199 protein-coding genes and 2 pseudogenes (1 of these 201 running past the window's edge) are annotated in these 208,751 nt (G+C 37.4%); 105 read left to right on the top strand and 96 right to left on the bottom strand.

From position 1 onward, the window contains the following. Nucleotides 1–264 precede the first annotated feature (264 nt). Nucleotides 265–537: pseudogene (locus C9J42_RS09995) on the top strand (helix-turn-helix domain-containing protein); the annotation flags it as partial. Nucleotides 538–669: 132 nt separating this feature from the next. On the opposite strand, the gene C9J42_RS09990 reads toward C9J42_RS09995, so the two are convergent. After that, nucleotides 670–2,778, bottom strand: a complete 2,109-nt coding sequence (locus C9J42_RS09990) for an FUSC family membrane protein (protein ID WP_233220739.1) — start codon at nt 2,776–2,778, stop codon at nt 670–672. A 487-nt stretch (nt 2,779–3,265) separates the two neighbouring features. Here C9J42_RS09990 and C9J42_RS09985 point away from each other — a divergent pair, with 487 nt between their 5' ends. Then, nucleotides 3,266–4,894: a methyl-accepting chemotaxis protein gene (locus C9J42_RS09985; RefSeq protein WP_107247004.1), complete on the top strand. Its 1,629-nt coding sequence runs from the start codon at nt 3,266–3,268 to the stop codon at nt 4,892–4,894. Nucleotides 4,895–4,991: 97 nt separating this feature from the next. Here C9J42_RS09985 and C9J42_RS09980 read toward each other — a convergent pair whose 3' ends face one another. Next, entirely contained in the window at nt 4,992–5,918 is a 927-nt protein-coding gene (locus C9J42_RS09980; protein ID WP_107247006.1) for a LysR family transcriptional regulator, read from the bottom strand. 274 nt (nt 5,919–6,192) lie between these two features. Here C9J42_RS09980 and C9J42_RS09975 point away from each other — a divergent pair, with 274 nt between their 5' ends. Together C9J42_RS09975 and C9J42_RS09970 are read left to right on the top strand one after the other, a co-directional pair. After that, nucleotides 6,193–6,927, top strand: a complete 735-nt coding sequence (locus C9J42_RS09975; protein WP_107247007.1) for a beta-ketoacyl-ACP reductase — start codon at nt 6,193–6,195, stop codon at nt 6,925–6,927. Nucleotides 6,928–7,226: 299 nt separating this feature from the next. After that, the gene (locus C9J42_RS09970) at nt 7,227–7,463 is read left to right on the top strand and encodes a hypothetical protein (protein ID WP_107261266.1); all 237 of its coding nucleotides are present in this window, start codon (nt 7,227–7,229) and stop codon (nt 7,461–7,463) included. Nucleotides 7,464–7,468: 5 nt separating this feature from the next. Here C9J42_RS09970 and C9J42_RS09965 read toward each other — a convergent pair whose 3' ends face one another. The 3 genes from C9J42_RS09965 to C9J42_RS09955 form a co-directional block, all read right to left on the bottom strand. After that, on the bottom strand, nt 7,469–8,269 hold the full coding sequence (locus tag C9J42_RS09965; protein ID WP_107247010.1) for a TOBE domain-containing protein: 801 nt from the start codon (nt 8,267–8,269) through the stop codon (nt 7,469–7,471). A 204-nt stretch (nt 8,270–8,473) separates the two neighbouring features. Next, a complete protein-coding gene (locus tag C9J42_RS09960; protein WP_107247012.1) occupies nt 8,474–9,643 on the bottom strand; it encodes an alpha-hydroxy acid oxidase in 1,170 nt (389 codons plus the stop codon). 145 nt (nt 9,644–9,788) lie between these two features. After that, complete coding sequence (locus C9J42_RS09955; RefSeq protein ID WP_107207843.1) at nt 9,789–10,175, bottom strand: hypothetical protein; 387 nt, start codon at nt 10,173–10,175, stop codon at nt 9,789–9,791. A gap of 453 nt (nt 10,176–10,628) precedes the next feature. Here C9J42_RS09955 and C9J42_RS09945 point away from each other — a divergent pair, with 453 nt between their 5' ends. Further along, entirely contained in the window at nt 10,629–11,243 is a 615-nt protein-coding gene (locus tag C9J42_RS09945) for a LysE family translocator (protein WP_107301974.1), read from the top strand. Between the two features lie 209 nt (nt 11,244–11,452). On the opposite strand, the gene C9J42_RS09940 is transcribed toward C9J42_RS09945, so the two are convergent. The 4 genes from C9J42_RS09940 to C9J42_RS09925 all read right to left on the bottom strand — a co-directional run bounded on the left by C9J42_RS09940 (nt 11,453) and on the right by C9J42_RS09925 (nt 16,020). Further along, nucleotides 11,453–12,796, bottom strand: coding sequence for a TldD/PmbA family protein (locus C9J42_RS09940; protein WP_107301973.1), 1,344 nt, complete (start codon nt 12,794–12,796; stop codon nt 11,453–11,455). After that, entirely contained in the window at nt 12,796–14,181 is a 1,386-nt protein-coding gene (locus C9J42_RS09935; RefSeq protein ID WP_107207845.1) for a TldD/PmbA family protein, read from the bottom strand. Before C9J42_RS09935 ends, C9J42_RS09940 begins: the two co-directional genes overlap by 1 nt. 133 nt (nt 14,182–14,314) lie before the next feature. After that, the gene (locus C9J42_RS09930) at nt 14,315–15,301 is read right to left on the bottom strand and encodes a GTP-binding protein (RefSeq protein WP_107301972.1); all 987 of its coding nucleotides are present in this window, start codon (nt 15,299–15,301) and stop codon (nt 14,315–14,317) included. 182 nt (nt 15,302–15,483) lie between these two features. After that, on the bottom strand, nt 15,484–16,020 hold the full coding sequence (locus C9J42_RS09925) for a DUF4157 domain-containing protein (RefSeq protein WP_233217750.1): 537 nt from the start codon (nt 16,018–16,020) through the stop codon (nt 15,484–15,486). 359 nt (nt 16,021–16,379) lie between these two features. Here C9J42_RS09925 and C9J42_RS09920 point away from each other — a divergent pair, with 359 nt between their 5' ends. Together C9J42_RS09920 and C9J42_RS09915 are read left to right on the top strand one after the other, a co-directional pair. Beyond that, a complete protein-coding gene (locus C9J42_RS09920; protein WP_107301971.1) occupies nt 16,380–16,847 on the top strand; it encodes a 2TM domain-containing protein in 468 nt (155 codons plus the stop codon). A 218-nt stretch (nt 16,848–17,065) separates the two neighbouring features. Continuing rightward, on the top strand, nt 17,066–19,117 hold the full coding sequence (locus C9J42_RS09915; protein WP_370444646.1) for an FUSC family protein: 2,052 nt from the start codon (nt 17,066–17,068) through the stop codon (nt 19,115–19,117). Nucleotides 19,118–19,190: 73 nt separating this feature from the next. On the opposite strand, the gene C9J42_RS09910 is transcribed toward C9J42_RS09915, so the two are convergent. Beyond that, on the bottom strand, nt 19,191–19,739 hold the full coding sequence (locus C9J42_RS09910; protein WP_107207849.1) for a helix-turn-helix domain-containing protein: 549 nt from the start codon (nt 19,737–19,739) through the stop codon (nt 19,191–19,193). Between the two features lie 126 nt (nt 19,740–19,865). On the opposite strand from C9J42_RS09910, the gene C9J42_RS09905 reads away from it, so the two are divergent. The 6 genes from C9J42_RS09905 to C9J42_RS09880 all read left to right on the top strand — a co-directional run bounded on the left by C9J42_RS09905 (nt 19,866) and on the right by C9J42_RS09880 (nt 25,655). Further along, nucleotides 19,866–21,047 carry a benzoate/H(+) symporter BenE family transporter gene (locus tag C9J42_RS09905; RefSeq protein WP_107301970.1) on the top strand — a complete coding sequence of 394 codons (1,182 nt, stop codon included), beginning with the start codon at nt 19,866–19,868 and terminating at the stop codon, nt 21,045–21,047. A gap of 295 nt (nt 21,048–21,342) precedes the next feature. Next, nucleotides 21,343–22,935 carry a BCCT family transporter gene (locus tag C9J42_RS09900; protein ID WP_107261276.1) on the top strand — a complete coding sequence of 531 codons (1,593 nt, stop codon included), beginning with the start codon at nt 21,343–21,345 and terminating at the stop codon, nt 22,933–22,935. Between the two features lie 206 nt (nt 22,936–23,141). Next, the gene (locus tag C9J42_RS09895) at nt 23,142–23,354 is read left to right on the top strand and encodes a KTSC domain-containing protein (protein WP_107207852.1); all 213 of its coding nucleotides are present in this window, start codon (nt 23,142–23,144) and stop codon (nt 23,352–23,354) included. Nucleotides 23,355–23,521: 167 nt separating this feature from the next. Further along, nucleotides 23,522–24,514, top strand: coding sequence for a RelA/SpoT domain-containing protein (locus C9J42_RS09890; protein WP_107207854.1), 993 nt, complete (start codon nt 23,522–23,524; stop codon nt 24,512–24,514). 122 nt (nt 24,515–24,636) lie between these two features. After that, complete coding sequence (locus C9J42_RS09885; protein ID WP_107207935.1) at nt 24,637–25,056, top strand: PACE efflux transporter; 420 nt, start codon at nt 24,637–24,639, stop codon at nt 25,054–25,056. A 239-nt stretch (nt 25,057–25,295) separates the two neighbouring features. Beyond that, a complete protein-coding gene (locus C9J42_RS09880) occupies nt 25,296–25,655 on the top strand; it encodes a DUF6559 family protein (protein WP_107207855.1) in 360 nt (119 codons plus the stop codon). Between the two features lie 263 nt (nt 25,656–25,918). On the opposite strand, the gene C9J42_RS09875 is transcribed toward C9J42_RS09880, so the two are convergent. After that, complete coding sequence (locus C9J42_RS09875) at nt 25,919–26,194, bottom strand: hypothetical protein (RefSeq protein ID WP_107247460.1); 276 nt, start codon at nt 26,192–26,194, stop codon at nt 25,919–25,921. A 412-nt stretch (nt 26,195–26,606) separates the two neighbouring features. On the opposite strand from C9J42_RS09875, the gene C9J42_RS09870 reads away from it, so the two are divergent. Continuing rightward, on the top strand, nt 26,607–26,855 hold the full coding sequence (locus tag C9J42_RS09870) for a DUF3297 family protein (protein ID WP_045082022.1): 249 nt from the start codon (nt 26,607–26,609) through the stop codon (nt 26,853–26,855). Nucleotides 26,856–26,951: 96 nt separating this feature from the next. Here the strand turns inward: C9J42_RS09870 and C9J42_RS09865 are convergent, their stop codons facing one another. Both C9J42_RS09865 and C9J42_RS09860 read right to left on the bottom strand, forming a co-directional pair. Continuing rightward, a complete protein-coding gene (locus tag C9J42_RS09865; protein WP_107247459.1) occupies nt 26,952–27,563 on the bottom strand; it encodes a flavin reductase family protein in 612 nt (203 codons plus the stop codon). 124 nt (nt 27,564–27,687) lie between these two features. Next, nucleotides 27,688–28,119: a hypothetical protein gene (locus C9J42_RS09860; RefSeq protein WP_105062138.1), complete on the bottom strand. Its 432-nt coding sequence runs from the start codon at nt 28,117–28,119 to the stop codon at nt 27,688–27,690. A 394-nt stretch (nt 28,120–28,513) separates the two neighbouring features. Between C9J42_RS09860 and C9J42_RS09855 the strand changes: the two genes are divergently transcribed. The 7 genes from C9J42_RS09855 to C9J42_RS09825 all read left to right on the top strand — a co-directional run bounded on the left by C9J42_RS09855 (nt 28,514) and on the right by C9J42_RS09825 (nt 35,674). Then, the gene (locus tag C9J42_RS09855; protein WP_107247458.1) at nt 28,514–30,604 is read left to right on the top strand and encodes a TonB-dependent siderophore receptor; all 2,091 of its coding nucleotides are present in this window, start codon (nt 28,514–28,516) and stop codon (nt 30,602–30,604) included. A gap of 155 nt (nt 30,605–30,759) precedes the next feature. After that, nucleotides 30,760–31,533, top strand: coding sequence for a DUF3450 domain-containing protein (locus C9J42_RS09850; RefSeq protein ID WP_199188106.1), 774 nt, complete (start codon nt 30,760–30,762; stop codon nt 31,531–31,533). Further along, nucleotides 31,533–32,900, top strand: coding sequence for a MotA/TolQ/ExbB proton channel family protein (locus C9J42_RS09845; RefSeq protein ID WP_107301969.1), 1,368 nt, complete (start codon nt 31,533–31,535; stop codon nt 32,898–32,900). The genes C9J42_RS09850 and C9J42_RS09845 overlap by 1 nt, the downstream gene beginning before the upstream one ends. Next, nucleotides 32,900–33,433 carry a MotA/TolQ/ExbB proton channel family protein gene (locus C9J42_RS09840; protein ID WP_045082027.1) on the top strand — a complete coding sequence of 178 codons (534 nt, stop codon included), beginning with the start codon at nt 32,900–32,902 and terminating at the stop codon, nt 33,431–33,433. The genes C9J42_RS09845 and C9J42_RS09840 overlap by 1 nt, the downstream gene beginning before the upstream one ends. Then, nucleotides 33,430–33,834, top strand: coding sequence for a biopolymer transporter ExbD (locus tag C9J42_RS09835; RefSeq protein ID WP_005365390.1), 405 nt, complete (start codon nt 33,430–33,432; stop codon nt 33,832–33,834). The genes C9J42_RS09840 and C9J42_RS09835 overlap by 4 nt, the downstream gene beginning before the upstream one ends. Further along, a complete protein-coding gene (locus C9J42_RS09830; RefSeq protein ID WP_107291000.1) occupies nt 33,834–34,490 on the top strand; it encodes an energy transducer TonB in 657 nt (218 codons plus the stop codon). The genes C9J42_RS09835 and C9J42_RS09830 overlap by 1 nt, the downstream gene beginning before the upstream one ends. Next, nucleotides 34,490–35,674: a hypothetical protein gene (locus tag C9J42_RS09825; RefSeq protein ID WP_107261301.1), complete on the top strand. Its 1,185-nt coding sequence runs from the start codon at nt 34,490–34,492 to the stop codon at nt 35,672–35,674. Before C9J42_RS09830 ends, C9J42_RS09825 begins: the two co-directional genes overlap by 1 nt. A 105-nt stretch (nt 35,675–35,779) precedes the next feature. On the opposite strand, the gene C9J42_RS09820 is transcribed toward C9J42_RS09825, so the two are convergent. Then, entirely contained in the window at nt 35,780–36,589 is an 810-nt protein-coding gene (locus C9J42_RS09820; protein WP_107247454.1) for a sulfite exporter TauE/SafE family protein, read from the bottom strand. Between the two features lie 248 nt (nt 36,590–36,837). Between C9J42_RS09820 and C9J42_RS09815 the strand changes: the two genes are divergently transcribed. The 14 genes from C9J42_RS09815 to C9J42_RS09750 all read left to right on the top strand — a co-directional run bounded on the left by C9J42_RS09815 (nt 36,838) and on the right by C9J42_RS09750 (nt 48,932). Next, on the top strand, nt 36,838–37,818 hold the full coding sequence (locus C9J42_RS09815) for a DUF1852 domain-containing protein (protein ID WP_107301968.1): 981 nt from the start codon (nt 36,838–36,840) through the stop codon (nt 37,816–37,818). Nucleotides 37,819–37,866: 48 nt separating this feature from the next. Then, a complete protein-coding gene (locus C9J42_RS09810) occupies nt 37,867–38,895 on the top strand; it encodes a methionine synthase (RefSeq protein WP_107291002.1) in 1,029 nt (342 codons plus the stop codon). A gap of 220 nt (nt 38,896–39,115) precedes the next feature. Further along, nucleotides 39,116–39,907: a phytanoyl-CoA dioxygenase family protein gene (locus C9J42_RS09805; RefSeq protein WP_107247451.1), complete on the top strand. Its 792-nt coding sequence runs from the start codon at nt 39,116–39,118 to the stop codon at nt 39,905–39,907. Between the two features lie 331 nt (nt 39,908–40,238). Next, nucleotides 40,239–41,417, top strand: a complete 1,179-nt coding sequence (locus C9J42_RS09800) for a hypothetical protein (RefSeq protein ID WP_107301967.1) — start codon at nt 40,239–40,241, stop codon at nt 41,415–41,417. A gap of 145 nt (nt 41,418–41,562) precedes the next feature. Further along, on the top strand, nt 41,563–42,129 hold the full coding sequence (locus C9J42_RS09795) for an RNA polymerase sigma factor (RefSeq protein ID WP_107301966.1): 567 nt from the start codon (nt 41,563–41,565) through the stop codon (nt 42,127–42,129). Between the two features lie 275 nt (nt 42,130–42,404). Beyond that, nucleotides 42,405–43,034 (top strand): PepSY-associated TM helix domain-containing protein, encoded by a 630-nt coding sequence (locus tag C9J42_RS09790; protein ID WP_107301965.1) that lies wholly within the window; start codon nt 42,405–42,407, stop codon nt 43,032–43,034. A gap of 17 nt (nt 43,035–43,051) precedes the next feature. Further along, nucleotides 43,052–43,576: a DUF2271 domain-containing protein gene (locus C9J42_RS09785; RefSeq protein WP_005365370.1), complete on the top strand. Its 525-nt coding sequence runs from the start codon at nt 43,052–43,054 to the stop codon at nt 43,574–43,576. Nucleotides 43,577–43,589: 13 nt separating this feature from the next. Continuing rightward, a complete protein-coding gene (locus C9J42_RS09780) occupies nt 43,590–44,420 on the top strand; it encodes a DUF4198 domain-containing protein (protein ID WP_107291004.1) in 831 nt (276 codons plus the stop codon). 90 nt (nt 44,421–44,510) lie between these two features. Next, nucleotides 44,511–44,828: a hypothetical protein gene (locus tag C9J42_RS09775; RefSeq protein WP_199189323.1), complete on the top strand. Its 318-nt coding sequence runs from the start codon at nt 44,511–44,513 to the stop codon at nt 44,826–44,828. Next, nucleotides 44,825–45,409, top strand: a complete 585-nt coding sequence (locus C9J42_RS09770) for a hypothetical protein (RefSeq protein ID WP_107301963.1) — start codon at nt 44,825–44,827, stop codon at nt 45,407–45,409. Before C9J42_RS09775 ends, C9J42_RS09770 begins: the two co-directional genes overlap by 4 nt. 57 nt (nt 45,410–45,466) lie before the next feature. Next, nucleotides 45,467–46,375, top strand: coding sequence for a metal ABC transporter solute-binding protein, Zn/Mn family (locus C9J42_RS09765; RefSeq protein WP_107207881.1), 909 nt, complete (start codon nt 45,467–45,469; stop codon nt 46,373–46,375). Continuing rightward, the gene (locus tag C9J42_RS09760) at nt 46,375–47,130 is read left to right on the top strand and encodes a metal ABC transporter ATP-binding protein (RefSeq protein ID WP_107294613.1); all 756 of its coding nucleotides are present in this window, start codon (nt 46,375–46,377) and stop codon (nt 47,128–47,130) included. The genes C9J42_RS09765 and C9J42_RS09760 overlap by 1 nt, the downstream gene beginning before the upstream one ends. After that, nucleotides 47,130–48,005: a metal ABC transporter permease gene (locus C9J42_RS09755; protein WP_045082039.1), complete on the top strand. Its 876-nt coding sequence runs from the start codon at nt 47,130–47,132 to the stop codon at nt 48,003–48,005. The genes C9J42_RS09760 and C9J42_RS09755 overlap by 1 nt, the downstream gene beginning before the upstream one ends. 12 nt (nt 48,006–48,017) lie before the next feature. Beyond that, entirely contained in the window at nt 48,018–48,932 is a 915-nt protein-coding gene (locus C9J42_RS09750) for a metal ABC transporter solute-binding protein, Zn/Mn family (RefSeq protein ID WP_107294603.1), read from the top strand. Between the two features lie 178 nt (nt 48,933–49,110). On the opposite strand, the gene C9J42_RS09745 is transcribed toward C9J42_RS09750, so the two are convergent. The 4 genes from C9J42_RS09745 to C9J42_RS09730 form a co-directional block, all read right to left on the bottom strand. Beyond that, the gene (locus C9J42_RS09745) at nt 49,111–49,665 is read right to left on the bottom strand and encodes a manganese efflux pump (RefSeq protein WP_107287879.1); all 555 of its coding nucleotides are present in this window, start codon (nt 49,663–49,665) and stop codon (nt 49,111–49,113) included. Nucleotides 49,666–49,785: 120 nt separating this feature from the next. Next, nucleotides 49,786–50,301, bottom strand: coding sequence for an NUDIX hydrolase (locus C9J42_RS09740; protein ID WP_107207885.1), 516 nt, complete (start codon nt 50,299–50,301; stop codon nt 49,786–49,788). A gap of 12 nt (nt 50,302–50,313) precedes the next feature. Continuing rightward, the gene (locus tag C9J42_RS09735; RefSeq protein WP_107207887.1) at nt 50,314–51,366 is read right to left on the bottom strand and encodes a GGDEF domain-containing protein; all 1,053 of its coding nucleotides are present in this window, start codon (nt 51,364–51,366) and stop codon (nt 50,314–50,316) included. 235 nt (nt 51,367–51,601) lie between these two features. Continuing rightward, nucleotides 51,602–52,525: an alpha/beta fold hydrolase gene (locus C9J42_RS09730; protein WP_107301962.1), complete on the bottom strand. Its 924-nt coding sequence runs from the start codon at nt 52,523–52,525 to the stop codon at nt 51,602–51,604. Nucleotides 52,526–52,796: 271 nt separating this feature from the next. On the opposite strand from C9J42_RS09730, the gene galE reads away from it, so the two are divergent. Then, nucleotides 52,797–53,816 carry a UDP-glucose 4-epimerase GalE gene (galE, locus tag C9J42_RS09725; protein WP_107287877.1) on the top strand — a complete coding sequence of 340 codons (1,020 nt, stop codon included), beginning with the start codon at nt 52,797–52,799 and terminating at the stop codon, nt 53,814–53,816. 93 nt (nt 53,817–53,909) lie between these two features. Here the strand turns inward: galE and C9J42_RS09720 are convergent, their stop codons facing one another. After that, nucleotides 53,910–54,509: a DUF2238 domain-containing protein gene (locus C9J42_RS09720; RefSeq protein WP_107207893.1), complete on the bottom strand. Its 600-nt coding sequence runs from the start codon at nt 54,507–54,509 to the stop codon at nt 53,910–53,912. Between the two features lie 223 nt (nt 54,510–54,732). On the opposite strand from C9J42_RS09720, the gene C9J42_RS09715 reads away from it, so the two are divergent. Next, the gene (locus tag C9J42_RS09715) at nt 54,733–56,073 is read left to right on the top strand and encodes a DEAD/DEAH box helicase (RefSeq protein ID WP_105062160.1); all 1,341 of its coding nucleotides are present in this window, start codon (nt 54,733–54,735) and stop codon (nt 56,071–56,073) included. A gap of 123 nt (nt 56,074–56,196) precedes the next feature. On the opposite strand, the gene C9J42_RS09710 is transcribed toward C9J42_RS09715, so the two are convergent. Beyond that, on the bottom strand, nt 56,197–56,748 hold the full coding sequence (locus C9J42_RS09710) for an SPOR domain-containing protein (RefSeq protein ID WP_107207894.1): 552 nt from the start codon (nt 56,746–56,748) through the stop codon (nt 56,197–56,199). A 306-nt stretch (nt 56,749–57,054) separates the two neighbouring features. Between C9J42_RS09710 and C9J42_RS09705 the strand changes: the two genes are divergently transcribed. The 6 genes from C9J42_RS09705 (at nt 57,055) to C9J42_RS09680 (ending at nt 62,512) form a co-directional block, all read left to right on the top strand. Beyond that, nucleotides 57,055–57,435 (top strand): LexA family transcriptional regulator, encoded by a 381-nt coding sequence (locus C9J42_RS09705; protein ID WP_107207896.1) that lies wholly within the window; start codon nt 57,055–57,057, stop codon nt 57,433–57,435. 13 nt (nt 57,436–57,448) lie between these two features. Beyond that, a complete protein-coding gene (locus C9J42_RS09700) occupies nt 57,449–58,759 on the top strand; it encodes a Y-family DNA polymerase (protein ID WP_107292627.1) in 1,311 nt (436 codons plus the stop codon). A 111-nt stretch (nt 58,760–58,870) separates the two neighbouring features. Continuing rightward, the gene (locus tag C9J42_RS09695; RefSeq protein WP_107292628.1) at nt 58,871–60,241 is read left to right on the top strand and encodes a histidine-type phosphatase; all 1,371 of its coding nucleotides are present in this window, start codon (nt 58,871–58,873) and stop codon (nt 60,239–60,241) included. Between the two features lie 176 nt (nt 60,242–60,417). Next, nucleotides 60,418–60,648 carry a hypothetical protein gene (locus C9J42_RS09690; protein ID WP_107207901.1) on the top strand — a complete coding sequence of 77 codons (231 nt, stop codon included), beginning with the start codon at nt 60,418–60,420 and terminating at the stop codon, nt 60,646–60,648. A 256-nt stretch (nt 60,649–60,904) separates the two neighbouring features. Then, nucleotides 60,905–61,747, top strand: coding sequence for a tetratricopeptide repeat protein (locus tag C9J42_RS09685; protein WP_107301961.1), 843 nt, complete (start codon nt 60,905–60,907; stop codon nt 61,745–61,747). Nucleotides 61,748–61,906: 159 nt separating this feature from the next. Next, complete coding sequence (locus C9J42_RS09680) at nt 61,907–62,512, top strand: sugar O-acetyltransferase (RefSeq protein WP_107301960.1); 606 nt, start codon at nt 61,907–61,909, stop codon at nt 62,510–62,512. Between the two features lie 80 nt (nt 62,513–62,592). Here the strand turns inward: C9J42_RS09680 and C9J42_RS09675 are convergent, their stop codons facing one another. From C9J42_RS09675 to C9J42_RS09655, 5 genes are all read right to left on the bottom strand, one after another. Further along, nucleotides 62,593–63,543, bottom strand: coding sequence for a YeiH family protein (locus C9J42_RS09675; protein WP_107207904.1), 951 nt, complete (start codon nt 63,541–63,543; stop codon nt 62,593–62,595). Between the two features lie 115 nt (nt 63,544–63,658). Then, on the bottom strand, nt 63,659–64,000 hold the full coding sequence (locus tag C9J42_RS09670) for a YdbL family protein (RefSeq protein ID WP_107301959.1): 342 nt from the start codon (nt 63,998–64,000) through the stop codon (nt 63,659–63,661). Beyond that, complete coding sequence (locus C9J42_RS21715; protein WP_233217752.1) at nt 63,981–64,238, bottom strand: YnbE family lipoprotein; 258 nt, start codon at nt 64,236–64,238, stop codon at nt 63,981–63,983. Before C9J42_RS21715 ends, C9J42_RS09670 begins: the two co-directional genes overlap by 20 nt. A 17-nt stretch (nt 64,239–64,255) precedes the next feature. Next, complete coding sequence (locus C9J42_RS09660) at nt 64,256–67,996, bottom strand: YdbH domain-containing protein (RefSeq protein WP_107301958.1); 3,741 nt, start codon at nt 67,994–67,996, stop codon at nt 64,256–64,258. Between the two features lie 180 nt (nt 67,997–68,176). Then, nucleotides 68,177–69,034 (bottom strand): DUF4344 domain-containing metallopeptidase, encoded by an 858-nt coding sequence (locus C9J42_RS09655; protein ID WP_107207910.1) that lies wholly within the window; start codon nt 69,032–69,034, stop codon nt 68,177–68,179. A gap of 273 nt (nt 69,035–69,307) precedes the next feature. Between C9J42_RS09655 and C9J42_RS09650 the strand changes: the two genes are divergently transcribed. Next, a complete protein-coding gene (locus C9J42_RS09650; RefSeq protein WP_107301957.1) occupies nt 69,308–71,257 on the top strand; it encodes a CHASE3 domain-containing protein in 1,950 nt (649 codons plus the stop codon). Between the two features lie 77 nt (nt 71,258–71,334). Here the strand turns inward: C9J42_RS09650 and C9J42_RS09645 are convergent, their stop codons facing one another. Beyond that, nucleotides 71,335–74,073: a bifunctional acetate--CoA ligase family protein/GNAT family N-acetyltransferase gene (locus C9J42_RS09645; RefSeq protein WP_107261299.1), complete on the bottom strand. Its 2,739-nt coding sequence runs from the start codon at nt 74,071–74,073 to the stop codon at nt 71,335–71,337. A 301-nt stretch (nt 74,074–74,374) separates the two neighbouring features. Here C9J42_RS09645 and C9J42_RS09640 point away from each other — a divergent pair, with 301 nt between their 5' ends. Beyond that, the gene (locus tag C9J42_RS09640) at nt 74,375–76,063 is read left to right on the top strand and encodes a GGDEF domain-containing protein (protein WP_107287869.1); all 1,689 of its coding nucleotides are present in this window, start codon (nt 74,375–74,377) and stop codon (nt 76,061–76,063) included. A gap of 51 nt (nt 76,064–76,114) precedes the next feature. On the opposite strand, the gene C9J42_RS09635 is transcribed toward C9J42_RS09640, so the two are convergent. Further along, the gene (locus tag C9J42_RS09635) at nt 76,115–76,624 is read right to left on the bottom strand and encodes a hypothetical protein (protein WP_107287868.1); all 510 of its coding nucleotides are present in this window, start codon (nt 76,622–76,624) and stop codon (nt 76,115–76,117) included. Between the two features lie 533 nt (nt 76,625–77,157). Between C9J42_RS09635 and C9J42_RS09630 the strand changes: the two genes are divergently transcribed. Then, the gene (locus C9J42_RS09630) at nt 77,158–78,066 is read left to right on the top strand and encodes an SPOR domain-containing protein (protein WP_107301956.1); all 909 of its coding nucleotides are present in this window, start codon (nt 77,158–77,160) and stop codon (nt 78,064–78,066) included. Nucleotides 78,067–78,374: 308 nt separating this feature from the next. Then, entirely contained in the window at nt 78,375–79,370 is a 996-nt protein-coding gene (locus C9J42_RS09625; RefSeq protein ID WP_107301955.1) for a D-alanine--D-alanine ligase, read from the top strand. A gap of 87 nt (nt 79,371–79,457) precedes the next feature. Here the strand turns inward: C9J42_RS09625 and C9J42_RS09620 are convergent, their stop codons facing one another. Then, complete coding sequence (locus C9J42_RS09620; RefSeq protein ID WP_107301954.1) at nt 79,458–80,426, bottom strand: tyrosine-type recombinase/integrase; 969 nt, start codon at nt 80,424–80,426, stop codon at nt 79,458–79,460. A gap of 214 nt (nt 80,427–80,640) precedes the next feature. On the opposite strand from C9J42_RS09620, the gene C9J42_RS09615 reads away from it, so the two are divergent. After that, entirely contained in the window at nt 80,641–81,000 is a 360-nt protein-coding gene (locus tag C9J42_RS09615) for a DUF3319 domain-containing protein (RefSeq protein ID WP_107207923.1), read from the top strand. Between the two features lie 68 nt (nt 81,001–81,068). Here C9J42_RS09615 and C9J42_RS09610 read toward each other — a convergent pair whose 3' ends face one another. Both C9J42_RS09610 and C9J42_RS09605 read right to left on the bottom strand, forming a co-directional pair. Then, complete coding sequence (locus tag C9J42_RS09610; protein WP_107207925.1) at nt 81,069–81,581, bottom strand: RimK/LysX family protein; 513 nt, start codon at nt 81,579–81,581, stop codon at nt 81,069–81,071. 85 nt (nt 81,582–81,666) lie between these two features. After that, entirely contained in the window at nt 81,667–82,293 is a 627-nt protein-coding gene (locus C9J42_RS09605; protein ID WP_107247425.1) for an HAD family phosphatase, read from the bottom strand. Nucleotides 82,294–82,414: 121 nt separating this feature from the next. On the opposite strand from C9J42_RS09605, the gene yciH reads away from it, so the two are divergent. After that, entirely contained in the window at nt 82,415–82,738 is a 324-nt protein-coding gene (gene yciH / locus C9J42_RS09600; protein ID WP_107207928.1) for a stress response translation initiation inhibitor YciH, read from the top strand. 123 nt (nt 82,739–82,861) lie between these two features. Here yciH and C9J42_RS09595 read toward each other — a convergent pair whose 3' ends face one another. Next, nucleotides 82,862–84,175 (bottom strand): hypothetical protein, encoded by a 1,314-nt coding sequence (locus C9J42_RS09595; RefSeq protein ID WP_107301953.1) that lies wholly within the window; start codon nt 84,173–84,175, stop codon nt 82,862–82,864. A 232-nt stretch (nt 84,176–84,407) separates the two neighbouring features. Between C9J42_RS09595 and dtpA the strand changes: the two genes are divergently transcribed. Beyond that, nucleotides 84,408–85,859, top strand: a complete 1,452-nt coding sequence (gene dtpA, locus C9J42_RS09590) for a dipeptide/tripeptide permease DtpA (protein ID WP_107207931.1) — start codon at nt 84,408–84,410, stop codon at nt 85,857–85,859. Nucleotides 85,860–85,863: 4 nt separating this feature from the next. On the opposite strand, the gene C9J42_RS09585 is transcribed toward dtpA, so the two are convergent. The 4 genes and pseudogenes from C9J42_RS09585 to C9J42_RS09570 form a co-directional block, all read right to left on the bottom strand. Beyond that, nucleotides 85,864–86,805: a patatin family protein gene (locus tag C9J42_RS09585; protein ID WP_107301952.1), complete on the bottom strand. Its 942-nt coding sequence runs from the start codon at nt 86,803–86,805 to the stop codon at nt 85,864–85,866. A 62-nt stretch (nt 86,806–86,867) separates the two neighbouring features. Then, a complete protein-coding gene (gene cfa, locus C9J42_RS09580) occupies nt 86,868–88,010 on the bottom strand; it encodes a cyclopropane fatty acyl phospholipid synthase (protein WP_107301951.1) in 1,143 nt (380 codons plus the stop codon). Between the two features lie 469 nt (nt 88,011–88,479). Then, complete coding sequence (locus C9J42_RS09575) at nt 88,480–89,370, bottom strand: fructose bisphosphate aldolase (RefSeq protein ID WP_107301977.1); 891 nt, start codon at nt 89,368–89,370, stop codon at nt 88,480–88,482. 146 nt (nt 89,371–89,516) lie between these two features. Then, nucleotides 89,517–90,050, bottom strand: a pseudogene (locus C9J42_RS09570) (FAD-binding domain-containing protein); the annotation flags it as partial. A 306-nt stretch (nt 90,051–90,356) separates the two neighbouring features. Between C9J42_RS09570 and C9J42_RS09565 the strand changes: the two are divergent. The 10 genes from C9J42_RS09565 to C9J42_RS09520 all read left to right on the top strand — a co-directional run bounded on the left by C9J42_RS09565 (nt 90,357) and on the right by C9J42_RS09520 (nt 106,898). Further along, complete coding sequence (locus tag C9J42_RS09565; RefSeq protein ID WP_107247462.1) at nt 90,357–90,662, top strand: DUF6482 family protein; 306 nt, start codon at nt 90,357–90,359, stop codon at nt 90,660–90,662. Nucleotides 90,663–91,059: 397 nt separating this feature from the next. Continuing rightward, nucleotides 91,060–91,860: a C40 family peptidase gene (locus C9J42_RS09560; RefSeq protein WP_107301950.1), complete on the top strand. Its 801-nt coding sequence runs from the start codon at nt 91,060–91,062 to the stop codon at nt 91,858–91,860. A gap of 369 nt (nt 91,861–92,229) precedes the next feature. Beyond that, nucleotides 92,230–93,297, top strand: coding sequence for a non-hydrolyzing UDP-N-acetylglucosamine 2-epimerase (wecB, locus tag C9J42_RS09555; protein ID WP_107294593.1), 1,068 nt, complete (start codon nt 92,230–92,232; stop codon nt 93,295–93,297). 2 nt (nt 93,298–93,299) lie between these two features. After that, nucleotides 93,300–95,495 (top strand): glycosyl transferase family protein, encoded by a 2,196-nt coding sequence (locus C9J42_RS09550; protein ID WP_107301949.1) that lies wholly within the window; start codon nt 93,300–93,302, stop codon nt 95,493–95,495. After that, nucleotides 95,495–98,515, top strand: a complete 3,021-nt coding sequence (locus C9J42_RS09545; protein WP_107301948.1) for a hypothetical protein — start codon at nt 95,495–95,497, stop codon at nt 98,513–98,515. The genes C9J42_RS09550 and C9J42_RS09545 overlap by 1 nt, the downstream gene beginning before the upstream one ends. Further along, nucleotides 98,437–99,360 (top strand): DUF4434 domain-containing protein, encoded by a 924-nt coding sequence (locus C9J42_RS09540; RefSeq protein WP_107301947.1) that lies wholly within the window; start codon nt 98,437–98,439, stop codon nt 99,358–99,360. The genes C9J42_RS09545 and C9J42_RS09540 overlap by 79 nt, the downstream gene beginning before the upstream one ends. Before the next feature lie 416 nt (nt 99,361–99,776). After that, nucleotides 99,777–100,838, top strand: a complete 1,062-nt coding sequence (gene wecB, locus C9J42_RS09535) for a non-hydrolyzing UDP-N-acetylglucosamine 2-epimerase (protein ID WP_107294589.1) — start codon at nt 99,777–99,779, stop codon at nt 100,836–100,838. A 2-nt stretch (nt 100,839–100,840) separates the two neighbouring features. After that, nucleotides 100,841–103,039: a glycosyl transferase family protein gene (locus C9J42_RS09530; protein WP_107301946.1), complete on the top strand. Its 2,199-nt coding sequence runs from the start codon at nt 100,841–100,843 to the stop codon at nt 103,037–103,039. Between the two features lie 41 nt (nt 103,040–103,080). Then, nucleotides 103,081–106,053 (top strand): lipopolysaccharide assembly protein LapB, encoded by a 2,973-nt coding sequence (locus C9J42_RS09525; RefSeq protein ID WP_158260205.1) that lies wholly within the window; start codon nt 103,081–103,083, stop codon nt 106,051–106,053. Beyond that, nucleotides 105,975–106,898: a DUF4434 domain-containing protein gene (locus C9J42_RS09520; protein ID WP_107301944.1), complete on the top strand. Its 924-nt coding sequence runs from the start codon at nt 105,975–105,977 to the stop codon at nt 106,896–106,898. The genes C9J42_RS09525 and C9J42_RS09520 overlap by 79 nt, the downstream gene beginning before the upstream one ends. A 270-nt stretch (nt 106,899–107,168) precedes the next feature. Here the strand turns inward: C9J42_RS09520 and C9J42_RS09515 are convergent, their stop codons facing one another. Beyond that, the gene (locus C9J42_RS09515) at nt 107,169–107,525 is read right to left on the bottom strand and encodes a DUF3693 domain-containing protein (protein WP_107301943.1); all 357 of its coding nucleotides are present in this window, start codon (nt 107,523–107,525) and stop codon (nt 107,169–107,171) included. Nucleotides 107,526–107,643: 118 nt separating this feature from the next. Here C9J42_RS09515 and C9J42_RS09510 point away from each other — a divergent pair, with 118 nt between their 5' ends. The 13 genes from C9J42_RS09510 (at nt 107,644) to C9J42_RS09455 (ending at nt 116,768) form a co-directional block, all read left to right on the top strand. Next, entirely contained in the window at nt 107,644–107,844 is a 201-nt protein-coding gene (locus C9J42_RS09510) for a hypothetical protein (RefSeq protein ID WP_107301942.1), read from the top strand. Continuing rightward, nucleotides 107,834–109,135: a replication initiation factor domain-containing protein gene (locus C9J42_RS09505; RefSeq protein ID WP_107301941.1), complete on the top strand. Its 1,302-nt coding sequence runs from the start codon at nt 107,834–107,836 to the stop codon at nt 109,133–109,135. Before C9J42_RS09510 ends, C9J42_RS09505 begins: the two co-directional genes overlap by 11 nt. A gap of 54 nt (nt 109,136–109,189) precedes the next feature. After that, nucleotides 109,190–109,495: a hypothetical protein gene (locus C9J42_RS09500; protein WP_107301940.1), complete on the top strand. Its 306-nt coding sequence runs from the start codon at nt 109,190–109,192 to the stop codon at nt 109,493–109,495. A 150-nt stretch (nt 109,496–109,645) separates the two neighbouring features. After that, the gene (locus tag C9J42_RS09495) at nt 109,646–109,828 is read left to right on the top strand and encodes a hypothetical protein (protein WP_107301939.1); all 183 of its coding nucleotides are present in this window, start codon (nt 109,646–109,648) and stop codon (nt 109,826–109,828) included. A gap of 17 nt (nt 109,829–109,845) precedes the next feature. Beyond that, nucleotides 109,846–110,064, top strand: coding sequence for a major capsid protein (locus C9J42_RS09490; RefSeq protein WP_107301938.1), 219 nt, complete (start codon nt 109,846–109,848; stop codon nt 110,062–110,064). A 142-nt stretch (nt 110,065–110,206) separates the two neighbouring features. Then, nucleotides 110,207–111,775: a virulence factor TspB C-terminal domain-related protein gene (locus C9J42_RS09485; RefSeq protein ID WP_107301937.1), complete on the top strand. Its 1,569-nt coding sequence runs from the start codon at nt 110,207–110,209 to the stop codon at nt 111,773–111,775. After that, nucleotides 111,775–112,098, top strand: a complete 324-nt coding sequence (locus C9J42_RS09480; RefSeq protein WP_107301936.1) for a DUF2523 family protein — start codon at nt 111,775–111,777, stop codon at nt 112,096–112,098. Before C9J42_RS09485 ends, C9J42_RS09480 begins: the two co-directional genes overlap by 1 nt. Nucleotides 112,099–112,161: 63 nt before the next feature. Further along, nucleotides 112,162–113,412, top strand: coding sequence for a zonular occludens toxin domain-containing protein (locus C9J42_RS09475; RefSeq protein ID WP_107301935.1), 1,251 nt, complete (start codon nt 112,162–112,164; stop codon nt 113,410–113,412). Continuing rightward, nucleotides 113,412–114,044: a hypothetical protein gene (locus C9J42_RS09470; RefSeq protein WP_107301934.1), complete on the top strand. Its 633-nt coding sequence runs from the start codon at nt 113,412–113,414 to the stop codon at nt 114,042–114,044. The genes C9J42_RS09475 and C9J42_RS09470 overlap by 1 nt, the downstream gene beginning before the upstream one ends. A gap of 2 nt (nt 114,045–114,046) precedes the next feature. Further along, nucleotides 114,047–114,178 (top strand): hypothetical protein, encoded by a 132-nt coding sequence (locus C9J42_RS21795; RefSeq protein WP_255419060.1) that lies wholly within the window; start codon nt 114,047–114,049, stop codon nt 114,176–114,178. A gap of 494 nt (nt 114,179–114,672) precedes the next feature. Continuing rightward, nucleotides 114,673–115,116, top strand: a complete 444-nt coding sequence (locus C9J42_RS09465) for a thermonuclease family protein (protein WP_107301933.1) — start codon at nt 114,673–114,675, stop codon at nt 115,114–115,116. Nucleotides 115,117–115,392: 276 nt separating this feature from the next. Beyond that, nucleotides 115,393–115,941 carry a hypothetical protein gene (locus C9J42_RS09460; protein ID WP_107301932.1) on the top strand — a complete coding sequence of 183 codons (549 nt, stop codon included), beginning with the start codon at nt 115,393–115,395 and terminating at the stop codon, nt 115,939–115,941. A 2-nt stretch (nt 115,942–115,943) separates the two neighbouring features. Next, nucleotides 115,944–116,768: a hypothetical protein gene (locus C9J42_RS09455; RefSeq protein ID WP_107301931.1), complete on the top strand. Its 825-nt coding sequence runs from the start codon at nt 115,944–115,946 to the stop codon at nt 116,766–116,768. A gap of 33 nt (nt 116,769–116,801) precedes the next feature. Here C9J42_RS09455 and C9J42_RS09450 read toward each other — a convergent pair whose 3' ends face one another. After that, nucleotides 116,802–117,170 carry a regulator gene (locus C9J42_RS09450; protein ID WP_107301930.1) on the bottom strand — a complete coding sequence of 123 codons (369 nt, stop codon included), beginning with the start codon at nt 117,168–117,170 and terminating at the stop codon, nt 116,802–116,804. Nucleotides 117,171–117,406: 236 nt separating this feature from the next. Here C9J42_RS09450 and C9J42_RS09445 point away from each other — a divergent pair, with 236 nt between their 5' ends. Further along, on the top strand, nt 117,407–118,303 hold the full coding sequence (locus tag C9J42_RS09445; protein WP_107301929.1) for a DUF2971 domain-containing protein: 897 nt from the start codon (nt 117,407–117,409) through the stop codon (nt 118,301–118,303). A gap of 49 nt (nt 118,304–118,352) precedes the next feature. Here C9J42_RS09445 and C9J42_RS09440 read toward each other — a convergent pair whose 3' ends face one another. Next, a complete protein-coding gene (locus tag C9J42_RS09440; protein WP_233220738.1) occupies nt 118,353–118,700 on the bottom strand; it encodes a hypothetical protein in 348 nt (115 codons plus the stop codon). Nucleotides 118,701–119,111: 411 nt separating this feature from the next. On the opposite strand from C9J42_RS09440, the gene C9J42_RS09435 reads away from it, so the two are divergent. Then, on the top strand, nt 119,112–119,753 hold the full coding sequence (locus C9J42_RS09435) for a hypothetical protein (RefSeq protein ID WP_107301927.1): 642 nt from the start codon (nt 119,112–119,114) through the stop codon (nt 119,751–119,753). Between the two features lie 64 nt (nt 119,754–119,817). On the opposite strand, the gene C9J42_RS09430 is transcribed toward C9J42_RS09435, so the two are convergent. Next, on the bottom strand, nt 119,818–120,168 hold the full coding sequence (locus C9J42_RS09430) for a hypothetical protein (protein ID WP_370445013.1): 351 nt from the start codon (nt 120,166–120,168) through the stop codon (nt 119,818–119,820). A 219-nt stretch (nt 120,169–120,387) separates the two neighbouring features. Between C9J42_RS09430 and C9J42_RS09425 the strand changes: the two genes are divergently transcribed. Beyond that, the gene (locus C9J42_RS09425; protein WP_107207136.1) at nt 120,388–120,756 is read left to right on the top strand and encodes a hypothetical protein; all 369 of its coding nucleotides are present in this window, start codon (nt 120,388–120,390) and stop codon (nt 120,754–120,756) included. A 90-nt stretch (nt 120,757–120,846) separates the two neighbouring features. Here the strand turns inward: C9J42_RS09425 and C9J42_RS09420 are convergent, their stop codons facing one another. After that, nucleotides 120,847–121,767, bottom strand: coding sequence for a LysR family transcriptional regulator (locus C9J42_RS09420; protein ID WP_107301925.1), 921 nt, complete (start codon nt 121,765–121,767; stop codon nt 120,847–120,849). A 126-nt stretch (nt 121,768–121,893) separates the two neighbouring features. Between C9J42_RS09420 and C9J42_RS09415 the strand changes: the two genes are divergently transcribed. Together C9J42_RS09415 and C9J42_RS09410 are read left to right on the top strand one after the other, a co-directional pair. After that, nucleotides 121,894–122,523: a GrxB family glutaredoxin gene (locus C9J42_RS09415; RefSeq protein ID WP_107301924.1), complete on the top strand. Its 630-nt coding sequence runs from the start codon at nt 121,894–121,896 to the stop codon at nt 122,521–122,523. A gap of 10 nt (nt 122,524–122,533) precedes the next feature. Continuing rightward, a complete protein-coding gene (locus C9J42_RS09410; protein ID WP_107301923.1) occupies nt 122,534–123,625 on the top strand; it encodes an alkene reductase in 1,092 nt (363 codons plus the stop codon). Nucleotides 123,626–123,733: 108 nt separating this feature from the next. On the opposite strand, the gene C9J42_RS09405 is transcribed toward C9J42_RS09410, so the two are convergent. From C9J42_RS09405 to lepB, 4 genes are all read right to left on the bottom strand, one after another. After that, on the bottom strand, nt 123,734–125,032 hold the full coding sequence (locus C9J42_RS09405; protein WP_107301922.1) for a type II toxin-antitoxin system HipA family toxin: 1,299 nt from the start codon (nt 125,030–125,032) through the stop codon (nt 123,734–123,736). Between the two features lie 2 nt (nt 125,033–125,034). Beyond that, entirely contained in the window at nt 125,035–125,295 is a 261-nt protein-coding gene (locus C9J42_RS09400; RefSeq protein ID WP_107235344.1) for a helix-turn-helix domain-containing protein, read from the bottom strand. A 395-nt stretch (nt 125,296–125,690) separates the two neighbouring features. Continuing rightward, the gene (locus tag C9J42_RS09395) at nt 125,691–126,674 is read right to left on the bottom strand and encodes a rhodanese-related sulfurtransferase (RefSeq protein WP_107207141.1); all 984 of its coding nucleotides are present in this window, start codon (nt 126,672–126,674) and stop codon (nt 125,691–125,693) included. A 646-nt stretch (nt 126,675–127,320) separates the two neighbouring features. After that, entirely contained in the window at nt 127,321–128,199 is an 879-nt protein-coding gene (gene lepB, locus C9J42_RS09385) for a signal peptidase I (protein ID WP_107207142.1), read from the bottom strand. A gap of 982 nt (nt 128,200–129,181) precedes the next feature. Between lepB and C9J42_RS09380 the strand changes: the two genes are divergently transcribed. Next, nucleotides 129,182–130,114 carry a Gfo/Idh/MocA family protein gene (locus C9J42_RS09380; RefSeq protein WP_107301921.1) on the top strand — a complete coding sequence of 311 codons (933 nt, stop codon included), beginning with the start codon at nt 129,182–129,184 and terminating at the stop codon, nt 130,112–130,114. Nucleotides 130,115–130,180: 66 nt separating this feature from the next. On the opposite strand, the gene C9J42_RS09375 is transcribed toward C9J42_RS09380, so the two are convergent. Beyond that, the gene (locus C9J42_RS09375) at nt 130,181–130,963 is read right to left on the bottom strand and encodes a helix-turn-helix transcriptional regulator (RefSeq protein ID WP_107207144.1); all 783 of its coding nucleotides are present in this window, start codon (nt 130,961–130,963) and stop codon (nt 130,181–130,183) included. A gap of 91 nt (nt 130,964–131,054) precedes the next feature. After that, entirely contained in the window at nt 131,055–131,534 is a 480-nt protein-coding gene (locus tag C9J42_RS09370; RefSeq protein ID WP_107301920.1) for a YbhB/YbcL family Raf kinase inhibitor-like protein, read from the bottom strand. Between the two features lie 362 nt (nt 131,535–131,896). Between C9J42_RS09370 and C9J42_RS09365 the strand changes: the two genes are divergently transcribed. Together C9J42_RS09365 and C9J42_RS09360 are read left to right on the top strand one after the other, a co-directional pair. Next, the gene (locus C9J42_RS09365; protein WP_107207146.1) at nt 131,897–132,145 is read left to right on the top strand and encodes a DinI-like family protein; all 249 of its coding nucleotides are present in this window, start codon (nt 131,897–131,899) and stop codon (nt 132,143–132,145) included. Between the two features lie 132 nt (nt 132,146–132,277). Further along, nucleotides 132,278–132,655 carry a cupin domain-containing protein gene (locus tag C9J42_RS09360; protein ID WP_107207147.1) on the top strand — a complete coding sequence of 126 codons (378 nt, stop codon included), beginning with the start codon at nt 132,278–132,280 and terminating at the stop codon, nt 132,653–132,655. Nucleotides 132,656–132,701: 46 nt separating this feature from the next. On the opposite strand, the gene C9J42_RS09355 is transcribed toward C9J42_RS09360, so the two are convergent. Both C9J42_RS09355 and C9J42_RS09350 read right to left on the bottom strand, forming a co-directional pair. Continuing rightward, a complete protein-coding gene (locus C9J42_RS09355) occupies nt 132,702–133,052 on the bottom strand; it encodes a hypothetical protein (RefSeq protein ID WP_107301919.1) in 351 nt (116 codons plus the stop codon). Between the two features lie 50 nt (nt 133,053–133,102). Further along, nucleotides 133,103–133,843: a GIN domain-containing protein gene (locus tag C9J42_RS09350; RefSeq protein WP_107301918.1), complete on the bottom strand. Its 741-nt coding sequence runs from the start codon at nt 133,841–133,843 to the stop codon at nt 133,103–133,105. Between the two features lie 285 nt (nt 133,844–134,128). Between C9J42_RS09350 and C9J42_RS09345 the strand changes: the two genes are divergently transcribed. Beyond that, nucleotides 134,129–135,571 (top strand): tyrosine-type recombinase/integrase, encoded by a 1,443-nt coding sequence (locus C9J42_RS09345; protein ID WP_107301917.1) that lies wholly within the window; start codon nt 134,129–134,131, stop codon nt 135,569–135,571. A 119-nt stretch (nt 135,572–135,690) separates the two neighbouring features. Further along, on the top strand, nt 135,691–135,942 hold the full coding sequence (locus C9J42_RS09340; RefSeq protein WP_107207151.1) for a hypothetical protein: 252 nt from the start codon (nt 135,691–135,693) through the stop codon (nt 135,940–135,942). Nucleotides 135,943–135,996: 54 nt separating this feature from the next. Here the strand turns inward: C9J42_RS09340 and C9J42_RS09335 are convergent, their stop codons facing one another. After that, nucleotides 135,997–137,238, bottom strand: coding sequence for an Nramp family divalent metal transporter (locus C9J42_RS09335; RefSeq protein ID WP_304589087.1), 1,242 nt, complete (start codon nt 137,236–137,238; stop codon nt 135,997–135,999). Between the two features lie 319 nt (nt 137,239–137,557). Here C9J42_RS09335 and rpoS point away from each other — a divergent pair, with 319 nt between their 5' ends. Next, nucleotides 137,558–138,430, top strand: coding sequence for an RNA polymerase sigma factor RpoS (gene rpoS, locus C9J42_RS09330; RefSeq protein ID WP_107207152.1), 873 nt, complete (start codon nt 137,558–137,560; stop codon nt 138,428–138,430). Between the two features lie 95 nt (nt 138,431–138,525). Next, nucleotides 138,526–139,071: a DUF1439 domain-containing protein gene (locus C9J42_RS09325; RefSeq protein WP_107287562.1), complete on the top strand. Its 546-nt coding sequence runs from the start codon at nt 138,526–138,528 to the stop codon at nt 139,069–139,071. Nucleotides 139,072–139,212: 141 nt separating this feature from the next. On the opposite strand, the gene chrA is transcribed toward C9J42_RS09325, so the two are convergent. Continuing rightward, nucleotides 139,213–140,364, bottom strand: coding sequence for a chromate efflux transporter (chrA, locus tag C9J42_RS09320; RefSeq protein WP_107207154.1), 1,152 nt, complete (start codon nt 140,362–140,364; stop codon nt 139,213–139,215). 197 nt (nt 140,365–140,561) lie between these two features. Here chrA and C9J42_RS09315 point away from each other — a divergent pair, with 197 nt between their 5' ends. Both C9J42_RS09315 and C9J42_RS09310 read left to right on the top strand, forming a co-directional pair. Continuing rightward, complete coding sequence (locus tag C9J42_RS09315; protein ID WP_107207155.1) at nt 140,562–141,497, top strand: LysR family transcriptional regulator; 936 nt, start codon at nt 140,562–140,564, stop codon at nt 141,495–141,497. Nucleotides 141,498–141,575: 78 nt separating this feature from the next. After that, nucleotides 141,576–142,121, top strand: coding sequence for a hypothetical protein (locus C9J42_RS09310; protein WP_107207156.1), 546 nt, complete (start codon nt 141,576–141,578; stop codon nt 142,119–142,121). 52 nt (nt 142,122–142,173) lie between these two features. Here the strand turns inward: C9J42_RS09310 and C9J42_RS09305 are convergent, their stop codons facing one another. Beyond that, entirely contained in the window at nt 142,174–143,295 is a 1,122-nt protein-coding gene (locus C9J42_RS09305; protein ID WP_107247394.1) for a 1-acyl-sn-glycerol-3-phosphate acyltransferase, read from the bottom strand. Nucleotides 143,296–143,555: 260 nt separating this feature from the next. Here C9J42_RS09305 and C9J42_RS09300 point away from each other — a divergent pair, with 260 nt between their 5' ends. Further along, a complete protein-coding gene (locus tag C9J42_RS09300; protein WP_107207158.1) occupies nt 143,556–144,236 on the top strand; it encodes an AraC family ligand binding domain-containing protein in 681 nt (226 codons plus the stop codon). A 29-nt stretch (nt 144,237–144,265) separates the two neighbouring features. On the opposite strand, the gene C9J42_RS09295 is transcribed toward C9J42_RS09300, so the two are convergent. Together C9J42_RS09295 and C9J42_RS09290 are read right to left on the bottom strand one after the other, a co-directional pair. Beyond that, entirely contained in the window at nt 144,266–144,817 is a 552-nt protein-coding gene (locus tag C9J42_RS09295) for a hypothetical protein (protein ID WP_107207159.1), read from the bottom strand. Nucleotides 144,818–144,836: 19 nt separating this feature from the next. Then, nucleotides 144,837–145,358 (bottom strand): nicotinate-nicotinamide nucleotide adenylyltransferase, encoded by a 522-nt coding sequence (locus tag C9J42_RS09290; RefSeq protein WP_107292281.1) that lies wholly within the window; start codon nt 145,356–145,358, stop codon nt 144,837–144,839. Between the two features lie 246 nt (nt 145,359–145,604). Between C9J42_RS09290 and nadE the strand changes: the two genes are divergently transcribed. Further along, nucleotides 145,605–146,441: an ammonia-dependent NAD(+) synthetase gene (nadE, locus tag C9J42_RS09285; protein WP_107207161.1), complete on the top strand. Its 837-nt coding sequence runs from the start codon at nt 145,605–145,607 to the stop codon at nt 146,439–146,441. A gap of 101 nt (nt 146,442–146,542) precedes the next feature. Here nadE and C9J42_RS09280 read toward each other — a convergent pair whose 3' ends face one another. From C9J42_RS09280 to C9J42_RS09235, 10 genes are all read right to left on the bottom strand, one after another. Further along, nucleotides 146,543–147,067, bottom strand: coding sequence for an HD domain-containing protein (locus tag C9J42_RS09280; protein ID WP_107301916.1), 525 nt, complete (start codon nt 147,065–147,067; stop codon nt 146,543–146,545). Between the two features lie 123 nt (nt 147,068–147,190). Further along, nucleotides 147,191–147,376, bottom strand: coding sequence for a YoaH family protein (locus tag C9J42_RS09275; RefSeq protein ID WP_005365166.1), 186 nt, complete (start codon nt 147,374–147,376; stop codon nt 147,191–147,193). Between the two features lie 100 nt (nt 147,377–147,476). Beyond that, entirely contained in the window at nt 147,477–148,676 is a 1,200-nt protein-coding gene (locus C9J42_RS09270; RefSeq protein WP_107207163.1) for an NnrS family protein, read from the bottom strand. Nucleotides 148,677–148,756: 80 nt separating this feature from the next. Beyond that, nucleotides 148,757–149,629: a DUF2861 family protein gene (locus C9J42_RS09265; protein WP_233217638.1), complete on the bottom strand. Its 873-nt coding sequence runs from the start codon at nt 149,627–149,629 to the stop codon at nt 148,757–148,759. 14 nt (nt 149,630–149,643) lie between these two features. Continuing rightward, on the bottom strand, nt 149,644–150,303 hold the full coding sequence (locus tag C9J42_RS09260; protein ID WP_005365159.1) for a response regulator transcription factor: 660 nt from the start codon (nt 150,301–150,303) through the stop codon (nt 149,644–149,646). After that, nucleotides 150,278–151,717, bottom strand: a complete 1,440-nt coding sequence (vxrA, locus tag C9J42_RS09255) for a sensor histidine kinase VxrA (protein ID WP_107207165.1) — start codon at nt 151,715–151,717, stop codon at nt 150,278–150,280. The genes C9J42_RS09260 and vxrA overlap by 26 nt, the downstream gene beginning before the upstream one ends. Nucleotides 151,718–152,069: 352 nt before the next feature. After that, the gene (pntB, locus tag C9J42_RS09250; RefSeq protein ID WP_107207166.1) at nt 152,070–153,446 is read right to left on the bottom strand and encodes a Re/Si-specific NAD(P)(+) transhydrogenase subunit beta; all 1,377 of its coding nucleotides are present in this window, start codon (nt 153,444–153,446) and stop codon (nt 152,070–152,072) included. Nucleotides 153,447–153,456: 10 nt separating this feature from the next. Then, entirely contained in the window at nt 153,457–155,010 is a 1,554-nt protein-coding gene (gene pntA / locus C9J42_RS09245) for a Re/Si-specific NAD(P)(+) transhydrogenase subunit alpha (protein WP_107301915.1), read from the bottom strand. 447 nt (nt 155,011–155,457) lie between these two features. Then, the gene (locus C9J42_RS09240; RefSeq protein WP_107301914.1) at nt 155,458–155,739 is read right to left on the bottom strand and encodes an HlyU family transcriptional regulator; all 282 of its coding nucleotides are present in this window, start codon (nt 155,737–155,739) and stop codon (nt 155,458–155,460) included. A 169-nt stretch (nt 155,740–155,908) separates the two neighbouring features. Then, complete coding sequence (locus C9J42_RS09235; protein ID WP_107207169.1) at nt 155,909–156,100, bottom strand: hypothetical protein; 192 nt, start codon at nt 156,098–156,100, stop codon at nt 155,909–155,911. A gap of 268 nt (nt 156,101–156,368) precedes the next feature. On the opposite strand from C9J42_RS09235, the gene C9J42_RS09230 reads away from it, so the two are divergent. Further along, on the top strand, nt 156,369–157,316 hold the full coding sequence (locus C9J42_RS09230) for a hypothetical protein (protein WP_107207170.1): 948 nt from the start codon (nt 156,369–156,371) through the stop codon (nt 157,314–157,316). A gap of 55 nt (nt 157,317–157,371) precedes the next feature. On the opposite strand, the gene C9J42_RS09225 is transcribed toward C9J42_RS09230, so the two are convergent. Both C9J42_RS09225 and C9J42_RS09220 read right to left on the bottom strand, forming a co-directional pair. Continuing rightward, a complete protein-coding gene (locus C9J42_RS09225) occupies nt 157,372–159,132 on the bottom strand; it encodes a bifunctional UDP-sugar hydrolase/5'-nucleotidase (protein WP_107207171.1) in 1,761 nt (586 codons plus the stop codon). A 207-nt stretch (nt 159,133–159,339) separates the two neighbouring features. Then, a complete protein-coding gene (locus tag C9J42_RS09220) occupies nt 159,340–159,735 on the bottom strand; it encodes a VOC family protein (protein ID WP_107207172.1) in 396 nt (131 codons plus the stop codon). 143 nt (nt 159,736–159,878) lie between these two features. Here C9J42_RS09220 and C9J42_RS09215 point away from each other — a divergent pair, with 143 nt between their 5' ends. Further along, the gene (locus tag C9J42_RS09215) at nt 159,879–161,537 is read left to right on the top strand and encodes a DUF2813 domain-containing protein (RefSeq protein ID WP_107207173.1); all 1,659 of its coding nucleotides are present in this window, start codon (nt 159,879–159,881) and stop codon (nt 161,535–161,537) included. Nucleotides 161,538–161,633: 96 nt separating this feature from the next. Here C9J42_RS09215 and C9J42_RS09210 read toward each other — a convergent pair whose 3' ends face one another. The 15 genes from C9J42_RS09210 to C9J42_RS09140 all read right to left on the bottom strand — a co-directional run bounded on the left by C9J42_RS09210 (nt 161,634) and on the right by C9J42_RS09140 (nt 174,716). Then, nucleotides 161,634–161,942, bottom strand: a complete 309-nt coding sequence (locus C9J42_RS09210) for a hypothetical protein (RefSeq protein WP_107301913.1) — start codon at nt 161,940–161,942, stop codon at nt 161,634–161,636. A 231-nt stretch (nt 161,943–162,173) separates the two neighbouring features. After that, a complete protein-coding gene (locus C9J42_RS09205) occupies nt 162,174–162,698 on the bottom strand; it encodes a DUF3833 domain-containing protein (RefSeq protein ID WP_107207175.1) in 525 nt (174 codons plus the stop codon). 66 nt (nt 162,699–162,764) lie between these two features. Continuing rightward, nucleotides 162,765–163,325 carry a chalcone isomerase family protein gene (locus tag C9J42_RS09200; RefSeq protein WP_107247209.1) on the bottom strand — a complete coding sequence of 187 codons (561 nt, stop codon included), beginning with the start codon at nt 163,323–163,325 and terminating at the stop codon, nt 162,765–162,767. Then, nucleotides 163,326–163,898, bottom strand: a complete 573-nt coding sequence (locus C9J42_RS09195) for a DUF2878 family protein (protein WP_107260984.1) — start codon at nt 163,896–163,898, stop codon at nt 163,326–163,328. It abuts the gene before it with no gap. Further along, nucleotides 163,886–165,127 (bottom strand): cyclopropane-fatty-acyl-phospholipid synthase family protein, encoded by a 1,242-nt coding sequence (locus C9J42_RS09190; RefSeq protein WP_107207178.1) that lies wholly within the window; start codon nt 165,125–165,127, stop codon nt 163,886–163,888. Before C9J42_RS09190 ends, C9J42_RS09195 begins: the two co-directional genes overlap by 13 nt. After that, nucleotides 165,120–165,974 (bottom strand): DUF1365 domain-containing protein, encoded by an 855-nt coding sequence (locus C9J42_RS09185; protein WP_107207179.1) that lies wholly within the window; start codon nt 165,972–165,974, stop codon nt 165,120–165,122. Before C9J42_RS09185 ends, C9J42_RS09190 begins: the two co-directional genes overlap by 8 nt. A gap of 1 nt (nt 165,975) precedes the next feature. Beyond that, nucleotides 165,976–167,319: an NAD(P)/FAD-dependent oxidoreductase gene (locus C9J42_RS09180; protein ID WP_107287569.1), complete on the bottom strand. Its 1,344-nt coding sequence runs from the start codon at nt 167,317–167,319 to the stop codon at nt 165,976–165,978. Further along, nucleotides 167,319–168,047: an SDR family NAD(P)-dependent oxidoreductase gene (locus tag C9J42_RS09175; protein ID WP_105062256.1), complete on the bottom strand. Its 729-nt coding sequence runs from the start codon at nt 168,045–168,047 to the stop codon at nt 167,319–167,321. Before C9J42_RS09175 ends, C9J42_RS09180 begins: the two co-directional genes overlap by 1 nt. After that, nucleotides 168,044–168,481, bottom strand: a complete 438-nt coding sequence (locus C9J42_RS09170) for a nuclear transport factor 2 family protein (protein ID WP_105062257.1) — start codon at nt 168,479–168,481, stop codon at nt 168,044–168,046. Before C9J42_RS09170 ends, C9J42_RS09175 begins: the two co-directional genes overlap by 4 nt. Before the next feature lie 20 nt (nt 168,482–168,501). Then, a complete protein-coding gene (phrB, locus tag C9J42_RS09165) occupies nt 168,502–169,971 on the bottom strand; it encodes a deoxyribodipyrimidine photo-lyase (protein WP_107207182.1) in 1,470 nt (489 codons plus the stop codon). Nucleotides 169,972–170,023: 52 nt separating this feature from the next. After that, the gene (locus C9J42_RS09160; protein ID WP_107301912.1) at nt 170,024–170,815 is read right to left on the bottom strand and encodes a MerR family transcriptional regulator; all 792 of its coding nucleotides are present in this window, start codon (nt 170,813–170,815) and stop codon (nt 170,024–170,026) included. A 235-nt stretch (nt 170,816–171,050) separates the two neighbouring features. Beyond that, nucleotides 171,051–172,319: an O-acetylhomoserine aminocarboxypropyltransferase/cysteine synthase family protein gene (locus C9J42_RS09155; RefSeq protein ID WP_107260990.1), complete on the bottom strand. Its 1,269-nt coding sequence runs from the start codon at nt 172,317–172,319 to the stop codon at nt 171,051–171,053. A 127-nt stretch (nt 172,320–172,446) separates the two neighbouring features. Beyond that, complete coding sequence (locus tag C9J42_RS09150) at nt 172,447–173,400, bottom strand: DUF523 and DUF1722 domain-containing protein (protein ID WP_107301911.1); 954 nt, start codon at nt 173,398–173,400, stop codon at nt 172,447–172,449. A gap of 129 nt (nt 173,401–173,529) precedes the next feature. Then, nucleotides 173,530–173,745, bottom strand: coding sequence for a TIGR02450 family Trp-rich protein (locus C9J42_RS09145; RefSeq protein WP_005365110.1), 216 nt, complete (start codon nt 173,743–173,745; stop codon nt 173,530–173,532). Nucleotides 173,746–173,768: 23 nt separating this feature from the next. Then, complete coding sequence (locus C9J42_RS09140; RefSeq protein WP_105062262.1) at nt 173,769–174,716, bottom strand: DUF523 and DUF1722 domain-containing protein; 948 nt, start codon at nt 174,714–174,716, stop codon at nt 173,769–173,771. A 223-nt stretch (nt 174,717–174,939) separates the two neighbouring features. Between C9J42_RS09140 and C9J42_RS09135 the strand changes: the two genes are divergently transcribed. Next, nucleotides 174,940–175,128: a hypothetical protein gene (locus C9J42_RS09135; RefSeq protein ID WP_107207186.1), complete on the top strand. Its 189-nt coding sequence runs from the start codon at nt 174,940–174,942 to the stop codon at nt 175,126–175,128. A 112-nt stretch (nt 175,129–175,240) separates the two neighbouring features. On the opposite strand, the gene rlmF is transcribed toward C9J42_RS09135, so the two are convergent. Continuing rightward, nucleotides 175,241–176,263: a 23S rRNA (adenine(1618)-N(6))-methyltransferase RlmF gene (gene rlmF / locus C9J42_RS09130; RefSeq protein WP_107207187.1), complete on the bottom strand. Its 1,023-nt coding sequence runs from the start codon at nt 176,261–176,263 to the stop codon at nt 175,241–175,243. Nucleotides 176,264–176,549: 286 nt separating this feature from the next. Here rlmF and C9J42_RS09125 point away from each other — a divergent pair, with 286 nt between their 5' ends. Further along, nucleotides 176,550–177,770, top strand: coding sequence for a transporter substrate-binding domain-containing protein (locus tag C9J42_RS09125; RefSeq protein WP_107260998.1), 1,221 nt, complete (start codon nt 176,550–176,552; stop codon nt 177,768–177,770). Nucleotides 177,771–177,848: 78 nt separating this feature from the next. Here C9J42_RS09125 and viaA read toward each other — a convergent pair whose 3' ends face one another. Both viaA and C9J42_RS09115 read right to left on the bottom strand, forming a co-directional pair. Beyond that, nucleotides 177,849–179,306: an ATPase RavA stimulator ViaA gene (gene viaA / locus C9J42_RS09120; RefSeq protein ID WP_107292270.1), complete on the bottom strand. Its 1,458-nt coding sequence runs from the start codon at nt 179,304–179,306 to the stop codon at nt 177,849–177,851. Nucleotides 179,307–179,379: 73 nt separating this feature from the next. Further along, nucleotides 179,380–181,038 carry an ATPase RavA domain-containing protein gene (locus tag C9J42_RS09115; RefSeq protein ID WP_107301910.1) on the bottom strand — a complete coding sequence of 553 codons (1,659 nt, stop codon included), beginning with the start codon at nt 181,036–181,038 and terminating at the stop codon, nt 179,380–179,382. Between the two features lie 303 nt (nt 181,039–181,341). On the opposite strand from C9J42_RS09115, the gene C9J42_RS09110 reads away from it, so the two are divergent. Continuing rightward, nucleotides 181,342–182,169, top strand: a complete 828-nt coding sequence (locus C9J42_RS09110; RefSeq protein WP_107207191.1) for a phosphate ABC transporter substrate-binding protein — start codon at nt 181,342–181,344, stop codon at nt 182,167–182,169. 107 nt (nt 182,170–182,276) lie between these two features. Here the strand turns inward: C9J42_RS09110 and C9J42_RS09105 are convergent, their stop codons facing one another. Together C9J42_RS09105 and C9J42_RS09100 are read right to left on the bottom strand one after the other, a co-directional pair. Beyond that, nucleotides 182,277–183,137, bottom strand: coding sequence for a sulfurtransferase (locus C9J42_RS09105; RefSeq protein WP_107261002.1), 861 nt, complete (start codon nt 183,135–183,137; stop codon nt 182,277–182,279). A gap of 44 nt (nt 183,138–183,181) precedes the next feature. After that, entirely contained in the window at nt 183,182–184,018 is an 837-nt protein-coding gene (locus C9J42_RS09100) for a DUF5718 family protein (RefSeq protein ID WP_107247197.1), read from the bottom strand. 194 nt (nt 184,019–184,212) lie between these two features. Here C9J42_RS09100 and C9J42_RS09095 point away from each other — a divergent pair, with 194 nt between their 5' ends. Both C9J42_RS09095 and C9J42_RS09090 read left to right on the top strand, forming a co-directional pair. Next, nucleotides 184,213–185,346: a trypsin-like serine protease gene (locus C9J42_RS09095; protein WP_107247196.1), complete on the top strand. Its 1,134-nt coding sequence runs from the start codon at nt 184,213–184,215 to the stop codon at nt 185,344–185,346. A 151-nt stretch (nt 185,347–185,497) separates the two neighbouring features. After that, nucleotides 185,498–186,436, top strand: a complete 939-nt coding sequence (locus C9J42_RS09090; RefSeq protein WP_107247195.1) for a siroheme synthase — start codon at nt 185,498–185,500, stop codon at nt 186,434–186,436. A gap of 130 nt (nt 186,437–186,566) precedes the next feature. Here the strand turns inward: C9J42_RS09090 and C9J42_RS09085 are convergent, their stop codons facing one another. Then, nucleotides 186,567–187,064 carry a DUF1097 domain-containing protein gene (locus C9J42_RS09085; protein WP_107247194.1) on the bottom strand — a complete coding sequence of 166 codons (498 nt, stop codon included), beginning with the start codon at nt 187,062–187,064 and terminating at the stop codon, nt 186,567–186,569. 286 nt (nt 187,065–187,350) lie between these two features. Between C9J42_RS09085 and nagZ the strand changes: the two genes are divergently transcribed. Next, nucleotides 187,351–188,355, top strand: a complete 1,005-nt coding sequence (gene nagZ, locus C9J42_RS09080) for a beta-N-acetylhexosaminidase (RefSeq protein WP_107301909.1) — start codon at nt 187,351–187,353, stop codon at nt 188,353–188,355. A gap of 67 nt (nt 188,356–188,422) precedes the next feature. Here the strand turns inward: nagZ and C9J42_RS09075 are convergent, their stop codons facing one another. From C9J42_RS09075 to C9J42_RS09055, 5 genes are all read right to left on the bottom strand, one after another. Beyond that, complete coding sequence (locus C9J42_RS09075; protein ID WP_107295016.1) at nt 188,423–189,745, bottom strand: IS4 family transposase; 1,323 nt, start codon at nt 189,743–189,745, stop codon at nt 188,423–188,425. 125 nt (nt 189,746–189,870) lie between these two features. Further along, complete coding sequence (locus tag C9J42_RS09070) at nt 189,871–191,463, bottom strand: EAL domain-containing protein (protein WP_107261006.1); 1,593 nt, start codon at nt 191,461–191,463, stop codon at nt 189,871–189,873. A 770-nt stretch (nt 191,464–192,233) separates the two neighbouring features. Then, a complete protein-coding gene (locus C9J42_RS09065) occupies nt 192,234–193,148 on the bottom strand; it encodes a cation diffusion facilitator family transporter (RefSeq protein ID WP_107207199.1) in 915 nt (304 codons plus the stop codon). 293 nt (nt 193,149–193,441) lie between these two features. Continuing rightward, complete coding sequence (locus C9J42_RS09060; protein WP_107207200.1) at nt 193,442–193,933, bottom strand: hypothetical protein; 492 nt, start codon at nt 193,931–193,933, stop codon at nt 193,442–193,444. Between the two features lie 161 nt (nt 193,934–194,094). Beyond that, nucleotides 194,095–194,781 (bottom strand): VC0807 family protein, encoded by a 687-nt coding sequence (locus C9J42_RS09055; RefSeq protein ID WP_107207201.1) that lies wholly within the window; start codon nt 194,779–194,781, stop codon nt 194,095–194,097. A gap of 133 nt (nt 194,782–194,914) precedes the next feature. On the opposite strand from C9J42_RS09055, the gene C9J42_RS09050 reads away from it, so the two are divergent. Continuing rightward, complete coding sequence (locus tag C9J42_RS09050; RefSeq protein WP_107207202.1) at nt 194,915–195,460, top strand: isochorismatase family protein; 546 nt, start codon at nt 194,915–194,917, stop codon at nt 195,458–195,460. A gap of 123 nt (nt 195,461–195,583) precedes the next feature. Here C9J42_RS09050 and C9J42_RS09045 read toward each other — a convergent pair whose 3' ends face one another. Further along, complete coding sequence (locus C9J42_RS09045) at nt 195,584–196,342, bottom strand: hypothetical protein (protein WP_107207203.1); 759 nt, start codon at nt 196,340–196,342, stop codon at nt 195,584–195,586. An 846-nt stretch (nt 196,343–197,188) separates the two neighbouring features. Here C9J42_RS09045 and nagA point away from each other — a divergent pair. Further along, nucleotides 197,189–198,322, top strand: coding sequence for an N-acetylglucosamine-6-phosphate deacetylase (gene nagA / locus C9J42_RS09040; RefSeq protein WP_107207204.1), 1,134 nt, complete (start codon nt 197,189–197,191; stop codon nt 198,320–198,322). A gap of 206 nt (nt 198,323–198,528) precedes the next feature. On the opposite strand, the gene C9J42_RS09035 is transcribed toward nagA, so the two are convergent. Continuing rightward, nucleotides 198,529–198,957 (bottom strand): NADH:ubiquinone oxidoreductase, encoded by a 429-nt coding sequence (locus C9J42_RS09035; RefSeq protein WP_107207205.1) that lies wholly within the window; start codon nt 198,955–198,957, stop codon nt 198,529–198,531. A gap of 632 nt (nt 198,958–199,589) precedes the next feature. Here C9J42_RS09035 and C9J42_RS09030 point away from each other — a divergent pair. The 5 genes from C9J42_RS09030 (at nt 199,590) to C9J42_RS09010 (ending at nt 204,247) form a co-directional block, all read left to right on the top strand. Continuing rightward, the gene (locus tag C9J42_RS09030) at nt 199,590–200,543 is read left to right on the top strand and encodes a chemotaxis protein CheV (protein ID WP_107207206.1); all 954 of its coding nucleotides are present in this window, start codon (nt 199,590–199,592) and stop codon (nt 200,541–200,543) included. 487 nt (nt 200,544–201,030) lie between these two features. Continuing rightward, nucleotides 201,031–201,696 (top strand): hypothetical protein, encoded by a 666-nt coding sequence (locus tag C9J42_RS09025; protein ID WP_107247190.1) that lies wholly within the window; start codon nt 201,031–201,033, stop codon nt 201,694–201,696. Nucleotides 201,697–201,856: 160 nt separating this feature from the next. Then, the gene (locus C9J42_RS09020) at nt 201,857–202,777 is read left to right on the top strand and encodes a DUF368 domain-containing protein (RefSeq protein WP_107207208.1); all 921 of its coding nucleotides are present in this window, start codon (nt 201,857–201,859) and stop codon (nt 202,775–202,777) included. A 173-nt stretch (nt 202,778–202,950) separates the two neighbouring features. Further along, nucleotides 202,951–203,550 (top strand): SCO family protein, encoded by a 600-nt coding sequence (locus tag C9J42_RS09015; protein WP_107247189.1) that lies wholly within the window; start codon nt 202,951–202,953, stop codon nt 203,548–203,550. Nucleotides 203,551–203,986: 436 nt separating this feature from the next. Continuing rightward, on the top strand, nt 203,987–204,247 hold the full coding sequence (locus tag C9J42_RS09010; RefSeq protein WP_107207210.1) for an Lpp/OprI family alanine-zipper lipoprotein: 261 nt from the start codon (nt 203,987–203,989) through the stop codon (nt 204,245–204,247). Between the two features lie 438 nt (nt 204,248–204,685). On the opposite strand, the gene C9J42_RS09005 is transcribed toward C9J42_RS09010, so the two are convergent. The 3 genes from C9J42_RS09005 to C9J42_RS08995 all read right to left on the bottom strand — a co-directional run bounded on the left by C9J42_RS09005 (nt 204,686) and on the right by C9J42_RS08995 (nt 207,627). Beyond that, the gene (locus tag C9J42_RS09005; RefSeq protein ID WP_107247188.1) at nt 204,686–205,588 is read right to left on the bottom strand and encodes a L,D-transpeptidase family protein; all 903 of its coding nucleotides are present in this window, start codon (nt 205,586–205,588) and stop codon (nt 204,686–204,688) included. A 326-nt stretch (nt 205,589–205,914) separates the two neighbouring features. After that, nucleotides 205,915–207,048, bottom strand: a complete 1,134-nt coding sequence (locus C9J42_RS09000) for a fatty acid desaturase (protein WP_107262093.1) — start codon at nt 207,046–207,048, stop codon at nt 205,915–205,917. 93 nt (nt 207,049–207,141) lie between these two features. Then, the gene (locus C9J42_RS08995) at nt 207,142–207,627 is read right to left on the bottom strand and encodes a hypothetical protein (RefSeq protein WP_107262095.1); all 486 of its coding nucleotides are present in this window, start codon (nt 207,625–207,627) and stop codon (nt 207,142–207,144) included. Between the two features lie 147 nt (nt 207,628–207,774). On the opposite strand from C9J42_RS08995, the gene msrP reads away from it, so the two are divergent. Beyond that, nucleotides 207,775–208,751, top strand: the 5' portion of a protein-coding gene (msrP, locus tag C9J42_RS08990; protein WP_107247185.1) for a protein-methionine-sulfoxide reductase catalytic subunit MsrP. It continues 37 nt past the right edge of the window; 977 of the gene's 1,014 nt are visible here — the first part of the coding sequence; the start codon lies at nt 207,775–207,777; its stop codon lies beyond the right edge, outside the window.

Genomic DNA, 208,751 nt, shown 5'->3' with positions numbered 1-208,751 from the left:
TCGCTGCTTTGTAAGTTGCTGGGTGCCAATCGGTGCCTTAGTGGAGGCTTGAGCCGTATGCAGTGAAAGTTGCACGTACGGTTCTTAGAGGGACGGCACTTGGTAACAAGTGTCGTCTACTCGACAACAACGAGCTAGCTATCATGGCTAGCTCAGTGTGATCACCAAGCGACTTTGTCATTACGCTAACTACCAAGGTAATATGTCGGGACTGAATTAGCTTATCTTTTAAAGTAATTAATTAGACTTTAGAAGGAGCTAAGGATGTTCTACATGGATGCTAAATCTCAATTCACTGTTGATATCATTAGCAAAGTTATTGAGGGTAAAATTACCATCAATAGTGCTACTCAATTGCTGCAAAAATCACGAAGAACCGTTGAGCGTTACTTGCGTCGTTATCGCAAAGAAGGGATTCGATGTGTTATTCATGGCAACACTGGCCGTGCTCCAATTAATAAAACGCCTGATTCACTCAAAAAAGAGGTTCAGCGCTTCATCCAAAAGAAGTATTACGATTTTAATCTTCAGCATGTGAGAGTAAAGGTCATGATTAAAAAGTTGCAAAAGTAACGGACGTATGATTTTTTGATATTATTAGCAATAAGCAGGTTTCTCTAATATAAGAGATAAGAAAAAGCCCGATAATAATTATCGGGCTTTCTAGAGTTAAATATTATTAACTTTGATTGCAGATGTAAATAAGTCCACTTCTTTTGCTAATAACTGCAGTAACGTATGGTTATCAAGTTTGTATATTTCATTTTCAATATAGATGAAAGACTGATAAATCAATTTCTCTTGTTTTGATATGTGCTTAAATAGTTCTGTGTGGTTTTGCGATTTCTTAAGTGTTTTATCTAGCTCTGTTAGAGATGCAATTACACTATCTAGATCACTATCAATGGTAGAATCCAGTGACAAAGACTGCTTGTTTTCATTCAGTTGGGTCAATATACGCAAGATAATATTAGAGCTGCGACTGCATAATAAAATATGCTCGCCTGTTTGTGACTTTCTATGCGGTTCACCTAAATAGCCCATCCAATGATCAAACAGATTGGTATCGTTAACCACGCAATCTTGGTAGTGACGTTGTAATTGAGTAGCCGTACTATCTGATTTATCTGCTACGTACATTTTTAAAGAGACCAGATAATCAATATAGCCTGTTGTTGTTGCCGTTAACTGAGTAGGGAATAATTTCTTATTCCAACCAGGTGATAAGATAAATACAAATAATAAAGGTAAGAAAACACCCAGAACAGTGCTGTCTAGGCGAGGTAAAAGAATATTATCGCCTTGTCCGTTAAGAGAGAAGCCTGCGAATACAAACAAAGTCACGCAGAATACCGCAAAGCCGTAATGACGTGCAGAGGTATGGAAAAAAAGTATTACAGCGATACAAAAGATGAACGGCAGGATGCTTGACGATACTTGGAAGTGCAGTAATGCAACAACAACCAATAAACCACAAATTGTACCGGTTAATCGTTGAAGTAGTCGTGTCCATGTCATTGATAAATTCGGACGTAATACCAACAAACTAGTCATAAGAGTCCAAAAACCAAAGTCTAAGTTTAATGTTCGAACAATAATTAATCCCGTCGCTAAACTTAATGTTCCCCGAAGGGCATGTCGAAAATAACTCGATTTTAACGTAATTTGACTGGTTAACTTAGAGGCTAACTCTCGCCATTTCCATGACACAACAATTGGCTTGATAATGCTGGAGCTTAATGTTTGGCTTGTTTGTTGGTTCAACTGCTGAAGTGTTAAGTAGATAATATCCAGTTTATTAATATATGAAAGCGCAGCCAGTGCTTCCTCTTTTATGTTCTCTTGTATTGTATATTGGCGTAACTCTTCAAAGTCGATACTTGGAACGTTTATACGATGAACATTATCGACAGTCACTTGCTCTAAATATTGACTTATTTTTAACGTTGCTTGGTGAATCTTATCTAACCATTCAGGACATGTTTGTTGGAGATTTGAAGTTGGAATGAAATAAAGTAAACGTGTTTGTTCGTTAATACGCTCAGCAACTTTTAAGAAACGATAAATATCTTGCAGTTTTGCGCTGTCTTCACCAGCAGTAAATTGCTGGTGAATTCGACCTTCTAAGGTGTGAGATAAGCCCGCAATTTGGGATCGTAATTGCGCCGATTTAATAAACAACTCATTTTTGTCGGAAGAAAAAATAAAGCCGTGATCGTGAGTGATAAGCTTTTTAGCAATCGCTTGATACAAATCAGACAGGATATCTTTGGATTCTTGGTTCGGAAGAAAGTAGATGGCTAACGCTTGCCAAAAAATGTACCACAAAGCGCCACAGGTTAACCACAAAGGAACAAGCCAAATAGGTCGACCATCTAAATGCAGTAACATAGCGTATATAGCGAGTAATATGGAGGCAAAACCGATAGCCCCTAGCCTTGGGCTTAAAACAGCCAACATAAATAAGCTAAAACTGACAACCGTTAAGCTAATAACAAATAAGACTGAATGTGGGAAAACAGCTTCAGTTCCTAGGCTGATAAGAAAGAAAACAGGAATAGCGATACAAAAATCAAGAATGCGATATTTTGTCACACTAGACGTATCAGCAAAGCCACAGCTAATACTACCCAGAGAAAATGCAATCCCCATGGTTACATGACCCATAAGGAACAAAGGTACTGAGCAAGTAATGAAGCTAAATGCAGCGATGTTGGTTCTAAAGTTGAGCAAAGTCCGTAAAGTAGGGTAACGGAGAAGTACGTTGTATAAATTCATAGTGTATTAAATATCGTCGTTTGTGCGATTTGCTTTGTTAATCATAATCTCTTTTTAAAAAGAGTGAAGGCTTTATTGGTATACACTGGTGTTTTTTAGGTATTTAGTTTGGTTGGTTATTCCCTAAATGTGAGTAAATATTTCTACATCAAGTAAAAAATGCTGGATGAAATGTAGTAAATTAAGATTAATATACTGTGTGTAATGTGAATGAAGATTTAATATCTGATATTGCTCAAATATCACATCGATTAATAAAATAAATAATTATTTAAAGCATGATTGTTTATTTTTTTAAATAATGAATAAATAACATGCATAAGATTGAATAAATAAAGAATGAAAATTAACCGTATGATTTCACTTGATTTTTAGTAATTCATTATTTTTTATAAATATATCAATAAAATTATTGATATATTTATTTAATACTGTTTATGATGCGAGAAATAAAAAACGAATACAAACAACATGGAGATAGTTGTTAATGTTTTTACTTAAGGATATATCAATAAAGCTGCAGTTAGTTATTCCTGTTATATTTATGGCTGTTTTATTATTTATTGGACTAATGCTAGGGCGAAATAACCTTATAGAAAGTGTTGATAAAATGAACGCAACAACACAATTAGTTGTTGAAGCTAAAGATAGTACCGCGAGTTTAATTAGCAATAGTTACGCAATGAGAGTAAGTGCAATTTATGCGCTTTATGATAAAGATTTATTATCACGGTTATCCAAGTCTCTTGATAGTAGCGAGTTAAGTAACAAAAATGCGATTGCAAAATTGCAAAAAATACCTGAAATAAACCAAGAATTAGAAGCATTTCGAACATTAATGATCAGCTATATTAGCTTTAGCCGAGACACAATGTTAGAAGTGCTTGATCTTAGGCATTCCGGTCAAATAACCGACTCTGAATATCAAAAATATATTGTTAAATATCGCCAATTAGGTGATGACATGATTTCAGCAATTGATGCGTTGGATAAGCGTGTAAATTTAACCGCAGATGCTTATATTACCCAGCAAAAGAAAGAGCACGGACAAACAATAAATGCGATTGGTTATGAATTTATCATTACATTGATAATCGCTATTATTATTTGTTTAGTCATTGGTTCAATGATTGTTAAGCCAATTACTGATTTGCAACGTGCAATGCAGAAAATAGCTGATGGTAACTTGAAAGATGAAATCACCGTTGACGGCTCTAATGAAGTGGGTGAATTGGCACGTAATTTAAATCGCATGATTGTTAAATTGCGTTCAACTGTGGCGGTATTAAATGATGTTGGTCGTAATGTCGCAGCCTCATCGACTGAATTATCAATTGTGATGAAAGATTCTGAGACTCACGCAAATAACCAAGTGATTGAGATTGAGCAAGTGGTAACAGCAATCGATCAATTAACAACAACGGCACAAGAAGTTACTCAAGCTGCACAAAAATCTGATGAAAATTCAAAAAGTGCCAGTGAGTTGGCTAATAAGAGCCTTGATTTGTTCTCTAACAACCAACAAGCAAATGAAGAAATGGCTGAATCATTAGTGGAGGCCGCTGATGTTGTTGCGCAACTAAAAGTACAATCGGCGCAAATTAGCCAAGTTATTGACTCGATACAAGGCATCTCAGAACAGACTAATCTATTGGCACTTAATGCTGCGATAGAAGCCGCACGCGCAGGAGAAAGTGGTCGCGGTTTTGCCGTGGTGGCTGATGAAGTTCGTCAGTTAGCAGCAAGAACACAAGCATCAACAAAAGAAACACAGCAGATTATAGAGCGTCTGCAAGAGCAATCGACCTCAGCAAATGAGCGTATGCAATCTGCAATTGATACATTAGAAAGCAATAAATTAGTTGCTTTTAAAGCAAATGAAGCGCTAGAGGGCATCACTGCGGCTATTTCAATGAATAGTGATATGAATACCCATGTTTCAACCGCTTCTGAAGAGCAGTTACAAGTCACAATGGATATCAGTAATAGTATTGAGAATATTCATCATATCATTCGACAAAATGCATCAGGTTTAAGCCAGTGTACGGTTGCAAGTGAAGAGTTATCTGATCTTGCTGAAAAGCAAAGCGAACAGTTGAAATACTTTAGGTGTTAACGATTGATAATCAGTTATAAATAACCGTTTTTCTTGAAGCCTTACTGTGTGTATACATTTGATGATAAATCAATATGTAGCATACGCTGTAAGGCTTCTAGTTTTGTTTAGGGCTTTGACGCTCGAGGTTAAGTTCTTTTACACGTTGTAATAGATAATCTTTGAAATTAGCGCATCGCACTGGCATATATTTTCTTGGTTTATAATACAAACTCAGTTCAAATTCGCTACTAACATAATTGTTTAATACCGTGACTAACCGATCTTCTTGAAGATCGTGTTTAATCAAACTGTAAGGCAGGTAAGCAATCCCTCCACCGGCTAGGGCGATATTTTTTAAAATTTCACTGTCGTCTACTTCTACCGATCTAGGTATTTGAACAGAGTTATATTCACCATGTTGTTCAAAGATCCACTTGTTTCCACCGACTAATGTTGTTGCAAATAGGCACAAATGCTTTTTTAGATCATGGGGTATTATTGGCTCTCCATAGCGTTGAATATAACTTGGCGAACAACAGGCTTTTAACGGTTCACTGAAAAGAGAACGTTTAACCAGTAAACTGTCTTTGTTTTGAAAACCGCGGTAAGTTGCATTTGCTCGAATGGCAAAATCGACATCGTGGACATTATCCACTTCAAACGCTGTTTCGATCACAACAAAATTAATAGTAGGGTTATTACTGATATATTCACCAATAATTTTACTCAAAAAATGCTTAGCAAACAAAGGGGTACTAGCAATTTTTATTGTACCAATATCATCATTGCCTAAATTTTGTATTTCATTAATGGCATCGGTTATTTGATTATTGATGTGGCTAAATTGTTTAAATAGTAATCTGCCAGCTTGTGTTGGTGTGATTTTTCGCGTGGTACGTTTAACAAGGCTAACTCCCATGTTTTCTTCAAGCTCTGTGAGCCAGCGACTACCAGCAGACGGTGATATACCATATTGTTTTGCAGCATCAGTCACTGAATTGCAGCGTACGACATGAAGAAAAAAAACAATTTTGTCTAACATTCGCATTCCTTGCATTATTAATAACGTTCCGGAGTATCAAATGTAAATAGTAACGTTATAGTTTATGATTTAAAGCTATCTTCACGGTAATTGTGTCTTTTTCTTATATGTGGAACGTTATTTGATTATTTGCAAGAGTGAATTGCTTTAATGCAACTGCACGCTGAGGACAGGTTACCTATTATTAAGTTAAGCCGTAAAGATTAGAGCTTATGTATTGGGTGTAATAATAAGTATATAGAGTAAATATGTCTTTTTAAGAGGGGTAGTAAAAATGCTAACGGATAAGGTTTGCCTTGTAACTGGTGGTGCTCAAGGTATTGGTCGCTGTATTGTCGAAACCTTTGCTAACCAAGGCGCAAAGCATGTATATGTTTGTGATATGAATTTTGGCGCCATGGCCGATTTAGAGCAACAATTTCCTAATGTAACTGCACTTGAATTAAATGTATGCGATAGAGCTAATGTATCAGAGACGATCACAAAAATCGCACAACAGTATGGAACCATTGATGTATTAGTGAATAACGCAGGTATCACACGGGATAACTTAATTGAAAATATGTCCGAGAATGATTGGGATCTTGTCATTGATGTCAATTTGAAAGGTGTATTTAACATGACACAAGTCGTTGCTCCGTTAATGATGGCTTCTGGTTCGGGTTCTATTATCACAATGTCATCGGTGGTTGGTACAGACGGTAATATTGGTCAAACCAACTATGCAGCGACAAAAGCTGGCGTGATTGCAATGACAAAATCATGGTCAAAAGAGTTTGCACGTAAAGGGGCAAAAGTACGTGCTAATTGTGTTGCGCCTGGTTTTATTGAAACACCAATGACAGTCGATTTACCTGAAAAAGTGATTGATTATATGGTGTCTAAAACGCCGCTAAAACGTATGGGGCTGGCGCAAGATATTGCAAATGGTGTGCTATTTTTAGCGAGTGATAATTCAAGCTTCATTACTGGTCAAACATTGAAAATCGATGGTGGGCTAGTGATATAGAGGCAATACATAATTCATCTTCCTACCTCATTTAGACGAGGGAGTATTTTGCCTTGTTGCAATGTGTTTCTGGAACGAGAAAAGCGTAGAATATGCATTACTAAATAGACATCAAAACAAGATGGATTGAATTTTGAACAATTACTGCGATTGAATAAACATCACTATTGCTGGAATAGTGATGTTTTTACACTTAATTGTCAGAGTTGTGTGAAATATTAGGGTTTTGCTAATATTTTCAATGCTTTCCACTTGAAAAGCATTAAACTGCGTCGACTTATGCTTTTAGGATTGATGTCGTGGTCACCTTTTTTATACAAAATATAAGTGTTGAGAGTGTAGTGCTATTACTTCTAGCTGTTATTTTATTGTTTTATTCAATGCAGAAAGAAAATATTTGGTTAAGCCGTTTAGCGCTTATATTAATGGTTTGTGGTGGGGCGGCCTTGATCAATAAACAATACCAAGAGTATCAGTCTTTTTCTGATCAATTAAATATAAAGCATGATCACAGTGGCTTTGTTGATATTCCATAAACCTGTTAGCACATTGTTGCGATAGTGACTTGATTTGACTTAAATAGGGCATAAATAGACATACCGATACGAAGGTTTTCTTCTATTAGATCTAGATTGTCTACTAATGCACAGACGGTAATATCATCATTTAATGCGATAGTAACTTCGGTTGATTTCGTATCTTGCTGAATTGACGTTATCGTGCCTAATAATTGGTTATCAAAACGATCACGTTTTCCGTGGATCATATTTTCTTCACTACAAACTGTAATCGCTGGGCCTTTAATCAGAGCGACGACATCTTTGTTTTTTTCCAATTGAAGTTTTACCGTACTGCCATGGGTGATCGTGGCATAGATATTATGGGTGTCGGTAAGTGTAATCGTAACGCGATCATGCAAGCTATGACGTTCGATAGAACTAATGTGCCCAAAGAATTGATTTCTCGCACTTGTCTGTAATGAAAAACGAGACATGATACCCAACAAACTATCTAATGGCGCGCTTTCATCATTTAAGGCTTTTAAGCCCATATCTTGAATTTGATTTAGCAGTTCATACATTTGGACTAAACGTAAACCAAATCGCGTGAGCTCCGCGCCACCGCCACCTTTACCGCCTTTTTCACTTGTTACAAGTGCAGAGCCAGCAAGAATATTCATATCCTTAACGGCATCAAAAGCGGCTTTATAACTAATACCTGCAAGTTTTGCTCCTTTGCTTATCGAACCTGTTTGGTGGATGGCATTGAGTAGAGCAATACGACGAGGATTGGCGAAAATCTTATTTTCAATAAGAAGAGTAGAGATGGCAGTAAGGTTCATAACAGTAATTTGATCTTATATTTTTTTCTATCTTAGCGCAGTTTACCCTGTAGGTATAATTTAAATATATAAGTAACCTTTTGTATTTATTATGGTATTACTGTTTTAACTAAAGTAAAGTTATTGAATAATCAAAAGATTAGCTATAACACTGTTGGTTTTTTAAACTGCCTGCACCCACAATCCATGAGTACAGACAGTGCCTTAATCCAACGTAAAAGGGTTACGTTTGGCAATATGATCAGTAAGGCTACTGACTGATTCACAACAACATTGTTCCATCACTTGTTGTAGTTGTCTTTTCAACATATTAATAGTGTGATGACCACCGTTAATACCCAACGCACCAACACCATACATAAAACTGCGACCAAGAAAGGCAAACTCAATTCCTGTTGAGAGTGTACGAGCAATATCAGCTCCGTCACGAATACCACTATCCATCATAATCGTAATTTGACCTTTGCATTTATCCATAATTTCAATGGATTTACTAATAGTAGAAGGCCCTGCATCTAATTGTCGACCACCATGGTTTGAGATAATGATGCCGTCTAAGCCAAGCGCAATGGCTTTTTGACTGTCTTCAACTGTTGATAAGCCTTTTAATACTAGGTTGCCTTTCCACTTGTCACGTAAACGTGCGACTTTATCTTCACTTAAGCGACCATTAAAGGTTTTATCCATGAATAATGCGAGATGGTGCATGTTCATTGAGCCTGACATATATTTAGATAAAGTTTCGAACTGAGGCTGTCCTTTTTTCAACGTGGCTAATGCCCATTTGGGTGACAACATTATTTCGACAATGTTTTGCCATGTCATTTTGGGCGGCATAGCTAAACCATTACGGATTTCTTTAGGGCGATAAGCAAAAGTAGGGACATCAGAAAGCAATACTAATGTTTTGATCCCAGCATCTTCACAGCGTTTAAGTAAGTCATCTGTAATCTTGTCATCAACAGGGTGATAGAGCTGGAACCATGCTTTACCTTCTGTGATATCGGCAATCTTCTCAATCGGAGAGGTTGAAACAGTACTAAGAATAAAAGGTACATTTTGTTCAAAAGCGGCTTGCGCCAATATTTCAGGTGCATTTGGCCAAATCAAACCTTGTAAACCCACAGGGCTGATACCAAATGGCGCATCATACGTTTCGCCAAACAGGGTGGTTTTTAAAGAAATCGAATTGTAATCACGAAGATAATAGGGGATTAGCTCAATTTGGCGAATATCATGAGTATTGCGTTTGAGTCCCATTTCAATGTTGCAGCCGCCATCGACATATTCAAATGCAAACTTAGGTAAGTTGAATTTTGCCTTACGGCGAAGGTACTCAACATCAGGGTAATGGGTATTAAAATAATCCTTCATTTTTTATTATCTCATTTTGATAAGCTGCAAATAACATAGAACAATTGAATTGATTATGAACGTGATATTTACAATATCTAAAAAACAAAAAATGGAATAAATAAAACCCGTTAATCGATGTTGTTAAAAGCGATGCGCTATGTGATTAATTAATGGTTTCAAAGTAGAATTTGTAGTCGCGAACTCCATCTATTTGAACGCCTTTTTCTCTTAATTCCAGAAACTGTTTGAGTTTAATTGTTCTAAAATCCATTGCTTTAAGCGCAAGAATGATGCGTAGCTCATCCATTGATCTTGATTTAGCTTCAGAGCTACACGTACCGCAAACAACATGCGTTTTTTGTTTAAAGCCTACTTTATTCAGCCAGTTTAGCTCTTTGGGATCTTTTTGAGTGCCACAAAAGTAGCAGCAATTGTCTTGTTTTAGTGCGGCTTCTTCCCTTAATGCTTTAGGGCTAGGTGATGTGGAGGGTGAAGCCGCGCTATTTTTCTTATTACCACTGAATGCAGAGAATTGAACGACATTAGACATTTTGATTGCTCTTACTCATTAAGGAAAATTTATTAAAATTGAACATGATTTTAATCTACTTGTATATCCTATTTCTTGTGCATTCAGTTAGTCAAATATTCATAAAGTAACTAATGATGTTCAAAGTACGGTCATCGCAATGAATAAGCAAGGTAGAGAATACTGGTTCACTTTTTGAACACATCTCAGTGCTTATAAAAGTTAAGGATATGTAGCGCGTAACCCACACTGTTCCCGAAAATGTTGTTTAAGATCTTTTCGGCTAATGTATAAGGCGATTTATCAAGTGGATACATAATGAGAGGCAACGCACGACTATAAACATCAATCGTTATAGGGTGTTTACCATGCAATACGAGATAGGTAAGTTGTTGTTCATAAAATACGCTGAGTGATATTGTTATTTCCACTATTGCTCGCCATTTAGTAAGGCGTTAAATCAAAGGATGGTTTATGTCTATAGCAACGGGTATTGCACTATTTCTTGCGATGCTTCTATCTGCCGCTATTCCGGGACCAAGTGTGCTCGCTGTTATATCGAGATCTCTTACTTATGGTTGGAAACAAGGCTTATTAGTTGTGCTCGGAGTGGTACTGGCTGATTACATCTTTATCTTTCTAGCTTTGTCGGGTCTATCTGTGGTTGCAAACGTTATGGGTGAGTTTGCTATCGTCATAAAATATGTAGGAATTACCTATCTCTTTTGGTTGGCTTATGTCACATGGACTTCTGATGTTTCTGTAACATCAACACGAGTTCATGATAAAGGGATAAAAACTTCAAGTGTGGCTGTTGGTATGTTAATGACTTTATCTAACCCCAAAGCGATATTGTTTTATATGGGGTTCTTTCCCGCGTTTATAGATCTACAGTCAACTTCACTATCAGACGTTATTATTATTTTTATGATTTCGACGATATCTGTCGGTGGGGCACTAAGTCTCTATGCTTGTATTACGTCAAGGGTAAGTTTTGTATTTGAGGGAAAGAAAGTGAAAAAGTTACTTAACAAGTTCTCTGGTGGCTTTTTAGCAACCTGTGGGGTTTTGTTGGCAACAAAGACTTAAAGTAGCGGACACCTATCTAACATGTTTGAAGTCCAAAAGATCTTAAGTAAGTAATCAGTGCCAATAGCATTAAGAGTTACGCTATAAGTAAGCACTACAAAGCTGATAGGTTAGGGGAAAGGCTAATATTTATAATTAGATAAAATAAAACCCTGCGTCTGAATAACTTATTTGAACAAGTAAACAGTCGCAAGGTTTTATCAGTTTATTTACTTACCAGCAATATTTAGGCGAGCAAAACGGATTTTGGGCGCATAGAAGCTTCGATTGTAATCGTGTTCTAATACATTACTTACCGCGTCTATTTCTTTGAGCATTTGGTAGAAGTTACCTGCTACCGTAATACCACGTACTGCTTGAATACGTTGACCATCACGGCATAAGAAACCACTCGCACCAAATGAGAAATCACCACTGATAGCATCGGCGCCAGAGTGAACACCTTGCAATTCAACAAGCTCTACATATTCACCTGCAGTGGTTTCAGCAATGCTGTTCACACCTTCAGAAATAACCGTGTGACGAGAGCCAACACCTAATCCACCTTTTGCCGAACGTGATGCATTCGCGGTGTTGTCGATCCCGAAGTAACTCGCGGTATGGCTATTGTGCAGCAAGCTATTTAGTTGACCTTCACCGACTAGAACAGTATCGCGAGTGGCAAAACCTTCGCTATCAAAGGCTTTAATAGAAAAACCGCCTTCAATATAAGCTTTGTCAGTGATGGTAATAAGTGGACTCGCCACTTGGCTACCAATCGCATCACGCCAAGGGTTAATGCCTTTCATTGCAGCTTGACCAGAAGTACACATTCCAAATGCACCGAATAAGCTACTAAGTGAGCTTAGGGTGAAAATGACAGAGTATTGTTTGGTAGCGATAGGTGTACCATCGAGTAGGGCTTTTGCCATGTCATAGCCATAGTTAATACAGAAGTTAGCATCTAACTCACTGAACTTACGACCTGATGACATACCGCCATGCATCGCTTGCTTGCCGTCTTTTTCAATTAAGCTGTAAGCATAACAGTAGGTCGAACGCTCACTGTGATGGCAAAGCGTACCTTGAGTATTGGCTAAAATCACATGGGCGTCTGATTCAGCAAAGCCATTATATGGCGCGCTTTTAGCGTCTGGTTTGTTTACTACGCCTTGCTCTAGTGATAGAGCTAGAGCGATCTTTTGATCTACATCGCCATCATCATCTTGATAAATCTCACTTAAATCTGTGCTGATTTTACTATCAATACAGCTAATGGTTTGATGTGGATCTTGCTGTGAATATTCGGCGTTCAATAGCGCGTTATCAACCATTAGATCAAGGCTCGTTGGATCTAATGACTCAGAATAGCTGGTGGCAATACGCTGATCTTTTACCACGCGGACGCCAATCACTTGTCCTGACGTTACCTTGTATTCATCGAGCTCGCCATTATTGGCTTTAAGCGAGAAGTTATTGCTACGATTAGCAATCACATCGGCACTCGCGCCTTTTTGAGTTACACGCTCAAGCACATGGTCGATGGCCTGCTGTAATTTATTTTGATCAGCCATTAGTTACCACCTCCCACAAGAATATTATCAACTTTCAATGCAGCTTGACCCACAGTTGTTGGTACTGAACCACTGACAGAACCACACATACCTGCCGCAAGGGCAAAATCATTACCAACCATGCTGATTTCTTTTAATACTTTAGGACCAGTACTAATTAGAGTTGCAGATTTTAAAGGTTTAGTGATTTTACCGTTTTCAACAAGGTAGGCTTCCTGCACTGCAAAGTTAAACTCACCTGTACCGGGTTGAACTGAACCACCCCCCATTTTCTTAGCGTAAATACCGCGCTCAACACCCGCTAGCATATCGTCAAGACTGCTATCGCCGGGTTCGATAAAGGTATTACGCATACGTGAAGTTGGCGCAAATTTATAGGATTGACGACGACCAGAGCCTGTACGAGCAAAGCCTGTTTTCATACCACCCATACGATCAACCATAAAGCTAGTCAGTTTACCGTCTTTAATGAGCTGAGTGCGTTGGGTTTCCATGCCTTCATCATCAATATTGATAGAGCCCCATTCGTTTACCATCGTGCCATCATCCACTGCGTTCACGACTGAATTAGCAATGGTTTCGCCCATTTTATCGTAGAAAACAGAGGCTTTTTTCGCAACGGAGGTGGTTTCAAGCAAGTGACCACACGCTTCGTGGAAGATCACCCCGCCAAAACCATTACCGATGATCACTGGCATTTCACCAGACGGACAAGCATCAGCAAACAGTTTAACCATCGCTTGTTTAGCCACACCTTGACCTAACTGCTCTGGATTGACCTTGCTATTAAATTCCCAACCTGTGAATGCGCCAGGCGCTTCATAGCCAGTGGATTGTTCGCTACCATTTTGCGCGACGGCATTAGCAGAAATACGGGTATAATGACGAGTATCCCCAATGTGCAAACCTTCAGAGTTGAAGATTTCAATCTGTTGTTCACGTTGAGCAATGTTACCGATGAACTGACTAATTTTTTCATTTTCAGCGCGAGCCGCTTCATCTGCTTGGCGAAGAAACGCAATTTTTGCTGCCATATTAGCGTCTTGGCTTAATGGTAACTGGCAACTGTGTTTATTGGAAAATCGGTTTAAATTCAAACTTCCAGCAGATAAAATTTGTTCACGTTTATCTTTTGCTGCCAGTAGGCTAGTAACGCGTTTCAACTCTTCTTCGTCTGTGCTGTTGGTGTAGCCGTACAGAACTTTAAATCCGAAAAATAGACGAATACCAATACCAAAGTCGATCCCTGAGTTGATTTTATCGATTTCACCTGAAATTAACTGCACAGAGTTAGATTGGTGATGTTCAACAAAGAGTTCGGCAAAATCGGCACCTAAAAATAGCGCATGATCGATGACTGCTTTTGCAGTGCTAGGGTTTAGCATGTGTGCTCCCTTGTGTTTTTATAAGTTCCATTTAATAAATTAGCATTTTTTTATCGTTTATTCCTGCTATTACTCTAGTAGGTCAAACCAATTAAACCTTGCTTGTTTGATGAGTGATCCTGATGGTGTTTGCTTAAGGCAAAATAATAGAGCAAAGAATGTGTTCAAGCTCATCCCAAGGTAAAACTTCATTATCAATCACTTCAATACGGGATTCAAAACCTTCGAGTGATAGTTCGTTAACCGATACCACTTGGTTGACAACATTAAAGGCAAAACAACCATTTTCAGTATTTACGACAGCCTTTACACGGTTCGCATTTAAGCTTGAGAATAGACTGAAAAGCTTTGAAAATTCAAAATGTTGATCGGCGGCAAAGAACCAACCGCAACTGTGGAATCCTTGACCGTGGTTTTCTTTACGAATGAATTGCTGCCCTGGTAATAGCTCAATCTCTGGCTCTGGGGCGATATCATGGTGGTGATCATCGTGATGATGGTGATGGCTATGTTGTGCAGCACGATCAATACGTGGAATATCAAGCCACTCTAGTTCTAGTTTACCGAGTTCTACCTCACCGATTAAGGCTTTCTTTGGCTCTGCTTGATCAATCGCTGATTGGAAAGTGAAAAGATCGTAGTCATCACATTGGTCGATCTTGTTAGCAACGACAACGTCGGCAAGAGCAAGCTGATCTTGGAAGTTTTCATTATCAGTATAGAAGCTATCAGCAAAGTGACGAGGGTCAACAAGGGTGATGGTGGCACGTAAATCGACGTAATCTGCATACATGCCAGAAGTTAGCTTGTTGATCACTTCCTTTGGATGACCTAATCCTGTTGGCTCTAACAGTAAGCGATCAGGTTTTTGCGCCAGTAGGGCATTAATACCAACAGACATGGGTAATCCAGCAACACAGCACATGCAGCCACCAGGAACTTCTTTGATAATGGCGCCTTGTTGTTCGAGAATTGCGCCATCGACGCCAACATTGCCAAACTCATTAATAAGAATTGCCCATTTTTCATTTTCAGGTTTACGAGCAAGAAGAGAAAGAATCGCAGTTGTTTTACCAGCACCTAAAAAGCCAGTAATAATGTTGGTTGGAATACGTTTCATGTTGTGCTGATCTCTATACGTCTACATTCTGTAATTTGTTTATTCTACCGTATGTTACAGAGTAACGGTATCTCGCTGAATAAAGCAAAAATGTGGATGTGTTGAGTCATTAATTTGATAAAGATGAATAGGAAGCCTAATGGTTGGCTTCCTGATATTGTCTTTGATCGCGGGAGTTGAAACTAAATATAATTTTTCGCTTCACTGTATGCTTCGATCTCTAAAGGTGTGCTGTTGTAACCGTAGATATAAATTTGCATCAAGTACTGACGAATTTGCTCTTGTACACCGCGTTGCTCAAATTGACGAACATGAATCAGTTCATGGGCTAATAGCTCGCGATTATCTCGTTCTTTATTTTTTATCCAAATACCATATCCATAGGTGTATCCCGCCATGTTAGGGCCCGCATAACCGGATTTTTTGGCTAATTGTGCTAATGTTGGATCTGTAGGGAATGGAAGTGTGTTGCTGTAGTAAACATGCACTTTTTCTGGGTGTTTAATACCGATACGTTTGGCAATAGCTAATGCTTGCTCATTCAGTGGTTGACCTTTTTCTTGCGCGATTTTCTCTTGTTGTTTTACATATTCTGTCGCTGCGGGAAGAATAGCATTAATGCTCTCTGTTAATTTAGCAGGTGGGTTAGCGTAAATTTCATCTCTGTTAATACACCCTGAAATTAATAGTGTGAACATGAGGATACATGCCAATCTCATAACGATTCCTTGTTAAGTTTTCGACTTTCTTGTGTTAGTAGACATCGTATATGAGTGCATACTTGAGTGTTACACTTTTACATAATAATACGAGCTATTTCACGAAAGTTGGAAAGAGTGATGTAAGCAGAGTCTTTGGGAGTGAACTTGTTAATGAAGACTTTAAAATAGGTATTATTGATAACGGTTAGTTGCGTGTCAAAAACGTCAAATTAGCTGTGAAGAAAAATTATTTTATTTCATTGGTAATTTTAACTTGCTGATAAATAAAGGTTGTCGTGTTTATGTCAGGCTTGTGACGTGATGTTTTTGATAAGATATCGTTAGGCTTTGGCGGAAAGTAGCAAAAAGGATTTGTAATGATTATTCGAAAATTACGATTACAACGTGGTTGGTCTCAAGAGCAACTTTCTCAATTAAGTGGATTAAGTATTCGTACGATTCAACGTATTGAGCAAGGACAAAAAGCGGGGCTAGAATCACTCAAATCTTTAGCTGCTGTGTTTGAAATACAAGTATCAGACCTTCAAATGGAGCCGCCAATGAATAAAGAAATCAGTGTCACAGAAGACGAAAAAAAAGCGCTTAACTATGTTAAAGGTATTAAAGGATTTTATTCGAATCTAACTACGTACGTATTAGTCATAAGTGCACTCTTCGTAATTAATTACTTTACGAGCCCTAGTTATTGGTGGGCGGTATGGCCTGCACTGGGCTGGGGGATTGGTATTGTGAGCCATGCGCTTAGTGCGTTTGAAGTCCTTAATATTTTCGGTCCTGAATGGGAGAAAAAGCAAGTCGAGAAACGCTTGGGTCGAAAGTTATAACCTTAACTGTAAGTTATTATCCCCGATTAAAATAACTGCATAGAGTGGTTAAACCTAGAGCCCTATACTTTATAAAAACATAATAAAGGTAGGGCTATTTTTATATATAGCTATTGTTTTTTATGGTTGTAAATAGGTAAACAAGTCTACATATGCGATATCGTTTTAACGACATAATCATGATAGATTAATCAATCATGTAAGTGATATGTTCTGGTGTGTTAATGCTCTCTTCCGTCGTCCGTAATATCTGGTATACCCCCTCAGTTAACTTTGGTTTTCGTGCATTCAGTGCAATGTTATTGATTATTTTAGTTGGTCTAATTTCTGGACAAGTCAATTATGCAATGACGGCATTAATGACATTACCAGCCGCTTTAATTAGTGGGTTAGATATTGCAGGACCGAGACGTTGGGCGCGTTTTTTGATCTCATCAGTGGTGTGGATTAGTGCGTTGTTATTGTCTTATTTTATGCTTACTTGTGCTATTCCATTGTGGGTTATTTATGGGGTGTTATCGATATTAGCGGCAGGCTGTGCCCTTAATGGTCCGTTTTGGGGGCGGTTGGGTATCTCTAGTTTATTGATTACTGTTATGGCCTTGTCACTGCATAACTCAAAAGCTGACATGTATTCCTATTTGATGCTGGTTTTAGGTCCATTAGGTTTTGCTTTATTCAGTTGGGCTTGGTTTGCATTATGGAAACACTATGCGCTAAAAGTCGGTTTAATTGCTATTTACGATCAGCTTAATGCGTTTTTTAAACACCGAACCCAGTTTTTATTGGGTGAAGATATCGAGAAAAAAGCAATAGAAACCAAATATCAATTGATTGAATTGTTTGAGCAAGCCGTTCAATCAGAGTCATTTCTATTATCAAAAAACGATGTAAATTCTTTAAAACAAGAGTTATTTATTGCCGCTGACATTTTTGAAGGTTTGATAAGTTGCCATACCAGAAATAAAGATCTGATCAGTCAGTTTCAACATGATAAAGAGAAACGTAATCTGTTGTTGAAATGGAGTGAAAATTGTCAGCAGAGGTTATTGTGTAAAGCGAAAGCGCTTCAACATACACAAGTTATACTCCCTGCAGAATCGTGTATTGCCATTGCAGATCAATTAATAGAGGCAGTTCAAGCAGAGTTAAATCATCAAACACGGTTTCGTTACTGGGCGGCAAGTATTAAATACCTCTCTCGTCGTATTGAACTTGAACAACCAACGTTCGAAAGACAAATTGAAATTCAACCTTTTGAATTAGCTTGGCATTGGCCAAAGAAAAATAATCCAATATGGCGACATGTAGCGCGTTTCTCGATGATTTTCACCTTGGGTGCTTTTATTGCTGACTCATTTCATTTAGCGCATCCAGAGTGGGTATTTATTTCAATTATAATGGTTATCCAACCGAGTTTTTCATCGATCAGAAGTAAAATATGGCAAAGATGGCTTGGTACAGGCTCAGGTTTATTATTTGCGACTGGGTTGATTTTCCTTGGTATCTCTGATCTACAAGTTTATATACTGTTAACCATACTACTGACAGTTGCGATGTTTAATATACTTAAAAATTATGCACTTGCGGTCGGTTGTATTACAGCGATGTTGGTGTTGGTGTTTCAAGTTATCGCTAACAGTGGCATTGATATTGTTGTTCCTCGAATGATAGATAACCTTATTGGGTGCTCTTTAGTATTAGTGGGCTACAGCTTACTTTGGCCACAATGGAGAGGAAAAGAGATCCACGCTCAATCGATTAAAGCACTTCAAGCATCTAAAACCTTATTCTTAATGTGTTATGAGGAACTTCAATCTGAAAGTAATAAGATTGAGCCCACTCAATTTGGTAAACAACGTTTGGAGATGATGTCCAAAGAGCGGGGACTGGAGCTGATTTATAATGAGATGCAGAATGAGCCTCGTTTCACACGCCGTGATCCTCAATACTATGAAGAGATGCTTAGTCATTATCGTTTGCTGTCTCACTATCTATGCTTACTTATTCCTCTTGCGAGAAATGGAACCACAATACATAGTCTAACGGATTGGGAAGGGACGATTAATCGTGCAATGGACGCTTTGATTTCAAGCATTCAAGGTGAAAAAGTCATTGAGCTTCCCTATTTTGATGAAACAAATATACCAATGACTTCAGATAAACCGACTAATGAGCAAGCAGCCTATGAGTTGGTTTGGTTATCTTTAATGGCTGTAAAACAAATGCATGATCTCGTGCGTGATAAATACTTACAAGCTGCTAGTTAAGCTAATAATTGGGCAATGAAGTGTTTAGGAGAGAGTGAACAACTGTTTACTCTCTTTTTATATGAATATAAATCTAGTCTTCATGCATGACTGTTGAGTAAGAAACGATGTTATGAAATATAACGGTTTCTGTCACTGCGCGATAGTCATGAGGTTTATCTGCCTCAAATCGAATACTTTCACCTTTGGATAAATAGTGCCATTTATCATCAACATACACGCCTAACTCTCCCTCAGTAACAACAGAATGCTCAATGGTTCCAACCTTGTGTGGTGACGAATGTTGGGTATGAAAGTGGGTTAGTGTGATTTCGAACATCTCAAATTTAACCGTAGGATCATAAGCGATTAACGTCTTCACATGCATATCGATATCGGCTGGAAAGATCCGTCCATCAGTATCATTTTGATCACTAAAAAAAGCAGTGAATGATGAATTCAAACCACTCGATATCTTCCACAAGGTTGCCACGGTTGGGCTAGATTCTTTACGCTCTATTTGTCCAAGCATGGCTTTGGATACACCCGTTAACTTTGATGTTGCATCTAGGCTAAGTTTTTGTTTCTCACGCAATGCTTTTAAATGTTTAGATATTCTGGCTTTAAAAATGTCTTCGTTCATCAATTTTCCTGTTGTGCGCTATAACGCACAATGATAAGGTTCCGTCTGTGCGCTATAACGTACAAATAAACCTATCTGTATCGTGCGCTATAACGCACATGATAGCATTGTTCTAAGGAGTAGAAAATGAACGATCTGAGATTTAATTTAAGTCATATTTCAGCTGGAACAATTGCTGTTTTAGTCGGTTACACCTCGTCTGTTATTTTAGTTATTCATGCCTTAACAGAAATGGGGTTAGCCCAGTGGCAGATTAATAGCTGGTTGTTCGCTTTGGGGTTAATTATGGGCATAACCACTATCGGCTATTCTTTTTATTTCAAAGTACCAGTATTAACAGCATGGTCTACTCCCGGTGCTGCTTTTTTGATCACAGCTGTGCAGGGGTACAGCGCGGCAGATGTTATTGGCGCATTTATTGTATGTGGTTTATTGACCTTTATTTCTGGGTTAATTCGTCCACTTGCTTTGGCGTTGCAACGTATCCCATCGCCAATAACTTCAGCGTTATTGTGTGGCGTCATATTGCCTATTTGTTTAAGTGGATTCACGCAAATAGACACTCATCCAATCATGTTTTTGGTGTTGTTTAGTGTGTATATAATCACGAAACGATTTATGGCTCGATATTCGATGTTGCTGACGTTACTTGCTTCTGTAGGCATTGCGCTGTATTCCAATACCTTAAATACCGCTGCAATCCATATGGCAATGCCAACATTCTATTGGTTAACGCCGAGTTTTCATTTTCAACCGATCATTAATATCGCTATTCCTTTATATCTAATAACTATGCTGTCACAAAATATTGCAGGTTTTGCTGTACTTCAAAATTTTCAATTTAAAGTACCCGTTCGCCCAGTATTTTTAGGAACAGGTTTAGTGAATATGATTGCTGCACCTTGTGGGATCTTCACGTTGAACCTTGCGGCAATAAGTGCCGCTATTTGTATGAATGACGATATTGATGGTAAGCATAGTGATCGCTACAAAGCTGCTATCTGTGCTGGTGGATTTTATATGTTAGTGGGTATTTGGGCATCAATTGTGGTCGCTATTTTCGTATCTTTACCTGAGGGATTAGCCGATATTCTTGCTGGCTTTGCTTTATTAACTACCTTAATTAGCTGCTTGTTTAATGCATTTTCTGCCGATGAATACCGAGAGTCAGCGATACTTACTTTATTGATAACTTTATCAGGCATTCATTTGTTAGGGATCAGTGCGGCTATATGGGGAGTAGGTGTTGGCTTGTGTCATTTCAAGTTAATGCAGAGTAGAACCCCCGTATTCATTGCTGGGCGTTAATGGGTGTATATCCACTTAACCTTAAATACAGCACAGTAAATCATTGCCTATTCAATAATGAATGGGCTGTAAACCACTGTGTTCTTGTTAACCGTCATCGTCATGATTTATTTGCACAATAAATACTTCGTGTAAAAAATAATAAGACACTGCTATTTGTCAGTTTTATGTAATTTATAACCCATTTTTGCTGTTATTGTTTGTTGTTTATCCTCTCTGTTGTTATGGTTGCGGCGAAATATTGTTTAGTGCTCTAAATAAATATTATTAGGTTTACATAACAAGGTAGGATTTTTTGAATACTTCGACGGATAAAGTAAGTAGTAAATACAGTATAGAAACGACGGATTATCAAGTTGGACAAGATAATATTCAGCGCTGGGGTTTTGATATTCACAAACCGGTGTTTGGAATTAGTGCGATATTAATTTTGCTATTTATTGCTGTGATGTTAGTTGTCGATCCTGCGACAGCAAAAACTGCATTAAATAATACGCGAAACGGTATTATGGAGCAGTTTGATAGCTACTTTATGTGGGCTGTTAATACGTTCGCAGTTTTTTGTATATTCTTAATGCTTTCACCGCTAGGTAAAATTCGTATCGGTGGTAAAGAGGCAAAGCCTGAGCATTCAACATTGTCATGGAGTTCAATGTTATTTGCAGCAGGTATTGCTAGCGGTATCATGTTTTTTGGCGTTGCAGAGCCAACGGCTTATTTCACTAACTGGTTTGGGACGCCTTTTAATGTAGAGGCTCTGACGCCGGAAGCTAAGCAACTAGCGATGGCGGGTAGTGTGTTCCACTGGGGGATCAGCGCTTGGTCTATTTACGCAGTAGCAGCATTAGCGTTAGCCTTTTTTACTTATAACAAGAACTTGCCGTTATCAATTCGATCTTTGTTGTTCCCTATTTTTGGTGATCGTGCATGGGGCTGGTTAGGCCATGCTGTTGATATTCTTGCTGTTGTTTCTACTTTATTTGGTTTAGTGACTTCTTTAGGATTAGGCGCGCAACAAGCGGCGAGTGGTATTAATTATGTTTTTGGTACTCACGGCGGCTTAGGGTTGCAGTTCGGTATTATTGCCTTTGTTACATCAATCGCGATTTTCTCTGTAATACGAGGTATTGATGGCGGGGTTAAACTTTTAAGTAATATCAATATTGTTATTGCGTTTGGGTTATTAGTTTTAGTAGCAATTTTGGGTTTTGATGTCGTTAAACATTCATTACCAGATACCTTTATGGCTTATGCGAAGAACTTTTTTGCACTAAGCAATCCTATTGGTCGTACTGATGATACATGGCGTCATGGTTGGACTATCTTCTATTGGGCATGGTGGATTTCATATGCGCCATTTGTGGGTATCTTTATCGCTCGAGTATCTAAAGGACGAACAGTAAGACAGTTTATTTTTGCCGTTCTCTTTATTCCAACATTAGTAACGATGACTTGGTTCTCTGTCTTCGGTGGTATTGCGGTAGAGCAAGTAGCGTCAAAAGTAGGAGAGTTGGGATTACATGGCCTACAAGATCTATCTCTTACTTTATTTTATGTATTTGATGCGATGTCAATGAGCCTGTTGTTATCTGTGATTTCGATTGTACTTATTTTAGTATTCTTTGTGACATCATCGGATTCCGCATCGCTAGTTATTGATAGTATAACCGCTGGTGGTAAATTAGATGCGCCAGTACCACAACGTATTTTCTGGGCAACGATTGAAGGTGTTATTGCTGCTATTTTATTATGGGTTGGTGGTGCTCAAGCATTAGAAGCATTGCAGTCTGGAGTGGTGATTACCGCGTTACCGTTTAGCTTTATTCTGGTAATAACGTGCGTGAGCTTATGGAAAGGATTGATGAGTGAGCGACACTTATATACTTAAGCTAGAAGTAAATTAAGCAATTATCCAAAAGTCGGCATTTGTCGGCTTTTTATTTTCTAATCATAAAATTCATCAATAGTGCAGGGTGATCCATCACTGAATTTTAAAATAATTACTTTAATTAGCTTGTCGAGTACTGGCGAAAAGCCGAGCCTTTCTTCAAACTAAAGCCAGTAATAAAGTCGTGAATGAATGGAGTCACTATAATGATTAACTGGATTACTGTTGAGTCTAACGCAATTCGTAAAGTGGGTTATAGCGAAGCAAAAAATGAGCTTTATGTTGATATGGGACAGCGTCAACCTTATTGCGTCTTTTCTGAGGTTTCCAAATATGCTTTTTTTCATTTTGCAGCTGCAGAATCGGTAGAAGATCACTTCGAGAGCCATATTAAATCTGTTTATAGTCAAGTGTCATAGTTTAGTTGCTGTATATAGATGTTCAGTTATTTGCTTGTTTCTTAAGATTTCATTTTTCGAATAAAATACAGTTTGCTTAATAAGCTTGTCAGGCATATTTTAGGATAATAGAGCGTAATTATAATTAATAGAATTACGCTTATTCATCGTAAAGAGAGTAGGCAGTAATGAGCATTGCAGATTTAACCGAAGCATCTTTTTTAAGTGCAAACCGTATAAGCCAACAAGAATGGCAGGCCAGTTCGGTTGATTGGCCGACATTGCATCAAATTGGTCTTAATCATGAAGCCAATATCGAACAATTAAAAGAAACGGCTGAAATGTACGCGCGTATTATTCAGCGTTGTCAGTATGTACATTCCGTTCGCTGGCGGGTAAAAGATCCGCAGCATTTAATGGAAAAGATTGTTCGTAAAACCCAAGCAAATACTCCCACATTTAAACAAAAATATGTCGGTATTAACCCAACCAATTACGACCGTATTGTGACTGATTTAATAGGTGTACGTGCGCTGCATTTATTTAAAGAAGATTGTTTACCGGTTCATGATTATCTCTGCCAAGAATGGAAAAATGCTGAGCCACCAATTTATTACGTCCGTAATGGTGACGATAAGGTCTTTACTGAATTACCGAGTGATGTTGAAGTTAAGATTCATCCTGCGGGATATCGGTCATTACATTATGTCTTTGGTTCACAGCCGTTAAACCATACTGTTTTTACTGAAGTCCAGGTTAGAACAATTTTTGAGGAAGGTTGGACGGAAATAGATCATAAAATCCGTTACCCTAATTTTTCTCATAATGAACAAGTATGTGAATTTTTATTGATGTTTAATCGCTTAGCTGGATCGGCTGATGAGATGGGATCTTTTGTCAAACAACTGGTCAGTGAGCTAGAACAACACCAAAAATCAATTGATGAAATTACGCACAAAAGTGATGTAAACGCCCAAGAAGTAGCAGAGCTGTTTAAATTATTAGAGCAAAATGAATCAAAACAACAAGGCTCTCAAGAACTTATTGATAAGCTACGAGAACAAGTTGAACAGTTACAAACAGAGAAAAATACCTTACAGAAAGCGACAAAGCACCATGTCGTTAATAGGATAGATTTAATGGGTAAAGCGCAATGTAGGGCTGCTGATCTTATGAAATAATCGCATAACTATCCGTTTTTCGGATAGTATCTAGTTTGTTAGCCTTAGAATAATGCTTATAATTCATATATTCCTTTTAGGTATCTGTAAAATATAAAAAAGTTGTACTGAGGTTGTATATGATGAGAACACGTTTTGATCGTATTCGTCATGCTGTTTGTTTTGAAATTATTGGATTAGTGCTTTTAGTTGGTGTGTTGAGTCAATTTGGCTATGATTCTGATCATGTTGGAGCAGTTGGCATTGCGTTTTCATTTTTAGCTACAGGTTGGAACTACATTTATAATAACTGGTTTGATAAGTTAATGGTACGACGCTATAAAACTCTTAAGAAAACATCGTTGCAGCGTGTAGTACATAGTGTAGGTTTTGAAGCTGGATTATTAATTGTCACTATTCCTATTTTATCTTGGGTATTAAAGGTGTCGATTTGGGAAGCATTTATACTGGATATCGGTATGGTTCTTTTCTACTTAATCTATGCTTATGTTTATAACCTGATTTACGATAAGATTTTCCCTGTTCCTGAAGTGGTACATTAATTGGTGTTGCTACAAAAAAGCCCTCAAGTTTACTTGGGGGCTTTTTTATATTACTAACATCGATATTCTTACTGTTTAGCATCTAGCATTGTCCTTACGACAGGGTGCAGTGTTACAAATTGTATGTTTTAGTTATTAATGACTAACTAGCCAACACAGGGTTTGACTTGATTTGTTATGCTTGTAATGTATCTGGATATAGCGAATTATCCATATATAACATTGCAAGTTGAGGGATCATGTTTCGATATATCCAACGCCGTAGAATAAAAAAAGTTATTAAGATCCTTTCGCCTATCTTATTAAAAGGTTACGGAAGCCGTGATTATTTCACGATTGGACAAGTAGAAGCCAATATAAAGTCACTTTGCAAACGTCAACAACAGATAGCATTCGCTTTGTTTGCTGATCCTAATGCGCTGGATTTAACAAATAATACTGAACTACACCAAATTCGTATCGATATATCTTACGATTTCTTTTTAGCCGATGAATATAACGCTCGTGATGTTCTCAACTTACTTGGTAAAGGTGGATGGAAAGGTGGTCGTATGGATGACGACATGTCGAACCGAATGGGAATGACTAGTCGTTACTAATAATGGTTCTGGTTTAAAAAGTGAGTAATAATTTGATCATAGTTGCTTATTTTACGGCGTATTTTCTTACCATAAATAAAGGGATGTTTGCGAGTTTTGTATCTAGTGGTTTTACATTCTCGCAGTCAGTTCAGAGCGGTGCTAAATTATCCCCGAGATTTAATCCTTAACCCGTTTTTAATTGCCTAGGTACCTAAAGTTATACATAGATGCGGTAATGAGTAGGGTATCTACTTATTTAAGCTCTTCAACTAGCGTGTATTTTACTTGTGCGGGACAGTGGTTTGCCAAAAGGTTATGCTCACTGGATTGGGGATTAACGTAAATCCGTAATAATAGTATGTTTTAGCTTGCTCAAAATCTCTTATCGCATTTTGGATACTTGGATCAAACGCCAACGTTGCAAGTAATGTTGCCGTGGTATCGAAATGATTTTTAATTTCAGATTTCTTGATTTCTCGGATAGAAATTAATTGCTCGATAGCGCGATCATAAATAGCATCTTCGCTGATCTCTGGACTTTTCCACGCAATATACATACCAGAGATAATGACGGAGCATGCGCATAAGAACGATAAGTATAGCGTGATCTTTTTGGCTATTTTTATATGGAAATCATTCCTTTGTAATATAAATTTGCCATTTATAAATTATTCTATATGCCGATAAGCATTTTTTATTATTATATGTAAGGCATTGCATTTGATGGAATGTTGTTGCGATAAAATTCAGATTAAATGAATGAGTATGCTTTTATTGCATCGGGATAGTGTGAATATTCACTTATATAAGAGTGTAATAAATAGTGAATATTTCTAAGATGTTAATAAAATTTAGGCGTTCTGGGTTGTAGGTAAGGCTTCAAAAAGAAATAGGTTCTTTATCTATTGAGCGTAAACGTTATATTCTCTACAATACCGACGTTTTTTATTAACGATAGAATTTTTGATCATGACAGATACTACATCACAACCAGCATTACCAGATCGTCTTTCAGGTAACCCTCGTAGCCCTCACCACGTGGCAGAGTGTTTCAACTATGACATCGGCATTCGTCTTAACGGCAAAGAGCGTTTTGATGTTGATGAGTACTGCATCAGCGAAGGTTGGGTGAAAATTCCTTCACCGAAGGCACTAGATCGCCGTGGTCAGCCAATCTTGATCACACTAAAAGGCACGGTAGAAGCATTCTACAAGTAATAAGTGTTGATTAATGAATCAATGAAAGCCTAGTTTTCGAACTAGGCTTTTTTTTGCGTATAATCTGAGAAAATAAATTCACAGTTGGAAGCCATGTTATTTCGGTCTTGCGACTGAAAAGGTCTTTTCCAATACTGCGTATTCACTGCCGCCTAAGCGTGATAACGGATTTACCTTTAATGCTTCAATTACTAAGCGCTTTTGCTCACTATCGATAACTTCGTCATCAATGTAGATCTGCTTAATTTCAGCGAAGATCAAGCTTTGTGGTGTTTCCCCAACCTCTTTCACTTCATATAGGTGACAACCAAAGGCAATAGGGCAATCTTTTAGCCTTGGTAGTTCAAAGCCATCAAAAGAGGTGAGCTCTAATTGGGTGTGTTCAACCTCAGATTCGCCATACTCTAAGGTAGCAGCGGTTTGAGTGACTTGTTCTGCTAACGCAATATTAGCGATATGTACCACCATCTTTTTATTGGCAATAACGTTACGCGTAGTGTCTTTGATTTCTCCGCTCGGTTTTTTACCCACAGAAAACATCAATAATGGTGGGTTACTAGCAACTGGGGTGAAATAAGAAAAAGGGGCAAGATTGTAGTTGTGCTCACCAGAATCTGTCAGAACCCATGCGATAGGACGAGGGATAATGGTTTGTGTCATTAAATGGTAGATATCAGTGGGAGATTGTGTGGATAGATCAAGGTACATGTGCAAATCCTTCGCGCTGAAAAGTTCTTATCTATTGTACTGCGAATGAAGGTTAACTCAATGTGATCAAGTTAGAATGAATAGACAATAAAAAGCCGACGGAGAAGTCGGCTTTTTACGAAAATTACGCTTTAATTACGTTTTTAAAATGTTTTTTCTTTGTAAATAAGAAATCAACATCAGGCGGGAAATCTTTGTTCGTTTTAGCGTGCTTCATCATATCAAATACTTTGAATTCAGCTAACACGGCAAATTGGTAAGGTTCGAAGCTTTCGCTGTTTGCCTGAAGTGTTGGATCGTAGTATTTACCATCTTTGAAAATAATCGCTTGGTCAACGATGGTGTCTTCATTACAACGATAGCCAAGTACGTAACGCTCACCTTTGCAATAAATCACATTCATATAGCTGTTGTAGAAGGTTTCATTTTCAGTTGCAGTGCAGGTTGCCAGCATTTCTGGATCCATTGCTTCTACTGTCACAAGACGGACTTTTTCAGCAATAAAATTGCGTTCATTGAGTTGTTGGTGAATAGCTTCAAGACTTAGTTGAGTCACATTAAATACCGCGAAATGAATAATGAATAAAAACGGGCAGATTATACGACTGTTAATGATAAATGTCTTCGTTAAAAACAGTATTGGGTACGGATTAATAAAGACAACTGAAAAAGAGACGACGGCAAAACGAACAAAATGCGGCTTTCAGCCCGAATAAATTTTCAAGAAATCTTTACGAATGCAAAGAATGTAAATTTAATGCAAATGGTAATGGTTATCACTTATATTCCTTTTCATCGTTTGGTAGGCACTTTATTACTTACCACATAGTAGCCATGATTTGCTCTTTATATTATTACAAACAATACCTATTCAGCAGTGATAGGTGCTGAGAGTAACTCTGATGTGGCTTCACTTTCAGGTTATATCTTTATTTTGGAGTTAAAGGAATATGTTTTCTAAAAGCCAGCTGACGTTGTTAATTGGTGCGGTACTTTCTGCCCCTGTTGCTTATGCAGAATCAACAGAAGTTGATGAGCACATGGTCGTAACAGGTCGTGATTACGGTTATAAAGCCGATACCAACTCTACAGCGATGCGTATGGAGATGACTCAGCTAGAGACGCCAGGACAAGTTGCAGTAATTGATGAACAACTTATCGATGAACAGCGTGCGAGCACGCTAGGTGAGGTGTTACAGAACGATGCAAGTATTTCAGCTGGTGGAACAGGCCGTAACCGTGAACGTTTCTCTCTACGTGGTTTTGAACTTGGTAGCAGTAGCGGTTTCTTGCGTGATGGTCACCAACATTGGTCTCACTACCGTCAACCTGTTGAGCTTTTAGAGCGTGTTGAAGTAATGAAAGGCCCTGCAGGTCTTCTTTACGGTAAATCTGCACCTGGTGGTTTAGTCAACATGGTTGCTAAGAAACCAACTCACGAAACACAAGTTAACTTTAGCCAAGATGTTGGTTCAAATAATCATACACGTAGTGTGTTAGATGTGAGTGGGTCACTCAATCAAGACGAATCACTTCGTGCTCGCGCTGTTGTTGCAAAAGAAGATTATGATTCATGGCGTAAGTATGGTGATGGTTCAACACCTTCAACCGATCGCTTTGTTGGTGGTCTATTTGTTGATTACGACATAAATGAAGATGTGACATTGTCACTACACTACGATCGCACTAACGATAAAGGAAGTGTAGATTCTGGAGCTTACATTGTTGATGGTAAGCCAGTATTGGGGCGTGACCATGTGTGGGATGCACAGTGGTCAAAAATTAATAATGAAGTAGAAAACTATGGTTTTGATGTTAAAGCGCAACTAACAGATGTTTGGGCATTAAATACAGGTTTTAATTACCAAGACTTTACACGTCACGATGTGGAAAGTTACCCGAACTTTGCAAACTTTGAAGAGTCAGGTTTAGTAAAGCAAGGTGGCAATGATCGCCACGATCATTGGGTATTTAAAACCGCTTACGCTGATTTCGTCGGTGAATTTGATGCACTTGGCATGCAACACCAGTTACTCGTTGGTTCTAACTGGTTAGGCTACAGCTACGATCGTTTCCAACGTTCATTTAATTCTGTAGAAGTAGCACCAAACCAATCTACACCAGTACCTAGTTACAAATCGGGTAAGCCAAAAGAATCTCACTCTTCTTATAATGCTTGGGGTTTCTACGCACAAGATATGGTAACGATTAACGATTACTGGCAAGTACTTGCTGGTGTTCGTTTTGATCGTCAAACACAAGAAGGTAAAGCGGCGGAAGAAGCAGTATCACCTAAAGTGGCTGCGATTTTCCATCCAGCAGAAAACGGTTCAATTTACTTAGCTTACTCTGAAAGCTTTGAGCCGCAAGGTACGGTAACATCAGGCTCTACGAACTATGTGAATGATGGTGAACAACTTGATCCGCTTCGTGGTAAGCAATATGAGCTAGGTACTAAGTGGGAACTACTAGATAATCGTCTGTTTGTATCGGGTGCAGTATTTAACATTACGCAAGAGAACTCGACGATTGATGTTCAAGTAGGTAAAGATCTGTACGAGAAAACTCAAGCGGGTGAGCGTGTTCACAACGGTGCAGAACTTGCGCTGCAGGGTAACGTGACAGATAAGTTAAGCATGAGCGCGTCAGCAATGTACCTTGATGCGGAATACACCAAAGATCAGAAGTACCAAGGTAATCGTCCTGTTGACGTACCAGAATTCGCTGCAAGTGTTTGGTCTACGTACAAGGTAACACCGGCAACCGATGTTAACCTTGGTGTTATTTACGAAGGTTCACGTTTTGGTGATGCTGCGAATACCTTTAAGAAAGACGGCTATACACGTGTTGATTTAGGTATGGCTCACACGTACAAGTACGATGATAATTTAGATATCATTGGTCGTATTAATGTAGAAAACGTATTTGATACTGATTACATGGCTGGTGGCGGTTCAACAAGCAAAGATTATGTTGGCGCAACGGGTGTAACACTTGGTGAAGGTCGTAACTTTATGGCTACGCTTGAGTTTAAATACTAATTTGTAAATATTGTAACTAAGGGGGAGCCATTGCTTCCCCTTGTTGCGATTAAATGCTATTTCACTATTTTTGGTCGTTGTACGATTTAACTTTTTATTATTACTTCACTTTTTTATTTTTTGCGATTCAAGATTACTCATTATTAAGTTTGATTATGAATTTTATTAAAACCAGTTTAGCGGTTGTGATTTTAAGCATCACAACTGGGGTACAGGCATCGAGCCTTGATACAGCACGTTCTATTGAAAACAAAACCAATACGGCTTCAGCATTAAGCCAAGATAAGATTGATCGTAATGCTGATTCGGCTATCGCGATGAAAGCACAAATCGAGCAATTACAAGAAGAGCTTAAAAACCTGACGGTCTATCACGATCACCTTGCGCGTATGGTTGATAATCAAACCCAAGAAATGGCCTCTATTCATGAACAAATAGAGAACATTAAAGAGACGCGCCAAGGTGTTGTACCTTTGATGTACCAAATGATTGATGGTTTATCGACTGTTGTTGAGCAAGATAAGCCTATCAAACATGAACAGCGTTTAGCGCGTATTGAAAAGTTGAAAACGATGATGTCGCAAGCCGATATTAGCGATGCAGAAAAATTCCGTCGTATTCTAGAAGCCTATCAGATTGAAATGGATTACGGCACGAAATTGGGTACGTACCAAGATAAAATTACGTTAGAAGACGGTAAAACAATCGAGGCTGATTTACTGTATCTCGGTCGTATTGCATTTGTCGCTCGTAGCTTAAACGGTAGTCATTACTGGAGTTGGAACAGTAACAAACAGCAGTGGCAGGCACTTGATACAAGTGAAGCTGCAAATATTGATAAAGCGTTTGCAATGGCGAATAAGCAAATTGCACCAAGCCTATTACGTTTACCTATCTCAGCGCCCCTTGCTAACGTGGAGAGCAAATAATGAAATTAAAAGCGTTAGCTATTGCACTCTGTATGGCATCGGTTCCGTTCACAGTATCTGCTGAATCGGTTGTACAGCAAGCGAAACAAGAAAATGTCTCTCAACAGCAACATAATGTGCAACGTGAAGCTGAATTTAGTCAAGAAGCACAGAAAATTCGTCAACAACGTGATGCATTATTAGCGCAACGTAATGCGTTAAAAAAACAAACAGAATTACTGAGCCAAAGTTTTAGTACCAATGAAGCAGAACTTGCGAAATTAGAACAGCAACTTCAATTAGATTCTGGCAGCCTTGGTGAGTTATTTGGTGTCGTTCGCCAAACAGCAAAAGAACTAAAAGCCGAGCAAGGTTACGCTGTCACTGGTGTTGATGTGACGAAATATATCCCAGTTGTTGACCAAATCGTTGATGCGAAAGCACTGCCGTCTATGCCACAATTAAAAGGTTTGTGGCAAGCAATGGAATCACAAATCGTTGCAAGCGGTGAGTTGGCAAAGGTGAACGTACCATTTATTAATGGTGATGGTGAGCAAACCACAGAAAAAGCATTGCGTTTAGGCGCATTAGGCCTAGTAGCTGAACAGGGTTATTTAAAGTGGGATGGCCCTCGCCATCTTGCAACGGCTTATCAACAACAACCTGAAAATGGCCCACAACTTTCAGATTTAGCTGTAATAGCGGCAGCAGGTAGTGAAAGTATTGCTCTTGATCCTTCTCGTGGTGTGATATTAGAGCAATTAGCCAATGCACCTACGCTGGAAGATCGTTTAACAGCAGGTGGTGTGGTCGGTAAAATTATTCTACTTCTATTAGCTATTGGTGCGGGTATTGCCATTTTCCGTGGCGTTAAATTAGCGATTATTAATCGTCAAATTAAGCAACAATTAAAAAATCCAACTCAAGCTGGAAATAACCCACTGGGTCGTATTCTTGCTGTGTATAACAAAGAGCAAAATCGTAGCGTAGAAGCGTTAGAATTACGTTTACTTGAAGCGATTGTTGATGAGCAGCAAGGATTAGAAAAAGGCTTATCGATGCTTAAACTGTTTGCGGCTTTAGCGCCAATGTTAGGCTTACTGGGTACGGTGACGGGGATGATTGAAACCTTCCAAGTTATCACGCAGTTTGGTAATGGTGATCCTAAAGTGATGGCGGGTGGTATTTCAATGGCATTGGTAACGACCGTTCTAGGTTTGATTGCCGCGATGCCTTTATTGCTGGCTCATAATGTACTAAGTACACAAGCTGAAAATATTCGATTGATCCTTGAAAAACAAGGGATCAGCTTAGTTGCTCAGCAAGCTGAAAAAAACGAATCTTCTCAGACATCTAACCGTAACGTATTAGCAGAACAGGCAGCATAATGGACTTCAGCGTATTACATGGCTGGTGGTTTTCGCTTTCTCATTTTATGGCGCAAGGTGGCGCCATATTATGGTGGCTTGCTGCGGTTGTTGCGCTATGTTGGCTTTTGGTTATTGAACGCGTGATTTATTTATTCTTCTATTTTCCAAAGCAAAAAGAGCAGTGGTTAACTAGCTGGATGGCTCGTAAAGATCATTCCTCTTGGCATGCATGTGCAATTCGTGATGGCTGGCTTAATGAAGCAAAAATTGCCCTTAATCAGAATTTAAATTTTATCAAAGTATTAGTCGCAATCTGCCCCATGCTAGGTTTACTTGGCACAGTGACGGGGATGATTTCTGTCTTTGATGTAATGGCGACGCAAGGTAGTAGCCAACCTCGTTTAATGGCATCCGGCATTTCTTTAGCAACCTTGCCAACAATGGCTGGGATGGTTGCGGCCTTAGCGGGTATGTTTGTTCACGCACGTTTATCTAAAGCTTGTCAGATGCGTGAGTTTAAATTAGAAAAATTATTAAGGAGTCAGCAATGAGACTCAGCCGCCGTTCTTCAAATCGAGAAGATGCACAAATTGATTTAACATCAATGCTCGATATCGTATTTATTATGCTGATTTTCTTTATTGTAACGAGTTCGTTTGTACGGGAATCAGGCGTAGAAGTTAACCGCCCTCAAGCAAGCCACGTGGTAAGCCAAAAAGACGCAGGGATCTTTGTTGCAATTACTTCAGCAAATGACGTTTATATTGATAAACGTGTTGTTGATGTAGAACGTGTTCAAGCAACATTAGAACATATGCTTACCGAGCAACCTGATGCTTCTTTAGTGATCCAAGCGGATGAGCATGCCTATAACGGCACTGTGGTTAAAGTGATGGATGCAGCAAAAGGAGCTGGGATCAAAAATATCGCATTGGCGGCGGAGAAAAATTAATGATCCGTCTTTTAATGGCTTTTCCATTAGCTATTGCTGTAGCGCTAGGACTTTTTACTTTTATGGCATGGATGGTAGATAACGGTAATCATCAAAAGCCTGATAATAAAGAAGTGCTAGCGTTCAACATGGTAATGATGGAACAAGAGCAAGCACCTCAACGGCGACAGCGTGCGGTGCCACCACCACCTGAAACACCAGAGCCACCGCCAGAAGCAAAGCCGGTATCATCAAGAGCAGCAACCGCAAGTGTTCAACCTGTTGCGTCTACGACAAGCTTAGGGTTGGATACAGCGGTTACAGGCTTATCGATCAAAATGCCGAAATTTAGTGATTTTAGCAGTGCATCGAATGCGGTAGGTGCGCCGACTATCGGTCAGAGTCAGCAAGCTATGCCATTGTATCGTGTTGAGCCAAGGTATCCGCCCCGCGCGCTAAAACAAGGTAAAGAAGGTTACGTTATACTGAAATTCACGATTGATCCTCAAGGCCGACCAATCGATATTGCAGTGCTTGAAGCAAAACCTAATCGTTTATTTAATAAAGAAGCGATACGTGCATTGCGTAAATGGAAGTACCAACCACAAGTGCAAAATGGCAGTGCTGTATCACAGCCAGGTCAGACGGTACGTTTAGAATTTAAGTTGAATAAATGATGAAAAGATTAGCATTTATTATCGCTTTAACCGCCGCAGCGAGTTTGCCTTTATCATCCGCTTACGCGGGAGGTAAATTGTCGCAGTCGATTGCCGTTAAGGTTCAAAAAGCGAATAACTTACAGCTTGATGATAAGGTTAATCAGGCGATTGATTTACTTGTCTCTTTAAAGCCGATAGAGCCTTATGACAAAGCATTTGTTCAGCGTATGTTGGGCGTGTTTTATTGGCAGCAGGGCAATCCATCAAAAGCGATAAGCAATTTATCTAAAGCAGTTAAGAGTGGCTTATTACAAGATGATCAAGCATGGGTTACTCAGCGTATGCTGGCTGATATTTTACTTTCTGAGCAAAAATACAGCCAAGCACTACCACATTACTATCAGCTAACAAAGCATATTCCAAAATCACAAAAGGGCGATGAACTATGGCTGCGTATTGCCCAATCACATTATCAATTGAGCCAGTGGTCAAAAGTCCTTTCTGCAATGAAACGCTACGATGGCTATAAACGTAAAGATGAAATATCGCCGTTGTCGATTAAGTTGGGTGCTCAGTTGCAACTAAAGCATTGGAATGGTGCAACTTCGACATTAAATCGTTTGATTGCGATAGAGCCAAATAAGCTCAATTGGTGGCAGCAATTAGCTAATATACAATTGCGAGCAGGGAAACCTGCAGAAGCATTGAGCACATTAAAATTAGCAAAATATCAAGGTGTTAAGTTAACGCAGCAAGATTTACATCGCCTAGCGCAACTGTATGCTCAGCGTGGTATTCCTGAACGTGCTGCTAAACAAATAGCAGAGCTCGAAGGCGCAACAACTAATACAAGGTTGCTCGTTGAACAAGCTAACTATTGGCAGATGGCAAGAGAGTGGCAAAGTGCTATCAATATTTGGGAAAAAGCAGCCCAGCGTAATAACCGTTATCGTTGGCAACTTGCACAATTGTTGTTGCAGGAAGGGCAATATCAAAAAGCGTTAATTGAGCTTAATAAGGTTAAGCGTAAAGATAAACAGTCTGATGTTGAGTTGGCGAAAGTCCGTGCGTATTACAAGCTAAATAACTTTGATAAAGCGATTATTCATGCCAAACAGGCAAATAATATAAAGCCTTCATCGGCAGCATCGAGCTGGATAAAATATTTATCACAAATGCGTGAAATGGAACAAGCTAGCTAAATATTGTCTTAGCATTTCACCCTGAGCGAATAAAAAAATGAGTGTGTTAACTTAATAATCACTAAGTTAACCACTCATTTTTTTATTCTAGTGCACATGCTTGGTTTAACTAATCACCATATTTGTCGCCATTGCTAGTAATAATGCTGAGAAGATTTTTTTAATGATTGGCACAGGTAAATAGTTTGTTGCCTTAGCGCCTAGCGGAGCGGTAAACCAAGAAGTACAAACAATACCAAATAATGCGGGTAGATAAACAAAACCGGCAAAGCCATCAGTAAGAGAAAGATAGCTAATGCCTGAGCTGACATAACCGATAGAGCCAAAGAGTGCGATAACAATGCCACAAGCAGAAGCACAACCGATAGCTTTCTTCATATCGAGAGAGAAGAAGGTTAACAAAGGCACTAACAGTGCGCCGCCACCAATACCAATCATGGCCGACAATCCGCCGGTAATTGTTGTTAAAAAGGTAAGAACAAAATTATTGGGCATGTTACGTGTTGTTGCTGTCTCTTTTTTTGTACTGCTATAAAACATCTTCAGTGCAATGAGTGCCACACTGACAGCAAATACAATACGAACAACATTACTCGGTAATAGAGCCGCTAAAAACCCACTGATAAGTGCGCCTAAGGCAACACCTGTCATTATCCATGGTGCTAGGTTCCATGGCACATTGCCATTTTTGTGGTGAGCGATGGCAGAAGACGTTGAAGTGAATAATATGGATGCTAAGGAAGTAGCAATAGCGACGATAACCACTTGTTCAGGCGGTAAAATGGCGAAATGAAGCAAGATAATACTTAGAATGGGTACTATAACAAGTCCTCCTCCTATACCTAATAATCCTGCCAAAAATCCAACACCACTGCCAAGTAAAGCGCAGTATATTATTAACAATAATTCATTCATTTCTTTGTCTTCTTATATGTGGTTAGCGGTTAACGCATTGAATAAAAATAGATATCCTTTCTATGTGATGAGAACTATAACTTACAAATTTGTAACAACTCAAACGTAACCACTTGAGTTTTTTTCATGTTGATAGTGAAAGAAATACGCTTTTATTGATCGAATACTCTACGTATAAATAAATACAGACAACTCGACAGCTTCTACGAACGTCATCATTTATTTCAGCTAATAGGATATCGGTCGCCATGAATAACGATTTTACATTTACAATAAATAAGACTGGCCTTGATGAAAATTATCATCCCGCTAGCAATACGCGTATTACTACCAATTTCGCTAATTTAGCGAGAGGGGAAAGTCGTCAACAGAACTTACGCAATGCGTTAAAGATGATCGATAACAGCTTTAATGCTTTAGCGAATTGGGATAACCCCGAAGGTGATCGTTATTCTGTTGAGCTTGAAATTGTCTCGGTTGATATCGACATTGAAGGACAGGGGCAAACATTCCCATCGATTGAAGTATTAAAAACCCACATTATTGATAATCAAACTAACCAGCGTATTGAAGGGATTGTCGGTAACAACTTTTCTTCTTATGTGCGTGATTACGATTTCAGCGTACTACTGCAAAACCATAATAAAGGTAAGCCACAGTTTAGTATTCCAGATAACTTTGGCGAGCTGCATGGCAAAATCTTCCAGAGCTTTGTTAACTCTGATGTATATAAAGACAATTTTAAAAAGACACCGGTGATTTGTTTATCTGTATCTGATAACAAAACCTATTTCCGCACCGAAAATCAGCACCCAGTATTGGGCGTGGAATATAAATCCAATGAGTCGTCATTGACCGAGCAGTATTTCCAAAAAATGGGCTTACAGGTACGTTACTTCATGCCTGCAAACAGTGTTGCTCCTTTGGCGTTCTACTTCTTTGGTGATTTATTAAATGATTACACCAACCTTGAGCTGATCAGCACCATTAGCACCATGGAAACCTTCCAAAAGATCTATCGACCAGAAATCTATAATGCAAACGCAGTGGCTGGAAAGTCCTATAAACCCAACTTAAAGTGCCCCGATCATTCACTGACCAAAATCGTGTATGACCGAGAAGAGCGCAGCAGGTTGGCAGGTGAACAAGGCAAATTTGCCGAGCAGCACTTCATTAAACCGTACCAAACCGTGCTTGAGCAATGGTCAGCGAATTTCGTGACTAGCTAACATCAACATTGCTTTCATCATTTATTACAACATAGGACGTTAACTATCATGAAAACATTATTACCGACATCAACAGCAGGAAGCTTACCGAAACCCGATTGGTTGGCAGAGCCTGAAAAACTTTGGTCAGAGTGGAAATTGGAAGGGGATGCATTAGCGGCAGGAAAACAAGATGCGCTACGTTTATCACTGCAAAATCAACAACAAGCAGGAATTGATATTGTCAGTGACGGTGAACAAACTCGCCAACATTTTGTAACTACCTTTATTGAACACCTGAATGGCGTTGACTTTGAAACCCGCAAAACCGTTAAAATCCGTGATCGTTATGATGCCAGTGTACCTACTGTTGTTGGTCCTGTTTCTCGTCAAAAATCGGTGTTTGTTGATGATGCTAAATACCTTCGTCAGCAAACTAAACAACCGATCAAATGGGCACTGCCTGGTCCTATGACTATGGTTGATACTCTATATGATGCGCACTACAAAAGTCGTGAAAAACTGGCATGGGAATTTGCTAAAATCCTTAATCAAGAAGCCAAAGAATTAGAAGCAGCAGGGGTTGATATTATTCAATTTGATGAGCCAGCCTTTAATGTATTCTTTGATGAGGTTAATGAATGGGGTATTGCCTGTTTAGAAAGAGCCATTGAAGGGCTGAAGTGTGAAACTGCTGTTCATATTTGTTATGGCTATGGCATTAAAGCCAATACTGATTGGAAGAAAACACTCGGTTCAGAGTGGCGTCAATACGAAGAGGCGTTTCCTAAACTGCAGCAATCTAATATCGATATTATCTCGTTAGAATGCCATAACTCTCATGTACCCATGGATTTGCTAGAGCTTATTCGTGGAAAAAAAGTGATGGTAGGGGCGATTGATGTTGCCAGTGATAAAATTGAAACGGCGGAAGAAGTCGCGGATACATTGCGTAAAGCACTTAAATTTGTTGATGCTGATAAACTCTACCCATGCACCAATTGCGGCATGGCACCGCTAGCCCAGCATATCGCACAAGGCAAACTTGAAGCCTTAAATGCAGGGGCTGAAATCATTCGAAAAGCGCTTTCAGCTTAGAAGGTTTGGGTATCACCGTGTGTAAATGTACTTTATTGATAGAGTGATATAGTGCATTTACATAATCAAATTATCTCTTTTTCAGTAGCTCTAAATTCTTTAAATAAACAACACGCGTTTAGAATACTCTGACATACTTGCTTATCACTATTATCGTCTGGCACTATTCGCCAAAGAATACCGTAATCAGTCAACGGTATAGAGAATGTGAAGGTCGTCAGTGTTATTCAATAGCCAACAATTAAGTCAGCAATACGAAGAATTAGGTTACTTCGTTATTCGCAATTATTTCAGTGAAGATCAGATAACTTCACTCAGAAAAGTCGTTTTAACTTTTCATGAATTATGGAAAGCTGACAACAAAGAGTTCTATCAAGAAGAAGCATTTAACTCATCTTTGATTACTGGAAGCCAGTATTTATCTATCGCAGAGAGAACGGAACTATTTGACTTTATTAGTTCAAAAAAAATCATGGATGTGGTTGATACCGTAATACCTAAAAATCCTGCTTTCATGAATACTCAACTGTTCTTTAATCCGGTGAACCCGCAACAAAAAGACTTTTGGCACCGTGACTGTCAATATGATTATGATATTGAAGACCAAATGAGAGTCATATTAGAAACGCAAGTATTGCACCTTCGTGTCCCTTTATTTGATGAACCCGGTATGGAAATAATACCCGGCACGCACAAGCGATGGGATAATGAAGAAGAATACAATGTTCGCCAAGAAGTGAATGGCAAAGTCAGCCATGATAGCCTTTCTGGTGGGAAGAAGATTGCATTATCGGCAGGTGATTTATTGGTATTTTCAGCAGATATGATTCATCGTGGTTTATACGGATTAGATCGCTTAGCATTGGATATTTTAATTTTTGATTCGGCATCTGATTATGTTGATTACGTTGATGATGATTGTTTACCTACTCAATTAATATTGCAAAAGATTGCTGACCCAAGATTGTTTATTAATACGCTACAGCTTAAGTCAATGGCGTGTGCTTCATAACAAATATTAAAATTGATGCTTGAAAGGGAATTCAACATCAAGTTCACATCAAAGTTTATATAATAACTTCCTTTTTCTCGAATTAACAATTCTAACTGTGTAGTGAATAGTTATCATTAATAGCGATACTTAAATGTTATTAATTTCTTCATGTTTAAATTCTAATTCATATTATCTATCCCAATGCGTATTTCTTATATTTGAGAAAGTAAAAAATTAATAAAATTTATTGTGACTTTTTTAGTTGTTGCTGAGTTTGTGTAAATACAGCCGGGCATTGCCATGGACTGAATATAAATAAAAACAAAGTAACAATTAAAGGAGTAGTATCATGAAATCAACAATTACTGCGGTGTCTGCTGCGGTTGGTATGCTGTTATCTTCAGTCACCTTGGCTGAACAAATTAGCATGTTTGATTATGATGAAGCGACATCAGCGTATGAGGATGCATATTTAGATGCGCAATTTGATTTACGAGATGGCAATCAAGATCAAGCCAGTTATAACGCTGTTGTAAGTGCAAATTATGATCGTGTATTTTCCTCGGCAAATCGTAATACGCGAATTGAGTTCGTCGGTGATACAAACATCAGTCAAGGCCCGAATAGTAATGATGAACGTAAAGAAAATTACCAAGCTTTATCTGCGCTAACCAATGATATGTACTTTAGCCCTAAGAAAAGTGATTTCTTTTGGTATGGGAAAGCAGAAGTTGGTGCCCAGACTGATATGAAAGATCCCTTTACTAAGTTAACGGCAGGTTTAGGTTATGGGCGAGTGGTAAATGCAACTCCAATGGCAAAAGCGATTCGTGTCGTTCAATCTCTTCAAGAACATGGTTTATTAAGAGGAAATGTTAGCCGAGTAACCTATCAAAATGTGGCACAAGTTATAGCAAGAGAAGCAGCTTATCGCAGCCGTTATGGCTCTGCTGATTATGCCGAATATTGGGTTGAAGATATTGGTAAAGCATTAGGTGATAAACTGAGCGCACGCGGTGCAATAAACTCTTACGATGTATTGATGAATGAGCGCATTTCAACCCGTAAATATGGCTGGCTAGTCAGAGCTGGTGCTGGTGCGGTATTGACTAACTATGATGGTTCAGATAGCAAACCAGCGCTTGAAGTGGGAGCGGAATACCATTATCCAATTAATAACCAAACCCAATTTTCAAACGAAGCAATTTTAACCGCCATTTTGGATGATGGTAATAATGGCTTTAACGCAACCAATACAATGTTTTTAACGTATGAGCTGCGTGACAATATTGATTGGGAGAACGCATGGTTACTCACTTATGCTTCAAGTGATAAATCAGAAGATTTGATGACCAATAGTTTACGTTCAACATTCCGTTACTATGTTTCTAATTTTATTAGTTTATCTGTAACTGGCGGCTTGTCTAAAACTGAAGATAATATTGACTATGATGGAACAACAAACACTAATCGAAATGATGATATCGATACAACGTTCCACTTTGGCTTAACGTACCGTCTTAAGTAATAAATTAAGTTCTAAACGCTAAAACACAGACTTTCTTTTTTATAAGACAAGTCTGTGTTTTTTTTTGCATATAGTAAATATGTATTGCGATTAACATGATTTTTTTGTCATTGAAATAATATAAAATTACTATACGGATATGATAATGAATATATTAAATAATGGTTTGTTAAATGAAAGTGATTTGCTCTATGTTTTTCAAAATAATAGATTAAAAAGGAATGAAGTATTTTCATTGTTAATGAAACCTTATTGGTCCTCTTTATATTCAAGATGTATGTATCGAATAAATGATAGTTGCAGTATCGATGATGTTGTTCAGGATGTTTTATTAAGGATTTATCAAGCACTACCAAAATACTGTCATCAAGGCGTTTTTAGGACATGGATTTATAAAATTGCAGATAATGTTTGTTATTCATACTTAGCCAAAAATATGAAATATAATAAAAAAAATATTTCTATAAATAATATTGAACCTGTGAGTAATTATAATCAAGTCAATATAGATGATAAGATTGATATGGATATATTACTCGGTGAATTATCTTACAGTGAACAAGAAATTATTGATTTACGATTTTATCAAGACCTAACATTATTAGAAATTAGTGATATTTTATGCATCACAATTAGTGCGTGTAAAATGCGTCTATATCGTGCGCTAAAGTTGCTTCATGAAATTCTGTTTAGAATAAAAATGCCAGAATAAGATCTATTTAGTTTTATAAAAACGCCTGATGGATTCAGCAGCATTAAGATGTTGAGTTTGTAAACTGTAAAGACTTTGTAGTAAAAGCCAGTTGAACGTTTGTTTGATTGGCTTTTTTGTTTTTATTCAATTGGTTATGTCTTTTGTCTGGCGTTTTATTCCCCCTTTTATAATCATCTATATTCACTAACGTAAACAATGTAAATTGAATGCCAATAAGAACGATTATCAATTAAATTACTGCCATTCTAAGTAGGTAGCTAGTTTTTTTGACTATGGTGTTAAAGCAAAAAAATGTCCAATTGTGGGCACGTCGTCTTCATATTTATATTTCAATGGCGTTGTTATTGATTGTTTTATTTTTTGCCATTACTGGCATTAATTTAAACCGCCCTGAGTTGTTTGTATCTGATACACCCAGTGTGATAGAGCAAAAAATTACCATACCTACTTCATTGCTTTCGTCTGAACAAGGTCCGTTTATACCTAACAAATCGGCTTTGATCAGCTATCTCTCTAAACACACCGATGTGCGTGGTACGGCTTCTGGTATTGAGATCTTTACCGACCTAGAGGGAGACGAATTAGTCGAAGGCGAGATCTCATTAGATTACAAAGGCCCTGGTTATAACGCTGTGGTTTTTATTGATATGACAACCTCACAAGCGAATATCGAAATCACCAATTATGGTGTTATCGCGCTACTTAACGATCTTCATAAAGGTCGTAATAGTGGCGAGGTTTGGAAGTGGTTTATTGATATTACTGCGGCTTTGATGATTTGTTTTGTGTTAACGGGTGTGTGTTTGCTACTACCTAAAAAGAAAACACTTAATACATCAATGAAGTGGATGAGTTTCGGCTCAGTTGTTACGGCCATTATCTACATTGTATTTGTTCCTTAATATTTAGCAGGTTAACGATGACCATTAAAAATAAATTAAAAAAGACCGTACTGGCAACGTTACTGCTGGCACCTTTATCAACGGCATGGGCGGCACCTTTGCCAGAAACCGCTCAGTTAGATGTTGAACTAAGTTTACCTAAAATTGAAACCTCAATGTACGCCCGTCCTTATGTCGCGGTATGGATTGAAAACAGTGAACGTAAACCCGTAAGAACGATGCAGCTTTGGGTCGGTAAAGACGAATGGTTGAAAGATTTACGTAGCTGGTGGCGCAAAGTGGGTCGTTATGACCGAGAACTTGTTGATGCAGTTACATCTGCCACACGTCCGGTGGGTGAATACCGTTTTTCATGGGATGGCTTAGATGATAAAGGCAACCGTGTAGAGCAAGGGGATTATACCTTTTACGTTGAAGTGGTACGTGAACACGGCGGACGTAACTATTTACGCCAGAAATTAACGCTAGGTGAAAGTGCTGTTAGCCATGTTTTAGCACCAACACAAGAAACTGGCACTATCAAGATTAACTACAAACTCTAAGTGAATTGTCATCATGAATAATAAATTAAAAGCACTATCTTTAGCATGCCTAGTGACAGCGGGTTTAGGTGTGGCATCTGTCGCTCAAGCACACCCTCGTTGGGTATTACCTTCACATTTCACTGTTTCCAAAGAGGGTGGTGATTGGCTGTCATTTGATGTGACAGCGTCACACGGAACATTTGTTTTTGATAAGCCAGCAAGCATTGAAACGACACAAGTTGTTATGCCTGATGGTCGTATTGCTTACCCTAATTTCACCATTCGTGGTAAACGTCGTGCGATTTTTGATTTCTTCTTTGAAGAAGAAGGTACTCATAAAGTACAAATTAATCAGACACCTAGATATTACACTTTCTACAAAGCTGGACGTCGTGATACTGAAAAACGTATGGAAGCGAATAAAGCTGATCGTATGACAATACTGCCTGAAAAATCACGTGACGTTGTCACTCAGGTGAGTTATACCCGTGCAGAAAGTTATGTGACTGTTGGGAAACCATCAACAAAAGCGATGGAACTGACAGGTAAATATCTTGAAATGGTACCTGTTACACACCCTTCTGACATTGTTGAAGGCGAGCCAGTAACCTTCCAATTTTTCTTTAATGGTAAGCCGCAAGCAGGAGTAACGGCAGACATTACACGTGAAGGAACACTGTACCGTAATCACCAAGAGCAAATTGATGTGGTAAGTGATAAAGACGGCAAGATCACCTTCACACCAGAAGTGGCTGGGCGTTACCTAATGAAGTCGAATTATAAAGGTATGGTTGAAAACGATCCTATGTACGATCGTGCAAACGTCAATGTTCACTTAACTTTTGAAACCTTACTTCAGTAATACTACTTCTGGTTAAGGCGTGACTTCATCACGCCTTGATCTATGCATTCTTTAAGTCTGTGTTTGGGCTTGTTTGAGGTTTTTATGACAATGAAATCATCCATTATTGCGGCATCTTTGTTTTGTTTAGGAACATTTTCAACAGCAGCATTTGCTCATTTTCCACTCATGAGTTGTTGGTTTGAAGCCGATAAAGTGTTGTGTGAAGCTGGTTATAGTGATGGCAGTACCGCGGTGGAATACAACGTTGATATGTTTGATTACGACGATAACTTAATCGCGAAAGGCATGACAGATAAGCGCTCAATCGCTGAGTTCACCAAGCCGGATACTGACTTTTATTTGGTTTTTGATGCTGGACATGAGAATCCTGTTGAAGTCGATGTTGTTGAGATAAAAGAAAAATGATCCGTCAAACTGTTCGCTCTGATAATGGAGATCGAGAAGGTAAGTGGGTCGCATTATGTATTGGATTAATCTTGTTGGTGTCCTTTGTTTTACTTCCTTATCACCAAACTAAGCAACCAAAATCGGCACTGCTTTCGCATCAAGTTTCAATTACTGATTTAGCCGCTGAAGAGATCGCTATGATTGCGGAATTACGGCTTGCTCATGAAGAAATCCGTAACTTATATCAAGATAGCCAGTTAGGTGCTGCTGTTGGTCAATGGCCACAAATATCTGAGCTTCAAGAGTTTTGGATTGCTCCTTTTGTGACAGATAAAAGCTGGGAGCGAAAAGGTCGTCATCAGTGGGCATTGATCACTGATGCTATCTATCAAGGTGTGAGATCAGATGATAAAGGTTCGATGTCGGTAGTGCTTAATAGTCATTCAGCGTCTCCCGATATTTGGCTCGCGATGAACGATAATGTGAGCTTACTTGATGCCAATACATTACGCGATTTTGATGGAAAACATTTAATCGATAATGGTTGGACACAAATTGTGTTTAACGATTCTCCTAATAACGAATCACATAATCACTAATAACGGCGCTTTGGTTTTATTGCCGTTAATCTTTACTGTACCGAGATTTAGATAACAATGAATAAATTAATTAAATCTAGCCTTACTGCCATAGCATTGCTTGTGAGTATGAATAGCTTTGCTGCTGATAAAAAGACCATTGGTATTACTTTGCAGCCTTATTACAGTTATGTAAAAGCGGTTGTTGGTGATAAAGCAGAAATTTTGCCATTGGTTGATGCAGGTTTTAATCCCCATAACTATTTACCTCAACCTAATGATCTTAAACGTCTAAAAGAGATGGATATCATTGTGGTTAATGGTATTGGTCACGATGATTTTGCGTTGAAAGTTATTCAAGCAGCAGATCGTGATGATTTGATTGTCATTGAAGCTAATAATGATGTGCCACTATTGCCTGCGATGGGGCAGTCGGTTGGTAATGGCGCTGTGAATCCCCATACGTTTGTTGGATTATCTACCACGATTCAGAAGGTTTATACCATTGCTAATGCATTAGCGAAAATTGATCCTGACAACGCCGCTGAATATCGAAAAAATGCCCGTGATTATGCTAAACAGTTTCGTTTAATGAAGCGTGATGCAATGTTAACGCTGGGGGATTTAGATACAGCGGGAATGAAAGTTGCGACTACGCACAATGCGTATGGCTACTTATTGCAAGAGTTTGGTGTTGATGTTGCTGCGGTGATTGAACCTGCGCATGGTGTAGAACCAAGTGCAAGCCAACTACAAGAAACCATTGAGAAAATTAAACAATCAGGCATTGACGTTTTGTTTTATGAATTAAACATGCCTAATCGTTATGTCGATACCATTGAAAAGGCAACAGGTGTTCAGTTATACCGTTTTTCTCACATGACACATGGAGACTATGACGGTAAGAAAGTTGAACTTGAGATGAAAGAAAACCTTGCCACATTAGTTGAAGCAATCAAGTTTGCTGCAAATAAGGATCAAGCATGATCATCGGTCCTAGCATTCAGTTAACTAACGTTAACCTTCAATACGGTCCTAATCAGATTTTATCTGAAATCACTCATCAATTTGACGGTGGACAATGCCATGTGGTGATGGGACCTAATGGTGGCGGTAAAACATCATTGCTACGTTCTATTTTAGGCTTAACACCGTTTCGTGGCCAGATTGATATTTTATGGGATGAATCTGTTAATAACGGTAAAGCCGGTACGATTGGTTATGTGCCACAAAAAGCAATGTTTGAACAAAGTCTACCGTTAACCGTGATGGATTTTATCTTATTAAATCAAACCCGTTCACCTTTGTTTTGGCGCCAACGTCAGAAAGATAAACAAATCGCATTAACGCAACTTGAACGTGTCGGAATGGCAAACCGTGCAGACCGTCGTATGGGGCAATTATCTGGCGGTGAACAGCAGCGTGTGTTGTTTGCTCAAGCACTATTAGATAATCCTGATTTACTGGTACTTGATGAGCCAACGACGGGTATGGATGAGCAGGGTGTGCGTTATTTAGAATCGCTTATCCATGAATTTGTTAACCAAGGTAAAACTGTATTAGCGGTTCATCATGATGTGACAGCGGTTCGACGTTTAGAAGCGCAAGTTCATGTGGTCAATCGTGTGTTAGTTGATAGCGGTGATCATAGTCAAGTATTGGTACCAGAGAAGATTGAACGTTTGTTTAATCATTATTCACAGCCAGCAGTCTCTGCGTCTAATCAATCAGAGGTGGCGTAATGGAACTATTAAGACATTGGGCACAACTCGGTGTTGATGCTGGTTGGTTAAGTGACAGTTTCTCTTATGCCTTTATGGTTAATGCAATCGTAGCGGCACTGTTGCTTGGGCCTCTTTTAGGTGGTTTAGGTACCTTAGTGATAGCTAAACGTTTAGCTTTTTTTTCTGAAGCTGTCGGTCACGCCGCTCTAACGGGTATTGCCTTAGGTGTATTGTTAGGCGAGCCGCCAGAAAATCCATTCATTGGTTTATTTAGCTTCTGCATGATTTTTGCTTTATTGCTGCATTTCGTGCGAAATCGAACCAATGTACCTTACGACACATTAGTCGGTGTTTTCCTCGCGTTAGCATTAGCGGTTGGTGCTGCATTGTTGATGTATGTAGCACGTAAGATCAATATTCACATGTTAGAAAACGTCTTGTTTGGTTCAATCCTAACGGTAACAGATCAAGATTTGATTGTTCTTGCGATCAGTTGCGCCTTAATTGTACTGCTCTTAATACCGACGTTTAATCGGATTTTATTAACCTGTATTAGTCCTGATATTGCGCGAGTTCGGGGCTACAAAACCAATTTTTACGATTACTTATTTGTGATGATGATAACGCTGGTCACGATAGCATCTGTGAAAATTGTTGGAGCAGTGTTGGTTGGGGCGTTGCTATTGATCCCGGGCGCAACGGCGCGGTTATTAACCAAGAATATGGGCAGCTTTGTTTTATTGTCGGCTCTACTAGCCACAATAAGTTGTGTTATTGGTACGGTATTGCCAATGGAATTAAAACTTCCAGTTCCATCAGGCGCTGCGATTATTATTGTTTCTGCTATCTTTTTCATGTCAGCAACGATGTACCGCATTATTCGTAAAAGTTAATCAGGAAACCACATGTTTTTGTTGAATAAATTTTCTATCTCCATGCGCAAAACGCAAACTGTGTTATTCGGTGCCTGTTTAAGTGCTGCCGTTTTACTGCCAACAAGTGTTACTTACGCCAAAGACATTTTAACAGCAACGCCTGTGACTTATATGTTAGCGACAGCGTTGACCAAAGAGACAGGGATCACGACAGAGTATTTGCCTCCTAAACGCTACGGTGTAACGCGCTTACCTAACTGGTTTTCAACCAAAGGGGCTGATGTTGCTTCAAATGCCAGTAAAACAGCAAAAACAGCGATTACGTTAGGAGCAATTTGGCCGAATGATCCGCTCTTTGTTCATGCGCGTGAGGGCAATATAAATATTGTTGAAATTGATGCATCTCAAGCAATTTCGCCACGCGCACAAGGTGTAGCGGCACTGCGTTTATCCGACGGGACTACGTCGTTATATGCATGGCTAAATCCGACCAACTTAACGCGCATGGCAGCAATTGTAAGCGATGACCTCCAGCGTTTATGGCCTGAAAAGGCCCTACAAATTGAAAAAAATCAACAAGCTTTAATGATAGATATTCGTAAGTTGATTAATCGTCAACAAGACACTCTTATGCAAGCGGATGTTAATGCTGTTGTATTACTTTCTGCAGAGCTAGAAGATTTTGCATCAGGTAATCAGCTATTTGTTGTTGAGCGTATGACGAAACCAGAATTGGAATGGACAGATGCCGATAAAGCGCAGTTAAGCCGAGTGTTAAAAGAAGATCCTTCACTAACTATTTTGACAACTAAAGCGTTAAGTCAAAATATGAAAGCATTCGTTTCTACTGGTACCAAAGTGATCGTGATTGATAGCCTTGATCGTTGGGGGCGGGGGGGTATTGATACGAATAAGCCACTAACGCGCTGGGAAGTAAAACTTTAAACTAAGCTGTTATCGCGATGTAGTCATTGATTTGTAAATAAAGTGTAGCGATTAATTGCAATACTTAAATAGTCTAAGCGTCCACTGCTTATGACGTAGTCGCTACTTATTTATTCTGTTTTCTACGAGAATTAAGTAGCACTGCTTTGCCCAGCTTAGTGCTGGGCTTTTTTATTGGTTAGAAAGTGAAAAGCAAAGATAGTACACCTAACCCAATGAGTAATGTGCCAGAAATGATGTCGTTATATTTACCAATCACTTTACCAATCACATAATTGCCTAAATTATTGCCGGCATAGGTTAATCCAATACCAGTAATAAAGGTTAATGCTACAACTAACATGATATTTAGATGAGTAATACTACCAAGAATACCCACTCCAATATTATTAATTGAAAGTAAAAAACCTAATATAACCGCACCTTTAATGCTTATATCTCGGGGTTTCTCTTGTGTTATTTGTTGTTTTTTAACTAAATTTGAACCAATAAACCAAGCCCCCATTAGAATAAAAATGATTGAACCTAATTCATTCGAAAATTGGTGAGGAACAAGGTGAGTGATCAGTTGACCAAACAGCATGGATAAATAGGTAATGAAAGTGGTAATAAATGAAATGATCATATTCGATGAAAGAGGAATATCTACACTTTTAACTCCGTATGTTAAACCTATGACAAAATTATCGAGGTTAGAGGATAGGGTAAATAATAATGCGAGAAGAAAAGACATGAACTACCGCTCCATAAAGTGTTCTTTATAGTCTTTTACTGTGAGAACGACGAACAATATGTATGGGTAGTTATTTTCCAGATATGGTTTTTACGCTGAAATCGGCTTCAGCGCAAAAAATTATAGGAGTCCAGCTAAACGTGCTTTAAGAAAAGCAGACAGGGTTTTGTTATCTTTAACTTCATTTTTTACGATTTTTTGCTCGAGTTCAGTTACCGAAAGGGTAACAACTTCGATAATCTCATCATCATCAAGCTGACCAATGGTTGGGGCGAGATCTGTTGCTACGAAAAGGTGTTGGATCTCATCGCAAAAGCTAGGTACTGGTAGTAATTCTCCTAATGACTGCCAGCTTTCTGCTTTTAAATTGGTTTCTTCAGCGAGCTCTCTTTTCGCACAAAGAAAAATATCTTCATTAGGCTCTATTGTTCCAGCTGGAAATTCCAAAATCCATTGGTTAATCGCCGGACGATATTGGTTAACTAAAACAAGATGTCCTTGGCTATTAATAGGAATAATGACCACAGCCCCAGGATGCTTAATTGATGTAAATGTTACTTGTTTATTATTCGGCAGTACGTGCGCTTGTTCTTCAACTGAAAAACATTTCCATTGGCACAGTATTTTTGAAGACATGCTTTAGCACCTTTATTCATTGGTTGCTATTTGATTATATCCCCAACGTTTCGCACGCATCAATGCACTCTCTGCTTTAATGTAGTCATACCTAAAATCTTGATGTTCAACGGTGGTAATACCAACACTGATCGTCATATTAATTTTATGACCAGATTCTAATTCTAAAGTCCATTTAGCGACCTCATTACGTAATGCAATGGCTATAAACTCTGCTTTTTGGAGATCTGCATTAGGTATAAGAATACAAAATTCTTGGCAACTTAATCGTGCAATTTGAACATCGGCATTACAAGTCTCTTTCATGCATTTTGCCAGCATCATAATGGCTTTATCACCCACATCGAGTCCGTATCGATCGTTAATGTCGCGAAGATTATCGATATCAATGAGTAGCATCGATATATCACGACGATAGCGTTTGCAACGAGATGACTCATTAAGATAAAGAGGGATGAAGCCTTCACGGCTTAGAAGCCCAGTTAAGTAGTCATGCGTTGTGGTACGTTTAACTTGCATAATGGCATCATAGCGATGGCGAGAAAGTAAAAATGCCATCACAAAAATTATTGAATAAGCACTGATGTTTTGTAATGCCGATGATATTTGTAAGTGTTTATTGGAAATTTCAGAAATACTCAGAACGATATAGATAAAACCAAATAGAGTGCTATACCATGCTGCTGTTTTTATCCTTAAAGCGAAAAAACACAACAGAGGAATGGTTAATCCAATTGTGTTACTGATGTGGCGTGCACCTTCAAAATAAAACCCACTAGCACAGACTAAGGTTGTCGCAATCAAGAATATCCAGAATAAGACTTTCGCTGAAAAAATAGAGCGGTTGAGGAGAGCAAGGCTATAACAAAGGAACATGCCAACGATACCGACAAGCGTGAAATAAAACTCAGCATCAGAAACGAAATAAGTAAATGCGATGACAGCACAAATAGCGCCAGAAAAAGGGAAAAGTAATGCGAGCTGTTTTTTAAGTGTTTTTTCGCTAAGTTCGATATAAGCAAAATTGGTGGGGTGGAGTTGATTGCTTTTGATTAATGTCGTCATAAGTTGGAAACGCCTTCGCACAGAATGAAAGAATACAGCATGTTGTGCACTGTGCGAGAATAGCAGCGTTTTACTCTATGTCTAATTTTTTTTGAAATTTAATGTAACGAGTTTTATCAAGAACAATAAAGAATAGAAACGATGATTTATTTTGTCTAACGTGTTAATAACGTTAGAAGCCAGTGATAATGAGGGAAGAATGTATCTTCCCTCTTATTTACTACTGCTCACTGATTTATTGTTGTAAAAAGTTATTAATCAGTTCAGATGTGAGGTGGGGTTGCTCATTAGTCACACCGTGTGCAGTATTTGGGATAACCACGATGGGTGCTTGAGTATATTTGCTGAGTTTGATGCCATTAGATAATGGAAATATCTTATCTTTTTCACCCCAAATGAGCATGAGTTTCGGCAAATGAGTAGGATCGAATTGCTGAATACGATCACGATCTAATGGCAGTGTTTGGATCAAACTGGCACGTTCTGGCTTCCATTGTGAAAAATAGCCTTGATAGATTTGCTCTGCAACAAAATCCGGCATTGGCTTTTTTTTCACAAAAACATTGTCGTATAAACGGCGAATACCGTCAGCACCATTCGGCACAAATAACGCTTCTGGTGTATTCACATTGGTACGTTTAACCAAATCAGCTAAGTCATTATCGCTAAAAAGCGGGCCTGGGCTAGCAATGATAATGGCTTTATTGATCCTCTCTGGTGTCGTCATCATATCGTAAGTAATAAAACCGCCGTAAGAGATACCAGCAACATTGATTTTTTGTAGTTTTAAGTGATCAACAAGTTGCCATATTGCTTGAGTTTGGGTCGCTAAACGTGCTTCTGCTTTACTTTTTGATTCACCAAACCACAATAAATCAGGCGCGATAACACGATAATGTTTGCTTAACTCAAGCATTTCAGCTTTCCATGTTGCCGCAGCTGTTCCGCCAAAACCGTGCAATAATAATAAAGGTTTACCTTGTCCACCTTCCCAGTAAGTCAGCGTTCCGCCTTCTTTTAATGCAAGGGAATGTTTAGTAAAACCATCATCATGTAGTACGGTTTGATCATGATCGGTTTTCCATTGAACCACTTCACAGCCATTGAGAAGAGGTAGCAAGCTGCATACCATCATAGTTATAGGAAATAAACGTTTCATAGTGACTCGATAGTTAAAAAAGCACCGCATAATAATACGGTGTTTTATAACAGCGGTGCAAGTCATTAAAACTGAAGATATTGTTTGTAATTGTAAACATAGATAATAAAGATTAAGTGCGTTCGATGGTAATATTAAGCATAACTGACTTGAAACTATGGTGATGAATCACGATAATTATTGTCAACTGATTGATTATCCATTTAATATGACGGCTTAATATAGCTTTGTATGAATGTGATAGCCTCTATTTTAAGGATTAGGAGACACTATGCGTGTTTTAGTTACTGGTGGCATGGGATATATCGGCAGTCATACTTGTGTACAAATGATTGAAGCAGGTATGACACCAATTATTGTCGATAATTTGTATAACAGTAAAGAAACAGTATTGGGTCGTATTGAAAACCTAACTGGCGTTAAACCTACTTTTTATCAAGGGGATATTCGCGATCGTGCTTTTTTAGATAAAGTTTTCGCTGAAAATGAAATTGATGCTGTTATCCATTTTGCGGGTTTAAAAGCAGTGGGTGAGTCAGTAGAGAAGCCTCTTGAATACTACGATAATAATGTTCATGGCACATTAGTGCTTGTTGAAGCTATGCGTGCGGCTGGTGTGAATGCATTGATCTTTAGTTCATCAGCAACGGTTTATGGCGATCCCGCTTCTGTACCAATTACAGAAGACTTTCCAACCAGTGCGACCAACCCTTATGGCCGTAGTAAGTTAATGGTTGAAGAGTGTTTGGCCGATATTCAACACGCTCATCCAGAAATGAGCATTACGTTACTGCGTTACTTTAATCCTGTTGGTTCGCACAAATCAGGCACTATGGGTGAAGATCCACAAGGTATCCCGAATAACTTGATGCCATTTATTTCTCAAGTTGCAGTTGGCCGCCGTGAATTCCTATCTGTGTTTGGCAATGACTATCCAACGATTGATGGCACTGGCGTTCGTGATTACATTCATGTCGTTGATCTTGCTGATGGTCACTTAGCAGCACTGAACCATAAAGGCTCTGAAGCAGGTTTACACATTTATAACCTAGGTACAGGTAAAGGTAACAGCGTACTGCAAATGGTTGATGCATTCTCTAATGCTTCAGGTGTGGAAGTGGCTTACCGCATTGCAGCGCGTCGTCCTGGTGATATTGCTGAATGTTGGGCCGATCCTGCAAAAGCAAAAGCAGAGTTACATTGGGAAGCGAAATTAACCTTAGATGATATGACACAAGATACTTGGCGCTGGCAGTCGACTAACCCAAATGGTTATCCAGACTCTGAATAATTAGCGTTAGCGCTGAATTACGAATAATCAAAAGGCGCCCACTTTATATTGAAGTGAGCGCCTTTTTGATATGAGCATTTAACAGCAGATGTTTTAACCTTCGGTTTGCTTATAGGTTTTAAAAATAAAGAATAAGATCAAACTAAACACGGCACCTAAGGTGTCAGCTAACATATCTTTCTGAGCATCCCAAATATCTCCTTGAGAGCCTAAGAATTCAATGCCTGCTTCACCACCAGCACTTGCAGCGTACCACCATTCAATGATCTCATAACCAGCAGCAATCGCCATGACAGCAAATAAACCAAATAAACCGGCAATAAGCGGCTTACAATGGTCTTTTCTCACTAAATATTCAGCGATAGGGAAAGCATAAAAGCCAATTGAAAAGTGGGCAAGACGATCAAAATTATTACGTCGGGAACCAATTAAATCATTAAACCAATCAAATGGGACATTCGCAAAGGTATAGTGAGCGCCGATATTGTGTAGTACTAACCATACTGCCATTAAAGCGTAAGCAAGGTTACTAAAACGATAGTAACGGAAAGTGAAAATGAGTATTCCAAAAATAATAATCAGCGGAATGGCTTCTGCTATCCATACTTCTCTAAAAGCAGGGTTTATTCCTAAAATGATGAAAAAGAGGGTATAGGAAACGGCTAACCATAATGGGAATTTATTTTCTGACATCATACATCCTTATTGAATAAATCTTCGCTAGATTAGACTAAATGCTCATTGCTTTCCAATTCGCTTTTATCTGCCGCTTTATGAGAAAATGAAAAAGGTAAATATGCTTTCTTAATCAGAACTTGTGTTATAATCAACGGCTAATGTTTTTCACGTTATTGTGATATTCATCATAGTTAACTGTAAACTCTATCCAAAGAGTTGTTTTTACCGGAGCGTCATTTTGCATTTTAAAGATCTTGGATTAGACCCACGCCTACTGAAAAAAATCAATCATTTGGCGTTTGATCGAGCAACCGAAATTCAGCAAACAGCTATTCCTGTTGCTATCGCAGGCAAAGATATCTTAGCCTCATCGAAAACGGGTTCCGGTAAAACATTGGCGTTTTTGCTTCCTGCAATGCAACGTATGTATCGTAGTAAGCCGTTTACACGCCGTGATCCTCGAGTATTGATCCTGACACCAACGCGTGAATTGGCTAAACAGGTTTTTGCGCAATTACGTACATTAAATGCAGGTACACCTTATGACGGTACCTTGATTGTTGGTGGTGAAAACTTTAATGATCAAGTTAAAGCACTTCGTAATGACCCTATGTTTGTTGTTGCAACACCGGGTCGTTTAGCTGATCACCTAGAGCACCGTAGTACGCACCTTGACGGTTTAGAAATGCTAATCCTTGATGAAGCAGACCGTATGCTTGATTTAGGTTTTGAAGCACAACTTCGTCGTATTAACGAAGCGGCTAACCACCGTCGTCGTCAAACCTTAATGTTCTCTGCAACGTTAGACCATTCAGATGTCGTAGAAATTGCATCTGAAATGCTTGATAACCCCAAGCGTATTTCGATTGGCCACTCAGCAGAAGAGCATAAAGATATTACACAACGCTTTATTCTTTGTGATCACTTAGATCATAAACAAGCGTTACTGGATAAAATCTTAGAAACCCAAGATTACAAACAAGTTATCATCTTTACTGCAACCCGTGCTGATACTGATCGTTTAACCGCTGAACTAAACGAGCGCAAGCTAAAAGCCGTTGCATTAAGTGGCAGCTTAAACCAGAACCAACGTAATAGCATCATGAGCCAATTTGAGCGCACATGTCATAAGATCCTTGTTACAACGGATATTGCTTCTCGTGGTTTAGATATTGATAACGTATCACTGGTCATTAACTTCGATATGCCTAAACACGCGGAAGAATATGTACACCGTGTAGGTCGTACAGGTCGTGCGGGTAACAAAGGTGATGCTGTATCACTGGTTGGCCCTAAAGACTGGAAGAGCTTTAAAAACGTTGAAGCATTCTTAAAGCAGAAGATTGAATTTACCACTATCGAAGGGTTAGAAGGTAAGTTTAAAGGGTTGAAACCTGCGCCTAAGAAGAAGTTTATTAAGAAGAAACCAACAGGCGATAAAGTGGTTGCTCAGAAGCAGCAAGCTCCACGTGCTAAGAAGAAAGTGGATAAACGTTTTTACGAAAACCAAGCGGTGGGTAACGACGTATTTATGCCGAAGAAAAAGCGCAATACAGACGTGAGTAAAGATGGCGAATAAGCTCTCTATTTAATCACTGCAAAAAAGCCAGAGTATGACTCTGGTTTTTTATTTCTGTTAAAAAATATAGACGATAAAAAACCAGCCTAAGTGCTGGTTTTTTATTGCGTAATCAAAGGTTGATTAACGTAGTTGGTATACCTGACCTTCTTTGTCAGCTTTCACCTTGGCAAAGCTTAATGGGAATGGTCCTTGTGCTTGAACAGATGCAGGTAGACTGTGAATAGCTTGGCGAGCTTCATCTTTTGTTGCAAAGTTACCATAAATGACAGCGTACCAGTTACGGCCGTCGACATGTTTCCAGTTAACCCAGATTGGCTCATTACCTGTAATTGGCTGTAGGTAACCACGTAAATTACGCTCTTCACTTAGTGCTAAGATTTGTACTGTGTAACGAGAAGGAGAAATATCACCAAATGCTTGGTCGTTAGTCATTGATGTCTCATCTTCAAGGTGCGCATTATTGTTGTTGATATAATCGCTATCAATCACTGGCGGTGGCGTTACTGTTGTTTCAGGAACGACTGTATGAGTTGGTTTTTCACACTGAAAATTAGCACCATCAATTTTTGATGGCATAAGGTAACCTGAATCGCATGGGCTGTCAGAAGATGCACAACCAGATAAAGCTAATAGGCCTAAAAGAGTAACTGCCTTACGAGTCAGCAACGTCATATGTGTCTCCATAATCTTTGAGAGTAGATACTATATCGACGAAAGCCTAGAAATAGGCGTCAATATTCAGTATCGGATTTTATTTGATTCATTGTATCCAATAAAGGTATATTCTCCGCATTAAAATAGTATAAAAAACGCTGTTTGATGATTTTTCATTCGATTAAAATACTGATTTACTAGTTTTTAATATGTTTCATGAATAATGGATTTTTGCAGTAAGAGAAAAAACAATAAAAAAAGTGACCTTACAGTACCAATCGTATTAAACTGTATAAATGTACAGTAGTGTTTTTGGTCTGTTTAATGACAGCATATCCGTATTTTATTGAATCAGTGATGTGTGGTTTTCCATCTCCCGCTGATGGACATCAAGAGAGTTTAGATCTTGATGAGTATTTGATCCGCCATCCTAATGCGACTTTCTTTTTGCGTGCATCCGGTGAGTCCATGATTGGCGCTGGAATTTTTGATGGTGATTTGCTGGTGGTTGATCGGGCTGAAAAGGTGATCCCTGGGCGAATAGTTATTGCACGCATATATGATGAATTTACCTGTAAACGTTTAATTCGTTTAAATGATGCTTGGTGGTTAAAAGCAGAAAATCCAGCCATGAAATCATTTCCTCTACCTCAAGATGCTGAAATTTTTGGTGTCGTGACCCGTAATATTCACAATTTACTTTAATGCTGTATTTGAAATGACAATATCTGAAATTATTACAGGTAAACACGATCAAGTGTGGGCATTGGTAGACGCCAAGAGTTTCTATTGTTCTTGTGAACAGTTGTTTGATCCAACGTTAGTGAATAAGCCCTTAGTGGTACTTTCAAATAACGATGGTTGTTGTGTCGCTCTTTCTGATCAAGCGAAAGCACTGGGCATTCAACGTGGTGCGCCATGGTTTAAAGTTGAACGAGATGTACGTATGAAAGGCGTTCAGGTACGTAGTTCAAATTACAACTTATATGCCGATATGAGTCGTCGTTTTATTGAAGAGCTCTCTAAATTTTCTCCGTGTGTTGAACAATATTCAATAGATGAAGCCTTTGTTCGTCTTGATGGTTTCAAGTTAGATCAATTACAAGATTATGGTCGCGAAATTAAAGACACTATTTATAAAAATATTGGATTACCTGTTCGTGTAGGGATTGGTGCTACAGCAACCTTGGCTAAATTGGGCAATCATGCAGCCAAAGTGTATGAGCGACAGGTGAATGGTGTCATTCAAATTGACAGTGATTATAAAAGAGAATGGTTATTAGCCCGTACAGATATTCAAAATATTTGGGGAATAGGGGCAAAAACGGCAACGAAGTTACGTACATTAGGTATTGATAATGCATTACAACTATCTCAAAAGAGCGCGCCAGAAATGCGGCGAGTATGGAATGTCGTTCTTGCACGAACAATAATGGAATTGCAAGGTGTCGCGTGCATTGCGCCTGGGGATATTGATGAAACCCGAAAACAAATTTTATCGAGTCGAAGTTTTGGGCAAGGCATTACCGAGTTTGAAGAGTTAAAATCTGCTTTGGCTTTTCATTGTCAACGAGCGGGAGAAAAACTACGAAAACAAAGAAGCCAAGCCAATATTGTTGGTGTGTTCTTACGTACTAATCGCTATAAACAACTCCCACAGCGAAACCGTAGTAGCGCAGTGGCACTTATGTGCCCAAGCCAAGATAACTATAAGTTTATTGAATCCGCAATACAGCAGCTAAAACAGCTCTATAAAGAAGGCTATGAGTATCAAAAAGTTGGTGTGATATTAGATGAACTGACGCCAGCTGAAAACAATAGTTTTCAATTAGATATGTTTGATACCAGTGCTTATGATGAATCTAAACGTCGAGAGTTAATGGCAATCACAGATATGATGAATGCGAAGTTTAAAAATGGAATTAAACCCGCCTCTGTTATTGCAACTTCCAACTGGCATATGAAGCAAGCACATCGTTCTAACCGTTGGACTACACGACTTGATGAATTACCGATTGCGAAATGTTAAACCTCTGTCGCGGCGAATAGTTTTAAGTTGACAAAAGCCTGACCTAAATGAAGATAAGTTGTCACATAACTCGCTTAATCTCGCGTTTTTACACGAATATTAAGGTTTTATATGCGTTATCTTGCTTTGTGTTGTGCTCTGGGCGTTATCGGGATCACAGCTTGTCATTCAGATGATAAACCCGATCCCGTTACTGAGTATCAATTTGGTACAAAAACAACTTATGCGCCACAGCAGAAACTCGGTAGTTACCAACAAGCACCGCAAGGTTATGAGTTAGTTTATTCTGAGTTGGTCTCTCGTCATGGTTCCCGTGCACTTTCCAGTTTTAAATATGACGATATTTCAATGCAAGTTTGGCGTGAGGCACAAAAGCAAGGTGCGCTTACTCCATTAGGTGAAAAGCTCGGTGCTGAAATCGAACGTATGACTGCAGCTAACGAAGCGTTAGGTTACGGTAATTTATCCGGTTTAGGTCATGATGAATTGTTGGCGATTGGTAAGCGTGCAGCACAGCGCAATCATTCTTTGGTTGATCAAGCAATAGAAAATCAACGTCATGTTGTGGTGGAATATTCAGGTAAAGATCGCGCACTGGCAAGTGCCAATGCTTTTACTGAAGGTTTGACAGAAAATAACCAAGATCTCGCCGATTTACTGTTAGAACCAAAAGTTAACAAAGCGCAGTTGTATTTCCATAAAGAAAACAAAGAATACAATGACTATGTTGATCACGACGCTGCATTAAGAGCGGCTATTGATCGTTTATTCGATAGCGAGAAATCTCATCAAGTAGCACAAGCAGTATTAGAAAGTCTCTATAGTCCTGAGTTTGTACAACAAATAGTAAATGGTGAACTGAAGTTTTATTCAACAGAAGAGCCTGATGAGTTATTGGCAGAAAATGAAGTCGATGCAGTAATACATTTGTTTAACCTCTACTTAATTGCGCCAGGTATGGCACAAGAAGCAGGTGAAGAGCCTTGGCACTTTGAGCAATTCTTTACTCCAGAAGAAACTCAATGGTTAAGCTATGTATTAGATGGTGAAGATTTTTATGAAAAAGGCCCAAGCTTTAACAATACTGATATTACTTACAAGATGGCATCGGTATTGGTTGATGACTTTTTCAATGAAATCGAAAAAATTAAACAAGGTAATGAGCAGGCGGCACTAAAGGTACGTTTTGCCCATGCTGAAACTATTATGCCTTTTGCTGCCAATATGCAATTGAAAGGTAGTGAAGAGGGTGTTGATCCTCAAACGACCTTTAGCTACGACAACAATGATTGGCACGGTAAATGGGTAGCACCTTATAGCAGTAATATTCAGTGGGATGTGTATCGTGGTGAAGCTGATGATTTGCTTGTGAAAATGCTTTATAACGAGAAAGAAATTGGCTTTAAATCATCATGTCACCCTATTGAGGCTGGGAGCTATTTCTATCGCTTTAGTGAATTAAAGCGTTGCTATAAGCAATAATCGCTAACCGAGTTGATGCTCTATCTGTATCGTAAGAGCCAAATAGTATGTTCGCTTTTTAATACTCACATTTAATAACGAGTATTTGATAGACTATTTTACTCTATCAAATACTCAATCGATATTTTTCAACCTTCATCACTCTATTACTATTAATCAGCAGATAGGAGTGAAGTATGAAAAAATGGTTAGATAAAAATAATGATAAAAAGCTTAGAATTACAGCGGCATTGATTGCGATTGGGCTAATAGTTGCTTCGCTAATGACATCAGGATTAATCAGTGCAATTTGCGATTTAATCGCCTTTGTTATTCTTATTACAGTGGTATGGCTTAAAGTTGATGAGAGTAAACATCACGCAATTCAAACTGTATCTAGATCTGATCGGGTTGAAATTGAACCATAATACTGTGAGTTCGTAATGTTGATTTATTGATAACTTCTATTTAGTTTTTTAATAGGGGATTTACATTTTAGAAGAGTAAATGGTCTTATTTCAATCATTACAAAACTAGAAAGTGATGATTAATTATTCGATATATTTCTATTAAACTGCTTATATACCTATTTTTCAGCAATTTACCTTCACTTTTTGCTATTTAGTCCCTCCATTTGCTATGGTTTCAGAAGTTGTACTGTTTACCTATGTAAAAGGAATACTTATGCGCTTGCTTATAGGGCTATTAGTTTCTCTACTTCTCTGTTTTTCTGTACAGGCAAGTGAAAAAAAATACTCAGAAACGGACATGTTAGAAAAGCCGTTCATGGAACGTTATATTCTTGATGAATTGAAAAATTTACGTGAATCACAGCAAGATCTTGAACGTCGAATGGTGATAGAAATTACCGATCGCGAATTATCAGTTGCCGATAAGTCATTAAATTATGCGAATGTCACCGTCACTTACTTTTTCTACATTATTGCAGGTGTCGCATCTCTTATCGCTTTTGTTGGCTGGCAGTCTCTTCGTGAGTTCAAAAGTAACACCACTGAAATGGCGGATAAACGATTAGAGAAGATTGCCCAAGAATATGAGAAGAAGTTCTTGGCGCTTGAACGAGATTTAAAACGTAAAACACGCATTATTAGTGAAAATAATAAAGAAATTGAGAAAATTAACGAAATTCATAACCTTTGGTTACGTGCGCAAAGTTCTCAAACACCAGAACAACGTATTGGCGTGTATGACGAAATTTTACTTATTCGCCCCGGTGATCTTGAAGCGTTAACCTATAAAGCAGATGCGGCAATGGAAATTAAGGAATACCATTGGGCGCTGAGCTTATGTAATCGAGTGTTGGAGGTGGATGACACCAATGGTCCTGCACTTTATCAGCGTGCTTGTGCTTATTCTCGATTAGGGATTGAAGAGCAAGCGATTGAAGATCTAGAGCGTGCGATTATTGCAAGCCCATCTATTCGTGATTTAATTGCGGATGAGCCTGATCTTGATATTCTTCATGGTAACGGCCGTTTTGACTTGTTGTTATATTCACCTGAATAAACAAAATTGTATTTATCCTTTTTAATTAAGATCTCTATCACGAAGCGGCAAAATGATAGCCGCTTTTTTATTTATCCGTGTTTCTTGTTATATAAAATAGCCGCGCCATCAGATACTTTATTTATTATATTGAAATGTCTATTGGTATTAGAGGCAAGGATGAGCAGCAAACTATCAGATTTCTCCGTACATTTACCCATCAACCCAGAACTTGTCCAATTTCAGCAAAGTGTTAAAGAAAAGCTGTATGACTTTAACCATGCTCGACCATCAGAAGACGAAAAATATCATCGCATCCTGTTTGAGTTATTGGGTTCGGTAAATGGCGTTACTATTCTTCCGCCATTTTATTGTGATATGGGAAAGAATATACATTTCAAACGTGGTGGTTTTCTTAATGCAGGCGTTAAAATTTTAGATATTGCTCCAGTGATGCTTGGAGAGTTCGTTCAAATTGGACCGAATGTGGTTATTAGTACAGCAGGTCATCCATTAGATATTGCTGAAAGAGTCTTACCTATTGCCGCTGCTAATCCTATCACTATTGGTGATAATGTATGGATAGGAGCCGGAGCCATAATATTAGACGGGGTTACTATTGGTGATAGAAGTGTCATTGGCGCAGGTAGTATTGTAACGAAAGATATTCCTGCAGACTCTGTTGCTGTAGGTAATCCCTGTCGAGTAGTAAAAAAAATCGAGCATAGTGCTATACCATCAGAAGCAGAATTAGAAGAGATGTGGCGTCCAATTATGGAAATGTAATACTCAAGGCTGCTAACCAGCGTATAAAAACAAAGAGCCAGACATATAGTCTGGCTCTTTGTTTAGACAATAGCGAAAAGTTAAGGGATAAACATTTCGATATAGATTAATGAGGATATACCAATAGCAAGCCAGAGTAGCACACCTAATAACATTGGTTTTGGACCCGCATTTCTCAGCTTATTAACAGTGATCCCAGAGCCGATTAAGAATAGACACACCACCAGCAAACGTTTAGAAGCTGTAAATATCACATCGTAAACAGATTGAAATTGCGGTAAAAAGTGCGCAATTAAAATAGCAACACAATATAAAACGATAAAGTAAGGTACCGCGATTTTCTTGCTGTTCCCTTTAAAAATTAAAGCACTGATAAAAGCGACAGGGATGATCCATAATGCACGCGCTAACTTTAACGTTGTTGCTGTTTTTAAGGCTTCATCCCCGTAAGAACCAGCTGCACCGACAACAGATGAGGTATCGTGAATGGCAATCGCTGCCCATGTTCCGAAAGCGTGCTGGCTCATGTCCAATAAATGACCAATAGCCGGGAATACAAACAGTGCGACAGCGTTTAAGACAAATACCGTTGCTAAGGCAAGTGATGTTTGCTCATCTTTTGCATTAATAGCAGGGGAAACCGCTGCAATAGCGCTACCACCACAAATTGCAGTACCAGAGGCAATTAAATGACCGGTTTTCTTATCTAGTGATAAAAAGTGAGTAGCAATCCAGCCTAGAAGTAGCGTAAAGAAAATAGAGCAAATGATTAAGCCTAATCCAGCTTTACTGGCTTCAATTGCCTCATTTAAATGGATACCAAAGCCCAAACCTATAATGGAATAAGATAAAAGTTTTTTGGTTAGGGCAGCGATATTAAATTGTGAAGGGACTAAACCAAAACTGGCAAGTAGAAAACCAAGAATTAAAGCGATTGGCGAACTGATAATAGGTAGCAAACATAATAATGCAGTACAAATAAAAATCGCGTCCATTGGTCGTAGACGTTTGAGGTTATCAATGATGGGCATAGTAATAGCGATAAAAATATAATTATAATTAAGAATATTATACGCTGAATACTGAACAGTTTAGAGTTAAATAGACTGAGTGTGGGGTTAAGAAAAACTTAACATAAGTAAGGGTTTATTTTTTAACCCAATCCCCCGTTTTAGTTTGAAAATACTGTCCCGGTAAAGTTTTCTTTACCGCTTTTTCTTGTGCCATGCTAGTCACATCATCTAATGATAGATTATTTTTTTTGCTGATATGCAAGTAGCCTTGTTGGCGTTTGTTATTCACGGAATTAATTAACGCACGTAAAGACGGTGAAGGAGTAGGTTGTACACTGGCCACATACCCATTATTTGCCTCACCAATCAGTCCGTGCTGTTTAGCTTGTTGTAACGTTAATGCATGAGCCACTGACGACAATAGTAATAGCCCACTAAGTACACTCAGAACGAATTTAAAATACATCTTTGTCATTGAATAGCTCATTAATTTCACGATCGGCTTTCACATTGATTTCATGCTTAATATTGATGTTAAGGTTAATAACGATCGGCTTTTCTGAAAGTGCAACCTCAACCTTTGGTGTACAGCCACTGATTACAATAATACTCGAAAGGCCTAATAGCAGAAAAGCGGCTTTTACTGCTGAAAAATGACCATCAGAGCGACTCTTATTGTCTTGATTTTGGCAATGTTTGTTATAGGTAATCATATCTGGTAGTTGTCTTCTTATTCTTGAATGCCAAGTTGTTGTTTGATTTGAGCGACTAAATGTGATGAATAAATCAAATCTTTTGAGCGCAATAATTTAGGGATATTGTCATTTAAATTAATGTTTAAGTGGATCGGACGTCCGTTCTGGAAGTCTGGGCTTTGACCTTTGATTTCTGTTATTAATGAAAGGTCGCCATTTTTAGCGTAATCAAAGGTAAGAGCAATACTATTATAATGGTAATTTTCTAAAACCTTTACAATATTGAGCGGACTTGACGCGCCCGCCTCTTTAATTTTTTTATCAAGGCTTGAGCCTTCAATGTAGCGTAATACGCCGCCGGGTGTACGGGTATCGAGCGAAGCGTTACGTATCACAATACTGCCATTATCAAGCGCAATAGGAATAATGCCATCCACTTTTCCTGTTAGTTCAATATTGTCTTGATCCGCAATCGCCATGACACGTTTTAAATCAATCCCCGTTACCTTTAAAGGAACTTCTTTAATATTACTCAGGCTAGTGATAGTGAGTGGTGTAATAGTGACATTTCCCCCGTAAAGCTCAGTTGAACCGTGTGCAATATGGTAATACTGTTTTGCGGTATCAAAATCAGCAACAAAACGAGGGTTTGACATCGGAATACCCAGATCAAGATAATCGGCTGAGATTTCCAGCGGTGATTGTGTTTTCACATTAGAATCAATCAGCGCTAATTCTACATTGCTATCAACGTTACCAAAGCGATAACTTTCATACGCACCTGTAATGCCGTCACTTGATAGTTCAATTGATCCTGTAATTTGTGCATCTTTATTTATATGAATATCGGCACTCGTGGTTAACTGACCATGGGTAATATTTAAATCAATCGGCAATATAGGAATGTAATAGCTTTTGAGATCTTGCTCTGGTGTAAAATCAAATGTGTGACGCTGTAACTTTATGTGAGAGTTCCCAGTGTCAAAGTTAGCGTGTAAATCAATATCTGCAAATAAAGCCTTTCTGCTGTTTTTAAATTGATTGTTGAGGGTTAACTCATTGCCTAATAACTGTACGTGGCCATCACTGTAAATTTTACCCAGTTTTAATTGATTACGTTGAACATTAAATACAATACCGTAATCAGACCTAATGATCAGTGGTTTAAGAATAACGTCACTATCTGTATTGTGGTTTATATTACCTGATGTATCGATGATAGACGCGGTTAAAAAAGCCTCTGGATTATCAATTTCGTTACGTAATGGCGCAGTGAAATGTGATGCTCCCGCACAAACATTCAATTGTGGTAGAGCCGTCGCTGAGTAGACGTTATCTTTAATTAACGCTTCAACACTGTATGCGTGACTATGCTTATACGGTGGTGTAGGAATACTTCGCATGACAGGATTGCACACTTTAGATGACGGATCTTTATTTGTACTATCCGTATTAGCCTTCACGTTTTCTAATGACGTGTCATCGTCTAATTTCAAATCTTGGCTAAGATAAAAATTATTAACTTTGATCCCTAGATCTGCGCGATAGCGACTTAATGATGGATGCCTGTTTTCATCTGAATGAGCACCTTCTTGGCGGTTTACTACAAATTCAGAATTCAGTGATGCCTTTGTTTCTGCTGGTTGGTAAATGGTAAATGTACCAATAGTACCTTGTTTATTTTGTGTATAGAGTCCGACTAATGAATCTAACTGGAAGTTAACATTCTTACTTTGGCTCTTTTGAAAGCCAGGAATACTTTGAACATCAACATTATCCATTGAAATATTATTCTTAGCCATTTTTGCGACTAAGAGGTTGTTAGCCCATGTTGCTACCATGTTGGTGCGAAAATTGAAGTTTTTAATCAAACTATTAGGCATGGGATAAATCTTATCGGCTTTAGCTTCAATCTCTGCATTAATATGACATTGCAAATTAGGGTAAAGACAGCTGAGATCTTTAAAATTTAGTTTGATAGCCGATTGCGTTTTTTTATTAACAAAACTAATTTTTTTACTGTCATCTTTCAAATTGACACGTAGTAGCTTGTCGTAGAAATTCACGTTAAATTCGATTTTGCCATCACTGATCATTTTAACATCAGCAAGTTGTTTGTTTTTACGTTGTTCTGCGTGCTCACCATTAAATTTTTTGAATAAGCCTGCTGGGAGAGCGTACTTGTTTAAGGCGATCTCAAAAGATTCAGGTAATTCAAATCCTACATCATAATAAGCGGTAGCAAGTTTGTTGTTAAGCAGCATGCTTTTATTCTTAGGCGCATCAATAGGAGCTGATGTTTGTTTAGCCCAAAAGCGCAGTGGGCCATTGATCTTTGCGTTAGGCAGTTCAGTTAGGCCTAGACGATCTGTAAATTCTTTGGTGTCTTTGAAGTTAGCATTACAATTGAAGTAAGTAGGTAATGGCTGTTTAAAGAGGATTTTAGATTCACAGTAAAGGTTGTTACCGTCACTGCGTGTTAGGTGGGTATTAACCCATGCATCAATTTTAGTTAAGTGACGAACTGTCACATCAAGATCGTAGGGATTAGGCGCAAGTGCTTTACCACGAACAATAAATTTCGCTTTTGTTCGCGCTTCTTCTGTGACGTTAAGATCTTTTGCTTGTTGTTTCGCTTGATCTATTGCCTTTTTTCTATCAATTTGTTTCTGTGTCGCCAGTTTTTTAGCTGTTTTCTTTTTATGCTTTTTTTGTTCAGTCTTACCTTCTGTATTTGCGAGTGGTGTTTCTAAAACCACCTTCGCATCTAAAATTAAATCACCGTAAGTAAAAGATTTCACTTTAAATTTGTGCATCGGCAATTGCGCAAGGTTGGCAATGGTTTGTCCTAAGTGGTAGCCCTTATTATTAATATCGGCACGCTCAACAAATTGCGGCAAATATTTAGGTTCTTCAATATGAAATTTATCAGTGGTTAACACCATAGAGTCTATTGGATCATGGAAATCAATCGCGAAAGCCATTTTCGTGATGATTTGCTTTTCTAAAATTGAATATAAGGTTTCCCACTCTGGAACCAAAGAGCCAATATTAATTTTGAGTGGAGTTGAATCCTTCTTCCAAGCAATAGAAAAATCACCATCGTTAAAAGGTAAACGATAATGAGGAGAGGGATTATAGTCAGGGAAAAACAGGGTTATCACACCGTGCTTTACTGTGCCAGATAATGCAATATCAGGATCACTATTAAAATCTACGTTAACATCTTCTAGTATCTGGATAGCGTTAGGCCACCCACTTACACTGTTAGTATGCAGCGCTGATGCTGTTACTTTTCGCGCATGGGCTGAAAAACGAAAAGGTGTCTTAAAATGCGTAAACTTAAAATCAGCATCCCAAAAGTGAATGTAGTTAAGTTGTACATTGTTCTCTTTAAGCATTGATTTTGCTGCAGGAGGAAGTACCAGTTTCGTTTTTGTTGCCACTATATGATACGACACTTCTCCACTGGTTTTATCGAGACGTCGTTGAAGAGATAAATTGTTAAACTCTAATTTTGTATCATTAATACTGACAGAGATTTTCTTGGCAGAAAGACCATGTTTGAAATGTAACCCTGAAACGCTGTTAAGGTGGATCCCTTTACTGTTCAGCCAGATAGAAAGTACGACAGGCGGAAGCGTTGTGAAAAGTAAAATCGTCCAAAATAGAAAGCGACGGAATCGCTTAGGCTGCGAAACCGCATTAGTATGATCATTCTTACTTATATCTGAGTTTGTTTCTGCTTTATTATCTTTTTGACTGCCATTCGACATAGAATACAAACTCATCCGTAAAAGTGTAACAACACAATGTAAATCGTTATCATGTTATTGATATTAAAGATTATAGCCCTATAGTAAAGTGATTGTTTTTTGCTTTGTCATATTTGGGTTATTTATAGCTTTAAATATTGATTTGCAATGAATATATCATTCATATCAGCTTGCTTATCGTTATTCGGCAAGATAATGCAACCAGCCTTGATTAATGACAGAAAAATATTCAGGACAACGCTCTTTTTGCTGTTGGCGTTCAGAGACGGGTAACTCATCGAATATACGTTGATAACGGTTAGGGTTACTACCATACACTAAACATAAAATATTATAGTAACGCTGCAAGTCTAAACTGTGCTCGCTGACAAAATCCGCGTCATCAAAACTGTCTATATCCAGATCTTCTAACGCAAATAAATCGGCGGAGTTCATCGCTATTTCATCTCCTCTTGCGATATCGTTAAGTAATAGGATAGTCGCAAAGTTATCAATGGAATCTTCCTCTTTGCCTAAAATGGGTATTGCTCTATCAAGAATATAAGCATGACCAATTTCATGTAGTAGGGTATGTAATAATGCATCTTCTGTTGCTTGATTTAACTCTCGTTGATTGTTGATCAAGCCTTTATTTTTAAAACGTTTACGGACTTCAATGACAAATTGATAGGGAATGTGGATCGAATTTTTCTCAGGATCGAACAGTGGGCCATCTTTAGAACCGAACACAACCTGTAAACTGGGTGAGAAAATAAAACGACGTTGGCTAAGTTGTTTGATGGTGTCGAGTACAGGAGATTGTTCTATAAATTGTTCAATTTGTTGCTGTCCAGCTGCTGGTGGTAAAAAGCGATAAGTGATAGTTGGAGCAGGTTCAAGTGCTAATCCGTACTGATCATCAAGAGGAATGTTGGTACCAATATTTTTGGTCGTTCCTGCGTAAGTAAAATGCGATAGAAACAAAAAGCTCATGATAGTGGTGAGTAAATATAAATAATGACGTGTTTTATATCCCTCAGTGTTTAGATAGTTATACACAGTAACACCTCACATAATTCGGATAACTGTCTTTAAACTGAAAATTATAGTGTATAAGGCATTTTTGTTAGCTAAATATGCTACGGATTTAAAGGTAATTTTATCAATACGTTTGATATTCTCAGTTTTAAAACAAATTACTGTAGTTTATAAATTTAAGTGCAATTAATTGCTTATTCTATATAAGGCTACAAGCTATGGACATTTTGGGTTAACTGAAGTGATCGCCGTCATATCTGCCGTTATTACTCAATAATAAAAGGCTAATACATTATGAATATCTCCAATATTTCAATAAGAAATAAGCTACTAATAAGTAATGGCTTCGTTATTTTTTTACTTGGCGTTTTATTTACCATTGTATGGAATGCAATTAATACAATGGAGCAAACATCCAAAAAAGTAGAACACACATATAAAGTTATCGATCATGCGAATGGGCTTGTTAGTGCGATGATTGATCAAGAAACAGGACTGCGCGGTTTTGCTATTGGTGGACAAACTGAATATTTAGAACCTTATGTGAGTGGTAAAGATAGGTTCAAAAAAGATCTTAATATTGTTAAACAATTGACCAGTGATAATCCAACACAACAACGACGGTTTGATAAAGTCGAGAGTGATGCGATGAACTGGCAAAAGTATGCAGAAAAGATCATTAAGCTTCGAAAAGATATTAAAAGTGGTGAGAATGCAGCCATTGAAATCGATGAACTATTAGCTTCTGGAATGGGGAAGAAGCTTATGGATCAGATTCGAGTTGAAGTAAAAGATAGAAAGTTTGGCTATAAAAGCACTGATGTACTCCAAGCGTTAATTAATATGGAAACAGGATTACGTGGTTATATCATTAATAAAGATGAAGCTTACCTTGAGCCGTATTACATCAGTAAGAAAGAGTTAGAAAATATATTTAAATTCAACAAGTTTGAAGATAGAAACGTCAATGCTTGGATTAATAATTATGCTGAGGTTGCAATTAAGCTGATAAAAAATGGGCTTGATTACAAAGTGATGGAAGATTTATACCAAGAGCTTTCAACGAAGCAAGGCAAGATCTACATGGACGAACTGCGTACTAAAGTGAATGATATCATCGTAGTTGAAAAAGACTTAATGCAGCAACGTAAAATATCGGCAGAAAATGCTGCGGATTTAGCAACCATAGTGATTACTTGGGGGGGAATCATTACAGCGATTCTTGCCTTGATTATTGGCATTATTATTTCGAAAACCATCACTGGACCAATAGGACGAGCGGTTGTTGCCGCAAAAGAGCTCGCTAACGGTAATTTAACGATTCAAATCAAGCCAAATGGTAATAATGAAGTAGGTGTATTACTCACTGCATTGCAAACAACAGCAGATAGCTTAAAACAAATCATTTTAAAAATGAGTAATGCGAGTGATCAACTTGGAAATGCATCAGATAATTTAACCACGATAACGACGCAATCAAGCCAAGGTGTGAAAGAACAACAACATATGACAGATGAAGTGGCAGTGGCGATGAATCAAATGTCTATGTCAGTTCAAGAAGTTGCACAGAATGCCTTTTCAGCCGCTCAATTCGCTAATGAAGCAAATAGGGAAGCGCAATCAGGGATTATCATTGTTAAAGATACAATAGAAGGTATCCATCAACTTGATGAAGAAATAAACCTCACCTCAGTACGGTTAAATCAATTGGTGCAAGAGACTGAAAATATAGGTGGAATTTTAGATGTTATTCGCGGCATCGCAGATCAAACGAATTTGCTGGCTTTAAATGCTGCAATTGAAGCGGCACGAGCTGGCGATCAAGGGCGAGGTTTTGCTGTTGTGGCTGATGAAGTCAGAGAGTTAGCAAAACGCACGCAAGATTCAACGACAGAAATTCAAGTATTAATTGAAAAAGTGCAGCTAGGCACTAACGAACTAGTTGTCAGCATGGATAAGAGCAATAACTTTGTGAAAGAAAGTGTTGTGAATGCGACGAAATCCCGAGATGCGTTTGGCGTGATCAGCGAATCTATTGCCAAGATCAACGATATGAATACACAAAGTGCTAATGCTTCAGAAGAGCAAAGTACAACGACTGAAGAAATAAATAGAAACATGGAAACGGTGAATATGATTTCTCAGCAAAGTGCTCAAAGCGTTAATGAAACCGTTAAATCCACCCAAGAATTATCTGATTTATCATCACAGCTACATTATATAATTCGTCAATTTAAAGTTTAACGTTAGATGTTGAATATAAGCAATAAAATCAAAAAAGGCAGCAATTTGATGATTTCATCGAATGGCTGCCTCGGAGCTTAGCTATCTTTTTTGTCAGTAAGTGGAAGTAGCATTTCCACAATGCCATCTTCTAGTTGTACATCAATGCTAAAACCGACTTTCTCTGCAAGATGGATCATCCCGCGATTTGACGGCATCGTCATTCCCGTTAAATATTGCAATCCACGTTGTTTACTGTATCTCACTAACTTGTCCATTAAGATACTGCCAAGTCCTAATCCTTTCATATCAGAGCGTACTAGAATCGCAAACTCGGCATCGTGGTTTTTAGGATCGGATAACGCCCGAGCAACACCTAAAACAACATCTTCTTTCTCATTTGTATCTGGGTTGATATTGGCATTTTGTGCAACGGCAACAAAAGCCATCTCACGGTCGTAGTCTATTTGCGTAAACTTAGCGAGTGCTTCATGGTTTAGCTCGCCGACATCAGAGAAAAAGCGTTTATAAAGATCTTCAACCGAAACCTTAGACATAAAGGTTTTATGTAACGGTTCATCTTCAGGCAAAATAGGGCGCAATAATAAGGTTTGACCATCTTTGAGCACACAACTTTCTTCGTACTCTTTAGGGTAAGGACGTATCGCAAGGCGTTTTTGTTTATCACCACTGAAAGATTGAATCTCCATTGAGGCATCTAACACAGTGAGATCACTACCGCTGATTAATAATGGATGAATATTAAGGGCTTTGATCTCTGGGCAATCGATGATCAAATGTGAGATCTTAACCAATAAATTACACAAAGCAGGAATGTCTATTTTCTCTAATGCACTGCGCTGTTTGATTTTTCCTGTTTTTAGAGCATCGATCACCATATAACGAGCCAGCGCCATATTTAATGGTGGTATACCTACTGCTGCGTCACGGTGGATATCCCAATGCGCATTATCTTCACCCATTAAGATCACAGGGCCAAAGATCGGATCATTATGTACATCGATCCGCAATTCCTGTGCCCCTGAACGATCTGCCATACGTTGTACTAACAATCCATCAATACGCGCAGTGGGGTAAAGCATAGTAGCCCTATCAAAGATAGCTTGCGCTGCGGTTTCAACTTCTGCTGCGGTACGTAAATGAAGAACAACGCCATGTATTTCTGATTTATGTCGTATATCAGGAGAGCGTAACTTAACCGCAACGGGATAGCCTATTTGCTCAGCAATATGAACCGCTTCAACAGCATCAAGCGCAATCCATGTTGGTAGAGTATTAAAGCCATAACATTCTAAAATCGGGCGAGCTTCATGCGTTTCTAAATGATGAATATTATTGGTCAGCATGATATTCACTAATTCATGGACTTGATGTGAATTATGATTGTCATAGCCAACAGAAGCCGGTGTTTCCATCAGTTGCTTTTGGTTACGTCGGTATTCGACTAAATGCATGAAAGCGGAGACTGCGCTTTCAGGAGTGCGATAGGCAGGAAACCCTGCTTCTGTAAAGGTTCTTCGTGCTATAGCCGCTTCGTTTTCACCCGCCCAATTAGTCAATATATTAAAACGTTTAGTCCGAGGGTGCTGGTGGAGAGTGTCAACGAGTGCTTCAGCGGTCGCTGTATCGGGCGCAATAGCAGATGGACTGTGCATGATCAATAAGGCATCAAAATCATCACTGTCTAATAAGATCTTAATTGCCTGTTGGTAACGCGTTATATCAGCATCACCAATAATATCAATGGGATTAGAGTGAGACCAAGATGAAGGTAACACAGCAGAAAGCCGATTAATGGTTTCAGGACTGAGTTGGGCAAGTTTTCCACCGCGATCTGAAAGCGCATCGACAGCCATAATTGCAGGCCCGCCGCCATTGGTTAAAATCGCTAAGCGCTCGCCTCGTAACGGCACAGAGTGGGCAAGTGTTTCAACCGCAGCAAACAGTTCATGAGTATTGTTTACGCGTAACATACCTGATCGCCTAATCGCAGCGTCATAAACCGCATCTAAGCCAATATCACCACCGGTATGGATATGTGCAGCAGAACTGCCCGCTTGGGTTCTGCCACTTTTTAACACCAGTATTCGGCGGTTACGAGCAGCGGCCCTAGCGGCAGACATAAAACGGCGTGCATCTTTTACCGAATCAATGTAAAGCAAAATCGCTTCTGTTTTAGAATCTTGGCATAAGGTATCTAATAACTCCGCAAAGTTAATATCGCAAGCATCACCGAGTGACAAAAAGGTAGAGAATCCAATACTCTTATTTTTTGCCCAATCTAAAATAGTGGTACAAACAGCCGCCGATTGAGAGATGAAGGCAATATTTCCTTTATTAGCACTTATGGGAGAAAACGATGCGTTCAAGTTTAGCCACGGTAAGATCAATCCCATACTATTAGGGCCGATTAATCGCATTCCATATTCTTTGGCTTTTGCCAACATTTGATCTTCAAGGCTTGGCTGATGGTTTGGCGTAAAAGGGGCGGGGTTTAACTGTGGATTGTTCATTCCTGCCGCAAGAATAATAGCAGCTTTAACGCCTTTCTTACCCAGTTGTTCAACGATATCAATATTTAACTCAGCCCGAGTACACACAATAGCTAAATCAGGGACACGCGGTAGGCTAGCAATATCAGGATAAGCGAGAATACCTGCTACCGCATCATATTTTGGTGTGACAGGCATAATAGGACCACGGAATTGATCGGATAAGAGATTCCGAATAACCACATTACCGGCACGCGAAGGGTTATCTGATGCGCCAATAACGGTAATTGATTTTGGTTTGAGCAAACGTCTCATCCCATCCATGATCGATATCCTTTATAGTTAATAGATAAGCTAGTTATAGGATAAACCTGAATTAGATAAGATGGAAAATCTAGCCAAAGAGCTGTGATCTGAACGTAATAAATTCATAAAGAGATAAAGCTAAGAGGATCATTAATATCGATACTTGACTAGATAATTACACAATTCATTCAATTAACATTATTTTTTATCAATAAGTTATCTAATTGTTTTTATATAGATTTTGTTACAGTTTCTTTTTGGAGTATTTTTAACTGTTGAATTATTATTCATTAATATAGAACAAGAAAGAATAATAAATATGCTATCTAAATTTACATTCCACTATCAGCCCAGATATATCAACGGCGAAATCTCATCTTATGAAGCGCTATTATGTGCTGCCGAACAATCGATTAATATTCAAAACTATGTCAATGCTGTAGAAGATACTGTGAATTTTGATCTCATGGTTATTCGTCAGGTACTTGAGCAACGTGGAGTTAATCACTGTGCGTCAAAGATAAGAATTGCGATTAATATTTCAATTAACAGTTTGATTAACTTTGAGTTTATTAAACAATGTAAAGAAATCTTCGCTGTTGAGAAAAATGTTATATTAGAATTAACGAACCATGATAAGTGTCATGATTTTCGTCAAATTCAAGCGGCAATTGCTGAATTAAAAGCCGTTGGTGTGAATTTTGCGCTGGATGATTACGGCAAAGGCTATATCAATAGTGAGATGTTGATTCATCTTGATGTCGATTACATTAAATTAGATAGAAAATTAATTGAGAATATAGATCAAAGCTATGTCGCCTATTCGTTAGTAAGAACAACTTATGAAAAAATAGCTAAAGTTCTAGGTAAAAGAATTATTGTTGAAGGAATAGAAACCTTTGAACAGTTGAATTTGCTAAAGCAGTTTGGAGAGATGGAATACCAAGGTTTCTATTTTTCCAAACCGTTACATGTAGATAAATTGCAACCTACAAAGTCCTTGTCAGTTAATGAAAAAGGGCAAAAGTCTTTATGTTTAGCACTTGATCAGGCGATTTATGAACTTAATCGTTCTAAAAGCCCACTAGAAGCCAGAGCGGCGATAGAAAAGTTAACTCAAATTGATCACTATAATATTATCGGTGTGAGTCCCAATAGTTTTGATGTTTATGCAGAGCAACAAAGGATCAACGAGAATTATAAAGAGATCTTAGAAAACTGTAATAGTGCACCTTCTTTACTGATGTCATCACTGATTAGTACCTGTGATGCATTTGTCATTATTCGTGATAATAACGGTAATGCGATTTATAACAATCAAAAGCATATTGATTATCTGAATATGGATTTAGTTGATGTACCTGTTGATGAGGTGTGCAGAATATTTCCTGATTACCGTACTTGCTTAGCGCTAGATCAAGAATTACTTAATGGTGATAGTTGTTTCATTACATCAAATGAAACCGTAGAAACAGACAATGGTAGTCAGTTTTTTCAGACTTATCGCCAAAAGTTAACCCACTTTGGCCAAGACTTTGTGATTTGTAGTGTCTATGAAGATAACGGTAATATCTCGATTGATAATTTAACGGGTTGCTTTCAAAAAGATTACTTAGAATCAAGCTATGTTAAACATAGCCAACAATTAGTGTTTATTGATCTAGATGGTTTTAAACCTATTAATGACTCGTACGGACATAGTAAAGGCGATGAGGTTCTACGTGATTTTGCTTACACTTTGAAAACTATGTTACGTGCGAATGATGTCATGATTCGTTTTGGCGGCGATGAATTTATATTACTGTTCGATAGTCTATACGTTGATGTTGTAAGTAAAAGAATGGAAAAAATACGTACTAGTATTGAAGAGTATTTTTCAGCTCAAGAACTATATCTGAGCTTTTCATATGGTATTGGCACCTTAGATGATGGTGTTAAAGCTGCACTCAACATTGCAGATCAGAATATGTATGAACAGAAACATATTCGAAAGTTGGCTAAGCAGTAATAAAAAAGAGATCGCTATGATCTCTTGTTATCATCAATAAAATGTCATTGCTTAAACTTGATAACGTGTTTTATCACCAATATCAAAATGTAAAGGCATACGCCACTTACTAAATGCAGCTACGCCTAATAAGATTGCGCCAAGCATTGCACACGCAATAACGCCGGCGGGAACATTAAAGATAAAACAGAACCAAAAGCCAGCTAATACAATAGGGGTAAGCAGCAATGCTTTAATTTGAAAACAAAAGTATTCTTTGACGGAGAGTGCGCTAAACACAAATAAAGCAGCACCTAATGCTAACGGTTGCCATAAACCAGCAATTAGCCAAATAGCAGCAAATAAACCAGCCCCTTGAATTAACCAGCGGAAGCGTTTGTCATAAATGTGGACGGTTGTTGAAGCTAATAAAGCGACAATAATTAAGAATGGCGTTGCTGGTATCGTTTCGTAGCCAATAACAGCCATGATAAGTGCAGCAATCGTTAGTGCAGAACGGTAAAGCACAACAGTGAGCTTATCTAATACATCAAGTTCACATTTAATATGGGGATCAGCCATATCTACTCCAAAATAAAACACAATACAAAATAATAACGTCAGTTTACTGAATGAAGATGCTGACTTAAATAACTATTTAGTCAATATAGCTTTTCATTGACCTGCTTTAAAAAAATACCTTTCATGAGAAAAAATATCGATGCTTAAAATGAATATATACGTTTTGACTCAGGTATATCTGACGGTATGAGTGCTACTGAAACCGATGTTGAATTACGCTTAAATCTGAAGAACTTATTTGATATTGAGTACTTTGGCGGTGGTGGAAAAACAAATACAAATGTAGCTGGTGATCGAGAGTAAAGGCTAGGCATCAATGCAACATTCTAATCAACTGAACCTTATTAATTCTTTTTATCGCTAACATTTCGCTCTGTATAATGCAGGGGGCTTTTTTCCTTTTTAGCGTGACCTTTAAAACAATTACTTAATAAAGAATCTATTAATAGAAGGTTACTGTTGATTGGTGAATAAAGGCACGGCAGAATATCATTAATGTAGTTGCTACACTTTCGTTAGGTCTGAATCCAATCATGAAAAAAATATTTACTATCAGTATGCTAGCTGCACTTACTGGCTGTATGTCTACACCGCAAACTCAAGCACCGGTTGAAACAATTAATCAATCTAATGCAGAACAAACAATAAAACCTATCGATACCGTAGCGGAAGTCGATCCAAGTGTTGTGTCTGAACCTTTATATTTATCCAGTGAATCTGTCGCCATTAGTGAAAAACAACTCCCAACAGAAACAACACCTGCTGTTGTACCAACAACAACTGAAACCCCAAATACGCAGACGACAGCAATAGAGCCTGAGCAAAATATAGCACAAGCTGATAATGCTAAGGTTCAAACACCTAATGATATGGTTGATATCGTGGGTGAAGACCATCAAGTATCAGCCCAACGTGTTGCTGAAAACACTCAGAACAAAAATGTAGTCGAGGCAACACCACAAGCAGCAGCGAATGTAGCGACAGCAGCAACAACGGCTGAACAAGCGCCAGAGATGGCGGTTGAAAGCACACCAGAACCTGAAGCTGTAAATGAACAAGCGACAGAAGCCACGCCAAATACACAGCCAATCGATGAAACACAAAACGCAGTTAGCAAAGAGGCTGTGACAGAAGAAGCGGCAGTAGGGGAGAAAACCACAGCCGTTAAAGGGTTCAGTATTCAACTGTTAGCCATGCGTGAAACAAATGAATTTAAACCTTATTTAAGTCAGTTACCCACAGATCAACCCGCATGGCTCAATGATAAGATGATCAATGGTAGTAGTGTCTATACCTTGTTATATGGTCATTACAAGGATTATGAAACTGCAAAAGCAGCACTGGCAGCTATGCCTCAAAAAGTGGTTCAATCTGGCGCATTTGTTCGTAACCTCGCAGATATTGAAGCAACACAATATCCAACATTACAACGTATTCGTTAAGCATTTCACATAACAGATTATATTGATGAAAAGTCATTTATTACGGTAAATGACTTTTTTATTGCCGTAAGTCCAGTAGATACATGTAAGCACGGTGTTAGAAGCGTTGATTTACTAAGCAAGTAACGAGTCAAATTTAAAATAAATCACGATTCGCGATAGCAGAGGGTGCACAGTATCGATTTTTTTGATTACTATGTTATTCACACAGACTTTGACGATTTTGCATTGGTTCTATTTGTATCAAAGTTATTAATTATTTTCACGTTAGCGACATCTAAAGCTAGCGGCGTTTACAAGGGATGATGATGAGCTCTATCCATGTTTTATTATTATGCGGCGGCGGTAGTGCTGAGCATGAAGTTTCTCTCGTATCAGCAAACTTTATTGAAGAGCAACTAAAAACGATCAGCGGTGTTACTTATACTCGAGTAGAGATGACTAAAAATGACGGCTGGTTAGACGCTGAAAATCGTTCTTGTGAGTTAAATTTAGACAAAACATTGATTGTTGGCGATCAAGAAGTAGTGATCGATTATGTCATTCCTTGTGTTCATGGTTTCCCAGGTGAAACGGGCGATCTGCAATCTTTACTGACAATCGCTGGTCTACCTTTCTTAGGGTGTGGAGCAGAAGCAAGCACAAATTGCTTTAATAAGATCACAACTAAACTGTGGTTTGATGCACTAAACATCCCTAACACGCCTTATATTTTCCTAAGTGAAAACAACCAAGAAGCACATCAAGAAGCGCTTGAAGCATTTAAAAAGTGGGGTAAGGTTTTTGTTAAAGCGGCTTGTCAGGGATCTTCAGTTGGTTGTTACTGCGTAACGACTGAACAAGAACTAACAGATGCTGTTAACAATGCGTTTGGTTACTCTGATCAAGTGCTTATTGAAAAAGCGATTCGTCCACGTGAACTGGAAATTGCTGCTTACCAATACGGTGACGAGCTAGTGATCACCAAGCCGGGTGAAGTATCTTGCCCAACTGATAAATTCTACAGCTACGAAGAAAAATACAGCGCTGATAGTGTATCAACCACCATGGTTGAAGCAGAGAACTTAACGCAAGAGCAGATTGAAGCGATCCGCACTTATGCTCGTAAAGCGTTTGTACAAATGAAGCTAAAAGATCTTTCTCGTATTGATTTCTTCCTAAGTGAAGACAACGAAATCCTACTGAATGAAATCAATACCTTCCCAGGAATGACGCCAATTTCTATGTTCCCGAAAATGCTAGAGCATCACGGACATAAATTTGCTGAGTTCATCGAACAAGCAATTAAGAGCGCAGCGAAGTAATCATTGCCACGTTTAGCTAAATATAAAATAAAGCCCGTATAGATGTTTATGAACAAGTTTACGGGCTTTTTGCTGGTGGATGTGAAGTTATTTATCGCTGTTTTTCTTAGCGAATTTTTTTAATTCATTATCACGTTTCCCACGTTGGCCAATATATTGTGCGGGCATAGCAGGGCTTCGCCAACGTCCCTGATGCTGAATTTGACTAATAGATAGACCAGAATCGGCTAAATCTTGGCTTGCACCAACACGGGGTGATTGTCCTGAGAAAATGACATCAGCAGGTAAATCCAACTCTTGGCTTGCACGACGGAAAACACGGTAAATTGATGAGTGATCCAGTGGTTTATCGCCAATGTTACTGTGTCTATCAATACGTCTAAATACAAAGCTGTCCATAATCATGCCGAGTGTTAACCAGCGTTGAACCGCTTTAGAGGCTAAATCGCTAAGGGCAATAATCCTATCGTTTACAGTGATATTGATTAAGCCCGAATCTTCTATTTCAATATGATTTATTGTCAGTGCTGCGACTTCTGAACGTTTTAACATTGCCTCAAAGGTAATAGCCCAAATGGCCATATCGCGGACATCTTTGGGTTTTGTTGATAGGGCAAAGATATCAAGTAATGCCTGTAAATGATTATCTCTAAAGCCTTGTGCATGGGTGTAGTCATCATGTTTATCTAACCGCTGCTTATGCATTGCGAGCTTAATTTCTTGGCTTTGACATGGATTAGGTAGGGCATGACATTTATGAATAAGCCCTATAGTGACAATGTAACGTTTTAGGCTGGCTAATTTACGTGACTCTGCCATTTTTTCGATAAAACGATGCACTGTTTCAGCTGTTGCAGGTAATGCTGATACCTTATTGTTTTCACAGAATATTAAAAAGTGGTTCCAGTCATTTTTAAACGCCACCAAGGTATTTTTAGCGTAACTATAGTGGGTAAGTGATTGCCAAATAGCAATGTTATCTGCCACTTGTTTAAACTGAGTAATACTTTTGGCACGTTTTACATCACAATCAATAATTGGAATTTTTTTCGCCATTACTTAACACCTAGCGCACTATAACTTTATGTCTAGAGTAAATTATAACATTATATATTGAACAAAGTATGCAAACTTTAAACATAAACCGCTTTAGTAGCATTAAAATACTAGTCATCAATAAAACATCATGCTTAAATTACAGAGCATTTATTAACAAATGGTAACCTTGTTATCATGATGTTGGACTTAAAGTAAGACAAGGATCAACAGTATGAAAAAACGGATTTTTCACCGTGGATATACTATTGAAAATACAACGGGCGTTACCAATGAATGGAAATCAGCAATTAAAGGTAACCCTATCAGCGGCACACTGACTGAAATTAAAAAAAGTGTTGATTGGTGGTTGGACATGAGTACATTCATTCATCCTCAGAAGTTCTCATCTCAATCCTCAAAGCCCGTTTCCCAAGGTTCATCTGAGAACTATCGTGGTTTTATCATACGTAATGATACGGGTAAGCCTAACGAATGGTATTTGCTTTTAAGAGGGCAGTTATTAAAGGGTAATGCGACATCCATTAAGCAATACCTTGATAAAGTCATTGAGAAACAATCTAAAGCTCAATAAACGACAAAGCCTGCTAATTCAGCAGGCTTTGTTTTAATCGTTATGACTTACTCTTTGTTTTTTATTATCTAATCGTCAGCATCTTCTTTTGTAACATCAACAAGGTAATCACCTTCTAGCCAGTTACGTCCAATTAAGAGTTTGTATTCTAATTTACTACGATCACGTAAGTTAACAGGAATTGCTTTGTTCTGACCGTTCCAAATCAGATCCATGACAACGGCATAACGACGCTCGACACCTTGCGCATTACGAATTTTACTTACTTTAATAATTTTAGCGGTGTGCGTGACTTCTTGACCAAGCTCATTCTCAGTTGTGAAAGTAATCTTGCGTCCTAAATTATTATGCATACCTTGCTTACTGTCGTCGTTCTCAGTTTTTCCGTCGATTTTGATATTGTAAGCATTGATAGATGTTGTGTTAGCTCCTGTATCTATACGGGCTTTATAATTAATACCAAGATCTTTTACTTTGATCGTTTCAACGGGGCCCACAATGGATTTTCCATCACATTGTGGTGTAGCAAAAGTTGTTCCTGAGGCAAGCAAAAGCACCGCAGAGATAAAAATGTTTTTCACACATACTCCTGAAACAAATAATATATCTATTTACTGATAATAGACTGGATACACCATTATTGGTTCAAGTGATTGTTAAAATTCATTAAAAAGCTTGGATTTCAGGGCTAAACATTGCAAGTACTTCTTCTATTTCTCTTATACAGTCTTGCGTTGGTGTAAAATGCACCGTATTAAACCCGAGTGATTTAGCTGTTTCGATATTAGGATAATGATCATCAATAAAGAGACATTCATGGGGATTAAGATGATAACGTTGACACAAAAGATGAAAGATTTCAGGCTCTGGCTTCATAGTTAGCTCTTTTCCTGAAACAACACCACCGTCAAAAAATGAAATAAAATGATGCTTTTCGTACAAGGTTTCAAAAAAAGCACTACACATATTGGTTAGGTAGTAGGTAGGGTAGTTTTTATCTAGAATTCTAAAAAATAATGCCTCAGTTTCTGGTATTTTTTCCAAACTTAATTGGATATGGTTAATGAAATCCTCCATCCTTTGGCATGAAATTCCTGTCCTTGCTGAAAATTTAGGTATTTCCTCTGCTAGTAGCATAGTCCCACGATCAAGCGCTAACCAATCAGGATGGGCGAGTACTTGTTTCATTAGGATATTTTGCTCATCTATAGATTGAGTAAAAGTATCTACTATTTTCTGTGGATCCCACTCAAATAACACTGCACCAAAATCAAATATAACATTCCGAATCATAAGCTGTTCCGTTTAGTGTTCTTTTCTTGATAATATTAGCTTAAAGCGAATTAGCAAGATTCATATGTGAACTTGAAAGCTTATTCACAATAACCACGTAAACAATGAGACTAATTGCACAATGAATGATAACAGTCGTTTAGTTTTCTCAACCGAAACTGGTCGAATTAAAGAAGAAACTGTAGCACCCGTTCGCCCAAAAGGTGATGGTATTGTCCGTATTCAGCGTGAAACTAAAGGTCGTAAAGGCAAGGGAGTTTCTATTGTCACGGGCTTAGATGTTGAGGACACCCAACTAAAGTTAATTGCTGCCGAATTGAAGAAAGTATGTGGCTGTGGTGGTTCAGTAAAAGATGGAAAAATTGAAATTCAAGGCGATAAGCGTGATGTAATTAAAGCGCACCTTGAGAAAAAAGGTCACACAGTAAAATTAGCTGGCGGTTAAGTCAGCAATATAGAAAAGAGGCCATTAAGCGGCCTCTTTTGCTTTGAAATGAGTTATATTTTTAACGCTCTGAATTTTAATTGAAAAGGCTACAAAGCAGCCTGTTGTAGTGAGTACATCATGTTACTCTGGGCAGCCTGCATCAATCATTGCTTGAATATGTGTACCGTAGAACGAATCGTCTCCGACCCAACCCACAGGATCGGGAGAAATAGCTGTGCCAGGCATGGTTTGATTAGCTGCACTTCTTAGCACTGTGTTGCAATAATCAAAGGAGATACCACCTATCTCATGGCAACTCGCACATGCACCATCGCCAAGTTCAGCAAAGGCAGGGGGATTTGTCCAGCCTTGTGCAGAGATCGGCTGATAGCGAACATTCGGATCAATGTCGTAATCATCAGAAATATCAATTGGCGTGTCGGGGTGAATTAAGAAAACGTTCTTACCTCTATGGCAGTTAGTACAGTTTTCAGCGAGGTTATCACCATTTTGAATATCCGAAATTTTAAACGTTAAATCTTCACCACCTGTAATTCTTCCGCCTGTTTCTTTACTGATATTATCCCAAAAACACGCTTTACCTGTGGTTTTACTTTGGCAAATGATGCCAAGAAATTGTATATATTCACTGCCTGAAGCCCCTAAACTCCAGCGAGGTAGTGCCATACAGGTTCCTGCAACACTAGGATCTTCATAGGCATAAACTTCAGTTCTTCGGCTAGCAAGAAAATCAGTGGTTGCTGTACCTTGGTGTACCCATAAATCAGAGCCCCAATCGGGTGGAATAGGGACATTATTTTCACGGCAAGTCGCAGCATAATCGTCAGTCGTTTCTGGTGGGATCAATATAATATGCGTTAACCAAGAGCGTTGATTTAGAAACTCAAATAGCCAACTGTAATCACCTAAGCGTGAAATAGGGAACAGATGATGTGTCTGTTTACGGAACAAGCGAAAAGAAGAAAGGTATTTATCTTGTGTCTCTTTATCTGCACTGCTTAACATCGCATCAATCATGCTGTTGGAAAATAAGACCTTATCGACCTCATTTTTTTCGTCGAGGTCTTCAAATGCCTTATAGGCTTCGTTAAATGTATTTTGCTGTTCCTCTGTCAAAATAGGTAACACATCATCAACTAATGCGTCTTGCATAGATAAAACCTGATCTTTATCTAGCGTTAACTCATTACCTACCGCGTCATACAACTTATCGTAATAACCGCTTGAGATATCACTGATCAAAAATTTAGGCTCAGGATCATCAGTAGGTTCAGTTTCGTTCTCTGGTGTGCTGGGAAGTTGTTCATCAAGGGGAGGGAGCTCAGCCGTTGGTGTATCAACTTCAGTTGTATTTGTTGTGTCATCAGAGCTTCCTCCTCCACATCCTGTGTAGGCTAAAGAAGCTAATAACACAAAAAGTATCGTGTACTTCATCAATCATTCCTGTACTTATTGTGCTTAGAATCAATTACAGAAAGGATAGTGAGCAATAAATAATCACAAATCGCATAATTAAGAATTGAGGTATAGAAGCAAGAATGTTCTATAGTGAAGGTGTCATATATAAATAAAATTTAAAATAATGCCGCAACATAAAAAGCGCTTACTAAGTAAAATACTATGTTGGAACGGTTACTGAAAATGCATAAAAATAAAGAGAATAGACATGTCAGAACTTAATGTTTTTAAACAACCCAAGCCGTTTTATCTCATTTTTTCCATCGAGTTTTGGGAACGTTTTGGTTTTTATGGCATGCAAGCCATCCTTACCGTTTACTTGGTCGATGTGCTTGCCATGTCAGAAGCCGAGTCATTTACCTTATTTGGCGCATTTTCAGCATTGGTTTTTGGCTCTATTGCTATTGGTGGCTGGGTTGGTGATAAAATTATAGGTACAAAACGCACCATCGTATTGGGTGCAATTGTGCTTATGTTAGGGTATGCACTACTGGGTATTTCAGCGTCAGGCGAATTTAATAGCAAGGAACTGATTTATATTGCGATGGGGTTTATTACTATTGGTAATGGCCTATTTAAAGCGAATCCATCCAGCTTATTAGCTAAAGTTTATGAAAAAAATGATCCACGATTAGATGGTGCTTTCACCATGTATTATATGGCGATTAACCTCGGCTCATTTATCTCTACATTACTTACCCCATGGATATCTGAGCATCTAGGTTATGGAATCGCATTTGGTGTAAGCTCAATTGGTTTATTGATCACCATCGCTAATTTTCTTGTTAGCCGTCGATTAGTAAAGAACATTGGTTCTCAACCAGACAAAGAGCCAGTTAATTACGGTAAGTATTTTATCGTTGTTATAGGAACTATTCTATTAGCGTTTGTGAGTGCATTTTTGTTGCAACATATCTTTTATGCTCACCTGATCCTTGCCGTTGTGGGTGTCACCATTGTTACCTTATATTTCAAAGAAGCATTACAAACGACAGGATTAGAGCGCGCAAAGATGATGGTTGCGTTTGTACTTATGCTACAAGGAATCGTCTTCTTTGTTCTGTATTTTCAAATGCCAACGTCGTTAAATTTTTTCGCTATACACAACATTCACCATAAGATCTTTGGTATCGAAGTACAGCCAGAGCAATTTCAAGCACTCAGTCCATTTTGGATCATGATCTGTAGCCCTATACTCGCCATGGTATATAACAAAACGCGCGAAAACTTTTCCATGCCCTATAAGTTTGCTTTAGGTATGGTGTTATGTAGCTGTGCATTTCTTATATTAACCTTAGGCAGCCATTATGCAGATGCTAACGGTATAATGAGCTCAAATTGGTTAATACTTAGCTACTTATTGCAATCTCTTGGTGAGCTATTAGTTTCAGGATTAGGGCTTGCGATGATAGCCCAATTAGTGCCACAACGGATGATGGGATTTGCCATGGGGATGTGGTTTTTAACATCAGCAACTGCAGCGGTTATTGCAGGGTGGGTGGCAACATTAACAGCCGCACCTAAAGGGGTAACCGATCCACATACAACGCTAGAAATTTATGGTGTAGTGTTTAAAGAAATCGGCGTTATCACGGGTATTATTGCCATAATCACATTGATGATGGCACCTAAACTCACTCGTGTTATACAAGGTAAATAACCCGTTACGCGATTTTACAACATGTACACTGGCAATAAGACATCATCGTCTTAAGGAAATATATTCCCAAATGTTTACCATGTTCATAATCGTGATTTAATGAAGTTATATCACTACCAATAAGTTTAGATTTCAAAGACTTATGCGGGAAGATTTCATAAATATTAACATCATCAGGAGGGTTGGCAATAAAGTGTTCACTCTCGCTATAGCTTTTCTCGTGTAATAACAGCATATCAATTAATGTTGCTGCTTTAGTTTTTGATAAGCCTGCTTTTACTTTATGTAACCATTCATGATTCGCGCTAAGGCCAATAGGGTTAGTGCGAATAACAACAATGTTTTTAAAACCACGGTTATAGGCTTCTTTAGCTGGAATTGGAGCATTAAGGCCACCATCAACCCAATAATTATTATCAGAATAAATAGGTTGACGGTTTAATACAGGAATAGCACAAGAGGCTTTTAAGCGTTGATCCCATGAGTCAGAATTTAAATCAAAAAATCCCGCTTGATGGTGATCAATACCTGAAGCACTAGCAAGCACCGTTTTATTTTGCATATTACGGCGACCCGTTTCCCAGTGTAACTTTAATGTGGTTTGGGTTTGTTCTAATAACCAATCCAAATCCATACCACCTCGATTTGAAAACAGTTTGGAATAGCTAAAAAACTTCTTCTTGGTGGTGATTTCTGTGATCACACGATAAGCATGTTTTTTTTGTTCACAGATATATGAGGCAAGATTTAATGAACCAGCAGAAGTACCAATTAATAACGAAAATGGATTAAACTCATGCTCAAGAAACGCATCTAAAACACCTGCAGTAAAAATACCTCGTTGGCCTCCGCCTTCAGTAACAAGTGCGATATCTGAAATATTTTTTTTGGTAGCACAAAGAGCTTCAAAATTATGACGACAATATGAGATATGTTTTCCAGTCATGGTTAAATCCATTTTAGTTAAAAAATACCGATAATTTTAACCTAAAAATTATCGGTATTTGTTTACGCAGCACGAACATGTAATGGTAATTCACAACCATTTTTTGTTAGTGAAAATTGTAATAGGTTTAAATCACGACTTCTAAATGCACCAGCACAACTTAATAAGTAATAACGCCACATACGATAGAAACGGTCGTTATATTGATCAGATATTTTATGCCAGTTACGTTCAAAGTTTTCACACCATGCCATTAACGTCTGATCATAATCAGGACCAAAGTTATGAATATCTTCAATATTCATTTTTCCTTCAAGCGCACTGCTTAATTGTGTAATAGATGGAACAACACCATTAGGAAAAATATATTTATTAATCCACGGGTCAGTTTGATTCACTGATACTGGGCTACCAATAGTATGTAAAAGGAAAATACCATTATCTTTTAAAAAACGATTAGCGCAATTAAAAAACTCGGTATAATTTTCAGGACCTACGTGTTCAATCATGCCTATAGAAACAATGCGATCATATTGTTGAACTGGCTGATACTCACGATAATCTTCTAAAATAATTCTTACAGGTAGCCCTTTATTATCTGCAATATTTTGACCTAGTTTCATTTGCTCTTGGGATAACGTTAAGCCATCACAAATAACACCATATTTTTCAGCAGCATAGTTCATAAAACTAGACCAACCACAACCAATGTCTAACAAGCGCATACCTGATTTCAAATCCAGTTTTCGACAAATTAATTCCATTTTATTTTCTTGAGCTTCGTTTAGATTCTTTGCTCCTTTCCAATATGCGCAAGTATAAGCCATACGATCATCTAACATATTAGTATATAAATCGTTACCAATATCATAATGGAAAGGAACATCTTCTTTTACACGAGATACAGATTGATGATTGATGAGATTTTTTAGTTTAGATACGCCAATTTTAGCTGCTATTTTAAACTTATCTGTGCTTGAAAGTTTTTCTTCAATATTTGAACGTAATAATTTGCTTATTAGAATATCAATTCTTTGGCAATCCCATAGGTGATCCATATACCCTTCACCAAAGGCAATAGTTCCTTGAGATAAAATATTATCGAAAAGCTTATCGTCGTTAACGATAATATCCCACGGACGGTCACCATTAATTTTAATGTCAGCTTGATTTAAAAGATTAGAAAAAAGTTCTTTATTAGGCATAACAGACCCTGATTATTATTGATAATATACAATGATTTTTAATAATGTATGTGATTTATTTTTTAATTCTCAGGAATAGTATCAAACATATATTTTTATAAAATTCAAAATAGATGAAAGTGATATTAAGATTTACTAAAAATAATAAAGTATTAAACCGACATACATTTAAATACGAATTGTTCTTAAGTTAGAAGTATTATATCGCGGATGTTTTTTTCTGTATTTAGAGTTAAAGACACAAAAAAACTAAATACAGACATGGGGCATGAATAATTTTACTGTGATGTTGGGGAGTTAAAATTAAAAAAACAACGGGTAAGGAAATCAGAATCTATTTTTTACAAAGTAGAAATAGAAAGTGATTAAGAAGGATCAAAAAAACGGCGATCAAACATGTTGATCGCCGTGGCAGTAATTAATTCCAACATAACTTAACCATGAGCAGCTAAGTTATTTACTTACAAACTTAGGTGCGGGAAGCTTGATAAATAGGTTCGATTGTTTCTGCCAAAGCAGCATCAAACTCAGATTGAGGCTGATCTGCATATAAATCATCGGTAAGTACACGAGAGAAACTTGCAATAATACCGTTGTTTTTAGATAACTTTTCACACGCTTTCATAAGTGGAAATCCACCTGATAAAGCAACCACTCTAATTACATTAGGGTGTGAGATCGTATCAGCGTATAAATTAGGTTGCTCTGGAAGTGTGAGTTTTAGCATAACGTAATGGCTAGGGTGTAAATTATCTAATTGAGACATTAACTCACGATTTAAGATAATTTCAGCCTGCGCTTTTTCTGGGCTATCAATACTCACTTCAGGCTCAATAATAGGCACTAAACCAGCATTGATAATTTGTTGAGCAAATAGAATTTGCTGTGCAACCACATCTCTAATACCTTGTTCATTGGCTTCCCAAATCACTGAGCGCATTTTAGTGCCGAATACATCTTTAGCTTTTGCTTTAGCTAAGAGTTGATCTAGCTCTGGCATTGGTTTCATTAATTGTACGCCATTAGCTTTATCTTCTAAGCCTTTATCGACTTTTAAAAAGGGAACAACACCTTTTTCTTCCCATAAATATTGTGACGTTGGTTTGCCTTCAATTTCACGGTCTAACGTATTTTCAAATAAAATTGCACCGATAATACGATCACTAGTGAAGACTGGGCTTGTAATAATACGAGAGCGCATGGCATGAACAAGATCATACATTTGTTCGTCATTATTGTAGTCTGATTCATTAATACCATAAGCTTTTAATGCTTTAGGTGTGCTGCCGCCACTTTGGTCAAGTGCTGCAATGAAACCATCTTGAGTACGCATTTTTTCTAGTTGTTTTGAAAATGTCATCATAATTCCCCCTGGGGCTACTTGTGATTCAATGCCACATGCTTCAGCGTTTCTACAGATTTATTATCTTTCTAACTTGTTACAAACTATAACGAATAATTTTATTGCTGAATTTGTAACTTTTGACAATTAAAAGCTAAAAACAGTCACTGCGTGTTTTTAGTTCTTACATGTCGGTTAAGTATCGCATTTACCTCTGATTTAACATCATCACGGGCTAGCCATCCCCATAAACGTTCTCTCGCTTTTATGGAACTGCGAGCCAGATCAATAATGGGGGAAAGATAACGGCTGTTGTTATCTAGTTGGTACATCACAACTTCTAATTCAGTAAGCGTCCAAGGCTCAAATAACAAAGGAACAGGGATATTTGCTAATTCAGGTACCCATTTATGGATAAACTCACCATTAGGATCATGTTCTTTAGCTTGCTTAGTCGGATTATAAAGACGAATAGTGTTAATACTTGTAACTCCAGCTTGCACTTGGAATTGGCTGCAATGAATAGCGGGGTAGAAATATAAAAACAATTGGGCAAGGTGAGTGACATCGTCATGCCAGTCAATATTTAAGTGGTGGGTAAGAAAGTTAACAAGCATTGAACGCATTCTGAAATTGATATAGCCGGTGCGATACAAACATCGCCTGCAAGCACCTATAAGAGGGATCCCAGTATTACCGTGAAAGATAAAGACTTGGCTATTTACACAGCAAACTGATGGTTCATATCTTCCAATGATTGGCCGATAAATCGCAATAAGCCACACACATTTACTTTTTTCATCAATCTAGAGTACTTGTATGATTAAAACAATGTATACCCAAGCGACTTCAATATGCCTGATTCAGAGCTAAGGTCGTCTCGCTGAACACTGCATCTTGAGGTTGCTTGGGTATATAACATTGCGAAGTAAATAATCTTTTTTCTCACTTGGTACGTAACAGTCATTACGCTTAATGTTTAAAACAAAGAGAAGAGACACATGATGACGATGCCACTAAGTAAACTAGAAAAATTCTTTTACATTGATAAATTGGTTGTTCATTCGTTAGATCTATCATTGTATCAAGTATCAGTGGTTATAGATGAACAAGAGCATTACATTACTAATGAAAAAGGTGATTACATCAAAGCGATTTCTATATTAGAAATACAAAAAATATGCAGGAAATTAAAAGTAAAAACCTGGGTACTTAGGCAACAAAGTGCTTACGATGAAATGATAGGTATGCCAAATGGCAAACAAGATAATACGTTAGAAGTTCCATTAAGCAATAATAAACTGTATTAATCATGAAAAATTGTTATTACTGAGCATAATAAATAAGGTGCTTTTATTGTTATTTTTAATCATTGTCTATAAATGACAACAAAACGATAATCAATATATTTAAATATAAACAGAGCCATTCATAAGGTGAATGATTGTGTGATAAATAGCTGCATATTTCTGTAAATAAAATCGAATTATTGCTAAATAATCAATGTATACTATTCATAGTGATGACTAATAGCTTATTTTTCAAAAATAAAAAGTTAGTAATATCTAATATCTGTTTTTATAACTGTCTATTCTCTATAGAATCAAAGTCATAATACTAACTATCGAAAAAAGCAATATCTTGCTTATTAAGTTGCAATAATAAGCGATTATATTAGTAGACGATAAAAACATAGCAGCATCACTCATGTCTTCATATCGCCTTAAAAACGTATTAAAAGCTAAATTAAGAAAGACGTTATTATTGTCCTTAATAGCTTTACCGATAACAGCATTCGCACATACGCATTCTGAACATCATGTTGAACTTGATAAAAAACATCATTCAAATATTCATCATCATGTAGTTACTCACCATTACAGTCATAATATTGAACATAAACATAGCAAAACACCAAAACATAGTGAGAAGCATGAAACGCATCATGCACATTCAACACACCACAGCACAAATCATCATGTAGTGCATAAATCGCATTACTCACACCATGATAGTCACTCAAGGCATCATGTTAGTGCTAGGAGGCATAGAATTCCTGTCGATTACTACACCTTGAAAGGGCATTACGTACATCACAGATCATTTTGGTCTGATGTCAGGAATTTGAGGCTGTCTCAAAAATGGCGTTCTAAGATCTGGCATGCTTATTCACATTGGGCGCATACGCCATACCTTTATGGTGGTAACTCACATCATGGTATTGATTGCTCAGCATTTGTTCGTCGAGTGTTTAATGAGGTCTATCATGTACATTTACCAAGAACTACATTACAGCAAGTAAAATTAGGTTATAAAGTTAGAAAAGAAAACCTTCACTATGGTGATTTAGTCTTCTTTAAAACCAGTGGCTGGCATCACCATGTTGGAATCTACTTAGATCACGGACGTTTTGTGAATGCAACAAGTTCACGCGGTGTGGCTATATCCAATATTAATCATCCCTATTGGCGTAAACGTCTATGGCAAATACGTCGATTAGTTGATTAGACGATTAATGAAATAAAGTAAACTAAGTGCTGCTGATATAGTGGCACTTTTTTTATATGTATATGAATAAAAAATTGAAATAAAGATTTGAAATTATTCATTTAGAAACTATAAATATACTAATAATTTATAAAGTCTATCTCGTATTACTTTAGATGTCTGATTTTAAATCAACTCATCTATTAACTGGTACCTATTAGCTCAGTTATATGACATTAACATTAAATATTTATTAAATTTAATTAAGTTCAAGTTGTACGAGTTGTACGGTTTATACAATTTAAAAAATAAATGTAAACATTTCAATTAGTAAACACTATTTTTTCATGGATGGAATATTACACTTTATATTATTAATAGGTGAGGATAATGGAGAAAAAAACATTAATTATTACAGGGACAAGACCTGAAATAATAAAAATGGCTCCGGTGTATACTGAATTTAAGAATCAAGATAAAACTATTGAATGGTGTCACACAGGTCAACATGATTCTCTTGCAGAGCAAACATTTGAAGTCTTTGATATTAAACCTGATTATATATTTCAACGTCCTACAGGCACTACATTAGTTGATCTTTTATCTGGCTTAATGACAAATATTCAATCGTTGCTGCAAAAAAATAGCTACGATTGCGTTTTGGTTCATGGTGATACAAGCTCAACCCTTGCAGGGGCTTTAGCTGCGTATTACGCAAAAGTACCTTGTATTGGACACGTTGAAGCAGGGCTTCGATCTGGCAACTTACAACATCCATTTCCGGAAGAATCTAATAGAACATTAGTCGCTCGCATTGCGAATTTACATTTTTCCCCTACTGACATTGCACAAAAAGCATTATTAGCAGAAGGGATTAATATAGATACAACAGTTGTAACGGGCAATACCATAATTGATACACAAAAGTTATTAATAAATAAAGGGTTAGTGAACCATACGGTGAATAATACAGTTTTAGTTACGACTCATCGACGTGAAAATTGGCAATCCATTTGCACAATCAGCCAAGCAATTAAATATCTCTCCTCAATTAAGCCCGAATTAGATTTTGTCGTTGTCGTACATCCCAACCCAACAGTGAAGCAAGCCGTGTTAGATAACTTAAGTGGTATTGAAAATATTACCATTGTTGAGCCGTTAGATTACCTAGCGCTTCAACAACTATTAGCTTCTTCTGTTTTAATAATGACCGATTCTGGTGGTATTCAAGAAGAGGCACCGACTTATGGCACGCCTGTTGTGATTTTACGAGAAACGACAGAGCGACCAGAAGCAATACATTTAGGTTTATCAAAACTTGCAGGAGCAAAAGATTATAAATCTATTGTAGATGCGGCCTTAACATTATTATCTATTGGTAAATCAGACGCTTGCTTTAATCCATATGGTAAAGGAAATGCATCCAAAATCATTCTCCAACGAGTGCAAGAGTTCTAATTATGGATATGTTCGATATTTTCATTTATTACCTATATGGATTACGTCTCGTTTTATTTGTGACTATGGTGATCTTATGTATTTGCGGTATCGATGATCTATTTGTTGATATTTATTACTGGGTGCGTCACTTATGGCGTAAAGGAACCGTTTATAAAAAATTCACACGTAAAAACGTGGATGATCTTTATCAAAAACATGAACAACCACTGGCTATCATGGTACCAGCCTGGCAGGAATTTGGTGTTATTGACAAAATGGCTGAGCTTACCGCATCAAGTTTGGATTATGAAAATTATCAAATATTTGTAGGCACTTACCCGAACGATCCTGAAACCCAAGCTGATGTTGATCGTGTTTGTATGCGATTTCCTAACGTGCATAAAATTGTGTGTGCAAGGCCAGGGCCGACCAGCAAGGCCGACTGCTTAAATAATGTTATCTCATCAATTATTGAATTTGAGAAAAAGGCGAAAATTGAATTTTCAGGTTTTATTTTGCATGACGCTGAAGACATTGTATCGCCAATGGAATTACGTCTTTACAACTACTTATTGCCTGAAAAAGATCTCATTCAGTTACCTGTTTATCCCTATACTCGCAAATGGTATCAAATGACGCCTGGGCATTATGCGGATGAATTTGCAGAATTACATGGCAAAGATGTTGTGGTCCGTGAAGCCATAGCAGGGCAAGTACCTAGTGCAGGTGTTGGTACCTGTTTTAGTCGCAGAGCTATTTTAAAACTATTGGTTACCGGTGATGGTTTAGCGTTCGATGTTCAATCATTAACTGAAGATTATGAGATAGGTTTACGCTTAAAACAGTGGGGCATGAGCGAGATATTTGTACGTTTTCCTATTATCGATAAAGAACAACCAACACTAAAAGAATCGTCATTAGGCGTATCCCTGCATGATGGTAGTGTAGTTTGTGTTCGTGAACATTTTCCGACAACCTTTACCGCCGCAGTACGTCAAAAAAGCCGTTGGATAGTGGGTATCGTGTTTCAGGGCTTTAATAAACAAAAATGGACCAATGACTGGAAGTTAAATTATTTTTTGTGGCGTGATAGAAGAGGCTTTATTAATAATACGATAGGCTTTTTGTCTATGGTTATTTTCCTTCAATTAGTGGCGCTCAGTATTTATTCTTACTTTGTGAAAGATGGTTATCATTTTTTGTCAATTATTGCTGATAATAAAGTGACTCAAGTACTATTAGTGATTAACACTTTCCTACTAATCAACCGCTTATTACAACGATTTTATTTTGTTAGCCGATATTATGGTTACTTTGAAGGTTTCCTATCATTGCTACGTTTATGTTGGGGAACGGTGATTAACTTTGCAGCTAATGTACGTGCGATTCGTCAAGTAATTCAACAAGGTGATGTTCATCGTGTTGCTTGGGATAAAACGACCCATGATTTTCCAACGCTTGCTAATGATTCACGAAAGCAACCACTTGGTGAGATATTAAAACGTAACATGAAAATTTCAGAAGAGATGCTAACAAGTGTCCTTCTTGATATGCCTAAAAATCGCTTGATAGGCTCGTATTTAGTTGAGCAAGGCATAGTCAGCAATGATGATTTAAGTCAAGCGATTGCAGAACAATTTGAAGAAGAATTTGAACACTGTGATCCCTTTGAATTAGATCCTTCACTCATACATCTATTACCTAAAAAACTGGCCTTAAAATACTCGGTACTACCTTTGCGGAAAGATGGTAATACTTTGATTTTAGGAAAAGAAATGCCATTAAGCCCTGTCGCAAAAGCAACAATTTCGAGACGTTTAAAGTGCCCAGTAAAATCAGTGATTACTACTAATGGTGCAGTGACACTAGGGTTAAGATACTGGTATCTAGAACAAAAAGGGATCAACCCTTATCACATAATTAAGACCATGGTCGGTCACCATAAATACTCAAAAGCCAAATATAAGCCTTTGATTGATAAATACTATGCAACACAAAGTCAGTTGGGTCAGTGTTTGTTAATGAGTAGGGCAATTGAACCTGCTGTATTACATCAAGCAATTCTTGCTTATGAAAACGAGCATGAAAAAAGCTTCGGAAAGTTTTTGATTAATCATCGTTATGTAACCAAAGAAGTAATTGATAAAGCACTTGAATTACAAGTCGACCAACAAATGAATGTTGATAACCTTATTAATGAGTGTAAACAGTACTAATGAATTATATCGATAAAGCCTTAATCGCTACCGCTTGTACATTATTAAGTATCAGAGTAGATGCTGATGACAATATTTACACTAATTTGTCGGACCTTGAGCATTTTCGTACATACCCGTATATTGATAAAGCATATAAAAAGCAAAACAATCAACAATACAATGTAGCATTAGAAGAGCTTAATAACGCATTAGCGATTGTTCCAACCCATATTCCTTTTTTAAAATTTGGTTATCAGCTAGCAGTCAAAGCCGAGAAACCGATCAACGTTCAACTCAAGTATCTAACTAAAATTCCGAAGAGTAAAAGGGGGGATGACATTCTTAATGTTTGGCTTGAGGATGCCAAGACCGGCAAGATCTATACGGATACACAACTACAACGTATTGCTGGTACGTTAACAACTAAACAGATGAAAAACTTCTTTATTTATAATGTTTATAAACTCTTAAAAAAATATAATGCAGAAACTGCAGTTGAGTGGTCGTACAGTAAGCCTCAAAAATATAAATCATTAGCAACTTTGCATTTTGAAGCATATAACCTTTATGCAATAAAAAATTATGAAAAAGCACAGCCATTGCTAGAAAAGCTTTATGAGTCATCACACAGCAACCAAACATATTTAAAATTTTTAGCCTTGAATACACTCGCAAATGGTGATGAAACTCAAGCATTAAAATATGCGGAAAAGATAATATCAGACAGTAATCATAAAGACTTTTACAACCAGTATATAGAGCACCTATTATCAACTTATCAATACCGTAAAGCCAAAGTTGAGCTCAATAAATTATACGATAATAATGAGCTACCAGAATCTTTCACTAAACAGCGTGATTACCTTAATTCATTGGATCAACAAACGCTCAAAGAATTTTCGGTAATGTCAGATTGTTTAAAAAAGACAGTAACCAAGATCAGTACAAATAAAGCAGCACTAGCGCAATTTCAGTTTAAAAACTGTGAGCCGGAAACTGACTCAGTAATGTGGATTAAACTGGCAAGTGAATTGAATTTATATACACAAATTGAAAACACTCAATTTAATCAACCAAGCGCTAAGAAGATGAAAAAAGAGGTGTTGTTAACACATTATAAACAACAACAAAAATGGTTAAAAATCATAAACGAATTAAAAGATGATGGCTATAAATCACAATCATTATCACGCGATTTGGCTTATGCCTATTCACAGGTAAATCAATATAATAAATCTGCTCAGATCTTTTTTCTCATCTATAAAAACAACCATCAGAATAGCGATTTAAACCATGCTATTTTTAATGCATTACAGTCGCCAAATGGTGATGAAATTGCAGCATCGATGGTTAACTATGGATTTAAAATACAGAAAAGAAAATTACTCGCTGACCCAAAGTTTGTTAATAACATTCTAAATATGATGCAACGTAACGTAAGATTATTTTCACCACAGAGTATTGCAGCCGCCAACCGGAAAATAGTGACATTGTCACCTAAAGTTTGGGGGATACAGCATCAATGTCATTTGATAGAAGGCTTATCTACTAATGATGACTTTTTAAAACAAGCAATCGCATATTGTGTTGCTGATAAGGATCCGCTGAAGGCAGCTAAACATTACCAATCTTCGCTTAAGCAACAACCCACCAAAGAACAAGCATTACTATTAGCAGAATGGTTTGCAAAAGCAAACGAATATCAAGCCAGTTCGACATATTGGCTTAAAGCGGTGCGTAACAGTACTGACCTAAAAGGGCTTACGCCATATTCACGTTATCTGTTTATTCATACACTTACTAAGGTAGGTGAACCAAAACTGGCTAATCAGTCTTGGTTAGAATCAGACTTTGATAAGAAAAATGTGCAATGGTGGGAGTTAGGCATTGATATTGCTAAAAGGTTAGAAGACCAAGAAATATTGATTGCACGTATAGAGCAGGGAGTTGATCACACACAATCAGCAGTATTAACACAGTATCTAGCCGAACACATAGTGACAACTAGCGATAGTAGATTAGCTAACAAACTATTTGAAAATGATAAAACGGGCAATGCGAGTGCATTACTGGGCTATCAAACCTATAAAAAAGATCCACAGTTAGCACTACGTGCATTTGAAAGTGCATATCGTTATCCGAAGCACAAAAAAAATGTAGATATGATCTCTCAATATGCTGATCTTGAATATAAAAATGGCAATCTTAGCAATGCACAACAGCTTTATAAGTCTGCGATTGATCAAGTACTTGAACAAAAAGAAGCTAATCCGAAATTATTAGCGTACTTACAAAGCTCACATAAGAATATTGATTTAGGCTGGAAATACAATGTTTCTGGTTGGGTAGGAACAGATCAACAAAATGCGATACCTGGACTAACTAACAGCACAGGCAATTACTTTTTATACGAAGAAGCCAAATACTATTTTGAAAAACCTTGGTTACCACGTTCTGCTTTTTCGATTGCGGCGTTAAGTAATGGGGGATTTGAAAATAAGTTATCGGACAATATCACCGATATAGACTTATCATATCAAATTCAGCCCTTTGCTAAACATAACAGCTACTTAAAAGCAGGCGTACGTCAGCGAGTTATTGGAAAAGATCGTAAAACACGACCTTACCTTCGTATTAGTTCCAACGTATTATCAAATGATAAATGGTCAAAAGATTGGAAGCCAGAGTCTGACCAGTGGCTATATCAAAGTCTTTATGCTGATGGTCTAATTTACGTTGATAATTTACATGATTATATTTTGTTTGCTCGCTACGAAATAGGTAACACATTTAAAATTAAAGAGAAATACCAGCAAAGGCTTACTCCATATACATTTGTACAATGGGCCGACGACAGTGAAGACATATCGACTGTTGTTGGCTTGGGAGTAAGTTGGAACTTTAAATTGTTTAACACAAAATACAATGGCTTGAACCTAGATTCAGAAGTAGGTCTTGAATGGCAACATACAGTAGAAAGTTCACAACGCAACAAATCAGACGATGCTGCATTAGTACGGTATTCCTTTTCCTTTTAATCGGTTGCCAGAACACAGCCCAGAAAAACGATCTCAGCATCTTTTACCAACCACTCAATCAAGACTACGATATTTCAATAAAGCAATGGCAGCATTTTGGAACTGAAATAAAAAAGCTAGGCGTTCAAAATGTTGTTATCCAATGGACGCAATATGGCAATGAAACTTTTGGTGAATCACATGGTTGGCTTGCTAAGCGGATGGAAGTACTTCAAGACAACAATATAAAGCTATGGGTTGGCTTATATTCAGATCCCAATTATTTTCGACAAATACATACAGATCAAACCGCACAAAAAGTATATTTAAAGCAATATTTCGATAAGTTACATGAATCCTATTTACAATGGCGAGTATGGTTAAAGGTATATGCTAATAAAGTCCAAGGGTTATATTTACCATTGGAATTAAGCGATTATGACTTCAAAACACCAGCTCAAAGAGAACAGCTGGCAGAGATCTTAGCGCAACAAGTGAAGTTATACGATCAGCCATTAATGATAAGCCTTTATCTATCGGGTGAATTACCTCAAAAACAGATAAAGCTATGGACAGAGAAACTTACGAACTTGGGTTTAATTGTCTACGTACAAAATGGTGCGGGAACTCAAGCATTATCGGCAGATGAACGGCATGCATACTTAAATGATTTAGACTGTAATGTCGGCATTATCCGCGAAATCTTCGTGCAAGACAAAGCATCTAAAAGTTTCAAAGCTGATCGTATAAGTAAAGGAAAACTCGACGGCATTTTGAACGAAAAAAACTGCCATCCAGACGCTATGTTTTCTTTACGTTACTTACCCATCAATTCCAATCCATTGAAATTAGTTGGCGAAAAGTAATTTCATTGTGGGTATATTTTTTATATTTAAAATTGAAATATAAATTTGCAGTAAATTATATTTCAATTAAATAAGAGAGCGCTATGTCGCTCTTTTTTAGTTTTAAGTATATGTAATTCCTGATGTTGGAGAGAATATAAGTACCTTTTCCTTACAATCATTTTAAACGGTGTATTATTTTTTTCTTTTTATAATTGAATATATTGTTTTATTATCGTAAATTCAGTCCGAATTATAGGTTGATTGAAAGTTACGTAAAAGTCATTAATTTTATTTATTTTTACTACATATTCATTAATAAATATTAACAATCATTGGTTAATAGCTTTTTGGATATTATAGGGGAGTTTTATATTAATATTTAATATTAAAATTTCAGATGGGTTTTGAGTTATAAATAGTTTGAGTAAATATCTATGAAAACACTTATTATTACAGGGACTAGACCAGAAATAATAAAAATGGCACCAGTATATGCTGAATTTAAAAAACAAAAAAAGTGGGTTGAATGGTGCCATACAGGGCAACATGACACGCTAGCAGAGCAAACTTTTCGAGTTTTTGACATCAAACCAGATTATTTCTTTCAACGTCCAGAAGGAAATACATTAACGGATTTAGTCTCTGGTTTAATGGTAAATATTCAATCGGTATTACAAAAGAACGAATACGACTGTGTCCTCGTTCATGGTGATACAAGCTCTACATTAGCCGGTGCTATGGCTGCGTTTTATGCTCAAATACCCTGCATTGGCCATGTTGAAGCTGGTTTGCGTTCAGGTAACTTGCAACATCCTTTTCCAGAAGAATCGAATCGAACCTTAGTCGCTCGTATTGCAAATTTGCATTTTTCTCCAACAGAAATGGCAAAGAAAGCACTACTTGCAGAAGGTATAAAACCTGAATCTGTGATAGTGACAGGTAATACAGCAATTGATGCGCAAAAATTATTATTAGACAAAGGTATCATTAACCTTGAAGCGACTAATACAGTACTTGTTACTGCTCATCGTCGTGAAAATTGGCTGTCTATTCCTACCATTAGCGAAGCAATTAAGAAACTTATTAACTTAAAGCCTGAGTTGCGCTTTGTTTTGGCGGTGCATCCAAATCCAACAGTTAAGCAAGCTGTGATGGATAATTTAAATGGGGTGGAAAACCTATCAATTGTCGAGCCGCTTGACTATTTGGCCTTGCAGCAGACTCTCGCTTCATCTGTGCTGACTATGACAGACTCTGGCGGTATTCAAGAAGAAGCACCGACTTATGGAACACCAGTTGTAATTTTACGAGAAACGACAGAGCGCCCAGAAGCGCTAAATTTAGGATTATCTATATTAGCGGGAGCCGATGATAGTGATCGTATTGTCGATGCAGCGTTGACACTGTTGCTGCAAGGGAAATCTGAAGATTGTCTAAACCCATACGGTAAAGGCGATGCATCAGCCCTTATTTGTAAGCGAGTGCACGAGTTCTAATCATGGATATGTTCGATTATTTTCTCTACTACTTATATGGCTTACGCGTTGTACTGTTCGTGACCATGGTGATTTTATGTATTTGTGGTATCGATGACTTGTTCATCGATCTCTACTACTGGATACGCCATTTTTGGCGAAAGGGCACCGTTTATAAAAGATTTTCACGTAAAAATGTAAATGATCTTTATCAAAAAGAAGAGCAGCCATTAGCGATCATGGTACCAGCATGGCAAGAGTTTGGCGTAATCGATAAAATGGCTGAGCTGGCAGCATCTCGCTTAGATTATGAAAACTATCAAATTTTTGTTGGTACTTATCCTAACGACCCTGAAACACAAGCTGATGTTGATCGTGTTTGTGCACGTTTTCCTAACGTACATAAAGTGGTGTGTGCTCGCCCAGGGCCAACCAGTAAAGCAGATTGCTTAAACAACATTATCTCATCAATTATAGAGTTTGAGAAAAAAGCAAAAATCGAATTTTCAGGTTTTATTCTCCATGATTCAGAAGACATTGTTTCACCAATGGAACTGCGCCTTTACAACTACTTATTGCCTGAAAAAGATCTGATTCAGTTGCCTGTTTATCCTTATACCCGTAAATGGTATCAAATGACACCGGGCCACTACGCTGATGAATTTGCTGAATTACATGGTAAAGATGTTGTTGTTCGAGAAGCGATAGCAGGACAAGTACCTAGTGCTGGTGTGGGGACATGTTTTAGCCGTAAAGCGATTTTAAAACTATTAGTGGCAGGTGATGGTTTACCATTTGATGTTCAATCATTAACGGAAGACTACGATATTGGTTTACGGCTGAAGCAATGGGGAATGAACGAAATCTTTGTACGTTTCCCTATTATTGATAAAGACCAATCAACACTCAAAGAAGACTCAATTGGGGTATCCCTGCATGACGGTAACGTTGTCTGTGTGCGTGAATATTTCCCTACAACATTTAGTACAGCAGTCCGTCAAAAAAGCCGCTGGATTATTGGTATCGTTTTCCAAGGTTTTAAAAATACCAAATGGACGAGCGATTGGAAGTTAAATTACTTTTTATGGCGTGACAGAAGAGGTTTTATTAACAATACGATAGGCTTTCTATCTATGCTTATCTTTTTACAATTAGTGGGACTAACAATCTATTCCTACTTTGTGAAAGATGGCTTCCATTTCCTATCTATAATTGCTAACGATAAGACCACTCATATTCTTTTAGTGATTAATACCTTATTGTTTATTAACCGCTTATTCCAACGTTTTTTCTTTGTAAGCCAATACTATGGTTATTTAGAAGGCGTGCTATCACTACTACGTTTATGTTGGGGCACTGTTATTAACTTTGCTGCTAACGTTCGTGCTATTACACAAGTTATTCAACAAGGTGATGCAAGGCGTGTTGCTTGGGATAAAACTACCCATGATTTTCCAAGCATTCAAGATGAAATACGGAAAAAGCCAATTGGAGAGATCTTAAAAGAAAACAATAAAATAACGGAAGAAATGCTGAATAGTGTATTAATTAATATGCCGAAAGACCGTTTACTCGGCTCGTACTTAGTTGAGCAAGGTATTGTGAGCAATGACGATTTAAGTAAAGCAATTGCTGAGCAATTTGAATCTGAATTTGAACACTGTGATCCCTTTGATTTAGATCCAGCACTTATTGAATTGTTACCTAAAAAACTGGCATTGAAGTACTCGGTACTGCCACTACGAAAAGATGGTGAAATGCTCGTGCTAGGTAAAGAAATGCCATTAAGCCCTGTAGCGTTAGCAACGTTAAAAAGACGATTAAAGTGCCCTGTAAAATCAGTAATTACGACTAATGGTGCTGTGACATTAGGTTTACGCTACTGGTATTTAGAGCAAAAAGAGATTAATCCTCATAAAGTGATTGAAGAAACCGTTGGTAAGAAAAATCTTTCTCAAGAGGCTTACAACACTCTGATTGATCAGTACTTTGCAACACAGAGTCAACTAGGTCAGTGTTTATTAATGAGTAAACAAATAGAGTCAGCGGTGCTGAATCAGGCTATCCTTGCTTATGAAAAAGAATATGAGCAAAGTTTTGGTGCATTTTTAATACAGCACCATTACGTGACAAAAGAAGCCATAGACAAAGCATTGGAGCTTCAAGCTTCACAGCAAATGAATGTTAATCAACTTATTAATGAATGCAAACAGTACTTATGAATAACTTCAAAAGAACATCAATCGCTATGGCTTGTGCATTTATGAGTGTTAATGTACATGCGTCAGCTAATATTTATGCGCATCTTACAGATTCAGAGCATTTTCGCACTTATCCGTATATTGATAAGGCGTATCAGGAACAAAAAAACAAACAATACAATGCAGCATTGAAAGAAGTGGATCACGCACTCATTATTGTTCCGAACCATGTTCCTTTTTTAAAATTCGCTTATCAGTTAGCTGTAAGTGCCGGTAAGCCGATTGAAACGCAATTAAAATATTTAACCAAAATACCAAAGAATGAGAGGGGTAATGAGGTTCTCAATGTCTGGTTGAATAACGCAAAAAATGGCAAGTTTTACACGCAGGAACAGTTGAAAAAAATTGCTGACACACTAACAGCAACACAAATGCAGAGTTTCTTTGCTAATAATCTGTACAATATAGATAAACAGTATGGCTCAACCAAAGCATTACAATGGTCATATAATAAGCCAGATAAATATAAGTCGTTAATAACGCTTCGCTATGAAGCTTATCATTTATATTCAGACAAGAAGTATGCTGAAGCACAACCAATACTTGATTCAATTTATCAATCACACTCGAGTAATCAGACGGATTTAAAATATCTTGCTCTTACTACATTAATGAATGGTAATGAGATAAAGGCGCTGAGTTATGCGTCTAAACTTATTTCACTTCCTGATCAGCAAGAGTTTTACAACCAATATATTGAACATTTATTGGCGACATACCAATACAAAAAAGCACGAAAAGAACTAAATCGCTTATATGACAATAATGCGCTTTCTGATGTGTTTATTAAACAACGAGATTACTTAAATTCATTAGATGAACAAGTCATTAATGAATTTGCCGAAATGACGCCTTGTTTGAAACAAACAATGAATAGTATATCGGAAGATAATATCACACAGGCCAAAATGAAATTGAAGCAATGTGATCCGCAGAAAGACTCAACAATGTGGATCGAACTTGATGATAAATTAGGGTTGTATGGCCAACTAGAAAAAATTGACTTTAAGCAGAGTAGCGCAAAGAAATTGAAAACAAGCGTGCTATTAACGCACTACAAGAATCAACGCGCATGGTCGAAGATAATCAATTTATTAAAAGATAACGATCATCAGGAGTCATTTGGCAGAGAACTTGCGTATGCCTATTCAAAAGTAAAACAATACAGTAAAGCAGCCAGAGTATCTTTTCAGATTTACAAAAATGATCACCATAACTCCGATTTAGTTCATGCGGTGTTTAATGCGTTACAATCTTCCAATGGGGATAAACTCGCAGCATCAATGATTAAATACGGCTTACAAACACATAAACAAAAGCTATTGGCCGATCGTAAAATTGTTAATAACATCTTAGATATTGCTCAACGTAATATTACCTTGTTTACCCCGCAAATCATTGCGGACGCAAACAGAAATAAAGTGACATTGTCACCTCAGGTTTGGCAGTTACAGCAGCAATGTAAGATGGTTGATGGCTTAGTAACAAATAATGATTATTTAAACCAAGCGATCGCATATTGTGTGGTTAATCATGATCCATTGAAAGCAGCAGAGCAGTATCAGGCAACAATAAAAAACGCTCCGACAGCTCAACAATCATTAGTGTTAGCGCAATGGTTCGCTAAAGCAAAAGCGTATAAGGTCAGTGAATCATACTGGCATAAAGCTGTGCGTAATACGTCAGATTTTAAAAACCTACCACCATACTCACGTTATTTAGATATAGAAACGATGAATGAAGTAGGGCAAACAAAGCGTGCAAATCAGGACTGGTTGGAATCAAACTTTGATAAACAGAATGAACAGTGGTGGCAGCTAGGCATTGATATTGCTAAAAAAATGGATGATAAAGCCACTGTAATATCACGTATAGAGCAAGGGATTGATCACACACAGTCATCGGAATTAATCAAAGATCTTGCTACATACATAGCAGAAAATAACGATACCGAATTAGTAAAAAAATTGTTTGAAAGCGACAAAACCGGTAACGCGAGTGCGCTATTAGGTTACCAAACTTATCAAAAAGACCCTGAGTTAGCGCAGCAGGCGTTTGCTAATGCATATCAACATCTGAAGTATAAAAAAGATGTCAATATGACTGCAGAATATGCTGATATCGCAAATAAAAACGGTGATACAGCACTTTCATCACAGCTATATAAAGCCGCTATTGATCAGGAGCTAACTAGCCCAGCACCAAACAAGAAACTGATTAATTACTTACAAAGCTCACATAAAAACATCAATTTAGGCTGGAAATATAATATCGCGGGTTGGATTGGGACTGATCAACAACAAGCAATGCCAGGGGTATCTAGTCGAGCAGGAAACTACTTCTTATACAGTGATGCTAAATACTATTTTGAACATCCGTGGCTCCCACGCAGTGCATTTTCTATTGCAGCATTAAGTAATGGGGGATTTGCTAATACATCATCAGACAATACCACTGACTTGGATTTATCGTATCAAGTCCAACCCATAGCAAGCCATGATACTTATTTAAAAGCCGGTGTTCGCCAACAAGTAATAGGCGATGACCATAAATTACGACCTTATGTACGTGTTAGTTCAAACGTACTTTCAAACGATAAATGGTCAAAAGCATGGAAGCCTGATCTCAATCATTGGTTATATCAGAGCGTTTATGCTGACGGATTATTATATCTAGATAATACAAATGACTATAATTTGTTTGGTCGTTACGAAATTGGTCAAACATTCAAGATGAAAAATGATTACCAACAAAGACTTACGCCATACACATTTATACAATGGGCCGACGACAGTGACAACACATCTACTGTGGCAGGTTTAGGAGCAAGTTGGAACTGGAATTCACATTACACCAAATACAATGGCTTAGACGTAGATTCAGAAGTAGGTCTTGAATGGCAACATACACTACAAAGTTCACAGGGAAACAAATCAGACGATGCTGTCTTACTGCGTTTTTCCTTATCTTTTTAACTAGCTGTCAGCAAAAGGCAGATAGTCAAAATCTTAGTATTTTCTATCAACCGCTTAATCAAGATCGTGATATCTCACAACAGCAATGGAAAGAGTTTGGTAGAGAAATCAGGGGTATAGGTATAAAAAACATCGTCATTCAATGGACACAATACGGCAATCAAACCTTTGGAGAGTCTCACGGCTGGTTAGCGCAGCGTATGGAAGCATTGCAAGATGATAATATAAAATTATGGGTCGGATTATATTCCGATCCTAATTATTTCCGTGAGATACATACCAATGCTACTGAGCAAAAAGTGTATTTAACAGAGTACTTTAACAAACTGCATAAATCATACATGCAGTGGAAAACTTGGTTAAGAATACACTCAAACAAAGTACAAGGTTTATATTTACCGTTAGAGTTATCAGATTACGATTTCAAAACACCGGCACAAAGAGAGCAACTGGCACAAATCCTAAAGCAGCAAGTAAAACGGTATGATGAGCCATTAATGATCAGTCTTTACTTATCAGGCCAATTAACTCAAAGCCAGATAAAACAATGGACAGATCAACTTACCAACTTAGGTTTAATTGTTTATGTACAAGATGGTGCGGGAACACAAGCATTATCGACAGATGAACGCCATGCTTACTTAGATGACTTAGGCTGTAATGTCGGCATTATCCGCGAAATCTTCGTGCAAGATAAAGCGGCTAAAAGTTTCAAAGCCGATCGTGTGAGTAAAGAAAAATTCGACAGCATTTTGAACAAAAAAACATGCCATCCAGACGCTATGTTTTCGTTACGTTACTTACCGAGCAACTCCAATCCATTGAAATTGGTTGGCGAAAAGTAAGTTAAGTATTAAGTAACATTAAAGCAGCCTCAAACTCTAATAGCGTTTGAGGCTGTTCTTTTTTGGTAATTCCAAATAATCCTTGTTCAAGAATGCATAGCGTTCGCAGAACAAGAATTATTAATGGTAATTACCTATTTTATGGTAAATACGCAATACTGTTAAATGACCCTGTAACAAACCAAAACTATCAATAAATCAGCAGAGTAGAGCAATACATGTGACACTTTAGTTTGCTGTCTATGACCGATAATAAGCTAGATACCCTATTTAACATAAGTTACATAATGCGTACTGGGGCATGATTAATCCAAAGGCTAGAAATCCAGTAATACCAAGGCTTAAGCCAGCAAATCCTTGGCTACTTAACTTTGCCGTTATGTCTGCCCATAATTGTTGAGCTTTAAAATCTTTAGCGCGTTCTGCTGCTAAAAATATCAATGCTGCGTGTGGGTCAATATTTGATTGTTCAGCTAAAAAAATCACTTCACTATCAGTTAGATAGCGTTCACCTTTTCTAACTCTACATAGTTTGGCTTTGTCCATGTTCAAATCAGCGGCTATTTGTTTATCTTGGACGTAGTTTTTAGTCTTTTTGTATTCATCTAACAGCTTATTTATATACATAACAAATCTCCTTTTAACTTATTGTAACCCGATAATTGCCAAATTGGACAACTTGCGGTTGTCGGTAACAACAATTACAGTTGTTCATAATGACAACTGAGAGCTTAAGACTGAAATTATGACAAACCTTTACTATGAACTTATGGAAGATAATACGGGGTTCGCTTTTATCGCGGGTGAACCTGAGTATTTCCGTTCATTGGTTGAGTTGCATCATATCGGTTCTGAGTTCTATCCAGACGGTTATACCTTGTATCAGGTAACGGCTGACAACTGGCAACAACTTTACGACCAAGGCGTTTTTGACAATGAAGAATAATAAACCAAGCGCCATTATCGACTTTCTTTCGTTCTCTTGGTGTCCTACTGAGTTAGCGCGAATCTATGAAGTTGCCAAAACTGGCGCGTCCATTAAGGCTATGAAGTTCTTCGAGTTTAATACGGTTGGTGAAGCTATCGCCCATCTTGCCCAAGATAACGCCCGTCTGGATTACAAAAAGATCGTTGGTGACTTACTTGATAACGCGCAATTTGTTTTTGATGAAGATACGCCTAGACAACATTTTCAAGATGTTAAGAAAGACTTATTAAATCACTTTGGCTTAAACACGTTAGATTGTTTATGTCGTGGTGAAGTTGACCGCTTTATCAATCGCTTAAATCACGGTTTAGGTACGTTCGGTAATGATTGGTCGTTTGAATTAAAATCGGGTGGCTTTTCTGGCTATCCTCACTCGGCAACGATTCGCGTGAATGGTCAGCAAGCTGGCTTATGTGCTTGGGGTGCAAAAAATCACGGTTGCTATGTGTCGTTCTCTGGTGTTGGCTGTGCTGCATTAGATATGAAAGCTGTGCATGATGCCATTGCAGCAATCCCCAATTGCAAGATTACTCGTGTCGATATTGCGCATGATTCGTTTGATGGTAAATACAATGTCGATGATGCGAGAGATTTAGCCGAACAAGGCGCGTTTGTTACTAAAGGTCGCCCGTCCTCTTACTGCTATATCGAGTCGGGTCACTTAACATCTATGGTTAAGTACCAGAAAGAGGCATGGCGTGGTAACGAGCCTAAATCAGAAAGCCTAACCAAGCGATATGGTTTTACACCTGACAAGGGTCGTTCTTTTTACGTAGGAACGCGTGATGCTGGCAAGATGTTACGTGTTTACGAAAAAGGAAAGCAATTAAAATCGACTCAAAATCCTGATTGGGTTCGTTGGGAATTAGAATTAAGGGCTAAAGATAGAGTTATTCCTTTTGATGTATTACTAAGCCCTGCTAATTATTTATCAGCCTCCTACCCTGCACTGCAATTTGTTGAGGCTGAGCAACAATGTGAAATTAAAACATTAAAGCGTAAATATTTTACTTGTGTTGATAACGCAATTAAAAACGGTGCAACACAATGCGGTAAATTAATTAATTATTTAAAGCATGCAATGGAATATAGCGATGAATCCATTATTAAATTAATGACGGGTCATTTAACCGATGAAGATATTCCCGACCGATTAATATTGCCAGCTTTAAAAGAAACAAAAGAATCATCAAAGGTTAAATATAATAAGCCTTTATCCTCTTGGGAAGATATATATAAATTAGCTTAATGTAACTTTCCATTACTGTATTTAAATAAAGTCCACAATAGGGATATTAAAATTATGAGTACGTTAAAAGTTCTAGCGGTTGGTATCGTCATGGGTAACGGTACGTCAATGAAAAGCGGTTCGCCTAAGCCTTATGCGTTCGCTAACGTCCAGTACCTAGTTCCAGCAAAGGATTTCAGCAATGAGAACACCAACATTCAGCGCAAAGGTATGGATGTAAAAGAAATTAATATGATGTTTGACCAAACCTTATTTAATTCGTTTAGTGGTCTTGAGTTCCCTATCGAAATCGAATTAGTGTTAAGTGCTGACCCTGAAAATCCATCACGTAATATTGTGACTGAATTTAATGCATTTTAAATAATGGATATATTTGGTTATATCTTTATTTCTCTTATTTGTTTCTTTATTGCGTTTGAAATAATATCAAAGGTTGTTGAAGGTATTATTTTTATTTGGGAAGAAATAAAAGAACCTTTATCTGAAAAATAAATTCTTGTTGGTTAATATATGTATGTGCCTGTTTGCAGTGTTGCTATTGTAAATAATGATTGTCCAGTTGGTTGGACGGTTCATTATATTGCTCAAGCATCTTTAACAACTTCTGATGTTAGCCAATTAGTTATCTCGGGAATAATCCCAATGGTTACAGCGTATGCCTTTCGTGCAATACGTTTATCAATTCATGATTAATTAATGGAGAAAATATCATGGCTAAATTAAATAAGTTACAAGTTTTAACTGTTTTTGCTGTTTCTTTAGTTGCTGCACCTGCTTTTGCTAGTGACCCTGCCACTGTTGACGTTACTGGTGCTGTAGCGATTATCGGTGGTATTACGGTGGCAATTGCGGCTATCGGTGCGGCAAAACTTGCCCCTGCTGCAACTGCCGTTGCCTTTAAGTGGGCTAAGGGTGCGTTGTTCTCTTAATCGGAAAATGGACTCAATCAAGGGTGGCTATGCTGCCCTTTTTTTATAAGGAAATTTCCATGTTTGACCAATCCACTTTGCTTACTGCTTACATTCTTATGGTCACGATTATTTCATTTTCTATTCTACTTGGGGGCAACCGATGAAATGGATTTTATTGTTAGTGCCGTTATTGTTTAGCTCTGCAGCTTTTTCTTCTGAATGGCATTGGGTTCAAGCACATACTATTGCTGGTAATTTTAAATCGCCTCAAACATGTGAATCAAAAGTTGCTGACGGTGAATCTTTTGTTCGTAATATTTGGAAAACTTCAAAAATTTCTTCAAATATTATTCAGTGTTATTACAGCGAAAATACCCGTAAATGGTATATTGACGCTATCATTTATCGTTCATCTGATAATCAGTCTTGTCCTGCTGATCATGAAGATCCTGACTATCCATCTACTGGTGAATGTGTTGCTCCTCCACCTCCTTTTTGCGAACGCCCCGAAACACAACAATCTATTGATGACCAAATACAAGCCTGTCTTGATGGTACGCCCAAAGGCTCAACCGCAAATATTAACTTACAGTGTAACGCTGAAACCGAAACCATAGACGTTATTGAACCTTGTACCTATACGCCCATTGGTGAAGGTGGTGACGGTGGCGGCTCTGGCGGTGGTGATACTGACGGGGGTAATGATGGCGAAGGCGGTGGCGGTGAATGTTCTTCCGTTCTAGGTGGTTCTTGCTCTCCTGATAGTGGCGATGGTTCGGGCGGTGGTGACGGTTCGGGCGGTGGCACTAATCCCGATGTACCTGTAACACCTGAAAATTATTGTGAGCTTTACCCTGAACTCTGCCCTAATATTTCGCCTGAATGTATCGAAAATCCTGAGTTGTGCGAAGCTCCTGTTGAAAATCCCGATGTGATAGCCAACCTTGCTAAAATTACTCAATTGCTTCAAGTCAATAACACCATTTCAGATATTGACGCTCAAAACAGTGGTCTAGCCCTCACCAATGATGACGTCATGATTGATAATCAAATCAATGTCATTGATAAGCTAGAAACCATCAAAGACAACTCAAAGGTAACGGCTGATAATACCGACCTAGTGACCGACCATTTACAAAACATCACCGACCTAAATCAGTATCAAGCGGAATTATTAAATGAACTGATTGAAAAGCCTACGGGGGGCGGTGCTTCATCAGACATCATGAACGGTACGAATGAAAAGCTAGACGAAATCAAAGAGGCATTAACAGAAGATAGCTGTGCTGAAAATCCAGAAGATGAATCGTGCATCCCTAATCAATTAACTATTGTCGGTTGTGAGTCGTTTAGCTGTAGTGGTGACAAACTAAAGTGTGCATCGTTAGAACTGCAACATAAGTCTTGGTGTGAATCTCAAAATATAAATTGGGATAAGGCACTCAATGACCCTATGCGTGATTACGCATCTAAATTCGACCAAACACAATTAATCGGTGACGAATACGACTTTTCCACGCCTGACCAAAAATACTTTGGTGTTGGTGGTATCGACTTCGCAACGGCTGGTTGTCCATCACCTGAAGTCATTTCTATCTATGGAAAAAATATCGAAATTCCATACGATCCATTTTGTTGGCTTGCTCAATATTTAAAGCCATTTTTAGAAGCATTATCTGGAATTGTTGCAATGTTGATTGCAGCTAAAGGTATAGGGAGAGGTTTGTAATGGCAGCTATTCTTGCGGCTATCGTCGCGTTTTTTACATCGGGTACTTTTGCTTCATTTTTGGTTGCAACGGTTATTCAATTACTTGTTGCTTTGGGTGTCTCTTTAACTGTGGTTAAGGGGGTTGATGTAGGTATCGATTATTTTTTTGATATGGTCAAAGGTAGTTTTAACGGTGTTCCAGATAACATCATTACCGTTTTAGGTATGTACGGTTTTGATAACTGCTTAAACATGATCATGACTGCTCACCTTTTTGTTTTAAGTGTTAAGGGAATAACTAAGACCAAATTATTACCTTCAATAAAACAAATGCCTAACTAATCATTTAGGCGCATGGCGTAAGGGCTTGTCCCACGCCGCGCCAAACGAAACGGATTTTTAATTATGTTTTATGGAATATCAGGATTACCAGGGGCGGGAAAAACACTTAATACAATCGCGTTTGTGTTGACCGATTCAATTTTTGCTAATCGTCCAATGTACTATCATCGTATACCGTTGTTCGTGTTAGATATTGAAGTTATCACCTCTTTCTCTGGCTGGTTTTATGGTTGGTACTTACGGGAAAATAGCAATGAAGCAATAAGGCGAAAGTTAAAGAAAATTCATGACCAAGACCGATTTGCTGAGTTAGAAGATTTTCCGTTCTTAGAACTTGAATATCAAAAAGCCAATTACGCTAATATCTTCATGTTTTGGGTAAGACGTTTGTATACCAAAGAACGGTTGCAATCATTAGATGAAATGTTAGAGATTCGAGAGATTGAAGATCATGAATTAACGTTTGATGATATACGCCCTCTTAATCTTCATTTCACACATGTTGATAATCCAGCTACTTGGGTAGACTTACCAAAGCAGTCTGTTTTTTTAGCAGATGAGATACATCACTATTGGCCAGTAAGAACTAGAGACAAATTACCTGCCGAACTCGAATCAATTTCTACTCACCGTCATGATGGTAAAGACTTAGTTTTTATCACTCAAGACTTTGCTAATACAGATGTGTTTTTAAGACGCATGATGAATCACCATAGACATTTTGAGTTTGTCGGTGGTGATAGGATTGCGTGTTATGCAAGAAAGAAATACATAGATATTAGTAACCCTTTCGATAAGAAAGCGGCTGAAAAGACACTGATAAAAAGACCGTCTGACTTTTACGGTTCTTACTTCTCTACTGAGTTAGATACTAACAATAACAAATTAGCTAAGGGTGCAAAGAATGCATTGATATTGGGTGCAGTGTCTTTGGTGGTGTTCTTGGCTGCTGTTTTCGTTGGTTTTCCTTATGCCTATGCGGCAATCATGGGAGAAGAACAAACAGAAGAGAGTCAACCTGTCACCAAGGAAGTTAAAACAGATGGTTCTATACCCTCTTTTAAGCCTGTTGATTTGTCTATCTATGAATCAAAAATCAAGGGTATGCCTTGGTCTGCTCCACTCTACGATAAAAATTTAAAGGTCGCTCAATACCCTGACTTACTGTGCTTTGAGGTTGAAGATAGTTGTAAATGTCTGACACAACAAAACACTGAATATTCAATTGAAGATGTTTACTGCAAAGCTATTGCATCAGGTGGTGTCTTTAATCCCTACGCTAAAGAAATGGTCGAAAAAACAAGGATGTTATAATGCGTAACTTACTAATACTTATGTTTATCTTTTCTATGCCGGTTAACGCTAAAGTTTCCTTTAATGGTTCGGGGAAATCACTCGACCAGTTCTTTGCTTTGGCATCAGAGGTCATGAAGAAAACTATCGTTGCTGACCCGTCCATTGATGGGTCATTAAAAATCTATGGTTCTTCACATGCTTCATCATTTGATGAATTGTTCTATTCGTTATTGTCTGCGTATGAACTTTCCTACCAAGAAACACCAACACTTATCAAGATAACAAAGAGTGATACTGTCACTCTCCATGATGCGGATTCTTTGAAAAGCTATGTGGCTAACATAGTGTCCGATGTGTTTATCACGGGTTCGGTTCGCTATGGTTCTGAGGATAAGAAAAAGTATCATTATGCTTTTGTCCAGCAATCGACAGATAAGGTATTTGACCCTGACGCATTAGGAATAAAGATAACGGGGTTTAATCATTGCTTAGTGCAGTTTGAGTTTGCAGGGTTTAGGTCGTTGGTAACGTGTCGTCCTTATGGTGAGGTTGATAAGTCAGGGATTAAGGGGCGAGATTCAGAGGAGATGTTTTCAGGGAATGAATCACCAAGTGAAGTCATGAGTAGTATTTCAGGTGAGGACGTATGATCATGGATAAGATAATTAGTGTCAGTGAGGCTGAAGAATTGGCGATAGTCAGTTTTGATACTGGTCTTGTCTGTGGTTTTGTAGTCGGAAGTGTTCTCACGCTATTTCTTTTGATTCTGATTGATGCTTGTTAGTTTGTTATCAGATAACGTACTGGTACGTTAAAAAATGACGTACCAGTAATTTTTCAATTCACGTACTGTCTTAGTTCCTGAGCTTTACCAATGCCAATGGCATATAAGGCAACTAACCTACCCTTAAAATTTTCGGCTAGTCCATCCTTGCCGATACCCGCAAAGCGGAATCCCTCTTAATTAAATCTCAAAACACCTTCTTTCCTGCTAGGCCGCTTTTGCTCCTTTGGGTTGTTGCTGCTTTTCATAGTGAGAATGTATTGATAGTCGTAGACATATTTATCAAAGGTTCGTGCTTTTTTGGCTGGGTGCGATGTTGGCTTATGCATCCCCGTCTAGTAATACGGGGTGAAAGGTAAATGGTGAACCGATAGAAAATTTAGGCTGAGTTACACGCTTTATTTGTTGTAGCTCTAAAATGCTCTATCTGCGGATTTTTTCTTAGCAACCAATCAATTAAAGTTATCTTGATAATCTTCTTAAGAGTCCATGATATGAAATATTTGATGTTTTCGCTTATTTTACTCTCATCTTTTATCAGTTTCGCATCAGATGATGAAATCTTTACAGCAACAGTATTGAAGTTTGAGCATCCTAATATTTTAAAAGTTGATATTCCAAGCTTTCCTGATGTTACTGGTCGAGGGGTTTATGTAACGCTTTTAGGTTTTGATTCACCATCAATACACGGTGAATGCGATGAAGAAAAGCTTTTAGCTATGAAAGCACTTGCCTATATCAATAGTCGCTTAAAGAAAATTCCTGCACGCATAGCCCTCACAAATATGCGTAGAGGTAAATACTTTGTTTATCATGCTGATGTTCTTATCGATGGTTCTTCTTTAGGAGAAGAGTTAGTTATTTTGGGTTATTCCAAGAGAATTGCTAAACATCAACTTGGTAAAACTATTAAACGTATTGATTGGTGTGATACGTGATTGAATTTTCTTTTATGTTAATATTATTTCTGTTTGTAACTATTTGTTGCATTATATGCGCTCAGTGTTTACACGCCTAGGTATGTATGAGTTAGTCTACATAATTGTCTGTTTTTTATATAAAATGACTTATTATCTATACGCATGATTATGCATCATGTCTATTAATTGCATTAAAAGTAAGACATAATTATCCAAGTATTTCGGTGGTAATAAATGAGTATTTAGGATAGAAATGCTACATATAAAGGACAGTATCACCAAACAGGAAAATTTATGGCTGTTTTTTTTCGTTTACTTTTAACATTTAGCTCGTTACTGCTGTCTTTCTCTGTTTATTTAGTGGCGTCAGATTATAAGATTAAAATTTTTAGTTATACTTTTAATTTTTTGCAATCTATTTCGACTTATTTTTTCATCGTTATTGTTTTCAGTGTTATAACATTATTTATAGCTAGGCTTATTCATGATTTAGATTTCCCAGTAGATTCTTTTGAATCCATTGAAATAGCAAACGATTCATTTCTACCTAGTTATCTTGGTTATTTCTTTGTGGCTTTGAGTGCAGCATCTTATGATAAACCAATAAATTTACATTCTTTTTTATATGTTTTTTTTATAATGGCGATCTTTATTTATTGTTCAAGAATATCTTTTTTTAACCCTATATTTTTATTATTTGGTTATAATTTTTTCTACGTCACGACTAAAAATGGCGTAAAAATTATTCTTATAACAAAAAAGACAATAAAAGATCCTTTAAGATTTACTTCAGGAAAAGTAAAAAAAATAAATGAGTATACTTACCTCGATATGGAAAAATAACAATGAGCTTACTTTTAGTTAAACCCGGTCACAGCCGAGGTCGTTCTTTACCGCTTCATTTGGCACTTAGCCATAATGCAGAAATATATACAATTCAAGATTTAACAGATTGTATTGCTTACACCCCTACTCATAAATTAGAGGATGGTGAATGGTTTTTTATTGATAACTTCAATACAACAAATTTCAAAGATGAATTTATTGATGTTCAAAACGTTGTTCCTGCTAACTATGTCCAGCTATCTCCTAACCATTTTTCTTCTGCAAAATATTTATGTGTTAAAGAAGGTGACTTTAAATATTATCAGAAGCTTGTAACATCTAATTATGTAAGAAAAAAGTTCTTTAATGTTAATGATGCTTCATTTATTCCAAATGGTAATATTATTACTTTAAATGATGTACCAGATGCTGTTTATCAAATTAGTACTAATAAACTTTTCTTTAAGGATTTGTCACGTATTAGTGCAATTTTTACTGGTATTGATAGCTTATATCGTGAAGCAACTGATCATGAAGTTATAACTTTCTTACAAGATGATCTTATTCATGTTGATAATCCTGATAACTTTAAAGTAGGTATTCCTAATAGGAAAAAAATTGCTTTAGCTCATGAAAAGCTTGCAAATTTTGGAGTGAATGATAGAGCAGTTATTACTGATTATATACAGTCTTATTATCCTGAAATCACATATGCCAATAATAAATTTATTATTGATGATGAGATTAAGCTTAAAAACTTTATCTATGGCGTTGAACAACGATTTTATACAACTCTAGTAGGTAAAGAGCGACGTGTTGCAAGCTCAGTTCTAACTATTAATTAAGCCCCAAATGGGGCTTTTATGATATTTGTTCTTTTATTTTATTAATGTTTTTAATAATCTTGCAATTCTAATTATTTCTCTCTGAATATTTCGATCATTTTTTGAGCCTATTTCTATAAGTGCAAAACCCGTTAATATTTGTTCAGGCGTTAATACAACACCTCTTTCATTGGTTAAATAGCCTTTTTTAACTGTCCACCCGTTCCAATTTGAATCAAGTGCTGACAATTCTAGCCCTTTATTAAGTTTCATTAGCCTACGACACTCTGGCGGTATTGGTTTTCCAGAATCCCACCGTGTGACTGTTCTCACACTTTTAAAACATAGTTTAGCCGTATCTTTTTTTGATAATCCACATTGAAATTTACGGAAATAATAGTTTTTAGTCATTTCCCTAGCCATAACGCCATATATCCTTATTTTTGATTAATGATAATGTCGTTATTAATAGTATCTAATTTACGATATCCGATATAATTCAATAAGTTATATTTAACATAAAAGCAGCATAATGCGCATTAAGCATTATGCTGCTTTTATAGGCATAATTTCATGTGTTTTTATCATACAAGTTTTACATTTGATCAAAATAGTATAAAATAAATTTTCCGTTTCATATCAGTGCTTTAAGAGATGTTATGTCAATTATTTATCATTACTGTGATTTAAACGCTTTTATTTCTATTGCGAAAAATAAGAAACTTTGGCTTTCTGACGCTACAAAAATGAATGACTATCTTGAATTAAAGTTTTTTAGAAACACTTTGGAGACTGAAATAAATAAAAGATTAAATATTTCTGACGAAAAAGAATATATAAACTCTTATATTGAATTTTATAATCTACTTGGTCTTAGTACTCAAATTCCTTATATATGTTGTTTTTCTACAAATGGAGATTTATTGAGTCAATGGAGAGCATATGGTAATGACGGAAAAGGTGTATCTATTGGGTTTGATAAAAATAAGTTTCCTTTACGTTTGCCGTTAGATAAGGATAATCAAGCAAGTGATTTTATTAATTCCAATTATTCAGATGATCTAGCTTGTTCATACAATGTCAAAAGTTCTATTGGCTTTAAAAAAATTGATTACGGTATTGATAAAGCTAGATTAAAAATTAATGAAATCCTTTCTTTGATTCAATTAAGTCAAGAATCTTCCGATGATAATGTGAAAACATTTACCCGTTTAACGGCTCAATCGAATGCTCTTAACTCTACGTTTTCAATAAAAAATTCCGGTTTTTCAGAAGAGAGTGAAATCAGGTTAATATATACTCCTTTGCAAATGCATAAAGACGGTAAAATATGTAATGTACCAAATGAGATTTCCTCATTGCAATATCGGTCAATTGGCGATGATATCGTTTCATATTACGAATACAATTTTTGTTATGAAAATACAGAATCGCCAATTATAGAATTGGTTATTGGACCTAAATGTAAAATGACTATTGAAGATGTACAATATTTTTTAGGCACTTGTGGTATAACAGGTGTCAAAATAACTAAAGCTCAATCTAGTTATAGATAATTTGAAAGCTTATTAAAGTCGGTACCTATGTAACCGACTTTATTAATGTTTATCTTTTAATAAGTTTTGCAATTTTAAATATCTTTAGTTTAATTGCCCTATCGCTTTCAGCCGATATTTCTAATAATGCATAACCTGTTAGAATTTGTTCGGGGGAAAACGATAGACCTCCATCATTGCAAAGCACTCCATTTACTATCTTCCATCCGTGCCAGCGCTTATCTATCGATGATAATTCAAGTCCCTTATACATGCGCATGAGGCGGCGACATTCAGGCGGTATTGATTTTCCTTTATCCCATTTGGTGATGGTGTTCACACTTTTAAAACATAGCTCTGCGGTATCTTTTTTAGATAACCCGCACCTAAATTTACGAAAAATATAGTTTTCAGTCATTCTTCTATCGATACGCCTAAATTTCATGGTTTAGAAGTATCCGATGCCAGAGTGTTTTTTGAACTAAATGTATTTATATCGAGATAAATCAATCGGTTAGATTTAAAATAAAAGCAGCATAATGCGTACTTGGTGTATCTGAATACTGTTTTTAAAGGTAACTTCTCTCTATATTTCTAAATTGATAATTATTATTTATAACAATATGAAGTATTAGCTTTAGTTAAGAAATTATTAAAAGCATTATTCTAAAATATCAATAAGTATATAAAAATCAATAACTAACATTTGCTGTGATTTAGTGATCGACATATTGTGCTAAAAAGTGCAATTACTGGTTGTAAATACAGGTGTTTTTTTGTACAGTTTTGGTGCTTTAAGATTATATGCACTCAAGTTAAAGGAATTATAATGCAGCTAATATTTGATTTTTTTCCATTCTTAAACGGACTATTACATAATGGTGAATACTTATCTATATTGTTACTTGTTCTGTTTACTATTTTAATAAACTCTAAAAAAATTGTTAGTTTCGTCAGGGATGTTAAAAAACATCGTTTAACTAACATAAATTTAGCTTTATCTGATGAGAGATTACCTACTAATATGAAATCTCAATTAACATCAGAATTATCTATCGAATACTTTAGTCTAATTCATGGTGTTCGATTAAGTATACCAATGTTTAATGCTATTCATGTTTTGAATGACAGAGTAAAACAAAGTGTAGCATTTAGACATTTTATTATAATGTCAAAGCTACACCCTAGTTTAAAAGGTGTGGAAATTGATTCTTATAGAATTAGATTAACGATATTAGACTATTTTACCATCGGATATAACGCGTTATTGGGTATATTGATTTTATCATTTGGAGCTTCTTTATTAATTTCTCTGTTAGTAGGTATGTTTCAAAGTGACCATATCTCATTTTTATTATTAAGTATTTTCTTAATACTCTTAGGTGGCCTGCTCTTACGTGAAGCAAGACCATTTTTATCTGTTCATTTTATTAATGATGCTTTAGATGAAAATCAAAAAACAAATAAATAAGATTTTGTAGATTAGCTGTATACTTTATCTATCAAAAAAGGCCGAATTCTTTCGGCCTTAAACATCACATGTTATTAAACATTCTTGCAAATTTGATAATTTTCAATTTCATAGCTCTATCATCCTCTGCTGAGATTTCTATGAGTGCATAACCTGTTAAAATTTGTTCGGGTACAACCGATAGACCACTTTCATTACAAAGCACACCATTAGCTATCCTCCAACCTTCCCAACGTTTATCTATCGATGATAATTCAAGTCCCTTATACATGCGCATGAGGCGGCGACATTCAGGCGGTATTGATTTTCCTTTATCCCACTTAGTGATGGTGTTCACACTTTTAAAACATAGTTCTGCAGTATCTTTTTTAGATAATCCACACCGAAATTTACGAAAAATATAGTTTTCAGTCATTCTTCTATCGATACGCCTAAACTTCATAGTTTAGAAGTATCCAATGACAGAGTGTTTTTTGAACTAAATTTATTTATATTGTGATAAATCAATCGGTTAGATTTAACATAAAAGCAGCATAATGCGTATTTATTGTTGAGGTGTTGATATACAATATCAGTATGTGCATATTTGTGCTTATATTGCTATGATGAAGTATATTTATAAAAGGATAATTATATGAAAATCATATTACCTGTAATATTGTTACTTATGTCTGCTTCATCTTTCTCTTCTACAAGTACTATAAAGTGTATCTACAAAAGTTATTCAAACGCTGAAGGATCCCATAAAGTAGAAAACGATTTAGTACTTAGTTTTCTGTTAGATAGCGACAATAATAAAAGTTATGTATTAGGTAATAATGGTAGTAATGAAGTTGTTAAGATTGTTGGAACTGGTCACGTAACATTTTTAGAATCTACTTCTTCTGGTAATGTTATGTCCACCACAATTACGGACAATATGAAAACAGTACACAGCAGAAATTCGGTTTTGTTTGGTAAGTTAATTCCTTCCCAATATTATGGTGAATGTGAAGTAATGTAGTTATCTATCTAAACTTTGATAATCGCTTGTATCTTAAATTATAGAAAGAAATAAATTCGTTGAGAACAACATAAAAACAACATGTAACCACTACCCCAATCTTTCACCAAATCGTTCTAACAAGAACTCAATAAATAATCGAAGCCGTTTAGGTTGATACTGGCGGCTTTGGTAAATCACGTTTAAGTCGGCACTGGCTGAAGATGTCGATGCATTGAAGTTCTTCATGTAACCATCAAGCACTGTCACTAATCGTTGCTCTTGTATGTCGTGCTGAATATCTAATATCGACTTTAACGCAATGCCTGCTCCATCTAATGCCCATTGGCGGATCACTTCGCCATCATCTGAAAAACGTTTCGGTACTAGGGTTATTACTGTTTGCTGGTTGTCGTCTGTAAAGTGCCATGTTTTTAATTCTTCATTACTGCGGATCATGGCTAAACAATGGTGATCGGCGAGATCTTGTGGTGTAACGGGTGTGCCTTTGTTTGCCAAGTATTCAGGCGTTGCACATAACACTCGCCTGCTGGCTGCCAGTTTGCGAGAGATAAGGTTACTGTCTGCCAGTTCACCGTAACGGATCACAATATCAATCCCCGATTCTGCTAAGTTGGTGAGCTTATCGTCTAAATATAAGTACGGCACAACGTCTGGGTATAATTCGCAAAATGCCGAGATGATGGGTGAGATGTATTGTTTACCTATGTCTCGTGGCGCCGAGATCTTTAGCGTCCCACGTACTTCTTGGCTACCGGTTTGAAGTAAGTTTTCTGTCTCTTTTACGCTATCTATTATCTCTAAACAGGCTTGATGATACAGCGCACCAGATTCGGTTAAAGAAATATGCCTAGTACTGCGATTAAGCAGCTTAACACCGTAGCGATCTTCTAATGCTTGTAGCCTAGCTGTTACCGTTGCGGGAGATAAACCTAACTCTCTGCCTGCTGCGGCCATGCCTTGATTTTTAACGATACTGATAAATAACGTCATATCAGAAAACTTATCCATGCCCTTTCCTTTTGTTTATTGTTCAGCTCAGCCGAATAATCTTTTTAAATTTACCCCAATTATCAAATTCTATCCAATGAATATACTGACGCCATCAAAACAAAAATAGCTAGATAGGAAATAACGATGAAGCTTTATATTTATGAACATTGCCCTTTTAGTGCTCGCGTCCGTTATGTGGCTGGAATGTTGAATATCCCACTGACGGTAACGTGTATTGCTTATGATGATGACAAAACCACGAATGCGCTCATCGGTACTAAGCAAGTGCCTCTTTTGATTAAAGATGATGGCGAAGCTTTAGCAGAAAGCTTAGATATTATTCAGAATTTCATTGAGTTAGCGCAATCTATCGAGACAATTGAGATTTCTAAGGCTGTGTTTGATTGGCAAAAAAACGCGTTTCTTCCATTACAAAAAATCGGCTATCCACGTTGGGCAAACATGGCGTTACCTGAGTTTGAAACTGACTCTGCCCGACAAGCTTGGCGAGCCAAGAAAGAATCAGACGAGTTAAATTTTGATGCGTTATTGCAAGATACCGCGAATATCGCCAATGACGTTGAATCACTTATTAAGCAAGTAAAAACGATTTTGAAGAATGAGACTAGCCAAGCTGTTCGTTTGATTGATGGCGCGATTATGTTCTCTATTTTGCGTGGGTTCTTTAGTGCGCCTGAGATCAAGTGGGACAACACAGTAAAAGATTGGATGGAATCAGTCAGCGTTAAAACCCACGTACCACTTCTTAAATAAGGTGTCGATAATGAGCAAGCTTTTTGAATCAACACAGCTTAACGAATTGAATCTACAAAACCGTATTGTTATGGCACCGATGACACGTGCGCGTAGTAGCCAGCCGGGTAATGTTCCAAACGCGATGATGGCGAGTTATTACCAACAACGTGCCAGTGCTGGATTAATTATCTCTGAAGCGACGCAGATTTCTGATGATTCGCAAGGTTATTCGTATACGCCTGGTGTTTATACCGATGAGCAAGTATCGGGTTGGAATTCAGTAACACAAGCGGTACATAAGAACGGCGCGGCGATGTTTTGTCAGCTATGGCATGTAGGTCGTGTATCTCACCCTGTATTCCAAAACGGTGAGAAGCCGATTGCGCCATCGGCACTTAAACCTGTTGAAACCAAGGTGTGGATTGCAGATGAACAAGGCAATGGCAACATGGTCGATTGTGTTGAACCAAGAGCAATGACACAAGCAGATATTGATCGGGTTATCGCAGATTTTGCTTATGCTGCAAAACGCGCTATTGATGCGGGATTCGATGGTGTCGAAATTCACGGCGGTAATGGCTATCTTATCGATCAGTTCTTACGAACTAACTCTAATCATCGTACAGATAGTTACGGTGTCACTAGGGAAAATCGTATTCGATTTTTACTAGAAGTTGTTGATGCTGTAAGTAATATTATTGGTGCTAACAAAGTGGGTGTTCGACTTGCGCCCTTCATCACTTTTAAAGATATGAATTGCCCTGATATTGTGCCGACTATTTTAGAGGCAGCAAAACAACTTCAAGCTCGTGACATTGGTTACCTGCATTTATCAGAAGCGGATTGGGATGATGCGCCAGTGATCCCAGAGCAGTTTAGAATTGATCTGCGTGAGTATTTTACTAATACGATCATTGTTGCAGGTAGTTATACTCAAGCACGTGCGGATGAAGTGCTTAATAAAGGCTATGCAGATTTGGTGGCGTTTGGTCGTCCGTTTGTGGCTAATCCTGATTTTGTCTCACGTCTACAGCACCAACAACCTTTAGCAGAACTGGATGGTGCGACGCTATTTGGCGGTAATGATCACGGTTATACCGACTATCCTACTCTTTGCTAATTAAGCCCTAATTCTGAAGGCATAAGTATTAAGGCCCGAGTATTTAAAGCAAGCGTATTTAAGGCATGGGTTGTTTGTTCATGCCTTTTTTACACGTATAACTTGGTTTTATGCCAATCGCCCTGCTTGCTTTAATACCCCGTTAAATATCGATTCACTAATATCAGTAGGAAAATCGTTGGGTAATTGCTGTCGGACTTTTTCTATCGCACTTGGTGCTTGGTTTTTCATTTCAGTCATTAATTCCTTGGCACGCTGGGTTGAAAATCCTACCGTTTTAGCTGTACTTAAAAAATGGCGAGGCTGAATGGTTTGCCATTTGTAATATTTCTTGGTGCCCGTTAATGCCATTGCCATTTTTGCTTTCTGTTTCGGAATGCTGTTTGAATCCATTAAAGGATAAGCAGAAATAATGTCGTATAACGGTGTCATGCTATAACGGCTTTCAGGCTCTAGAAATAAACTGAAGTTTTTACCGTGTCCATCAATGGCAGCTAACAACCAAAACAAGATCTGTGCTTTGAAAAACACTTCTCGATCTTGGGTTGATGTTCGTGAACCTAATAGAAATTGCATGATACTGGCAATGTTTGGCCCACCGTCTGATTCATATTTTAATGCTGGCGCAACACCTAACGCTTGGCACATGTCTTCTTGTGGTAAACGCATAAGCCAACTGCCGTCTTGTGACCATCGACGATCAAAGCGCGTTAATGCCAATGCTTTTACATCTTCAACATTGATGATGCTGGCATCGTTCACTTTAAAGCCAAATGCTGCCGCGATTTTTAAACATAGCCATTCGTTTTCACAGCTATCGCTTAAGTCTATGTTTTTGTGCGGTAAGATCCCGATTGGCAATTTCAGAATATGGCTGGTTGGGGTGGAACCTAACGGTAAATGCCACTGATTTTGATACCATAACAAGCCTGTTTTTTCCTGTGCGCCGGCTATAGATATACGAAAGTCGTCCATATCATCTAGCATGCCGAGTGGCGCATCACTTTGGTAACCTCGTAATACCTGTGCCATTCGAGATTCGGTTAATGGCTCTGCTTGTATTTGCCTGACATCCTGTAGGCTATGTTGTGGTGAATAAAGCTGAATAGCACCAACACAATCGCCGCCTATTTTACTTAGTAGATCAAAGGGGCGTTTGGTAGCAGCTTGAAAGCGTGATTGAATACGGCTGCGAATTTCTTCGTTATCAGGCAATAAGTTATCGAAGAAATTGTAAGGAATATCACCATGATAAGCATCGTGGCGTAACGGCATAGAAAGTGAGATCGCACGGGCTCCTGCTCGTGATAACCATGTTGGATCATATTGAAACGATATCGCACCAGAGCTTGCTTTGGTTAAGCTGCCGACTAAGATCCCATTCATTGCAACCGTTAACACATCCATGTTTACCACTCCTCATTCCATTTCTGTTGTGTGGTGTGTGGTTCGTTGTTTGTGTTACGCGGTTGAACATGCAGCTCTAGATCTAATGCGGCGAGTAATTTAAAAAGTGTTTCTAGCTTGGTACTTTCTGGGTTATTTTCGAACGCAGATACGGTGGTTTGTTTAATACCGACCAGTTTAGCTGTATCACTTTGGGTTCTGCTTTGGGCTTTACGTTGATCTCGCACTGCATTGGCGAGCATTTTAGCTGATGTGATTTGCATGGTTCCCACTTTAAATTATCCGCTATAAAGGATATTTAAAGTATATCCCTTATAGCGGATATTTACAATTTATCCGCTATAGAGGATATTATTGTGTTATCCCCTGTAGCGGATAATACGTTGATACTCATTCCGTTGTGGAAGCATTTTTCCCACCCACTTGTAGATCGGCAAGTATATGAATAGATTAGGGATGGAAACTGAATACTGTATTATTTGTAGTTATATGAAGAGTATCTAGCTGACTATTGATTGACTGCATGCATATAACATTAGGTGAAATATCAACACATAAACTGCATTAATAAAAAGGGAATAAACACAAATAACTCTTTCTAGTTAAAAATGTCTATTCCTTTTGTGTTTTATCATTTGAAAGCAGATATTGTTTTATCTTACTTTTTAGCCGCTCGTTGCTGCTCTTTATGGGCAAGTTTGGCTTTTTTACGTTGCTCTATTAGTTGAGCAGCATCACCGCCGACATGGGTTTCACCACGTGCATTCGCTAATTGCACTTGTTTTTCACGTTCACGGAAACGGGCTTTTTGCTCTTCGCTGTGTTTATCAATACATTTTGGACAACTTACGCCTTTTTCAAAATGTTCTGATAATTGCTCTTCTTGTGTGATTGGCAATCGACAGGCATTACACACATCGTAATCACTTTTTTCTAGTTGGTGGTTAACAGCAACTCGCCCATCAAACACATAGCAGTCACCTTCCCACATGCTTTCTTCTTGTGGGACTTCTTCAAGGTATTTAAGAATGCCACCTTCTAGGTGATAGACTTCTTCAAACCCTTGCTCTTTCATGTATGCAGTTGATTTTTCACAACGAATGCCGCCAGTACAGAACATCGCAACCTTCTTGTGTTTGTTAGGATCGAGGTTGTCTTTTACGTATTGCGGGAATTCGCGGAAGGTTTCTGTATTTGGATTTACGGCGTTTTTGAATGTACCAATATCGACTTCGTAATCGTTACGGGTATCAACCAGAACAACATCAGGATCTGAAATTAATGCGTTCCATTCGTTAGGTTTTACGTAGGTTCCCACTACATGACGAGGATCGATACCTTCTACACCCATAGTAACGATTTCTTTCTTAAGTTTTACTTTGGTGCGGTTAAATGGCTGCTCTGCATTAAATGATTCTTTATAAACAACGTCGGCTAAGCGCGGATCTTGTTTAAACCAAGCTAGTAACGCATCAATAGATTCTCGTTTACCTGCTACGGTACCATTGATCCCTTCACTAGCAAGAAGCAGTGTGCCACGAATGTGATTAGCTTCGAGCAATTTCGTTAATGGTTGGCGAATTTCTTGGTAGTTATCTAATGCGACAAATTTATACAGCGCACATACAACGTATTGAGACATGTTTTTTCCTTCTGCGAGCTGGAGCGTAAATCCAGTGCTTTATGTATTCTATTTATAATAGTGAGTTTAAAACTTGCGCAGTATAGCTAAGTCGGTGTATGACAAAAACCAACTAAAATCAGGGATATATATCGGCAATTATTGTAGGGCTTTAAAGGAAAGCGTTGATACTAAGTGATTTACAACGCTAATTGTACTAGTGCTTAAAACATAAAAAAGGACATACACGCAGAGGTATATGCCCTATTAAATCACGTATGATGTAAAAGTTAGTTATTTACAGTTAAATTCCATCATAACTTTATGCTCTGAATTTAGTACATCACCACCTAAGAAAAACTTGCTCGCCGTGTTTGCAATTTGTTTTGCTTCTTGTGCACTGCTGCCAGTCGCTTCTACTGTATAAGAGTTCTCTTTCGGTGTAACAATACCGGTCTGTGCAGCACAACCTGTAAGAGCTAGGAATAAAGGTGTCGATTTCTACATGTACACGCTAGATTCTGCACCAGCAAGTGGCGAGCACTGGGTAACGAAGAAAGAGTCATATAAGTATAATCTGATTCAAAATATTACAGACTAATAAAAAAACCGACATGTTGTTAGCATGTCGGTTTTTCTGGTTTTATCTTATTGTTTGGTTATCGTTTTAATGAATGCTACCGATACGGTTGAAGCGAACACCATTAGGTAACCAATGTGGCCACATTGAGTCTGGGTTATGGTTGAAAGTAAAGCTAATCCAAATGAAGGTCGCTTTACCTACTAAGTTCTGCTCTGGCATAAAGCCCCAGTAACGGCTATCTAAGCTATTATCTCGGTTGTCACCCATTGCAAAGTAATGACCCTTTGGCACTACCCATACACCCATTGGTTGACCTGGCTGTTGGTAATAACGATTAATTTGCTCTGGTAAAGTTGGATCACGCAGAATGTGGTGAGTCACCTTACCCAGTTCTTCTTTATACTCGTTTAGCTGTGTACCTAATTCAGTGAAATTAGTTAAGCCAACATATTGTTTTGGTACTTCTTTTGCTACTGGACATACTTTCTGTCCGTTACAAGCTGGTTTGATATAAAGGGTTTTGTTTTGGTAAATAATAGTATCACCCGGTAAACCAACCACGCGTTTGATTAAATCAATTTTCGGATTTGATGGATCAATAAATACTGCTATGTCACCACGTTGTGGCTTACCTGTTGGTATTAATGTTTTGTGGAAAATAGGATCGCGTAGGCCGTAGGCGAACTTTTCTACCCCAATAAAATCACCAGGTACTAATGTCGGCTGCATAGAGCCACTTGGAATTTGAAAAGGTTCGATAATAAATGATCGAATAATTAAAATAGCAAATAACACCGGAAACATTGAGCGTGCTTGAGCAACCCAACCTGTGTTCTCCTGTTTAACCCCTTCTCGTTTAGGTTGCCACACGAACTTATCTAACGCGAAAATAACACCTGTTATTAAGGTCGCGAGAGTAAGAATAAGTGCGAACATTTCTGCAGCGTTGAATATTGAAAGCATGTGCTATCCCAAAAACTGTGTAAATAGAATAATCTATAAATAATATTATTGCGTATTGAACATGATTAATGTGCTAAATAAAACGGTTATATTTCGGAAACTATGATCTCAATTTATCAATCTATTTGATCTCATCGCTTTTACTAATGTTTTATGTTGCTCATTTTATTGATAATCCCCTCATTCTAATAGAATGATAGGATATAGAGTAAAGCCTACACCAAGATTGAGCTCTGTGAGTATTTTAATGATGCTAGGGCTTAATCGCTTGGTGAATGCCCCATGCTGTAAGATGTTTCATAACCATGTTAACGCATTTGTGTTCAATTTCATCCCTTTTCTGATTAGCTTCATTAGGTATATCGTTCAGCCATTGGCAATTAGGCTATTTATATAAACATAAGCTTACATTCTATATTGGTCTAGTAATTCAAAATATTACTAACGGTTGTTTAGCATTTGAATGTTGTTCGGATTAATTTTAGTTCAAAAAATGGCCTTAATGTATAAAATCATCACTTTATGTAATTAATTTATAAAATATTTTCTCAATCGCTGTTATTCTTAAGGGGTATTATGTTACGTTTTATAGATAGAAGCATATTAAACAGAGTTATTATTGTGAAGATGCCCATAGCAACAAACAAAATCTTTTTTTACGCGTCGTTAGTATCTACTATTGTTTATACTTGTGAGTTATTTTACTTAACATTACATCGGACAACCACACTGCCCCATTGCATTATTATTTCCCTTTTAAAATGTGTGGCAAGCTGCGTTATCTGTTTAATTTCATTACAATCTATCTATCATAAACGAGAAGATAAATTTAATGAGAAAATGAAAAAGTATGATGATCCTACTTTGAGCCAAGAGAGTTCGGAAAATAAACACCGTTAAAGTGAATGTCTTAAGCCTAGCTTCAGCTTCTTTGAGATATAAAGCATTTCGGTTCATAAAACCAATACGTTAAGGGTTAAAAATGCGAATAGGAATTGTTGGGCTAGGTGATATTGCACAGAAAGCGTATCTCCCAATTATGACGCAACTGAAAAATGTAGAGTTAATTTTTTGTACACGCAACCCTACCGTTTTAAATGCATTAGCTGATAAGCATAATGTCACTTGCTGTTTTGATGATTACCGTCAATTAAATAAAAAGAATATAGATGCGGTGATGATCCATGCTGCAACACGTATTCACTATGACATAGCGCATTGGTGTATAAAGCAAGGTATTCCTACGTTTGTTGATAAACCGTTAGTTGATAATGCAGAGCACGTTGAACGTCTTTACGAGCTTGCAGAACAACATAACACCCCACTTTATGTTGGTTTTAACCGTCGTCATATCCCTCTATTTAACAAGCATCTACCAGAGTTAGCTTCCGGAAATATTGGTGAATTACATTCACTGCGTTGGGAGAAAAATCGCCATAATCTGGTTGGTGATATTCACACCTTTATCTTTGATGATTTTATTCATGCACTTGATAGCGTTAACTTAAATACTAAATCGACACTCGATGATGTTTATGTTACTCATCAAATGTTTGGTGATCAGCTTTCACGTGTTGATGTGCAATGGCAAGCAGGACAATGTCTGCTACATGCTTCGATGAATCGTTTAAACGGCATTACCAATGAATGTGTTTCTGCCACTTATCATAACCAGTCTTACCAATTTACTTCTTTTATGCGTGGTCAACGCTGGCTAAATAATGAAGAAAGAATTTTAACATCAGAAGATTGGATGCCAATGTTAGCAACCAAAGGGTTTGATGCGATGATTTCTGATTGGTTAAGTGTGGTAGAGTCTGGCAATATGCCACTGCATACTATAGAACGTAACATTTCAACGCACCAATTAGCGGATGCCATTGCCCTTCAATTAGAGACATTATTTATCCGTTAATGGATTGATATTATTGAATATAAAGATAAATACCATTATCGCTAAAATAAAAGAATGGTATTTATCTTAATGGTGGTATTCAAATGTTTTTTGATATTGTTTTAGGCTCAGACCAAATTGATGTTGAAAACGTTGTGCAAATCGGGCTTCTGATTTGTAACCACATAAATGCGCAAGCTCTATTTGTGAATATGGCTTAGTTTGCAATAAGCTTAATGCATAACCCATTCTCAGTTCTGCTAATACATCCCTAAATTGGGTATTCTCGTCTTTTAAGCGCCTAATTAATGTCGATTTACTTAATCCGAAATGATCACAGACCGATTCAATTGAATGATTGGCTTTGGGATCATCATTAAAATATTGGGTTAACTTGTCTCGCCAGCTTAAATTTCGCATTGAAAATAACTGATGAAGATAACCATTGTTAGCAAGATGCTCAAATAATGCATTAACGATATGTGTTTGCACGTTGGGCTGAATATCCTTCGGCATTGTTATTATACTTTGCCATAAGTATTTCGCCGTTCCATCTAGGCTATATTCAGGTGTTAAACCGTCTTTCTGATTTTCTTGCGACCGTTGAATTTGCTCATCCGTTGGTCGGATCAAAAAACTCAGTTGGGTTGAGAAAAATTGGGTTTGGTTAGGGGTATTGATAAAGGTCAATGATGTATTGCCATGTGCCAATAACCAGTTATTGCTATTGAAGGTGATCCAGTCATTTTGCCAATGCAATTGTTTATTACCCTGTTGAATCCAGAAAATGGAAGGGTAAATAATCGGTACATTACGCAGGTGCTGCGGTCGATTACCATTATAATAATTAAGTTTGATTATGCCTGACATGTTTTTTTATATAAACCTTGTGACTGGTTATTGATGATACACAATAAATAGACACAAGGTTTATCTCAATGATTATTAATATAAGCGTTATTTATCGAACATATGTTGGGGTAATCGTTGATTTGCCCAATGCTGTTGCGTTTAGCATAAAGCTAACTAATGCACATGATGCATCATCTGGCACTTCAAGTTTTTCTACTGGCAGTGCCCATACTGTAAATTGGTAACGATGCATACCGTGACCTTCAGGAGGACAAGCGCCGCCGTAACCGTTAAACCCATAGTCATTACGCATCTCTAAACCAGCCGCAAGTTTGCCTGATGCGCCCTGCTCAAGTGATGTAGTCGATGCTGGGATATTGATCACTTGCCAGTGCCAGAATCCGCTTTCTGTTGGTGCGTCTGGATCAAAACAAGTTATTGCATAACTTTTTGTTCCTTCAGGTGCGTTTTCCCATGATAGCTGCGGAGAAACGTTATCACCGTCGTGTCCGAAGCTGTTAAATGAAAAGCGCTTGTCTTTTAATTGGCCTTCTACAATGTCTTGGCTATGTAATGTGAAAGTTGTCATTTTTTATATCCTATTATTTGCTGTTGGAATAATGATAGAACTATTTTGACAAAAAGGAATAACAATAAGTTCCAAATTTCGTTTAAAATATTTATTTTTGATACTTATTGTTTAAGCTGTAAATTATTTTTATTGAAATGCTAATCGCTTTTTCAGTGTGGGTTAATGAATGGCGTTATGACAGTATCAAATGAACGTTATTTTGATTAACTATCATTAAAGATGTGACAAAGATCTCTGTTGTTATTGGGCAACAGTATTAATGAATACAACTAATTACAACGATTTAAATCTTGAATTGATGTTAGTTACTACTGTTTATAAAATCAGTGTTGTTATATACAGTTGGATGTAATTACTATATGCGTATTGAATTAATGCTTAATAAACTCAACCTATCTGATGCTCATTTTTCAAAGATTGATGATGAATTTAACAGAAGAGTATTAATGAACTGGCCGGATGCAAATATTCGTGTTCGTCTTGGTGGTGGAAATAATCTCACAGTGCTTGGTGGTTTTGCTGATGATAAAGAACGCGTTGAAGCACTGCTACAGGACATGTTTGATGAAGCAGACGATTGGTTATACAACGATCACGATATGTATTAATTAAGATATAAGATTCTTAACCTGATTTTGTAGCACGTCAATTTGGTTTTTTATCTTTCTTTTTTGGCTATCTATAAAATAACTTTCTTCACCTATAATAACTATATCTTCAAATAGTTATATGGTTTTATTATGAGTGATTTTGTTTCTAAAAACATCTGGTCTGATTTTACAAAAGAACCTGATATGCCAGGTTTTAGTTTCCGAGATACAGATGAAAAGAATGAAAACTGTGTAACAGCTTTACTTGAACGATGGGAAGCTGGTACGTTTGAAGCACCCCATCATCATCCTAATGATGACATGTCGATCATTGTTAAAGGTGAAATTGTTATTCAATTTTACGTCAAGAAAGATGGTGAACTCGCTAAAGATGGTGATGAAATGACGCTAACTGCAGGCCAAACGGGTTATATTCAAGCGAACAGAATACATAGTGTTTTATACAAAACTGATTGCGATATGGTGTATATCCAAGATCGTGTATTTGGTTTTGAGAGTGACGAATAATTAGATGCTATCTAAAACAGCCATTCTTCTGAGTGGCTGTTTTTGTTTACAGCACAATCCATGGCTCATGTTCAACGAGTTCAATCGTTACTTTCTCCTCTCTTATTACAAAGTTTAGTGTTTCTTTATAGTGATCAATTTCATCTTGGTTATTACAGGGCCAGAAGAAATGAATACCGTAACTTACGCTGATCACACCACTATTTGAATCTTGTGCCATTTCTACCATATCAACATGTAGGCTAGCTGTTGCAAATTGATATCGAAGATCTTGTTGATCATGTTTAGTGAACAAAGCGGGTGAAAATTTATCTTCATGGCTTTGTACATATTCGATTATATTTTCCGCGATGGAAAGCTTGTTATTAATTGAAAACGTGACTGTTTGTATTGTCATGATCGACCCCTATCAAATTAAGACTATCATTACATATTTACTATAAAACGTCAGTTCTGATAACAATACGTTATTTTACTATTGTCACTAGCGACAATTGTTGAATCAGCAGCTTTATTTATTGTGATTGATGAATCATCTTCCATAGAACCATTTATTGTACTGTTCGCCGTATTGCACATAGTGGCAATTGACTCCTCTTTCATGTTTAATTCAACAAGGTTAACGCCTGATGTTAAAGAAAATAAAGAATCAGTGGCGAGTGATAATTTTAAAACTCCAATGGGTTTATTGATCTCAATAGATGATGATTGAAAGGCATTAACGATAACTTTTTCAGCAACAATACCAACCTTCACATGCGAATTGTCTGTTGCAGTTATATCGAGATTCGTTGTTGAACCGTGAAGTTCGGCATAACTTTTATTTGATACATTAGCGGTGAATGTAGTTTCATCTAGCGCACAGCCATCAATATTTACCTTTGCGTGATTAGCGATACCAATTTTATTCAAAGGTTTAGAAACAATAACACGAGCCGTAATGTTAACCTTAGGGTTATCTTTATCTGTAGAATATAATTTAAGTGTCGCATCATTTACTTGTAACATCACCATTTCGAGTTCATCACCCGTAAACGATATTGATGGTAACTTTCCGCAACTTATATCTAACACTAAATTGTTAAGGCTCATATCTATTTCATTAAATTGCTTGAGATAGATATTCGTTGCACTTACTGAAGTAGAAAAAAGGCAACAAAGCCAAATAGCTCTCTTTAACAAGTTCATACCTACATCCTTTTATCTCCATTAACTTTAATTATAAGTAATAACTTTCTAATTCAGCGTATTAAGTTTACAACCCATATGTGACAGGGTAACACTTTTATGAATCACTAATTCGTAGGTTAATCTCTTAATTTATTTAAAATACCAACAAAAAAAAGGGGTTAATAACAGTCAGTATATCTTTGTTGATGATCCAGATCTTTCGACTAACTAACAGATTTATATAGTAATTAAATATCAGTCTTATATAATATCTCTTATAGCAGATCTAAAATAACTTATGTAATGCAGAACAAATTCCCTATCGATCCAAGAGCCGCGAGTTTAAGAACCACATCGTTACGTCAGCAAACACAATTAGCAGAACGCATTAATCATATAAATTATGCTTCGACTAATCCTGCGTTATCTTATGTGTATTCATTATCAGCGACTGACACCACCGGCGGTCAAGCTAATGCGCGTTATTCACTTGAAAGGCTTGCACGCTATGTATTGGGAGATAGCTTCCAACTCATTGATTGGATTGAACTATTTAATAATCAAGAAAAGCTGATTGATGCAGTTAAGTCATTTCTGATTGCTCGCGCTAAACAAAAAGCTAAAATGAAAAATCATTACTTCAGTGCGAATGAGCCAATAAAGAACTTACAAGTAAAGCCATTACTTAACGCTTTATTGAATGTAGCTAAATTTCTTAGAGATAATCAAAACTTACCTGCCTCTCGTGTTGTTGAATTTAAAGATCGTGTCGCAGTTTTTGATCTTGGAAGTTTTAAAAACTCAACGATAGAAAGTGGTTGGCTTCAACCGATTTTACCTCAGCACTATGCGTTTGAATTATCAAAACAATCAAAAGTGATGTTAGAGGCCTTTAGTTGTTTTTGTATTCGAAGTTGTATTGAGCGTTTTGATTGGACTGGTATTTTATATGCCCCTATTCTTCAATCAACGATGCAGTCGTTTTTAAGTGATCGAATAGATAACCAAATCAGCGATCAAAAAAAAGCCTATGCGCCAGCAACTGCTGATAATTTACTTCGCATGTTACGCGGTGTAGCTCAACATGCCTGGCTCGCTGAGTTGATCTCAGTTGAAAATTTAGAACGTATAAAAGCAATTAAATTACCGAGGGGATCTCGTCAATCCAGTGGCAGATACCTTAGCTATAATGAATTAGATCATATTTCAGCTATTACGCTTAATCAAAAGAATGAAACTAAGGCATTGAGAGATAATGCTATTTTTTGGTTAATGTATGAGGCAGGTTTACGGCGAGCAGAAGTGGTCAATATAAATACCTTTGATATTGATATGGATCGGTGCCAGCTACGTGTTGTTGGTAAAGGTAATAAGGAGCGCTATGTTCCTTTCTCTCGAAATAGTGATTTATATAATGCGATGGATAAATGGCTAGCTATACGCCAGCAAAATTTTAATCCGAATTTACCTGCATTATTTTGCACTATTAATCGTTACCAAACATTGACTTATATGCGTTTAACAACACAAACACTTAATGATTTGTGTAAAAAACTCAATATGTTAGGTTTTTCTCGTATTGTTTCACCCCATGATTTTCGACATTCAGTGGCAACTAATCTTTTGCGTTCAGGTTACGACTTATTATTAGTCAGTAAATTTATGGGACATAGTAGTATTACGACAACCCAACGCTACGATAGACGTACTGATGATGATTTAAAAGGTGTAGTTCCGAGTCGGTAATGTAATTGATAACCTTATGTATTTTATAAAATAACTGCTTACCTCACATTTATTGTAAAACTTAATACTAGTAATTAACACTTATGAAATATAATACGCCATAGAAAGGAGTATTTATCATGAAAATGTGTGTCATTAGCTCATTAATTTCGATTTTTTTACTTATCTCTTTCCCTTCTGAGGCTCAAAGTGTGAAACAGTATAAGAATCAATACAGTGTTATACCTTGTGAAGGCTTAAAAACGAAACTAGAAAGCTTAGAAAAGCGTTCTAAAATGATCTTAAACGTTGCATCAGAGAAAGCTAAAAAAGAATTTAAATATAAAAATAAAGCACTACGTTTATTGATGAAACAAAAAAACTGCCAATAAATAACAAACAAGTGACGTTTGGCTTTTATTCATCTAATTGATTGGATGTATTATTTAAGAAAGTGTCACCATTAGGTATATGTTCAAGGCAACAACAAGAGCAATGATAACAATACCTGCATAACTAACGTATTTATTGTTTTTAAACTCACCCATTAGTTTTTCATTATTAGTGAAAATGAGTAACGGTATAATAGCTAATGCAATACCAAAACTAAGAACGACTTGACTCATCACTAAAATTTCAGTGGTATTAATAGCAAGCCCGATAACGATAAATGATGGGATCATTGTAACAAGACGGCGTAATAACAAAGGGATCTTAAATTTTACGAAACCTTGCATTACGACATCTCCAGCCATCGTGCCAACAACAGTCGATGATAAGCCTGATGCGATAAGAGAAATAGCAAACAATGTAGATGCCGCTTGTCCAACAAGTGGCGTTAATGTTTTGTACGCCGTTTCAATCCCAGCAATATCTTGATTACCTGAATAATGGAAAACGGCTGCTGCCATTGCCACAATTGCAATATTCACAAAACCTGCAATAACCATTGCAATGAGTACATCTAAACGTGTTGATTTTAATCTTTTTGCTTTTGTTTCACCGTAAGTATTTTTAAATAGCGCCGAGTGTAAATAAATAACATGCGGCATTACTGTTGCACCTAAAATACCTGCAGCTAAATAAATTTGATGTGAACTATTTAACGTTGGAATAGCAAGACCTTTTATCATCTCGCTTGCAGCAGGATGAGCAAAGAAAAGTTCAATAACATATACAACAGCTACGACTAATAATAATGTTGCAATGACAACTTCTAATGGTTTCTGGCTTTTATTACTTAATAATAAAATAGCCATTGTTACTATGGCTGTTATTATTGCTCCTTCCATTAAACTAATACCAAACAATAATTGGAAACCAACAGCAGCACCAATAAATTCAGCTAAATCCGTCGCCATAGCTATAATTTCGGCCTGAATCCAATATGGAGCTATCGCCCATTTGGGTAGATGTTCTCGTAAATGTTCCGCGAGATTTTTCCCCGTCACTATACCTAACTTTGCAGATAGGTATTGGATCAACATAGCCATTAGGTTTGCCCAAAGAACAACCCATAATAACTGATAGCCAAAAGAAGAGCCCGCTTCTATGTTTGTAGCAAAATTACCGGGATCAATATAACCAATAGCCGCAATGAATGCTGGACCTAGAAGTAGTAGTTTTTTCTTTAGTTTTAAACTGAAGATAGCCATTTCGGGCTTAACAGAAATTGTGGTAGAGACCATAGCTAACTCCTTAAACAATAACTTCATCATACATCGATACAAATGAGAATCAATATCATTTAGGTGCTATTAGTGGTTGGTAAGATTTCATAAAATTTATAGTTTTTATTATTAAAACGTGAGATCTTATTTCTATAGTGACTAGTAGATTCTTTGTAGGTATTTTTTATTGGATTTATAATGTGAAGTAGTATTAATTTTTTATTAACTGATTCATAAAATGGGTGAATAGAATAAATCTTTATGATAGTGTGAGCCTCGTTGCTTATTGATAGTTGGCTTATAAACTTTAAATATAAATATCATAAAGGGATCTGAAATGGATATAAACAAAGAAGAACAATTTCCACATGGCGGGGATATCGTTCATTTATACCTAAAAGAAATATCAGAAAAGCCACTTTTAACGAAAGAAGAAGAAATTTTATATAGCCGAAAAAGCTTGTGCGGTGATGCTAATAGTAAAAATGTATTGATTGAGAGTAATTTACGATTAGTCGTAAGTATCGCAAAAAAATACCGAGGCAGTAACATACATATCAGTGATTTAATTGATGAAGGTAATATCGGATTAATGACAGCTGTTGAAAAATTTGATCCAGAAAAAGGGTTTAGATTTTCAACATACGCTACATGGTGGATAAAACAAACAATAGAACGTGCAATACATAATCAAGGAAGAACGATACGTTTACCTGTTCATGTATCAAAAGAAATTAACACCATTGTTCGGACGCATAAACAATTAGTAAAGAAAAACAATCAGGAACCAAGTACAGAGTTAGTTGCTGAAGTTTTAAATAAAACCCTTGATGATGTATCGACAACCCTTTCTTATGACACTCCTATTGTATCGTACGATCAATCATTCTCAAATGAAGCAAGTAATCAGTCAATAGCGGTATTAATTGCAGATGAAAACAGTGCAAAACCTGATGAACATGTTGATGATTTAGCAATCCAAAAAATAACATCCAACGTACTCAATTGTTTAAATAACCGAGATAAAGAAATCATATGTAGAAGATTTGGTTTACAAGGTTATGAAGCACAGACTTTGCAAGAAGTTGCAGAAGAAGTGGGACTGACAAGAGAACGTATTCGCCAATTACAAGTTACCTCATTAGCAAAACTTAAAAGCTCACTTAGCCGTGATAACTATGATATCTCTGTTTTGTTTGCTAACAGTTAATATTTGTTTGAGAGTATTAAGCACGTAGGTTTACGTGCTTTTTTTTATTAATATGAGCTATAAATAAAGCATATATATTTTTCTTAAGGTTTTTTATGCGCTTAAAAGCTCTGATTATTGTGAGTTCTGCCTTCTTCTTTGCTGGCTGTAGTAGTTACGGTATCACTGAAAGTGAGATGCAAAACTACATAAACAAAGAAACGAATGTTGAACGCTCTGTTGGTATTCAAGGTATCGCCTACGCAACAGGTAAGTTTGAAAAAGTAAAAGTAGGCATTGGCCGTGTCGCGGACAATCGTGTTAGTGTTGATACTACAGCTAGCGCTCAACTAGAGCTTGCTGGCCAACCACCTCAAGATATTGTTGTTAAAGCAAATTTCAGTGCCATCCCCTATTATAATCAAAATGAAGGGGCGATATATTTACGTGGTTTAAATATTGAATCATTGGCAATAAAACCGGAGAAGTTTAATAACATACTGACTAAACCGGTTATCACTCCATTTGTTTCACTTATTGGACAGGTGCTATCAACCAAACCTGTCTATAAGCTAGATGAAAACGAAATGAAACAAGCGTTGCTTAAATCTACTAAGCCTGAATTAATTATTAAAAATCATCAATTAGTTCTCGATTGGTAAGTTGTTTTCATTATAGGTTATAAAGTTATAGTGCATTAGGAGTTAATATTTATACCACATCCAAGCCTATAAGCTGTTTCGATTATTCTATAAAAGAAGGGCTTGCATAAAGCAGCCCTTCTTTTTAACTAATTGATGTTATTAAGTTAAGATCAAATATTTGGTTGTGAAAAGCATCAAAGCTAACACCCATACCGGCCATTTGAAATATTTAAACGCAATAAATCCAACCACAACTGCTACAACATCAAATCCGGTTTTAACGCCACTGGTAATAATTGGACTAACAAAAGCACTGGCTAATAGTCCAACAACACAAGCATTGACTAAAGTGATTGATTGTTTTAATCGTTGATGCTCAAACAACGCTTTCCATGCTGGAATAAATGCAAATAGTAATAAACTGCCAGGTAAAAACACAGCAATGGTTGCTATCAAGCTACCTAACACTGGGTGTATACCGTCTATCGAAGCACCTAAATAACTAGCCATAGTGAACATTGGACCAGGTACAAGCTGTGCAGATGCGTAAGCATTAATAAAGGTAGACTCCCCTACTAACCCTTCCATCATTGGTTGTAGGAGTGGTAATACAACATGCCCACCGCCAAAAACAAAACTCCCTGCTTGGTAGAAGATATTAAATAAATTAATACCGCTATTGTAAGGTGCTAATAAGGGTAACCCCACTAACAACACGCCAAATGTAACTAAAATACCAAGGTGTGGTTTTATGCTAGTCGTTAGTTTATTTGTTGGTGTAATCTGCGTTTTAAATGACAATGCGTAGCCAACAGCTGCCGCGACACAGATAGGCAACACTTGACCAAGTAGACCGGAACTAAAATAGACCCAAATAGCTGTCACCACTGCCACGGTAATTGTTAGGGCTGTCGTTAAGTTCTTTTTAGCCATTCCCCATAGCGCATCAGCAACGACGATAACGGCAAGTAGTTTTGCCGCGATGATTAAACTATCAACAACAGAGTTAGACGTTACACTGCTACTAACAATGGCAAGTCCTGTTAATAATGCAAAAGAAGGTAAAGTAAAACCCATAAAGGCAGCAACGGCGCCTAAATATCCCGCTTTCTTATAACCAATATACATACCAAGTTGGCTACTGGCAGGGCCCGGTAAAAATTGACATAACGCTACAGCATGAGTGAAATCATCATCAGAAATCCATTTTTTTTCTTGTACAAAAGAACGTTGAAAGAAACCAATATGTGCTGCTGGGCCGCCAAAGCTATATAGACCCAATAATAAAAAGGTGGTAAAAACGGTAAACATGCATTCCTCCATTAGCAATAGCGCTATCATAACGTTTCCGTTCTAATTATTTAAATCGTTTAAAATGATGTAAGTTATTATTTATATTCATACATATAGATTGATGTTTATGAGGCAAAAAATCATAATGCATAGATAGTGTTAATCGATTATTTTGTTACGCCATATCATCGTGACAGCGTAACTTGGAATACCAAATGCTTGATAATTTGCAACAGATGGTAATACTGGCTGCTATTGGTCATGAACAAAATTTCACGAAAGCTGCTGATCGTTTGGGAATATCAAAGTCTCAGGTAAGTAAGCAAATAAAATGTTTAGAAGAAAGGTTAGGCTGTCAGCTTGTTCAACGCAGTACACGTACCGTTGTATTAACTGAAATTGGCGTGCAATACGCAGACTATGGCCAACAATTAATTGATACTGTTAATGAAGCGGAAGCCATGGTGGCGGGATATCGAAATGAAATTACAGGTCTATTACGAATTGGCATCGCTCAATCTTTCGGTAATATTCATATCACTTCCGCATTAGCTGAGTTTCAAAAGCAAAATCCTGAACTAGAGCTTGAAATTAGTTTATTTGATCACCGCCCAAACCTTTTAGAAGAAGGCTTTGATTGCTGGATTGCTATTCATGAACATCCACCTGAAGGAATGGTAGCCCGAAAGCTCGCCAAATGTGAATTCGTCGTTGTCGCTTCCCCTGATTACATAGCACAACATGGTGAGCCCATTATCCCTGGTGATTTACGTCAACACAATTGTATTACTTACCAAAGCCGCGAGCGTAAATATGTAAACTGGGAATTTGGACGAGATGGATTAAAGCAATCCATTCGAGTTAATGGTAATTATCGTATTGATAATGCACCTGCAGTGCTTGATGCTGCAGTCAGTGGTTTAGGTATTGCTTATCTCTCAACCTATCTGCTAACGGACGAGATTAAAACAAATAAGTTAATCACTTTACTTAATGATTGGAAAACCACAGTAGAATTACCTATTTATGCTGTTTACCCTAGACGTAAATATCTTGCACCCAAAGTACGTTGTTTTATTGATTATATGGCTGAGCGGATGTCTCTACCACCCTATAAAAATATCAATCCAATCATAGATAATCACAAATAAGACGAATAACCTTAATTTTAGGCTATAACAATGTTCATTGTACTAAACTGATAATCATACAAGTACAATGAGCATGTTATGCCGTCATTTTTTTCTAACTTCATCACTAATAGATTATTTAACTATTCAGTAACTATAATTACAATTTTAGTGGCTGTCGCATTCACCATATTTCCAGCTTATGCGATGCATAATTTTAGCGACGCTAGTCCTATAAATCAGAGCACAACACAAATTAAAGCTTATATACCAAAGCAAGCATTATTAGTTGAAATCCAAGATCAGTACAATGTTGTCTATTTTAGTGATAACAGCAACAAATTAACCGTTGATACTAAAAGAGTATTGAATAACTTTGGTTACGCTCTTAAAAATTATCATCAAACCTATATTGTTATTATTCAACATATAACGACGGATTTAGGTTACGAGCGGCTATTTAATATAGCGTCTTATATTGCACTTCAATTCGATATTGAAGAAGAAAGGATTCAACTGTTATTGGTATCTGAGGAAGAGTCTAATCTATATCAACATATCGATGATAATTGGAAAAATGGCGCTGAAATAATCATACCTAAAGCAATTATTGTTACTTATGATCCATACTTCGGTGTGTATTAAAAAACGATGCCGTTCCTTATTAATAGAAAAAATCGACATCGTTTTATAGCTATTACATAGAGTGTTGTTGCTGTTTTTTTAGTGCAGGCAACGCGTACATCTGCTTTAAGATATCATTAACACTGTCACTATGATTTTCAAGTTTTTGGGCAAACTTGTTTCTTTCTTCGTCTGTCACTATGTCTGAATCAATATTCGCAGCAATGAAATTGGCTGGGAATAAATGGTAATTTTCAGTAATTTGACGATCAATTTCTTCAGCTAATTCTTCAGGCGTCTCTGGTGCATTGTTGATGACGTCACCAAAGCTAATATGGATACGACGCTTTTGCCCTACAATACCTTGTACTATACTTTCGATGTCTTCAAACTCACCTTTTTCATAGCTACCGGTTGATGCTTTTTGATAAAGTTCTTCAGCTTTAGCCACATCACAAGGATCGTTTTCATAAGAAATCGCGACAGGGACAATGTTTAAGTTACTCATAAACTCGGAAAAAGGAATTTTCTGCTTACGTCCTTCCATAAAGAACATTTTTAAAATAGCAGGATCTGTCTTATCGTTACCGTCTTTGGCACGCCCTTCTTTTTGAGCAATCCAAATATTGTTTCCTGTTTCTAAAGAGTGAGAGATATAACTTGAAAGCAGTCCAAGTGATTTCATCAATTCACGTGGCCCTTTTGCGGATCGTTTTACAATAAAGCTTTTATTCAAACGCATTAATTCTGTTGCACAAGGCTTCTTCAGTAAGTTATCACCAATGGCAATACGTACTGTGTTGAAGTTCTCTTTAAATAAACACCAGTTAACCATTGCAGGATCCATCGCGATATCACGATGATTAGAAACGAATAAGTAAGCCTTATTTGGGTCTAATTTATCTAGGCCTGTGCACGTTACACCGTCACATGAATGTTCAATAGTTCCTTGCATATATTTGGCAACTTGATTTTGAATATCTTTGACCGATTTAATGCCTGACCATTTCTTCACAAGGAAACGTTTAATAAGGGGAATAAGCAACCAACCAAACATGCCCGACGCATGTGGGAAACGGTACTTTAAAATAGCGTTGATAAAATCTTTATCATCAATGAGTCGTTGAATCGCACCACTGACTTCATCGTCATTATACGGGCGAATTTCTTTATAAATATCGTTATCTATATGCACAGTAATGCTTCATGTTGAAAAAACTGAGTTATTTTACTAATAAATAATGATTAACCAAACAACCTCTGTCAATAACCGTGATGGTTGGAGGTCATACCTCATATAATTGTCTACTTTTTCATCGCAGCTGCTATTTTTTGCACCAATTTGATCATATTAAGAAATGATATCTACAGTATTTAGTTAATACATAACCCTCTTTGTTGACGCTAATAGAAAAAAACACGAAGATGTGCATGCTTATGTGTAAGAGAGTCAGTATGAAACAAGCTATTGAGTTTTCAAATAACGAACACCCTTTTCTTTTTGTTGGTTCACGCAAAAAGAGCCAATCTTCTTACTTTATTGTTGTAACGAATGGTTGTGTGTTAATCCGATTAGGTAAACAAGAGCACATGATCACTAAGGGTCATGGTTTCTGGATCCCATTTGATTGTTTACATGCCATCACAGTGCTACCTGGTGCAACATTTTACCAAGTGGCCTTTTCGGTTCGTATGACACAGCCACTATGCACTGATGCAGGCTTTTTTGTTGTGTCATCGCTCGTAAGAGCTGTGCTTGATGAATTGGCAAAATCTCCCGTTCAAGATCATAAATGGGATGGCGCAGAAGGTCGTTTATTAAAAGTCATTGCAGATAAAGTTGAAAAACTTTCTGTGTCGACTCAATCACTTTGTCCAGCGATCAATAAGCAGCATCATAATTCATTAGCATTAATGCTAAAAGGCAATAAAATAACTGAAAAAACAGCCATATCAAGCCTTGAATCTGTAATGAATATGACAGTAAAAGAGTGTGAAGCCTGCATTCTAATGCGAGAAGTACTTAAGCTAAGTCGTTCAGGACGAAAGCTCCCACAAATTGCGGCTCAATTGAATACGACAGAACAAATGGTAGACGCACTTTCTTTGCCAATTTTAGGTGAAAGCTTACGCTAAATGAAATACGCCCTTAACATGGGCGTTTTTTAATTCAGAGGGATATGAACTTGCATAGATACGCCATCTTCAACATGGCTATTATTATGCCAACGATAATCAAACCTCACGCGTGGTTTTTGACCACTAATATCACCAAAGCCTAAACTCATTTGCAGTCCATGGTTTAATATCCAATCTTCAGCCCCTGCTGCACTTGTGAATGCTTCATCATCATCGTTAGTCGGCATCCAAAAACCTAAACCATAAAACGTCGATGAATTGTGATCCATTAAAACAGGTGAGTCTGCAAATTTATCATCCCAGTGTAGCCAGAATTTATCACCATAACTATTAGAATCAATTTTCCATGGTATAGCGTTATCGTGGCGTGAAAACATTAGCGAATGGTTTATATTATTGTTGCGATCAATGCTATAAATAGGTGCTGAGCAGTCTTTGGTATTATTTAGATAATCGATACTAAAAGGCTGAGAAACAGTATCTAAAGAATAATAATTTTTGCATTTGAAAGCGTAAGTTGACGAAGAAAACATAAATAATAAGCAACAAAAAACACCAAATGAGATTTGTTTAAACACTTCGCCATATCCCCTAAAGTTAAAAATGATAACGCTCGTCTGTCATTAATAACTGGCTAACACTTGCCGTTGTTAAATCACTGATATTTTGATTTTTAGCTAATGCTTCTCGAATTAGCGTACTTCTAATCGGCACCGTTTCAGGACATGCAAGCACTTGCCATTGACTAAGTATTTCATTTGACTTGAAAAATTTTCCAAAATTCAAGAAATTATCAGGACCAATAACAAATGTAATTTGATGGTTTGGGTAACGCTTTTGTAATTCAACAAGTACCGCATAGGTTGTTATCGCCTCATCACCTACTGCGATATCTTGCTCTAACGTGGACAGCACGAGATTATCTTGGGAAATGTCATCGATAAAAGCAGAAACTAACTCACAACGTAATGAATAATCCAACATATTCTTACCCCAAGCATGATTGTAACTTGGAAGTAAAAGCACTTCGTCATAATGCGTTAATCGTTCTAAAACCGAACGATGCCCTAAACTAGGCGGATTAAAAGCGCTACCGAATATAGCAAGTGTTTGTTTCATCCATCAAACCTTTTGTTCTATCAATTTACTTATATTCACACTAGAGATTTCTAATGATGTAACTATTATTTAAGCATTTAATAGGAAAATGCCCCTTAATTTTAGTAATATCTATCTTTAGCATTGATCATAATAACGAGTTATCGCATGATTTTGCCAAAGGTGTAATGGTTTATCTCTCATTTAGCCATTATATCGCTTCAAATGATTAATATTTGGGCTAACTCTCTTAAGGATTCATATACCATGGAACAGCTTATCCGCACTGAAATGCGCGTGCTACCAGTCATTGACGTTGATTTTGAAATCCAACGCCGAGTTGAATTTATTCAAAAAAAACTTAAACAATCAGGCTGTAAATCACTTGTACTAGGCATTAGTGGTGGCGTGGATTCAACAACATGTGGTCGCCTTGCTCAACTTGCTGTTGATGGTTTAAACCAAGTGTCTAACAGCAACGAGTACCAGTTTATTGCCGTTCGTCTCCCCTATGGTGAACAACAAGATGAAGACGAAGCACAACTCGCATTAAGCTTCATCCAGCCTAGTCACTCTGTCAGCGTTAATATTAAAAATGGTGTTGATGGCACTCATGCAAGCACCCTTTTTGCATTAGAAAATACTGGGCTTATTCCTAGCGACAACGCTAAAGTTGATTTCGTGAAAGGCAATGTAAAAGCTCGCACACGTATGATTGCTCAATACGAGATTGCAGGGCTTGTCGGCGGTTTAGTTATTGGTACCGATCATTCAGCTGAAAACATTACCGGTTTTTATACAAAGTTTGGTGATGGTGCTTGTGATTTGGCACCTCTATTTGGTTTAAATAAACGTCAAGTTCGTGCTCTAGCAGCAAAACTTGGTGCGCCAGAACAATTAGTTTATAAAGTACCTACAGCTGACCTAGAAGAATTAGCGCCACAAAAAGCTGACGAGGATGCTTTACAAGTTTCTTACGATCAGATTGATGACTTCTTAGAAGGCAAACCCGTTACCGATTTTGTCCGCGATCGCTTAATCTCTATTTATAAAGCAACCCAACATAAGCGCCAACCTATTCCGACGATTTACGATGAGGAATAATGACTGACAGCTATATGTCGTCATAAACAACTTATAAAAAAGCCCGTGTATTTATCAAATACACGGGCTTTTTTTATTAACTAACCACAAAATTTCATGCATTAAGCACAGTTAACACAATCTTTTGAATGAATAAGCGCGTCTAATTGTTGCCATAAAGGATCACAGAGACCAGCACGATAAACAGCATGCTTAAAAGCGTCATGCTCAGCTTGATACATTAAAAAATGGCGGCGTGAATTATTACTGCTTGATTGAACGTTAGCTAAGCGATCGCAGGTTTTAACAATTAATGCTAGGCGTGCTGCATCTTCAGCCGGATCAAGTGATAATAACCGTTGATTTATCTCTAATTTTCGTTTCGCTCGATCTTCTAACTTCACATCAGTGACGTAATTCACTGCGTCAGCAATGGTAAAACCAAATAAGTCTGCCAACTCGTCAAAGCTGGTATCAGTATCTTCAATCACATCATGTAGTTGAGCTACAATCATTGTATCAATACCATATGGTCGTGCAAATTCAGCAACTGTATCTAAATGTACGTAGTAAGGATAATCTCCGTATTTTTGCTCGCCATGTCGACTTTTAGCAAAAGCTTGAGCCTGTAAATATCGGTCATTCATATAATTACCCTAATAAAATTATGTTTTTATTATTTGTATAATAAAAGCATACAATTGAACAAGCTTTTATTTGAAATAAAAGTATCCAATTATAAAAAAAGAGCCGTTAAGCTCTTCTTTTTATTACTCTTCTTCATCACTGAAGGTTTCACCAGCCGCTTCACGACGCTTTATATCCGCTTCTCGGATCTGGTGAGCAACAATCATTATCGCTTCACCACTACTAATACCTTGCGCCATCAGCTCATGGATACGCTCAGCAGCTTCTTGTTGTTGTTCATGATTGAGCGTTGGAGTGTGATTGTACATAACTATCTTCTTGTTGATGAACGAAGCATTATTTTAGAGTGAATAGCCGATAATGTCACTGATTATCAAGCTTATCAATACAGACTCTCACTTTAGTCACTTACCCTGGATGACCGTCAACACGGGGCTTTGTGAGTACTGGAAAATAGACGATGGTGAAAATCCCAAAAGCAACAGCCCACAAACTTGCAGAAATCACATAGCCATCAAGTAACAAAGCAGGCGCGACAGTAGTCAGTAATACTCGTGCTAGTAATGACAAAAATAACGCAATAAACGCAACCAGCATAAAACGCCCAACTTGCAATTTACGACCAGTGTGTCCTAAAGATACACGCGAGATCATTGCTAGTATCATTCCGCCTAGTCCGCCGATGGTAATAATATGAATAGCAATAGACTCACTGATCGCTGTTGTGTAAAAGCTGCAACCAAGCAAAAATAAACCAATAATTAAAGACAAGTAAGCAAGATGCAAAGACCACAACAGTGGAATACGGAGTGTTGAGATTGTGCGCCAGCGATAAAGACGAACAAAGTTAGTTGTAGCCGCAACGATCGACAACGGAGCAATAACCCCATTTATTGTTGCGTTATTTATAAAGAATGTCGCCAGCAGCAACAACCAAGCAGGTATAAGTGCAAGATATTCAATCGTTTTAATTCGTTTAATAACTTCAGTATTTGTTCCGCGTGAAGTAAAAAATGGGATAACCCGACCACCAACAACTAAGGTAATCACAGTAACGACAAGCACGACAGGTAAAGCAATATCAGCAATAGATTGATGACTCTTGCCTAATGCAATGAAATGAAATTGAATATTGGTAAAAGCAAACAGTAGTAAAACGGGTACAAAGAAAAGATTACGCCACTGTTTAACTTTTATGATTGGTATTGCAAGATAGTAGATAGCCACGACAATCCATAATGTATCAATAAACAGCCAAAGACTGCTAACTGAGCCCATCATTAAACCGATACGAGCAATCAACCAAAGGCTGAAAACCAGAAGTAGTTTAGTGCCTTTAATACTTGTTTGCCCTGTCCAGTTTTGTACAGCCGTCAATAAAAAACCAATAATGACTGCGCCTGAAAATCCAAATAGCATTTCATGGCTATGCCACCAAATAGGATTTGAATACATAAAACTAGATAATTGAAACTCACCTGACCAGAACAATGCCCACATTATCATTGCGATAACTGAAAAAGCACTTGCTCCAAGAAAAAACGGTCGAAAGCCTAATCGTAAAATTGCAGGTATTTTATCTTCTTTTGCTTTGTCGATAATTTGCATAATTTTCACCACCTTAAACATGTATTAATTATACATGTTTAAGAGTATAAAAAAACCACTCGTATAAAGTGGTTTTAAACTTAATGAGTATCATCAGAGTAATCAATGGGTCGAGTGATACTTTGAATGTCTAAAATAGATATCTCACCTTGCCATCGACTTTTAATTAAGCCAACATCAAGCCAATATCGCCCTTCAGGGATATTAAGTTTGGGTAACTTAGTCGGCAGATAAATGTCCGTTTGTTCGCTCCATAATGGTCGCCAATCTGTATCATTTAAGTCATACAGTTTTATCGACAAACTCGGCGCAGGACATGATGAATTCAATTTAGCCACATGATCAATACGCCATGAATTGCTGTCTTTCCAACCTAAGTTCTGTTTGGCTGGCGGCTCATTAAGCACAATCCATTTATTCCAAGCGGGTTCACCATCAGCGATAATCGTTAACTTATATAATCCTGCTTCTACTTTATGATCGAGCTTTTTCGCATCAACCGTAAAGTAACCACCATCATCAACCACAGGTTTGGCATCAATTAAATTATCATTAGGCCACTTAGAAAAACTGATCTTCGTAATGTTAACTCGTGTTGAACCAACAATCGATAACTTAAGTAACTGCTGATTAATGTTTTGAACCACAGAACGCTCAATCGATAACTTGGATAACCAAGAAGGTAAAACTGTATTATCAAGGCTATGGCCACAGTCCTCTGTAATCGCAAGATCAAGCAAACCATTAAGATTCGCTTTCTGATCTGTTGTCGGAGATTGCTGCCAAGCCTCTATAATCGATTCAAATGATTTATCAGTTTGACCTTCAAGTAAATGTCGATGGGCAGCCGCATAAGAGCTTTGATCTACAAACCAAGCTGCGTTGGCGTTAGGTATTAAGAATAAAGCGTTAATAATACCTAACTGACACAAGAAAAAGGTTATTCTTCTCATTTAATAACCAGTACTTATGGCTTCATACGGTAGCCGACACCACGTAATGTTTCGATATCAATACCTGGTAATTTTTGACGTAATTGCAGAATATGAGTATCAACCGTACGTGTAGTTGGGTAGTGGTTATAACCCCAAACTTGATCAAGTAATTCGTCACGTGTAAATACACGACCTGCATTTTTTGATAAGAATACAAGAAGTTCAAATTCAGTACGCGTTAACGTAATATTTTCATTATCAAAAATGACTTCACGGCTTTCTTGATTGATAATGATATCGCCGACTTTAATGATATTAGCTGCTGCAGTATCTTCATCGTCACCACGAAGATGTACGCGTACTCGTGCAAGTAATTCTTCTTCAGCAAAAGGCTTCGTTAGATAGTCTTTTGCACCAGAATCTAAACCAACAACTTTATCGTTAATCGATACCATTGCAGTTAATAAAATAACAGGAACGTGCTTCTTTTTAAGCCATGAGCCTAAATAATTTAATGAGTCACCTTCAGGCAATTGACGATCTAGAACAACAAGATCGGCCTCTTTCCATAAAGCGTCTACCTTACTAGCGCAATCTGCATATAAACAGTTATAACCAGCTTGCTTTAAGCAATCGAGTAAACCATCAGCAAGGTTGCGGTCATCTTCAACCAGTAGCAGAGTTTGATTCACACGGTATCTCCAATATAAAGGTGGTTGGTGGGCCTATTAATTTCAATTTCCCCCCCATTCTATTAATCATTGATTCTACAATCGTCAAACCTAAACCTAAACCTTGTTCACTAACAAAAGGTTTACGCAGTTTAGACCAATCTTTGGCAGTTAATGGGCCTTGGTCTTGAACCACAATTTTAAGTTTTCCATCATAGTATGAAGTTGTTAATGTAATTGGTGCTACGCCATATTTATGAGCATTAGAAAATAAGTTATCTAAACATGTACCAAGCCAATAAATATTTACGTGAACACTTCTATCTTCAGCAAGATGTAAAGTTACATCATACTCTTCAGCAAGATAGCCTAACCATTCATTGACGGATTCAACTTCTTGCGTACTTAATTGTTGTTGGTTAGCTTGTAAGTAATCTTTACTTGCTTCAGCTAACTGTCGTAATCGTCTTGAATCATCAGTCAAACGCCTAAACTCATCATACAGACCTTCTGGTAATTCATCAAAGTGGCGTCTAAATCCTTCAACAGTCATCGCTAAACTTGCTATAGGCGTTCTTAATTCATGCGTCAAAATTTGTAGAACTAACATGCGTTCTTGCATATCTCGGCGACGAATACGGAAACGATAAACTCCCCAACTTACCAGTAATAATGCATTACTTACCAACAAACATACCAGTAAGTAATACGTTAAGTGCGACTTATTCTCTTCACGCCAACATATATTTCCATTCTGAGCTAAACAAAAATCATGACGATTTAAGCGTTTTAAATGCAAACCATGACGGGCTAAGACCTTTAACCATGTTGACTGGTTATAAAGGTTATAGACATTACCATTTCGTACCCATAGTTCACCGTTCGCAATGAAGAAACGAGCACCAGAGATTAATACTTTAATTTCATCGCTATTCATTCGTTGTAAACGACCAAGTAAGGTTGTCGATGACGCTAATGGGTGTTCTTTAATATGCAAAAACTTACTGAGTTCTGACACCTTTCCTGGGTGTTCAGCTAAATAACGATATGCATAACTACCACCGCCGGGATGAATATATCCTGAACGAACAAACCACCCTTTTGGTAACGTTGTCTTATTACAAATAGCTCGAGTAAAAACTACAGGCTGTGTTACCAATGGTGAATAAGGCCACGGGCCCTTACATGTTAACGAGTTTTGATATAGCTGCCTCAGTGCTGAAAGAGGATACTTTTTAGTTTGAGGTAATAAGCTAGAAGGCAACAGTAAAGGTGCTGGATAGGTACTTTGTAGTTTACGAAAGTCGTATGTAGATACAGGTTCACTTTCCAATAAATCTGTTCGAACAGCCGCCAATCTTTCAGGTAATGAAACACCTTCAGCATGGCTAGCAGTAGTAAATAAGAGTGAGAATAAAAGAACATACGTTTTCATTCATATACTTTAACATTATTTCTCACTAAATTGTCAAAGTTATGTCATGTAAAAAAATGCAAACATTAAATATCGGTCAATTCATGCCATAAGGCAAAGGCTTTATACTTAAAAAGGATAAAAATTATCTATATTAAATACTCACCAGAGAAGTGACTTGTGAAGCCTTCGTTGCTTCGGCTTCTTTTACTCAATCAAAAGATATTAATTTTATGCATGTTGTGTTGACGGATCTCTCTACGTTATTTGCCCGATTCGAGCGAAACATTGCTTTGGAGTTATTTATTAAATAGTGATTAGAAATAAAAATGCCACTCATGTGAGTGGCATTGTTTACTTTACTATTAACGATTTACAGGTGCTCAAGTATTTTCAAACATGAGTCTTTAGCATCGCCGAACAACATATGGCTATTATCTTTAAAGAATAATGGGTTTTGAACCCCAGCATAACCAGTACTCATTGAACGCTTAAACACAACCACTTCTTTGGCATTCCAGACTTCAAGTACAGGCATACCAGCGATTGGACTGTTAGGATCCTCCATCGCGGCAGGGTTAACAGTGTCGTTTGCACCAATAACAAGTACAACATCAGTTTGTGGGAAATCATCATTGATCTCATCCATTTCTAACACGATGTCATAAGGCACTTTTGCTTCAGCTAATAGCACGTTCATGTGTCCAGGTAGACGACCAGCAACAGGGTGAATACCAAATCGAACATCAATGCCTTTTGCACGTAACTTATCTGTGATCTCGTGAACAGGATATTGCGCTTGAGCAACCGCCATGCCGTATCCTGGAGTAATGATAACTGAGCGTGCATCTTTTAGCATTTCAGCCACTTCTTCTGCTGAAGCTTCACGGTGTTCGCCGTATTCTTCATCAGAGCTTGCTGCTGTACCATCCGAACCAAAACCGCCAGCGATAACACTAATAAATGAACGGTTCATCGCCTTACACATAATGTAAGAAAGGATAGCACCAGAAGAGCCTACTAATGCACCTGTTACGATTAGAAGGTCGTTTGCTAACATGAAACCCGCCGCTGCTGCAGCCCAACCAGAATAAGAGTTAAGCATGGATACAACCACAGGCATATCAGCGCCACCAATTGAAGCAACAAGGTGGTAACCAAATACAAACGCAATAAGTGTTACTAAGATTAGCGCCGTTAATGAACCTTCTGACTGTACAAACCAAACTAGCAATAGTGCTGAAACAACAAGCGCTAACAGGTTTAATTTGTGACGGTGAGGAAGCATTAGTGCTGATGATGAAACTAATCCGCGTAACTTAGCAAATGCAACTAACGAACCGGTAAAAGTTACTGCACCGATAAATACGCCAAGGAAAATTTCAACCAAGTGAATGTTTAACATTACACCTGTAAGGTCACCGTGATCTAAGTAAGTATTAAAACCTACTAATACCGCAGCCATACCTACAAAGCTGTGTAACATAGCAACAAGCTCTGGCATCTCTGTCATTTCTACTTTTTTAGCGTAGAAAATACCAATTGCACCACCAATGATCATCGCAAGGATAATCCAAACTGTGCCTTCAGTGTGAGGACCAAAGATAGTAGCAATCAGAGCGATTGCCATACCAGCAATACCAAAGTAATTACCGTTTCGTGCTGTTTCTTGCTTAGACAGTCCCGCTAAAGACATGATAAACAGTACGGCAGCAACAAGGTAAGCTGCTTGTACGATTCCTGCAGACATGTGTTACTCCTTATTTATCTTTACGGAACATTTCTAGCATTCTCTTGGTCACCGTAAAGCCACCAAAGATATTAATACTAGCGATGAGAACAGCAATAAACGCGAGGAAGGATACCACCCCATTTCCCTGACCGACTTGGAGCAAAGCACCAACAATAATGATGCCCGAGATAGCGTTAGTTACTGACATTAAAGGAGTATGTAAAGAGTGGGATACATTCCAAACCACGTAGTATCCAACGACACATGCAAGGACGAATACAGTGAAGTGCGTTAAAAACTCTGCTGGAGCATAATTAGCAATCCAAGCAAATAGCGCAATCCCCGCGCCCATTAAGCCAAATTTCTTAACCGGTGATGTTGGCTCTTCAACTTTAGGTTCAACTTTAGCCGCCGCTTTTGGCTGTTGAGCTGCCGCAGAAACTTTAATTGGTGGCGCAGGCCACGTTAATTCACCCGCTTTAACAACCGTTAGACCGCGTAATACTTCATCATCAAAATTGATATCAATATTGCCGTCTTTCTCTTTGCAAAGCAGTTTAAGTAAGTTAACAAGGTTTGTTCCGTAGAGCTGAGAAGACTGTGTTGGTAAGCGACCAACCATATCTGTATAGCCGATAACTTTTACACCATTTGGTGTCGTAACAACTTTATCTGCTTCAGTGTATGCACAGTTACCGCCATTCGCAGCAGCAAGATCGACAATAACACTGCCTGATTTCATTGAATCTACCATTTCTTTGGTGATCAATTTTGGTGCTGGGCGCCCAGGGATAAGTGCGGTAGTAATGATGATATCGACATCTTTCGCTTGCTCTGCGTATAAACGCTCAGCCGCTTTATTGAATTCATCAGACATTTCTTTAGCGTAGCCATCTCCCGTTGAAGTATCTTCTTTATAATCAACTTCTAGGAATTCAGCGCCCATTGATTCAACTTGTTCTTTAACTTCAGGACGAACATCAAAAGAACGAACAATCGCACCAAGGCTACCAGCAGCACCAATAGCGGCAAGACCTGCAACACCAGCACCAGCAACGAGGACTTTCGCTGGAGGCACTTTACCTGCAGCGGTAATTTGACCAGTAAAGAATCGACCAAACTCATGAGCGGCTTCAACAACAGCACGGTAACCTGCGATATTTGCCATTGAGCTTAAGGCATCAAGCGCCTGTGCACGTGAAATACGCGGTACAGAATCCATCGCCATAATATTAATATTTTTAGACGATAGTTTTTCTAATAATTCAGGATTTTGAGCAGGCCAAATAAAACTAACTAAGCTTGCACCCTCTTTGATGAGCTCAAATTCATCTACACCTGTTACAGGATTAACCTGCGGTGCATTGACTTTAAAAATAAAATCCGATTGCCATACTTCATCAGTTGAGACAACCGTTGCCCCTGCCGCTTCATAAGCAGCGTCATCAAAGCTTGCTAAACGTCCAGCTCCTTGTTCAACAACAACGCTGAACCCCATTTTCAATATCTGCTCGACCGTTTTAGGTGTTGCAGCTACTCGCGTCTCATGAGCGAGTACCTCTCTCGGTACACCAATCTGCATTATTATTCCCTGTACATTGGCTAAAACATAATCATTTTGTATCCAACCCAGCAAGCAACATCAAGCTTTTTGTAGTAAAAATACAAAAATCCCCATATCTACAAGTCAAAAACCCTAGTGACTGTCATTACACTACTGAAATTAAACTACATTTATATTTCTAGCATCCATAATAGTACATTTAAAAATAATGACTGAATCACACTTTCTATCTGCTTTTGACTCTAAAACGATAATTGTCAGCTATATACTCAATAAACAATATTTAACCTAATCAACTTATTGTTTTAAAAAACAACCAACTTTAAATATGCTTAACTGATAATTTTGTCATATGAATATTCACAATAGGATAATGATATAATGTAAAATTCATTTTTAATGTTTAAAAAGATACTTTTATACCATTACAATTGCAATGAAATTTGTTGAATATTACTACAGCTTTTATTTGAACATTTTATCGCCCATTTGTTTAATAAACATTTCTGCTTTTTTAATCATAAATGTTTCCGCATCATGACGAGAGCTGAGTAAATCTGAACGAATAAAGTGGTGTGTATTTAATTCTCCGTCGATCTCTTTACAAATTCTTCCAGCGATTCTAAATTGCCCTCTTTCTTGCTTCGGCTCAGGATAAATTAAGTAACCATTATAAAGAGTTGGCTCAACTTCCTGAGTGGTAACCTCTGATTTTTTAGAACCAAATAGCTTTGAAAAAAAGCCCATTTTTATACTCCTACGACTAAATCATTTAATAATATTTTTATTTTTAGCAATGAATATTTTACTTTAACTAAAGCCAAATAGTACCCACTATTTTTAGGCGGTTATAGCGGAATTTTAAGCAAAAAAAAGCCGGCAATCATGCCGACTTTAAAAATCTCAATACAAAATGTTATCGATAGATGCCAATATCTTTCTGTAAATGAACTGGGATATCTTCAATACTGTAAGCGACTGACTTTTTTGATCGGTTAAATACAATATCAAATAGGTGTGCAATCAATCCTTTGATCGTTACTTCATAACTTTTTTTATCCTGAAGATGTAACGTTGTAGCTGCGTCCACATCAAATGTATGTGCCATGATTGCCCCTGAAAAAGGTATTAAATTCAATAAACACGAGTAGTTTATCGTCTGTTTACATAACCTATAAATGACAATATTTCTTTCATAGCATTAGTTTTTCTTATGTGTTAACACTTGATTACTAACGATTATTACCCTAAAGCACAAAAGACTATTAAGAACGATTACATTACTAAATGTTTAGTTTTTTGTTTCAAATAGAATCTTTTTTTGTATTTGAACAAAAACAATGATAACAATAAGTTAACAAAAGGATTTTTAACTTATGCTTTTTTTTCTTAATAAATATTCTGCTATTTTATTGATGTTTGCAGGTGTCGTCGGTTTTAGCTTTCCAAGTATTAGTCGTATTGTCTTCCCTGCTTTACCGTATATCTTGTTTTTCCTGATGCTTTTTACTTTATTAGGAATTAAACAAGAGTTACTTATCCGCAAGTTGTTATCTAAAAGTGTTTGGTCTTATGCGCTTTTCCATAGCCTAGGGCTCACTTTATTCGCCGCTGTATTGCTATATATCTTTAACATTTCAACCCCACTATTTATCGCTATAACGGCGGTAACGGCGACAGGTACATTATTTGCGACCCCTGCCATAGCGAAAACCTTAGGCTTTGATGTATTGCATGCGATGGCATTAACGATTGCCTCAACATTAATGATGCCGATCATATTATTTTTTAACCTTACTTTACTTCAAAGTGACACAGTAACTTTGGATTTTATCCAATATATACAACGACTAACGATATTCATTATTGGACCAATGGCTATTTCTGCGCTTTGCTACAAAATGATAAACCCAACACTATTACAGAAAATTCATCACAGAATATCTAAGTTAACCGTTCTGCTAATTTTTGCTTTTCCGCTTGGGCTTGTCGCTCCTTTGAGGGAAATGTTTGAACGTTCATTACACGAAGGGATGAGCTATTTACTGCTAGGCTGTTTACTTTGCGGATTATTTTTCGGTATCACTTACTTAACCTATTATAAGAAAAATCAACAAGCCAAAACGCTGTATGCCATTACTGCAACTAATCGTAATGTATTACTTACCTACACCATAGCAAGCAGTTATTTAGGATTTGAATATTTAGCACTGATGGCAGCGATTCAAATTCCGACTTATACATTACCTGTTCTTCTTAAACTCATCGCCAAGACTAAATTTGAAAACCAAGATTCATTTGTCGATAAAAAGAAAGCCGACTAACGGTAATTTGTTAGTCGGCTTAAGCTTTGTTTCTATCGATGAGTTTAGCTAGTATTTAGGCGACATCTTGATTACCAGTACAGGGAATATAAACCGTATTATTATCTACTGGTACATCAAAGTATTTTTTCTGTTTTGCATAAGCTTCAAAAGCATCAGCCATTGTAACGTTAAGCGGCATAGGCTCTTTAACGTAATCTAATAATGGCGCATAGCCTTCTTTACCTGTTGCGGTATAGCCCGATGAAACGGAACTATAAACTTTATCATCTTCAACAGGTATCCACTTACCGTCTTGTAAATGCTCTAATAACTCAATGCGTGTACCTTTCACAGCACAACAGCGATAGGTGTAACGAAGATCTGCTACATAGGGAAAACTTCCATCACCAGTCCCATCTACACCGTTACTAATCGCATTATCAATCGCTCCTTCAAGCGCTTGACGAATACGTTTACCTTTAACGCTATAAATCATAATACCAATAGCAAAAGGTAGTAATTTCCCTGCAATATCTGCAGGCGTAATAATACCTGGATTTAATGAGCACCTAACGCCACCAGCGTTATGAATACCAAAATCGACGTTATGACCTAGCTCACGGGCTTTCCAGACGAAACTTTCAACCACCCAAGGAGCAATTTGACTTGGACCTCGTTGATCAGGAATACGAATATGACGAAGCGGCTCATTAATAACAGCAATTTCTTCAGTTTGCAGTGCACGTACCGCAGGGCGATAGTGCTCATTGAGTATATTTTCAATGATAGGATCTTTCACTACAAAACGAATGTTATCTTGCTGGCTTAAAAAATGACGAACGATTTCATGATCATCACTTTCTAAATGCTCGGTGCGGCTTGCATCTACCGTAAATTGACGACCTAGTAATAGTTGATTAGCACCAAACGCCTGCTCAATTGTTCCGTCTTCAGCAAACTCTAATGTTATATGTCCTACCGCCAATGCATTACAACCCGCTTGTACAACACAGGTATTATTAACAGTGTGTGCGTATTGATCAGTTTTACCGTAACCAACGTTGGTGAAATCACCTTGCATGGTGTGAGTATGGCCACCAATAATGACGCCTATTCCATCAACAGCTTGAGCAAGCTCAATATCGTGGTCATAGCCTAGATGGCTTAACACAACAATCTTATTGATACCCTGCTTATGTAGATACTGAACAGTATTACGCGCAACCGTCTCGACATTCATAAAGTGAGTATCGGGATCTGGGTTCGCAATGCCGGCCATATTTTCGATCGCTACACCAAAAATCGCAACAGGCTCACCATGCACATCTTTTACAATATATTTAGCGGTTGCAGTGCTATTGTCATAACCGTAAACATTGGCTTTATCTCGCAGCGGATTAGACTTGGTTTGAACTTCTTGTGACAGATCCCAATTACCAGCCAGTAACGGGAAATGCGTATGATCAAGAAAATCAGCGACACAGTCGTTACCCATATCAAGTTCATGATTTCCCAATGCCATCGCTTCAACACCAATCGCATTTAGTAGTACAGCATTAGCCATACCTTTATATAATGAGAAATATAACGTGCCTTGGAAACAATCACCTGCGTGTAAAAACATGAATTCACGTTGATTCAAATAGGCTTCAGCTTTTAATTCACTTACTGCCGATGAAATACGAGAAAAACCACCACAACTGGCATAAACCGAGGATTCAGTATCTAAAACGTGTTCAGGTAAATTCAGTGATATAGATGATGGTTCAAAATTTGAATGCGTATCATTGATATGAGCAAATGTAATCTTTGCTTTTTTATTATTCTTTGTCATAAAAAATTACGTCTCTCCCTGAAGGACTCATATGAATGATAGATATGTTTAGTTTAAGTCACCTATTTAGCCTAAACGATTTCACTATAAGACAAAATAACTGTGATAAATATCAATATAGCATGATTCATGATGATCATTTAATGAATAGTAAGACTAAATGCTATTTATCATCTTACTACCCATTAAATCATCTTTGCTAAAATGTTACTGATAACGAGCATGGCGTTGTAAAAACTCAATTTTGTAACCATCCGGATCTTGTACAAAGAAAAACTTCGCTAATAACGTCCCCTCACGGAAAAACTCTTTAATCTCTAAAGGCGCATAACCACAATCCGTTAATTTTGCATGTTCAGCTTCTAAATCATCCACAGCGACAGCAATATGACCATAACCCGTACCATGGGTATACGGTTCTTCCGTTCCCTCATTCCAAGTCAGCTCAAGCTCCATATCATTTTCATTGTTGCGTAAGTAAACCAGACTAAACCCTTCAAAATCTAAACGCTCAGCAATCTCTAAATCTAATGCTTCTTTGTAAAACTTTAATGAAGCGTCAAGATCTAACACACGGATCATTGAGTGAATTATCTTAGCCATCTAACTCTTCCTTCTATTATTATTTGTTTGAAATCATATAACTATTTAAAGCATATCATGCTATGAATATGTGATCAGTTCTTGCGAGTCAACGATTGATTTACTATATCGTATACAGGAATAAACGAGGTTTGTAGAGTTTTATGCATTTAGAAAGAATTGAAATATCCGGTTTCCGTGGTATTAAGCGTTTATCCTTGTCTTTTAAAGAGTTAACCGTCCTAATTGGTGAAAATGCGTGGGGTAAATCCTCTTTGCTCGATGCGCTTTGTTTAGCATTGTCTCCAGATGCTGAGTTTTACGAGTTTAACTTTTCCGATTTCCATATCGATCATGCGTTAGGTAATGAGCGAGCGACAGAAATTCAGATTGTTTTACATTGGAATGAAGATTATAAAGGTGAACATAATGCCCGTCGCTACCGTGGGTTTCAGCCTTTTCTCTCAGAAAAAGACGGTATAAAGCATTTTTATTATCAAATTCACAGCCATATTGAAAACGATAAGATCATTACTAATAGACAATTTTTACATTCAACTGGTCATGGCATTTCACATCCTGATACGGATAAGTTGATTCGACAGCTAATGGTGCTTCACCCTATTGTTCGTATTCGTGATTCGAGACGTCTTCACGAAGAACGTCATGACGGTAATAATGAGCAGCCATTAACGCAAACGCCGCAAGAGCTTCGCGTACAAAAACGTTTAGATAATACCTGTCGACGGTTAATGACACAGCCCGGTCATGTCAGTACAGCAGAAATTAAAAGTAGTATTACTACGTTACGATCGTTAGTTGATCACTACTTTGCCTTTGCGCCCCACCAGCGTAGTAAAGCATTATCGCCACACTACTCTTCATTACAACAAACCAATACACATGGTTTATATGCAAATCCATTTGATCAACTCATTCAGCCCCACATGACAAAGCAAGCACGTTTATTGTTAATGGGCTTATTGAATGAATATATTCGTGCAAGAGGTCCTGTCGAGTTAAAACGCATTTCACGGCCTATCATGATCTTGGAAGATCCAGAAGGTCGTTTGCATCCGATCATGCTCCATCAAGCATGGGCGTTTATTCAAAATATGCCGATGCAAAAGATCTTAACGACCAACAGCCCTGAGCTTTTAACTTCTGCGCCGTTAACCGCGATCAAGAAGTTGATACGTCAGCCATATAAAACGGAAGTATATGGTGTAGATAATGGGGAGTTGAGTAAAGATGATACCCGTAAAGTCACTTTTCACGTACGCATGCATCGCCCGAGTGCTTTCTTTGCAAGAGTATGGCTGTTAGTTGAAGGGGAAACGGAAGTATGGTTATTTAATGAAATGGCACACCTAAATGGTTATAACCTTGCCGCAGAAGGGATTCAAATTATTGAGTTTGCGCAAAGTGGATTAAAGCCATTGATCAAGTTGGCAAAGATACTCGGTATTGAATGGCATTTAGTGGCTGATGGTGATCTAGCGGGTAAGAAATATGCAGAGAAAGTCCGTAATATGCTTGGCGATGATCCCGAGCGTGAACGCTTGACAGTATTGCCAGCAAAAGACATTGAACATTTCTTATATAAAAATGGCTATGAACCTTTGTTTCGTGACTTAGCGAATATCACTGATACTAAAATACCAATGCGTAAGATCATTCATAAGGTACTAAGAAAAACAGCGAAACCCGATATGGCATTGGCAATCGTTAAATATACTCGCGATGAGAAAGATAACCGCACACCTCTACTTATCCGTTGGGTATTAAAACGTATCGTTGCAATGTCGCGTGGTTTTGGCTGATAACCAGCATCGAGTTTAGTTAAATCAAAGCCTGTTTAGATGTAGGCTTTTAATCTTTTGATTAAAGATGTGCTAGAAGAGAACGATCTCTCGTATTTAATGGTTACCGTTTTCTTCTTTCTTTTTCTTTTTCTTTATCACATTTTGATATCGAATTTCAGCAAATATCCATCCAAAGTAATTTACTATTAAGCCCATGACAAACCAAAACAGTGCGTATTTTGCTGTATTCGGTAAAAACACATCCCATTTAGATTGATTAGAAAAAAGTAACGTATGTAAAAACAAACCAATTATTAAGAAAAAAACAGTAATTGCTGTTTGAGAAAGAACATAATGCAACTGCCCTTTTTCACGCCGTATGCTCCAACGTTTGAACCATTTTTCATTCCATTTTTTAAGCATTATTATTTTCCTAAATCCGTTATTTGATTATGTCTTTTAAATTACTATTTATAATTCATGATTTATAAACTCATTGACTAAAAATTAGAAACAAAGCGCACTATAAAAGTAACCGTATAACATAGTATCTTTATGACGTGATAATTCGATCAAAAAAGCCAGTCAATCAAACTGGCATATTATTGCGTAATAAATAGATAGAGAAAATATGGTATTACATATTTAAATTAATCATCTTTTTTGGAAAAACAACGTCACTTTACCTACTTCAAAGCCAAATTTGGTCATGGTTGCAACATTGAACATGTGCTTTTCATCTTGGCGATACATCCAGTCATTAAATGTAATATTATAAACTGTATCATCTACGGGAATCGCTAAGGTATATTGCCATTGCAATGCATTACCGACCTCAACTCCTTGTGCTTCACCAATAACATCACCCGCCGTTCCGGTATATCGTCCATCTGCTTGTTTTTTTATCGTCCAAATACGCTGTTGGGTTTCACCATCATCAAATACAAAGTCTTCGACAAGGGTTAATGTATCCTTTTTTACTGTACCTACTATATCAACCGTAAATCGGCGTGTTTGTTTACCTTTATAATCTTGCAGCATTCCCCATGCCGTTGTTTTACCAGCAAAGTAACCAAATAAATCAAACTTGGGTTGTGAAGATTTATAATCAGAAATAGACGCTGTACACCCTGTTAAAAGCAACATTAATGCTAATAATATTGAGGTTATTTTTTTCATGCCATGACCTTATTCCATAGTCTCACTTTGAATGATTAACATGCAGAGTAAGAGAATTTATGCTCGCTATTTTCCAATTAACTGCTGACGTAATTCCGGATACGATGTCTTTGGTGATAACCAAATAGCAATAAAGCTTTGTGATAGCGATGGTGATAAGACTTTCCCTAGTGGTTTACTTTGTTGATAAAACTGCCCTTCACCATTACGGAGAACGAAAGTTAATCTATCTCCCTTTTTAACGTCTGGCCATATGGTTGATAACGTTTTTAGCCACGGTGTTATCTGTTGGCTGCTATAACCTAAATGTTGCCATTGTTCTTCAGTCGCATCCAACAAGGCATCTTTATCGATATTACGTAGATAAAGAATAATTAAAGCTAAATCATCTTGCGTCCCCTTATATCGTCCTGTTGGCGTTTTTAGCTCTGAGTGATAAATATCCCATATTCCCCACTCAAGTGTTGCTTCACCCACTATTTTCCACTGATACCATGGGTATTTATCACTAAGGGTCTGTAACTGTAGAGTAGCGTTATTTTGAATCGCTTTATTGCTATAATCCGCTTCTGCTTTAGCAACATTAGAGCATATCAATAAACCCAAAAAGATAACGAGTGTTCGCATTTATTGCTCCTGTGCGGTCGGATTATTTGGATCTTTATGTAAAATACGCAGTAACCATAAAAGATACGCCGATAGAGCCAACCAGATCACTATTAGCACAAAGAATGTATCTAATGTTTCTAGCTGCCAAATTACCGCACCTAATTTCATTCCAGACCAATAACTCAATGCACCGCCAAAACTGCCAGCCACCAGCAACCAATGTGTAGCAAAGCTACTAATTGATGTGCGTAGAACCCAAACAAAAGTTGTGAAACCCAACCAAAGCAATATCAGCCAAAGTGGTATTAACCCAATACTCTCCACATTAAAGAAAAGTGGCGTTCGATTAGGTATTGGAAAATCAAACACCTGCCAATGTCTGAGCATTGAATCAATCACTATGCCGGGTATCGATGCTAATACAGAGAAACGCCACGCCTTAGATTCCATAAACCATGTAGCTATTAGTATGAAAACCAAGATATAAGTAAAACGATATTGCCCCCACACAGCGAGTAACCAATAGAAGTTAAACACCATGCCAGCCAATAACACTTTTAGTTTGTTTGCCAATGGATTTACTCTCTCCATTGCGGGCGACTTGCGACAAATTGAATAGTACTAATGGTGCGCTCTAAGAATCCCCCCTCGCAATAAGCAAAGTAAAAACGCCACATCCTCATAAATCTTTCGTCGTAGCCATATTTTTCTAATGCTACGGCATTCTCATTAAACTGCTGATGCCAATCCTCAAGCGTTTTCGCATAATCTAAGCCAATATCTTTGATATCTCGCATCACGAAATCACTGTGCTTGGTTAGATTTTCAAGTAATACGGTAATTGAAGGTAAGAAACCGCCAGGGAATATGTGTTTTTGAATAAAATCAACGCCGCGGCTGTAACTATCATAACGTTGATCGGCAATTGTGATTGCTTGAATCGCCATTAAGCCAGTTGGTTTTAATAATGACTGACACTTTTCAATATAGGTTTTAAGGTATTGCTTACCGACTGCTTCTATCATTTCAACCGATACTAACTTATCGTATTGCCCCGTTAAATCGCGGTAGTCGTCCATAAGTAAGGTGATACGATTAGATAGGCCTTCTTTTTCAACTCGCTCTTTTGCCCATAAATATTGTTGCTCAGAGATCGTAGTAGTGGTAACACGGCAGCCGTAGTATTTCGCTGCATGAATCGCCATACCGCCCCATCCAGTACCAATTTCTAGTAAATGATCGTCTTCAGTCAATTTTAATTTCTGACACAAACGATCCATCTTATTCCATTGTGCTTGATCCAACGTGTCATTTTTATTGAGGTAAATAGCCGAAGAATAAAGCATATTAGGATCAAGAAAGTGACGATAAAGATCGTTACCAAGATCGTAATGTGCTGATATGTTTTTGCGCGCATTCTTAATGGTATTTTTACGCAGCAAGTGCCCAATCTGTTCGGAGATTCGACTCATCCAACCCATTTTTGCTTCTAGCTTATCTAACGTTGTCAGGTTCTTAGCCAAAACCCGTACTACATTGGTTAAGTTTGGTGAATCCCACCAGCCTTCCATATACGCTTCACCTGCACCAATACTGCCATCCGTCAGTAAGCGTTTATAAAAAAGCGGGTTATGGACATTAATACTCGCTTGTAGCGGTGCTTGTTTGTCACCAAAGAAGACGGTGCCTTCCGTTGAATCAGATACACTTAAGCCCGCATTAGAAAGGTGTTTTAATACTTTAAATAAAATATGCCGAGATGCATGATCAGAGGCTGATACATTAACTGATGATGATTGTTGTACGTCGCTTCTAAGCATTGTCATTCCCTCGTTTAATCTTGTGTTTATTTACTTTTTCATACGGTGTGTTATTTGGGTGATCATAAATTGGTACGCCTTTAATAAATAATTTAAGCGCTTGCCAATAAATACCTATAACAACCTTTATTGTCATAATCGGTGTAAGCAGTAATTGCTTGATAAGTATTGCAGATGTGAAGTTTTGCTTACGCATCTGCATGGTGGCATCAAATACTTTTTGATGGCTATTTTTCGAATCACCCGAATACCTGCTCGGAGAGATGCAATCTTTGTATCGACTCACAGCCAAGTTAACCAGCAAATTGCTATCAGGCTCTGTTAATCGCCAATGATACTGTTGATGTATAGGGTTAAAAGGTGAAACATGAAACGCCTTATCATGACTATATTCACGCCCCTGCCAATATTGCGGGGCCGGTATCGCATAGTAATGACGTTCGTTCCAAGGTGTATTACTGACTTCAGCTAACATATATTGCCATTGACCTTCATCATCATGGAGGTAATACAAATTAAGAGGACTGAAATACAATCCGCAATAACGTAAGTGACATAGCATAGTGACATTGCCATCAATCATTTTACCTGTTAGCGCATAGACCTTATCTTTTACAGCTTGTGCTAAATCAGGATCACCTTTTACGTAATCATCACGTCGAAATCGAGCGAAATTAAACAGTGATAATCCAAAGCCTTTTACTTGTTTATCCAACTGATCTAATTCATTTAAGTGGATATGGGGCATAAACATAGAATATGTGAATCTATGATCCACTGGTGTAAAGCGTCGATGCCTAACCCATCCCTGAAAAATGCCGCTTTTAAGCTGATTATCTTTCCCCATACTAATAACTTCGTATGACACTTTTGTATGATGGTTCATGAGAAACATTCAGAGATTGCGCTGTTTGATCTACACTTTCTGATTGTGTCAGTGATTGCATTTTTATCGCTTCAACAACATCTAACGCACTACGTACCCCGTCTTCATGAAAACCGTTATACCAATACGCTCCGCAGAACCATGTTTGATTTTCTCCATTTATCAGATGACGTTTCTGCTGAGCCGCAATACTTTGAGTATTGAAAACAGGATGAGAATAAACAAATTTGCGCAGTATTTTGTCTTTATCTATCGATTCAGTTTGGTTAAGGGTTACACAAAATGTTTCAGGAGCTAGAATGCCTTGAAGTATATTCATGTTATAAGTCAGTGACGCTAAGTTACGTTCTCGAGCATCACGAGATTTAGGTAACGAATAATTCCAAGATGCCCATGCAGCCTGACGTTTTGGTAATAACGAAGTATCGGTATGAAGAACCACTTCGTTTTCTTGATAATGAATATCTGATAACACGTAGTTTTCTTCTGATGTTGCATCAGACAGCATTTTTAACGCTTGATCACTATGACAAGCGAAAATCACTTGATCAAATTCTTCTTGCTTAGTATTAACCGTAACAATTACCTTGCCTTTACTACGCTTCACCGAAGAGACAGGGCTATTTAGTTGAATACAATCTCCGATATAAGACATCATTTTTCTAACATATTCACGAGAACCACCCGGTATTACACGCCACTGTGGACGATTAGTTATGTCTAACAAACCATGGTTTAAGAAAAAACGCAGAAAGAAAGCTAAGGGAAAACGTCTCATATCAGATAACGTTGAAGACCAAATAGCAGCCCCCATCGGTAAGATATAATTTTCAGCAAAGTAATCACTAAACTGATGCTGAGTTAAAAAATCACCTAGCGTTTGATTCATTAACTCACTATCACCTACAACCTTTTTAGCAAGCTTATTAAACTGGGTGATCTCATACAAAAAGCGATAAAAAGCCGGGTTCAATAAATTACGTTTCTGGGCAAACAGTGATGAAATAGTATGCCCATTATATTCAAGCCCCGTACGCTCATTGTGAACACTAAAGCTCATTTCGCTTGGCTTACCTGTTATTTCAAGTTGTTCAAGCAAATTTTCAAAGTTTGGATAAGTACGATCATTAAAAACAATAAACCCAGTATCGATGGCATAATCACCACTATCTACAGTGACATCTACCGTTGCAGTATGCCCACCGACATAACTGTTTGCCTCGTAAACAGTAACTTCGTGTTCTTGATGTAAATACCAAGCGGACGTCAAGCCTGAAATACCGGAACCTATAATGGCTATTTTCATTATGATTTCCCCGTCATTCGTTTAATTACTGCCAATCGAAATGTAATTGGCAAAAGCGCAATAGTTTTAAGAAACAGTGTAAAGGTGGCAGGAAAACTAATTTCTTTTTTTCCTGCAGCAATACCTGATCTTATTTTTTTTGAAGCATGTTCGGGTGACACTAACATTGGCATCGTAAAATCGTTTTTATCTGTTAATGGCGTTTTTACAAAACCAGGATTCACTAACGTAATTTTCATATTCAAATAAGCGAGATCAACAGCAAGTGCTTGAGTGATATAACTCATTGCAGCCTTAGAAGCGCCATAGGCTTCTGCACGTGGTAAAGCAACGAAACTGGCAGAAGAACTGATAATGACTAAATGCGTTTTTTCATTAAATCGCGCTTGTAAGGCTTCTATGCAATGGAGAACTCCGTAAACATTGACATCAAAAACGCGTTTAACTAATGCTGTATCAATTTTTCCTTCATCAATGTATTCACACGTGCCGGCATTTAAAATAATTAACTCTGGTAGAGTCTCTAAGGATGTAAGCGCTGATAGTGTGCTTTCAAAATCTGTTACATCGAAACGTAATGTTTTTATCGCTTGATGTTCTTCTTCTAATTCATTTAAACGCTGCGCATTTTGACCGCAAGCAATAACACGCCACCCGTCATCTGCATAATCACATGCAAGCTGTTTGCCAATCCCCGAACTAGCACCTGTGATCAATACCTGATTCATTGCCCTAACCTTGATTTAATGTGTCGAATAATGCGTCCAAACATGGGTAGACCTTCATAAATCATTTCCCCCATATCGAAATAATCACGATGATAAATCACTTTATCTTGTTCAAATTTCAGCTGAGTACAGCCTTCTAAACTACGTTCTTTGCCATTTTGTAATCGAGGATGTGAAAAGTGCATTGTCCATTGAACAAACGCTTCATGATCATCTTCTACATAGCTATTAATAATAAATCGACAGCTATTTATATTTTGATAAAGGTTAAAAAAGTAAGCTTCTAAAGCACTAAAACCTTCAATTTTATGTGCAGGATCTTCAAAAATAACTAAATGATGATAAACGTCAGACAGTTGAGAGAGGTTGTCCTTTCCTAGTTGTCCATACACATTAAAAAACTTAATTAATGCAGGGTTTATCACTGCGTCCATTATTTATTCCTCCACCAGTGTTATTGATGAATATCCATATAAGCCTTTGCTTGTTTAAAAGACTCAATTGCGACTAGACGGGCTTCCTTATGATCGACAATTGGCAATGGATAATTCAGTGATTCTGCACTCGCCCATTGATGCGGCGTGTGTATGTATTTATCCGGAACATGTTCTAATTCCTTAACCCATGTACGGATGAAATCACCTTTTGGATCAAATCGTTGCCCTTGTAGTGTTGGATTAAATACTCTGAAATAAGGTTGTGCATCGGTACCTGTTGATGCGGCCCATTGCCAACCTCCGTTATTGGAAGCGAAATCACCATCAATGAGGTGCTGCATAAACCACTGCTCACCGACACGCCAATCACATAACAAGTCTTTCGTTAGAAAACTTGCAGTGATCATACGTAAACGATTATGCATCCAACCTGTTGCACGTAATTGCCTCATAGCGGCATCGACAATAGGAAACCCCGTTTTTCCTTCTTGCCATGCTTTAAGTAATGTTGCGTCATCTTTCCATTTGACAAACTGAGTAAACTTTTGAAATGGCTGATGTTGGCTTAATTCAGGGTAGCGATGAAGTAAATGACCATAAAACTCACGCCAAACAATCTCGTTCAACCATGTAAAAGCGCCATCATCCTTATTAATTTCTAATGCATTTGGAAAGTGCTGCAATAGCTGATGCAGACACTGCCTAGCTGAAAGCGCCCCAATAGCAAGATATGGGGATAAACAACTAGTGCCATCAATCGCGGGAAAATCTCTGTTTTGGTGATATGATTCGGCTTTAGTTTCACAAAACGTTTCTAATCTTTGTGCAATAGTTTCTTCATCTACTGGCCATAACACACTATCGATAATGGGATAGTTGAAAGCTTTGATTTGATGACAGGCAGACAATAACTTAATCACCACGTCACTAGTTACAGTGTCACCCTTATTTGTTACAGGGTAACTAGGTGATAATAAGAAACGCTTGATCCATGCATTTCTAAATGGGGTGAAAACTTTGAATAATTCCCCATCACGGGTCAAAACCATTTCAGGCTGCAAAATATAATTATCATCAAAAATACTGAATTTTATACTATTTTTTGCAAGCAATTCCCCTACAGCTATATCACGTTTATGCTCATTAATTGGATATTGTTTATTCGCAAAAACATGCACAGCATTATAATCAAAACAAACTTGCTCAATAACTTTAACCGATTCTGAGAAGTCATTAACTTCAATAACTTGCAAAGGAATATTTTGTTTAGCCAACTGTTGCTTTAATACTTGTAACCGACGATGAACAAAGTCTACTTGAACTGCCGCCATATTATGTTGGTGCCACTGCATAGGCGTTGCAATAAAGAGTGCGATAATAGGAAGTCCACTATCGATTGCATGATTTAATGCTGTATTATCAACAACACGTAAATCTGAACGAAACCAAATAATAACGTGCTGCTCTTTTACTGTTTTATTTGTCATCATCACTCCTATTAGCTTATTAAAATAATAATGCTGGTGGATCTTTTTACTTCTACTGCTTGTGGATCATTTTTATGCTTCCAATGAAAGAAACTTGAACATTGCTTTCTTTTTCTATTATTTCAATATCAGCTAACTGCTTATTATCAAGTTTGTTTTCTCCAACGATATAGACGTGGTTAATGTCATGCTCTGTTATAAATGCTGACAATCCTGTTACTTTTCCTAAAAAATCTGATAAAACAATCGCGTAATAACCTTCATACGCTAATTTTAAGGCCTGTTGCCACACAAAGTGATTATCTGAAGATGAAAAACTTAACACGAGACTTGGGGGATTTTTATCTGAATTAACTTTCGCTAATACAGTAATAAAACATTGAGTAAGTGCTGAGTTCCACACACTTTTTTGTAATGTTTTTAATGGGTTATCACTGCGTGTTATATGTTGCTCAATTGGCTTTAAAAATTGCTCTTCTAAAACATTAAATGGATAAAGTTTTAATGCTTCACGTACGCGTTTTTCTATTTGTTGTGCTTTACCCTGCTCAATTAAACAGATGGTTTCGTCAACCATTTCTATTTTTTCAACATTTAATTCATGATGTTCAGCAGTACCTTCTAATAAAGGTTTAACCTTACCAATTGATACTCCTTTGGCTAACCAAGTTAAAATTTCATGAATTTTAGCAATATCGCTATCGGTATAAAGACGGTGACCTTTAGGTGTTCGTTGAGGAACTAATAAACCATATCTGCGTTGCCAAGCACGTAAGGTTACAGAGTTAACACCCGTAGCTTCAGATACTTCACTAATTGAATACAACTTAATTTCAACGTTCAAATTATTACCTTCATTCGTAATTTCATAATTAGTTTAAGAACATAACAATACAAACTTGTACAACTGCTCTTTCATGTATAACTATAGTGTTAAACCTCCAACTTGTACAATGATTTAACCTTGTACAAGATTGAAGTTAGAGTTGTATCACATCAAAAAAAGAGGTGGTGAGTAGTAATTAGAAATAAGCTAAGTATTGTGGCAATCAAAATAATGATTGCCACATTGAAAAACGCTATGCGTTAAGTGCTTGTTCTAAATCAGCAATGATGTCATCAATATGTTCAATTCCGATAGAAAGTCTTATCATTTCAGGATGAACACCAGCTTGGCTCTGTTCTTCTGGTGTCATTTGTCGATGTGTGGTTGAGGCAGGATGACAAGCCAGTGATTTAGCATCACCAATATTCACTAACCGTTTAAACAAACCGAGTGCATCATAAAAACGAACACCTGCTTCATAACCATTTTTCAGTCCGAACGACAAGATAGCAGAGGGTTTACCCTTGGTATATTTTTGTGATAACTCGTAATAATCCGAATCAGGAAGACCAGCATAGTTAACCCAACTAACTTGGTCATGGTTAGCGAGATATTGTGCAACTTTAAGTGCATTTTCAGTATGTCTCTCCATGCGTAATGGTAAGGTTTCCAAACCTTGCATCAGCATAAACGCATTCATCGGAGACAGCGCAGCACCTGTATTTCTTAGTGGCACAGTTCGCGCTCTACCAATAAATGCCGCTTCACCAAACGCTTCATTATATACAACACCATGATAAGACGGTTCTGGTTGGCTAAATACAGGGAATCTATCTTTGTACTGTGTCCATGGAAATTTCCCTGAATCAACAATAACGCCACCTAATGTTGTTCCATGTCCGCCCACATATTTAGTCAATGAGTGAACAACAATATCAGCGCCAAATTCAATTGGTTTACATAGCACAGGTGTTGCAACAGTGTTGTCGACGATAACAGGTACGCCTTTATCATGTGCTAACTGAGATACTCTTTCGAGATCAATGATGTTACCACTAGGATTACCAATACTTTCACAATAGACCGCCTTGGTCTTTTCATCGATTAACGCAGCCATAGATTCTGGTTTATCATCTTTTGCAAACCGAACTTCAATCCCTTGGCTTGGTAACATATGAGCAAATAACGTATAGGTTCCGCCATAAAGTTGTGGTGTTGATACAATATTATCCCCTGCTTGAGCTAGGGTTAGAATCGCATAGTTAATCGCCGCGCTTCCAGCACTGACCACTAAACCCGCAATACCTCCTTCAAGCGCAGCCATACGTTTTTCTAATACGTCATTGGTCGGGTTCATGATACGGGTATAAATATTGCCCGGCACTTCAAGATTAAAAAGATCAGCACCGTGCTGTGCATCATCAAACTCGTAGGCTACCGTTTGATAAATTGGTGTTGCGACTGATTTAGTTGTCGGATCGGTTTCGTAACCACTGTGAATGGATAGCGTTTCGTCTTTCATTTTTCTACCTTGAATAATTGAAAAGAATAATAAGTATACAGACTACATTTAATAATCTATTGATGTAGCCTAATGGTTATTTTAGTTCAACATATGGCGTTTATATCTTAAAAACCACAATACGTATTTATAATGAATAACGTAACTTCAATGCTTCAGGATAAGGCGCTAAATAAGCTTGTTTTGATAAATACTCATTAGGGTTTAATGCTAAATGATGATTGATGAGTGTTAACGGTGCGATTAATGGCAGGTTACCTTCACGATAGCGCATAATAACATCGCGTAATTCTGCTTTTTGTTGTTTATCTAAATTACGTTTAAAGTAACCTTGAATATGTAGCAGTACATTCGTATTCGTTTTGCAATTTGAACGATGCTTTAAACCGTCCATTAATAATTGACGATACTCTACAAAGAACGCATTAATATCGTTCCATTGATGACTTTTAGCTAATAACTGACCAAGCTTACGGTACGTTGCTGGGTGGCTTGCCATCAACGCTAATTTATAACGAGCATGGAATTTCATTAATTTATTACTAGTAATTCCGTCCTCACCTTTAACACTCTCATATAAATCATTAAGTGCATAAACCCGAAAAACAAAGTTCTCCCTTAATACCGGATCACATAAGCGACCATCTTCTTCAATCGGTAACCAAGGCATTTTCTGCATAAGGCGTTTAGTATAAATACCAACAGAACCGCCAGGTACTGAGTGACCATTATCAAGATAAAGTTTAACTCGCTCCATACCGCAAGAAGGCGATTTGGCACATACAATGTAACCACACAATGTTTCTAATGAAGGTAAAACATTATCAGTAAATTCGTTCATTTTGTCAGTATAATCAAGTGTATTATCTTTACTATCAACTAAACGAACATCAATACTGTTATCTAATAAACGAATAACTGGACGTGGGATTGTCATGCCTATGCCAACCTCTGGACAAATAGGCTTGAACTCAAAATAATCACTTAACTCTTCGTCTGCGAATTTGAAACGCTTATGACCACCGTCAAAACGTACTTGTTGTCCTAAAAGGCAACCACTTATTCCTACTATAATCGCCATAAATACTCCGTTGACGCTTAACCATATAAACCATAAAATAATTAGGGATAATATTGCTATAAAATAATATTGAATGTAATAATGCTGTAATGATTAGTTACATCTTTTCTATTAATAACATTGCTCACATTATTTCCACCCTTGATGCCATAACGAAGTATTTCTTAAATCTTGCCAATTAATTATAAATTCACGTTTAGACATTACTGCTTCCATCGTGCAATGAAGTACCTTACCTTCCTCGTTAATTTCAAGTTCAGTAATAATAAAATGTTTTTCTTTATTTTTAGGGACTGCAGCAGTCCACTTACTGTTTAACAACTTTTTAGGGTTGAATTGATTCACTATATTTACCCTTAATTTCATTATTACAATGAGAAACGAAGCTTTAGTTTTTCAGGGTAAGGAGATAAATATGCTTGCGTTGCAAGATATTCATCAGGGTTTACTGTTAAGTGATGATTAATAAGTGTTAGCGGGGCAATTAAAGGAATATTTCCCTCACGATAGCGCATAATTACATCACGTAACTCTGCTTTTTGATCCTTATCTAAATCACGTTTAAAGTAACCTTGAATATGCATTAACACGTTGGTGTTATTTTTACGGCTTGCACGGTTTTTCAGAGCGTCCATAAATTGCTGACGATAAGTTAAGAAGAACTCAATTAAATCATCCCACTCATGAATTTTCGATACTAAGCGTCCAAGCGAACGATAAGACTCTTGATGATGTGCCATTAAGCAAAGTTTGTAACGAGAATGAAACTTAATGATTTTTCCTCGAGTAATACCACCGTCAACACTACGATAGAGATCATCAAGTGCATAAACACGGAAGATAAAATTCTCTCGCAGTACTGGATCACATAGTCGGCCATCTTCTTCAATAGGTAACCATGGCATTGCTTCCATTAGACGCTTGGTATAGATACCAACAGATCCGCCTGGTACTGAGTTACCATTTTCTAAATACAATTTAACTCGTTCCATACCACAAGAAGGTGATTTAGCGCACACCACATAGCCACGTAACCACTCAAAACTAGGTATAATTTCATCGGCGAACGCCTTCATTTTATCAGTGTGATCAATAGCATTATCTTTACTATCAACAAGCCGTACTTCAATGCCATTATCTTGTAAACGAATCACCGGACGCGGCGTAGACATCCCAATAGCCATTTCAGGACATACCGCTCTAAAGCTGAAGTATTCAGCTAAGTCTTCTGCTACAAAACGATTACGTTTATGCCCGCCATCAAAGCGTACTTTCTCGCCTAATACACATGAACTGATTCCTACAGGGATACCCATACCCGCCTCCAAAGTTGTACAGTTATTTCTTGTTGTACAATCAATGTAGACAAATAGATCACCTTGTACAAGTTTTTTTTATTGTATAAGTATTGTGATGGCGAATGAGAGCGCCTATAAGGCTTAAAACACACTTATCGTTAATATTTAATTAACAATACCTTAACTTGATCTAAATCATCATGATGATTTGGAAAGAAGCTTATTGTTAACAGGAGGTGGTATGAAATTAAGAAAAGATAAAAGATGCTATACCGATCTTTGTATTAACGGTAAATGGTTCCATCATGATCACTGCACAAATACGGCTTATATGCTGAAAGGAGGTGATTCTCCTCTATTAGAATTGGCAAGAATACCGCAAACAGAGAGTGAGCTTATTGGACTGCTAGAGGAAGCAACATTAAATTAACATAGTGGTATGTTCTATGATTCTAATTCTGTGTAATCTTTGGATATTAATGAGAACCAATCATAAAGCGATGTATTGATAAATACATCGCTTATTTATAGCAAAAGCTAAATTAGCTCCAGCGCTCTTGGCGCCATTCTTGTTGCTGTTCTTCGTTTAAGAACGTCCAAGCAATAAGACGTGAGATCTTTTGACCTTGTGACATTTCAATAGTTTTTACCGAAACCGCACCCACTTTCTCAAGTTGCTTGTAAAGTACGCCTAGGTTTTCTTTCTTCGAGACTAAAGTGGTAAACCAGAAGCACTGTGTAGCCTTACTTGCACTTTGGTTGATCATTTTTTTGATAAAACCGACTTCACCGCCTTTACACCACAATTCAGCTTTTTGACCACCAAAGTTTAATACAGGTGTTGTTGATGACTTCGCATTATTAAAAGCAGGCGATACTTTACCGCGAGAACGAGCTTGTTGTTTCTTATTCGCATTTGCTGCAAGGTTACGAACTTTTCGTTCAGAACCTGCCATTGCTTCTTCTTCAGAGCTATGGAATGGCGGATTACATAACGTAAAATCAAACACTTCTTCATCATTGATCGTATCTGTAAAGATATTATCAGCATTCTTTTGTAGACGAATTTGAATAGCGCCTTTTAAACGTGGATTGTTACCTGCAATGAATTTTGCTGATTTCACAGCAAGAGGATCGATCTCTGAACCAACAAATTGCCAGCCATAAACACGATGTCCAATAATTGGGTAGACGCAGTTTGCACCGATACCAATGTCTAAACCACGAATACCTTTACCTTGAGGAATCGCCCCTTCGTTAGATTGCGCTAATAAATCAGCAATGTAATGCAAATAGTCGGCACGGCCAGGAATGGGTGGACATAAAAAACCAGCAGGAATATCCCAATGATCCACTTGATAAAAATGCTTTAATAACGCTTTGTTTAATGTTTTAACTGCGAGTGGATCGGAGAAGTTTACAGAAAGATCACCATAAGCATTTTCGCTAACATGCTGATCTAACTCTGGGGTGGCTTTAATTAGTGTCGCAAAATCATAACGCGCACGATGTGGGTTACGTGGGTGTAAGCCTTGCTTAGGCTGTGCGTTTTTCTTTTGGGTCATCTTTGCTTCTCGCAGAATTGGATCTTATCAAAGCGCAGCATTGTACATGCTTATCGATGATAAACTTAGTGTTTAAGGTGTTAATGATTAAATAAATGGCTAAATCGTCCACTTATTATTGCTATATCTTAATAATTTGACGTGTTGTTTAGTTCTAAAATACAAATTATCAGCTCTTACCACTGCTTATTTGTCATTTTTAAGTCCAATATCGCATCAGTACAAAAATCAAAACAAGAGAAAGGATTTATACTTAATAATAAAAACAACAAAAGGATAGTTAATAATGTCGCAAGAAAATACTTTTGTTATTTACTGTTCTCCACGCCTCGCTAAGTACCCTCACCTGCCTTTACTCGTGCTATTAATCGTTATTTTTGCGGGAAGTTATTCACATATCGCCATCGCAAATACACCAGTGACAGCAATAACGGATACCTCAAAGTCAAACCATCAAGCTGTTGATACATCACATGAACTGACAACGGCTGCGTTAAGCAACAAGGAACTGGTCATCGGCACTTATATTTGCCCTCCTTTTGTTATGCAAGATCAATTTGGTGAATATACAGGATTAAGTATTTTACTATGGCAGCAAATAGCTGAAAAGTTGGAGATCCCTTACACCTTCAAAAATTACCCTTTAAAAGATCTATTACAAGCGGTTGCGGCAAAAGAAATCGATATTGGGTTATCGTGTTTATCGATCACACCAGAACGAGAGCAAATCATTGATTTTTCGCACTCTTTTTACGAAACGCATCTTGCAATTGTTGTTAAATCTGCCAGTCATTTCGATACGTTTAAAAGTATTATAACTAACAGACACCTCTTAACCATTATTGCTATTTTTGTCACGGCTGCGGCAATTATCGGTGGCCTCTATTATTTATTAGAGCACCGTGTTAATGACAAGCTTTACTCGATGCGTTCAAGACCCGCGCAATTAATTGAAGGTTTTATTCTAGGGTTGTTATTTATTACCAAAGGACCTTTTAATTATTACGAATTTAAAACGCTAACAGGACGAGTACTAACCGTTGCACTGGCGGTTTTCACAACCCTGTTTATTGCCAGTATCACCGCAGTTTTAGCCAGTACATTTACTATCGGATTAATTAATAGCGATATAAAAAGCCCCAACGATTTAGCGAATGTTAATACTGGCGCAAAGACTGCTTCAACGTCGTCGCAATTTTTAACTCGTCACAGTATTGCCCATCGTCAATACGACACAGTCGTTGAAATGTTGGATGCTTTAGAACGTGGTGAAATCGATGCTGCCGTGAATGATGATGCAATCGTAAAATACGAGCTAAAGATCGCAAAACAAAACGGTAAATATGAAAAATTAACTGTCTTACCTTATCAATTTGAAAAGCAAAATTATGGTATCGCGTTAATAGAGCAAAGCCCTTACGAAGAATCAGTAAACCGAGAATTACTACAATTTAGGCAGAGTAATGAATGGCGTAATGCATTGCTTGAATACTTTAAAATCAAATAGCGCAGAACATAAAAAGAAAAAACAGATATTTGCGCTATAGCGTTACAGGATTAAGCTATAGCGCGAATAATGTAAACATTAACGAATACGGAATAATTTACCTAGTTGACTTAATTTAGAAGGGTGATAAGACCAACAATGATCGAACATCTCTAAAAGTTCTGGATTGCCGTATTTTGACAGGTTAACGGCATGAAAACGGTTCTTCTGGGCTTTCAGTTTTTCTACTCGGCTTAACATAGCCTCAGGCTGGCTAGGCGCAATAAAGTCAGATAGCACCACGAGATCAGCGTTTTTATATTTACCGTCACTCATCAAATCAATCGATTGATCTAATACAGGACCAAGATCCGTACCGCCATGAAATGAATAAGATAAAAAGTTAACCACTTCGCTTAACCCATCTTGCTTCGTCAACTCGTACGTAATCTGTTGAGTTGAAAACATAATGACATAACAATCACGTTCATCAGCAAGTGCTATTTGCATTAAGCCATAAGCCAGTGCTTTGGCACAATTTTCAGGGAAACCCGACATAGAACCTGAAGCATCAATACAAACAATAAATGGGCCTTTATCTTGATCTACCTGTTTAGTTTGTCGCTTATACGCTTTTACCTTACGTAGTTTACGCTGCGTACCTTGCATACGGTAATTCATTAAGCGTTTATCGGCTAAGTGTTTATAGAACACCACTTCTAATTCAGGATAGGCTAAAAACATTGCTTCATTAGGTAAGAGTTTGGCGAGATCGTCACTTTCATGGATCCCGACAATATCATCAGTGACATTGTCACTTTTCTCTTCCACCAGTTTAAGTTCTTCTGCTTTTACGCGCTCTTTATTAGGATCATCGACTTCACTGGCCATACGCCCTAACTTCTCAGCAATATCTTGCAAGCCGTTATTGTTTTTTAAAAACTTAGCAATTTTCTTCATGACATCGACATCAGTCTGCGTCAATTTCGCTTTTGCCATATCCCATAAACGACCGGCCTTTTTCTCATCGCCAGCTTCAGTTACTTCTTCCACTTGCTTTAACGTTTCAATACGCTGATACAAGTCTTTCAACAAATCTTCTTTATTTTCTTCAATTTCCGATTCTTGCGCTTCTTTTAAGGCATAAGCAATATACTCATACCACTTGTCACAAAAGAATCGTTGAAACATCGGGTTATGTTTCTGGTGTTCTTTGGCTACAAGATTTTTTGCTTTGAAATAAAACGAAGACTGCCCTTCCAGCTTTTTTACGACTTCATCAGCATGCTCGATAAAATAATCTTGATCCCATTTACAGACTTGTTGATAAAGCTCTATTTCGTCATGAAACCGTTCTACCACCGTTCCCTTAGCGGTTTGACGGATCATTTGCCCTCGCCATTTCATGACTTGGTTTTTCATCGCCGTTTTAACACCAGGGCTAGATTCTGCCGCCATTAATAACTGCGGACGTACCATGACTTCATGAACAGCACTATCAATAACGCCTGATTCAGCAAGCATCAATGCGAAGTTTAATCCTTCAGAGACTGGCATACGCGATTCTCCTTTTTCGTGCCTACCGTTAGGTGTTGATTACACCTAACGATAAACTGCTTAACCACAAGCATTATTTGGCAAAATACTCAGAAAGATGGGTAATGCGAAATGCACTCTTTTCGACAAGCCCTTTAAGCTCTGCCACTTTATCTGCAGCATCACATAGACTTTGTTCAATCAGTGCAGGAAAAGCATCATTGATAAAGTTATGCGGTAATGCTCCATGGAAACTTGCACGTGACTTTTTAATGTTATGCTCTGCATCAACTATTTTTGCCATGGCACCGTCAACACCGTCTTGCCATGTTTGTTGCTGAGTTTCAGTGATACCTTTATTACCTGCAATGCCTACTAATACCGAGCGATTAGCAATATCTTTAATGGTTAGGCGGTTTTGCGCATCAATTTCAAATTGTAAGCGACACAAATGCGTGTTCTTATTTACAAAACCATAAATATCACATTTACCCGTCCTAATTTTCTTATCAAACTCATCACCATCTACGTATACCCATCGGCTATCACCCGGCTCTTGTTCCGAGACTGATGGATTTTGCTGTAGCATCACCAATTTGATCATACGAGGGTTGTTGTTAACGTTAAATCTTGCGGCTGTCGCAAAGTTATATTTAAACCACTCTTTACGCATAGTGCTTTCTTTAGTAAAAGGCACAGTCAATTTTTCAACGACATCATTGTTAATCTTATTGATGATAGTTTCTGCTTCATTAGCGTCTAAACTTGAGTGAGTCTGATTAAAGGCATGTTCTGTCGCGAATGTATTAATGATATTACAAATAACATTACGCGATTCTGGGCTATGCCATAAGCAATCTTGCAACAGTAACAAATCAAGTGGGTTGATTTCACTACGACCATTAAAAAACGCGCTGGCTTTTAATAGCCGTACCGACTTTTTCCAACGTCGATCAGAGATATACAACTCACTGTCACTATCAATCACATCGGTTTGATTAACATGCTCTTCAACCATTGATTTAAGCTTAAAGATTTGTTCAAAGGTCTCTTCACTTAATTGGATCTCATCAATATGCTGCTGCCAGTTAACATACTCTTCATCTTTAATAGTGAGACTTGGATCTATTTCTTGTAGTGTTGGCCCTTCCCCCATCAATAGGGCTTTAAAGTTCTTTTTCTCTTGAATACGATTAACAAATACACGAACGAGCATTCGATCATATAAAGCATCAAGGCCACTATCTTCATCAGGTAACTCGTTAGATGCGGTGATCAACAAGCGCATAGGTACAGGTAGTATGTCTTGACCATTTTTGAATGTACGTTCATTAACCACTGTTAATAACGTATTTAGAATAGCAGGGCCGGCTTTCCAAATTTCATCAAGAAAAACCACTTGTGCTGTCGGTAAGTAACCATCAATTAAACGGACATATTTACCATTGTCTTTTAACTCTTGAATAGATAAAGGTCCAAACACCTCTTCAGGTGTTGAAAAACGCGTCATCAAGTAATCAAAAAATTTGCTATCATCAAAAGCCTGAATTAATCGTTTTGCAATTAAACTTTTTGCGATCCCTGGTGGCCCTAAAAGAAAAACACTCTCTCCTGCTAATGCCGCAAGCAAACACAGCTTAATCACTTCCTCACGTTCATAAACGCCATTAGAAAGCCCTTTAATCAATTTTTGAATCCGTTCAGATAAAATTGCTTTATTCGGTGATGTTGCTGTTGTTGCCATTTTAAGCATATAACCAACCTTGTGTATTTCCTACTAACGCTGCACGGCGCCTACCTCAATCATTAAATGTAAATCCCTACACTTAATGTTACATCTGTTAATCGACTTTAGCATTTTACTAAGTTGATTCAAAATTTTATCTTATATTGGCAATGATATTAACTATATACTCTCATGGCATTAACCTTTTACAGTGACTATTTCTAGTTACCATTAACTCGCCAACACATGACTTTTAGTTATGAGATTCACAAACCTGTCACACTATCGTAATAACATACGCTCGAAATAATGAAGCTCATGGAGTAAAAAATGCTTAAAACCGTAATTCGCTTACTCGCATTAGGCGTATGTATATCATTCAATGTACAAGCAAAAGAAACAGTCACCGTTGTTGGATCTACATCGGTAAGTCACATTATGGATGTGCTTGCAGATACCTACTCGTCAACGCATAAAGACACCACAATTGAAGTTCAAGGTATCGGTTCAACCGCGGGTATTAATGCTGTTAAGCAAGGTGCCGCTGAAATAGGTATGAGCTCCCGTGTCATTTCTCGTGCTGAATTAGATAATAACTATAAAGCCATTACTATTGCTTATGATGGTATTGCGCTTGTAGTAAATAAAGCGAATCCGGTAACAAATCTGACGCGTGAGCAACTTATTGCTATTTACCAAGGTAAAATCACTAACTGGAAATCAATTAACGGTAAAGATTTAGATATGGCAGTCGTGAGCCGTGAAAATGCATCAGGCTCTCGTTTTTCATTTGAACACTTTTTTGGGTTAACCAAACAAGTTTCTGGCTTTACTGTTTCTAATATCAGCCCACGCGTACTGGTGGTAAGTACCAATGGCATGGTGAAAAGTTTAGTTTCACGTAATAAACATGCAATTGGCTATGTCTCTCTTGGCTCTGTTGATGATTCAGTCAAGGCTCTCTCGTACGATAATGTTTTACCGACTGCTGCCAATATTGAATCAGGCGAATATAAAATTGCTCGACCGTTTTTGTTGATGTTTAAACAAAAAGGCTTAGCCAATGATGCGCAACAATTTATTAAATTTGTCCTTTCTAACCAAGCGCAAAGTATTATCAAAGATAAGGGCTATGTTGCTATTGATGAGAAAGCCTGATCGTTACAAATTAAATACCTCACCTTAATAACCAATAGAAATAAGGCGGCAGTATTAATTATCATGCTATTACACTGCTCGCCTTTATATTTCTATTTTAACGATATTTATTTAACAACGGGGTAACACTCAGTTGCACCCCATTCTGTCCACGAACCGTCATAAACAGTGAGCGCTTTACGGCCAATCAAATTTGCAGCTAAAGCTAAAATGCATGCTGTCACACCTGAGCCACAGCTAAAAATTAAACGCTGTTCTGGTGTTGATAACACATCAAACTTGGCTTTTATCTCGGCTAGCGCAATAAAGTGGCCATTATCAAGCAATTCACCAAACGGTAGATTTTTTGCATTAGGCATATGACCACTTCGAATGCCCTCACGCGGCTCTTTCACTGAGCCCAAGAAGCGTGCACGTGGCCTTGCATCAATCACAGCAACATTTTTATCAGTGAGTAATTCATTAAGGTGTTTAGCATCTATCACCCATTCTGATTGTAACTGGGCGTTAAAATCCATTGGGATTATACTTTCTAGTTCACCTGATTCGAGTTCAAGCCCTGCTTCTATCCATGCCGGTAACCCACCATCTAAAACAGAAACATTATTGTGTCCCATCGTTTTAAACATCCACCAGCCACGTGGCGCTGAAAACATGCCTAAGCTATCGTAAATCACGACATGGGTATTATTACTAATACCTAGTTTGCTTACCTCGAGTGAGAACTGCTCAGCCGACGGTAACATATGCGGTAAATCGGTATCTGGATCGGCTAGCTTGTTATTAAAATCAAAAAAGCGTGCACGTGGAATACGTTGTTCAATCAGCTCTTGCTCTGGAGAGCGATCAACGCCGGGCATAAAAGACGTAGCATCTAATACGACAAGATTGTTCTGTGCATTATTCGCTAATGCTTGATGTAACCATTGCACTGAAACTAAGTCTTGATGTGGTACTGATGTCGACATGACGGATCCTTTGTTTATGCTATTAACCAAATTGATCTTACTACTTAATCAACAGTTTGTACCAATACAGATAGCCCATTACTTTGCCAATCATTGTTTTCAGCCATACGCAGTACATCTGCACTACTATATAAAATGCCATCATATACAACCACAATACTGGCATCGCCTGGTTGTAAGAAGTGTGTTTCTCCGTATGGTGTATAGCGAGTTGCACCAATACTAATAATGGCTTGCTTTGGGTGATCAGCTTGATTTAGTAGCGCGTTAATATTTTCAGTTGGCCCAATATCCTGCTGGTGATTCATACGTTCAATAACCCAATCAAGCAGCTTTTGGTGAAAGTAGCTATATCCAACTACTGGGCTATCTTCACCATAGCAATGAAGTTGACCATTAGAACGATGAAAACTTGCGATACGGAAACGATCTAATATCCCACCAGTTTGGAAATGGTCGATATCAATCAAGGTTTCTGAAATCCCTTTACTGTTTGCTCCCCAATTCTTTTTCTCACTAATTTTATTCGCATCAGGCTTTCTAATAGAACAATCATTATACGCTGCAAACTGACGTGGAATTAAACTAACAACATTGATTTCACCAGTACTTTTTTGTTGATATTTAATATCACAAATAAGCGCAACTTCGGGCTCAATCTGTAAATTATCAGCGTTGTTTGATGGCGTAATGCGCGTAGATGAAAGTGGGTATACCGTTAAGAATGAATTTGTATTAGAAGGCACATAAAAAGGAAAAATGCCTTTGGGTTGAACTTCTTCTTTTACTTCTATATCTAAAAAATCCCTCGCTTCACCCGCTTGTTCTAAATGCCCAGCAAAGTTACCTGCAATACCAAAACCAATACATGATTTAAACATAACTCAATCCAGATAATGAAAATATATCGTAGATTCTAAATTCATCAGCAAAATTTTTCTGGAGTTCAGTTATCACTATTATGTATCGAAAATAATACAAATTCATTTTTTTGCGATAAATGACACGCTACTAGTAATTTTTTAAACAGTTGTAGCTACGCTTTAATAAACAACAGTTCAAGATGGAGCTGCACATGACATTGCATTTATGGCTAAAAAAATTAACGTACTTAGTCGGTATTTTTGCTGCTTTTAGCTACCAATCATCTGCGTTAGCGAATACACCAGTTAATGCACAAGCAACAGCAAAGGCCATTAATGGTACCGATGCTACCCTTTATGATTCACAACTGATCCCTTGGCAAGCGGCACTCAAACAAAAAGGTTTCGACAGTGTCAGCTGTGGCGCTGTTGTGATAAGTGAGTATTGGTTACTAACAGCAGCACACTGCAACTCATCAAACATTAGTGATATTGCCATCGTTGGTACAAGCATGATTCAAGATGGTAATTTTGCAAATCTTGATAAAAAGCATTTTTTTAATATCGTAAAGAAGATCAGTCATCCTAATTATAATGAAGACAATTTTATCAATGACATAGCGCTCTTTCGCGTTAATCGTTCAATGTATGGTATTGCCCAGTCAGTTAAACTAGCTACTCCTAATGAACAAATCATAGCTGATAATATATTCAGCAACACTTGGGCGACCAATATGGATTCTCCTGTCACTGCTATTGCTTCTGGTTGGGGAGACACTCTTAGAAAAGGTTATCCAACTACATTACAAGTAATTAGTTTAGCCGGTGTTCCTGATAACCAATGCGTTGGGCTCAATATCGGTAATGAACATATTGTCTGCGCAGATTCAAACATTAATGGCTTAATTAAAGATGTATGTAGCGGTGATTCTGGCGGCCCGCTTATCTGGCAAAATCATCAAGCAGTATCTGATAGTGATAAAGGCATTCGGTTAATCGGGTTAACCAGTAATGGGGCAAAATGTTCAAATCGAAATGACAACCCAGAAAACCAATATAATCAGCTTACAGGGCAATATACCCAGGTTTCTACCCATCGAGATTGGATAGAACAACAAATACAAGATTATGATAATTCAACATTCACACTTAATGATTCCTCATTACAACCAACGCTGAATATCGATCCTTTTGCCGTAATAAAAGATCCTTCAAATAATAGAGACAATACGCAAACTGTCGTAACTGCGGCTGCAGAACAAACAGAAAGTGGCGGTACAGTAACCTTTTATAGCCTCCTGCTAACTCTTCTCATACTTTACTATCGCCGAAACCAAGGTAACTAAACACAGCTAAATGATTACAATGTTAAACTTGCTCTTAATAATCTTTTCATGGTACTAAATTAGTAACCTTTATGAACTGATTGATTTCTTAGTAAACATTAGCTTGTTGCACAACTCAAAATAAAAATGAGCGATTTGACGGATATACGAAATGGATTTTTTCCCTGTTTTTCTAAAGTTAACCCATAAAAAAGTATTAGTCGTGGGTGGTGGTGAAGTGGCCTGCCGCAAAGTAGATCTATTACTTAAAGCCCAAGCTAACATTACGCTTGTCTCGCCAGAGCTTCACCCTCATCTTGTATCACTACTCGATGAAGGTAAATTTGAATATCTAAAAGCCCGTTATAAAAAGTCACTTCTTACACAATTTGACCAAGTTTGGGCGACAACCGATTCTCGTGAACTCAACCATCAAGTTTATCATGATGCTAATGCATTAAAGATATGGACAAATGTTGTTGATGATCCTGCATATTGTGATTTTATAACGCCATCCATGATTGATCGTTCACCAATGCAAGTTGCCATTTCAAGTGGTGGCGCATCACCTGTTTTGGTTCGTTACTTACGAGAACGTTTCGAAACACAATTACCACAAAACTTAAGCTTATTAGCTCATTATTCAGGACAGCAGCGTACTCGAATAAAACAGCATTACAAAACCGTTGATGAACGTCGAAAGTTCTGGGAGACATTCTTTCGTCTACCAGCAGTTGAAACAGCAACAACAGAGCAAGAATTAGAACAGGCTTTTAGTGAATTATTAGCATCATACCAAGATACAGGCGCTAACTTGTATTTAATCGAAACAGGTAACGACCCTGAATTATTAACACTGAAAGCATTACGTTTGATGCAGCAATCAGAGTTTGTTCTCTACCCTGAAGGGAAGAATGATATTTTTGTCGACCTTTGCCGTCGAGATGCTGATCGTGAAAGTTACGAACACGAGAACGTCATCGCTCGTGCGAAACAATTACTGAATGAGGGAATGCGAGTTTGTGTATTAGCGTCTAAAGACCAACACCGACCAGCATTGAAAAAGCTGTGTATCGAGCGTAATGGTATTTTTGTGCCTAGTCATAGCTAATACATCGTAAATAGACAAATATAAATTTATCATTACATATAACAATGCCGCTGATTAATCGCTTTTTTAAGCATAAATCTAGCGGCATTTTTATAAAGCTGGTTAATGAGCAATATGTAAGATTGTTTACTTAATCCTGGGTGATGGGTAACTCTATTTCAGCGCGAGCCGTTTTTTTTTCTGCGAGTTTCGCGTGTAGCCATAAACCAGAACTTTTCATTAAATAGCCAAATACTACACCCACAACCAATGATGGTATAACCAATTGCCAATTACCATTTGCAGCAAACGTTGCGCATGAGCCTATAAAGGTACCAGGGATAAAAGATAACCACGATTTTTTTGCTTGTGCGCACATCATAAATGCAACTAGAGCAGTGACAACGTAACCAATAATCTCAAAATGAACTAAAGATGATAACTTAATGATCACCATCGCCCAAAAAACACCGCTTAAGTTTGTTGCAATGCTTAACCCAACGCCTTTTATACCATCGCGCTGAAGAGCAAAATATGTCGTGCAGCCAAGAAATCCTCCCCAGCTTAATAAGCCCAGAGATACAGCTACCCAGCCCCAAATCCCAGATAAAATTCCTGTTGTTAAAGCGATTGCTATAAGTACCGACATGACTCACTCTTTTGCGATGACAGAATTGTATTGAGTGTAACCTAAGACCTGTTCAAATTAATCAACTAAGATCACACAAAGAAAGTAATACTACATTCCATTTCATAAAATAATCAACAAAGATCACCATAATTACTTTAATTTAATACTGATATTGGAAATGATTAAACCGTGTTCATCCCCTAAAAAATTCCATTATGATGATGCCTAAATTCACATTAAAAATTGCGGATAAAACTGACTATGGTAATTTATCGCCTAATATAATGTTACTCGGAGTGCCGTCATGGGACCTTTAATGCTTGATGTATCAAGTTATGAACTTGATGCAGAAGAACGCGAAATTATTCAACATCCTACAGTAGGCGGTATCATCTTTTTCGCCCGAAATTATGACAATCGTGAGCAACTTCGAGCGTTAGTTAAAGAGATTCGAAAAACGGCTAAACGCTCTTTACTGATTGGTGTCGATCAAGAAGGCGGACGTGTTCAACGTTTCCGCGAAGAATTTACCCAACTACCACCTGCTCGCGCTTTTGCAGCGTCTAAAAATGGAGAAGTGCTTGCTAAGCAAGGTGGCTGGCTAATGGCTGCTGAACTACTCGCGATGGATATTGATATTAGTTTTGCGCCTGTACTTGATCTTGGTTACGACTGTAAAGCGATCGGTGATCGCGCTTTCTCAAATTCCCCACAAGACATTATCCGTTATGCAAGCCAATTTGTAAGTGGTATGGCGCAGGCTGGCATGGCTGCAACCGGTAAACACTTCCCTGGTCATGGTGGTGTGATAGCCGACTCTCACTTAGAAACGCCTTACGATTCACGGGATAATATTAAGAACCATGATATGACCGTATTTACACATCTCATTGAAAACAACCTGCTGCAAGGCATCATGCCAGCACACGTTGTATTTGATGCTTATGACGAAAAACCTGCAAGTGGTTCAGAATATTGGTTAAAACAGGTATTACGTAAAGAGCTAGGTTTTAAAGGCGTGATCTTCTCTGATGATCTTAATATGAAAGGAGCTGACGTATTAGGCAGCTATAGCGAACGAGCTATCGCAGCTCAAGAAGCTGGTTGTAACATGGTGATGTTATGTAATAACCGTGAAGGTGCTGTACAGGCCCTTGATGGATTACCACAGATTCCAGTCCCTATTTTAGAAACATTGTTAAAAAAACCAACCGCTGAGTATAGTGATTTGATCAATACTCGTATGTGGAAAGAAAGCCAAGATGCCGTTTCTCGTCTTGCACAAGAGTGGAAAGAGAAAAACGTTTAACACGTGGTTACTGTAATCATTACCAACAAAAAAGCCGACATTATGTCTAATGCCGTTCGGATAAGCATCATCGTTTATACCTAAACGGGTACTTGGATGGCACAAAGAGGACTGAACGTGGAAACGTTCGGTCCTTTCTTTTGTCCGGCAGAATAAAGTGACTGACGGCCTCACGCATTTGCTTTAGTTTGGCAGGGAGTGTTCCATCTGGACTTAATGCTAACCACCTAAGCTGGGTGTCAATGAGGTTAATTGCTGCCGTAAAACTCACTCGAGTCGGCTTCACATCAGCATCTGCGGCTATCTGTACCATTTCTAGTCGCACTAAGTTATATGCTAGCAATACCCCCCAGAGTTCTTGTTTTACTCCAGATGGGAATCGACTTCTCAGGGTAACTTCGCTTTGCAACTGAGTTTGTTTTATCTCACCAAAGCCTTCTTCTATCTCCCAGCGTTGCCAGTAGATACGCAGTAGCTCTTCGAGTGGGTACTGATTTGGATCAGCCAAAGAGGTAATAAAACCTTCAATTTCACCCGCAGGATCTTTGTACAGTACAAGCCTTGCCTGCCAGGTGGCAGGCAGCTCAGAGTTCTTCTTTCTCGCCTGCGGGGATATTGGCATCTCGATGAGCATGTCGTTGTCAGCGTATTCCTCAATGACTTCATAACGAAGCTTACGTTTTATTGGTGTTAGCCAGTGACTATTAACTGCCGCTTCTTGCCAGTTAATCAGTAAATCTGCAGAGAAATAGCAACGGTCAAATAAGGTTAGTGAATTAGCGGGAACATCAGTTAGCAGGCGATGCGCTAATGTCACTTCACCAACATTGCACGCATCAAATGATGCGCCCAGCATCATGCGAGTTTCAGCAGCCATCAGTCCAACTAATCGAAGCTGAGGGTAAGGTTTGTAACTCTTAGAAATGAAGCCAAATGATTCAGCATTTTCTTCTGAGTCAGGGCATCGAAAAGTCGTACCGTCGACAGCAAGAACATTGAGGTTTAGGACGATGTTTAGCTGAAGTGCATCGGCTTCCCACGCCGAAACAGCGGTCTTAAAAAGCGCAGCTAAGGGAGCTTCATCTAATCGACGTCGACTGTCTGTGAGGACACTAGGCGCAACTCTAGACCAACTATTCTCGGGTTGAGGTTGGAGTGCTAAGTCTAGAGAGCTGCATACTTCCTTGATAGACTTGTTGCGTTGTAAACCCATCCAAATGACGAGCCATACGGCTTGTTGAGCTGGTAATCGGCGACGCCGAATACTTGCTTTGTTAGTATTATGAAGAGCCTGTTCAATCCATTCCATCTCAATAGCATTAACAACAGACTCATAGTTACTACTATTTTCCATCGTTTCATGCGCTTGGTTTAACTCATCAACTAACATATAAAAATCCCTACCAACAAACGTTGGTAGGGATTATTACGCAATCTTAGGATCGTTCAAGTACCTTAAACGATCGGCATTAGACATTATGTCGGCTTTTCTTTATCCATAACTCGTTATCTTATCTAAATAGCCAAAAGCTTATTCTTATTTTTAATCTCAATATTATAAATCGAAAACTCTTCAGCATTCATTGGCATACCAAAATAATACCCCTGCTGAAGATAAACATCACGCTCAACAAGGTAATCGGATTGCTCTTTCGTCTCGACGCCTTCTGCTATCATTTCCATTCCAGCCTGTTTGCCGAAGGCTATAATAGAATCAAGCAGAGAAAGTTTTATATCCGTCGTACCAATATTTTCAACGAACATCTTATCGATTTTTAAACTCCGCAAGTTCAATTCTTGAATATAACTGAACCCACCATACCCTGTGCCTGCATCATCTAATTTAATATCAATACCCTGAGCTTTAAGATATTGGATAACCTCAGAGGCAATAGTAAGATCTTCAAATTGTTTTCGTTCTGTAATTTCAAAAGCAACCTGTTTAATAGGGATCTTTGAATTGCTGAATAATGCTAATGACTCATTCATTATCTGTATATTTTCTAATTGTTGCGGTACAAGATTAATACTGATCACTCTATCGGTTAACTGCCAGTTGATAGTACTCAAATCTTTAATCGCTTTCTCAATTAATAAATTAGTAATAGGGATAATTTGTCCACTTTTTTCAACGTAAGGAATAAATTCCATTGGTGATATTAATCCAGCCCCTTTTTTCTTCCACCTAGCAAGTACTTCACAACCATAAAGTTCTTTGGCCTTTAAATTAATAATAGGTTGGTAATAGGGTACGAACTCACGTTTAACTATCCCTCGTTGTACTAATGCATGTAACGATAAACGTCGTCTAATGAATAAACGCCGCAACAAAATTAAAAATCCAGCAATAAATGCACCAGCTAAAAAGAGAGGCATCCTTAATAATTGTGACTCTTTATCTAATAATTCCAACTTAATGTAATTAGAAAATTTCAAACCATTAGGCATTAAAACTTCATATATAGGTTCAGCCGTGTATGATTTATTATCACCTTGCCAACCTAATCGATCCAATTCATTATCTGCTGATATAGATGTTAAAACACAACCTTCACAGTATTTATTTCGTAAGATTTCTTCAACGATGGGTTCTAAGGACAGAACCAAACTCCCCTTGTTACCTTGCCACCGAACTTCAAAAATACGTTGCAGACTATTTTTTTCAGAAGATAACCATAACGACATCATATTGCCATAAGTTTTAATTTTCCGAGATTCAACATGCTGACCATGATTTTTTTCATAAAAACTCGAACAAGTACTTTTGCCTGAGGGGGTTAAAGAAATCTTACGGATAAGATAATTACTATAGGCAATACGTTTTAATTGCTCCTGCTCTTTCTCACTACACGTAAAATCAAAATTGCGGCTAAGATTCGTAATAAAGTCTTGATAATCGCCTATATTTTGAATATGAGTTTTAACCAATTCATCAGTATCTGTTTGAATTTTTGTTGATAAATGCTTAGTTGCAAAATATGGTGCGAGAGTCGTAAAACCAAAACCGACTAAAATAACAAAAAACATTAAACCAATACCAATATGGCCTGAAAATCGCATCAAAAAAATATCATCAATCGTTTTGGTTAATCTCTCTTTCTTAAACATTGAATAAACCATCATTGTTATTATTCATAATCTACCATCCATGTAGATCTCTATAAAAATCATTACTTATAATAAAGTTAAAACCTAAAGCATTATTAGACAAGCCATAGAGAAGATTAAATACCAGCAGAGATCACATGTTATAAAATATTCATTTCAACTTAAGACTTACACTCTAATTTATAAAAACAAATCAACACAGTCAAACTTTTACAAATTAAATACCAAATTAGAATAGAATATACTCAAAAAACTTATCAATGAAATAATAATGTTTGTTAAACTTAAACTTTAATTTATCTCTATTTCATTAAAATAAGATTTAAATCACAATAATAGTTTCATTTTTTGCCAATAAAAAAAGCGCTAATCATAGCGCTTTTTTTAATTTCTGTTCTTCGCAATAAGGATTATAAACTATCCTTGCTATAATCAATATTCTTAGTGCATTTTTTTTCTTTAAGAATGATATAAAATGCACCCACAATGAATGCTATAACTAAAGCAGTGTCCATGATTCACCTGTGATAAAAATAATTTTCAACATTGGCTAAAAATTAACTCTTATTTCGTGTTTAATTAAACAAAGATAATTTTTAGAGCGAAGAAATAATACAAGATTCCTATATCTATTTCACCACAGTGGTTATCATTTTGTAAAATTCAATATAAATGATTCGAAAAAGTATAATTACAAAATGTTAGTTAGGATAAGCCCTGATTCGCAGTCAATTATCCTAACATTAAACCTAAGTTCTATTTAGACTATGTTACAGCCAACGTTCTTGACCGGTAAAACTAACAGAAAGCCATGTTTCACCAAGATCGGCCTCCAACTTATCCCATATGATTTGACGAATATTATCTTGTTGTTTTGTCGTCCATCTTTTTTCATCTTTTACCAAGATGTTAATTTCTAAATCATACTGACGACCGATTTTAGCAAAATGATGAGTATAATCATCGAAGTCATACTTTTCAGAAAGCTCTGCAATAACTTGATCGACGTGCTCTTGAACACTGTCTTGTGGTGCGACAAGCAATACTTCCTTTAAATTTCGTCTTAATACCTTTATCGGTAATACTGATGCTGCGATTGATAATGTTGTAACAAGAATGGGATCGACATAGGCATTCCACTTAGAATAACCCATTGCATCAAATATAATAACTAAGATAAAACCAACCAATATTGCAGCGCTTAAGATCGCGTCAACTAACCATTCTTGCGAGTCAACTCGGACTAATTCGGAATCAACACTGCGTGCGATAGAGGTTTCAAAAAAGTAAATCGAAAAACAACTGACGGTTGAAAGAACAGCATAGACAATCGCGTCTCCCAAAATAATGTCGTGACCACCTTGCATTATTGTTTGTATGCCCGTCACAAAGGCAAATAAACATGTTACTAAAATTAATAGACCATTTACCACGTTGATAAGAGGTTCAAAATGGGCATAACCAAATTGAAACTGTTCATCATCCGGTTTTGAAACTAAGTACGCCGTATAAAGACTAAGTCCTGTCATCCCCATACTTAAAAAAGAGAACATACCGTCTAATAAAATAGCATTAGAACCAACATACAGACCGTAACCAATACCTAGCGTAGCAACAAAAATTGTTCCTACTAATGATATCTTCAGCGCCATTCTCTCTTTACTAATTTTACGGCTTGAAGCCATAATATCCCCCTAGAATTAATGATAAAATAACGTAACTACCCGCTACGACAATAAAACTTCAATTTAAAATATCTCTATATTTAACAATATAGTGTCAAATACAATATCATTAAAAGTGCTTTTAGGGGAATTTTTGATATTTTTCAGTATTAAACAGGCGTAAAACAGATAGCCTATGCCATGCAGGTTTAGAAGTATAAACACAAAAAAGTACAATAAGTTATTAACTTATAAGAATATAATTTCACTGTATATATTAGGTTAAACAGAACTTCGTGTGTGACACATATTGATTATTGCTCTTCACGAACAAGCTCTAAACGTTCAACATCACTATAAAATGACACCATTTTTACTCGGCTCAAATCAAATTCAAAGCTACTTTTATCACACATATTTTGCTTATCTGCATCAAGTTTTATTCTGTTTCTTTGTTGTCTATTAAATGATGCTATGTACTGCTCTTTTATAAATTCACAACGTGCTAGCTTTTCACATGCTTCGTAACTTTGCTGGTTGAGTATTTCCCAGTGCTCGTTAAATTGTGACAAGGCAATATGGAGTTGCTTGTAATTTTGATCACTAATAAAACCTTTAAGCTCTGTAATTTTTTGATATTGGGTATCTAGAAATGAGCTAAAGAAATGAGAACCTCGTTGGGACGGGTGGTTAGCGCAATGTTTATCAACAAACTTCATTCCTTCTTTATCTGAAGAGTTAGCCACTTCAATCGTTGAGCAAGCCGTTATTACTAGTGATGTGAATATTATTGAGGTTAGCTTCATGACATGTCCGTTTTTAAACTACATGTCTAAATTATTACTCAAAAGTTTGAATTATGTTTTCCCTGTAAGCATTATCTTAAAAATAAAACGGTAACACACCTTACTTTGATACAAAAAAAGCAGTGAGTGATTCACTGCTTACATTTTGATGAAAAACGACATTACTGCGACTTAAATATCTCGGCCGTTTCTAGCTGTGTCATACGGCGAATTTGACGCCATACAAAATAGAATATACCCATCATCATCAACATAGATGGAATTGCTATCATCGGGTAACTTAACAATGTTAAACGTCCCAACTCTTCATTAAATGCTTCAGTTCCTGATTTGCTGGTTACAATCACTGTCGCCAGAATATAGTTCATCACAGATGAAAAAAGAAACGTGCTAGCAAACATGTAATTAGACTGCGTTAGACAGCGATCAAATAAATGCTCGTTGTTCTTTTCTTTTAAACGCTCATTTATGAGCCCTAAATTAAGCACGCTGTCATTTAATACTAATTTGCGTACAACTGGAAACTTGGTAAATGTTGAGCCAAAAACAACAATTCCGATAAGTCCAGGGATCAAGGCTTCTTTAATCGCTAACCACTTAGTATCAAGTTCAAGTAAACCTATACCGCCTGTTAGAAGAACGCTGACAATACCTAGCAAAGCTATAAAGTTATATTTCTTATAACGAATAAGCTCATAACCGCCAAAAATAACAGGGAATGCCAATGCTGCTAGTAATCCGCCTACCGCACCGAGTTGATCACCACCACTAAACTTCATCAGAATCACTGACGGTATAATAACGTTAAAAACAATTTCACTTAACGGGTTTGATTTTCTCTCAGCCATAATCTGACAATACTTCCTTTGTTTACATTTATTTTACGTTAGTCACTTTGCATTGTTCCGTTTCTAAACAACACTGTAAAGAGCAATATGGTTACAAACCATTACTTTTTCAATAGACATAAGGAATCGCGCAATGCTTGATATTCACCATTCAATATTGGTTGTGGTTGACATACAAGGCAACCTCGCGCAACTAATGCACCAAAAGGACCACTTTTTTCGACAAGCTGAAATTATGGTAAAAGGCGCCGAGCTCTTTGACTTACCAACATTATGGCTTGAACAGTTACCCGATAAACTTGGCGCAACGATTCCTCAAATAGCACAACCTCTTACTCAGCAAGGATTAACGCCCATTTCTAAAGAAAGCTTTAGTGCCGTTCAAAATATTAGTTTTGTAGAGCAACTACAATTAAAACAACGTAAGTCGATCATCATTATTGGCATTGAAGCACATATTTGTGTTTATCAAACCGTTATTGATCTGATTTCTGAAGGCTACCAAGTCACTGTAGTAAGTGATGCGATAAGTTCACGGACAGAAGAAAACAAACAGATTGCAGTGAATAAAATGCAACGTGCAGGTGCACAAATCAGTACAACAGAAATGGTATTGTTCGAATTACAGCGGGTCGCCAATGGCGGTAGATTCAAAGCCTTACTCAATTTAATTAAGTGAACGTTGTCTAAGTAAGCAGCGCTTACCTTTTTAGCTGAAAGTGTAATAAAAAGGCATTGCATTATAGAATAACGCTATGCCTTTAATGCATTGATATTAGTAGAGCTGTTATTGACACTGTTACTAGATTGATAGAGCCATAAGGAAACTCGCTGCAGACATAATAACACTACTGATAACGAGCATCACCGTAACGGGTTTACTCTTTGTAATAATCGGCATTAACCATAAGCTTAATGCTAAAACCAGCAAGCCAATACTTGAAATTCGTACGACAAAGCCCGTTAAGTTGCCGAGTTCAGCCTGATGTACCAATAAGCTCATACCCTGCATATTCGATAGTATCGTCACAACACCAAGTACTAAACCACATACAGGTAAAAAGGTATTAAGTTTTGTTAACTTATGCTCAGATTTTACTAACATACAATGTGCGACTAAGCTTCCACCTATAAGAACATTGGCGATAAACTGAATGGCTAGCGAGTAACTAATACCATGATTAATCACCCCTTCAATAAAGTACAGTCCACTCCAAACCACGATCAAGAATAAAAAAGACTTACGCCATTTATCACTGCCAATTAAATGTTTTTCGCATAACCAATAAGCCATGGTAAAAATCAAAATTGTTAAGCAGAAAAAGGTATCAAGACCAAAACTTGATTGACTATGGATTTGCGATAGCATTAACATGCCTTCTCGCAATAACATTGCAGTAATTAACAACAACCAGATCAGGGGAAAGTTTTTAAGTACCCTATCAGATTGTCCAAAACATAGTTTCCCCGATAGCATAATCACGCCAATGACAATAAACGCGCCAATAGAAAATTGAGATAACACCTGAGACAATAAAAATGGCCAGTCAATCCACAGCATGACAACTCCTATACAGTATGGATAGTAACGAACGCTTAAATAAGCGCTTTAACAGTACTAATAATGAGAAGGCGCTATTTTGCCCAAATGCCCACTTGAGTGCAAAAAGAAAAAGGATAACTTCTCGCGTCATGCCTTTTTGTTTATCAGTAAAAAGCGTTGTTTATTAATCAAGCGGCCGTATTTTTAACATCAATGACGTCAACATAGTGGCAATAACCGGCATGGCTAAATAAGTTAAACTAAAACCATGTTATAAGCTCTGTGGAGCAACGACATCTGTAATATCCGAGCAGCCACTTAGTGACAAAAGACAGCAGAAAAAACAGCCCAAAAAAAAGCAGCGGCGAGTTACCGCCCAAAACTAAACATTGACACCCAATACCACAATCTTAGGTGGTAATATATGCTTTCCTCTAATGTTCCTAGTGCAATAACCAATTACTAAACTGCCTTAGGGAATGTCATATAATCATCTCCCCCTACAGATAGCGCATACTGATATACCTGGAATAAAGTGATGATATATATATCAATTACTATACAATTACGGTACAAATAAGAATAGCCCACTTATTGTCTAATTAAAAAAATCATTCCCCACCATGCTTTCAGTGAATATTTAAAGGCCAATTATGGGTACTTTTGCTGTTTATTTAATGAAAGGATTTGACGAATCATTAACTAAACAGGTATCTTAATTCACATAGAAAAATAAGATTATTTTAATGCTTTCAATCGATGTGTCGTTGCCATTTAAGTTCAATTGACGAGACATTGTATAAAAGATGATGTATTTACTGTGACACTTGTTGTTAGCAGTACCAATTTACAAGTGAGATACCCATGATCGCAATTATCAACGTTAATGTATTTGATGGACAAACGACTCTTAACAATCAAGCTATTTTTGTTAAAGATGATGTTATTCAACGTATCATTCCAATGGCTGACGTAAACCAATCAGAACTTCCTGAAACAGTGGTTGATGGTAAAGGCTTCTTAGCTTCTGCTGGCTTTATTGATCTTCAGATTAATGGCTGTGGTGGCGTACTACTTAATACTGCAATAAGTAGTAAAACACTTGAGATCATGAACGAGACCAACTTAAAAAGTGGTACAACTCAGTTCTTACCAACTTTTATTACAAGTGACGGTGCTTCATTAGTTGAAGTACTTGAAATGGTTGAAGCTACAGAGCAGCCTGAACAACAAGGTATTTTAGGTCTTCACATTGAAGGTCCTTTTATCAGCGTAGAGAAAAAAGGCGCACACCGTGAAGAATTCATTCGTGAGCTTGACGAAAAAACAGCCCACTACCTTGCTGATAACGCAGATAAAATTTGTGTTTTAACCGTTGCTCCTGAAAATACGTCACAAAAAGTAATCGATATTGTTCGTGAAGCAGGCATTACCGTTTCTCTTGGTCACACTAACGCTACTTACGATCAAGTAAATGAGAAATCAGGCCTAGAAATGGCAACTCACCTATATAACGCGATGACACCACTTGGTTCTCGTGAACCTGGCGTTGTTGGCTACATTTTCGATAAAAAGCCACATGCAGGTATTATCGTTGATGGTATTCACGCTTCATACCCTTCTGTTCGAATTGCACATGATATCATGGGTGAACAACTATTCATGGTAACTGATGCTGTTGCACCTGCTGGTACAGACATGACTGAGTTCGATATGGCAGGTCTTAAAGCTTACGTTAAAGATGGTAAGTGTTTCTACGCTGATGGTACTATTGCTGGTGCTGCAGTTACGATGATTCAAGGCTTAAACAACTTGATTAATCACGTTGGCCTATCTCGTGAAGAAGCATTACGTATGGCTACACTATACCCAGCAAAAGCGATTAAGATCGAAAACGAGTACGGTATGTTAAAAGAAGGCTACAAAGCAAACATCACGTTGCTTTCTGACGACAATCAAGTTAAGCACGTCTTCCAAATGGGTAAACACGTTTTCTAAGTTAGCCACGTAAAATAGTTAACTTGGTATCTGATTAAAATCCAACAGTGATCTTACCGTTGGATTTTTTTATTGCTTCTATCTAGCGATAGCCTGTAGCTATTGATTAAAGACTATTTATAAGCAGGTTAAAAATAAAAAGGCCAAGTCAATCTCTGACTTGGCCTTAAAATTTGATTAATTATTGCCCTATCTAAACTTTATAGTTAATTAGTAGAGAGTTGAGATAAGTGTCTTGGCGTTTTATTGTTACTTTCATCTCTTTCTTCTTGCTGTGTATTGATAACAACACGCTTACCAGCCATAGACATTTGAAACTCTCTTAATTTAAAGTAGCCATATGTAACAACAATAGAGAAGAATAAGTAAGATAACGAGAATACAAACGGTGAATTAATCACTTCAGCTTTTAATCCCCACATAACGCCTACAATCGTTACGGAAAGTTTAGCCATCATTCCCATTAACAGTAATAATAATGCTAATTGCGGGTAGCGAGTTGAACGAAATGCTAACCAATATGCTGTTCCTACAGAAATGGCTGCAATACCAAAGCCGGCAGCAAATGAATGAAAATGGTCACCAGATAAAACACCACCGATCGATGACAGTAAAAAAATCAATGCTAGTTTCATATTTGCCTCTCCAATTGTGAAGCGAAAAATCAATAATATTGCTACTAGGTATATTTTCTCATTTTGAACGCATTATGTATATATGAATTGAAAGATTTCATTTTTGAAAGAATTATGTATTAATTGTTAAATAACAAGCAATAAGCACTTAACACTTTGAAAATAAAGGCGACTATATTAATATAACTGCCAATTGTTAATCTATTGATAAATAAGTAACATTCTTGTTTTAACGCTACATTTAGAAGATTTACCAGTAAACCCGAAGAAAGGTAGATGAAAACACTATCACAATAAGACTAAAATCACAGATTATGAGTTAATTTATCCAAAGTTTTAAAATTAGAGGTTATTTTTTAGCGATATAAATAAATGGTTAATTTTAACCCTTTTTTCTACTGTTTTTGTTGTCTATTTAATCTACGTCACATTGAAGCAACGAGCTGTATGATCATCATAGCTAAAGTCATACTGCTACATCCTCAAATAACAATCATAGAATTAAGAGTTAGCTCACTGTTTAACATTAAACCTTCTTTTTTACTTTCTATTTCATTCAATAAATCTTTTTATCTGTCGATAGAGCTTAATTACTCTATAAGGCCAATCACTCTAACTAAGGACGGTTAAACATGGCAACAATTCTTGACAGTGTTAATCAACGAACCCAATTAGTAGGAGAAAACAGACTAGAGCTACTTATCTTCAGGCTTAACAGCCAGCAACTATTTGCTATCAATGTGTTCAAAGTCCGTGAAGTCGTTAAAGTACCCCACCTTAATTCTCTTCCAGGATCTCATATAAATGTTAAAGGGGTGGCATCTATTCGTGGCGTATCTATCCCTGTTATCGATCTTCGAACCTCAATAGGTATGAAAGAAACCGATATTAATGAACTGAGTAACCTAATAGTGACTGAATATAATGGTTCGGTGCAGGCATTTTTAGTCGGACAAGTAATGAATATCGTTAACATGACATGGAAAGATATTCAGCCACCACCCGATCAAGTAGGCAAGAATAATTTCCTTACAGCTATTTGTGAAATACATCGTGATAACCAAAAACATCTTGTCGGTATAATTGATGTTGAAAAGGTGCTCGCGAATATTATTAATTACAATATTAAAATTTCTGATGAATTATTGAGCAGAGATATCAGTCAGCATCTACAAGGACATAAAATTCTTATTGTTGATGACTCCCCTACTGCACGTAATCAAATTAAGTCAACACTCGCTCAAATTGGCATCGAAGTATTTGAAGCAAACAATGGCCAGCAAGCCTATAATCTATTAGATCAATGGTGTAATGAAGGTAAAACGGTAACCGATGAAATATTGATGATGTTTACTGATGCAGAAATGCCTGAAATGGATGGCTATCGACTTACTCATAAAATTCGTCATGATCCTCGCATGTCAAACTTATACATTACTCTTAATACCTCATTGAGTGGAAGTTTCAATGAAGCAATGACAGTGAAAGTAGGATGCAATAAATTTATTTCTAAGTTCCAACCAGATCTGATTGTTGAAGTTGTACATAACCGAATGATGGAAAAACTAGCAGAGCAAAACCCGTAATTATTTAGGCTCTCTATCAAACTTTTTAACACATTATCTTGTGTTATAACTCTTTGATAGAGAGCTAAGCATAATTTGTAACAGCGATTAAAAATACACTTAACGCAATAACTATTGCAGCTATAATTAATAACACTTCGAATATGTGCTCTGGCATATCATTCCTATATTACAATATAATATGAGTAAATATCTTTTATTAGATAATTTGATGTTTTCTACTCTTAATTTACACATACAGTATAGAGTTCTAAACTAAATCGAAGCTGAACATAACAGCTGTCTTTTCATTTCATCATAGACTCATGTTTTTAAAGTAATTTGTAGAAGAATGTGACCGAAAACGTGAATTTTAATACTCATTATTACAACTACCATTCTTTTATTATCTTACGATCTCATTTTCATTAAGATAAATTTGCTCTTTATATAAAATAGCGTAATGATTAAATAAAAATACAATCAATGGGAGCAAAGAACGCATCATATGAAAAAAGTATTCACTATAGCTTTATTATTTTTTTCATATTTTCCAGCCTTAACTGCAAAAGCAGACGAAGATATACCTCGCGTAATAAAATTATCTCCTGAAAAAATCACACAGCATAATGTAGATCTTCCTCTTAACCAATTTAGAGCACTTGAAATCTTGGCTGATAAGAATGTCAGCAGCCATCAAGTGCCTCGTCCTTATACAATGCCAGACACCACCGACCATACTAAATTATTTGGTTCAGATCTTAATGATAATGGTATTCGAGATGACTATGAGCGTATGCTATTAAAAAGTTACCAACGTTCAGAGTATGTCGCTATGGGAATATTAGCAGCAGAGCGCTGGGATAAACTCCTACGATTATTACACTCACAAGAGCAAATCAAAACTCGTTTTCAAGCCTTAGAGTTATTCAATGATAATATCGCAATTAACCAATGCTATTATTCTTTACAAAAAGTAGATAAAAAGCTGATTTCACCTGTACTTAGCTATTTTAATAATGACCAATTATTAGAAGCTAAATATCAAGCAGAACTATTACTGCTTGATATTATTGGCAATGATCAAGCAAATTTCACTTTTCATCAGCAACCATGTGAACGCTTTGCTGATTTCGCTAAAAGTGCAATAAAAGGCAAACTTGCCGCTTTATAACAACTAGTCAAAGAATTTATCGTCACTTCATTTATTACTATCAGTCATGCTTTTGTTACAAATAACCCAAGATATTAAAAGTAAGATTTATGGTAGTATCTTTCTCATTACTTATATAATGCACCAAATGTTTTTGGCTATCATAGAGATACATAATCTAATGACTAAACTTTTCACCTTTCTAAAAGGCATGGCTATGGGGGCTGCAGATGTTGTCCCTGGGGTTTCTGGTGGTACTATCGCCTTTATCACTGGTATTTACGACACCTTACTTGAGAGCATCCGTCGTATTAACCCATCGCTTATTGGCATCATTCGAAAAGAAGGGCTTAAAGGCGCATTTGAACATATCAACGGTACATTTTTGATCTGTTTATTCGCCGGTATTCTAACCAGTATTTTTACCTTCGCTAAACTCATTACTTGGATGCTAGAAACACATCCAATTCCATTATGGTCATTTTTCTTTGGTTTGATCATTATCTCTGTTATTCATATGTTCAAACAAGTGGAAAAATGGTCGATTAATCGATTCATTGCCATTGTTATCGGTGCAGTATTTGCTTATGGAATTACCGTCCTTCACCCTGTCGCAATGGAGCCAACACCTATCAATGTACTTATTGCAGGTGCTATTGCAATTTGTGCCATGATTTTACCTGGAATATCTGGAAGCTTTATATTACTCCTGCTAGGTATGTATGCACCGATCCTTGCGGCAGCTAAATCTATTGATGTTGTTACGCTTGGTCTTTTCGCAATAGGTTGTGCTGCAGGGCTATTAACGTTTTCTCACTTCTTATCATGGATTCTTCGTAGCTACCGTGATATTGCACTAACGTTCTTAACTGGTTTAATGATCGGTACATTAAGTAAGATCTGGCCTTGGAAAGAAGTGGTGAGTTGGCGTGTAAATTCACATGGTGAACAAGTACCATTACTTGAACATAACTTATCACCGTTTAACTTCGAGCAAGTCACTGGACAACCCGCACTGATCGGATACGCTATTTGTGCAATGGTTTTAGGTATTCTGGTTGTTTGGGGATTAGAAAAATTTGCAGCAACTGAGCAAAAATAATTTACCTATAACGCTCATTGAAGAAGGCAGCCATCTGGCTGCTTTTTTTATCCTTTCTATATTTTAGAGCAAGGATAAATATACCTCACAAAAGTATTAAACATACCTACACTTATAAGATAGCTAAAAGCATAATCACAGTTGTACGATTAAACTTGTTTAAGGATAAACAAATGAAATACCAATGGGTTATTCTAGCCATCGCATTAATCGCAGGACTAACAACAAGCTATATACTTGATAGCCGCGACCCATCACTCGCTATAGAGCCTCATTACCCTCTAAATTTTCTAGAATCAGGCAACGAGGCCGTTGACCTCTATAATCCCGAAGATCAAAGAATACGTTTAGTTTATTTTGGCTACACACAATGTCCAGATGTATGTCCAACATCATTAGCAGTTATGTCTGCAGCCTTAAAACAAATTCCTGAAGAGCAACGCCAAAACATCTGGCCAATATTTATAACATTAGATCCAGAGCGAGATACTGCAGTAAAAACGGCTAACTATGCAAAACATTTCCATTCATCTATTTCAGGTATGGCAGGAACGCAAGAACAAACGAAGGAACTCGCTGAGAAATACGGTGTACTTTACATACGGACAGATTTAAAAGATTCAGCGCTTGAATATACGATTGATCACAATTCCTATTTTTACTTCTTATTACCTAACGGTGAACTTATTGATAAAGTGCCACACCTTCTTAGCCCTGCACCACTTATTTCCGTAATTCCTAACATCATTAAAAGTGTACCCAATGCATCATAATCATGAACGACACAACAATATATACAACTAAGTTAACATTGAGCGATATTTAGATACGAAATTGATAGTCAAAATCATGTGAACTTACTCTCATTTTCTATTTGCATTTTCGTTCATTAATTCGCCTGTTATATTTCTTTTTTTGTTAATATATTTTTTTTACATAAACCTGACGTTTTAATTTATTTGAAGTCATAAATATAGCGCCAGCCCTTATTACAAGCGGCATTACGCATAGTTAGTCACTAAAACGGTATGAAAATTTAATGTCATAATTGTTTATTTTTTAACCAAAAATTCAGTGTTTACGTGAATTTTTTGATCTAACCGAAAAAAATTAATGAGCAATTTTAAGAAGTTATGCCATAATGAATTTGCCAACTCAATCTTTCACACTCAGTTGTAGTGGCACAATCAATATGGAGATTTATAAAAAATGAAACGTACTGTAACTATCTTAGCTGGTCTTCTACTATCTGCATCTTTAGTAGGTTGTTCAAGCACTGAAGCAGACAAAATGCAAACTCTTACTAACAAAGTAGACACTTTAGCTGAGCAAGTAAGTGCACTACAAGGTCAACAAGACCAAATCGTTAGCGCTGTAAACGACTCTCGTGCAGCATCAGACGCGGCTTACCAAGAAGCAATGCGTGCTAACAAGCGTATCGACAACATTGCTGGTTCTTACACTAAGTAATTTGTCTTAGCTTAAGTACTTTAAGGAGATGGCTTTTTATAAGCCATCTCTTTTTTTGTCATAAGAAAGACCAATAAATACATTCATGGTATCAATCATTCCTCTGTTTAATACTTACCGTTAATTGCCTCTATCAAGTATTCAGCTCCCTATTCTAAGCAGCAAAACTTCCCTTTAACCCGTTTTAATTTGTAACTTAACCTAAGTAGAAGAAACGATCTTACGGTTGATAAGTTAAATTTAAACTCTCTTAATTCGTATACTTATATGCTCTCACCTAATAACAATGAGGGTTCAAAGCTTCTGTCACATATTACATCATCTATTAATACAATTATTCATATGCTTCACCAAATCCACCACCATCGTTATTACACACAATATTTAGATAAAAAAAACGAGAGCATAGGCTCTCGTTTGATATCATTTCAAATATAATTAATTTAAAACAACAGGAATACCACTTTGGTTATCTAATGCCTTGGTGAGTACCTGATAAGCATCATTATCGTAATTCAAGTCATCAATCAATTTCGCAGGTGCCGTTACAACTTTCTTTTCACCCATTTGTGATTCATCTTTCGATAATGGCGCATGTACTTCAACAACGATCTGTCCGTTAGGTTCAACTGAATACTTTACAGGTTGATTAATAATGCGCACTTGTGTGCCTAACGCAACGTGTGGAAATAACCACTCAACATCCCATGGGTTCATACGAATACAGCCACCACTAACACGCATACCAATACCAAAATCTTTATTAGTGCCGTGAATTAGATATTCTCCATGACCATAAGCTAAACGCATTTTATAGTCGCCTAACGGATTATCAGGCCCTGCTGGTACAACTGCGGGAAGAATATCACCTCTTGCGGCATGTTCTTTACGAATAGAAGCAGGCGGTGTCCATGTTGGATTCTTCACTTTTTCATTGATACTTGTTGTCATACTTGGGGTTTCACGTCCAACTCGACCGATACCAATAGGGAAGATATAAACTTTTGATGCATCGTCTTTTGGAAAGTAATACAAACGAAGTTCCGCAAGATTGACTACAATCCCCTTGTGAGCAACATCTGGTAATACAACCTTGGTTGGTACCTCAAGTAAACGTCCAGGAGCAGGAAGAAAAGGATCAATACCTTTATTCGCAGCCATCATACCTAAAAAACCAACATTATACTTATTGGCGATATCAGCAAGACTATCCCCTTTTTGTACTTCGTAATAGTTAGGTGTACCAACGATATTACTACCATCGGTTGGTAATTGATATTCAATTGCATTTACAGCAGAAGATACCAAACAAGTAAGTGAAAGAAGCAATGCGCGGTACAAAACGATGTCTCCGTTAAAAAATTCCTGAGTCTATTTGCAACAAACCCAAACATTTTGTTGCATAGTCAGTATTACTCTCTAATACAAACTATAAACAAATCTCTACAATCCATAGTACTTTATATAAGCAATTTCTACTAGCGAGGGTTATGTTTTAGATTAAGCAGATCATTTTAATCAATCAGTTACATAACTTAACTATGCGAATAATAGTAAAATTAATTATATCTATACTACTATACCGTTTATACAAAAAAAGAGCTGTTAAGTTACGGTAAACTTAACAACTCTTTAATTACTGTTTCAATACTATGGGGTTTAGCAAGCTACGTCGTATATTGTTGCATCAAACCTTTCCATGCACGCCGTTGTTGTTCTAGTCGGGCTTGCATAGATTTATACTGCTGCATAAACTCAAAATCATCATAGCTATTGGCAATTTTTTGCTTCTCAAGATCCAGTAAACGCTTTTTTGCTTGATAATAATCTGAAATTTTAGCAATCAAAGCTTCATACTCTTGCTGAAGCTGCGTTAGCCTTGCGACATTGTTCGGCATCTTACTCAATTGTTGTTGGATTCGTTTAAATTGCATTTTTGCTTTGGTTTTTTCAATTCGGTCAGCAGGCGTAACTTTTAAATTTCTTGTCCAACCTATCCATGAACAGGCCTTAATCAACCATTTAGTTGGGTCAAACTGCCACCAGCAAATACCATTTCGATAGTCATTTTCAAAAATATGGTGATAGTTATGATAACCTTCACCAAAAGTTAAAAAAGCCAATAATCCGTTATCACGTGCGGTATTTCTATCAGTATAAGGCTGAGCCCCCCAAATATGCGCCAATGAATTGATGAAAAAAGTCGTATGATGGCTGAGTACTAATCGGAGAAAGCCAACAAGCAATAGTGCCCCCCAAATATCACCATGAATAAACCCGAAAGCTAATGGAATACCAAAATTGGTACCCATCGCCAGCCATAAATAATATTTATGCTGCCACATTACTATTTTATCTTTTTGTAAATCACGGCAATTGTCGTAGTCATGGTATCGACTCCCTTGGTAATCACGTAACATCCAGCCAATATGGCTATAAAAGAAACCTTTTTTCGCTGAATAAGGATCTTTATCATTGTTATCAACATGGCGGTGATGAATACGATGATCTGAAGACCAATGCAAGATACTATTTTGCAAAGCAAATGCACCGCCAATTGCAAAAATGAAACGGAGCATTGCATTAGCTTGATAAGTTTTATGTGACCATAAACGGTGATATCCCGCCGTAATAGACATACCACAAAAGCTAAATGCTACAACTAACATTAATATTTGTGTCCAATCGAAACCATATTGGTACGCATAAAGCGGAACACCAATTATCGCAACAAGTAACGTCACACTAAACACGGCGACATTTAACCAAAGTACAGGGGGTTTTTGCTGTTGAGTTGTCATCCTATAATCACTCTACATTCAGCGTACACATGTAAGCCAAGAATATATGCGCTATTTACGACTATCAATAGATACGCAGTATTTTCATACGACCTACTTGACTAATGTGATACCTGCCACATCATAACGCGCTGAAATCTGCTTATAGTGTTTATGCTCACGTAGGTAAAAGCTTATTGGCATTGCATCGCGTAGCCCTTGCTTGGATAAATAAGCATATTCTTCACGAGTCATTACCACATACTTCAATTGCTCATTTAATAAATTACGCAAACCTTCAATCGTCAAAATATCATCTCTTACCATGGCTTTCATATAACCAATTAATACAGATAACGGCACTAACATATCTCTAATAAGCAATTTACGATCCATGATCTTCGCAGCATTTGTTGTTCGAATACCTACATCAAAAATTGCTTGCCAATCAGGCTTATCTTGTTTGGTGACGGCACCATGGGTAAAACAGTAATACGCTTCTATAAATGCTTTAAGGTGATGATACCGCTCCGCATGCACTTCAATATAGATATGCTGTAGTTCAAGATCAGCGTCATATGAATGTCTTGCCACCTTCATTCCTCCAAAATAAAAATTCATTATATAGCATCTACTACTCAGACTTCTTACGTACTGTTTATTGAAATTTCAAATAATTTGTATCGTATGAAATTTTTACAGCTTTTATCAGGTCTACTAATTTAAGCCATTTTTGTAGGGAACGTTATGCTAATTAAGAGAACAAACAAATGGGATTTAAGTGAAAATGATGTCACGCCAGAGTCCATTTATCATCAACGCCGCGATATTTTAAAAAAGTTAGGTATTGCAGCAGCAAGTCTTCCGTTAGCTTCTAATGCAACGGCGGGTATTTTTGATGTGTTTTCAAATGACGATCAGAAAACGATCGATAACCGACGTCCACTTTCTACAATAAAATCACCGTTATCTGATCCAAAGCTTTCACTCACACCGGAAAATAAGATCACTCAATATAATAACTTTTATGAGTTTGGTACGGATAAATCATCACCTGCTATTCGGGCTGAAAATTTTGTTACTGATCCATGGCAAGTAAAGATTGACGGCCTTGTTAATAAACCCTTAACGCTTAACTATGATGACTTATTTTCTTTGTTTCCATTAGAAGAGCGCATTTACAGGCTACGTTGTGTTGAAGCATGGTCTATGAATGTTCCGTGGATTGGTTTTAGCTTAAGCGATATTATTAAACGTGCCGATCCGACTAGTCGCGCGAAATATGTCGCGTTTCAGACCCTCTATGATCCAAAGCAAATGCCAGGACAAGCATCTCGCTCATTAGGTGGCGGCATTGATTATCCGTATGTGGAAGGATTACGCCTTGATGAAGCGCTACACCCTCTTACACTCTTGTCTGTTGGGTTATATGGTAAAACTCTCCCGCCACAGAATGGCGCTCCACTTCGTTTAGTCGTACCTTGGAAATATGGCTTCAAAAGCATTAAATCGATTGTACGTATTACGTTAACGGACAAACAGCCACCAACAACATGGAACATCTTAGCATCTGATGAATATGGCTTTTATGCCAATGTAAACCCAACAGTCGATCATCCTCGTTGGAGTCAAGCAAGTGAACGTTTTATAGGAGAAGGGAATATATTCAGTAGTCGACGTCAGCCTACCACCATGTTTAACGGTTATGCGGATGCTGTTGCGAG

The organism is Photobacterium sp. GB-56 (assembly GCF_003026105.1).
Classification (GTDB): Bacteria; Pseudomonadota; Gammaproteobacteria; order Enterobacterales; family Vibrionaceae; genus Photobacterium.
Note: the sequence above shows the minus strand (reverse complement) of the source record. Positions and strands in the feature narration are given on the sequence as shown.

Excerpts from the sequence above, each read along its gene's own strand:
- C9J42_RS09800 (WP_107301967.1), top strand. The coding sequence starts at position 40,239 with ATGAAATCAACAATTACTGCGGTGTCTGCTGCGGTTGGTATGCTGTTA.
- C9J42_RS09425 (WP_107207136.1), top strand. The coding sequence starts at position 120,388 with ATGAAAATCATATTACCTGTAATATTGTTACTTATGTCTGCTTCATCT.
- wecB (WP_107294589.1), top strand. The coding sequence starts at position 99,777 with ATGAAAACACTTATTATTACAGGGACTAGACCAGAAATAATAAAAATG.
- C9J42_RS09735 (WP_107207887.1), bottom strand. The coding sequence starts at position 51,366 with ATGACGACATTAATCAAAAGCAATCAACTCCACCCCACCAATTTTGCT.
- C9J42_RS09875 (WP_107247460.1), bottom strand. The coding sequence starts at position 26,194 with ATGTATATTGCGTGGAAAAGTCCAGAGATCAGCGAAGATGCTATTTAT.
- C9J42_RS09500 (WP_107301940.1), top strand. The coding sequence starts at position 109,190 with ATGAGTACGTTAAAAGTTCTAGCGGTTGGTATCGTCATGGGTAACGGT.
- C9J42_RS09155 (WP_107260990.1), bottom strand. The coding sequence starts at position 172,319 with ATGAAAGACGAAACGCTATCCATTCACAGTGGTTACGAAACCGATCCG.
- C9J42_RS09230 (WP_107207170.1), top strand. The coding sequence starts at position 156,369 with ATGCTTTTTTTTCTTAATAAATATTCTGCTATTTTATTGATGTTTGCA.
- C9J42_RS21715 (WP_233217752.1), bottom strand. The coding sequence starts at position 64,238 with ATGATTACCTATAACAAACATTGCCAAAATCAAGACAATAAGAGTCGC.
- C9J42_RS09585 (WP_107301952.1), bottom strand. The coding sequence starts at position 86,805 with ATGACTGGAAAACATATCTCATATTGTCGTCATAATTTTGAAGCTCTT.
- C9J42_RS09140 (WP_105062262.1), bottom strand. The coding sequence starts at position 174,716 with ATGGGTATCCCTGTAGGAATCAGTTCATGTGTATTAGGCGAGAAAGTA.
- C9J42_RS09545 (WP_107301948.1), top strand. The coding sequence starts at position 95,495 with ATGAATTATATCGATAAAGCCTTAATCGCTACCGCTTGTACATTATTA.
- C9J42_RS09475 (WP_107301935.1), top strand. The coding sequence starts at position 112,162 with ATGTTTTATGGAATATCAGGATTACCAGGGGCGGGAAAAACACTTAAT.
- C9J42_RS09645 (WP_107261299.1), bottom strand. The coding sequence starts at position 74,073 with ATGGATGGGATGAGACGTTTGCTCAAACCAAAATCAATTACCGTTATT.
- C9J42_RS09060 (WP_107207200.1), bottom strand. The coding sequence starts at position 193,933 with ATGAAGCTAACCTCAATAATATTCACATCACTAGTAATAACGGCTTGC.
- C9J42_RS09355 (WP_107301919.1), bottom strand. The coding sequence starts at position 133,052 with ATGACAATACAAACAGTCACGTTTTCAATTAATAACAAGCTTTCCATC.
- C9J42_RS09440 (WP_233220738.1), bottom strand. The coding sequence starts at position 118,700 with ATGACTGAAAACTATATTTTTCGTAAATTTAGGTGCGGGTTATCTAAA.
- C9J42_RS09750 (WP_107294603.1), top strand. The coding sequence starts at position 48,018 with ATGTTTTTGTTGAATAAATTTTCTATCTCCATGCGCAAAACGCAAACT.
- C9J42_RS09745 (WP_107287879.1), bottom strand. The coding sequence starts at position 49,665 with ATGTCTTTTCTTCTCGCATTATTATTTACCCTATCCTCTAACCTCGAT.
- C9J42_RS09815 (WP_107301968.1), top strand. The coding sequence starts at position 36,838 with ATGAATAACGATTTTACATTTACAATAAATAAGACTGGCCTTGATGAA.
- C9J42_RS09025 (WP_107247190.1), top strand. The coding sequence starts at position 201,031 with ATGAAAAAAGTATTCACTATAGCTTTATTATTTTTTTCATATTTTCCA.
- C9J42_RS09435 (WP_107301927.1), top strand. The coding sequence starts at position 119,112 with ATGCAGCTAATATTTGATTTTTTTCCATTCTTAAACGGACTATTACAT.
- C9J42_RS09675 (WP_107207904.1), bottom strand. The coding sequence starts at position 63,543 with ATGCCCATCATTGATAACCTCAAACGTCTACGACCAATGGACGCGATT.
- C9J42_RS09265 (WP_233217638.1), bottom strand. The coding sequence starts at position 149,629 with ATGAGAAGAATAACCTTTTTCTTGTGTCAGTTAGGTATTATTAACGCT.
- nadE (WP_107207161.1), top strand. The coding sequence starts at position 145,605 with ATGGAACAGCTTATCCGCACTGAAATGCGCGTGCTACCAGTCATTGAC.
- C9J42_RS09845 (WP_107301969.1), top strand. The coding sequence starts at position 31,533 with ATGAAATTAAAAGCGTTAGCTATTGCACTCTGTATGGCATCGGTTCCG.
- C9J42_RS09360 (WP_107207147.1), top strand. The coding sequence starts at position 132,278 with ATGAGTGATTTTGTTTCTAAAAACATCTGGTCTGATTTTACAAAAGAA.
- C9J42_RS09660 (WP_107301958.1), bottom strand. The coding sequence starts at position 67,996 with ATGTCGAATGGCAGTCAAAAAGATAATAAAGCAGAAACAAACTCAGAT.
- dtpA (WP_107207931.1), top strand. The coding sequence starts at position 84,408 with ATGTCAGAACTTAATGTTTTTAAACAACCCAAGCCGTTTTATCTCATT.
- C9J42_RS09795 (WP_107301966.1), top strand. The coding sequence starts at position 41,563 with ATGAATATATTAAATAATGGTTTGTTAAATGAAAGTGATTTGCTCTAT.
- C9J42_RS09045 (WP_107207203.1), bottom strand. The coding sequence starts at position 196,342 with ATGCTGTGGATTGACTGGCCATTTTTATTGTCTCAGGTGTTATCTCAA.
- C9J42_RS09195 (WP_107260984.1), bottom strand. The coding sequence starts at position 163,898 with ATGGAGAGAGTAAATCCATTGGCAAACAAACTAAAAGTGTTATTGGCT.
- yciH (WP_107207928.1), top strand. The coding sequence starts at position 82,415 with ATGAATGATAACAGTCGTTTAGTTTTCTCAACCGAAACTGGTCGAATT.
- C9J42_RS09055 (WP_107207201.1), bottom strand. The coding sequence starts at position 194,781 with ATGGCTGAGAGAAAATCAAACCCGTTAAGTGAAATTGTTTTTAACGTT.
- C9J42_RS09880 (WP_107207855.1), top strand. The coding sequence starts at position 25,296 with ATGTTTCGATATATCCAACGCCGTAGAATAAAAAAAGTTATTAAGATC.
- C9J42_RS09810 (WP_107291002.1), top strand. The coding sequence starts at position 37,867 with ATGAAAACATTATTACCGACATCAACAGCAGGAAGCTTACCGAAACCC.
- C9J42_RS09540 (WP_107301947.1), top strand. The coding sequence starts at position 98,437 with ATGGCAACATACAGTAGAAAGTTCACAACGCAACAAATCAGACGATGC.
- C9J42_RS09630 (WP_107301956.1), top strand. The coding sequence starts at position 77,158 with ATGAAAAAAATATTTACTATCAGTATGCTAGCTGCACTTACTGGCTGT.
- C9J42_RS09925 (WP_233217750.1), bottom strand. The coding sequence starts at position 16,020 with ATGAGATTGGCATGTATCCTCATGTTCACACTATTAATTTCAGGGTGT.
- C9J42_RS09530 (WP_107301946.1), top strand. The coding sequence starts at position 100,841 with ATGGATATGTTCGATTATTTTCTCTACTACTTATATGGCTTACGCGTT.
- C9J42_RS09280 (WP_107301916.1), bottom strand. The coding sequence starts at position 147,067 with ATGAATGACCGATATTTACAGGCTCAAGCTTTTGCTAAAAGTCGACAT.
- C9J42_RS09690 (WP_107207901.1), top strand. The coding sequence starts at position 60,418 with ATGAAAAAATGGTTAGATAAAAATAATGATAAAAAGCTTAGAATTACA.
- C9J42_RS09105 (WP_107261002.1), bottom strand. The coding sequence starts at position 183,137 with ATGTCGACATCAGTACCACATCAAGACTTAGTTTCAGTGCAATGGTTA.
- C9J42_RS09525 (WP_158260205.1), top strand. The coding sequence starts at position 103,081 with ATGAGTGTTAATGTACATGCGTCAGCTAATATTTATGCGCATCTTACA.
- C9J42_RS09695 (WP_107292628.1), top strand. The coding sequence starts at position 58,871 with ATGCGTTATCTTGCTTTGTGTTGTGCTCTGGGCGTTATCGGGATCACA.
- C9J42_RS09270 (WP_107207163.1), bottom strand. The coding sequence starts at position 148,676 with ATGCAAATTATCGACAAAGCAAAAGAAGATAAAATACCTGCAATTTTA.
- C9J42_RS09345 (WP_107301917.1), top strand. The coding sequence starts at position 134,129 with ATGCAGAACAAATTCCCTATCGATCCAAGAGCCGCGAGTTTAAGAACC.
- C9J42_RS09790 (WP_107301965.1), top strand. The coding sequence starts at position 42,405 with ATGGTGTTAAAGCAAAAAAATGTCCAATTGTGGGCACGTCGTCTTCAT.
- C9J42_RS09765 (WP_107207881.1), top strand. The coding sequence starts at position 45,467 with ATGAATAAATTAATTAAATCTAGCCTTACTGCCATAGCATTGCTTGTG.
- C9J42_RS09755 (WP_045082039.1), top strand. The coding sequence starts at position 47,130 with ATGGAACTATTAAGACATTGGGCACAACTCGGTGTTGATGCTGGTTGG.
- C9J42_RS09670 (WP_107301959.1), bottom strand. The coding sequence starts at position 64,000 with ATGACAAAGATGTATTTTAAATTCGTTCTGAGTGTACTTAGTGGGCTA.
- C9J42_RS09375 (WP_107207144.1), bottom strand. The coding sequence starts at position 130,963 with ATGTCAGGCATAATCAAACTTAATTATTATAATGGTAATCGACCGCAG.
- C9J42_RS09175 (WP_105062256.1), bottom strand. The coding sequence starts at position 168,047 with ATGAATCAGGTATTGATCACAGGTGCTAGTTCGGGGATTGGCAAACAG.
- lepB (WP_107207142.1), bottom strand. The coding sequence starts at position 128,199 with ATGCTTTCAATATTCAACGCTGCAGAAATGTTCGCACTTATTCTTACT.
- C9J42_RS08995 (WP_107262095.1), bottom strand. The coding sequence starts at position 207,627 with ATGAAGGTGGCAAGACATTCATATGACGCTGATCTTGAACTACAGCAT.
- C9J42_RS09990 (WP_233220739.1), bottom strand. The coding sequence starts at position 2,778 with ATGAATTTATACAACGTACTTCTCCGTTACCCTACTTTACGGACTTTG.
- C9J42_RS09575 (WP_107301977.1), bottom strand. The coding sequence starts at position 89,370 with ATGACATTTTCAAAACAACTAGAAAAAATGCGTACTCAAGATGGTTTC.
- C9J42_RS09395 (WP_107207141.1), bottom strand. The coding sequence starts at position 126,674 with ATGTCTCAATACGTTGTATGTGCGCTGTATAAATTTGTCGCATTAGAT.
- phrB (WP_107207182.1), bottom strand. The coding sequence starts at position 169,971 with ATGACAAATAAAACAGTAAAAGAGCAGCACGTTATTATTTGGTTTCGT.
- C9J42_RS09635 (WP_107287868.1), bottom strand. The coding sequence starts at position 76,624 with ATGGCTGATCCCCATATTAAATGTGAACTTGATGTATTAGATAAGCTC.
- C9J42_RS09200 (WP_107247209.1), bottom strand. The coding sequence starts at position 163,325 with ATGCGAACACTCGTTATCTTTTTGGGTTTATTGATATGCTCTAATGTT.
- wecB (WP_107294593.1), top strand. The coding sequence starts at position 92,230 with ATGGAGAAAAAAACATTAATTATTACAGGGACAAGACCTGAAATAATA.
- C9J42_RS09315 (WP_107207155.1), top strand. The coding sequence starts at position 140,562 with ATGCTTGATAATTTGCAACAGATGGTAATACTGGCTGCTATTGGTCAT.
- C9J42_RS09465 (WP_107301933.1), top strand. The coding sequence starts at position 114,673 with ATGAAATATTTGATGTTTTCGCTTATTTTACTCTCATCTTTTATCAGT.
- C9J42_RS09210 (WP_107301913.1), bottom strand. The coding sequence starts at position 161,942 with ATGCTTAAAAAATGGAATGAAAAATGGTTCAAACGTTGGAGCATACGG.
- C9J42_RS21795 (WP_255419060.1), top strand. The coding sequence starts at position 114,047 with ATGGATAAGATAATTAGTGTCAGTGAGGCTGAAGAATTGGCGATAGTC.
- C9J42_RS09380 (WP_107301921.1), top strand. The coding sequence starts at position 129,182 with ATGCGAATAGGAATTGTTGGGCTAGGTGATATTGCACAGAAAGCGTAT.
- C9J42_RS09090 (WP_107247195.1), top strand. The coding sequence starts at position 185,498 with ATGGATTTTTTCCCTGTTTTTCTAAAGTTAACCCATAAAAAAGTATTA.
- C9J42_RS09070 (WP_107261006.1), bottom strand. The coding sequence starts at position 191,463 with ATGTTTAAGAAAGAGAGATTAACCAAAACGATTGATGATATTTTTTTG.
- C9J42_RS09135 (WP_107207186.1), top strand. The coding sequence starts at position 174,940 with ATGAAATTAAGAAAAGATAAAAGATGCTATACCGATCTTTGTATTAAC.
- C9J42_RS09720 (WP_107207893.1), bottom strand. The coding sequence starts at position 54,509 with ATGTCAGAAAATAAATTCCCATTATGGTTAGCCGTTTCCTATACCCTC.
- C9J42_RS09890 (WP_107207854.1), top strand. The coding sequence starts at position 23,522 with ATGAGCATTGCAGATTTAACCGAAGCATCTTTTTTAAGTGCAAACCGT.
- C9J42_RS09240 (WP_107301914.1), bottom strand. The coding sequence starts at position 155,739 with ATGGGCTTTTTTTCAAAGCTATTTGGTTCTAAAAAATCAGAGGTTACC.
- C9J42_RS09405 (WP_107301922.1), bottom strand. The coding sequence starts at position 125,032 with ATGGATGTGTTAACGGTTGCAATGAATGGGATCTTAGTCGGCAGCTTA.
- C9J42_RS09700 (WP_107292627.1), top strand. The coding sequence starts at position 57,449 with ATGACAATATCTGAAATTATTACAGGTAAACACGATCAAGTGTGGGCA.
- C9J42_RS09705 (WP_107207896.1), top strand. The coding sequence starts at position 57,055 with ATGACAGCATATCCGTATTTTATTGAATCAGTGATGTGTGGTTTTCCA.
- vxrA (WP_107207165.1), bottom strand. The coding sequence starts at position 151,717 with ATGAAAACGTATGTTCTTTTATTCTCACTCTTATTTACTACTGCTAGC.
- C9J42_RS09945 (WP_107301974.1), top strand. The coding sequence starts at position 10,629 with ATGTCTATAGCAACGGGTATTGCACTATTTCTTGCGATGCTTCTATCT.
- C9J42_RS09205 (WP_107207175.1), bottom strand. The coding sequence starts at position 162,698 with ATGAAAAAAATAACCTCAATATTATTAGCATTAATGTTGCTTTTAACA.
- C9J42_RS09420 (WP_107301925.1), bottom strand. The coding sequence starts at position 121,767 with ATGGATAAGTTTTCTGATATGACGTTATTTATCAGTATCGTTAAAAAT.
- C9J42_RS09550 (WP_107301949.1), top strand. The coding sequence starts at position 93,300 with ATGGATATGTTCGATATTTTCATTTATTACCTATATGGATTACGTCTC.
- C9J42_RS09030 (WP_107207206.1), top strand. The coding sequence starts at position 199,590 with ATGGCAACAATTCTTGACAGTGTTAATCAACGAACCCAATTAGTAGGA.
- chrA (WP_107207154.1), bottom strand. The coding sequence starts at position 140,364 with ATGTTTACCGTTTTTACCACCTTTTTATTATTGGGTCTATATAGCTTT.
- C9J42_RS09310 (WP_107207156.1), top strand. The coding sequence starts at position 141,576 with ATGCCGTCATTTTTTTCTAACTTCATCACTAATAGATTATTTAACTAT.
- C9J42_RS09855 (WP_107247458.1), top strand. The coding sequence starts at position 28,514 with ATGTTTTCTAAAAGCCAGCTGACGTTGTTAATTGGTGCGGTACTTTCT.
- C9J42_RS09115 (WP_107301910.1), bottom strand. The coding sequence starts at position 181,038 with ATGCTTAAAATGGCAACAACAGCAACATCACCGAATAAAGCAATTTTA.
- C9J42_RS09780 (WP_107291004.1), top strand. The coding sequence starts at position 43,590 with ATGAATAATAAATTAAAAGCACTATCTTTAGCATGCCTAGTGACAGCG.
- C9J42_RS09010 (WP_107207210.1), top strand. The coding sequence starts at position 203,987 with ATGAAACGTACTGTAACTATCTTAGCTGGTCTTCTACTATCTGCATCT.
- C9J42_RS09170 (WP_105062257.1), bottom strand. The coding sequence starts at position 168,481 with ATGGACGCAGTGATAAACCCTGCATTAATTAAGTTTTTTAATGTGTAT.
- C9J42_RS09825 (WP_107261301.1), top strand. The coding sequence starts at position 34,490 with ATGAAAAGATTAGCATTTATTATCGCTTTAACCGCCGCAGCGAGTTTG.
- C9J42_RS09455 (WP_107301931.1), top strand. The coding sequence starts at position 115,944 with ATGAGCTTACTTTTAGTTAAACCCGGTCACAGCCGAGGTCGTTCTTTA.
- cfa (WP_107301951.1), bottom strand. The coding sequence starts at position 88,010 with ATGCCTAATAAAGAACTTTTTTCTAATCTTTTAAATCAAGCTGACATT.
- C9J42_RS09180 (WP_107287569.1), bottom strand. The coding sequence starts at position 167,319 with ATGAAAATAGCCATTATAGGTTCCGGTATTTCAGGCTTGACGTCCGCT.
- C9J42_RS09980 (WP_107247006.1), bottom strand. The coding sequence starts at position 5,918 with ATGTTAGACAAAATTGTTTTTTTTCTTCATGTCGTACGCTGCAATTCA.
- C9J42_RS09095 (WP_107247196.1), top strand. The coding sequence starts at position 184,213 with ATGACATTGCATTTATGGCTAAAAAAATTAACGTACTTAGTCGGTATT.
- C9J42_RS09510 (WP_107301942.1), top strand. The coding sequence starts at position 107,644 with ATGACAAACCTTTACTATGAACTTATGGAAGATAATACGGGGTTCGCT.
- C9J42_RS09785 (WP_005365370.1), top strand. The coding sequence starts at position 43,052 with ATGACCATTAAAAATAAATTAAAAAAGACCGTACTGGCAACGTTACTG.
- C9J42_RS09050 (WP_107207202.1), top strand. The coding sequence starts at position 194,915 with ATGCTTGATATTCACCATTCAATATTGGTTGTGGTTGACATACAAGGC.
- C9J42_RS09930 (WP_107301972.1), bottom strand. The coding sequence starts at position 15,301 with ATGAAACGTATTCCAACCAACATTATTACTGGCTTTTTAGGTGCTGGT.
- C9J42_RS09450 (WP_107301930.1), bottom strand. The coding sequence starts at position 117,170 with ATGGCTAGGGAAATGACTAAAAACTATTATTTCCGTAAATTTCAATGT.
- C9J42_RS09185 (WP_107207179.1), bottom strand. The coding sequence starts at position 165,974 with ATGGGGAAAGATAATCAGCTTAAAAGCGGCATTTTTCAGGGATGGGTT.
- C9J42_RS09515 (WP_107301943.1), bottom strand. The coding sequence starts at position 107,525 with ATGTATATAAATAAGCTGTTAGATGAATACAAAAAGACTAAAAACTAC.
- C9J42_RS09400 (WP_107235344.1), bottom strand. The coding sequence starts at position 125,295 with ATGCAAATCACATCAGCTAAAATGCTCGCCAATGCAGTGCGAGATCAA.
- C9J42_RS09985 (WP_107247004.1), top strand. The coding sequence starts at position 3,266 with ATGTTTTTACTTAAGGATATATCAATAAAGCTGCAGTTAGTTATTCCT.
- C9J42_RS09710 (WP_107207894.1), bottom strand. The coding sequence starts at position 56,748 with ATGACGTTGCTGACTCGTAAGGCAGTTACTCTTTTAGGCCTATTAGCT.
- C9J42_RS09300 (WP_107207158.1), top strand. The coding sequence starts at position 143,556 with ATGAAACAAGCTATTGAGTTTTCAAATAACGAACACCCTTTTCTTTTT.
- galE (WP_107287877.1), top strand. The coding sequence starts at position 52,797 with ATGCGTGTTTTAGTTACTGGTGGCATGGGATATATCGGCAGTCATACT.
- C9J42_RS09605 (WP_107247425.1), bottom strand. The coding sequence starts at position 82,293 with ATGATTCGGAATGTTATATTTGATTTTGGTGCAGTGTTATTTGAGTGG.
- C9J42_RS09410 (WP_107301923.1), top strand. The coding sequence starts at position 122,534 with ATGAGCAAGCTTTTTGAATCAACACAGCTTAACGAATTGAATCTACAA.
- C9J42_RS09885 (WP_107207935.1), top strand. The coding sequence starts at position 24,637 with ATGAGAACACGTTTTGATCGTATTCGTCATGCTGTTTGTTTTGAAATT.
- C9J42_RS09830 (WP_107291000.1), top strand. The coding sequence starts at position 33,834 with ATGATCCGTCTTTTAATGGCTTTTCCATTAGCTATTGCTGTAGCGCTA.
- C9J42_RS09220 (WP_107207172.1), bottom strand. The coding sequence starts at position 159,735 with ATGGCTAAGATAATTCACTCAATGATCCGTGTGTTAGATCTTGACGCT.
- C9J42_RS09650 (WP_107301957.1), top strand. The coding sequence starts at position 69,308 with ATGAATATCTCCAATATTTCAATAAGAAATAAGCTACTAATAAGTAAT.
- C9J42_RS09150 (WP_107301911.1), bottom strand. The coding sequence starts at position 173,400 with ATGGCGATTATAGTAGGAATAAGTGGTTGCCTTTTAGGACAACAAGTA.
- C9J42_RS09110 (WP_107207191.1), top strand. The coding sequence starts at position 181,342 with ATGCTTAAAACCGTAATTCGCTTACTCGCATTAGGCGTATGTATATCA.
- C9J42_RS09685 (WP_107301961.1), top strand. The coding sequence starts at position 60,905 with ATGCGCTTGCTTATAGGGCTATTAGTTTCTCTACTTCTCTGTTTTTCT.
- C9J42_RS09905 (WP_107301970.1), top strand. The coding sequence starts at position 19,866 with ATGAACGATCTGAGATTTAATTTAAGTCATATTTCAGCTGGAACAATT.
- rpoS (WP_107207152.1), top strand. The coding sequence starts at position 137,558 with ATGGATATAAACAAAGAAGAACAATTTCCACATGGCGGGGATATCGTT.
- C9J42_RS09595 (WP_107301953.1), bottom strand. The coding sequence starts at position 84,175 with ATGAAGTACACGATACTTTTTGTGTTATTAGCTTCTTTAGCCTACACA.
- C9J42_RS09680 (WP_107301960.1), top strand. The coding sequence starts at position 61,907 with ATGAGCAGCAAACTATCAGATTTCTCCGTACATTTACCCATCAACCCA.
- C9J42_RS09730 (WP_107301962.1), bottom strand. The coding sequence starts at position 52,525 with ATGAAACGTTTATTTCCTATAACTATGATGGTATGCAGCTTGCTACCT.
- C9J42_RS09565 (WP_107247462.1), top strand. The coding sequence starts at position 90,357 with ATGACGATGCCACTAAGTAAACTAGAAAAATTCTTTTACATTGATAAA.
- C9J42_RS09520 (WP_107301944.1), top strand. The coding sequence starts at position 105,975 with ATGGCAACATACACTACAAAGTTCACAGGGAAACAAATCAGACGATGC.
- C9J42_RS09100 (WP_107247197.1), bottom strand. The coding sequence starts at position 184,018 with ATGTTTAAATCATGTATTGGTTTTGGTATTGCAGGTAACTTTGCTGGG.
- C9J42_RS09015 (WP_107247189.1), top strand. The coding sequence starts at position 202,951 with ATGAAATACCAATGGGTTATTCTAGCCATCGCATTAATCGCAGGACTA.
- C9J42_RS09495 (WP_107301939.1), top strand. The coding sequence starts at position 109,646 with ATGTATGTGCCTGTTTGCAGTGTTGCTATTGTAAATAATGATTGTCCA.
- C9J42_RS09035 (WP_107207205.1), bottom strand. The coding sequence starts at position 198,957 with ATGAAACTAGCATTGATTTTTTTACTGTCATCGATCGGTGGTGTTTTA.
- C9J42_RS09625 (WP_107301955.1), top strand. The coding sequence starts at position 78,375 with ATGAGCTCTATCCATGTTTTATTATTATGCGGCGGCGGTAGTGCTGAG.
- C9J42_RS09415 (WP_107301924.1), top strand. The coding sequence starts at position 121,894 with ATGAAGCTTTATATTTATGAACATTGCCCTTTTAGTGCTCGCGTCCGT.
- C9J42_RS09340 (WP_107207151.1), top strand. The coding sequence starts at position 135,691 with ATGAAAATGTGTGTCATTAGCTCATTAATTTCGATTTTTTTACTTATC.
- C9J42_RS09335 (WP_304589087.1), bottom strand. The coding sequence starts at position 137,238 with ATGGTCTCTACCACAATTTCTGTTAAGCCCGAAATGGCTATCTTCAGT.
- C9J42_RS09370 (WP_107301920.1), bottom strand. The coding sequence starts at position 131,534 with ATGACAACTTTCACATTACATAGCCAAGACATTGTAGAAGGCCAATTA.
- C9J42_RS09975 (WP_107247007.1), top strand. The coding sequence starts at position 6,193 with ATGCTAACGGATAAGGTTTGCCTTGTAACTGGTGGTGCTCAAGGTATT.
- C9J42_RS09835 (WP_005365390.1), top strand. The coding sequence starts at position 33,430 with ATGAGACTCAGCCGCCGTTCTTCAAATCGAGAAGATGCACAAATTGAT.
- nagA (WP_107207204.1), top strand. The coding sequence starts at position 197,189 with ATGATCGCAATTATCAACGTTAATGTATTTGATGGACAAACGACTCTT.
- C9J42_RS09085 (WP_107247194.1), bottom strand. The coding sequence starts at position 187,064 with ATGTCGGTACTTATAGCAATCGCTTTAACAACAGGAATTTTATCTGGG.
- C9J42_RS09125 (WP_107260998.1), top strand. The coding sequence starts at position 176,550 with ATGTCGCAAGAAAATACTTTTGTTATTTACTGTTCTCCACGCCTCGCT.
- C9J42_RS09940 (WP_107301973.1), bottom strand. The coding sequence starts at position 12,796 with ATGGCTGATCAAAATAAATTACAGCAGGCCATCGACCATGTGCTTGAG.
- C9J42_RS09460 (WP_107301932.1), top strand. The coding sequence starts at position 115,393 with ATGGCTGTTTTTTTTCGTTTACTTTTAACATTTAGCTCGTTACTGCTG.
- C9J42_RS09740 (WP_107207885.1), bottom strand. The coding sequence starts at position 50,301 with ATGTCTTCAAAAATACTGTGCCAATGGAAATGTTTTTCAGTTGAAGAA.
- C9J42_RS09865 (WP_107247459.1), bottom strand. The coding sequence starts at position 27,563 with ATGTACCTTGATCTATCCACACAATCTCCCACTGATATCTACCATTTA.
- C9J42_RS09065 (WP_107207199.1), bottom strand. The coding sequence starts at position 193,148 with ATGGCTTCAAGCCGTAAAATTAGTAAAGAGAGAATGGCGCTGAAGATA.
- C9J42_RS09505 (WP_107301941.1), top strand. The coding sequence starts at position 107,834 with ATGAAGAATAATAAACCAAGCGCCATTATCGACTTTCTTTCGTTCTCT.
- C9J42_RS09485 (WP_107301937.1), top strand. The coding sequence starts at position 110,207 with ATGAAATGGATTTTATTGTTAGTGCCGTTATTGTTTAGCTCTGCAGCT.
- C9J42_RS09935 (WP_107207845.1), bottom strand. The coding sequence starts at position 14,181 with ATGCTAAACCCTAGCACTGCAAAAGCAGTCATCGATCATGCGCTATTT.
- C9J42_RS09840 (WP_045082027.1), top strand. The coding sequence starts at position 32,900 with ATGGACTTCAGCGTATTACATGGCTGGTGGTTTTCGCTTTCTCATTTT.
- C9J42_RS09350 (WP_107301918.1), bottom strand. The coding sequence starts at position 133,843 with ATGAACTTGTTAAAGAGAGCTATTTGGCTTTGTTGCCTTTTTTCTACT.
- C9J42_RS09075 (WP_107295016.1), bottom strand. The coding sequence starts at position 189,745 with ATGTTAGTTGATGAGTTAAACCAAGCGCATGAAACGATGGAAAATAGT.
- nagZ (WP_107301909.1), top strand. The coding sequence starts at position 187,351 with ATGGGACCTTTAATGCTTGATGTATCAAGTTATGAACTTGATGCAGAA.
- C9J42_RS09325 (WP_107287562.1), top strand. The coding sequence starts at position 138,526 with ATGCGCTTAAAAGCTCTGATTATTGTGAGTTCTGCCTTCTTCTTTGCT.
- C9J42_RS09000 (WP_107262093.1), bottom strand. The coding sequence starts at position 207,048 with ATGACAACTCAACAGCAAAAACCCCCTGTACTTTGGTTAAATGTCGCC.
- C9J42_RS09955 (WP_107207843.1), bottom strand. The coding sequence starts at position 10,175 with ATGTCTAATGTCGTTCAATTCTCTGCATTCAGTGGTAATAAGAAAAAT.
- C9J42_RS09290 (WP_107292281.1), bottom strand. The coding sequence starts at position 145,358 with ATGAAACAAACACTTGCTATATTCGGTAGCGCTTTTAATCCGCCTAGT.
- C9J42_RS09020 (WP_107207208.1), top strand. The coding sequence starts at position 201,857 with ATGACTAAACTTTTCACCTTTCTAAAAGGCATGGCTATGGGGGCTGCA.
- C9J42_RS09480 (WP_107301936.1), top strand. The coding sequence starts at position 111,775 with ATGGCAGCTATTCTTGCGGCTATCGTCGCGTTTTTTACATCGGGTACT.
- C9J42_RS09820 (WP_107247454.1), bottom strand. The coding sequence starts at position 36,589 with ATGAATGAATTATTGTTAATAATATACTGCGCTTTACTTGGCAGTGGT.
- C9J42_RS09895 (WP_107207852.1), top strand. The coding sequence starts at position 23,142 with ATGATTAACTGGATTACTGTTGAGTCTAACGCAATTCGTAAAGTGGGT.
- C9J42_RS09560 (WP_107301950.1), top strand. The coding sequence starts at position 91,060 with ATGTCTTCATATCGCCTTAAAAACGTATTAAAAGCTAAATTAAGAAAG.
- C9J42_RS09490 (WP_107301938.1), top strand. The coding sequence starts at position 109,846 with ATGGCTAAATTAAATAAGTTACAAGTTTTAACTGTTTTTGCTGTTTCT.
- C9J42_RS09640 (WP_107287869.1), top strand. The coding sequence starts at position 74,375 with ATGCTATCTAAATTTACATTCCACTATCAGCCCAGATATATCAACGGC.
- pntA (WP_107301915.1), bottom strand. The coding sequence starts at position 155,010 with ATGCAGATTGGTGTACCGAGAGAGGTACTCGCTCATGAGACGCGAGTA.
- C9J42_RS09470 (WP_107301934.1), top strand. The coding sequence starts at position 113,412 with ATGCGTAACTTACTAATACTTATGTTTATCTTTTCTATGCCGGTTAAC.
- C9J42_RS09850 (WP_199188106.1), top strand. The coding sequence starts at position 30,760 with ATGAATTTTATTAAAACCAGTTTAGCGGTTGTGATTTTAAGCATCACA.
- C9J42_RS09960 (WP_107247012.1), bottom strand. The coding sequence starts at position 9,643 with ATGAAGGATTATTTTAATACCCATTACCCTGATGTTGAGTACCTTCGC.
- C9J42_RS09430 (WP_370445013.1), bottom strand. The coding sequence starts at position 120,168 with ATGACTGAAAACTATATTTTTCGTAAATTTCGGTGTGGATTATCTAAA.
- C9J42_RS09770 (WP_107301963.1), top strand. The coding sequence starts at position 44,825 with ATGATCCGTCAAACTGTTCGCTCTGATAATGGAGATCGAGAAGGTAAG.
- C9J42_RS09235 (WP_107207169.1), bottom strand. The coding sequence starts at position 156,100 with ATGGCACATACATTTGATGTGGACGCAGCTACAACGTTACATCTTCAG.
- C9J42_RS09615 (WP_107207923.1), top strand. The coding sequence starts at position 80,641 with ATGAAAAAACGGATTTTTCACCGTGGATATACTATTGAAAATACAACG.
- C9J42_RS09870 (WP_045082022.1), top strand. The coding sequence starts at position 26,607 with ATGACAGATACTACATCACAACCAGCATTACCAGATCGTCTTTCAGGT.
- C9J42_RS09365 (WP_107207146.1), top strand. The coding sequence starts at position 131,897 with ATGCGTATTGAATTAATGCTTAATAAACTCAACCTATCTGATGCTCAT.
- C9J42_RS09965 (WP_107247010.1), bottom strand. The coding sequence starts at position 8,269 with ATGAACCTTACTGCCATCTCTACTCTTCTTATTGAAAATAAGATTTTC.
- pntB (WP_107207166.1), bottom strand. The coding sequence starts at position 153,446 with ATGTCTGCAGGAATCGTACAAGCAGCTTACCTTGTTGCTGCCGTACTG.
- C9J42_RS09620 (WP_107301954.1), bottom strand. The coding sequence starts at position 80,426 with ATGGCGAAAAAAATTCCAATTATTGATTGTGATGTAAAACGTGCCAAA.
- C9J42_RS09215 (WP_107207173.1), top strand. The coding sequence starts at position 159,879 with ATGCATTTAGAAAGAATTGAAATATCCGGTTTCCGTGGTATTAAGCGT.
- C9J42_RS09910 (WP_107207849.1), bottom strand. The coding sequence starts at position 19,739 with ATGAACGAAGACATTTTTAAAGCCAGAATATCTAAACATTTAAAAGCA.
- C9J42_RS09190 (WP_107207178.1), bottom strand. The coding sequence starts at position 165,127 with ATGCTTAGAAGCGACGTACAACAATCATCATCAGTTAATGTATCAGCC.
- C9J42_RS09225 (WP_107207171.1), bottom strand. The coding sequence starts at position 159,132 with ATGACAAAGAATAATAAAAAAGCAAAGATTACATTTGCTCATATCAAT.
- rlmF (WP_107207187.1), bottom strand. The coding sequence starts at position 176,263 with ATGACCCAAAAGAAAAACGCACAGCCTAAGCAAGGCTTACACCCACGT.
- C9J42_RS09445 (WP_107301929.1), top strand. The coding sequence starts at position 117,407 with ATGTCAATTATTTATCATTACTGTGATTTAAACGCTTTTATTTCTATT.
- C9J42_RS09275 (WP_005365166.1), bottom strand. The coding sequence starts at position 147,376 with ATGTACAATCACACTCCAACGCTCAATCATGAACAACAACAAGAAGCT.
- C9J42_RS09775 (WP_199189323.1), top strand. The coding sequence starts at position 44,511 with ATGAAATCATCCATTATTGCGGCATCTTTGTTTTGTTTAGGAACATTT.
- viaA (WP_107292270.1), bottom strand. The coding sequence starts at position 179,306 with ATGCCAGTCTCTGAAGGATTAAACTTCGCATTGATGCTTGCTGAATCA.
- C9J42_RS09920 (WP_107301971.1), top strand. The coding sequence starts at position 16,380 with ATGATTATTCGAAAATTACGATTACAACGTGGTTGGTCTCAAGAGCAA.